The sequence below is a fragment of the Paenibacillus sp. Y859 genome (assembly GCF_056786405.1).
On record NZ_JBXCIZ010000003.1, the window covers coordinates 1 to 230,686 of the forward strand.

Below are 230,686 nucleotides of genomic sequence, written 5' to 3' on the forward strand. Positions count from 1 at the left end.
GTTGAAGACGAACCTTGAACAACCGATGGTCTTATGTATGAGTTCTGCTTGTTTTCTGTTTGGATAGATACGAAATTTGTATGCTTTATGTACTAACATGAGTCATACCTCCATCATATAGAGAACGTTTGTTCTATTATATCATGCGAAGGAAGTATTTGGCTATCGCCAACCGAAATTCATCTCCCACCTACTCATTGAGCTTCGCCCTTCACATTCATTGAGGTGGAAGTCTTCTTTCGGAAAATGATAAAGGGAAGGCTTCTTATGAGTCCCATATGATTTTCCAATTGGGAACGCATGTAGCTTGAACTACAGGGAATTCAGTAAAGTAATTGGCAATTATTTCAGTCATATCTGTCTGAATGTCTTTTATGACGGGACAATCTGCGAAGTACGGGAAGTTTCCAGCACCAGTGGCACGATAATTATTCATGACAACGTCGTAGTTGGCGTTAAGATCTATAGGTTTCCCTTGATAATCGATGCTAATGATACGATGGCCAATAGGCTGTCGTACATCTATTATATATTGAATCCCTTCCCACATATCATAGTTATACGTCTGTGCTTTTGGTTGTAGGAACGTGGGATTAACCGCTAATTGACCATCTTGAATGGTGAAATAGGATGCACATTGTTCTAGGGCAGCGTGAATATGCTGTCCTGTAACTTGCAGTACTTTTAACGTGTTGGGATAAATATAATTCGTGACGATATCACGCATGGTTACTTGGTCATTAAAACCGCCAGGTTGATCATGAAATAAAGATGTACAGGATATTGGTGCGTTCGCCACATGCATTTGAACATGTTGTAAAAATTCTATGTAAGGATGCTTATTTACTCGTACATCAAAAGCATTGTTATATCGCAGGTCCCCGGTAATATAGCCAATCGGTTCATCTAACCATTGTTCGGTAAGAAGATGCATTTCCCTCGCTTCACGTACCACTCGTTCATCAGGCGGAGTCTGATCATCTACATAATATAATTTAGGCTCGTGCTTAATTACTTGTTTTGTACCGTTGAACATCTCCACATCGATGGTAATACCAGCCACACAAACAGCTTTCGTTCCCGGTTGTACAATGGATTTGCCGAATGCTTGGGTACAGATTTCCCGATGTTGATGTCCAGTAATCATAATATCAAAGTCTAGCTCCTTACACATTTGATAGCCTTCATTTTCCCCAGTATCTGGCTCAAGTAAGCTACCTGAAGTTAGATCATGAGAAAATCCCCCGTGATAACAGAGTACAGTAATATCAACTTGCTCCTTTTCTTTCATGATACCCAACCACTTTTTAGCACTTTCAAAAGCATTTTCAAATCTCAGTCCTTCAATATGACTTGGATTCTCCCATGTGCTTACAAAGTGAGTAGTAACGCCAATGATGCCGATTACAATACCTGACACTTCCTGAATAAGATATGGATTCATCCAAGTTGATCCGTCTTGGGTATAGATATTGGCTGACAACCACGGAAAGTGTGAAGCTTTGACCGTTTTCTCTAGTACAGGTAACCCATAATTAAACTCGTGATTACCAAACACGGCTAAATCATAGTGTAGTGCATTCGCAGCATTGATGACGGGGTTAGATTGTTCAGGATGAAATCTTTGATGGTAATAAGTTAATGGACTTCCTTGAATGAGATCTCCATTATCAATCAATACAGTCGGATGTTGTTGTCGTAACTGTTCAATAAGGCTCGCTGCTTTGGCAAGTCCAACGGGTTCTGTTATACCGCGGTAAGTAGTAGGCATAAGATAACCATGGACATCACTCGTTACAAGTATTTGGATTTTTGAATTAGACATAAGCTACACCTCTGATTTAATTAATATGTGTAATTATAAGGTCATAACTGTATATGTTGTCAATTAGAATCAATTTCATAATTATGCAAATTGGTTCTTAACAAGTTGATTATTTTAATTTACAAATCATTTACAGTCTAATGGTATTGTCTTTACATTTAGCAAGTATATTTATTGAGTATGTTATTCATAGGAGGGGAATAGAGATGAGAAAATTAGGATTGTTAAGTGTAGCGTTGATGCTGTTATTCGTATTAGCGGCTTGTGGTAATGAGGGAACGGCCAATTCATCAAATAATACACCTAGTGCAAATAATACTACCAAAGCAGAAAATGCTACAGTTCCAGAAGAAGAAGTAAAGTCTAACAAAGAAATTAAGAAGCTTTCGGTAGGTTTCGTACCATCACGCGACCCTGCGGAAATCGTTACAGCGACGGAGCCTTTAAAGGAATTGCTAACGAAAGAACTTGCAGGACTTGGTTATGATGTAGGCGAAGTTGAAATTACGGTAGGTACAAGCTATGAAGCTGTTGGAGAAGGATTATCTGCGGGTACAGTTGATGTTGGATTGATACCAGGCGGCACTTATGTTCTTTACGATGATGGTGCAGAAGTTATTCTAACGGCAACTCGCGATGGTTTAAGTAATGATTCTGATAACCCTACAGATTGGAATAAGAATGAACCTACAGCACCTACTACCACTCAAGCAACTTCTTATCGTGCAATCCTTGTAGCTGGCCCTTCGGATAAGGGAAAAGCACTAGCGGCAAAAGTAAACAATGGGGAAGCATTGACATTTGAAGATTTGAATAATGTTTCTTGGAACGTTATGTCATCCTCATCTCCAGCGGGGTATATTTACCCGGCACTATGGTTGAAAGAAAATTTCAGCAAAACAATCACTGATCTATCTCAAGTCGTGCAAGCTGATTCTTATGCAAGTGCATTCGCTCGTCTTGCTGCTGGTCAAACTGATGTGCTTGTCACTTATGCAGATGCACGACGAGATTATGAAGAAAAATGGAAAACAGAATTTACGCGTACGGCTTCTATTTGGGAAGAAACAGATCTAATCGGTGTAATGCCAGCTATCTATAACGATACAGTAAGTGTAAGTAAAAACTCTGAAATCATGGATGAGAGTTTAAAGACTGCATTAGAGCAAGCTTTTATCAATATTGGTAATTCTGCTGAAGGTAAAGAAGTAATCGCTATTTATAGCCATGGTGGTTACCAAGTAGCAACAGATGCGGATTATGACAATGAGCGTAAAGCGCAAGAGCTAGTACAACAATTAAAATAGTTACTAATATAACAATTTAATTTTACTGAGAATGAGAACATGATTTATGTTCTCATTTTTCACTGATTGGAGTATGTCTATGATTGAATTTAAGCAGGTACACAAACAATATCCGAATGGATTAGTAGCATTAAAAGATATTAATTTATCAATAGACCAAGGTGAATATGTCGCCATTATTGGGTTATCTGGTGCAGGTAAGTCAACGTTACTGCGTTGTATTAATCGAATGCATGATATTTCGGAAGGCATATTGACGGTTGAGGGGATAGAAATTAGTAAACTTAAAGGAAGAGGTATCCGTCTGCTACGTCGGAAGATCGGAATGATCTTTCAATCCTTTAACTTAGTGACAAGAATTTCAGTTATTAAAAATGTCTTGGTAGCGTTCGTACCTGAGATGCCATTTTGGCGTAAAACACTTGGAATATTTACAGAAGATGAAAAGAGAAGAGCACTGATGTCGCTAGATAAAGTCGGCATTTTGGATAAAGCGTACGTACGTGTAGATCAATTATCTGGAGGGCAACAGCAACGCGTTGCTTTGGCAAGAACACTAGCACAGAACCCGGGGATTATTCTAGCAGATGAACCAGTAGCTTCATTAGATCCGGTTACTGCTAATCAAGTGATGGAAGATTTCAGACGTATTAACCAAGAGATGAATATGACCGTGATTATTAATATTCACCATGTCGAACTAGCACTGGCTTATGCTACACGTGTCATTGGAATACGAGCTGGTGAAGTTGTATATGACGGTCCTTCACAAGAGGTGGATGATCAAGTACTGCAACTTATATACAATGGTCAAGTAGATGAAGGAGGCAGCGGTAGCCATGCTAACGAAGCTGTTTCCATCTAAAACAATAGAATTGCCTAATGGAAAAGTCGTCATCCAAAAACGATCGATGACTCCGATCATATTATTAGTTTTTATAGTGCTGACCTATCTTTCTGTTCAGATTACTGATTTTGACTTGCAAAGATTATTTAAACGAATCAATCAGTTTTTTGTCATTATTCATGAAATGATCCCGCCAACATGGGCTTATATGCCGAAGCTATGGGAACCACTAATTGCTACTATAAAGATGTCTTTATTTGGTTCTGCACTTGGGGCTATTTGTGCATTACCGATCGCAATGTTAGCAGCCAGTAATATTAATCGTAGTCGTTGGATTCCTTCAGTTACAAAATTCCTTTTGAGTATACTGCGAACTTTGCCGACTTTAGTAGTAGCACTGATCGCTACATTTATTTTTGGATTAGGAACAATGGCAGGAACAGTTGCAATATTCTTGTTTACTATTTCTTATATAGGTAAATTGCTGTACGAGCAGATCGAAAATGCAAATATGGGTGCTTATGAGGCGATGAATGCGATGGGTCTGACAACGATTCAATCGTTCCGGTATGCTATACTTCCACAGGTGCTACCTAACTATCTATCGACATCATTGTTCTGTTTCGAGGGGAATGTTCGGTATGCCTCTATATTAGGATACGTTGGTGCAGGTGGAATTGGTTTATTGTTAGCTGAGAGTCTTGGCTGGAGAAACTATGCCAACGTGGGGATGATTTTGTTGATGCTCGTATGTACTGTTTTCGTGATTGAAACGATTAGTGAATATTTTCGAAAGAAATTGATGTAGGTGAAGAAATGATGAATGCTATAGATAAACAGTTACAACAAGCCACAAACCGCCATCTGCCTAATTTTCTAATCACTGTGATTGTCCTCATTATTTTTGTGTGGTCAACATCAGCAGTGCAATTGGATAACGTAACAGCAAATGGATTGTCGATTGCGAAAAACATTTTATTAGGGCTAGTTCAACCAGATACGGAATTCTTGTTTAATTTGACTACAGGTGGGGTCTTATATTTATTGCTTGAAACTATGGCCATCGCCTTTTTAGGAACCATTGTTGGGGCGGTGCTAGCTATTCCACTTGCTTTTCTCTCTGCATCTAATATTGTGCCGAAGCCAGTAGCCTTTGTGATCCGCTTCTTATTAATTGTCATCCGCACAATTCCACCTATCGTGTATGGATTAATGTTCATTCGCGTCACCGGGCAAGGTCCTTTTACAGGTGTGCTTACCATATCTCTTACCAGCGTCGGTATGTTATCAAAGCTATATGTTGATGTTATTGAAGATTTAGATACATCTGTGCTTGAATCTATGGAATCCATTGGTTGCACGACTATCGAGAAGATTCGCTATGGTATTCTCCCTCAGTTGTCAGCAATGTTCATGTCCATCGTTATTTATCGCTTTGATATGAATCTGCGTGATGCTGCTATTCTCGGATTAGTTGGAGGCGGTGGGATAGGTGCCCCACTTATTTTTGCGATGAATGCTTATCGCTGGTCGGAAGTAGGATCTATTCTAATTGGCCTTATCGCACTTATTTTAATAGTGGAAGTTGTATCGAATAAAGTTCGCAGTAAATTAGTAAAAGGTTAATAGGAACCGTTCCATGGGTTTATCGTTATTTGATTGATGGTCTATATCCAGCCTCAGTTTCCTTCTGAATGGCAATTCACACAGAGAGACTTCTCATGAGTTCATTGAACTTGTGAGAAGTCTCTTTGTGTTGCTTGGTAATAACCACGTGCTCTACGAGCAAATATCATAAGTAACAGAAAACTGCCCTAGACATATATTTAGTATTACATGAGTCTCTAATTTCTAACTCATTTTGTGTTGCTGATTCTCAATGTTGAACTATGAATAAAAGGGAGGATTTACAATCGTGGATAATAATTCGGAGGAACTTAAGAAGTTGACACTCTGTATGATCGTACGAAATGAAGAGGAAAGACTTGCGCAATGCTTGAAGAGTGTTAGGGCTGTAGTCGATGAGATTATTATTGTCGATACAGGTTCAGAGGATCGGACGAAAGAAATTGCCCTGAGTTTCAATGCTTCAGTCTATTCTTACGAGTGGAATGATGACTTCGCGGCTGCACGTAATTATGGTCTAGAGAAGAGCACAGGAGATTGGGTGCTCTGGCTTGATGCTGATGAAGAAGTGGAGGGAGAAAGTGTTGAATTATTACGAAATGTGTTAAAAGAAGATAAGTATTGGTTGGGTAGTGTACAAATCATCAACTATTATGGTCCTCTTCCAGCTAGCTATAATCAGTCGCACTTGCTAGCACAGTATCGGCTCTTCCGTAATAATTCTAATCTCCGCTTTCGTAATGCCGTTCATGAGCAATTAGATATATCCAAATTAGGTTTAACTAAACAATCAGTTATTACACTTCCTGTCAATATTCATCATTATGGTTATATGGACCATGAGGTAGAGATTAAAGGGAAGTTTGAGCGGAATTTACGTCTATTGGAGAAAGAGAAGCAACAGAAGGATTATGATCCTTGGATCGATTATCATATCGGTAGCGAACTTTATCGTTCAGGAGAACTTGTTCAGGCCTTCGAGTCTGTGAACACGTCTATTCGACGCTTTTTAGAAAAAAAGTCCATGCCACCTTCCCTATTGTATAAATTAAAATACTCTATCCTGCTTGCACTCGGTAGTTATGAAGGAGCCAAAGATGGAATAAATTTTGCAATTCAACTGTATCCCGACTATGTGGATTTGCACTTCTACAGAGGGATTATCTATATGCAATCTAAGGAGTACGCGAAAGCGTTGGTATCCTTTAATCACTGTTTGGAACTGAAGGAGGTAAATACGGCACATTTAATTATGGTTGGTGTAGGTAGCTTCTATGCTCATTATTATATTGGAGTCTGTCACCAAAATCTGAAGAACTATGAAGAAGCTAAGGATGCCTATTTGAAAGTCCTTGAATTGTTACCAGATCATAGAGATGCACATGAAGCCCTTAAGTTAATAGAAGGATCTTCTGCAACAACTTTCGGAGCCATTGGAGAGTAGAAACAGGTAGGATAGTCCAATCCCTTTCATAGTGAATTCATATACTGGATGTAGATATTGAACTAATATTGTTCGTATATCATACGTGATGAATGAAAAAAGGGAAGGAGTGTATTGTAAAATGTCGCAAGCTAATATCCCTAATATTACACCTGAAATTACAGTAACACGTGATGATGCAATAAATCTAATATTAGCTTCTATTGCAATGCAGGAGCTAGGTCTTAGCCATATTCTTAACGCAGAAGCAGAAAAAATTCAGTATGCATTGGGAACGTTGTCTGGCGGAGGTGTTACGCCTGCACCAACATTTGAGGAAATTATAACATTGAATTGTAATGTGAAGGAAATGCTAGAAGAGGTTACGAAGACAGAATTTATTCTCCAAAACAAGCTGGATTCACTCAAAAAGTTTGTTTCTCCGGGTAGGGGAGCAACAGGACCAGTGGGTCCAACAGGACCAGTCGGTCCTACTGGACCGGGTGCAGGTGCGACAGGTGCGACAGGCGCAACGGGTCTCGCTGGACCACGAGGACCTGAAGGTCCTGAAGGTCCTGAAGGTCCTGAAGGTCCTGAAGGTCCTGAAGGTCCTGAAGGCCCACATGGTGTAGGTCGAGCGGGCCCTCCGGGCCATTCGGGCCATCGGGGCCATCGGGGTCCACCAGGACCCCGAGGGCGTACGGTGTATGTCAGAGCTAAAAGGCGTAGAAAAGGAGTAACTTGCAAAAATGAGGCGCTAGTCCATGCCGTTATTTGCAATCGACAATCTAGATGCAATGTCCCGAAGATCACCAAAATTCTCCGTAAAAAGGGTATTCGCATATCGAAGAAAACAGTAGCACGTATTATTAAAATACTTGCAGCAAAAAAATGTAAGGTACCAAAAAAAAGAAAAGCACCGAATAGATGCAAAAGAAAAGTAATTTGCAAGCTGAAATGCTAAATCGATATAGTGCAGAACATTAAGATTCTTCTAACACTATAAAAAATAATTAACTGTTGGCATTAATAATGATAATCTAGCAGGTTCCGCAGTATGGGAACCTGCTTATTCCTGTTGGGCACAGTATTGTATAAGCGGCTCATATAGGCTGTGTCATTAGCATTTCCATTTATATAAATAGGTGTATCGATCAGTCCCATTACTTCTGTAATACATACATTATGTTATTAAACTAAAGGAGGAGGGTTCATTGTCACAAGCTAATATTCCGAATATCACTCCATCCATATCATTAACCAGAGACGATGCAATCAACTTAATATTGACTTCTATTGCGATGGAGGAATTAGGGCTCGCTCATATTATTAATGCAGAAGGAGAGAAAATTCAATATATACTTGGTTCTCTACCAGGCGTCTCTTCACCAGCCGCAACACTAAGTGATGTATTGAACATGAACAACAGTGTTAGAGAAACACTTCGCGAAATAGGAAAAAAGGAATGGATTCTTACGGATAAATTAGATCTTATATTACGAGCAATTCAAGAGTGAATAACTAAAGTAGTCTAGTATCCAAGAAGACACCTTCCCCATTATGAAAAAAAGCACAAACAACAGAATGATCGATTTCATATGATAGAGCATTCCACAAGTAAAGGAGTTGTAAATATGTCACAAGCTAATATTCCGAATATTACTCCCAGCATTTCAGTAACACGTGAAGAGGCAATAACGTTGCTACTATCATCAATAGCGATGGAGGAATTAGGACTGAGTCACATTATTAATGCAGAGGGGGAGAAGCTACAATACGTTCTGGGGACATTACCTGGTATTACTGGCCCTGGAGCAACGATAGCAGATCTTTTAAGTGTAAATGAAAGTGTACGTGATACACTAAGAGAAACGATTAAAAAGGAATGGATCTTAACGAATAAGTTAGAAGCCGTTCTGTCTGCTCCTACATTGTTGGGACCAACAGGACCTACAGGATCTACAGGTCCATTTGGAGGACCGACAGGACCAACAGGACCTACGGGTTCAACAGGACCAACAGGACCAACAGGTCCAACTGGAGAATTTGATCCACAAGAGCCTTTGTTCTTTGTTGAAGGTCCGCTGGGTGATGTGGCAACGGTATTAGTGGGTGAAACATTATCCTTTGTATCTACGACGTTAGATATTGAGGTTACTCAAGGTTCTGCAATCGTCGCTATTAATATACCAACAGTTCCAACAGGAGCAACTGGAGCAACAGGTGCAAGAGGAGCAACGGGAGCAGATGGAGCAACAGGAGCAGATGGGGCAACAGGTGCAGACGGAGCAACAGGTGCAACCGGAGTAGACGGGGCAACAGGTGCAACCGGAGTAGACGGGGCAACAGGTGCAACCGGAGCAGACGGAGCAACAGGTGCAACCGGAGCAGACGGAGCAACAGGTGCAACCGGAGTAGACGGAGCCACAGGTGCAACCGGAGCAGACGGAGCAACAGGAGCAACCGGAGTAGACGGAGCAACAGGTGCAACCGGAGCAGACGGAGCCACAGGTGCAACCGGAGTAGACGGAGCAACAGGTGCAACCGGAGCAGACGGAGCCACAGGTGCAACCGGAGCAGACGGAGCAACAGGTGCAACCGGAGCAGACGGAGCAACAGGTGCAACCGGAGCAGACGGAGCAACAGGTGCAACCGGAGCAGACGGAGCCACAGGTGCAACCGGAGCAGACGGAGCCACAGGTGCAACCGGAGCAGACGGAGCAACAGGAGCAACCGGAGTAGACGGAGCCACAGGTGCAACCGGAGCAGACGGAGCCACAGGTGCAACCGGAGCAGACGGAGCCACAGGTGCAACCGGAGCAGACGGAGCAACAGGTGCAACCGGAGCAGACGGAGCCACAGGTGCAACCGGAGTAGACGGAGCAACAGGAGCAACCGGAGTAGACGGAGCCACAGGTGCAACCGGAGTAGACGGAGCAACAGGTGCAACCGGAGCAGACGGAGCCACAGGTGCAACCGGAGTAGACGGAGCAACTGGAGCAACCGGAGTAGACGGAGCCACAGGTGCAACCGGAGTAGACGGAGCAACAGGTGCGACCGGAGTAGACGGAGCCACAGGTGCAACCGGAGTAGACGGAGCAACAGGTGCGACCGGAGTAGACGGAGCAACAGGTGCAACCGGAGTAGACGGAGCAACAGGTGCGACCGGAGTAGACGGAGCAACAGGTGCAACCGGAGTAGACGGAGCAACAGGTGCAACCGGAGTAGACGGAGCAACAGGTGCGACCGGAGTAGACGGAGGAACAGGTGCAACCGGAGTAGACGGAGCAACCGGAGCGACCGGAGTAGACGGAGCAACAGGTGCAACCGGAGTAGACGGAGCAACAGGTGCAACCGGAGTAGACGGAGCAACAGGTGCAACTGGTGATACAGGAGCAACTGGAGTAACAGGAGCAACTGGAGCAACTGGAGTAACTGGAGTAACTGGTGAAACAGGAGCAACAGGAGTAACGGGAGTAACGGGTGTAACAGGAGTAACAGGAGCAACTGGAGTAACAGGAGTAACTGGTGATACAGGAGCAACAGGAGTAACTGGAGCGACAGGGGCGACTGGTGATACAGGAGCAACAGGAGTAACAGGAGTAACAGGAGTAACTGGAGTTACTGGTGTCACAGGATCCAGCGCAATTATTCCATTCGCTTCCGGTATCCCTGTAATATTAACATCTATTGTAGGGGGGCTTGCTGGTACACCTAGTCTTATTGGGTTCGGAAGCTCTGCACCAAGTCTTAGTGTATTGGGCGCGACAATTGATCTTACTGGAGCTGCGGGTACGCTTCTGAACTTTGCATTCTCTTTACCACGTGCTGGAACGATTACTTCTATTGCTGCGTATTTCAGTGTAACAGCTGCACTTGCTCTGGTGGGTTCAACCGTATCCATTAATGCACAGTTGTACAGTTCTACGACACCTGATAACACTTTCTCTCCAATTGCAGGTACTCTCGTAACGTTAGCACCTGCTCTTACCGGAGTTATCGCGCTTGGAGCCGTCTCGAACGGTATCGTAACTGGGTTGGCAATACCGGTAACAGCGGAGACACGGTTATTGTTAGTATTCACAACGACAGCTGCCGGACTATCCTTAGTAAATACTGTCGCAGGATATGCAAGTGCGGGTATCGCAATAAGTTAAGTAAGGGAAATGACTAAAGTTCATTATCAAGTATGAAACGTTTTTAATTTGCTGAAGACATGATTTAAATTTAAAAGGCGATATTTCGTTCGAAATTGAACGGAATATCACCTTTTTTTTTACTTTGATTCTTCATGAGTGTAATGATTCGCTTGAGATTAACAGGAAATATTGCTATGACACCTTGTTTATCTCTTTAAAATCATCTCTATCAATTTTCGCCGAGAGGACTCCCACTTCTATAAGTGGCGAGGTGAATCGGCGACCTCCTGAATAATCCCACAAGATATTCTTCCTTTACTAAATCTTAAAAGGTATAATAAGAATAGAACGTATATTCGTATTATATAAGTTGGAAGGGGGTGAAGCTTTGTCAGATTCAAAGCCAATGTACAGAACCTATCAAGTGTGGATTAAGCCAGGTCATCGCTTGTTTTCGTACCTCGATCAAGCATGTCAGGATGCCAAGAACCTGTATAACACGACCAATTTTTACATCCGACAGATCGTTACCGCTTTTGGGAAGAATGAGCAGCTTCAGCCGTTGCAACAGCAAGTTCTGGACACGCTGGCATCACATATTGACGTCATGAACGAACGACGAAGTGAAAAGAATCGTTCCCATCCGTTCAAGCTACCGTCGCAAGAAATTCCCTTTGTTCATTACAACTTCTTGGACGCTTTGTTCAAGGTGATGAATCAAATCGATTATCGGGCGCTCCCGACGCAGTGCAGTCAGGGAATCATGAAGGTGGTGTTCCAAAACTGGAAGGCCTTTTTTGCTAGCATCAAGGATTACCGTCAGCATCCTGAGAAGTACAATGGCAAGCCTAATATTCCGGGGTACGCCCGGAATAGGGTGAAGGAAGTCATGTTCTCCACTCAAGATTGTGTAATCAAAGAACGTAAGTTTCTTAAGTTTCCAAAGACCAAGCTGCAACTGAACATCGGTAAGCTGGGTTGTACCAACGGACAACTGATGCAAGTGCGTGTCGTCCCAAGCCATGGACAATACGTGGTCGAAATGATCTTCGCTTATCTGATCGAAAAGAAGGGAGTGGCACAAGAACACGTGTTGGCCATTGATCTTGGCGTCAACAATCTTACAACCATTGTCACGACGACCGGAGCGAAACCGCTCATCGTGAAGGGTAAGATCGTTAAATCGATCAATCAGTATTACAACAAGATGAAAGCGCACTATACTGGCATTCTTCGTCAGGGCAAGGAACCACGCGAAGGAGCGTATACGTCCAGACGATTAGAACGGCTTCATCTGAAACGCCACCGTAGGATCAAAGACTTGTTCCACAAGGTAAGTCATCAGATTATTAAGTTGGCAGTGGAGCACAACATTGGTACGATTGTCATTGGCCATAACGATGGATGGAAGCAAGCCCCAGGAATAGGACGGCGAAACAATCAGTCCTTCAGTCATATTCCCCATCAGATGCTCATCAAGATGATCGAGTATAAGGCAATAGAACATGAAATAGTCGTTATCCTGACGGAAGAGGCGTATACCTCGAAAGCCAGCTTCTTTGATCAAGACCCGTTGCCGAGTTATGGAGAAGAGGGTAGATGGGTATTCTCAGGCAAGCGGATATATCGCGGTCTGTATAAGAACTCGAAAGGCTTGATTCATGCCGATGTCAACGGCGCAGCCAACATTATGCGAAAAGTATTCCCAAACGTATCCGCCAAAGGAGCGAATGGGATAGAGGGGTTGGATGGTAACCAGACCATCAACGTGTCAACTCCCCTGGTGTTAAACATCCTGAAATAAGTTGGATGATACATCAGAAACCCCCACTTCAACCGAAGCGACAGCGTTGGTAAGTGGTGGGAGTATTCATTCTGAAATACCTCTTGTTATTTATGTTCTAGCGATTTGCTGATTACAGAATAGGTTTACTTTTCGCTCATTCTTTATTAGACTTAGCTCTATTTCTGGAGAAACTAATACTTCTGGCGCAATAATTGCAGTTATCCATGGTGATACTAATGTTCCGCTTCCAGATGATCATATTTCAAACGGAATAACAGTTAATGGAGCGAGTACAATCATTACAATCCCAACTGCCGGAACGTATATGATATCTTATCAAATCAACCTGACGGCAGCTTTAGCTGTAAACTCACAGCTTCTAATTAATGGTACAGCATTGACGCCTTCGATTGTCAATCGACTCCTAAACTTATCAAAATTTAATAATACCGTTATAACGGTTCTTAAAAATATTAAAAAAACGTATGTTCTGTCATAAGAACATACGTCTTTTTTCTGCCACGAGAATAGGATGAATCTTATGGTTTAGTTAAAGACTCGAACCTCAAAGATAGATGCATGTAAACTGTCAGATGGTCCATTGTTCTGAAAAAGGGCTCACTCTTCTCTCTATGGCTGTATAAACTGTAGTATGCATTGCTTCTTTCGCTTAGTTGTTCAGATTTACCTGGTGAGCAATCGTTACGTACGGTTCAATGTGATGAACAATTAGGTTAGCTGGATTAAGAAGAGAAGAGTATGAGGGAATGCTGCAACTTTTATCCGATGATTCCAAGGTGATTAAGGCTTCTATATGGTTCCAAACACAAGTCAGCTTGTTAAGGAAGGACAGCAAGGAGGAGAAGCAGATAGCAATGGTGACTATAAGCTTATGTATGATCGTACGAGATGAAGAAGCTACAATTGAGCGATGTTTAAAATCTGTGGTAGGGATTGTGGATGAGATCAATATTATCGACACGGGATCTGTTGATCGAACTAAAGAAATCGTAGGGAAGTATACGGATCGTATTTTCGATTATGAATGGATTGACAACTTCGGTGATGCTCGTAACTATTCATTCTCGAAAGCAACGAAGGATTTTGTATTATGGTTGGATGCTGATGATGTCATTGAAGAAGTCGACCGCAAGAGGTTCAGTAAGCTTAAGAAAAAGTTAACTAATCAATATGATCGTGTGACGATGCCATACTTACTTTCTTTTGATACGAATGGGAAGCCGTCCTCGAGCTTGCGTCGTAATCGTCTTGTACGTAGAGCATGCGGATTCCAATGGATTGGTCCGGTACATGAATACTTGAGTGTTTTCGGCCCATCTCTAGATAGTGATGTGTGCATTACGCATCGGAAGGAGAAGACCTATACAGATCGAAATTTACGGATCTATCAGCAAAGATTGAATGCTGGGGAAGAGTTCTCGACGCGTGATCTTTATTATTATGCGAACGAGTTAAAAGACCACCAAATGTACGACAAGGCAGTCATATTTTACGATAAAATGCTTCGAACAAAAGAGGGCTGGATCGAAGATAATATTCAAGCATGTCTGAAAATGGCATATTGTTATAATATGTTGGGCAATACAGATGAACAATTTATATCCCTAGCTAGAGTGCTGTGTTATGAGAAACCACGTGCGGAGGTTTCCTGTGAATTCGGCAATTATTTCTTTGCAGAGAAGCAATACGATACAGCAATTTACTGGTATGTGCAGGCAACTGAGGTTGAGAATGTTGCTAGGTTGGGTATAACCAATAGTTCTTCTTCTACTTGGTATCCTCATCTTCAATTATGTTTATGTTACGACCGTTTGAAGCAATATGAGAAAGCATATCAACATAATGAGAAGGCTGCCGCATTTCATCCTACTCATCCTAGTATGATTTATAATCGCAAATACTTTAGAGATACTCATAAGATAGGAGATCCGTCATGACACACAAGACTAGCATCATTATTCTGACTCACAATCAATTACCCATTACTCAAATGTGTTTGTCTAGCATTCGATATTATACAGATGAGCCTTATGAACTGATTGTTGTAGATAACGGATCAACAGATGATACTGTCGACTATTTAAAGAGCCAAGCAGATGTGAAATCTATATTCAATAATATTAATCTTGGATTTGCCAAAGGCTGTAATCAGGGAATAGAAGTAGCGACTGGAGATACCATACTCTTCTTAAATAATGATACAATCGTAACTCCGAACTGGCTGACGGCTATGTTGAGGGTGTTATATGGGGATGACGATATCGGGGCTGTCGGACCTGTTACGAATTATGCGAGTGGACAACAGAAAATTGCCGTTGGATATGATGAGTTAACAGGATTGAATGCTTTTGCCCATGAACATGTAACACGTCATGCGGGATATTCATTTGATGTTCGCAGGATTATCGGTTTTTGCATGTTGTTTAAACGTACAATAATTGAAGAGGTTGGTGGGTTCGACGAACGTTATGGGCTGGGAAACTACGAGGATGATGATATGTGCCTGAGGGTGTTGAATCGGGGGTATCGATTAAGAGTTGTTTACGACTCATATATTCATCATTTTGGACATATGACAACAAAAATATTACAGAATGCGAATCTTGGTGGTTTGCTTGTGATCAATCGGGAAAAGGCAAGGGAAAAGTGGGGTCAGGACATTCACTCGCTGATTTATAAAGATCCGGTAGCGATCACGCTTATCCTTCCCATAGATGAGCATACCGTTGACCATGTAGAAGTCATACTTTCTCAAATTCAGCAGATGGCTGAAGAAATCATTGTGTTGGATAGGGGGGCAGAAGCTAGTGTATTAGCAAAAGTACTGGAGTTAACGAGTAAGGTTGTTAAATCGGGAACGGATACGCCTGAAGTATGGTGGTCTCGCATTGTTGCAGAATCAACGAAGAAGTTTCTATTCTGGATGAAACCTGAGGAGTACATGTCAGCTGATGAACGGAGAAAATTATCAGGAATAAAACTATTTCTTCATGATCAGGTGGATGCTGTCTCGATCCAATTACAATTGGAGGGTGATGAAGCAACAGCAGAAGGTGAGTCATCGATTGTGCGGCGGAATCGGATTGTGCGGCGGGATGCAGCATTTCAATGGGATGATGTGAATGATGAATTTCTACTTGAATCGGAAGGACATGTAGAATCTAGTGACATACTTATTACCTATTAATTAATATAGAGTGCTTGAGGGAAATTAATTTAATTATCAACTGAAAGGCGAACCGGTATCCTATAGGTTCGCCTTTTCGGTTCGCAATGTTCTGCTAGCTTCAGACTAATCTAATAATGTCACCTATTTATTCCTACCTTAATCCCCATTTTCATACTAACGATGAACCCGATCATTATTCGTGGCATATAAATGAAAGTATGAAGAATGAATTGGCCTAGGAGGATTAAATACATGACAGAATCAGCACGAGATATTCGGGAACAAATATTGGAGTTAGCTGTTGAATATTATGCTACCAAGTGGCCAGAGAAAGCTTATCGGCGTGGAGTCGATTATATTCCGGTCAGTGGCAAAGTATTCGATAGTTCGGAAGTAGTGAATCTGCTTGATGCGTCACTTGATTTCACTTTAACGTCAGAACGTTACGGTCGCAAATTCGAGCGAGAATTCGCTAAATTCATGCAGTGTAAATATGCTCTACTAACGAATTCAGGGTCCAGCGCCAATTTACTCGCATTCTCTGCATTAACCTCTCCACAGCTTGGTGAACGTCGGCTGCTGCCAGGAGATGAAGTGATCACTGTAGCGGCAGGATTTCCAACAACTGTTAATCCGATTTTGCAGTGTGGCATGATCCCTGTATTCCTTGATGTAGAACTCCCTACTTATAATATCGATATTACATTATTGGAGGAGGCCATTGGAGAGAAAACAAAGGCGATCCTCATCGCACATACCCTCGGAAATCCATATCGAGTAGATGAAGTGAAACGACTAGCAGATAAGTATAATTTATGGCTAATTGAAGATTGTTGTGATGCTGTTGGAACGAAATATAAGGGGCAACAGGTTGGAACATTCGGTGATTTAGCCACTGTCAGCTTCTATCCTGCTCACCATATTACGATGGGTGAAGGAGGAGCCGTTCTAACAGCTTCGCCTAAACTTAAGAAAATCGTAGAATCGTTCCGGGATTGGGGTAGGGATTGCTGGTGTAATCCCGGGAAGGACAATACATGCGGGAAGCGGTTTGGTTGGCAACTAGGAGATCTCCCTTATGGATACGATCATAAATATACGTACAGTCATATTGGCTATAATCTCAAGATTACTGATATGCAAGCAGCTATTGGTGTGGCGCAGTTACAGAAATTACCTGATTTTATTGCCAAGAGAAGGTCCAATTTTGATTTCCTGAAGGAAGAGCTAAAGTCATTAGCCGATGTACTGATCTTACCGGAAGCCACTGCGGGCAGTGAACCTTCCTGGTTCGGATTTCCCATTACAGTGAGGGCTCAGGCACCTCTTTCACGAAATGAACTTGTTCAAGAACTAGAAAAATTACGGATTGGGACTCGCTTGTTATTTGCAGGTAATATTTTACGTCAGCCGGCATATAAGAACATCCCACATCGCATTGTTGGCACGTTGCATAATACCGACCAAATCATGAATGATACATTTTGGATAGGTTTATACCCAGGGCTAACGTTAGATATGCTTCAATACGTCGTTGATAGTATTTATCACCTGTTGAAGGGAAGGGTTCTATGAAAGTTGTTATTCTGGCAGGAGGTTATGGAACGAGAATCAGTGAAGAGACATATTTGAAGCCGAAGCCGATGATCGAGATTGGCGATAAACCACTGCTCTGGCATGTCATGAAAATCTATTCGTATTATGGATACCAGGATTTCATCATATGTCTCGGTTACAAGGGGAATGTCATTAAAGAATACTTTGCACATTATTATTTGTATGGCTCTGATGTAACGATTGATTTCGGACATTCCAATACGAACGAAGTCACTGTACACAATCGCTATCTGGATCCATGGAAGGTGACGTTAGTGGATACGGGACAAGATACGATGACGGGAGGGCGGATTAAACGCATACAGAAATATGTGGGCGATGAAGCTTTTATGCTGACATATGGAGACGGCTTATCGGATATTGATATTGGAGAACTTGTCAAATTCCATGATGCACATGGTAAACAGGCAACCGTTACAGCTACACAGCCGACAGGACGGTTTGGAGCATTAGAATTGACGGATGAGCAACAGGTGCTCGGATTCCAGGAGAAGCCACAGGGTGATGGAGGTTGGGTGAATGGAGGTTTCTTTATGCTCGAGCCAACGATCTTCGATCTAATCGATAAGGATAGCACGGTGTGGGAACGAGAACCGCTTGAGGCGCTCGCTAAATCTGGTGAGCTAATGGCCTTCAAACATCACGGATTCTGGCATCCGATGGATACTTTACGTGATAAAAATTATTTAGAAGATCTGTGGAAATCCGGTAAAGGATGCTGGAATAAGGGCTAAGGGGGTGAGTGCGTTGAGTCATTCTTTCTGGAATGGAAAAAGAGTGATGATTACGGGGCATACAGGATTTAAAGGAAGCTGGCTATGCTTATGGCTGCATACATTGGGGGCACAAATAACTGGTTATGGATTGAATCCGAGAAATTCCCCTAGTATGTTCGAGTTAGCAAGTATTCAAGATATTTGTCGTTCAGTTATTGCTGATATTCGAGATTATGACTCATTACTCCGCACGATCAATGAAGTGAAGCCAGAGATTATTATTCATATGGCTGCACAGCCGCTTGTTCGCTATTCTTATACCCATCCTGTTGAAACGTATGAGGTAAATACACTTGGAACGGTCTATCTCCTTGAAGCAGTACGCTCTGCTACAACAAGCGGAATAAACATCCAGGCAGTACTTAATGTGACTACAGATAAATGCTATGAGAATCAAGAGTGGGCATGGGGTTACCGCGAGAATGATCCATTAGGAGGATATGATCCTTATTCCAATAGTAAAGCCTGTTCAGAGCTGGTAACTTCTGCTTTTCGTAAAAGTTATTTTCACCCTAGCAACTACGATGTGCATGGTGTGAGCATTGCTACGGCTAGAGCGGGTAATGTCATTGGTGGTGGAGACTGGTCAGAGGACCGAATCGTTCCGGACTGTATCCGTGCTTTATTGTCTGGAAATAGATTACCCGTCCGCTATCCTGAGGCGATCCGACCCTGGCAGCATGTGCTTGAGCCATTGCAGGGCTACATGTTACTTATTCAGAGGATGGTGGAGCAAGGAGAGAAGTATGCTGATGCATGGAATTTTGGACCAAGCGAAGACAGTGTTCGGAATGTGAATTGGTTAGTCAAGACATTAGGAGCGTTATGGGGCGAACCTGATTTTTATGAAATCCAGAGTGGAATAACTCTCCATGAGACTTCTACACTTAGGCTGGATAGTACAAGAGCCAAGCAGGATATAGGATGGCAGCCTAAATGGGACGTGGATCAGGCGCTTACTGGAACAGTAGAATGGTATAAGGCTTATCAGAGACAAGAAGAGATGAGGAATGTAACCTTAGAACAGATCAAGGCTTATATGTTAAAGGATGCCTAGGGATATGAACGGAGGGTTTCAATTGAAATTGTCTGATTACGTCATTGATTTTATTAGTAAGCAAGGAGTGCATCATATCTTCGAGATGACTGGAGGAGCAATCGTTCATCTACTTGACTCGACGATCGAACAACAGGATATGTCATGTGTGTCTGTTCATCATGAGCAGGCAGCTGCATTTGCTGCGGAAGGCTATAGCCGGATTAACGGTAAGCTGGGAGTAGCGATGGGGACGAGTGGGCCAGGAGCGCTTAATTTGATTACAGGTATCGGCAGCTGTTATTTTGATTCGATTCCCTGTTTATTCGTTACAGGACAGGTTAATACGTATGAATATAAGTTTGATAAGCCAGTAAGGCAGATTGGATTCCAAGAAACAGATATTGTAAGTATCGTCACACCCATTACGAAGACGGCAGTGATGATTACGGATGCTGGTCAAATTCGATATCAATTGGAGAGAGCAGTATTCATCGCCCAACATGGTCGCCCTGGACCTGTCCTACTCGATATTCCAATGAACATTCAACGAGCTCAGATTGAACCCGATCTGCTGGAAAGCTTCTTCGATAGTGAGGAATATCGTAGATATACTAATTTTAATACAGCTTGTCAGATCGAGGAGATTGAAGAAGTCATTACTTTGTTAGAGAAGGCTGAACGACCGATTGTTCTTGTTGGTGGGGGAGTAAGGGCGGCTGATGCGGTCAAGGAACTTAGGGAATTCATTGAGTTAACTGATATTCCAGTCGTGAGTTCATTAATGGGCTTAGATGTTCTTCCAGCAAGGCATTCTTCGACTATGGGATTGATCGGGTCGTATGGTAATCGTTATAGCAATCTTGCCTTAGCGAACTGTGATGTATTGCTTGTATTAGGTTCTCGACTAGATACCCGGCAGACGGGGACAAGACCACAGACATTTGCCCGCGGAGCGAAGAAAATTCATGTGGATATAGAAGCCGTGGAGTTGAACGCAAAGGTACAGGTTGATCTGGGCATTCATGCGGATGTGAAGCAATTCCTATTTGATATTACCAAAGCTTTATTTGGAAGAAAGTTACCTAATTACGAACCATGGGCAGCGATAATTCGTGATCATAAGGTGAAATATCCAAGTGGTGATTCAATAGTTAATCACAATGTGATTGATCCCAACCAATTTATAGAATTATTGTCTTCACGGTGCGCTGAGGGGGATGTGATTGTACTGGATGTCGGTCAGCATCAGATGTGGGCCAGCCAATCATTTCAACTGCTCGAAGGTCAGCGTCTGCTGAATGCTGGAGGGATGGGCGCTATGGGATTCGCACTTCCCGCAGCTATCGGTGCCGCAATGGCAGCTCCGAATGCCAGAATCATTGTTATTGCTGGAGATGGGGGGATACAGCTTAATATTCAGGAATTGCATACCATTGAACAGAATCATCTTAATATTAAAGTGTTCGTGATGAATAACAGAAATCTTGGTATGGTTCGGCAATTTCAGGATATGTACTTCGACGGTCGCCAGCAATCTACCGTGGAAGGATACGGATGTCCTGATTTGGTCAAGGTAGCAGAAGCTTACGGTATTCCAGGAACTAGAATAGCCAATATGTCTGAAGCTACGAAGAAGATTGATCTAGCACTGCGCAGTAAAGGAAGTTATTTCGTAGAAGTAATGCTTGATATAAATACGAATGTGAATCCGAAGTTAGTCGTAAATAGACCTATTGAAGATATGTCGCCTTTACTTCCGAGGGAACAATTAAGAAAGGAAATGTTGATCGATATGCTTGATGAGTAAGGAGTAAGGAGTAAGGAGTAAGGAGAGGATGGAGGATAACGATGGGATGGATAGGCATGGAGACGGCAGCGCTCTTTAATCGATTTGGCTTGAATAGTCATGTTGAGGAAGGAGGCCAATCGGTTAATCCGGCTGGAATAGCGATCGGAAGCAATGTTTATATACGCTCACGATATTGGTTCAATGTGATTGATCCACATATCGGCGATATGCCGAAGATCATTATCGGTGATGGTTGTCAATGCAATCTAGGACTTATTCTATCAGCAGTAAATCGGATAGAGTTGGAGCCTAACGTACTTATCGGACCGAATGTCTATATTTCTGATACGGATCATCAATATCGAGAAGTGGGAATCCCGGTACTATCCCAAGGCATCACGACACGATCGGATCAAGTGATCATTGGCGAAGGAGCATGGATCGGCGCGAACGCGGTGATTGTAGGACATGTTAAAATTGGCAAAGGGAGTGTAGTCTCGGCGAATTCTGTAGTCGTCCGCGATGTACCTGATTATTGCGTCGTTGGAGGAGCGCCTGCGAAAGTTCTTAAGGTATATCAACCAGCAACGAATGAATGGGTAAGAACTAATAACCAACAAGAGGTAGAACAACTACTTAAGCAAAGAAAAGAAGAACCCCTGCTCTCCATCTGTATTCCTACGTATAACCGAGCTACGGATCTGGAGAAATGTCTGACGTCCATCTATTCACAGATCGGCCATTGCGATCTATTCGAAGTATGTATATCAGATAATGCATCTGATGATTCGACTCCATTAGTAGTTGAACGATTTCGTAAAAAGTATAACAATTTGAAATATCAACGAAATGAAACGAATATCGGAGCTGATCGTAACATTCAGCATGTACTTGGACAGGGCAGAGGGAAATTCCTAAAGCTTCAGGGTGATGATGATTTTTTTGTGGAGAATACACTAATTCCATTGTTACATGTGCTGTATAAATATCATGACTATGCGGTGTTCCATATTGATCTATTGAAAGGAGGTTACTGGGTCGATACGGGAGAAGGACTTGCGGAATATCTTAAGGCCTCATCTATATCCGGTACCTTTATTTCATCCATGATCTTACAGCGTGATGCTTGGCTCGCACTTGAGGATAAGTCGAAATATATAGATTCTTCGTTTAATCAGCTCTATTGGCAGTATGCAATACTCGCACAGCATCCGAAATTCTGCATTATTCATCGCTCGATGTTTACCTATGCTGGTAACGATCCGATTGGTTATAATTTTGGGCGGGTATTTATTGAGAGTTATCAAAGAATTCTACAGAGTTTCATCGATAACGGATTAACGGAAGCAGATATAAGAGAAAATAAGAAGAATGTATTCTACAGTTTTATTATTCCTTGGTATACACGTTTCGTTACGACTGATCAGAGTGATAGAATTGAGGGATTCGAACAGTATTTCACAGACTATTATAGCGAGGAAGAGTACTACGAGGAAGCGCTACAACAGTTGAGAGCCATTACTTAAATGATGATCCATCTCATTATTATAAGTGCGAGTTCAAAAAGTAAAATTTTCAGCACCAAGAAGATTGGATGAAGCAAGGGAGTGAGGAGCGGAGCGTAGGCAGTACCTACGTGAGCACCGGAAGGACCGGCTGAATTCAATGTTCGATGTCGAATAAGCTTCTTGGCATACTTCGTGATCAAAAGATGGCTTTTTGAATAACCTCTATAAGTTAAAAGAGGTTTCTCTAAAGTTCTATAAGAACTATGAGAAGCCTCTTTCTGCTTGATAAGTTGTAACGCAGGTCAATGATCCAATCTATATCTCATCAGCGATACCTAGCAAAGCAATACCGAGAATAACAACAATAATAACGGCGTACTGTGCTTTACTCAGCTTCTCTTTGAGGAATATTCGGGAGAGTATCACTGAGAATATACTGTATGAGGCAATGAGTGGCGCTGCGATAATAGCGTTACTAGACATAGCAAACACATAGAAGAACTGTCCGGTTGTTTCTAGAATAGCGGCAAATCCCTTGTCTCGCTCTTTGAATACGTTGAATTTTTCTTTTTTTATGAATTTGAGGTAAATAAATGACAATACGGCACATATGAAAAAGGTAAACTCATAAGCAAGAAGTGCTCCATCTTCACTGATCAGTTTCATCTCATCTAAATAGATCGCATCAGCAAAGGTTCCAAGTCCGTCGATTAAGCTATACAGAATTGGGAAGATAATGGCCATAAAGCCAATTTGGTATTTCTTATCAATCAGCGTAGAACTTGCTCGTAGCGCATTGTTCTCAGCTTTCTTTTCTAATATAGCAATCCCAATAACACCTAAAGTAATAACGACTATACCCAATATTTCAAGCATACCCAGCTCGTGAGTGAAAAATATGAATAATAGTATTGCTGTTATAGCTCCAGATGAATTTTGCACGGGAGATGCGATTGAGAGTTCAATATATCTCAAACCGATATACCCAATTGTCATTGATAAAATATAGAGTGCAGAGACGGGGAAGTATTGGATCATGTTCATAGGATCGAACTTTATTCCTTGAATGAGCATATAAGCTGTACCGTGAATCCCCATGACTAAGCCCACGATAATGACGATCTTAATATGGCTGAAACGATCCCTACTATCAGTACCTTTCTTGTAAAATAGGTCAGCTCCGCCCCAAGCGAAAGCTGTTATTAATGCAAATACAAACCACATGACCATTTCTCCTTGCTAGTATTTTAATGAGATTGATAAGTTATACATTTTACAAACAGACGTAAAGTATAACTTAAATTGTTAGTATGACACAATAACAAAGCTCATGTTATTCAGAAGGTTACAAATGAATTTAGATAGTTAGAGATTATTTCGGGTTTCTGTTGTAGAATAATGATGTATTATTGAATACGCTTGCAAAACTAATAAACATGCATACTTTTCCTAGTGATTTAAAGGAGGAACATGATGAAAAGAGTTCTTATTATCGATGATGAACCCTATGTTCTTGAAGGATTACGATGGATGGTGGATTGGTCAAAGTATGGGTTCGAGCTATGTGGTGAAGCGATGGATGGAGAAGAAGGTTATGAGCTCCTGCATAGTTTGAGCCCTGATTTGGTCATAACGGATATTGATATGCCATACATGAATGGTTTATCACTAATTCAAAAGACGATGAAGGAATGCATAAATATCCCTAAATTTGTGATTTTGAGCGGACATATTAAATTTGATTATGTACAGACGGCAATTCGTTATAAGGTATCTCACTATATCCAGAAGCCCATTATGGCAGATGAAGTGGAAGAGGTTCTACATAAGGTTCAACAAGATATGGAAGTGGAACGTAAACAGCTACTTCTTAATCAGGAAATTAAACAGAGGGCATTTACAGCTACGATTTCCCAATGGGTTCGTGGAGAATCTTTGAATGAAATGCCTTCCCATGTTCCTGATTGGCTTGGATTTAAGAAGACTCCCATCTTTAGAATTCTATTGTTAGAATTAGAGAGTGATAAGCATGCCGCACTCAGAAATATTCCTAAATCGGTGATAGAACAGATCGGACAGCAATGCATCATAGAAATAACCTCTTGGTGTAAATGTTCATTGTTCCATGAACCAGATGGTCGGATGGGTGTCTTGTTGGTTGAAGGACCAACGATCCGCAGGATGGTCATAAGTCATCTATCTAAATTAGCTTCGTATGTGAAATCCTCATTTCAACTAGACATTTCGTTCTACATAAGCGGTCAGGGGTATGGACTAACAGAATTACATGAATTATACCAGCAGGCATTGCAAGCTAAGATGATTAGATTAACAGCGAGTAAAGCGGGGATCTTCTTCTTTACTAGCCGAACAAAAGATAGGCTGTGTAATGATACTTTGAATAAGCGCATAGACAAGCTAATAAGTATAGTGAAAGAGGGGCAGTTGGTCGAGCTATCAGAACAGATCGATTTGATTTTTGAAGATTTTAATACTATGGGAGCAGATTATCAGAATATTGTGAATGTTATGGCAATCGTCCGATCCCAGTTAATGAATCTAATGCTGCAATGGAATGCTACAGCCAATATTTGCGATCGAGTATCTTTGATTACCAGGGATACCCCTATATATATTACGCAATTGAAGAGAGAACTTATTGAAGTATGTACCGAAATCGCCTCTGTGCTAGATGTATTGAAGAAAGAGAAGTCAGAGCTTGATCCGATGTATGAAATTATCGAGTATGTGAAATTGAATTATAGTCATAAACTGCAGCTTCAAACACTTGCTCAACAATTCAAAATCAATGTGGTGACCCTTAGTCAATGTTTCAAGAAATATAATGGGATGTCCTTTAACGTCTATATCCATTATTTAAGAATCGAAGAAGCGAAGAGGTTACTACGTCGGACGGATTTAAAGATAGAACATATTGCAAAGAAAGTTGGTTATTCTAATCCGGAATATTTCGTAAAGAAATTTAAAGGTCTAACGGATTGTATCCCGTCAATGTATAAGAAAAATAATGGTTGAGTCTATCAATTTCAGGGAGGATGCGGATGCGGAGACACTCAATTAGAGGATTTACTCATATCATTAATGATATTCCATTGAAATACAAATTCCTAATAATCTACTTATTGTGTGTGTTGATTCCCATTATTGCGATTAACATTCTCTTCTATAAGCAAATTTCACAGAATATTCTACTTCGTGAAGAAGAGAATATAGCAATCTCAATGAATCGAGCAACGAAAGAAGTGACAAGAACGATCGAAGAGTTGGTTGGTCTAAGTTACACGATATCTAGTGATCTAGCATTGTATAAGGCGATAGACCGAATCTATGAGAGTCCAGTGGACTTCTATGAGACCAATGATTTGTTGTTGCGGAATAAACTGAAAGCATATTTACCTGTTCACCCCAATCTACTTGAATTGGGCATATATACGAGCAATGATACGATTGCAAGTGGCGGCGAATATTTCTATTTAGATATACGATTGAAGCAAACGCCATGGTATAAGAAGCTTCAATCCTCTGAGGATCAAGTGTTTGTATATGCTTATACCAATCAAGCACCACTACCTCCGAATAAACCTGCCAGATTGATTAGTATCATCTATAAACTCGATAATTTTAGGGACCTCCGAACATATGAGAAATATTTAAAGATTGATCTTAATATGGATAAATTGAATGATATCTTGATAATCGAGCGGGATTATTTGGATTTTTGGTTGATTGATAATAACAACCGGATTGTCATGTCGAGTCAACAAGGAAATGACATAGCTACCCCTGAAATGCAGATGCTGATGGATGTAACAGATGATGAGACGGTTCGCTTCGAGAGAAGTTTGGGAAGCGCCACTTATATGAAAGGATGGAAATTAATTGGAATGGCAGATCATAATAAAGTGGCAGATACGTTTACACAATCACGCAAATTTATGATTGTACTCATGATTATCAGTACGTTCATACCGACCGTATTAATTATCATTATATTAAGGTCTTATCATGACCGAATGAATAGGCTGACTAGGCAGATGAAAGGGGTAAAGACTGGGCGATTTGATCCGTTACTTCTGCCGGAAGGAAAAGATGAGATAGGTGGACTAATTCACAGCTATAATCTTATGATAGGCAAGATCAATTCACTTATTAACGATGTATATAAATTAGAGATTCAGAAAAAGGACTTAGAACTGGAACGGGTTCGTGCGGAGTTGAATTTCTTACAGAGCCAACTGAATCCACACTTTCTGTTTAATACTTTAAATGCCATGCTGGTAGTTAGCACGAAGAACGGATATACCCAGATCACGGAGATTATTAAGAATCTATCTTTGATTCTACGTCGACTGTTAAGTTGGACGGATGATCTTGTTACATTACAAGAAGAAGTACGTTTTACAGAAATGTATTTACAGATCGAGAAGTTTCGCTTTAGGGAGAGATTCGATTACACGTTGACTATTGATGAGTCGGTATTACTCTACAAGATTCCGAAGATGAGCATTCAACCATTAGTAGAGAATGCATGTAAGCATGGTTTTCAGGCGGCAAAGGAGATTCGTAATATTCTGATCACTGCACAAGTCATAGCAGGGAAACTTGTCGTAGTTGTAGAGGATAATGGAATGGGAATGGATGAGATTCGGATACAGGAAGTTATAAAGTCCATCCGAGCAACTGATTATTCGGGTGTGCATGTCGGGATCCGTAATGTGTATAAGCGGCTTGAACTGTACTATGATGGATGTGTAGATTTTCAGATAGAGAGTTTGTTGAGTCAGGGAACTCAGGTGCGATTCGCCATTCCGCTTCTCCAACTTCAAAGAACCGGTTCAAATATAGATGACAATGTAAGTTCTTCTTAAGAGGGAAGGTGACCTCATGTATAAAGTATTATTAGTTGATGATGAACCCCTGGGTCTCGAAGCCCTGATGATTATGATCGATTGGACTAAACTCGGGTTTGAAATTTGTGGAGTCTGTGAGAATGGGATGGAAGCATTACACACTATAGAGGATTGTGATCCTGATATTATCGTTACTGATATTGAAATGCCGATCATGAATGGTCTTGAACTAATTGAGCAGAGTAAACTCCAAGGCAGGGAAGATATTATATTTATAGTCATAAGTGGATATAGTCAATTTGAATATACGAAGCGTGCGCTCGCAAATGGGGTCCATCATTATTTGCTGAAGCCGATCATAGATAGTGAAGCGACAGAGGTGCTCATTGAAGTATATGGCATATTGGAACGTCGGCAGCAGGTGTCCGACATCACGAAGTTTGTAGAACGTACTCAGTTAGAACGAGTATTGTCAGACCTCGTGAACGGTGATTTGGATGAACTAGAAGATATCATAAGAGATGAGTTAGCACAGATATCTGATCAGGCGAGTCGTTGGTGTTGCATTCACTTTTTAGTGGAGACGACCGCATATACGGATCTTCGAGAGGCTGTGAAGCATTGTATAGAGGGCCAAAAACAGATCATTATGGTTAATTCTACTACGCACTCTTTTGGGCTCATATATGGCCTTCAAGCCTCAGAAGATATTAGGGAAGTAGTGGATGATCTACTTCTATTAATTCAGGAGCGAACGGCAGTCAGATTCAGTCTGTCCGTTGGGCGATTGACTGTTGAATTAGGCAAGGCTAGAGAATCCTACAATGATGCCCTACAAGCCTCCGCCTACCTTTTCTTCATGAAAGGAAATCCTATTGTATATTATCAAGATGTTATGAATCAGGGAATTCGTTACGATCCTGCCATGTTAAGTAAGGCGACTGGGATACTGTATATGATGGAGTGCGCGAATCCTAACCATCTCCAAAAGGAGATTCACGACGTATTTCGTGAGTTTCAGGCTACGTGGACTTCTCAAGCCATTATTATCATGTTCATACATCATATTGTATATCAGAGTTTTCTCATTCTTCAGGAAATCGGGCAAGACTTTGAAGGGGTTGGACAGCTATCGCTACACAATCTACATAAGCCTACCTGCTCCCTGAACGATATGGAGCATTGGCTGAGTGAGTATTGTATAGCATTTCAACAACGATTCACTGATATTCGTGAATCGAAAGCAGTGGGCATAGTAGAACAGACTAAGATATATATATCGGAACACTATTGTGAGCCTATATCGATTAAGGATCTTGCAACTAGATATTACTTGCACCCGGTCTATCTAGGCAAAGCATTTAAAGACAAATATGGAATAGGCATTCAGGAGTACGTGAACAATCTACGTATTGATGAAGCGCTGAGATTGTTCAAAGGGAAAGATCTTAAGGCTAGCCAAATTGCGGAGAGGATTGGATACGGCAGTTACTCGCAATTTCTAAAGCAGTTTGAGAAAAGAGTGGGACAGAAACCAAGAGATGTCTAAAGCATCGTGAGTCATTTATTAGTATTGCTCTAATATTTGAGGGGGGTAGACCTTTAATTTGAGAATTGTAAACGTACAAGTATAATCTATAATAAGTACTGAAAGCGTTTCCAAACCAATTTTTAGGGGGTTAGTTAATGGCCGTTACGAGAAGGAAAACATTCATGACAGCATTGGCTTGTATGCTGATATTCAGCATTGTCATGATGGGATGCAGTAACAATAACGCATCGAATGCGAATACGAAAACGGAAACAGAAACAAAAACAGAAACGCCAAGTACGGACACTCCGGCCACTGCGGAGCTAAGTCCAATTAAGATTTCGGTGTACAATGGCGCCCCTGGGCAAGTATCACCTGAGAGTAACAAAATTTATAAGAAGATTAAAGATGAGCTTGGAGTTACCTTTGAGATGGAATTTCTCGTAGGTGATAATGAGCAGAAGCTCGGAGTTATGATCGCGGGTGGTGAATACCCTGATTTGATTACGGCAGATACGAAGTTAGTCGCAGCTGGTGCAGTTATCCCCTTAGAAGATTTAATTGAACAACATGGGCCGAACTTGAAGAAGCATTACGGACCGTATTTGAATCAGATGAAAGACTCAAGTGATGGGCATATTTACTGGTTGCCTAACTACGGAGTGTACACTGGAGCATTTAATGAAACATGGTATGGAGGTCCTGCCTTCTGGATTCAGAAAGCAGTTCTCAAGGAATACGGTTATCCGAAATTAAAGACGTTGGATGAATACTTTGATCTTATTCAACAATATAAAGAAAAGTATGAGCAAATTGATGGACAACCTACGATTGGATTCACTACCCTCGCTTTTGATTGGCGGACATTTGGGCTTAAGAACGCACCGCAGCATTTGGCGGGATATCCGAATGATGGTGGCGTGACGGTAGATAACAATGTTGCACAGATCTTTGCAGATAAAGCAATCGCGAAAGACTATTACAAGAAGTTAAACGATGCGAATGCGATTGGATTGATGGATAAGGAAGCATTTGCTCAAAACTATGATCAGTATTTGGCCAAAATAGCTAGTGGTCGTGTACTTGCAATGTTCGACCAACACTGGAACTTCTCATCGGCTGAGGACTCTCTTACGACACAGAAGAAAGAGGATCGTACCTATGTAGGTCTTCCTCTTGTCTATGACTCGAATACGATAGATTGGTATCGTGACCGTCCTCCTGTTAACTTGAACAATGGTTACGGAATTAGTGTAAATGCTAAGGACCCGGTCCGAATTATTCAGGCCTTAGATGCAATGCTTGCTGAGGATTGGCAGAAGACGCTGCAATGGGGAATAGAAGGTGAAGATTATCTGGTAGATGCAGAAGGTATGTTCTATCGAACCCAAGAGATGCGTGATCTGCAGGTAGACCCTGCTTGGCAACTTGTCAATCGTGCAAAATATCTTTTGGAATATATCCCTAAAATCCAAGGTTCGTTCAGTGATGGAAATGCGAATGCAGCTGGATCGCAAGTCAAAGAATTTAAGGATGGCCTGAAACCGTTAGATAAAGAAATTCTAGATGCATATGGCCATGACATGTGGACTGAGTTCTTTGCACCACCACCTGAGAATCCTGTTTACTACGCGGCATGGCAGATCGACCTTGTTGAAGGTTCGGATGCAAGTATTGCTGATACGAAGATCAATGATCTATCTTTAAAATTTTTGCCGAAGGCTATCTTATCCAAACCTGCTGAGTTCGATAAGGTCTGGGATGAGTACTTAGGAGAGCTTGGCAAAGCCAATGTAAAAGCTTATGAAGATAGAGTGAACGAACAGATTAAATGGCGCGTTGACAATTGGAGTAAATGATTTTGTAAGAAGTATACTGATGTGGAAGGTATGATGCGAAATGCTTCATACCTTCCCTTTTTCCAAGGAATAGGAATAGGAGGGGCAGTGAACTATGTCTGAAACTAAATTGCCCGTATCAAACTATAATAAAGTACCTAAGATCAGCCCTATTATTAAAAGGTGGAGAATATTACGTGAACAGAGGCAATTACTCTTCATGTCCGTTCCAGTCATGCTTTATATTATCCTATTCTCCTACGTACCCATATGGGGCTGGTCTATGGCTTTTCAAGATTTCAAGCCAGCAAAGACTTTTACTAATCAGACTTGGGTAGGACTTAAGCATTTTCGTTTCCTATTCACAGATGAAACGTTTCTTCGTGTACTTCGTAATACGTTAGCCATGAGTATGATTAATATGGTTCTAGGTTTTGTGACAGCCATTGTATTTGCTATATTGCTCAATGAGATTAGATCGAAGTACTTCAAGAAAACAGTACAGACAATTTCATATTTACCACACTTTCTATCTTGGATTATCGTAACGGGGCTTGTCGCTAATTCACTAGCTATTGATGATGGCATAGTGAATGTATTACTAATGAAGATAGGCATAATTGATAATCCAATCATGTGGTTGAATGAAGGGAAGTATTTCTGGGGAATTGTAGGAGCATCTCACGTATGGAAGGAAGTCGGTTGGAACGCAATTATTTATCTAGCTGCTATTACTTCAATTAGTCCAGAACTTTATGAAGCAGCGGATATAGATGGGGCGAATCGCTATCAGAAGATGATGTATATAACGATACCAGGCATTAAATCGATTATTATCATTCTATTAATTATGAACTTGGGATGGATCTTGGAAGCTGGATTTGAGGTTCAATATTTGCTGGGTAATGGCCTCATTGTGGATTGGTCCGAGACGATTGATATATTCGTACTGAAATATGGGCTTCGAATAGGCAACTATTCACTTGCAACTGCTGCCGGAATATTTAAGACCATCGTCAGTATCACGCTCATCTTTGCTGCGAATACCATCGCCAAACGTCTTGGCGAAGAGAGATTGATCTGAGGAGGTCTAGTGCAATGAGAAGAAAATTAATTCAGACAAGTCGTTGGGAGCCGATTGTATTTCACACACTGAATTCGATAGGGATGGTATTATTAGCGATTATTACGCTCTATCCGTTCCTTAATACGCTTGCCATATCCTTTAACTCTGGTATAGATACGGTTCGTGGTGGCATTTATTTATGGCCAAGACAATGGACGTTGCAGAATTATCGAGCAGTATTCATCACAGGTACTGTGCTGAATGCATTCTGGATCTCAGTGGCAAGGACGGTCATTGCCACGGTCCTTAGCGTTCTATTAACGTCTATGCTCGCATACGTTCTCAGCAGGACAAATTTCTATTTCCGGAAATCTTTCACTTTAATTGTTGTCATGACAATGTATTTCAATGCGGGACTGATTCCCTATTATTTTTTGATTAAAGATTTAAATTTGCTAAATTCCTTCTACGTCTATATTATTCCGGGACTTGTAAGTGGATTTAATCTCATTGTCATTCGAACCTATATAAAAACTTTGGCAGAAAGTCTATTTGAATCTGCCAAAATTGATGGGGCTGGTGAGTTTAGAATATTCATTCAAATTGTTCTACCGTTATGTAAACCAGTACTCGCGACTATTGCTCTATTCGTTGCAGTCGGTCAATGGAATTCTTGGTTTGATACGTTCTTGTTCGCATCCTCCAAGCAACACTTGAGCACTTTGCAATATGAATTGATGAAGCTACTATCATCAACGATGAATTCGAATAGCAATCCTGGAATGACGCAAGGAATGGATCAGGATTCAGCGCGAAATATGATTACTCCAATCTCGATTCGTTCAGCGATCACGATTGTAGCTGCATTACCAATACTAGTCGTATATCCTTTTATGCAGAAATACTTCGTGGCGGGTCTTCAATTAGGTGGTGTAAAGGAATAAGATGAATATCATCATTATTCGATACGAATGTGATTGTTAATGGTGAAGGATTTACCGCTATGGTAGAAAAATGATAGCACAACAACAATCCATCCCAGTTATTGTGAGATGGATTGTTGTTGTGCTTTCTCTATTTTATGCAATGTATGCGCAGTTCCCCAATCATGCATGGCGAATAGAATGGGTTCTAAGCCGAGCGTTTAGTTGAAGATACTGTTGTGTTACATATGATTCTGATACGCTTATGTTGTTTACAGATTGTTGTATAGTAGGTACAATGGATGCTTGTAAGCGTTATATTATATAATTGTAGCTATGATCTACAAATCTAAGGAGGCTCTTAATGAGTAAACAACGGGTAATTGTCACTGGAGGTAGTGGGCTGGCAGGGAAATGGATACTGAAGCATTTTGTAGAACAAAATTATGAGGTTATTAATCTCGATGTAAAAGCCCCTGACGAGAAAATTTGTCGGACAATTATTACGGATTTAACAGATTTGGGCCAAGTTCATAGTGCACTTTCTCAGTATGCGGGTGGGCATCGGCAAGAGGTAGCAGGGATCGTACATTTTGCAGCAATTCCGCAAGCGTATACGCACACCAATGAAGTATGCTATCGGAATAATGTGATGAGTGCATACAACATTATGGAGGCGGCGGCTAATTATAATATAGATAAAGTAGTAGTGGCATCAAGTGAATCCTCTTATGGAATTTGCTTCGCTAGTGAATTCTTTGAACCGAAGTATTTACCGATGGATGAAGAACATCCACAATTACCGGAAGATAGTTATGGATTGTCGAAGATCGTGAATGAGGTGACTGCAGAGACGTTTAACCGTCGTACGGGTATGCAAATTGTTAGCTTCAGATTAGGTAATATTCTAGTTCCAGAGCGTTATGCAGATGTGAAGGCACGCTTTGATCATCCAGAAGATCGGCTGCGTATTCTATGGAGTTACATCGACGCAAGAGACGTTGCTTCTGCGTGCCAATTGGCCATTGAGACAGATGGACTTGGGGCGGTAGCTTTGAACCTAGCAGCAGATGATATATCATCTGATCAACCTACATTGCAATTAGTTAATCGTTACCTACCAGGAGTGACTGATATCCGGACGCCACTTGAGGGTAGAGCAACTTTACTATCTAGTGCTAAGGCCAAGAGATTATTAGGTTGGCAGGCTAAATATAATATTATGGAACAATAAGTTCATTCCCCATGGAATGAAGTAGCTACATGAAATCCCTGGGGGGTTCGCACTCTCGACCTTTCAGCCCTTGTCCGGAAAGGATTGCTGAGGGATATCCATCCCTACGTGGGAGCATGGATTGCAAAATCATCCGTACTGACCCTGAACTTACTTACTGATGTTCGCTTCCCAAGCGCTAACGGCGGATTAAAGATGGTAACAATCATATCTTTACCAAAAAGCCCTCTCCCACAATGATTAATGTACATAGACTAGGGTGTACTCACAAAAAAGGAGGAATTAATCATGGGTGAAGTTGTTGGTGGATATGGTTGTGGTGGTAATGTTGGAAATGCCGGAAATGCCGGTGCATGTGGCGGGGCTGTTGGTGGATTTGGTGGATTAGGTGGATCGACTGGTGCAATTTTAGTATTGTTTATTCTATTGGTCATTATCTCTAAAGCCTTATGGGTATAAGGTAAACCAATCATTTATGAGGGCTCTGCTATGATAGCGGAGCCTCTTTTTTTTGTCTCTTGTGACGAAATGACTTTGGAAACGTATAAACCTCTATAACTGACAAAGAGGTGATTTGCGTTGGATAACGGGTATTTTGTTGGATGGGGAACACTTGCACTAATTAACGCTGGGATTGCACAAGGTAAAAATAGGTCTGGGCTCAACTGGTTCTTGCTGTCTTTAGTATGTGGTCCACTCGCAACATTCTTTCTTGTGATATCGAATAAGCGATAAGAATAAGTGATATTTTTTTTGAAATTGCCAGATAACCCGCTCCATTATTCGTTCACAACATAAACTAGATTGTACCTTAAAATTGAGGAGGAATGACTTATGAGTGGAGCTTTAGGTGGCTTTGGGGGTATTGGAACATCAACGAGTGCAATTTTAGTATTGTTTATTCTATTGGTGATTATTACGAAATCATTCCTTCTGTAATTTAGCGCTCTGATGTGAATAATTGTTAGAAGTAGGATTCGAAATATCATCTTTCTGAATTATGCTCCCATGATTCAGGAAGGTGATTTTTGATGTTTAGCTAGACAGTAATTAGTGGGTTTATGTTATATTAAATTTAAGGGGTTGTCCTAATCTTGTGAATATGGAGGAATATTAATGGAAACTATTCGAATGAGTGAATATGTAAATAAGCGAGTACAAGCATATCAAGCGAATGTAGACGATGTACAGGATATCATGGACATACTCTTAGACATAGCACGATGGTTGCATAGCCAAGGATCTAATCAATGGGCAGGCCTTCTTGAGGGAGAAGATAGCCATGATATGCTCGGTTCTATTTCACGTGGGGAAGTATTTGTATTCAAAGAGAATGGCTATTGTGTGGGAACTGTAATCTTGAAGAGGCGGGCTAGTCAATGGGATGAAGATTTATGGGGCGAGAATGACGAGCAACTTGGCTCGGCTGTATACGTACATAGACTTGCTGTTAGCCGCGGTTATTCGGGCAAAGGTCTAGGGGGAGAGATCCTCCATTGGGTGGACAACGGAATTCATTTCAAAGGTAAGGACCGAATACGACTGGACTGTATAGCCAATAATGAAATATTGAACAGCTATTACCCCAGATATGGATATAGCTTTATGGGTGAAGTTAAAGGATTTAGTAAATACGAGAAATTAATTCCAATGGATCAGAGTCCCCAATCATGACAATAACCGATAAAATATGATATTCTTAAAGTGGAGAGTTTGAACAATCGTCTGCAAACTTATTTGCAGGCTTTATTTGTTGAGTTTTGAACAAGAAGGAGGGGACATAAGGATTGAACAAGATTAGACAATTTCTAAAGGCATCACGAGCTTCGATCATTATGGTTATGCTTATTCCTGTTGCATTAGGTGCATTAGCAGCTTTTGTATGGGATGGTGTATTTCATATTGGACTATTTGTATTAACACTTATAGGTGCAGCACTTGCACATCTATTCTCCAATATGATCAATGATTTATGGGATTATAAGAATGGGGCCGATTCCGTTGTAGAAGATGAGGTCGATGCCATAACTAGCCACTCTGGATATTTGACGAAAGGCATGTGGAGTGTACGAACGTATACAATCGTGACATGGATGTTATTTGGTGTCGCTATTTCTTGCGGAATAATACTGAGCTTCTTTAGCGGTTGGTGGGCATTCGTCCTCGGGCTACTGGGTGGGGCAATCGCCTTTTTCTATGTGGCACCTCCTCTAAAGCTTGGATATCGTGGAAAAGGATTAGGAGAAGTTGCTATTCTACTTTCGTTCGGTGTGCTGCCTGTGATGGGTGCTTATTATGTGCAGACAGCCCATATGGATATTCGCGCGCTTCTATTATCGTTGCCGATCGGACTTCTTACGACGCTTATTCTGTTCAATCATCATTTCTTACATTGGAAATTAGACCTTCAAGCAGGTAAGAAAACGCTAATTGTCGTATGGGGCGAAGCGCGAGCGCTCCAATTCTCTAAAGTGCTACTGTATCTTGCCGCGATAGCACTCTTCATATGTACGATTGTAGGGATATTACCTTACTATGCGCTAATCGCATGGATAGCTTTAATTCCACTATACCGTGTATATGGCAGATTGAAGGAGCATAATAGTTCTCAAGCTTATTTACCGCTCATGGGAGGATCTTTACAAGCAACCATGCGTTTTGGAGCGATACTTATCCTGATCATGATTATTGAAGGGTTAATGTAGAGCACATAGAAATGTTTATTATAGAAGGAAAGAGGGATTTGAGATGGAACAACAAGTAGTGATTGGTGATTTTCATACTATTTTATCAGAAGGACAAGTGTGGAAAATGGGTGGATTCCCCCTTCCTGATGGAACATACTGGGAGTATCGTGAGCCAGATGCGGTTGTCATCGTGCGCAATGGAATTCTTTATGCACGTGCTACGTTAAGTCGGAAGAATGATCATATTCAGATACTGGATAATGCGAAGCATATGTATTACTCTGTAGAACCAGTGGAAGTGCCGGAAGCGGGAGAAGTGAGTTTTGAACTACAGATCCGTGCACGCACACAGAATACAGCCCCTGGGGACTTGTATGATGGGTATGTCTCTTTAAATTTACTGGATTTCACAACGGGTGCAGCGCTTGATTTCTTTGCTGGGAATGATAAGTATGCAAGCGTATATGGCATTCTTCCTTTTCCAGGCGTTCAGGTACCTCCATCTGATAAGACACGGTACTTCTGCATATTTAAAGAAGATACGAACTTCAAACCAAGGGAATTTAACACCTATAAAATAACGTACAATCGTGCTCAGGATGAAGCGGTCTTTTATTTGAACGGGGTAGAGGTTAGACGGGAGAAGAACATTCCGATTAAGCTGAATCAGTTCACCATTGCGCTTGGGATGATGACGGAGAAGGATCTATCACCAGAAGGAAGCGTATCTGTACACGGACAGACTGTTATTGCTGAATGGTCGCCGATTACGGTTACGACAACAGAAGGGCAGAAGGATTCGAAGAAAGTCGATTTGGGTGAATAAATAAACAATCTATTTGGTGAATAAAAGAGAGTTGCCTGCGAGAAGTCTTTAAAAGACTTCTCGCAGGCAACTCTTGTTTTGTTTATACTCCCATACCGTGAGAGAATAATGATATTACACCTGCGCTTAGAAGGCTAACCATCATAAATTGCGTCGCCATACGGACGAAGATTTTCTTCATGTTCCCACACCTCCTTACATATTCCAGAATAAACAAATTGTTGCTCTTGAGTTGCGTGCTGACGGTACACTTCAAATAATGTCATAGAGCTAACCATACCATCTTTACTATTTATAGTGAATGAAAGTCTAAAGCTCTGTAAGACATTTTCTAGACCTTCTCGATGAAGCCCTTTTCTAAAACAATATAAAGCATATGTTTGGAAAAACACGTGATAACGATAAGTATAAAAAGGTTCCTTATAGTAATATGAAGTGGATTCATAACTCCAACCCTCTTTGTGATCAATTCGATATTGTGCAATTTGATCTGTAAATATATCGAGATATTCGTCAACTAAAAAGTTAACTCGATTGGCGGATTCAAGTAAAGTAGTCAAACCATATACAATTTCATTAGGCTGTTGTTTGAGGAAATTCACGTATTCTACAACCCTTGTTAGATTTCCTTGTTTAATTTCAATAGATAATAAGTTAGCTTTAGCAAACATGTTAAATTGTTCTACTTCCTTGATTCCTATCGCATCGAGCCCTTCAAGCCAACTCATATCTTCATATTTCGCAATCCATTTCTTCGATTCTGCGAACATCCCACGATGCTCATAAGAACCCGCTTTAAACAAATAGCCTTGCCCATAGTAATATACTAAAGGACGCGCAGGATTGAATTCAGGATCATTCCACTGTTGTTGCTTTAGGTAGATCGTTTCAGCCAATTGAACCAGTTCATTAGAATAATTCTCGACTTCATCCCATTTGGGTTTAACTGCAAACATTTGTATGAGCATTAATAACCCATCGAGAGCATATGCATCTGGCAATCGATGACGATAGGGAATGAATTGCATAGCAATCATGAAGCTCTTATGCCCATCTGATCTATAAATCTGAAAGAGCCTATAATAACTTATGGCTAAGCGTTCCGAATGAGTTAATTCTTCAGCCTCTATAACGCTCTCATACATGATCGCAGCAGCAACTTGCCAACCTTGTGCAAACATTAATTCTGCAGTATCAAAAATTTCAGTAATCGGACTTGAATCTTCATCTAGACGAGTTATGACTTGGCGGATGCAATCATGATGCTTTAGTTCCGCGCAACGAATTAAAAATGATTGTAGACTCTGCCAGTTCGCAGCGGTAGTTCTGAAGCACTCATCTATATATAATTCGTATAAGTATCCTTCTGAGAGTCCCATACCAGTAGTAATAAGATCTAGCTGTTCTAAGGTTATAGGTTTAGGAGAGTTCCTATTTAATATAGCACGTAACATACGTTGGCTTATGCCGGCAGCTTGGGAGAACGATTGTTGACTCATTCCTGATTGTCTTATATATTCTTCTATTTCTGAACGGATCGTAATGTTATGTGACTTCAACTCAAGCCCCCCATGATTAGTATATAAGAATTATATATAACTAGTATATACTGGTCAACGGAATATATCCAATTATTAGGTATATAATAAACCTGCTATTTAGTTCAGTGTGTGTGTAGATCGGTTAGCTCGTCAAGTGTGATTACATATGGATGATCATATACCAGCTCCAATTCGTCTGATATTCTTGTAGAAGATTAGGATCTGGTATGGGTCCATTCTCCGTTATAGCCGATCCACAGCTGATACATTCCCTCTTTCGGAGCATGAATAGTTATGGACAATGAATCTTCCGGTTGGTCAAAGCCTGTAACGTATCCATTACCAGAGAAGCTTGCGGTCTGTTGACTCTGCTCCACGCCATGAAGAACGCCATCTTCTGCTTCAAAAATATACATAGGTTGTTCTCGTTTACCAATGAGGTAGATAGTAATTACTACGGCAACAATGATCAAACTTGCTGTAATGATAATCCATTTCTTCGTTATATTGAGCCTCTATTCATAGTATATACAGCTCTAATTATAATCCTTCCATATATATAGTAAATGGAAAAAACATTCTATTAGATGGCATAATGCGAGATTGTCAGAATAGTGGTAAATTGAGAGATAGGTCGAAGAAATAAGATGCAATTGTGGATATAACAAGATAGGTGGGTGAAGATAGATTGTCAGGAACAATATTACTCGTAGAAGACGAACCTTCCATAGGTGAGATGGTAGTGAATTATTTGGAGAAGGAAGGATTCACCGTTGTCCATGCGAAAGATGGGGAAGAAGCGGTACGGAGATTTGCCCAAGAATCATTTGATTTGATTCTTCTAGATCTGATGCTTCCGAAGTTAAGTGGCATGGACTTCTTAAGAATCATTAGAGAGAAGAGTCTGATCCCAATTCTGATTGTATCTGCTAAAGATGGTGAAGTGGACAAAGCATTAGGACTTGGTTTCGGAGCGGATGACTACATTGCTAAGCCATTCTCTATGATAGAACTATCTGCTAGGGTGAAGGCGGCACTTCGAAGAGCGAGTTATCATGTGAATGTTCAGACTGATGATAGAACAAATATCGTCGAGATTCATGAGTTAGCGATGGATATGGATAACATAACCATTAGTAAGAATGGGAAAGAAGTAAAGTTAACTTCTAAGGAGTTACAAATACTTAAGCTGCTCATGACTCATCCCAAAAAGGTATTCACCAAAGAACAGATTTACCAGTCGGTGTGGGATGAAGCCTATTATGGAGATGAGAACATCATTAATGTACATATGAGAAGATTGAGAGAGAAGATCGAAGACAACCCCTCGGATCCTCAGTATATTAAGACCCTATGGGGAATCGGTTATAGACTAGGAGAGTTTTAGTATGACTATTCTATACGTTAGTATCATCATATTATTAAGTGTGGTCATTATAATTCAGTACATATCGGCGAAGAGAAGAACGGATGACCTACAATACTGTTACAGTAAGTTAATGTCTATTATGGAGACTAAGTCTTCAGAGAAACTCATGAGAGTGACGGATGACGTTAACGTCCAATCCCTTTTGATAGCGATGAATTTGTTGCTAGATGCTAACCAAGAGTTAACAGCGCATTTTACACGAACTGAAATGGTGATGAGACGGATGCTTGCCAATGTGTCCCACGATCTAAAGACGCCATTAACTGTCGTTCTCGGAACGATTGAAATGATCCTTCATGACCCTAACTTAGATAAGGAAGAACAAGAACGACTATTAAAGTTACTCCATCAAAAGGCACTAGAGATCACTAAGCTGATTCATACTTTTTTTGATTTGGCTAAGCTCGAGTCAGACGATCAAGATTTTGCTGTGACGCGTGTGAACATGAATGGCGTGTGTAAGAATAGCATCCTTTCATTCTATGATGTGATTCAATTGAACGATCTTCAGCCTATGATTGAAATACCAGATACCTCCATATATGCCTACGCTAATGAAGAAGCATTGGAACGCATATTGAATAACTTAATGGATAACGCAATTCGATACGGATTCGATGGAAAAGTTATTGGTATTACCTTGAGAAGTGACGAAGCCTATGTATATGTGGATGTGTGGGATCAAGGGAAAGGCATTAGCGAGCAGCATCATGATCTTGTTTTTGAAAGAATGTATACGCTCGAAGACTCCAGGAATAAATCATTTCAGGGTAGCGGACTGGGGCTCACCATAACCAAAAGATTAGTTGAACAATTAGGTGGAGAAATCCATCTTCACAGTAACCCATTTAAAAAGACGGTCTTTACCGTACAACTTCCACGAGCTACATATTAGGATGCTATGTATTCGTAAGATTTTTGTAAGAATTAAGAAAGAGAAAAGAAAAGGTTATGCTCTAATCTTATAGTGAGAGTTCAAAAAGTCGACTTTTCAGCACCGAGAAGATTGGATGAAGCTAGGGACTGAGGAGCGGAGCGTAGGCAGTACCTACGTGAGCACCGGAAGGACCGGCTGAATTCAATCTTCGATGTCGAATACACCTCCTGTTATACTTCGTGATCAAACGGTGACTTTTTGAACAACCTCTTATGAATAAGAACATTTGAAGGAGCCAACAAAAATGAGTATTATCCTGAGCACGAACCATTTAACCAAATCGTTTCAAGGGAAAGATGTCGTAACGGATGTAAGTATGAAAGTTAGTCAAGGACAGATTTACGGATTCCTCGGTCCTAACGGGGCAGGAAAAACGACAGTGATGAAGATGTTACTGAACCTAGTCAAGCCGACTAGCGGTGACATTGTCATGTTCGGAGAACCCTTAACGCAATCGTCCATTGAGTATCTTAAGCGGATAGGTAGCATTATTGAGTATCCTATCTTTTATGATAAATTGACAGCACTTGAGAATCTAGAACTGCATTGTGCGTATATGGGTTTCTACAATAAGAAGGCAATCAAAGAAGCCTTGGAGTTAGTCCATTTAACTAATGTCGATCATAAATCTGTTCGAGATTTCTCACTAGGTATGAAGCAAAGGTTAGGTATTGCGAGGGCGATTATTACGAAGCCAGAACTATTAATTCTTGATGAACCCATCAATGGGTTAGATCCCAGTGGTATGAAAGATATGAGAAATATATTCAGTATGCTTAGTAAAGAGTATGGCATGACGTTGTTAATCTCAAGTCATCTGCTGGGAGAGATTGAACTGGTTGCGGATACGATTGGCATCATTAAGAGTGGGAGGCTGATCCAAGAGGTATCCATGGATACGTTGCGAGCGCAGAATACGGACTATGTCGAGCTCAAGACTGCTGATTATAAGAAGGCAGCTTTCATTCTGGAAAGTAAGCTTCAACTCAGCAACTTCAAGGTGATGGATGAATCGGTTATTCGTATTTATGATACCGACATAGCCCAGTCGGACATTTCCAAAACATTGATCCTAAACGATGTGGCCATTGAATCAATTAATAAAAAGACGGCATCGTTAGAGGAATACTTCTTAACACAAATCGAGGGGGTGGAGAATGTTGGTTAACTTGATGAAGCTTGAGCTGAAGAAGAATAAATTGGGTTGGTACTTTAAAGGGGTTGTTGTTGCAAACCTGTTGATCCTTCTGTTCATGTGCTTTATGCCTTATGTGCGGGGGCTAGAGGGAGAACCTGTCTTTATAGGCATAACTGAAGCACTATCGGTCGTGGGGACCTTCGTACGAGTGACGTTTGTAATTTTTGCATCCGTACTCTTTGCCAAAATAATCATAGGGGAATATAAGAATAATACGATATCAGTTCTGTTTACTTACCCGGTCCAACGCAACAAAATTATCCTTGCTAAAATACTACTAATCACTGGGGTAACTTTCATCGTAATCGTGCTTTCAAATGTGTTTGTATCAGGTGCTTTTATCATGATCAATCATTATCTTAATCTTGTTCCGAATGATCTATCTAACGATTGGTTATTACCAGATTTAGTCAATGTTGTCGTTCAGTCTATAGCAGCAACGGGGATGAGTCTCATCTGCTTATATTTTGGAATGCGGAAGAAATCAGTCCCTACAACGATTGTGTCATCTTTATTGATTATTGCAGTGATTAACTCTAACAACGGTGGTTTCTCACTTAGTTCTATTATCGCGATACCTCTTACACTAGCAGTGATAGGTGTGGGTGTAGCCTATGTCACTTTTAGAAATATTGATAGAGTGGATATTGTTTAAAGTAGAAAAGAAAGAGGATACCACGTTGGTATCCTCTTGTCATTTTATGATGCGCAACCCGCACATTCGACGTAATTGTCACCAACTGCTTTGGAGATACTCAGAAGTTCCCCCATCTCAATATCTTCCTTGGAAGTAAACTCATAATCATAAGCCGTTTCTAGGGCAAGCTCGGAAGCTTTCTCTTTACTATCGGCAAATACGCTAATTTGTTCTTCATTTCCAGTTGAGATCACCTTATAAGCAAAAGTATAACGTAGTATTTCGTTGTCCACTTAGTTCACCTCCTAATGTAATATCCTCTTGTTGTTCAATTCTGATATAGCCCCAAATCACCCAATAATGCTTGGCCAGGACCTTCACTAAATTTCAGAGTGATTTTATTTGTATTTTCAGGTACAAAGTTAGGGTTGATCTTCTCTACTGCCTCGAAGGGCAGTTCAACCGTTTGATATATCCCAGTATCTGGCGTGCTGTATTTACCCTTATCGAAATGCTTCTCAAGCCATACACTTTTCGTGAATTGAGGAACGATCATAGGTTGAATCGTCATGAATTGTGATAGAGGAAGGGTGACAGAAATACCATCACCGGTTTCCAACGCTATTTCAATTTCTGCAATAGGTACCGTATCGCCCTGAACATCGATTCCATCCACATTTTGGTCGGCTAAGGAGAAAGAGAGCCCATCTGCTTCTGTAAAATAATCTGTTACGCCATCCTCCTCCTCATCCCAACTAAGTGAAAAGGTAGCTTCTTGCGAGTCATCATTGTTCCAGTTTAATAGGATGCCTGTATTCTCCGGTGTTATAGACTCTTCAGTCCAGTTTAGTCCACCGCTTACTTCAGTCTTTATTTCATCTACAATGGTCGAGCTGTTCTTATCGTCATCAAATGTAGCAAGCTCGATAAACTTGCCATCCTCAAATCTATTGAAATAGATGGAGTCTGGTAGCCAGTGTAGCCCTGTTCTGTAGTCACGGAATAAACTTGTATATTCTGTTTGATCATGGAAAATGGTTTCCAAAAAGGCAGATACATACACTTTAGCAACTTGCCTTTGATCGGAACCCTTCATTAAGTCATTTCTGTTTAGGAATAGTCCCTTCGGTAAGTTCGTATCCAGTCCCCCCCACGATGTATTGAATTGGGAGTGGTTAGCATTAGGGATATGGAGATAAGTTTTAAATCCGGCGTCATTAGATGGGAAGCTAACACGATCATATTGACGTTCGCCGAAATATTCATTCAAATCGCCATCACGTGCCCCTTGAAGTACCATATAGCTTACATTTCGAAGCTTTGCTTGCATTCCATCGACCTTTGCATCGGTTGGAGCGAGAGCGATCACAGCTTTGATGGAGAAGTTCTTGAGATCTTTGTTGAGATTTGGGTCCGATAGGAACCAACGATCTGCATCTGCAGCCATAGTCGCCGCCTGACCTCCTCGAGAGTGACCGATCAGAGCAATGTTGCCGAAGTCAACTTGCTCATAGAAGGGTGATTCAGGCTGTTCTGAGAAGGATTGAATCTGCTGAAGATGCTTAAGAAGTAACCAAGTACGTACTTTGATATCATTCTTTGGTATTTTCGACCATACAGAATAGTTTAGAAAGTTCTCATCTACAGATATAGTTATAAACCCTCTACTAGCAAGTAACTCTCCGAGATAACCATATCCATCATCAGAGTGATCCTCCATTAAATGATTGCCATGGACCATGAGTACGAGTGGAAAAGGACCCTCTCCAGTAGGCATCCACACCCTTCCGTTTAAAGGAAGGGACTTTTGGTCGAAACCCCAGGATAAGGTGCGTAGCCAAGGCCATTTATCAATATATGAAGAGGCATCTACGGATGATGATTTAAGATCAACCAAAGTGCCGTACTCTTCACGGTGTATGTCAGTTCCACTTCCATAAGTGAAATGCTGCGTGTCGAAGTTACCTAGTTCAGCTGGATTGGAAAGTGGAATGGTAGAAATCGTCGTATCCGGTATAGGTGATACTCTGATTATATCTGATTTCTCTACTAAGAAGGAGCCTATGATGATGAATGGAACAATAGATAGTAGCAAAGTCATGATCCATTTGGTTCTAGTTCTTACATGTTGACTAGCCACTAGGGCTAGCCAGCAACCTAGAAGAATTCCTAGTAGAGTGACGATAACCGATATCACGATAGATACGATGACGCCACTACCGGGAATCCACAACATGAAATAAAAAGTGACCAAATTAAATAAAACCCCACCAGTGAATAGACGTGGAATACGAAGTCCAGTCAATGCGAGTAGAAGTGCGATCAGATTCGCTGAACATACGAGTCCTAGCGTTCCTACTGTAATCATCATGAATATATCAAGCATAGTGCCGAGTCCAGTGGGTATGCTGAGCGCTGTTAGAGCAAACATATAACAACCTGATGCCCAAACTCCACTTTGAGATAACCTCCAAAAAGGTGTATCGAAATCGTACGTCGCCTTGAGTTTTAATGTTATTCGTGAGCGGAATGTAGGTTTAAACGGTGTAAATAAGTTAGTGTCGAGTTCCATGAGCTCCCCCATAAGATTTAAATAGAATATTGCATACCTACTATTGTAACATGCTCATAAACGATTTGGGTTGTTATTTGTTAAAAGAAAAGGAAAAAATATATCTTTAAAGACTCAAAACCAAAACTAGTACTTGATAAAAACTTGTGTAGGATGCCGCTACGATGACGGATTATTCTTCCGATCGCTGTTGCCCTCTTATTAAGAGCTTAAGACCGCGGAATCAGAAAGAGACCCTCATCCTGCCCAATTGTTCAGATGAGGGTCATATTCCCTCGAAAGTACAGGTTTAACGGGAATCGTTGAAGACAGCTATTACGATAAGGAAATGACAGGTATGTTTGATACAGGTAGGTGCTGGGAAGTTGACAGCGGAGTTGTATAAGAAAAATACAATTGTCGGATGGGATTTCGATACGGTCTGGTCCATTGATGAAGATAACGGCTATCCCACATTACAGTAACTTTATTCATTGAAAATAAACAAACAATAAAAACTCCTTCTTGCAAAAGCTAGCATTTTTGCAAGAAGGAGTTTTTGATTTGTATGCGGGTTGGAGGTAATCTCCTTGAATTTCACTTTCCTAAAAAATAATGCTTGCTCCTGACGTAGCGTCAGGAGATATACTCATGAGTAAGAAGGAGTTGAAGCTATGAACGAAGATCAAAGCTATCTCATTGGAGCATTTGCCAAGCTGACGGGGGTAACGGAGCGTACATTACGATATTATGATCGTGTCAATTTGCTAAAACCTAGTCAGTATACACAACAGAGACATAGGTTATACACAGATAAGGATCTTTTCACACTACAAAAAATAATAACCATGAAGTTTATGGACTTTTCACTAGAAGAGATAGCAAAGGTTATTCATAATCCGGAACAAAGTCTGCTTCAAACATTGGCAACGCAAGAGGCGATGCTTCAGAAGAAGAAGGAACATCTTGAGCGCGTGACTGCTGCAATACATCGTGTAAAATTTTGGCGGAGGAGGAAGAGGAAGAAATTGATAGCGGAATGCTACTTATGCTAATCCATAGGGTTCAGCATGAAGAGGAGCAACAGCAATGGTTGACGAACCACATCTCAGAGTCCTTCAGCGACATGGTATTTATGAAGGAGAAATCAGTTGTGGAACGTAATGAAGCGGAGCATCAGATCACTAGCTTATTGTTATTATTAAAGAAGTATTGTAAAGAGGGCCTTGCTCCTGATGGTGATGCTGTCCAAGAAGCAACGGGGCAAGTTTTGCATATAATTCTGGATATCATGGGCTCTCGTTCACTTGAGGAAATGAGTAAAACGATGATGGAGGCAAAGGGGGATGATGGTGATAATATCGATTGGAAGGTGCCAGACCCCTTTCTGTTTCCGGATTTGCTTAATGTAGAAGAAGATGCTTTCCTAACTGAAGCGATTGAGATTTTGAATAATAGGACTCAGATTCTGGATACGCTAATTGAATCACAACGAACTGAAATGGATATCGTTGATCAGGAGGTGATGGGATGAAGAAGACTATCACTTCTGAGACCCTAACTAAGCCGAACGGGAGGTCATTCTGGATGCTAATGAAACAGCATTTGCCGAAAAGTTCGAAAAGTTGGCAGTTGAAGGTGGCTGTTGCATTAGCACTAGGAGAAACGGTATTCAGTCTTCTAATTCCAATAATGACGAAAGACGTTATTGATCAATTATCAACCTCTAGTTTACAGATGAATACCGTAATAATTTTAGGGGTATTGTTCATTGTGCAGTCTTTGATGGCAGGATTTTCGTTTTATACGATGTCACATATCGGTCAGTATGTTGTCGCTAGTCTTCGAAATGAGGTATGGCGAAAGGTCATTAGGCTACCGGTATCTTTCTATGATCGAAGTTCATCAGGTGAGACGATGAGTCGTGTAACGAACGATACGCATGTTATTAAAGACTTTATTACGGTTCATGTCATCCCATTTATATCTGGCATTGTGGCAATAATAGGTGCACTTACGCTTCTTCTTTTCATGGACTGGAAAATGACGGTTATGATGCTTGTCGCATTACCTATTGCCCTTGCTATTCTTGCGCCTCTTGGTGTGAAGATGTTCGTTGTATCGCGGGATATGCAGAATGAAACGGCTAAATTTCACGGGGAGCTTGGAAGAGTTCTTACGGATATTCGGCTTGTGAAGGCTTCTGTAGCGGAACCCTTAGAAGAGAAGCAGGGGAAGGATAGGATAACACAGCTATCTCTTGAGTTATTTTTAAAAGATTCTTAATAAAGGGGGAGACTCTATGAAAAGACTGAGCAAGGAAGAGTTGGATCAGTACGGGAAGGAAGCAGCAGCTGCTGCCAGAAAGTCGGCTTTTGATGTAGGAACCTTTATATGTTACGGAGAGAATGGGAAAGTTATCCGAGAATATCCGGATGGTCGTAAGACTCAAATCATCTGGGATGAGGACGGAAACGAGAAGGAAATAAGATATTAGGATCCTCAAAAATTTAAAACAGCTCTGATATGGAATACCCTCCATATCAGAGCTGTTTTTTAATTCTTTGGAGAGAGCTAAAAAGCATGGCTCCCACCACCGCAAAAGCTAGGGCACATCCTTATCAGGAAGGGTGACCGACATTGCCCTTTCCCTTCTATAGTTTAACATTTTAAAGAAATCATACAACTTGAATGTTGAGGTTTCCCTTTAATCCAGATTGAAAAATGAAGAACCATGAGAAATGAAGTAAATCAAAGAAAAACCGTGTTTGGCATGTTGGCCAAAACGCGGTTTTTTTCATTGTTCTACAGAACATTAATCGGCTGTCACGGTTTAATTCGGCTGAATTTGGAGATCCGGAAACCAGACATATTCACAGAAGAAGTACAATGAAATTAGCCCCTTACTTTTTTAGAAGACCTAGATAGTGCCCAGTCAATGTCTTGAAAGGTCCCATTTTAGCCAATCCATTCAAGAAACTAGTTAAAAACAGGTCATTTACAACAATGGTGAATTCTTCTCTTTCACCTTCGTATACTATTTTCTCTATCCTTGATATGAACTCTTGTAAAGTAGGATAATTGTCTTCCTCCTGCATTTTCAGGTTGAATTCTTTAGATAGAGAAATAAGACCTCTAATTTCTGTCTGATTTAAACGATGTGACATTGACCAATCCCATAACACAAATCGATCAGGAGCAACTATGTAATCTCTTAGTTGATGAATATAGTATTCTAACCTGTCTACCTTTTCTTCGAGAGTTTCATTGCTCAAATGCTATCATCTCCTCATTGCTTTTAGAATGCTAGGAAAGCAAAAACAGAGGCAATCGTACGTGCAGCTCCATTTGCTGCAAAGGCAAGTTTTTCTTATACGAATCTTTTACCTAATAGTAATACTACTATTACTAGTGATTATTTCAATATTTACGGCAACCAGAATGTATCATTAACATTTGTTCAGTATCCGAGTAGTGGTAGCGGAACCGCAAGCATCCTTTACTCTTTGGTACCGGCAGAAGTAGGTGGTCAGGTAGTTTACGGTAACTATTCAAACACGAATAGCACAATAACATGGGAGAATGTACCTGGTGGAACTTATTATGTTTCAGTCAAGAATGTCGGTCAGATTACTGTAAGTGGAAATGGATACGTCAATTAAGTAAGTAAAAAAGGAGCAGTTGCCAAGATGCAACTGCTCCTTTTTCATGAATTAACTCTATTTGTCGGAGTCTTTTCTTAAAAACATTCCGACATTAAGAGTTAATTGTTTCGTATTAGGTCCAATTTGATTTAATTTTCCTGCGAGCTCAGATTCATTGAAAATAGTTTGTGTTTCTACTCGGACAAAATCGCCGTGTTTTGTATGAATTTCATCCACCCTAGTCGTTTCGGGATCCACATTCAGATCTGGATCTACTTCTGACTCTTCTACGGCACTTAATTCTGGACCTAAGCGAATATCAGTACCATTTGGTCTCACTAATGACTCTTCTAGAGCACTTAATTTTGAACTCGAGGAAATACTACTAGGATCCGCTAATAAATTCGCACTTAGGGCAACTCCTGAAATCAACATTATTGTAGAAGTTGCTAGAATCAGTTTTTTAAACATATTTTCCCTCCTTTCCTTTTTATACCAATAATTATACCCTACTTTCAATCTTCGCATTCTAAAAAGTTCAAATGATCGAAAAAGTCCCCTATAGAAAAACTAAGCTCAAGAAAAGACTTCACTACAAAACTGTATAATACTTCTAATTCCTAATTATAGTATCTTAGATGATATATGAGAACAACATTTCACGATTTAAGAGAGTGGACAGATGAGTTGTATTACAATTTTTGAGATAAGGGCATAAAAAATTGTTTTTATGCCCACCTTTCTATACAGATAATACAATAACCAACCAATACTATTAGAAAAAGTTTTTATCCCAAATGGGCCCGACTACTGCACAAAATTAGATATTTTGTACATAAGTAAAAAGGAACTGAGTTGCTGAAGCTCTTTCGTCGTTTATACAGATAGTCAGATGTCTTTTATTGAGCTATCGTAGCTTGTTAGTTCAATTTTTCATCATGAAAGGGCCTTAAATGAGGTTACCATATAGTATTGTAATACTGGCTGTGGTTCAGTTGCCTTGAAACTCGCATCAAAAGTCATAAGTTCTACTCACTGTTATAAATTGTTTGTATGATTTCTTTATTTTGTGAATTCTCATAGTAGTTACGGATTATATAATGGTACTTCATCCCTATTCCAGTATATGTAATTCTGGTATAATATGGTATCTATGCTTTTAAAAATAGTATTAAAATGAATTGGAGGGAAATTAATGAAGAAAAGAGTATTATCTTTATTGGCAGTATGTTTTTTATTGACTGGTTCTTTAGTTTCTGCTCAAGAAGTTATTCCGAATGCATCTTCAGTCTCAGTTCAAGAAATTCCAGATGTATCTACACTTGATCCAAACATCGACTATCCCGAAACAGTTGAATTTGGTCAAAGTGTATCAAACGAAAGCGACTCTCCAATTACGGCAGCAAGTTTTAGTACTATGGCTACAGCATCAAGTGCAGTCTTTAGAGGTGTAGTACCAGGTACGAATGTTTTGGAAATTGAGGGAGAATCAAAAACAGTTGCAAATAGCAAGCTGTATTCCGCTTCAGCTCAAACTTCTTTATACGTATCTCTTGGTGGATATACCCTATTAGCTAAAGGCGATTTAGATTACGGTTCAGCATTTTGGGATTTAGATAGGACTGCAAGATCCACAGTACTTGCTCAATCCCTCACAAGTGGGAGAATATATAAGGCTGTAGGATCTCATTCTATTGCTTATGGTGGGAGTATTTATTTAATCGGTACGAGTTATGAACGCAATATATAAATTTCTTTTCTCATAATTAAAAATCTAATAAATAAAAACATCCTCCTGTATTAGTTAGGAGGATGTTTTGTTGAATAGCAGACAAAATATTACTATTAGGGAAGTGAATAGCCATGAATAAAAAGTGGAATATCGTAATCGTTGTATTCATGTTATTAATTTTAATAGGTTGCAGTTCCAATAAACATATTGAAACAACGAAAATTATTGAAGCAAACAACGCAACAAAGATTCCAAATACACTTGTTAATCAAGAAGAGGTACAACAGCCACATTTTTTTATTGACTTTAAATTAGATCAAGCTGTTGCTAAGGAACAAGTAGGAAGTACTTACCCGTATTATAAGCTCACACCTAAATTTGAAAATAAATTATCAGGTACACTGTATATTGAAAACACACAACTGGATACCAACATAGTATTACTTGTAATGCAGGGAAGGGAAGCTACATTACTGAGTCAAAAAGGAGAGAACAATTGGAGTAAATCTTTGGTAGTGAAATCAAAAAAAGATAGTAAAGTAGATGTACAAGTGGATATAAAGTGGAACCAAGATGAGAGTGATGAGCTGATCGTCTTCCCATTCGTTGAATCCTTTGGTAATTTTTATTCTGGAGCACATTCATCAGTAATAAGATTATTTGTAGGTGATAACCGAGATTACAACTTCACTGACGAGGAAATTGAAAGTAAAAGAATTCAGAAAAGTGATAAAGTAAAGTTAGTTTCGGAGTTAGCTTGGGTAGATAATGATAATCAGAGGGTAAATACAATAATCAAAAACAATAATTTTTTTGCAGAAAAGAAATATAACAAACTTTTAATGACTTCTCTCACTAGTGATAAAATTGTAGATGTCGTGTACTTGAATACCTTAGGTGATTCGGAAGTCTTATTTTCTGGATACAAAAAAGAAAAAAATAATGATACAGTATTCACAATTGATACTAAGAAAATGGATAAATACTTCAAAAAAAATATCAATCAGTTTTTGCTTGTTCTGAATAATAAGGATGATGATATGCTAGTAGACATAATGGCAGTAAATAAAGGAATAAACCCTGTTTCAACTAGTTTCCATAGAATAATACAAATACTTCCATATGAATAAAAGTCTTATTCATAACTTCGCATGATAAGAAGGTGAAAATCGTGTTGGTTAATATCAACCAATTTATAGAAGGTGCTGTTCAAGGAAACCGACATGTTGTAGTTTTCTTACATATAGGTGAAGTGATTAGAGGAAAAGCTCTAGCTTTCCATAAGAATGTTTTACAAATAGAATCAGAGGAGGTTATACATGAAATAAAAGTGGATGAAATAAATGATATATATAGCATAACTAAAGGTAAATTATTTTGAGTCTGTCAAGGACCCGTTGCCTTAATATCTAGCAACGTTTTTTTTGATTAAAAGCGGAAACCAATTATGAATGCCGTGCTAATAGATTTCCGTACCGAAAATTAAATAACTCAATTTGTTATTTAATTTTCGGTACGTTAGCTCAACACGAGCAGGACATATGTAAGGGACTTTATTTTATAAATCTATGTTACTCATGAGGTTAGAAGGAAACCTTTATTAGTGGGCTGAAGGGAACTCTATCACTCTAGTAACCAGAGATGAGGACACGCCGCCCTGCTATGATCCTATAAATGGCTGGACCCTGAAAAGGGTAACTAGAGTATTTGTTATAAGATCCTTCAGAATCACTTTTGGAGGATCTTTGGCTTAATTAAGGCTCACTCGTTGCGATCATCTTGTATTTGTTTCAAATTGTCATACCGGTTACGCAAATGGCCTCTTTCTTCACCCAATTTCAAAAGGCTATAGGGGCTTCTGAACGAGTGCAGGAACTCCTTTGTGAGCCTCTAGAGGCTCACGAGGAACATGAGGAGATTATAACAAGTCATTCCTCTGCGGATAACAACGTATTAATACATTCTATACGAGGTCAGTCTTTAACCTTTGAATCTATAAGTTTCAGTTATTCGGAAGATCGAGAGATTGTGCATAACGTAAGCTTCACAGCTGAAGCGGGTCAGATGACGGCATTTGTAGGCCCAAGTGGTGCAGGTAAAACAACCTTATTCTCACTAATTGAAAGATTCTACGATTCAACCCAGGGAGAATTAGTATATGGATCTACACCCATTAGGTCCATTCCATTACAGGAATGGCGGCGACGGATCGCTTATGTCTCGCAGGAGAGTCCGATCATGGAAGGAACAATTAAAGCCAATCTGACTTATGGACTAGAGGGATGTAGCAAAGCAGAAATTAATGATGCAATTCGTCAGGCCAATTTGGATTCCTTCATTGCTACTCTGCCGGAAGGATATGATACTGAGGTTGGAGAGAGAGGCATTAAGCTATCTGGAGGACAGCGTCAGCGATTGGCTATTGCTAGAGCTATTCTACGTAACCCAGAGATATTACTTCTGGATGAGGCAACAGCACATCTCGATAGCTCCTCTGAGCAGTCTGTACAAGCTGCCTTACAGGTATTAATGGAAGGGCGAACTACACTGGTGATCGCACACCGTCTATCCACGATACGTGGGGCTGATAAGCTGATTGTTCTGGAGCAAGGAACAGTGACGGGAAAGGGAACCCATCAGCAATTAATGGAGAGTCACGAATTGTATCACGAATTGGTATCACAACAATTCGATAACTAATTCATGCTTGTCATGCTAGTCTGCATATTGTGACCAAGTCCCTCATAAACATGTACTAATCAATTCAATACATGTGGATAAAGGGGATGAAGTCATGCGTCGTATAACGTGGGTACTAGCTATGGTGTTATGTATTAGCGTTGTGTTGGCAGGGTGCGGTGGAAAGAAAGATGCCGCAGCCGTAGTCAAAGATTTGAACAACGTGGTAGATAAGTTGCAAAGTAAGGAAGGTTCTTATCAAGGTTCAGGTACGATGACGTTACACACTAGTGAGAAGCCTCAACAGTATGAAGTAGAAGTATGGTATCAGAATCCATCGTATTATCGGATTAGCCTGAAGAATGCTCAGAAGGATATTACGCAAATCGTTCTACGTAATGATGATGGGGTGTTCGTCCTTACGCCAAGCTTGAACAAGAGCTTTAGGTTCCAAAGTGATTGGCCGGAGAAACAAGGACAGGTGTATTTATATCAGACGTTGGTCCAAGGCATTCTCAGTGATAACACGCGGCAATTCATAGATGATAAAGATAGTTTTGTCTTTGATGTTGCAGCGAATTATCATAGTCAATCTTTAATTCGGCAAAAGATCTGGTTGAACAAAGATAATTATGCACCGAAGCAAGTACAAGTATCGGATTCCGAAGCGAACGTTGTTGTGGAAGTGAAGTTCAATACATTTGCATTCAATACGAAGTTTGAGAACGATGCATTTGATATGAAGCGTAACATGATGACGATGGGTGAATCCTCCATCCAGACGGTTACTCAAATAGATGAGTTCGGTAATGAGATCGTTACAGAATTAACAGATGATACACAGATCGAGCCTACAATGAAGGACTTAGGCAGCTTTGGTATCATTGATCCAGACTATGTACCAGAGGGTGTCACGCTTAAAGATACCAATGAGATAGCAGACAGTAAAGACCATGCAGTCTTGCTACGTTATGAGGGTGTGTATCAATTCACATTGATGGAAGCACGTCCACTCGATCGTGCGGTGTCGCTGACACCAGGTTCTGTCATTGATTTAGGATTTACTGTGGGGTTATTGACCGGGGATGAGCAGCAGACATTAACGTGGATGGATAACGGAATTGAGTTCAGAATTACGAGCGCGAATCTTCCAGTTACTGAAATGATGAAAGTAGCAGCGTCTTTAGCTGAAAAAACGGGTAAATAGATTTTGTAGACGGATTTTCGTTATTGTTGGGGAACTCTCCCTCTACAATGAAGGGAATCCGTCTTTTCATCTTCAATTGACAGGGGGCTTTCAGAACATTACCATTAGATCATACGAACATGAATAATGATTGCTCAAACTTCAGAGAAGGTGACGGTTTTGCAAGTGAACTATCGTGCAACAATAGCGGAGATTAATTTGGACCATTTGTGTACAAATTATCAAGCATTCCGCGCAGTATTACCAACAGAAATGATGATCTTAGCATGTGTAAAGGCGAATGCTTACGGGCATGGTGCGGTGGAAGTAGCTAGGAAGATGGAGGAGGTGGGTGTAGATTACCTAAGCGTTGCTTTCCTGGATGAAGCATTGGAGCTTCGCAGAGCGGGTATTACTTTTCCCATTCTTATTCTTGGGTATATCGCTCCGGAAGCTATTCGTGTAGCTTGGGAGAATGATGTTACTGTAACCCTCTTCTCTCAAGATGTCCTAGATGCTATTATTCAAATACCCGCACTAAGTGCTGCTAAGCCATTGAGAGTACACATTAAGATCGACACCGGGATGGGTCGACTTGGACTGCTTCCGGGAGAAGAAGCGATTACTTTCATAGAACAGGCTTTCTCAATCCAAGGCATTCAAGTTGAAGGGTTATTCACCCATTACGCGAAGGCAGATGAAGAAGATAAGAGTTATACACTGGAGCAGTACCGACGGTTTCAATCTGTTGTGGATGTGCTAGGGGAAAGGGGTATTGAAATCCCTATTATACATACAGGAAATAGTGCAACTGCGATCGATATGCCACAACTATCTTATAATATGGTGCGTATAGGCATCAGCCTATACGGACTTTATCCATCAGATAAAGTGAATGATCAGAAGATTGCATTAACCCCAGTACTGACGCTAAAAACGCAAATAGTACATGTTAAGATGCTCCCTCCTCATTCGGGAATTAGCTATGGCACTACATACGTGACGGAAGATGATGAAGTCATTGCTACACTTCCGATCGGTTATGCTGATGGATATTCTCGAATGCTGAGTGGCAAGGCAGAAGTACTGATGCGTGGACGCCGGATTCCTATCGTTGGAACAATCTGCATGGACCAGTGTATGGTATCGTTACGAACTTTTGCTGAAGAAGCAAAAGAAATCCAAGTGGGCGAAGAGGTTGCACTCATCGGTCAACAATCTGGTGAATGTATTACAGCAGATGAGTTGGCTTCCAAGCTAGGTACTATCCCTTACGAAGTGATCTGCATGCTAGCCGCTAGAGTTCCCCGCCATTATGTTCAAGGTGGAATCCTTCAACACGTAGTCAATCCTTTATTAGATTAGGAAAGATACCATCAGTTATTATTTGTAGGGAAGAAGGAATCTATGATTACATCTCGAATGTAAATTTAGATTAAGGGATGATCTTATATAAATGTGGATTGTAGTTTATAATGAAATGTAGCATACATGATATACGATTCGCATATATATTCTTTTGTATAAATTCCCTTGAATAAAGTTATACTGGTGCACAAGTGATGAAGTGTCGTGGGGGTGGAAGAGAAGGTGGCTAATTTGCAGAGCACGAAGAGGATTATGATCAGTTTACCAGATCATCTCTTGAAGGAAGTGGATGGTATCGTCGCATTGGAGAATTCCAATCGTAGTGAACTCATTAGGCAGGCCATGAGACTGTATTTGGTAGAACGGAAGAAGAGATATATCCGTGAGTCGATGCAACGTGGTTACATGGAAATGGCCAAGATTAACTTGACTATGGCTTGTGAGGCTTTCCACGCAGAGGAAGATGCAGACAGCACTCTAAGCCGCGCAGTAAGCGGGGTGTAAATATTGATTGTAAAACGCGGTGATGTATTTTTCGCGGACCTTTCGCCTGTTGTTGGTTCTGAACAGGGAGGGGTGAGGCCTGTTTTGATCATACAGAATGATATCGGTAACCGGTTCAGTCCTACGGTCATCGTAGCGGCGATTACCGCGCAGATTCAAAAGGCGAAGCTTCCTACTCATGTGGAGATTGATGCACTCTCCCATGGATTTGATCGGGATTCTGTCATTCTGTTGGAACAAGTCCGAACGATTGATAAGCAAAGATTAACGGATAAGATTACTCATCTTGATGAGGAAACGATGAAAAAGGTCAACGAAGGTTTGCTCATCAGTTTAAGTTTAATCGATTTTTGAACGTTGATTGTCGAATATATTGATATGAACAAGACGTGCCCTGGGTGCGTCTTGTTTCATAGAGGTTTACAGTTATTTACATAAGGGGAGGGCATAGGATACAATGGGCGTATTTATTGATCAAGATAAGCAATTATTTCATCTACAAACGGTGAGTACAAGTTATGTGTTCCAAGTATTACCTTCGGGGCATTTGGCGCATCTTTATTATGGGAAGAAATTACGTACAGGAGATTTAAGTTGGTTACTCGTTAGGCAGGAGCGGGCGTCATTTAGTCCGAACCCAATTCCGGAGGATCGAACGATTTCATTTGATACACTGCCTCAAGAATTGCCTGTGTATGGAAGCAGTGACTTCCGACACCCATTATTACAATGCCGTCTTAGCAATGGCTCGACGATAACTGAATTTATATATCGAACACATCGTCTAGAGCAAGGAAAGCCTGGTCTAACTGGCCTACCAGCTACGTACGTTGAGGAAGAACATGAAGCACAGACTTTAATTATTGAACTTGAAGATAAGGGTTCCGGTCTTCTTATTGAACTGCAGTATACAGTCTTTGAACATTATGATGCTATTACTCGCTCCATGGTTATTGTGAATGAGAGTAAGGAATCTGTGGAATTACTACGTGCGCTTAGCGCTAGTGTAGACTTTCCTCATGCAGACTATGAATGGCTACAATTATCGGGTGCATGGAGTAGAGAAAGAGATATTGTACGCCGTCCATTGGCTAGTGGTATGCAAAGCGTGGAAAGTCGTAGAGGTTCTAGTAGTCATCAGCAGAACCCATTTGCAGCGTTATTATCGCCAGGTAGTGATGAAGATCAAGGTGAAGTATTCGGCTTCAGTCTAGTATATAGCGGTAGTTTTATTGCACAGGCTGAAGTGGATCAATTTCGGACAACACGTTTTTCAATAGGGATTAATCCTTTTGAATTTGGTTGGACATTAGAATCGGGACAGTCCTTTCAGACACCTGAAGTAGTTATGGTATATTCTGCTGAAGGATTAGGTGGGATGTCACGTAAGTATCATAACTTGTATCGGGAACGTCTTGCTCGGGGTAAGTATCGTGATGCAGAGCGACCTATACTTGTGAATAATTGGGAAGCAACTTATTTTCAGTTCAATGCTGATAAAATTGAGGATATCGCCAAAGCGGGTCAGGATCTTGGAATTGAACTATTCGTACTCGATGATGGTTGGTTCGGTCACAGGGATAGCGATAACTCATCTCTTGGAGATTGGGTTGTAGACAAGAATAAGCTTCCCAATGGTCTTGAAGATTTAGTGAGCAGAGTAACCAATCAAGGAATGCGCTTTGGACTCTGGTTCGAGCCAGAGATGGTATCTCCTGATAGCGATTTATATCGTAATCATCCGGATTGGTGTCTGCATGTACCGGATCGTCGTCGTACAGAAGCAAGACAGCAGCTTGTACTCGACTTCTCACGTCAAGATGTTCAAGATGAGATGGTACAAATGATAAGTGAAATTCTCAAGAGTGCTCCAATTACTTACGTGAAGTGGGACATGAATCGTAACATGACAGAGATAGGTTCTGCGTTGTTACCTCCGGAAAGACAGCAAGAGACGGCACATCGTTATATGCTGGGCTTATATGATGTAATGGAACGTATTACGTCATCATTCCCAGACATCTTGTTTGAGAGCTGTTCGGGCGGTGGAGGTCGATTTGATCCAGGAATGCTGTATTATATGCCGCAAACATGGACAAGCGATAACACGGATGCTGTGGCTCGCCTAAGAATTCAATACGGAACCAGTCTTGTATATCCTATTAGTTCTATAGGATCCCATATTTCGGATGTCCCTAACCATCAAGTCGGTCGTACGACACCACTAGAGATGCGCGCTCTTGTAGCCATGTCAGGTAATTTCGGCTATGAGCTGGATCTAACGAAGTTTACTGATGAAGAGAAAGAAGCTGTCAAGCAGCAGATATCACTGTATAAAGAAATTCGTGGATTGGTCCAATTTGGTGACTTCTACCGTTTGCTTAGTCCGTTCGAGGGAAATGAGACAGCATGGATGTTCGTATCGCCAGATGGAAGTGAAGTGGCTGTATTCTATTTCCGAGTGTTATCAGAATCGAACGCACCTTTGAATCGATTGAAATTGAAGGGCTTGGACCTCCATGCAGATTATCGACTGCTCGGAGGAGACGAGACTTTTGGCGGAGACGCTCTTATGTATGCAGGAATTCTGGTTGGATCACAGCCAGGAGATTATCATAGTGAATTGTTTAGGTTCGAAAGAGTGTAAGGTTAGTTTCAACAATTTTGACTCACGTAATCTAAGAAACATGCTTAAATAAAGAAAAGGTATCTCCTTTGGATGAGAGAATCATAACGGGCTAACCATAGCCAGTCGGACTCACAATACCAAGGGAGAATACCTTTTTTGTGATGATGCAGTGATAACAGTCATCATATGATAGATGATCTAGACTCTAATTAAGGTGTTCTGACAAAATTGCGAAGTGTTAGAAATTCATTCTCATCGCGCATGATTAACGTGTCTTTATTAAAATAAATAAATTTGTCGTAAAAGAGACCACGACTATTTCGCTCACCGAGGATGAATGATTCGCCATTACGTAGATTGAGTGCACGTGCAACTAACTTATTGTTCACAAAATCCGAGAAGGCTACATAATTTTCGCCTAGGAGCAGCAGATTATTCCGTTCGTTGTTTCCTCCGGTTTGAGTTCGCTTATATAATACCCTTGCCTTAGCATTGGCTTGCCAACGGTCCATGGTCATATATGTATTATAATACACGTACTTACCTGTAGTCGCATCCATTGATTTGCTATCAATCATCCATACGATATCTCTTCCATTGAATTCTAGAAGCCTCAATTCTTCGTTGTCTTTTGTCTTATAAACCTCGACTGTTTTTGCAGAAGCTATATCATGAAAATAAAGCGTACGCCCAATATAATTATAGACATATTTATCGTTTGCGAAACTAAATTTTGAATCGTTCCCAAGGTTGGCGAGTTTTTGAGTCTCTTTCGTTTCTCTGTTCATGATGTAATATGTACTACCACCATCATCCTTGTATGCCAAATATTTATCTCCTACTAGTATGCCCATTGGATGTCGTGTTTCTAGAATCGTATCGGTCATTACTTTGGTTTTCATATTATATTGCTTCAAACTTTTTGGGAATATGTAAACCTTGTTGGACATTTCAATAGTCGACTCATAGAAGAAGAGAATGTCTCCACGAACAATCATATTGGTTTTGAAGGTGTTTGAAGAGGTTATAGCTTCGGTCGTATTTTTCTTCCAGTTATGAAGGTAAACCTGCGTAACTTCGTTCTTATCTTTCTCAATAGAGGCAATATAGTCGCCTGTGAACGTGTAATTGTAATCAATGTACATTTTATACCCGGTTTTTACATCAGTAAATTTGTACTTTGCAGCTGCAAGTACGGGTGTAACAAAAATGGATGCTCCTAGGAGCATGCTGAGCGCAAGAGCTATACCTGGTTTGGCGAGTTGACGAAATTTCCTAAACATGGGTTTTTAAATCTCCTTTAAGTATATTTTCCATCTGAGTGGATTAGAGAAAAGTAGTCTATGAAAATTAAAGATCTATCGTGATAGTACATTTCGACACAGAAGGATAAAAACCTTTATTTTCCTACATAAACAGATATATACCTTTCGGTAATTTTTCTGATTATGCTCTGTGCTGGAAATATGAGCGAAAGTTTGTGATAATATGATACATACCGTATTTAGAAAGAGGGATACCATTGTCAGAACATGATGTTGTTGTAGAGGTAAAAGATGAAGCGATAAAAGCAGAACAGCAAGAGCGGATCGTTAAGCAAGCTGCTAAGGAATTAAATATCTCATTGAAGCAAGTCCGCACAACGGTGGGACTACTGGATGAAGGAAATACAATTCCCTTCATTGCGCGTTACCGTAAAGAGATGACGGGTGAACTAGATGAGACTCAACTACGAGATATCGAAGAGCGTGTGGGTTACTTGCGGAACTTGGAAGAGCGTAAGCGAGAAGTCATACGAATTATACATGAACAAGATAAACTAACCGTTGAATTAAAGGCGGCTATTGAACAAGCTAGTAAATTGCAGGAAGTGGAGGATCTGTACCGTCCATATCGACAAAAGCGCAAAACTCGGGCTAGTATGGCGAAGGAAAAAGGTTTGGAGCCTTTGGCGATATGGATATGGGATCAGCCGAAGCAAGGAAATTTGGATACAGAAGCAACAAAATATGTAGATGTGGATAAAGGCGTAGAGACGCCTGAAGATGCGATCCAAGGTGCTATGGATATTCTAGCTGAGAATATAGCAGATGAAGCCACTATCCGTGCTTGGGTACGTCGATATAGTATGGATCATGGACTGTTGGTGTCAGAAGCGAAGGATTCGGAGCAAGAGTCGGTATATGAGAACTATTACAGTTACAAAGAACTTGCAAAGAAAATGCCACCACACCGTATTCTGGCTATCAATCGTGGTGAAAAAGAGAATGTGCTTAAAGTAGGCCTTGAAGTGCCAGCTGAATCCATTCACACATTCATAGGTTCCCAAGTTATTAAAGGGGATTCTTGCGTCAAGAAGATATTGGAATCTGTTATTGAAGATTCGTATAAGCGGCTAATTTCCCCTTCTATTGAGCGGGAGATACGTGCTGAATTGACGGAGAAGGGGGATAGTCAAGCGATATCTATCTTCTCCGGTAACTTGCGTAGCTTGCTGCTACAAGCGCCAGTGAAAGGACGCTGTGTATTGGGTGTAGATCCAGCCTTCCGGACAGGCTGTAAGCTGGCCGTGGTGGATGACACAGGCAAACTGCTCGAAGTGGCTGTTACCTATCCAACTCCTCCGCATAATAAGGTGAGGGAAGCAGCAGAGAAATTCCGCGAGTTGATTACGAAGTATAAGATTCAATTGATTGTTGTTGGGAACGGAACCGCATCTAGAGAGACAGAACAGTTCGTTGCTGAAGTCATCAGTGATCTGAAAGATCAGGAGTTGGCCTATCTTATTGTTAATGAAGCGGGTGCCAGTGTGTACTCTGCATCGAAGCTTGCGCAAGAAGAATTCCCTGATTTGGACGTATCTGAACGTAGCGCCGTATCCATTGCTCGCCGTATTCAGGATCCCTTAGCAGAGCTAGTTAAGATCGATCCAAAGGCCATTGGTGTAGGGCAGTACCAGCATGACGTTAGTCCGAAGCACTTGGAAGAGAGTCTTAAGGTAGTCGTGGAGTCAGCGGTTAACCATGTAGGGGTAGATGTGAACACAGCCTCGCCATCGCTATTGTCCTACGTAGCTGGCGTAAATGCTACTACGGCTAAAAATATCGTGAAGTATCGTGAAGAGAACGGGAAATTCATTACGCGCAAGCAGTTGAAAAAAGTCCCGCGTCTAGGTGCAAAAACGTATGAGCAATGTATTGGGTTTATGAGAATTTCAGAAGGGGAGCATATTCTTGATCGTACTCCCATTCATCCGGAATCCTATCCCGTTGTAGATAAATTGTTTCGTGAATTGAATATGGAGTTAGAGAAGCTTGGAAGCCAAGAGTTCAGCCAACTGCTGGAACAGCAGGATGTTGAGGGATTAGCGACCATACTTGATGTTGGTGTACCTACGCTGCGAGACATTATAGAAAGCTTACAACGACCGGGGCGTGATCCTCGTGAGGAGCTTCCACTTCCTATCTTTCGTACCGATGTATTGAAGATGGAAGACTTAACACCGGGGATGGAGATGCAGGGAACCGTTCGTAATGTGATCGATTTCGGAGCCTTTGTGGATATCGGAATTAAGAATGATGGCTTAGTACACATTTCACAGCTAAGTAATGGATATGTTAAACATCCTATGGATGTTGTTTCTGTTGGTGATAATGTGACGGTATGGGTACTGAATATAGATGAGAAAAAAGGGCGCGTCGGACTTACGATGAAGAACCCACATAAGGATCAATAATTTGATCCTAGCATACAATAGCCCCAAGCTTCGTCCTCCCTTAGGGGGGCGAAGCTTGGGGCTAAAATGATGATCTAATGAAACTTATGAAGATGTATTACCGCGGTTACCTGGAGAGTTACGGTAGACAAACCAACATTCATTGAGTAGTTTTATCTGCCGTCGGTCTCTTTTGTTGAAAGCGCGCATTAATTGATTGCACAGCCACTGTGGCAAGGGTATCTCCTCCTCTTGCATTCCATATGTACCGTTAGCATATGGAGGAGTAGCCCAGAGTGTGCAGGTATACATTAAAACTACTCCATCTCTTCTTCATACCATTGTTCTAGTTGAGCTTGAAGAGCACGAATCTCGGTAAGCAGTGATATGAGTGGATAACTCTTTTCATCAATGGTTGCAAAGGATTTCTCCAATTCATTGATGTAATCCAGTCCACCTTGAATCGTATACTGTTCTTGCAAAAGATCAAGAGCGTCGCACTCAGCGACAGCTAGCGGTAGTGTAGGAATATTTGCAGCGGTCAGTTTGGCGATCTCTTTATTAAGACGCAGATTAAGTGCACTTAGTTGATAAGCGTAGTCTGCAGGCATTTCCACAAATTGAAGTTCATGTTGTAGTTGTAAAATGACGTATCTCATCTTTGCCATAGTGTGTTAGAATCCCCCTATATATCTTTATGTATTGAATGAACGATGCTTGTATCAGTATACTTGACAGTGTAGCCTATAGCGAAGTTAAAATTCAAGTATCAAGTCATGTCCCTGATAAGGGAATGGGCGAATGCCTAGCATATAGTAGGAAGGAATCGTTGGAGAACTATGACAGAAATGATGACCAATGAGGAATTACAGGTATGGGTGGAGGATATTTCACACCGTTGCTTCGGAGTGCCGTTCTTGCATCAAGCTGTGTTCAATGGGCGGTTAAAGACTACGGGAGGGCGATATTTCCTCAAGGGGCATAACATAGAGATTAATCCCCATCAACTCGATAACTTTGGAAATGAAGAGGTGGAAAAAATCATCAAGCATGAATTATGCCACTATCATCTCCATCTGAGAGGAAGAGGGTACCGACATCGTGATCCGGAGTTTAAACAATTGTTGCAACAAGTTGGGGGGAGTAGGTTCTGTCAGGCACTTCCTGGAGCGAAGGCTAGAAAGCCTCTCCCTTATCGATATAAGCTGACATGTACACGATGTGAAATGGAGTATCTCCGTAAAAGAAAAGTAGACCCTAAGCGTTACCGATGTGGTAAATGTCGAGGCGATCTGAGCCTATCTTCGATGACTCCATCTTGACTGAAATCATTCGGAATGATATATTAATGATTGTAAGTCTAGATTGATGTTCCCTGATAGCTCAGTTGGTAGAGCACTCGACTGTTAATCGAGTTGTCACAGGTTCGAGTCCTGTTCGGGGAGCCATTATTTTTTGGAGAGATACCCAAGTGGCTATAAGGGGACCCTCTGCTAAGGGGTTAGACTGCGTAAGCGGTGCGTGGGTTCGAATCCCACTCTCTCCGCCATATTTTTTTAGCCAATCATATATGAATTGACAAAGGGACCTATCAAGGTTCCTTTTTTTGTTAGAATAGTGTCCGTGGCTTCCATTAGAAGGTAGAAGATGCGATACGCTCACTATGCCACTCGAAATGTGAGATAAGAATCTAAGAAAAAAAGCTTGTCATGTAATTGTAATTTTGTTATAATCATTTTTGTTGTCACAAGAAGTGATGTATTATGGCCCGTTGGTCAAGTGGTTAAGACACCTCCCTTTCACGGAGGTAACAGGGGTTCGAGTCCCCTACGGGTCACCATTTATTATGAAGGAATTCAGTCTTCAAGAATGGCACACAGCATTGTGTAGTCACCGAGAGCCATTAGCTCAGTTGGTAGAGCACCTGACTTTTAATCAGGGTGTCGAAGGTTCGAATCCTTCATGGCTCACCATTTTCACTTTTATGATTTGCGGTCGTGGTGGAACGGCAGACACGCTACCTTGAGGTGGTAGTGCCCATTGGGTGTGAGGGTTCAAATCCCTTCGACCGCATTATGATTAGGCTTCTACGGATGTTAAAACCACTCCCTATTCAGAATATTAGATTCTGAATAGGGAGTGGTTTTTTGACGCCTAATTCATTTCTCCTTTACGTGATTTTACCCAAGTGAGAACCACGCTTGAATCCCTTCACCATATAGATGGCATAAAGCACAATGAATAACACAAGGAACATAGATGAATACCGGTACATAACAGCATAACTTGAGTGGGAAGCAATTTGACCTAGAGACAGTGCTCCGACAGCTACCCCAAGATCAAGCGAATTGAAATACATGCTATTGGCCATACCTTGCTGCTGTGGTGTGACCAATTGAATCATCCAAGTCTGAATTGTAGGTTGTGCTGTACCGAAACCAACGCCATAGAATAATGCTGCTACTGCAAGAGAAACGGTAGAGGTTGAGTAAGAAAGTAGGATGAGCCCGATAATTAGAAACAACGCCGCTGGAATGAGCAGTACAATATGACCTTTGCGGTCATAGAGTTTACCTGATATCGGACGGACGATAATAACTGAAATAACATTAAACAAGAAAAATAATGATGCATTTGCAAGATGAACTTCTTTTCCAAATAAAATTAAAAAGCTCAATAAACCGCCATAGGTGATCGACATGAGCATATTAAGTATACTCGGGAGGATCAGTTTTCTATTGAAGCCCGTCTTGTTGGGTGTTGATGAAAGTTCCTTAGGGGCTACAACAGGAGGTTTCACTTTTTTGGTGATGGGATAGATCAATGGGAAAATCAATAGTGCTGTTGCCAAAGTGACATATACTAACGTAGGAAATCCACTTTGCCCTAATATGGTGCTTCCGATTACGGGTCCCAGAGATAGCGCAATACTAGTGGATAACCCGAAATAACCCAAACCTTCTCCTAATCGTCTGTTTGGAATGACACCGGTGGCCATCGTCGGAAGGGTCGTACTTCCCATTCCGAAGCCAATTCCAAATAGAATACGCATAAGTAGTAGCATGGCTACCGTTCCACTCCATAAATATCCGAAAGTAGCCAATGTTATGAGAATAAGTCCTGTGAAAAGGATGGTGTTTCTTTTTCCTTTTTCTAATGCCTTGGCGGAGAATAGTCGCGAAGCGATAGCAGCTAGAGCAAAGAGAGTCGTGAACAGACTAACGGTTAGATCACTCGCATGGAAATGATCTTTAACATAAGAAGGTAGCGGTGATAAGATCATCTGTAAATTCAGAAATAGTAATAAGTTACATACAGTAAGCATGATGAATTCTCTTGTCCAGAGTTTGACTTGTTTGGTTTTCATTTTTTTTGAAGACTCCTAACCTTGATGTAATTGATCGATATTATGTTGGATTTGTTCCATGATCTGTTGTAAAGATAGTAGCTGTTCATCTGTGATTCCAGATATCAATTTGTCATTCAGCCCTAACTCTAGAGGAAGTGTATCTAAGATGAGTGTCTTAGCTGAATCAGTTGAACAGATCAAGAATGCCCTGCGATCAGTAGGGTTTATTTGTCGTATTATGAGCTTCTTTTTATCTAGAACATCTAAGATACGCGTCACCGTAGGCTGATCTTTATCCGTACGGAGTGCAATTTCCTTTTGGTTAGTTCCTTCCTCAAGGCATACTTGATATAGGACGGCCCACTGTTCAGGGGTGATGTCATAGGCTCTAAGCTTATTAGCGAATAAAGTGCTAATCTTACGAAAAATATGTGCGTATTTGAATCCGATGGACTGTTCGGGGGAGGGGAATCTAAACAGGGTAAACACTTCCTTTTAATATAGTTGTTATAACAACTATATTCCTAACAACTATTGTTGTCAATGCTATTGGAGTGTGTGTGGATATTACTGTAAGCTAATAATATGCTCTTTACTTTTAAGTGTTATCCATGTAATATACATAATGTGTTGCAAAAATATTATGCGCGGTCGTGGTGGAACGGCAGACACGCTACCTTGAGGTGGTAGTGCCCATTGGGTGTGAGGGTTCAAATCCCTTCGACCGCATTATGATTAGAATTTTTCGTAACCCTTACACTGTAAGGGTTTTTACTTGTTAAAGTGAGAGGGTTCAAGTCCCATTAACCCAGATAAGGTTAAAGCGGCAGTAGCAATAACAGCGAAATGAAAATAAGAATGACGGAATAGAACAAGCCTGCTCATTAGAGTAGGCTTTTAAATATGAGCCTAAATATAGGCATCTAAAACTTATCTGTATTATAGAAGACGGAGTTTTGTTTCGGAAATAGAACCTCGAGCACATGATATAGTGATGCTTCCTTGGAAGCGTCACTATATCCTTGGAATAGCAAAGTTATAAACTCCTCTTGGCTTAACTTGATGGCAGTATACTCAAGCCCCGTTCGTGCATCAGACTCGATAGAGACATCTTCACTTAAGTAATGAAAATATGCCTTTTGTCCTGCACACTCTAAATATAAATGTAGACTTTCCTGAGCATACTTTGGACTAATATTCAGCCTTTTTTGAAAAGTAGAGGTCAGTTTAGCAAGTAAGGGCTGAAATCGGATCACTTTCCACATCGCGTAATTCATCGTATCCTTCTCGGCACTCCAATTGGTGAATGCTTCGACCAGAGCGTGATCGTCTGGAAGGTTTGCCTGAACGGAGATTGCATCCGGACGTTGTTGGACCAAAGCGTGAAATAAAGGGATGACTGAACTTTCCTCACCTTCGAGATAGCATAACTCCTCCAGATGAGCAATTCCGTCAGCCTTTGTCTCGGATATAAGTCCGTAGGCAACAACGACTCCATCTCGTATAGCCAATAAGCTTGCAGCAGCTTTCCATCTAGGCCAATGAAGTTGATCCTTCCAAACAGCCTCAGATCTAATCGCTGTATACGTTCTAGAAGCATTAAACTGTTCATAAATATCGGATATAGCATCGCAATAAGACGAATCGAATGGAACGATCTCGATATGTGTATCGTTACTAGCCGTGACGGATGTGGTATTTAATTTGTACAAAGGTTCGGGAACAACATTCCAACCATGTTTTTCATAAAATGGGGTAATGACAGCGTATAGTAAGGAAAGATCGTACTCTTCCTGTTCCATCCATTGTGTAAGATTGTGCAGAATTTGTCGACATTGTCCCTGTCCTTGGTACTCGGGAACAGTCGCTACGCTACCTAATCCTCCAATTTTTACGGCTGCATGATCAACTCGACTAATAACTGGGAACAATTGGACGGTAGAAGTGATCGTATTTTGTTGCGTAGCAATCCAGGTAGTAGCCATGTCATAGGCTGAATCTTGGTCTAACCGGATTTGAAAAAAGTCTCTTCCAACATCGAACGCATTTCCCAGAATATCATAGACGGCTTCTAATTCTGTTCGATTTACAATATTACGTACTACTGTTTGTTGGGTTGTCATTAAATATACAGACCTCCTATAATGAGAGCGTTTTCTTGTTTTCTATTGACATAAAAGCACTGATGCATGATAATAAAAATATAACATATATGGGAGCGCTCCCACAATAGGTGATGAAAATGAAGCATACATTAGAATCGATTGCAGGTTTAGCAGGAGTATCAAGAGGGACTGTATCTCGTGTAATTAATAGCTTACCGGGAGTTAAACCGAAAGTGCGCGAGAGAGTTTTGGAGATTATTGAACAGACCGGCTATGTTCCACATTCGCAAGCAAGAAGTCTGGCCGGTGGTAAGACAGGGAATATCGGGGTTATGGTGTTTGGACCGAAACCGGATTTCTTGAGCCATCATATTTTCTATGAGGCACTTCAAGGTATTCAAGCAGACACCATTGCCAATGCCTATGATCTGCTCTTATTGGCTAACCGTAGTGAATCGGACCAGGATTATTGGAAGAAGGTCGCTACGATGCGGAAAGTGGATGGGCTCATCATTATGGGTGAGCATATCCAGCAGGAGTATTTGATGTATTACCGAGAACAGCAGATACCCTTTGTTCTAATTGGGAAAAGGAACTATGATTCATTACCGATTGCGTGTGTGACCTCGAATTATCGTCAAGGGGCGTACAAGGCAACAAGTCATTTGCTACAATGTGGCAGACGCCGAATCGTATACATCCAAGGTCTTATAGGTACTTATCATGAGAATGAGCGATTTGCTGGGTATACTCAAGCATTGCTAGAAGCGGGAATAGAGCATGACCCAACTCTAGTTATCCATGGTAGCGCGGATCAGGAAGAAGCACGCCAACAGACGAAGCTTCTGTTAGAGAGGAATGTATCATTCGATGCTGTGTTTGCAGCCAATGATCTGATGGCATTTGGTGCGTTGGAATCGCTCTTCGAACAGGGTTATCGAGTTCCTCAGGATATTTCGGTCATAGGTTATGATGACATTCAAGCGGCAGCGTACTCATCTCCGCCGTTAACAACCGTACGACAAGATAAGATCAGGCTTGGAAAAGAAGCGGTGGGATTATTGCTGGACATTTTTCGCGGCGATCTTGATGAGAATGAATCCAAGGATATGATCATTGATAATGAGTTGATCATTCGCGGAACGACTTCACAGCAGGAAAGCTAAAAAGTACGGACAAGAAGATGAAATTGTCCGCTTTTTGGACTATAGTGGGAGCGCTCCCATATTGAGAGGAATGAAACGAACAGATGTCTAATTTACAGAAGGAATATGATGTAGCAGTTCTCGGTGGTGGTCCAGCGGGCATTACGGCTGCCATTAGTGCGGCGAGAAACGGAGCCGAGACGATCATTGTGGAGCGATACGGATTTCTTGGCGGCATGTCAACTACAGCGATGGTATATCCATGGATGACCTTTCATTCGGCAGTGGGTGAGCAAGTTATCAAAGGCATTGCCCAGGAAATTATAGATCGTTTAATGGCTCTTGACGCATCGCCAGGTCACTTAAGAGATACCGTCGGATTCACTCATACTCTGACGCCTTATCATCCCGAGGTGTATAAAGTATTGGCTTGTGACATGCTCGAGGAAGCGGGGGTTGAGATTCTACTTCATACAGCAGCTATAGATGTCCAAACGAAGGATGAGCGTATAAGTGGCGTAACTTTGTACAATAAAGGTGGTGTTTCGGAGCTCAAAGCAAAGGTGTATATCGATGCAACCGGGGATGGAGATATCGCTTATATGGCTGGGGATCCTTGGGAGAAGGGTAATATCGACGGAAAAGTACAACCGATGACGATGAAATTTCGCATGAGGGGCGTCGATCTGAACAAGGTCAAGGACTACATGCAGAATAACCCTTCAGAATTTTATGAGAAATCGTTGATTTCAGATCTTGATATTATCCCTCTTACAGGGGTTATGGGCTTTTATAGTCAATGGAAAGAAGCTGATCTCCCTATTCAACGCGAAGGTCTTCTGTTTTTTAGCGGACCAAATGAGGATGAGGTTCTTGTGAACGTATCCCGAGTGTCAGGTCTAGATCCAACGAAGATTGAGGACCTGACGAAGGCAGAGATTGAAGGGCGTAAGCAAGTTCTCCTTCTAGAAGCATTTTTCCAGAAGTCTATTCCGGGATTTGAGAAAGCTAGCGTATCAGCTGTAGGTGCCCAGATTGGAATCAGGGAAGCAAGACGGATTATTGGGAAATATGTGTTGAATGGCACGGATGTATTGGATGGCAAAAGATTCGATGACGTTATTGCTAGAAGTGGTTATCCGATTGATATTCATAATCCAGAAGGTAAGGGTGTCACCGCTAATTTCATTCGAGAAGGCGGCGCATATGATATCCCTTATCGCAGTATCGTTCCAATGAATACGACGAATTTGTTATTGGCGGGAAGATGCATCTCAACGACGCATGAAGCTCAAGCAACGACACGTCTGACGCCAAGCTGTATGGCGATAGGTCAAGCGGCAGGTGCCGCAGCAGCACTGGCAGTATTGCATAATTGTACTACAGCAGATGTTCCTATTCCTGAGTTACAGGCGCGTTTGATCGAAGGGAAAGCCGAGTTGGGATTAGATTAAAGTGAATGGAAGCGGATGTAATCACATCAAGGAGGTGAGAGAGACTCATCCGCTCTTCGCTCTTTTCATAATATCAAATACTTATAAAATCTATTTTGTAAGCGCTATCTAAAAGATGTTTACTCCGTACTATCAATAATAATACTTAAAGTAGAGGTGACCCAATGAAGAAGAAATTGTCTAAACGTTTGCTATCCATCACAATAAGTCTCGCGATGGCATTTGGTATGGTTCCTTTGTATGCGGTTTCAGCGGCGGGTGATGTGAATGTTGGGATTGTGAATGCGGGGTTTGAAGAGGGTCCGGTGAATGGTGAAATTCCAGGTTGGAGTAAGGACCCAGCAACGGTAGGACTGATAGAACTTAGTTCTATACAAGCAAAAGGTGGTTCCAATAGCCTACATCTACACGATACTGACAGCGATCCTCTGTCTCCGGGATTGCGCGTGTTAAGTGATAATATAGCAGTCACACCGGGAAGTGAATATACAGTTCAAGCGTCTGTATATGTCGTACAGCAAACAGCAAGTATTGTTCATGAGGTTCAATATTTCGATACAAATGATAAAGAAATCACACCACGGCAGCAGATACTTAATTCCAATAAAATCCTGAAGCTGAATGCTTGGAATGAGATTGTGAATGTCTCTACTGCTCCAGTGAATGCATCTTATGCAAGAATCGGTTTCTATTCAGGTAAGCCAAGTTTGACGGATGCTTATTTCGATGATGTATCGATGATTGGACCAGCGACGCCAGTAATACCAGACCCAGAACCAAATCCAGGACAACCGGCATCGGGTCTTGTTAATCCAGGGTTCGAGATGGACTTGGTTGGTATGGAAATCCCAGGTTGGGCTGTAGATCCTAGTACTGAAGCATTCGGAAGTATTGGACTTAGTAGTGCGTACTCAAGAACTGGGAATAACAGTTTACTTTTCGAAGATAAAGTAAACGGTACAGCTCCTAATGGTCACTTTAGAATGCTAAGTGATCCGATCTCAGTGTCAGTAGGAGATATGGTTACATTCGAGACTTATGTTTATAAAGTTGCTGCAGGAGATCAAACTGCGCAAATCCAACCTGTCATTCATTACTACGATGCGGGAGGAAATAGTGCAAAAATAAATGATTTTGAGGGATATGGTGCCAATACTATCCCTGTGGGACAATGGAAGGACATAAAAATCACTCGTGAAATCCCGGCTAATACAGCTTATATTAAAGTAGGATTGTATTCTGGTTTTCCAAGCCTTACAAAGTTATATGTGGATGATGCGAGTATAATTATTGAACCTAAAACACCTGTGGTAACTCCACCTGCAGAAGATGTTGCAGCCGAAATCCCGAATACTGGATTTGAAGAGGCATTGATAGCTGGTGCGATTCCAGGCTGGAGCCTTAAAGATGGTCCTGTGGGATCAATTGAATTAAGTACTTCAGTAGTTAAGAGTGGAAAGAATAGCTTATATTTTCAAGATAAGAGTGATGCGACAGGTTCACGAGTGTTAAGCGACAAGTTCGCAGTTATACCAGGCGAGGCATACATTGCTAAAGCTTTTGCAAACGTAGTCAAGCAATCACATAATATCGTTTACGAAATTTACTTTTATAATGATAAAGATACTCAGATTGGATTCAAGCAGGAATTGTTTGGAGCATTAGCATTAGGTAACAATCAATGGACCGAGATGCGGGTATCTACTAATAAAGTCCCAGCAGGAACAGCCTACGCTAGAGTTGCTTTTTATTCAGGAGGAATTAGTATAACCGAAGCCTATTTCGATGATGTTTCATTCGATATAGTGCCATCTGAAGTACCATTAGATCGTAACTATCAGGCGCCAATTAATCTTGGTCCAATGGTTAGCGTGAGCCTAGGTCAAGCAGGAGCTATTCAAGAAAATGCTTTAGGTGAGAACGAGGTATATTTCCATTCGAATGGGTTGCCTGGTACATTCACAGTGTTAGATGCAGAAACAGGTAAGATGAAGTTTACAGAGAAAATTCCAAATACAGAAGCATTGTGGGCCATGACAATCGGACCAGACAAAAATGTTTATTTTGCAGGGACTGGAGATGCAAGATTGTATCGCTACTTACCTGTAGATAAGAAAATAGAATCGCTAGGAGCCAACCCATCTGATTCATGGGTATGGGATCTTGAAGCAACTGCAGATGGTAAAATATATGGTGGTACGTATGCTGATAAAAAAGAAGGTAAATTATTCGAATATGATATTGCAACCAAACAATTCCGAGATTATGGTAGCGTTATGAAAGGTGAAGATTATGTTAGAGGTATAGCAGTAGACGATAAGTATATCTACGCTGGTTTAGGATCGAATCTACACTTGTTTAAAGTTGATCGTGTGACTGGGGAGAAAACAGAAATTAACATCCCAGGCTATACAGGCACGAAAGGCGGAATTATTGCAGATGTATTCGTAGTCAATAACAAGCTGCTTGTTTCAGTTAGTACTATTAATATGGTAGTTATGAACATGGATACCTATGAGATTGAGCATACATTCCAGTATAGTAATATGATCTCAGAGCCGGACCCTGCAGATCCTAATCTGATCTACTATAAGGATGGGACAAAGTTTTATAAATATGATTTCAGTACAAATAAATCTTCTGAGATCATCCTTCCCGTGCCACTTCCTGATACAACACGTGTAAAAGATATGCAGTGGATAAAGATGAAAAGTGGAGAAAAGATAGGGAAAACAGTGTTGGCTATGATAACTCAAATTGGGGAGTATATTTTATATGATCCTTCTGATAACTGGCTTTCGTTTATTGAACTTGAAGTATCAGCACAGCCTGTTAGAATTCAAGCTATTGAAAGAGGCCCAATGGATGGAAGAATTTATCTCGGTGGTTATCAACGGGGAATGAGTATTTACAATCCCTTTACTAACACAATCGATACGAATATATCTTCATTCGCACAACCAGAAGGCATTGGATTTTTGAATGATTATGTGTACTACGGGACTTACGTTGCTGCCATCATGTATCGCTTTGATCCAACGAAGCCTGTATCACTGAATGCTAATCCTGAATTGGTTTATAGTATTCAACACCATCAAGATAGACCGTTCGCCCTTACTTCTGGGGATAATAAACTGTTCGTCGGCACTGTTGCTGACTATGGTATTCTAGGTGGGGTATTAGCGATCTATGATGAAGTGAAGGATAAATGGACACAGTTCAACGATGTTGTTGAAGATCAAGCTATTATTGGTCTTTCTTATAAGGATGGGCTACTCTACGGAGGTACGACGGTATGGGGTGGTTTAGGTTCTGTTCCAACCAAATCGGAAGCGAAACTCTTTATTTGGGACGTAGAAAATGGTAAGAAGATAGACGAAATAGCACTTGATATTCCTGGTATTGATGAGACACCGAAGATGATCGGTGAGCTTTCATTCGGACCAGATGGTCTATTGTGGGGTGTAGTAGATGGCACGATCTTCGCCATGGACGTCTCAACCAAAAAGATAGTTAAAAGTAAAGTCATTCAACCAAGTGTATACAATACTAGTAAGTGGAAACCATTTGACCTGCAATGGGCCCCTGATGGTATGCTGTACACGACATTATCTCGCAAATTGATCGCTATCGATCCAGAGACATTGTCTTACAAAATAATTGTGGATACATTCATGAATGATATGTCCATTGGTATCGACGGTAGTATCTATTATGCTCTTGATGCCGGAACAACCATGTCTCGTATTGCAGTACCAGAGACAGATGCAACCCTATCTGCGATAACAGTAAATGGTGTGCCCCTTGAAGGATTCTCGCCAGGAGTATTGAAATACAAGTCCAAACTTAGTCCTGAAACGGTTGTGCAAGCTACTGCAACTCAAGCGGGAGCGACAGTGACAACAGAAGTTCAGGAAAAAGAAGAGAAAACAGTGATTACTGTAATAGGAACAGACGGTAAATCAACATTAGTGTACACAATTCATTGGAATGAAGTAGGTACGATTGATCCAGAAAAACCTGAAACGCCAGAAACCCCGGGACCAGGTGGTCCGTCGGGTCCAGTCAATCCACCAACGACAACGGGTAAGACGGATCCGAACACACAAACTGTAAGTGGGAGTAGTTTGAAAGTGAATAAGCAAGGTGTCGTATCTGTTGAAATTGAGAAAGGTAAGACAGCGGTGCTACTTCCAGTGAATGCGGGGGATATCATCAAAGATCAATCCATCGTCTTGACGAGTGATGAGATCACGGTTGAGCTTGCTCCGGAAGTGTTAAATCAATTACAAAAGCTAGCATCTTCAGAGAAACTACAGGATGCACAGATTAAATTATCCTTCGATGCCGTTACAGATTCATCGAAGCAAGCAATGCTTGATAAATCAATAAATAGCAACCACGCTAATATTCAAGCAGCGGGTGAGATCTATGACTTCAACCTATCGATCGTAGGTAAAGATGGGAAAGAAGTAAGTCCAGCTAAATTTGCAGAACCGCTAACTCTAACGTTAAAGGTAAACGGAGATGTGAATCTTGATCTAGTGGGGATCTACAAGATCGAAGATGACGGTACTTTAACTTATATGGGTGGAACAATTGTAAACGGCCATATCAGTGCTGAAGTTCAATCTTCTGGTAAGTATGCAGTATTGGAATTTGATAAATCCTTTGGTGACGTTCCAACAAGTCACTGGGCTGCAGACACGATTAAGAAAATGGCTGCAAAGTTGATCGCCAAAGGCGTAAGTGATACAGACTTTGCACCTAGTGAGAGTGTAACAAGAGCAGAGTTCGCTACCTTTATGGTTCGCGCATTGGGATTAGAGGTGAAGGGAACAAGCGAATTTGCAGATGTAGCAGTTGGGCAATGGTATACTTCATACGTAGCGGCTGCGCATGAAGCAGGACTTGTTAATGGAATGAGTGATACGCAGTTTGCGCCGAATCGTACCATTACAAGAGAAGAGATGGCTGTCATGTTACTTCGTGCATATGAACTGCAGAAAGGTAACACATCAGATGTATCTCAGACTAAGCCAATAGCTGACCAAGCAAGTATAAGCTCGTGGGCAAGTGCTTCGATAAAGACGGCACTTGAACTAGGATTAGTCAATGGTCGTGGGAATGATCAGTTCGTTCCGCAAGGACAACTGACTCGTGCAGAATCGATGCAAGCCATTCTCAATATGCTAAACAAATAATTTAGACAATAGAAGGCCTCACTCGTATCTTTACGGGTGAGGCCTTCTATATTTCAGAGAATAGTTCAATGATTCTTTAATAGATCTTCAATGACAATTTCAATTTTATCTGGTGCAGTGGATGGAGCGAAGCGTTCGAGAACCTTACCATCACTATCGACTAGAAACTTGGTGAAGTTCCATTTGACTGCTTTTAAACCTAGAATGCCAGGGGCTTCATCTGATAAATGTTGAAATAATGGGTGGGCGGTCTTCCCTTTTACATCTATTTTCTCGAATAAAGGAAAGGTGACTCCGAAGTTAATTTGACAAAACTGCTCAATATCGTCGCTATTACCTGGTTCTTGTTCATTAAATTGATTACTAGGGAATCCTAAAACCTCAAAATCTTCGTCTTTGAACTTCTCATAGAGTGCCTGTAGTCCTGTGTATTGAGGAGTAAAACCGCATTTGCTTGCGGTATTAACGATTAAGAGCACTTTACCTTCATATTTGGATAGAGAAATCTCTTCGCCACGGATTGTATTCACTTGGTAGTCGTATATATTCATCCATTTCCCCCCTAACAATAATGATATGATTCCGATACATATTCAACACTCTGAATTATACAGTATGTCAACAAATCATGAACGGAAATATAGTTAATTCTTCTCAGTTGTCTACTATTGTCTACTCATAGGGAGAATTAGTGGTATAATAAATTGACATCAAGTTGAAAATTAATTAGAATGTCTAAGTACTTGTTGGATGTGTCGGAATAAGATTGTGTTAGCAAATTTAATATAATGGGTGATAATGATGTCTTACAGACCGATCATTTCGAATGTAAAAGAAGCAAGCAATAATGAGAAAGATGGATTGTATGAATTCATCTTCTACATGGCTGATGGAACGGAGTGTCGTACGTTTTATGATCGTTATCCCGTATGGAAGATGACGAATATTACAAGACTGCAAAAGACGCCTTGTCCTGTATGTCGCAAAGATTTCATTTGCAAATGTATGGAAAGTTTCAGAGATACGTTACAGCAACAAGTCGACGATAATCAATGGCTTGAGAAAGCTATTGTCAAGTAAGAGTTGGGTTGCTAAAGAAAAGAAGCGTGGGAAATCATCCTACGCTTTTTTCTATATCGGGTGCGGGGGGATGTTTGTGAAAAAGAACCATACGGACACATCTTCAATTGTGCTTATCGATGGTGAATGCCTTTTGTGCCAAGGTGCTACGAAGTTTATTATTCGGCATGATCCTGCTGGGAGATTTCACTTTGCTTCTTTACAGTCGGATACGGGTCAGAAATTACTTTCCAAGAGTGGATTGCCGGCAGACTTTATGAGTGGTTTTGTCCTAATTGAGGACGATCGATATTTCACACAATCAACTGCTGCTTTACGTATAGCTAGACAATTACGAGGTCTATGGCCGCTTACATATGGTTGCATCATAGTGCCTAGAATGATAAGAGATAGCGTATATCAATATATAGCTAGAAATCGGTACCGTTGGTTTGGTAAGGCGGATCAATGTATGTTACCAACACCAGAATTAAAGGGTAGAATGTTAGAATAGGTGTGAATTAGCCGCGGGGAGAGGTTATTTTGTGAAATACATCTTGTTTGTGATCGTTGTATGTATTGTTATATTGATCTTGGCGTTCAAAGCGTTGGGAACTAAGAAATCGAGCGGAAATGTCGTTAAATTTCAGAAGAAGCATAGTAAGCCAGAATTACAGAAATGTACTTATTGCAAAAAAATGAGTAAATTAACTTTCTACGCAAGTGATGAGGGCAGCGTGATAGGTGTTTGTAAAGAGTGCAAACCAAAGGCTGATTCCCGAGAAATGAATCCTATATAAGGAGTGTGTAATGATGATTGAGTTCGTTCGGATACATCATGTGAGTTTGGCGGTAAGAGATCTAGAGAAATCAAAACAATTCTATTCAGAAATCCTTCGATTTCGTGAAATAGAACGTCCTCCTTTTAGCTCTAACGGGGTATGGTATGCAGTTGGTGATCAACAATTACATCTTCTTGAACACCCGAAGGGTCAGACATTACGGGATCAGGGGATTGATACGACGGATGGACATTTTTCCATGTGGGTCCAAAGTTACCAGAAGACGATAGATTGGTTAGACAAGAATGGAGTTCACTATGAAGCTCGACCTGAGAGTGTAGCTGGATTTGCTCAAATATTCATTCTAGACATAGATCATAATATCATTGAATTATCGGCTGATTATGGATCTTAATAATTTATACTTGCTGACTGGAACTAACTGTGATATTCTAACTGTAAATTAATCGATCGTAAACGGAAGCACCGTTTAACAACCGCGTAACTGCGTTTGTTGAACGGTGCTTTTTTTGTTTCATTGGAAGGAGAATGAATGATGATTCCTACTAAAGTAGTGTTGGCTGTACAGGAGAGTGAATATATTGAGCCACTGCTTCGCTACGTTCACAGCAGTGAATATGGCGATAAGATGAGGATTGTTGCTTTTACTGAGGTGGATCAATTTATGAAGTATATGAATGGCAGAGAACGGCCGGAAGTAATCGTAGGAGAGATGGCATTTCTAGCGCCCTGGTTGGAGCAAGGTGAACAGACTGTAACATGGATCGTTTTAGATGATATGGGACAAAGTTCGTTGCAAGGACCTGTTCTTGCGAAATATCAACCGCTCCCTCAACTGCTAGATTCCGTTCTACATCTATCTCGAAGAAATGGTGTTATAGCATCCTCTCGAATCTTGGGTCAGACGACGATGGTTGGCATACTTTCTGCCGTTGGAGGAAGCGGCAAGACAACGACAGCTCTGAATATAGCTAAGCAGTTAGGGGCTAGTGGATTGTCCGTGTTCTATCTTAGCTTAGAGACGATGAATAGTAGTGCTGTGTTTCCAAGGCAGATTAGGAGCGGTGAGAGCGGTAACGGTCTTTCACGTCTACTGTATGAACTGAAGGCCGCACAGGAAACGAAAGATTATTCGTGTATTTCAATTCCAACTTATGTTGTCCATCACGAAGGGATCAAGGCAGATATGTTCGAACCGCTCATTAATATTAAGGAATGGCTCCAGATGAGTAAGAGCGATGTATTTCAACTTATGAAGTTGATTGCGGATAGCGGTCAATATGATGTCATGGTTGTGGATACAGATAATGGTGCAGGAGATCGATGTGAGGCGGTAATGGAAGCTTGTGAAAGTCTCGTATGGCTTCTACTTGATGATGTGATCAGTATGCATAAGAGTGGACAATGGCTATCTTTTATGGAGAGAAGTAACCCAACTTTATATCGTGACATGATGTTGAAAAGTAAATTTATTGTGAATCGTTATGTTGGAAATCTTGCGAATACACTCCCATCTATTGTAGAACAAATTGATGGAGTTCTCCCATACATCCCTTCTTGGAAGCAAGTAAGTCATGAGGAGATTCTATTGAGTTCCCCAATATTTCAAAGAGATATTCTGAATCTATGTAGAGAATTAGTAGGAGATCTTGTTCCTGCTACGGGCGGAGGGCAATCCCATGGATGAAGAGATCTTCAAACTCATGCGCAGTACTATACGCTCAGGTCTAGATGTGACATCAGCGGTAGATGATGCTGAATTAATGAGCTATATCGAACGGACGGTATTGGGACACAAGGAATTGCAGGATCTGACCGCGTTAGAGAAGCGTACACTAGTCCGGCGAATATATGACTCATTCCGAGGATTGGATGTTCTTCAGCCTTTAGTGGACAATCCGTCCATCACGGAGATTATGATCAATAGTCATCAAGATATATTCATTGAACAAGAGGGGGAAGTCAGACGGACTGGACAGCAATTCGAGTCACAGAATCGTTTGGAGGATATTATTCAGAGTATCGTGGCGGGCGTGAATCGTGTAGTGAATGAATCATCTCCGATTGTTGACGCAAGATTGAAAGACGGGTCACGTGTCAACATAGTCCTGCCGCCTATTGCTCTGAAAGGTCCTACGATGACGATCCGGAAGTTCCCAGAGAAGCCGATGACGATGGATGATCTTGTTAGACGTGGTGCATTAAGTGAGGAGACGGCTGTTTATCTCCAAAGGTTGGTCGTAGGGAAATATAACATATTCATCAGTGGGGGGACAGGATCGGGGAAGACGACGTTTCTCAACGCTTTATCCCAGTTCATTCCGGTAGATGAGCGTGTGATTACGATCGAGGACTCAGCAGAGTTACAGATAGTAACTGTTCCTAACTTGGTTTCGCTTGAGACTCGAAATGCCAATACAGAAGGAAGGGGAGAAATCACCATTCGTGATCTGATTCGGTCATCTTTACGGATGCGTCCGAATCGAATTGTGATCGGGGAGGTTCGAGGGAGCGAGGCTTTGGACATGCTGCAGGCGATGAACACTGGGCATGATGGATCGCTCTCAACCGGTCACGCAAACAGCACTAGAGATATGATTAGTCGTCTTGAGACGATGGTGCTCAGTGGGGCTAATCTTCCGATTCTCGTCGTTCGTCAGCAGATTAGCTCGGCCATAGATATTCTAGTTCATCTATCTAGGTTGCGTGATCGTTCAAGAAGAGTGACGGAAATTAGTGAGGTGTTGGGTATGGAGAACGGAGAGGTACAACTGAGTCCGCTCTTTCAATTTAAGGAGAGGGGGGAGAAGGATGGAAGAATTATAGGGCAACTAGAATCCTGTGGGTTCACTTTACATCATGTTGATAAGCTACGTATGGCAGGTCTTGAAGATGCCGTTGTGAAAGAAGGTGAGGAGGTCAAGCTATGAGGTTGGCGACGGCGAAGTCGAGAACCATTAGGGACACTAATGAAATAGATCAACAAGGAAGTGGGATGCTACCGACACTCCCTGACTACAGTAGTTATGAGCTAAGTATGTTGGAACGAGTCTTATGTATTGTGATCGGGGCCATCATATTTTATGGTATTGGGTATTTATTTTATCATCAATGGATTGTCTCGCTGTTGATAGCATGTAGCGGATGGTTTATTCCTGGCTTCTGGAGACAGCATATGCTGGATCGTCGTCGTGTTGCAATGAACTTACATTTCAAACAAGCGTTATTCTCCTTGTCATCATCTCTTTCGGCTGGTCGATCTGTAGAGAATGGGTTTAGGGAGGCAGTTGCGGATCTACGAATGCTGGATCCCGACGCGGAGAATGATCTCATTATGGAACTGAACATTATTTGCGCTCGAATGGAATATGGCGAACCGATTGAGGATGCATTACAGGATTTCAGTCGACGTGCATCTATGGAAGATATCACGAACTTTGCCGATGTATTCACAACATGTAAGAGAACAGGTGGTGATCTGGTCGAAGTCGTACGCCGAACATCTAACATAATTGGTGAGAAGCTAGATATCCAACAGGAGATATCCGTTATGATTGCTCAGAAAAAGTTTGAATCCAAAGCGATTCTGGTTGCTCCGATCTTCATGATATGTTTCATGAATGTATCATCGCCTGACTATATGCTTCCAATGTATAGCGGTGTTGGGTTCATTATAACGACATTCTCATTAGCGGTATTGGGAGCTTGTACGATCTGGATTACGAAGATTATGAATATTAAATTGTAGGGGGAGGTGATGTATTGATTATCTTATGCGTTGTGATCTTGATTTTGCTAGTGGGTAGTTGGGTGGCGCTGAACTACCTCAGCGGGGGGAAGTATCAGAAACTGAGGAAGATTCCTATGGAGGGACTACGACTTAGCAAGATGGTGAACCCGATGTTATATATTCTAGATAGATTGAGAATAACGACAAGGTTCCCGTTCTTCTTCTATAAAGTTCAACGCTCCATTCAGAAAATTCACGGCATGAGATATAGTGGCGAAATGACACTGCTCTATTTAGGGGAGATGATGTGCTACAGCTGGCTGTTGCTAGGTTTGGGTAGTGTTATGTCGATAGGGATGGGAGATAACACAGGGTTAATTCTAGGGGCTGGTCTAGCCATTCTCTTGCCAGCGGCAATGGTGAAAGACCTTCACAGACAGGTTCAAGTTCGCGATCAAGATATATTGCTAGAACTTCCGGAGCTATTGAACAAAATTGTATTACTCGTTGGAGCAGGTGAAACGGTGCAGAAGGCGATTGCTCATTGCGTTGAAGTTAAGAAAGAAGAACGGGATCATCCTCTGTATAAAGAATTGATACGGATGGTTGGAGATTGGGATAGCGGGTACTCATTCCAACAAGCATTTGAAAGCTTCAGTAAACGATGTGCATTACAAGAAGTATCGATTTTCACGACGACTGTTTTGTTGAATTTTAGACGTGGAGGTAATGATTTTGTGTTGGCACTGCGCGATTTATCACGAACATTATGGGAGAAACGCAAGATGATCACTCGTACTCGCGGTGAACAAGCGTCTTCTAAGTTGGTATTTCCAATGGTCGTTATATTTATGGTAGTTGTTGTTCTGGTTGGTTCACCCGCAATGATGATGATGAATATGTAGGAGGGATGATGACATGTTAACGAATGTATGGGGAAAAGTGAAGGGGTTTTGGCAAGAGGAAGAGGGATTAGGAATGTTGGAGATGATCTTGATCATTGCAGCAATCGTTGTGATTGCTGTGGTTTTTAGGGATCAACTTAAATTAATTGTTGAGAATCTTTTGAAGAAAGTCAGTGCAAAAAGTGAAACTTTTATTAATGAAAAATAAACTCAAAGGCAACGAGGGAAGCTTCACGCTTGAGGCTTCCCTTGTTATGCCTATCATATTAATGGTGACGATAATACTCATGTTCTTTTGTATGTACATTTATCAACAGTCAATATTACAACAAGTTGCTTCTGCTGCGACAGAGAGATCAGCGTATAGCTGGGATAACAGCCATAAGGAATACTCTGATGGGGCTTTTCAACAGGGGCAATATGATTCGCTGTATTGGAGACTGACAGATGATAGGATGCTGGGAACGATGTTCGGCTGGGCAGGTGCTAGTAATGAGGAGTCTATTTCTCTACCCGAAGGTGAGATATCAGGATCGCTGCCAACTGCGAAGCTATCCAAAGTAAGCATACTTGTGACAGGTGAAATAAACGGGAAGATTTCTTATGAGAATAAACTGTTATTGCGAAAAGTGAGTAGCGAATTACACCAGCTCATCAACTTGCCTCCATTAGATCAGATATTATCGGGTGGATCCGAATTAGAAGTGAGTGCACAATCTATCATCGTTGAACCTGTAGAATTCATTCGCACGGTAGATCTAATGAGATACTATGGAGCTAAATTCAAAGGATCTAGTGGCAGTGCTACGAATAAGGGCGACGCTGGTCAAGTATTGCAGAAGTACGGATCTAAGAGTAAATAAAGGAAGAAAGGGGGAGTGGCATGTTTGGTAAATGGCATGCAGATCAGAGGGGCTCAGTCTCCATTTTTCTTATTTTGATTCTAGCCGTTGTATTTAGTTTTGTTGCTGTGTTTATTGACTACGCTCGAATTGCTGCAATGAAAGTTCAAAGTGAGCGACTAGTACGGTCTGCAGTTCGCTCTGTGATGTCTGCTTATGAACCAGAATTACAGCAGGAATATGGAATATTCGCCTATGGAGAGAGTAATGGAGATCAGATTATGTCCGGGGTATTGAATGGAAGTATAGATCATGGTGACCGAGGAGATGCATTCTCTTTGCTTAATCTCACATTAGATTCATCCTCACTGCAGATGGACCGTATGCTCGGAGAATACGAAGTATTCAATCGTCAAATTAGCGAAGAAATGAAATATAAGGCACCTATTGATTTCACGCTGGAAATATTGAATAAGTTCAAACCGTTATCTCAATCCATGAAGGAAGCTTCGAACACGATGGATGTACTTAGAAAATTACAGAAGCTGTATGACAAACGAGAAGATGCATTAGATGAAATGATAGCGAAGCAGAAAAAGACTGCTAAAAGCGTAGAAACTATACCCAATCTGATCATAACTCAAGCTACTAATCACATCTCTAATCAATCATTAGGGGGTAGCATCGATTCGGGTGCTGATATTGCGGCTCAATATGATGACTATGTTGCCACAGCAATCGAGCTGGAGCAAAGAATCGCCGATAAACAAAACAGGCAAGATAACACCAACAGTGACAGTGATAGTGATGACGATGAGGATAACGATAATGACGACGAAGATGAAGAGGATAAGATTATAAATATACTTACGGATTTAATTAGTAGATATCATCAAGGGGCTTCGAGCTTGTTGTCTAATGTATCTAATAAGCAAAGTTCATCACATTCAGATCATATGAAGATGGAACCTCAAGCGCTTGAACTTTGGGAGGAAGTATACAGCATGAATGAACAAATGAAACAAGTGATCGCGGAGTCAGAGAACCGCTCAGTCGGTGAAGGATATGACCATGTATCACGTGAAGATAGCCCGGGAAGTACAGACATAGGTAATGGAGATGCGGATGCGATTCGAAAAATTAGAGAACAAACTCAAAGTTTAATCCTCTCCGAAACGTTGTTGCAAGATCTCAAGCAGGGGATTGAAGATCAGACTATGGAATTTCAGATAGTAGATAGTGGGTTAACTTCTTTTAATACAGCATTGGGAATGGCTTTTGGCCAAAGTGGTAGTAGTGATCAAATGAAGTCAACTGTTATTCAGTCAAGGAACAATGTAGACCAGTACATGCAGAAGTATGTAACATCCGGTGCGGGAAATATTCTTGATGCAGCACTAGGTAAGTTAGAAGAGAACCGTTCCTCTGATAAGGAGCGCAAGTTAACGGAGAAGAAATCTAAGGCGAAATTGAAGGATGCAACGAACATATTATCAAGTATTAATCGATTGAATGAGAAAGCACAGGGATATATGGAAGAATATCGTACACTACAACAATATTATGATGAAAGTATTACATTTAATAAACAATCAGTAGATGGATCATATCAAGGGGCTGAACTGGATAGTGATCCTTACGATGCTAGTAAATCAGCTATGGACGATGTGGATGATTTATATGGTTCTATGAGTGGCATGTTGTCAGGATTACAAAATGAATTTTATCAGAATGAATATGCTGCGCTTTATTTTCATCATTTTGATATCACTCGTCTGGGAGATATCGTAAGTAACCCGGATAGTTCAATTGGAGATGAATTAGTAGAGCAACTAAGTGTCCATAATCAGGAGCTAGAGTATATTCTATATGGGTTTCATAATCCCGTAGGCAATATATCTGCCGCTTACGCCGAAATATTCGGAGTGAGACTAGCCATACGAACGATGGAAGGTTTAGTGAAGAGTAGTAAGTTGGGAAATCCATTGTTAATTCTCGCTACGGGATTATTATATGGGATTGAGATGGCTATCGTAGATATGATTCAACTGTGTCACAAGGGATCAATTGAGTTATCGACCTATGTAAAAGTGGAGATGACTTACCGCGATTACTTGAGAATGTTCCTCTTTATTCATAGTAATAATGAGAAGAAGATGTCGAGAATGCTATCATTAATCCGGTTTAATACAGGAATTAATCCCAATGAGAGAGCGACCTATTCCTCTGGTGAAGTTGTGTTCGGTATGAGGCTGTGGTTTCTTCCGGGAGTGATGAGAATGATCGGTTCTACTGCAAACAATGAAGATAAAGTGGAAGGAAACCGTTACTATGCTACTAAGAAAGCGGACTTTTCCTATTGATCGATTGAAGAATGAAAAAGGTAGTATCGTACTTGAAGCTGCTTTGGTATTTCCCTTCTTTATCTTTTTCATTGTTTTTCTAATCTATATTGTTCAAATGACATTGATATCCACTGCGCTCCAAAGCACCGTATCCGATACCGTGAAGATGGTGTCTTCCCATATGTACCCTATTGCTTTAATGGTAGAGAAAGAGGTTCCATCAGAGGAAGATAAGGACTCCCAATTAACTGGGAACTGGATCATACCTAAGCTATCTGTGACAGATTGGGTATCTCAGTATAGCAACTCCCTCCCTCCTCCGTTATCACAATGGATGATGGATGCTGCAACAAAGGGAGATGAGCCTTTACAGGAAGTGAAGAATAATATGGCGGAGGCTGTTCTTGATCCTGTCGTTAAGCCTCTACTTAAGCCGTTCATACAAAGTGATTACTTAAGCTATGATCGGATTCATATTTCTAATATATATCTTCCTGATATGAAGACTAGAGAAAATCCGTATTTCGGTATTGAAGTCAGCTATGCGTTACCTGTGAAGGTGCCTTTTATCAATAAAGAAATTGTATTACAAGCAAAGGCACAAGAACGTCTGTGGATTGGAGATACTTCGGAGGGAATTGGAGGGGCTGTTGGTGAAGAGGATGCATCTTCTATACAAATACTGGAGAAGCCGAATCCTGCCATTGTCGGAAAGAAGGCTAAGGTCAGGATAAAGGTAGGTCCGAATGCTATGGCGCAATTATCTGTTTTTTATAAGAGTGGTGAGAGTACCGCCAAGTATCTAGGATGGAGTCAGGCAGATGCTAACGGATATATCGAATGGGAATGGTTTGTTGGTACCAATACAACACCAGGAACATGGCCCTTCATTATTACATTAGAGGATGGAGAACGCATGGAAGTGACGTTTACCGTTATTGATCGAGATTAGTATTTTATACTTCGTGATCAAAAGGTGACTTTTTGAACAACAACTTATAGGAAATGAGGAAGAGATGTGGAGATTGCTTTGGTTGGATGCGGACTACTCGTAGCAGCTGCCTTTATTACTGATATTAAATCGATGAAGATACCGAACAAGCTGACGATCCCTGCTATTCTTTGTGGAATAACCTATCACGTCGTAGCTTCTGGCTGGAATGGAGCGTTGTTTGCTGGCAAAGGATTAGCGGTTGGATTTAGTATACTCTTTGTGATGTATTGGATCGGGGCCGTAGGAGCGGGAGATGTCAAACTATTCGGAGGAATTGGTGCTTGGACAGGAATGATATTCACGATTCAGGCGTTATTGTATTCCATATTATTCGCGGGATTCATTGGGATTATGATTCTATTGTGGCGAAGAGAGACGCTATCCCGTCTACGAGAAGTAGCGCGTGGAATAGCAGGTTTTTTTCTACTAAAGGATATTGATATATTAAAGAATTGGAGCAAAGAGCAAATTCGTTTTCCATTTATGCTTGCCGTTGTGCCAGGAATGATCTGTGCGTATATCTACGCTATTCCTTATTAGAAAGGGGTGAATAGAATGTTTGGATTAACACAGGATTTCATCCACAATGGTGGTAATTATATGATTCTGGACAGCGGAGAGGGACTTGCTTCATCTGAATTAAACAGAGTACAGACTAGCATGATTACTGCGACAAAGATTCCTCATCTATTACCTCTTCGGTTGAAGGAAATAAACTTCAAGGTGAGTCTCCAGTATGATATTACAGATAAGAAGATGCTAACACATCTACTCAAGAGTGAAAAGTTAACAATGGAAGAATTCTATGTTCTGCTACTTCAACTAGTGGATGCGCTAGAAGAGAGTACTTCGTATATGCTAGATCAGGATAAATATATTATTCAGGAAGATTATATATTTGTGGAGGGTCCTCTTCATATTGGGAAATTATATTTAACGTATTGCCCCATTCAATCATTGAAGAATACAGAATCATTACAGTCATCACTAAGTCAGTTGATCACAAGACTAATGACATCAGTATCTGAATTACAAGGAAACGGGATTCAAACGTTACTTCAATATATGAGTATTGAGGGGTATGCGTTGTCCGGCATGAGAGGCTTGCTTCTGAATTTGTTAGCTAAGGCTGGAGAGAATTCGGCATTCAAGCCTACTCACAATAGTATGTCTCCATCTCATTTATATCGATCGGATCTTGATCCAACTCCTAATACCAATTCGATTCTACATCGAACTTCAATACCAACTCGTTCTACTACGCCACACCAGCCTGATCTATTCTCCCAACCAATTCCTAAAAGGGCTGTGGGTGTATGCGTTGAACGAAAAGTGGGTTTGTCTACATCCTCGTTTGAGATGGATAACCAAAATGATAACGATTTAACTGCTGAAGATGAAGAATATGAGCCAGGGCCCATGGCAACATATGTATCTTTGGGTTGTCTAGTCGCTTGTGCTTTAGCATGGCGATATCTTTATATGGCATACCCAGGGACAGGCATGCTAATTATAAGTATACTCGTCACAGGTCTGCTTGGAGTTATCGCATGGATGGGTTGGAAGGGAAAGATTCGGATGCCCATGAAGGGAACGGATACATCAATAGAATCAGTTGCTCTATTTGATTCAGGAGGATTAGGAGAATCTAGCTTGATCCGAAAAAGGGCATCATTTCAAGTAGAACGTTTAACAGGCTTCTTCGATAGGGCATCATCTAAGGATAAGGAATTGGAGCCATCGCGCGAAAGATGGGTATTTCCAGATTCACGAAAGACGGAGCATACGCAAACAGATGATGTAAATCAACTAGAGGATGTGGGGTTTTCTAGTGATGGGGATGTCGAGGCTGATTATTATGCCAAGCTTGGTCACAGAACAGAAATGTTATCTTCACCTCGAGTGAATGCAACCGTTTTGTTGAAACCCGAGGATAGCTCAATTCAGGGAAACAATGGGGCGATTCATCACTCTAACCCCTACCTAGAAAGAAGAGAGACAGGGCAAGTAGTTAAGGGTGAACTAATACATAGTGATTCTGCTCAAGGGAAGCTGCCCCCCGTTGTAATCGAACTGAATCACCCGCACTTCATTATTGGTAGAGCAGCAGAAGTTGCCCAATTTGTAGAAGAAATGCCTGGTACGTCAAGGGCTCATGTAGAAATCTCTAAAGGGAGTGAGGGATACGTCATTAAAGATCTGGGATCGAAGAATGGCACCATTCTAAATAAAGAGTTAATGATTCCCTATAAAGAATATCCGCTCAATGATGGCGATATATTTACGATTGTTAGGGGGGAGTATACGTATCACTTCAGATCTTGAAGGGCATCTTTGATTGCTGGATAAGTAAATTCAAATCCATGCTCAAGAGCTTTATTTGGGATTACTCGCTGACCTTGTAGTAGAATTAGCGATAATTCGCCAACGACTGCCTTTAGCAGAAAGCTTGGAATGGGAAACCAATATGGGCGATGGTAGACAGCTGCGACGGTTCTGCCGAATTGGTCGTTCGTGACGGGTTCTGGTGCTGCTGCATTCACAGGTCCATCGACATCTGGATGAAGGATGCAGAAATCAATTAATCTCACCATATCGGTGATATGGATCCATGACATCCATTGCAGACCACTACCTATTCTTCCGCCTACTCCAAGTCTAAAAGGAAGCTTCATCATCGGATAGGCACCACCATGGCTTCCAAGCACGACACTTACCCGCAGTTTCACTAATCGAACGTCCTGAATCGTATCTGCTGCATCTTCCCATTGTTGGACAACACCTGATGGGAAGTCCATTACACGCGTTGGTGAAGTTTCTTCGAATATTCCATCATTTGAAGTACCATAGATAGCAATGGCAGAAGCCTGAATCACGACAGCGGGTTTATTCTTCAACTGGGAGACTAAATTACTGACAGCTGAGACTGTCTTTAGACGCGATTCGATAATCCGCTGTTTGGCCTTCGTTGTCCATCTTTGGCTGAGAGATGCTCCGGCTAAGTTAACAAGTGCATCCACGTTCTCTAGTAACTCCGGGTGATGTTCTAATTGGTCCCAAGTGATGTGCTCTATTTGAGATTGTATCGTTGTAGTATGTGTAGGAATCTTTCGAGTTATGATGATCAAGTGATGGCCTTCTTTGAGCCAATGTTCTTGTAACGCTTTTCCGATAAATCCCGTTCCCCCACAAATGGCAATCTTCATGATCACAAACTCCCCCTTCCGTCACCTACAAATCACCAGCAGTTGCAAAAAGATCACCTAAATTCAGCGAATTTCTTTCAGCGCTAATTGTAGGTGACCGAAGTACATCTAATAACAGGAGAGCTCTTAGTTTTCACTATTTCCCCAAATGTAACTGTCATTTCAAGTGTTATTTATTTAACAGATGTTCATAAGGCTTGTAGTCAATCTGATTCTTCGTTAGGAACTTCATCAGGAATTTATAATCGCGTGCAGGCGTGGCAACAATGTACCCTCGGATGCAATGGTCTCTTGTTACTTCGGTTGCGTTGCTTTCAACGGCTATTTTACCAATCTCGGCTGCAATGGAGTGTTTGGCTATATCTCGAAATGCGGAGGGTACGGGACTAACTAATGTGTTTAATAGAGCTTTCGATTCGTCTGTCCACATAGGGCGACTCCGCTCCACCCAATAATTCTGCCAATCCAGTTTAGATTTTCCATCGGCTTTGGGAAGCACCTTCAGGAACTTGCGGAACATGAAGAAACCCCCGATACACATCGCTCCGACCATAACAATGGTCCAGAAGGCAATCGAGTTCATGAACCATCTGCTTGGAGTGCTACTTGACAGTAAATTGACCACAAGTGTGGTATTCATATATGTTCACCTCAATGATATTAATCACTAATTAAGCCATTACATTTTGATTATAGCGCATTTCTAGATTTTTTTCGCTATTCAAGTTAAAATAGAGGCTATTCGTAATAAAGGGGGATACAACATGTTGAAAATTGGTTCTCATGTGTCTTTTTCGGGCAAGGGTCTACTAAGTGCTGCAGATGAAGCAAATAACTATGGTTCTAGTTCATTTATGATATATACAGGTGCACCGCAGAATACGCGCCGTAAGCCGATGGAATCGATGTATCTTGAAGAGGGTAAGGAGCAGATGCACAAGAACGGTGTTGAGGAAATCGTCGTTCATGCACCTTACATTGTTAATTTAGGTTCGTACAAAGATAGTATATTCGAGCTTGGTGTTAGCTTTCTACAGGAAGAAATTCGTCGTACACATGCTATTGGTGTGAAGAATATCGTGTTACATCCTGGTGCATATACAGACAAGGATGCTGACTTTGGTATTCAGCGTATTGCTGACGGATTAAATGAAGTGCTGGAAGGTACGAAGGAGACAGATGTTAACATTGCCTTAGAGACAATGGCTGGCAAAGGAACAGAAATCGGACGTAGCTTCGAGGAGCTAGCTCAAATTATTGATAAGGTAAAACATAATGAACGTCTAACGATATGTGTAGATACTTGCCATATTCATGATGCAGGATATGATATTGTTGGTGATTTAGATGGCGTGCTAGAGGAGTTTGACCGGATTATTGGACTATCCCGAATTGGAGTAATTCATTTAAATGATAGCAAGAATCCACGGGGAGCAAGTAAGGACCGTCATACTCCTGTAGGAAGTGGATTTATCGGATTCGATACTATTAACCGAATAGTACATCATGAACGTTTACAAGGGTTGCCTTTTATATTAGAGACTCCTTGGATCGGCAAAGATGCTAAAACTCAACGCCCGATGTATGAAGTTGAGATCGCCATGTTGAGAGGAAATGTGGCTGAAAGATTTGGAGCTGAGTTTCTGAATCAGGTGGATGAACTTCATTCCTATTTCGCTAAGAAGCAAATTAACTCTCGGGAATTTGTTCTAGATACTTGGAACTTGCTGAAGAATGATGCGAAGGCCAAAAAGGCAGATCCTCGTGAACCATTAGAGCGTCTATATGATATGGTGATGCAAGACAATCTTTTCCCAGAGTTAAGTGAAGAAGGTGTAAACCATCGTATTGTAGCATGGTTGGCTGGACGAGATATCCTCACGAACCTTTAGGAATAACAAAGCGAAATTGGAGAGAGCGAGGTCTGTAAATACAATGGAAGTGCATATCAATAAGAGCTTGTCATTATCAGAGAATCCGTACAAAGAGCGTGCAAGGATGCTCATATCATGTCCAGATGGGCCGGGTATTGTTGCTGCAGTGTCCTATTTTCTTCATCAGCATGGAGCTAATATTGTTCAATCTGATCAGTACACGATGGATCCTGAGGGTGGCATGTTCTTCATGCGTATCGAATTTGATCTGACAAACCTAGATCAGAGAATAGCTGAGTTGAAAAAGAAATTTCAAGAGGTAGCTTCAAAGTTTGCAATGGATTGGAAAATTAATAATGTAAGTCGTAAGAAGAAGCTTGCTATCTTTGTTTCAAAAGAAGACCATTGTTTAGTCGAACTGCTATGGCAATGGCAGGCTGGAGATCTCGATGGTGAAATTGCGATGGTCGTTAGTAATCATCCAGACATGAAGGACTATGTGGAGTCTTTCGGCATACCTTATCATCATATTCCAGTAACGGCAGATACGAAGAAAGAAGCAGAGAAACGGCAACTTGAAGTGGTGGGCGATCATATTGATGTCATTATTCTGGCACGATATATGCAGATTATTTCACCAACGTTTATTCAACAATATCAAAATCGGATTATTAATATTCATCACTCTTTCTTGCCTGCTTTTGTTGGAGGGAAACCTTATGCACAAGCCTATCAACGTGGTGTGAAGATCATTGGAGCAACTGCACATTATGTGACAGAAGAGCTTGATGGCGGACCGATCATTGAGCAGGACGTACAGCGAGTGAGTCATCGTGATGACGTGAGAGAATTGAAGAGAATTGGTCGGACGATAGAGCGTGTAGTTCTTGCTAGAGCTGTGAAATGGCATATTGAAGATCGTATTCTAGTTCATGAGAATAAAACGGTGGTCTTCGGTTAAATAAGTGAATAGCTTTGTCTGGTCATTTCCTCAGGATTAGGGGCCGATCAGTCAGCTTGCATAGGTAAAGAACTCTCCAATGTAAAGGTTACTGTATTTGATATTGTATTTAGTACATTGGTAGATCCAGAGATTCATAATATACAAAAAAGAGGCATTTCGTTCCGTTGGAGCGAGATGCCTCTTTTTGTATATTATGTTAATGTGCCTTATCAGCCGTACTCCCAATATTTGATTGTAAAATGGGTCAACATATTCTTTACATGGATCTAAGCCCTGTTTTACAATCTACAACTATACTAATAGTTGAAAGAGAGAATATTGTATGGAGGAGTTAATTTGATGAAGCCGAAGTTTCTTTATGTTATGTTGATCATCTTTGCCGTTATTGTTGCAGGTTGTGAAAGTAACTCTGCTGAAACCAACATAGTCGAGAACCCAACAGAGACCACGATCGCTAAGGAGACATCTGTCTCTACCACGGGTACGGTTTCTAAAGAAGCTCCGATGCTGGAATCGTTTGTTAGCGCAGGCACACTACCGGCTTTGGCTGAGCGTATGCCTACTTCTTCAGATATCATGGTGCAAGAGGTTGTAGAAGAGATCGGGCAATATGGTGGTGATTGGACAATGCCATGGACGGGACCCAGCGACCGTTGGTCTGTTGGTCAACCGACAGAGGAAGCGCTCTTCCGATTTAACCAAGACGGCAGCAAGGTTGAGCCTAACGTGGCCAAGAGCTATGAGGTCAATGCTGATTCTACGGTATTCACCATCCAATTAAGAGAAGGCATGAAATGGTCTGACGGTATGCCATTTACATCTGATGATGTCCTTTTTTATTGGGAGCATATGCTAACGAAAGAAACTTTCGGGAAAGCCATATATGATGCGTACTATTCGGTTGATCCAGTAACAGGCGAGAAGGCGTTGGCTGAAGTGAAGAAGGTTGACGATTACACCTTTACGGTCACTCATAAATATCCGAGCGTGCAGTTCCTGGAGCGTGTTGCAATTGATAATAAGTGGTTCTTCGCGCCGGCACATTTCCAGAAAACTATTTTGCCGGAGTTTATAGGCGAAGAGAAAGCGCTCGAGATCGCAAAAGAATGGGGCTTCGAGGATACGACATCCTTCTTAAAGGAAACGGGCTATTATTATTGGATATATCCGCAAATACCTACACTTCGCGCATGGGTAGCTAGTAATGACCCTAATAGCGATCAGTTCATCATGGAACGTAACCCTTATTTCTGGAAAACAGATACAGAGGGTAATCAGCTTCCTTATATTGATCGCATCGTTGCAACGAAAATTCAAGATCCAAGTCAATCCGTACTGGGCACCTTAGCAGGAGATTTTAATTTAGTCTCATTTGGTTCCAAAGATTTCACCGTGTTGAAGGAAAATGAGCAAAAAGGGGATTTCCGGGTCATTCCTTGGACAACTGCGGCATGGTCAAGCTTAGGAATTCAATTGAATCAGACTACAACGGAACCTAACCTTCGTAAATTGTTCCAAGATATTCGATTCAGAGAAGCACTTTCCGTAGGGGTAGACCGTGTGGAAATTACTGAGATCGTTACGAACGGCATTGCTGAGCCTATACAGGCCTCCGTTCCAGAAGAATTAATAGGTTATCAAGAAGGTTGGGCGAATCAATGGGCTGAATATGATCCGGAGCACGCGAATCAGCTACTTGACGAAATTGGATTAACGAAAAGAGATAAAGAAAATTTCCGTCTATTTGAGGATGGATCAGAATTAGTAATGACGATTACTGAGCCCAGCACCGAAACTGCGTCTTTCCTAGAACTGTTGAAGAAATACTACGAGGAATTGGGAATCAAAACAAACCTAAAGGTAGTAGATGCAGGTACCCATCAAGAATTAAAGTACTCGAATCAGATACAGGCTACTGCGGAGAGTATTGGAGTTGTTAATGTGGCATTCCGTCCAGATACACTTGTACCGCTTCGCGTTCTTACTCCATGGATGGGACATTACGGCTTGTATACATCTTCGGGAGGCACAGAAGGGATTAAACCTGAAGGTGACGTGGCCAAGATTCTAGAATATTGGGACAAGGTCAAAGCGAGTAAAGATGCCGACGAAATCAATCGAATGGGGAATGAAATTATTAAACTTCACCAGAAAAATCAATGGATCATCGGTTACGCAGGACCTACACCAAATTTGGTTGTAGCATCCAATAAGCTCCGTAACGTACCGACGGATGCTGTGTTCGCCGATGAATTCCGATCGCTAGGTCAGGCTCATCCGTCACAATTCTTCATTAAGTAATAACTACACACAGGATAGAGAAGGCAATAAAAGGGTATGAATTCTACCCTTTTATTGCCTTCATCATATCTACGAATGGTTGCGGAGAGGGAAGGATAAGGAATGTTTCAATATATATTGAAAAGAATTCTAATGGTGATACCCGTTGTGTTTTTTATTTCAATCATCGTATTTTATATCATTCAGCTTCCGCCAGGCGATTATGTTTCTACTTATTCGGCTCAAATGTCGGTAGCAGGGGACGTTATGACACAGGAAGATATGGATGAAATGAGAGTGAATTTAGGTTTAGATCGTCCGATTTATGAACAATATTTTGTATGGATGAAAGGTGTCATTTTGCATGGTGACTTTGGTTTTTCATTTAACTACAACAAACCTGTAACGGCAGTCATTGAACAATACATGGGCTTGACGCTCGTTGTATCACTGGTGACGATGGTATTTCAGTATGCTGTAGCCATTCCAGTCGGTATATATACTGCTGTCAAACAATATTCTATAGGTGATTATTTCTTCTCCGGATTGAGTTTTCTAGGAATGGCAACGCCTAACTTTTTACTCGCCATCATATTAATGTATCTATCCTACACGTGGTTTGGCGATCCTTTACTAGGTTTATTCTCAAGTGAATATGTGAATGCCCCATGGTCAGTAGACAAGGCAATTGACCTCATGAAACATATGATCATTCCTGTTATTGTTATCGGACTTGCGGGCACGGCGGATCTGATTCGCGTGATGAGAGGGCAAATGCTGGATGAGCTGAATAAACCTTATGTGGTAACGGCTAGATCCAAGGGGTTGTCAGAAATGAAGATATTGCTTAAATATCCGACGCGAGCTGCTTTAAACCCGATCGTCAGTACGTTGGGGTGGTCGCTTTCCACTATATTTACAGGGTCAACTATTACCGCGATCGTATTGAATCTGCCGATTCAGGGTCCCGTTATGCATAATGCTTTATTAGGACAAGACATGTATCTGGCTGGTACGTGGTTATTGTTTATGGCTCTATTAACTGTCTTAGGGACCTTGATTTCAGATATTTTACTAGCATGGCTTGATCCAAAAATTCGTACAGAATTTAGAGGAAGCTAATGATGAGAACATTTCCCGCATTCAGAAGACAGACAACGGATACCATCAATCCAGCCAAAATCAAGGATGCCAACTACAGCTCGCAATGGCGGCTCATGTACCTGAGGTTCAAGAAGCATAAATTGGCACGTATCAGCTTGATTGTTCTTGCCGCTCTTTATCTTGGTGCACTATTCGCTCAGTTCATAGCTCCATATGGGCTACAAAGCTATGACAGTAAATACGTAAATGCGCCGCCCATGATGCTAAGATTCGTGGATGCGGATAATAATTTTCATCTGAAACCGTTTGTATATGAGCTGAACTCAGAAAGAGATCCGGAGACGATGCGTAAAATATTTGTGCCGAATATGGAGAAACGATATACGCTACAGTTCTTCACTCAAGGTGAAGAGTATAAATTTCTTGGGTTGATTCCAACGACAACACATTTATTTGGAGTAGAACAGCCTGGACGTTTATTCCTGCTAGGTACAGATGGAATGGGCAGAGATTTATTTTCTCGAATTGTATTGGGCAGTCAAATATCTCTTAGTATTCCGCTTGTCGGAGTTGCCATCAGCCTCGTGTTGGGCTTAGTTATAGGCGGAGTATCTGGATATTTCGGAGGCTGGTTGGATTCATTGATACAACGGATTATTGAAATTATACGCTCGTTTCCGTCATTGCCGTTATGGATGGCATTATCCGCTGCAATGCCTGCGAGAATACCCGTAGTTACGATGTACTTTTATATTGTTATTATATTCGCCCTTATCGGGTGGACGGATCTAGCAAGGGTGGTTAGGGGGAAGTTCATTTCGTTGAAAAACGAAGATTATGTCCTGGCTGCGAAAATTGCAGGCGTGGGCGATATAAAGATTATTGTAAAGCATCTCATACCCGGGTTCATCAGTTATTTAGTTGTGTCTACCACTTTAGCCATTCCCAGCATGATACTTAGCGAGACCGCTATGAGTTTTCTTGGACTAGGGGTTCGTTCGCCGGCTACCAGTTGGGGTGTATTGCTACAAGAAGCCCAACAGATTGAGAATGTTGCGTTGTACCCTTGGAAGCTGATTCCACTAGGTGTCGTGATTTTAACAGTATTAACATTTAACTTTCTTGGTGATGGATTACGTGATGCTGCCGATCCATACAAGAAATAAATCATTAAAACTAAGGCAAATGGGGGGTAATATTATGACATCTCAAAGGGCTCAAATCGAACTGCCCCTTCTGTCTGTTCAAAATCTTAACATTAGAATAAAAATGGATAACGGAGTTATGAATGCGGTAGATGGGGTTGATTTTGAAATAAAAAAGGGAAAAACATTGGGTCTAGTGGGTGAATCAGGCTGCGGGAAAAGTTTGACAAGCAGGTCGATTATCAGCATCAATCCGAAGGAGTGTGAAACAACAGGAAGTATTGTATACCAACCCTCTTCGGAAAGGTCGTTGAACCATGTAGATCTATTGTCTTTGGATCCAAGAGGCAAACAAATTCGTTCGATTCGAGGCAGGAAAATCGCCATGATCTTTCAAGAGCCCATGACGGCTTTCTCGCCGATGTATACCATTGGGAATCAGATCATGGAGGCGATCTTGATTCACCGCACGAAGAACAAAAAAGAAGCAAAGAAGATTGCACTTGAAATGCTGAGAAAGGTTGGCATATCGGATGAGGAGAAGCGATTTGACCAATATCCGCATGAGTTTTCGGGAGGTATGCGTCAACGGGCGATGATAGCAATGGCATTATCCTGTAGCCCGGAAATATTAATCGCCGATGAGCCGACAACGGCGTTAGATGTGACGATTCAAGCCCAAGTACTAGAATTAATGAAGTCGCTCCAGCAGGAGTTGGGAATGGCTATTCTGCTTGTAACACATGATCTTGGCATCATAGCAGAAATGTGTGATGAAGTCGCGGTTATGTATCTTGGTAAGATCGTCGAGCAAGCACCAGTGAAGGAAATTTTCCGTAACCCTAAGCATCCTTATACGAAGGGCCTACTCAAATCGATGCCAAGATTGGGCGGTAATAAAAGCAAACGGTTGGATTCAATAGATGGATCTGTACCAGTTCCTATTAATATGCCGCCTATGTGTGGATTTTACGATCGCTGCAATGATCGGATTGAAGGAGTATGCAATGTGCAGCTAGTACCAAAAACCAGCATATCCGATAATCATATGGTCAGATGCTTCCTATATCCCGATCAGCCTGAAGGAGAATGACAATGAGCAAACCAATACTAGATGTTATCAAACTCAACAAGTATTTCCAAGTGAAATCAAAGACGGCTATATTCCGTAAGCCATCTCCCGTTCAGGTGTTAAACAATATTTCATTTGAGCTGGTTGAAGGCGAAACCTTGAGTATTGTAGGGGAGTCGGGCTGCGGAAAAACGACATTAGGTCGGTGTATCGTAAAGGGGATGAATGCTTCCTCTGGAGAGGCAGTTTATCATACCGAAGGTGGAGAGAAAGTAGATTTTCTAAAATTGAAAGGGAAAGAATCCAAAATATATAGAAAAGATATTCAAATGATCTTTCAAGATCCCTATTCATCGCTGAGTCCACGAATGAGCGTATTTGATATCATTTCCGAACCGCTAATGGCCAACTTTAAATTAAATAAATCAGAATTGGAAGATAAGGTTACAGCGATCGCGGAGAAAACAGGATTAAATGTTAGTTATCTTGGACGCTATCCTCATGCCTTCTCTGGAGGGCAAAGACAACGTATCGCTATTGCGCGAGCGCTTATAACCCAGCCAAGGCTGATCGTGTGTGATGAAGCGGTATCTGCATTGGATGTTTCGATTCAAGCACAAATCATTAATCTCTTGAAGGATTTACAGGAGCAGTATAAAATAACATATATTTTTATCTCTCATGATCTATCGATCGTTCAGAATATATCCGATAGGGTAGCGGTCATGCACCTCGGAAGAATCGTAGAATTGGCATCCACGGAATCGTTGTTTGAGCAGCCCAAGCATCCCTATACGGAGGCTCTTATGTCTGCCGTACTCCAGCCTGATCCTAATCAGAAAAAGAATAGAATTATATTAGAAGGAGAAGTGCCAAACCCGGCCAATCCTCCAAGTGGGTGTCATTTTCATCCTAGATGCTCTTATCGAACCGACAAATGTGTGCAGGAAGTACCGGAACTTCGTGAAGTTGACAATAACCATTTTGCGGCCTGTCATTATTCTGAAGAATTAAAGCTAAGGGGTGTTACGAATGAATCAGAAATCTATTGAAAATATGGATAATACGGAGCAAAAGGACTTAATCATCTTTTTGGATTGCGGAGATACAATTATCGACGAGGGGACCGAAATACGTGATGAAGAGGGTACGGTCATTTATGCAAACGTCATTCCTGGAGCCGACATGATGGTCAAGACACTCGCCGAAATGGGGTACAGGCTGGCTATCGTAGCCGATGGTACTGCACAATCCTTTAAAAACATTTTAACTCAGAACGGTTTGTATGATTATTTTGAAGCGATGATCTATTCGGAGACGATTAAAGCCTCCAAGCCAAGTCCGCGTATGTTCAAGGCAGCGATTGGTGCGATGGATCTCAATGAACGAGACTGCTCCAGAATTATTATGGTAGGCAATAACCTAAGTAGGGACGTAAGAGGGGCCAATCAAATGGGAATCACGAGCGTATTCTTAAGCTGGACGCCACGATATCCGAAATTGCCGGCAGATGATCTTGAAATTCCGCATTATACGATTAATAACCCGCTAGAGCTCATCGATCTGGTAGAGAAGCTTAATCAGCTTCTTCATGAGAATAAAACGGTGGTCTTCGATTAAATAAGTGAATTGCTATATTAACATAGAAATCCCGCCCTAATGGAGCGGGATTTCTGTGTTAATATACATATATGTCCTTTAAAGTTATTTATTAAGGAGATTCTTTTGAATGTAATTGTAAACTTTTTACTCACTCATCACGTCAATAGTTTTTAAGGAGAGAATTTTAAGTAGAGAAAGTTCTTTATAAGAGAGAGGGGAAGTTAAGATCTTGTTTATTCATTCTAGCTATACAAGAAAGTTGATTCTACCGATTCTAGTACTAGCCGTTCTTCTTCAGGTGTGGATGATTCCAAACGCGGTTCATGCAGATGGACCATCGATCACAATCAAGACGGAACTTGGTTACAACGGGAAGATGAAGAATGGCATGTGGAATCCAGTGAAAATTATACTAACAAGTGACACCGACATTTCGGGGGATATTGTAATTCAAGGCGCGGACCGTTATTCAGGGGCTGCATCCTATGTGCAACATGTGGAATTGCCTCGGAATACACCTAAAGAAGTCACGATTGGAATACCAGGAACGGTATATAACAAGGATAATAATCAGATTAGGTTCTTTAAAGACTCCGTTAAAAAGGGGAAGAACATACCCTTTGCATCAGGGAAATCTTATATTGAGAGCATGCCCGTAAATGGTGCAATCATTGGGGTATTGTCGGATGATCCGGATACGATGAATTTCATGAATGTTCTTCGTGCTGATGGATATGACCTCAATGTCATTCCAATGCAATCCACTAGCATTCCAGAGGATTCTATGTTACTTAATGGTCTGGATGTGTTGGTCATGAATCGATTCTCATCGGATACATTGAGCAAGTCACAGATCAACGGAATCTCGGGATGGGTGAAATCGGGAGGTACGTTAGTACTTGCTGGTGGAGCGGGGTATTCAAAGACCGCGGCAGCATTTGCAGATATATCCCCAGTACAATATGAGGGAACATTCTCAGTATCCACACTACCGGAATTAGCTGCACTTGGTGCTAAACCACTCAACTTAGAAGGGGAATTTACGTTATCTAGCGCACAAGAACTAGAGGATAGTGAGGTTTTGTATCGCGCGGGCAATAAACCACTATTTGCTACACGTCAAATGGAGCAAGGTAACGTCCTTTATGCAGCTTATGATCTAGCTATGATGCCCATAGCTTCATGGAATGGACATCCTAAAGTATGGTCTTATCTTTTGAAAACAGAACTCCCCTTAATGAATCAAAATGGCATGATGTCTCGGGAGAACACTTTGAATAATCTTGGATATGTGCTTAATTATTTTCCTAATCTCAACATGCCTAGCTTCAGTGGATTAGTCTGGATGCTATTGATTTATGTGGTGGTGGTTGCACCGGTGCTGTATTGGATATTAAGAAAGGTAGATAAGCGAGAATGGGCTTGGTGGATCATACCACTAATTGCTATTATAGCGAGCGGAACAGTATACACCGTAGGATCGGCGGATAAGACCAAGGAACTGGCTCATACGCTGAATATACTTGAATTGAATGGGCGAGGTAGTTCGACTACGACGAGTGCAACGGCCTTCTTCACACCAAGTAGTGGAGATTATACCCTTGAATTACCTAGTAATTCATACGTAAGACTTCAACGTGACAGTGGTGGATTTGGCGGAGATGGAGCGAATAATAGTTTTATAGAAGTTGGTAGTCAAGAGACTAAGGTGGATCTATTGAATATGCCACAGTGGTCGCTTGCTAAACTTTGGGTACAGCAGAGTGACAATAGACAGGTTGGACAATTGAACGTAACTGTATCTCTTGACGACCAAGGCAATATTGACGGACAGGTAGTTAACGAAACGACGAGTGATCTAACGAAAGTTGTACTGGTCATTGGAGGAAAGGTGTATGAGCTTGGGGATCTAGGTAAGAACGAGAAAAGTAGCATCCTTCCAAGCATGTCAGGAAAGAACATGAACATATTTGGGGGGAATCTTGGGTCTCTACTATTTCCTTATTCGAACAATAATCGCGATAATTTCAATCGTGAGCGTGAATTATTAATGAATTATGCGCAGTATGCATCTTGGGCTCAGCAAGGATCGTACGTTATTGCATGGAGTGAAGATCCGATCTTAACGTATACGCATAAAGGGAAAGCCATTTCCAGTAATCAATTGAATTTATGGACACAGCCTGTAACGATGAATTTAATTCAAAATGATGTGATCAATATTCCATTTGGTTATGTCGTCCCGACGATGACGCAAGTAAGCGCAGGATCTTGGAACCAAGATTCGAACGGGTTGATTAATATGTCACAAGGGACTGCTTCATTTGAATATGAATTACCACGACTAGATCAGGATGGAGTTTATGAAGAACTAACTTTACGTGGAACGAATCCTGGGCAGAATACGGATTTCAAAATTTGGAATGAGAACAACCTAGAATGGGAAGTTGTTGTTTGGCAAAGTGGTGGATTCACGATTCATTCGAATATAGAACAATATTTACTGAATGGTAAAATGTTGAGAATGACGGTAACTGTCCAGAATGAGACGACATTTGCTCTGCCGGATGTAAGACTGAAAGGAAAGGTGAAACCATGATTGAAATCTCACATCTTAGTAAACGATACGGTAATTTCGATGCATTGAAAGATATCAATCTCACCATTCCGAAAGGAACGGTATTCGGTTTCGTAGGTCCGAATGGTGCGGGTAAGTCAACAACGATGTCGATTCTAGCAACATTGGTGTTACCAAGTTCAGGAACGGCTAAAGTAGATGGCTATGAAGTAACGGAATACCCTAAGGAAGTACGGAAGAAAATTGGTTATATGCCTGATTTCTTTGGAGTATATGATCAATTAAAGACGACAGAATATTTACACTTTTATGGTGCTAGTTATCATATTCCTCGTAATGAACGGGAGAAGCTTATTCCACAATTGTTAGATCTAGTGAACCTGAGTGATAAGGCTGATAGTTATGTCGATAGCCTTTCAAGGGGGATGAAGCAACGTCTTTGTCTAGCTCGATGTTTAGTTCATGATCCTGAAGTGTTGATTCTTGATGAACCGGCTTCGGGTCTTGATCCTCGTGCACGTATTGAGATGAGGGAAATATTGAAAGAATTAAAATTAATGGGGAAGACCATCATTATTTCTTCGCATATCCTTCCAGAACTTGCGGAAATGGTGGATGAGATTGGAGTTATTGAACATGGTGTGATGATAGCTCAAGGGAAAGTTGCAGATATTCAAAGCCGCCTGCGCGTCAAGAAAATATTGCATATCCGCACTATGGAAAGAGAAGAGGAGTTAGCAGCACGACTTCGTGATGAGCCTTACGTAAGTGGCGTACTTGGCGACAATACAGGAGTACATGTTCATTTCAATGGAGGGGAACAGGAGCAAGCGCATCTACTTCAACAAATGATATCTTGGGGATTTCCAGTTCTCTCTTACCATGAGGCTCAGACCAACTTAGAAGATGTCTTCTTAGAGATTACCAAAGGGGGGATGGGACAATGAATTGGAGTAAGAAATGGATCAATCCCGTACTTGATAAGGAATTTAGACTCCGTATGCGGACCTCTCGTTCAATGTTATCTGTGATGCTGTACATATTAGCATTGGGATTCATAGCCATGGGCTTCATTTATATGACGATGTACTTGGATAATAGTAACGGTGGAAATCAACAGTTTAATTCGGGTATGAGTCAGATGATGTTCTATGTGCTGAGTTTCGCACAATTGTTGATGATTGCCTTCATGGCACCTGCTCTGACTGCCGGGGTAATCAGTAGCGAACGTGAAAAGCAAACCTTAAGTATGTTACTTACAACACAGCAGAGCTCAACGACGATTATTCTAAGTAAGCTGTTATCCTCACTAAGCTTTATGGCTTTGATCGTGATTGCAACTTTGCCGGTCTATAGTATCGTATTTTTGTTTGGGGGAATTTCACCAAGGCAGTTAATAGCATTATTCCTATTCTATTTATTTATCATGTTGTTGTTAGGATCACTCGGAATCATGTTCTCTACGATATTTAAACGGACGATTATTTCGATCATTGTTACGTACAGTGTGGGCATCTTTATTTTTCTTATTACAGGACTTCTATATATATTCCTTATTAGTATGTGGCAACGTAATTATAGTGGTGCAGTTTCGTCTCCTGCCTATTCATGGGTAGGTTTTATATTAGGGTTGAATCCTGCGGGTGCGATGTTAAGTTTGTTCCAGCCTGAATTTTCTGAGTCTGTGTTCTATGTGAGAGGGTCATCCATTAATACAGAAGCTCCAATACAACTGTGGGTTGAGTTCGTTCTTGTATATACCGTTGTCATTATCGGCTCATTATGGATTAGTATTCGTTCTATCCGACCCGTTCGTAGACGGAAGAAGCATAAGCAAGTAGAAGAGATGTTGGAGCCCAATGCTGATTTGATCAACTGAACTAGCTTGAATATGTAGTACGGAATAGTTGTATTCGAAAAAAGGGGGGTGAGAAGAATGAAAGAACAGAATGATCCGGTAAACGCTGACCGTCATCAGCAGGTCGGAAATGATGTAACCCGTGCTGGGCAGAGGCAAGATCATATGCAAGTGGTTCAACATTCCGTAGCTATGACTCGTAGGAGATTGCAGTTTTTCCGTGTCCTGATTTATGGAGGTTATGGTTGTCTCTGTGGATTAATATTGGGACTTGTCTTGTTATTGGTAGCTAGAATATTCCCTATTGAATATGTGCGATATTGGGCTGTTGGTGTATTTGCTTTATGCGTCATTGTAGGACTAATATGGGGCTGGATCCATCGTATTAACGTAACCAAAGCGGCGAGTACGATGGATGAGTTCACTCTTGGACAAGAACGCAGTGACATGATGGTAACGGCCTTGTCGTTCAAGAATATGGAGAACTCAGCAGTTCATTGGCAGAGGGAACAGGCTGCAAAGTATGGGCAACAGTTTACTTCAACTATGAAGAAACGGCTTCCTCGACCGAGAAGACGCAAGCTTTGGATCATCTGTGCTTCGATGTTTATCGTCGCTCTGATCATTGCCATCCTTCCGAACCCACAAGATAAGGTGCTTGCTGAAGATAAGCGGCAACAAGAATGGGTTAAGACACAAGAGAAACAAGTTGAAGAGTTAGCTAAGAAGTTGCAGACGTCCAAGCTTGCATCACTAGTCAAGCAACCTCTTCAAGAGCAGTTAGATCAGCTGCAAAAGGACTTAAATGGACAGAAGGATCCTACGCAGGCACTTGATCAAATGGAGAAAAGTATGAAGGCGATGGAGAAATTGGCAAAGCAACAGGAGATGAAGGAGAAATCCTTATCTGAGATGGCAGAGAAGATGCGACAGGTATCTCAGTTGTCTTCGGTTGCTAAGAGTCTATTAAATCATAGTAAAGACCAGCTTCAGAAATCGATGAGCACTTTGAAGAGTGAGATGCGTAAGTTGTCTTCAGAAGATAAAGAAAAGCTACGGGAATCTTTAAATAAACTATCTAAAGAAACACCTACAAATGCTGAGAATAAGCAGATAAAAGATGCGTTGAAGCAATTGGAACAGGCGTTAGAGAAGGGCGATGCTGCGGAGCAAGAACAAGCTTTGCAACAGCTAGCAGATGAGTTATCCAAAGCAATTGAAGCGAAGTTGCAAGCTTTAGAGCAAGCAGGTCTAGCTTCTGTACTCAGCGCAGCATTAGCACAACAGGGATTAGGTCTTGCTGATCAAATGGCTGCAGCAGGTCTTGCTTACTCGGATACATGGAGTAGTGGAGGCAGTGCTGAGATGCTTGCTCAAGCGTCAGCGGCGGGGAACCCGAGTCAAAGTGAGTCAAGCGAAGGGCAAGGAGTAGCGCCAGGGGAAGGAAGTACACCTGGATCGGGTACGGGCGAGGGTAGTGGATCTGGTCAAGGAAGTGGTAGTGGTGCGGGCCAGGGAAGTGGCTCAGGGCAAGGTGGTAGCGGAGGTGCTGGAACAGGAACGGGTTCGGGGGCAGGGTTAGGAGCAGGTAATCGTGAGCTAGTGACAACACCGCGTTCTTTGGATGGGAAAGATGGGTTACAAAGTGACGGCGGCCCTACTCAAGGTGGGGGTGGAGATATTCAGAAAGGTGGAACATCTCCCATGATTGATGGTGCTAGTCGTCCCTATGACGAAGTATATGAGGATTATGCAACAGAAGCCAAGAAGACGATTGGTAGAAGTGATCTGCCCCAGCAAATGCAGGGATTGGTAGAAAGCTATTTCACTTCGATTAATCCTAATCCATGAACAAGACTATTGAGGAGGACAGAGAGAATATGCCTGAAGTGAAGATACAGCCTGAGGTGTGGAAAGAAACTATTTCCCGTGTACGTGAGCAGATTGGAGAAATTATTGTTGGCCAGCATGAGGTGGTTGAGCAGATGTTATGGTGCATCTTCGCAGGGGGACATGCCTTGTTGGAGGGAATACCTGGACTTGGCAAAACGATGCTAGTACGTACGATAGCCGATAGTTTGGATTTATCTTTTTCACGGATTCAATTTACACCGGATTTGATGCCGAGTGATATTACGGGGACGCAAGTGCTCTCATTTGGGAATCAAGGTGTGACAGGGATGACTTTTCAAAGCGGACCGATATTCAGTAGCATCGTCCTTGCAGATGAGATTAATCGGGCTACACCGAAAACTCAAAGTGCCTTGCTAGAAGCGATGCAGGAACATACCGTTACGATTGGTAATGACACGCATCAATTACCACAGCCATTCTTTGTATTGGCTACACAGAATCCATTGGAGAATGAAGGGACCTACCCATTACCAGAAGCACAACTAGATCGCTTTCAGTTGAAAATACTAGTTCCTTATCCCAATGCAGAAGAACTAAAGGAAATCGTACGGAGAACGACTTCCTCGCATCAGGCAGTCGTGAGTAAACAGGCAAGCGCTGCGGAGCTTTTGGAAATTCAGCGAGGGGCACGAGAAGTGTTGGTTGCTGAAGAAGTGCTTGATTATGCCGTTAGACTGATGATGATGACGCATCCTGAAGAAGATTCAGCTCCGGAAGGTGTGCGTAAGAATGTAAGGTTTGGTTCTGGACCACGTGGAATCCAATCAATGATCTCTACGGGGAAGATTCGTGCTATATGCCATGGTAGAATGCACCTATCTACGGGGGATATTCATGCTGTAGCTATTCCTGCACTAAGACATCGTATCTTTTTGAATTTCGAAGGACAGGCAAGGGGGATTACGACAGATCAGATCATTCAAGAAATTCTGGATACTCTTGGAGGTAAAGCATGAATGGGCAATATTTACTTCCACCGGAGTGGCTCCCTCGGCTAGAGAGATTGAGTTTGGGTGCGGGTAGGAGAGTAGCGGGTACATTGCAGGGGAAACGTCGTTCTCGCCGTTTGGGATCATCGCTTGAATTTGCTGATTATCGTCCATATAGTGCTGGAGATGATATCCGGCGGTTCGATTGGGGTGTGTACTCACGTACCGGCAAGCCGTTTATTAGACAATTCATGGATGAACAGGAATTGATGGTTAGTGTGTATGTAGACTGCTCCAAATCAATGGATTTCGGTGAAGTAACAGTAAAAGGGATTTCAGGAGGCAACAATGACATTCCGAGTAAGCTACAATATGCCAAACAGTTAGCAGCTAGTATAGGGTATATCGCATTATGTTCTTATGAGCGTGTACAAGCAGCTTGCTACAGTAATTCATTAGATTCTCGTCTTCCAGTATTAAGAGGACGTGGATCACTTCATCGGTTGTTTCAGTTTCTAGAAGACGCAGCCGTAGGTGGAGAAGGTAGCTTAGCTACAAGTCTCGGTGAGCCTGGGGCAATTCCACGATTATCGGGAATGACGTGGATCTTCTCGGATTTCTGGCTCCGTGATGGAGAAGAGGAGATTGCAAATGCGTTATCCCGTCTTGCTGGTGCTGGTCAAGAAGTGGTACTTGTACATATCGTGTCACGAGAGGAAATAGACCCATCGTTGAGCGGAGACTTGAGACTTGTAGATAGCGAGATTGGCGCAGGTAAGGATGTAGCTTTAACCGGGAAAGTATTACAGGCATATCGAACAGAATGGGATAAATACAGGAACAATCTATCAAGTTATGCAGCAGAACGAGGGGTTTCTTATGTTCTTATTCCTAATGATACGCCCTTGCAGCAAGCTGTATTTGGAATATTAGCGGAGTCGGGGCTAGTAAAGACATAGTGATGAGTCATGCTACGCAAAGCTCTTGAGGAGGAACTTAATGTGGGGATCGGGTCATGGCTTGGGATGGTGTTCGGTCTAAGCATACCGGCTATACTGCTGATGTATTTGTTGAAACGGAAATTTATAGATACGTTAGTACCGAGTCATCTTCTATGGGAGCGAGTTCTGCGGAATATCGAGGCTAATCGTCCTTGGCAGAAATTACAGAGCAGGTTATTGCTGTGGTTACAGCTCATAGTAGCGGCTTTACTTGTGTTTGCATTGATGCAGCCATACGGGTGGGTGTCCGATAACGCTAAAGGTCATGTGGTCATTGTTGCTGATACCTCAGGCAGCATGAGTGCAAAGATAGCAGAGCCTAATGCTGAGGGTGAACAATCGAATGTAGAGATGACGCGGATGGATCTTTTGAAGTCGCAGGTAAAAGGTTATTTGAAGGACCATGCCAAGGGGAGTGAAATCACGCTTCTAAGCATGGATTCGGAGCCGCAAGTCATCTTGTCTCGGGAGAAGAGCCATACTCGTGTTGAGGAAGCTCTGGATGGTCTTCAACCTTATCACGGTAAATCGGCTTATCAAGAAACCATTTCGCTTGCTTCGGCATTAACTCGGGATGGTCAAGATGCTGAAGTTATTGTGTTTACAGACGGCCAGTGGAAGGGCGATGGGGAAGAGATATCTTTTCAAGTACCTGTTCGAGTCGTTGGTATTGAAGCGCCACCACTACGGAATGTTGCGATCAAACAATTCGGTGTACAGCATCAATCTACGGGGAGTATAGCGGTAGCTGTCTTAGAAAATACGGTAGTCGAGACTGGACCGATAGAATATAGCATATATGGGGACGATCAGTTATTAGTAACACAGACTGCTGAGTGGCATGAAGATGGCACGGCTACGCTCAGACTAGAAAATCTACAAGATGCGGAAGTATATCGTCTAGAGTTACAGGGTGGGGATGCTTATGAAGCTGATAATAGTTCTTTTGCATTCAGCAGTAAGAGTTCAACTCCACGAGTATTGTTCTTGTCATCAGGGAATCTGTTCTTGGAGAAAGCTCTACAGTTAACCGGGGCGGAGATTACTAAGATGGTTATTCATGGTACAGGAGCGGATGCACCTATGCAGGAAGATGGGGAGATAGATATGTCATCACCTCCTGTTCCGAAGGAAGCATACGATCTGATTATTGTAGATGGAGATATGCCGGATTTCGTAAGTAAAGGTGAATGGGAGAAGATGCTTAGTAAGACACCGTTATGGACGATTGGTGGAATAGGACAAGAAGTGAAGGTTGGTGGAGAGAAGGTTAAGCTACACAATCACGAGATGACCAAATATCTTTCACTATCTGGCATATATTTCGGTGCAACTATAGAGAGGGACGCTCCTGAATGGGGGAACCCGATTGTAGAAATTGGGAGTGAACCGGCTGTTTTTGCAGGTAAGTTGGGTGGACATTCGCGGTTATCTTTTCTTTTTAAACTAGAAAATACGGATCTCCCATTGTCTGCTGAATTTCCAATCATGGTGAATAATGCTGTCTCGTGGTTGACTAGCGGAGAAGGATACGGTCTTGGAAGAGTGATTGCAGGGGGGAGTTTAGACATCCCGATATCTGCTGAAGTTACGAAGGCACGATGGGTTGCTAAAGGTGGATTGGCCTTATCTAAGGGAATAGATCCAATAGAGGCTGATCAAGGATTGAGTGGTTACACAACGCTTCAGAAGACACCTTCCAATCCTGGGTTATATGCCTTTGAACAACAGGATGCAGAAGGGAATAAGTCGAATTATTGGGTAGATGTAGCCGCTGATCCTTTCGAAGGAGCCATTGGAGAGAAGACAGCCTTATCGTTAGCTCAAGAGATAACGGATTCCAATGGAACAATGGGTGAAACAGAGCAGAATGACAGGACGAGCAATAAGGCTGATGAGGGGCAGGTGCCGATGTCACTGATGTGGATTGCAGCTGCCGCTGCGCTCGTGATCATGCTATTGGAATGGGGGGTGTATCAGCGTGGGCGTTCAATTTAGTCATCCGTGGCTGTTATTATTACTTATTCCGCTTGCCGGGCTTATGGTATATGCCTATAAATCCGATTTCAGGTTGTCTGCTGCTCGCAAGAAATGGGCTATCGGTATTCGTTCAACGATATTATTGTTGCTTGTTCTGATGCTATCAGGGCTTCAATCTTATACTGATCTCTATCACAAAGAAGTTGTCTACCTTGCTGATCGTTCTTTCAGTATGTCTGATGGAGAGCAGTTACAGCATTGGATTCAGCAATCGGCTGCATATAAAGAACAGGAAGATCTCATTTCAATTGTGTCATCAGGATTGGGAGCTGCTGTTGAGCGTAAGCCCTCAGCATCAAAGATAGATCAAGTTCAACTGAATGCTTCGCTTAAGCGGGAATTCAGTAATCTAGAATCTGGGATGCAGCTAAGTAGCAGTCTTTTGAGTAACGAAGGGGATTCACGAATTGTGATGATCACGGACGGAGAAGAGAATGTGGGTAGCATGCTCGCAGCAGGAAGGCTGTTGAAGGACCGTGGTATTGCTGTGGATATATTGGAGTCACCACAACCTGCAATGAACGATGTAGCCGTTGAAGAGCTCATCGTGCCAGATAAGCTGTATCAAGCGGAATCCTTTTATTTCGAGGTGATGTTGCGAAGTACGTATGAGGCCACAGGAGAGCTTCGTTTGTATGAAGACAATCGTGAAATTGGTAGACAAAAGGTAGAGGTGACACCGGGGGATAACCGTTATGGTATGAAAGGATTGGCTAAAACGACCGGGCTTCATCGTTATCGTGCTGAAATCTTCATGAACGGGGATGAGCAGTCAGCTAATAATGCAGGATATACGTTTACTCGAGTGGAAGGTCCTCCTAAAGTGCTGATTGTGGAAGGTGAAGCAGAGACATCAGGGAATATTACGTCCGCACTATCTTCTGGACTTATTCAATATGACGTGATTGCACCTGAACTGTTACCTTCTGAGCTAGCGAAATATGGAGCTTACGATAGTATCGTGTTCAATAATGTATCAGGCAATCAAGTGGGTGGACGTCAGATGGACCTCATTGAGCAGGCTGTCAGAAGCTATGGTATTGGGTTCATGATGGCTGGGGGAGAAGAGAGTTTTGGAATGGGTGGTTATTTCAAGACACCAATTGAAAAGCTTTTACCTGTATCAATGGATCTTGTGGGGAAACGAGAAATCCCTTCCTTAGGACTGATTCTGGTAATTGACCGCTCAGGAAGTATGGATGGAGACAAAATAGAGCTTGCTAAAGAAGCGGCGATGAGAACCGTAGAGCTTTTGCGTCCTAAGGATACGGTTGGTGTTGTCGCTTTTGACAGTCAACCATGGTGGGTAGTCCCCCCTCAGAAAATGACGAATAAAGATGAGGTGCTTGGCCTGATTCAGTCTATTCAACCCGAAGGTGGAACGGATATTTATCCAGCGCTAAGTTCCGCTGTACAAGAATTGCTGCTTGTTGAAGCGCAAAGAAAGCATATTATTCTGATGACGGATGGGCAATCAGCGGGCAATGGAGCTTATGATGGGCTTATACAGCAGATGAAAGGCGATCATATGACGCTCTCATCCGTCGCTGTAGGAGAGGATGCTGATACGGTATTATTACAAACCTTAGCTGAAGCTGCCAAGGGAAGATATTACTTCGTGCAAGATCCATCAACAATCCCTGCAATCTTCAGTCGTGAAGCGGTAATGATGGCTCAATCCTATATTGTAGATAAGCCATTTATTCCTGCTGTGCAGGATGCGGGGGATTGGCGGGCGCTATTCGAAGCTGGATTACCAATGGTGAACGGTTATGTGGCGACCACTGCTAAATCGACTGCGCAGACGGTACTTGTGAGTCCAGAGCCAGATCCGCTACTTGCTAGATGGCAGTATGGATCAGGACGGAGCGTGGCATGGAGTAGTGATCTCACGGGTAAATGGTCTAAGGAATGGGTGTCATGGTCAGCTTTCGCAGATGTTCTTACACAGATGATAAAGTGGACCTTTCCGCAATTCACAGCTTCTCCCTATGATATAAAGACAGAGGTAGCTGGTAATCAAGTTCAATTAGAGGTAGTTGCTAATGGAGATGAATCGGCACCGGATCAAATGACAGCAATCGTGACAGGAGAGGATTTGGAGGAGCGGGAAGTGACTTTATATCAAGAATCGCCGGGTCAATATTCCGGTGAGTTGATGGTCGATCAACCTGGAGCATTTATGTTGTCTTTAGTGGATAGTACTGGTGATATCGACAACATTGTTGCGCCGGGCACTGGATTTATCGTACCTTATTCTCCAGAGTATCGCATTGGTAATGGCGATTCGAAGCAGGTCCTTAGTCGTCTTGCTGAACTTACGGGTGGGCGCATGTTATCTTGGGATCAGCCTGAGGAGCTATTCGCGCCAAAGGCTAGACCTAGCCGTATGCTCCACGATCTGAGTTATGCGCTACTTGTAGCAGCGCTGTTGCTCTGGGTCGCAGACATCGCAGTGCGCCGTTTGGCGCTGCCATGGGCTGCGATGAGGGCCCGGCTCGCCGCTATCTTGCGGCGACGGGCCGTCCCTGCCGGCGAGGCTGCGCCAGCCGCCGGCATGACCCGGCTTGCGGCGCGCAAGGAACGCGCCGCAGCCTTTTATGGCGGTGGTGGCGCAGCCACACCGCCAGTAGCACCGCCCACGGAACGTGGCGGTGCGGGCGGGCGAAGCCCGCAGGAAGCCGGACGCAATCCGGCTTCGGCAGTGCCGGCGGCGCGTGTTACGCCGCCGGTAGAACAGGCTCGGCAGCCGCAGGCCCAGCCGCTTCAGGAGCAAGAGCGGTCCACTTCGATGGACCGCCTGCTAGCCGCGAAGAAACGCAATTCGCGTTAATATTAAATAGATTCTCACATATCCTTGTGAAGATCAGGTAACATAGAAGAGTACTAACGAAGGGAGCGATTTATATGCCAACGATTCAAGTAGAAGGAAGAGGTTCATTTCAAGCCGAAGAAGGAAGAAAACTAGTGCTCGTTCTTGAAGATAATGGGATAGATATATTACACCGTTGTGGTGGGAACGCGAGATGTACAACTTGCCGTGTCGAGGTATTAGAGGGCGACGCAGGGGCTATCGGGGAGATCGAAGCAGAACTTCTTGCCAAAAAGGAAATTACAGACCCCATGATTCGTCTATCATGTCAGATTCGTGTACATACAGATTTATGTGTGAAACCGTTGATGACAGCTTCCGAATCCGGTTTGGAACCAGGCGGACGTCCGCAAGAATAAACAAACAGTGTATGTTCATATATGTACTGTATGCTGAAGCGCACCTCATAGAATAGACATTGGAATAACCTTTAGGTTGTTTAACTGATGAAATTCTAGGGGGTGCATTTTTTATACTGTAATCGATTCAGCTCAAAGTTGGTTTTGATGTCTGTCGCTAGAAACGTTCATAGCTGTTATCAGTAGTGATCGGAAGAATAATCTGTCTAATCATAAAGAAAGGAGTTTTTTTATGAATCAAGAAGCAGGGTTCTGGATTAGATTGGGGGCCGGACTACTAGATGGACTTATCGTCGGGCTTCCACTAGCTATCATATTTGGAGGTTGGGACAGTGAAGGACATTTGAAAGATTTCTTGAGCGGGTTGTATTCATTGATCCTACCCGTAATATGGGGCGGATATACAATAGGAAAGCGAATCTGCGGGATACGTATTAGGAAATTTAGTGATCATTCCCCACCTGGCATAGGTACGATGTTATTACGTAATATTGTGGGGGGAATAGTTTATGCACTTACATTAGGAATCGGAGTCATTGTAAGCATATTTATGGTTGCTTTACGAGAAGATAAACGCTCACTCCACGATTTCATAGCAGGAACGGAAGTCGTTCATGATTAGTGATTAACGGTTTGATTACACAGTAATTTCGAAGAAAAGATTATCGGGGACTACCACCTTAAATCCCTAGCAGGTCTTAAGGTGGTGGATGTTATGAAATGACCAAGGAAATGTTATTGAAAGGACTAATACATATGCCATTTACGTTTGCACATCCAATGTATATTGCACCATTAAAGGTTTTGAAACCCCGATATATTAGTTTAACAGGGATCATTTTGGGGAGTATGGCCCCAGATTTTGAATATTTCATAGCACTCGAGCCTTATCAAAGTATAGGTCATTCTTTAAAAGGTCTTGTCATTCAAGGTATTCCATTAAGTATAATGTTAGCATTTATCTTTCATTATTTGATCAAGATCCCTTTAACTGATAACTTACCTTCTTTATTTCGGTTGGATGCAAGAGCTCAAGGAATCATTCAAGAGTGGAAATTGGACAAGTTAAGAAGTTGGATTATTTTTATTATCTCTGTCATTATTGGATTTTACTCGCATGTCCTATTAGATGCATTTACTCATAAGTCGGGACTAATGGTTACTAGATATACAATTCTGCAAGGGTACATGGTGGGTATACCTGTATATAAACTCCTTCAACATATGCTATCTATCGTGGGATTGCTTCTTGAGGGAATCATTCTTTTGCGAATACTCAATAAACGTCAGGTGAATAATAGCTATGTTAGCATAAATACTAGAGTCAAAATAAAATATTGGGCAGTGGTGTTTCTTGTAACACTAATAACTATAACTTTAAAGTTAGTCTTCACCTCAAGTACTAATCTTATTGGGATTATGGTCGTTTCATCTATTTCTGGATTCTTCATCGGGATAGTCCTATCAAGTACTCTATACAAAATAAAACAAGCTGACACCGGTTGAATACCGATGTCAGCTTGTTGTTTAAGAGCTTCTTTTTGCAAGTGTACTATTCTCAAATATTAAGCCGTTATTATACGTTTGAAAGGTAATTTAGTAGGTAGGACGTACGGCCGTAGTTTCCCAGCATAAATTAATTGCAAATGTGTATCGTTGATTAAGTCACCTGGAGTAGCGAATAAGCAGGATTTATTGACTAATTGAACACCGCTAGTCTCAAAGACAGAAGCTACAAATTGAGAACAGAAATAAGCATGATCTCTTTTTATTTGGATGTTTAGTAGGAGCCCAAGCATACCAATCAGATTATATTTATACAGTTCATGATTAAGTTCCATATGAAGAATTTGATTGCGAATATTGTAATATTCCTTCGAGGTAACCTTACAACAGTAAACTGCACATGTAGCATGTCTGAAAAATTCCCCGCTCAAATCTTCCTTTACAAAACCTGCGAAGAAAGGGTTCTGTGGATTCTTGCGACCGAAACTATATACCTCCGTTAATTCTCGATCAAAAGCGATCGATGCATGATTTAGAGGATCTTTGGTAAACCACTTTATAGTTTTTGTAAGAAGTGTTCCTGTATCTGTTAATAGAACATAGACTTCATATTCCTTAGACATTTCCATCAACCTCCGCATAAATCTTCTCATCACAGTAAGTTATTTGTTGGGAGTTATTAATTCCGACTCATTCTCACGATATATATTCATAGTCTATCATAAAATTCTGTGGATTGACTATCATTGATTTTTCTTCTTTTAGTGGTGGAAATTATGAGGTTGTTGATCGCATATCTGCTCATAGTAATCTAAATGGAAAAGGTTTAAGCACACCGTAACTCCAATAGGGTATCTTACAACTATAATGTAATAAATAATTGATGCGCTTAGAGTATTCCCAGGATTCACTCACGATTTCTAAATAACGCCTATGCCGTATCACCACGGCATAAGCGTTATTTTTTCTAAGTCAATTATGTTCTGAACAGGCTTTGTGCTATGGATTATCTTATTTTATTAATGGATAAGTCGTCTCCGGAAGGTGAAAACTGAACAAGGTTATGGAAATGAAGAGAGCCAAGTGTTACAATAAGTCATATTGAGACTTTCAAAGCGGATTTATTTCATAATAGCGCGGGTACACACGCTATAGAAGGCTCCGCCAATGAAGATTCTACAGATGTAAGAGGAGGATTAAGATGACTAACAATCAAGTAATCAACAAAGAAGAGAATAACAAGATTGATAATTTATCTATTACTACAATCCGTACTTTGGCTATTGATGCCATTGAGAAAGCGAATTCCGGACACCCAGGTATGCCAATGGGTTCTGCACCAATGGGATATCAATTATTCGCTAAGACGATGAATCACAATCCAGATGAACCTTCATGGATCAACCGTGACCGATTCGTATTATCTGCAGGACATGGATCAATGTTGTTGTATAGCTTGCTACATTTGAGTGGATATGATCTTCCAATGGAAGAATTGAAACAGTTCCGTCAATGGGGAAGCTTGACTCCAGGTCACCCAGAATACGGTCACACAGCGGGTGTAGATGCTACGACAGGTCCACTTGGTCAAGGTATCGGTATGGCTGTAGGTATGGCGATGGCTGAAGCTCAACTTGGTGCTACTTATAACAAAGATAACTTCAAAGTAGTTGACCATTTCACGTATGCTATTTGTGGAGATGGAGATTTGATGGAAGGGATCTCAAGTGAATCGGCTTCCTTGGCTGCGCATCTTAAATTAGGTAAGTTGATTACTCTATATGATTCCAATGATATTTCTTTGGATGGTGCTCTTAATCTTTCCTTCTCTGAAAGTGTTGAGAAGCGTTTCGAAGCTTATGGTTGGCAGGTGTTGCGCGTAGAAGATGGTAATGATCTATCAGCTATTGAGCAAGCGATCAAAGAAGCGCAAGCTGACACAGAGCGTCCAACGTTGATCGAAGTGAAGACAGTCATTGGTTACGGTAGCCCGAATAAGCAAGGTAAGGGTGGAAGTGGCGGTACTCACGGTTCTCCATTAGGTGCTGAAGAGGCTAAGTTAACGAAAGAATACTATAAATGGGTATATGAAGAAGATTTCTACGTACCAGAAGAAGTTCGTGAACATTTCTCTACTGTAAAAGAAAAAGGGATCGCGACTTACAAAGCATGGGAAGAGCAGTATGCGAAGTACAAACAAGCATTCCCTGAGCTTGCAGCACAATTTGAGTATGCTATTCATGATAGCTTGCCTGCAGATTGGGATGCTGACCTTCCGAAATATACTACTGAAGATAGCGCAGTATCGACTCGTGTTGCTTCCGGTAAAGCATTGAATGGTCTAATTGGACGTGTTCCACAGCTTCTAGGTGGATCTGCTGACTTGGAGAGTTCAACGATGACTCACCTGAATGGCTTACCTACATTCAATTCGGAAGACTATGCAGGCCGCAATGTGTATTATGGTGTGCGTGAATTCGCAATGGCTGCTGCCATGAACGGGATCGCATTGCATAAAGGGCTCAAGATTTTCGGAGGAACATTCTTCGTATTCACCGACTATTTACGTCCGGCTATCCGTCTAGCAGCTATTATGGGGCTTCCGGTTACTTATGTATTAACGCATGATAGTATCGCAGTAGGTGAAGATGGTCCAACACATGAACCGATTGAACAGTTGGCGTCCCTACGTATTATTCCAGGTCTTACTGTTATCCGTCCAGCGGATGCGAATGAGACTTCTGCAGCATGGGCTTACACAGTGGAGAATACTTCTAATCCGGTAGCGTTGGTGTTGACACGCCAGAACTTGCCAATTCTTGATGCAACTGTAGAGGGGGCCCGTGAAGGAATCAAACGTGGTGCTTATGTCGTTGCAGATGCGAAGAATGGCAAACCAGTAGCACAGATTCTTGCAACAGGTTCCGAAGTCCAATTGGCGGTTAAAGCTCAAGTAGAGCTAGCTAAAGAAGGCATTGAAGTACGTGTTGTCAGCATGCCAAGCTGGGATTTATTCGAGAAACAAGATAAGGCATATAAAGATTCTGTCATCTTGCCAGAAGTGAAAGCCCGCCTTGCGGTTGAAATGGCTTATCCACTTGGATGGGAGAAATACGTTGGAGATCAAGGAGATATTCTTGGTATTTCTACATTTGGAGCATCTGCACCTGGGGATCGCGTTATGAAAGAATATGGTTTCACAGTAGAGAATGTTGTTAGTCGTGTCAAAGCGCTACTGTAATCGTATAATATCTATCATGAATTAGGGAGCAGTGAACGGATTACTGTTGCTCTTACGTGTAATGAGATTAAGTGAACTCGACTTTATCTCATTACACGAATGTTGATTAGATAAAGTGAAATTGGCTTAATTTTAATCAACGAATGTTGAATGAATTATAGGTAACACAATTATAATTCAATCAACGAATGTGCATTGAAAAAAAGGGTAGGCCCGGAGGTAACTTCGGGCATACCCTTTTTACTACAATTACTAAACTAGGTCCTACTTTCAATGGAAGTTCAAAAAGTCGGCTTTTCAGCACCGGAAAGACCGGCTGAATTCAATCTTCGATGTCGAATACGCTTCTTGGTAACCTTCGTGATCAAAAGATGACTTTTTGAACAACCTCTTTTAGAGCGGTTTGCCTGCGATGGTATGTCCGATCCATGCTTCATAGCACTTCACAACGGCAGAGAGATCTTCTTCACCGAAGCCTTCGCTTTGCCCCGTTTGGAATAAGCTTTTTGCTAGGTTTAGCATAGGTGTAGGAAGACCAATAGAATCGGTAAGTGAAGAAGCGAGTTTAAGGTCCTTCAGCATGAGCTGCAGCGAGAATTGATTACTGAAGTCATGGTCGATTATCTTGCGACCTTTGAGATCAGCAGCTTTACTTCCTGCAGACCCTAGCTGAAGTAGTTCTAAGAAGGTATCCGCTGGAATGCCTGCTTTCGAAGCTATGGACAATCCTTCAACTAAGGCTAGGTTGTTGATACCGACCATCGTATTATGAGCTAATTTAGCTACTGCTCCGCTTCCATTGGGTCCCATATGGAGTACTTTTTTACCAAGTGTATCGAATATGTCTGATTCCTGGGCGATGATATCAGCACTGCCTCCGATCATGAAGACAAGTGTTCCATCGATGGCTGCCGGTTTGCTACCTGTAACAGGAGCGTCTAGAAAATGGCCACCACGTTCGTTTACTTCGGTAGCTAATTGTTTGACGAGTTCTGGTGAAATCGTACTGGAGTCAATTACGATGTGACCACTCTGAATGGATTGCAGAATACCGTCTTCACCGTAATAAATGCTGCGGATTGAATCGTCATTACTCACCATGGTGATCACGACGTTGTGACCGATAGTAGCTTCACGTGGGGTTGATGCTAAAGCGGCACCCTGTTCTATTAGGGACTGGCATTTGGAAGCGGTGCGATTATAGACCGTAACCTCGAAGCCTTTGTTAATGAGATTGGATGCCATTGGTAAACCCATGGTGCCAAGTCCTATAAAGCCGATCTTTTTCACACAAATCATCCTCTCAATCTGATGTAATAAACTTCATTTATATTAACATGAGACGTTGGTACAATCCATTAATAGCACATATAAGTTGTAATGATGTAGCGTATAATCTTGCCAGTGGTAGCATTTTGAAGTATTCTAATCTAAAGCAGTTCTAGAGAGTATAAGAAAAAAAAATCAGGAGGTTACCATTACCTATGTCTAAGAATATCCATTTTGACTACAGTAAAGCCCTTTCTTTTATCAATCAACATGAAATCGATTATTTGGCGGAACCGATCAAGCTTGCTCATGAGCAATTGCATAACGGGACCGGAGTTGGATCTGATTCCCTAGGGTGGATCGATCTACCAACACAGTATGACAAGGAAGAGTTCGCACGCATTCAGAAAGCTGCTAGCAAAATTCAAAGTGACTCGGATGTACTGATCGTAATCGGTATTGGCGGTTCCTACCTAGGCGCTAGAGCAGCTATTGAAGCACTCTCCCATTCTTTCTACAATATGCTTCCTAAAGACAAACGCAAAACGCCTGAGATTTATTTCGCAGGTAACAATATTAGCTCAACGTATGTTACGCATCTTTTAGATTTGGTGGAGGGGAAAGATTTCTCCGTCAATGTTATTTCTAAATCGGGTACAACAACTGAACCGGCAGTGGCATTCCGTATTTTCCGTGCTGCTCTTGAAGAAAAGTATGGTAAAGAGGAAGCGCGTAGACGTATTTATGCTACAACGGACAAAGAAAAAGGCGCACTCAAGAACCTGGCTAATGAAGAGGGGTATGAATCTTTCATTATTCCAGATGATATAGGTGGACGTTTCTCTGTTCTAACAGCGGTTGGATTGTTACCGATTGCTACAGCAGGTATTCAAATTGAAGACATGATGCAAGGTGCGGCAGACGCATCTAAGGAATTCAGTAATCCGAATGTGGCTGACAATCTGAGTTACCAATATGCAGCTGTTCGTAACGCGTTATACCGTAAAGGTAAAGCGATTGAAATTCTTGTGAACTATGAGCCATCTCTACACTATGTATCAGAGTGGTGGAAGCAACTATTCGGTGAAAGTGAAGGTAAAGACTACAAGGGAATCTATCCTGCTTCAGTCGACTTCTCAACCGATCTACATTCGATGGGGCAATTTATTCAAGAAGGTAGCCGTAATATATTTGAAACCATTATTCAAGTAGAAGAAGTGGCTGAACATATTACGATTGAGAGTGATCCTAACGATTTGGATGGACTGAATTTCTTGGCAGGCAAGACGATGGACTTCGTGAACAAGAAAGCATTCCAAGGTACGATGCTTGCTCATACAGATGGACAAGTGCCTAACCTGATTGTAACTATTCCGAATATGACACCATATTCTTTTGGATACCTAGTATATTTCTTTGAAAAGGCAGTCGCAATCAGTGGATATTTACAAGGTGTTAATCCATTTGATCAACCAGGTGTTGAAGCTTATAAGAAGAACATGTTCGCATTGCTTGGCAAACCAGGTTATGAGAAAGAAAAGGCTGAATTAGAAGCTAGACTTACTGAGTAAGTTATAGCCTTTATCGTTGATGTAGAATAAGCGCATATATCTAAGAAGCAGTTCACCGGTTGCACCATATTCGGGGAACTGCTTTCTTGAAATATACAAATGTTAGGATTCGTCCCGATTCAACTTAGTGATGATATAGGGAAGTGTTATTATGAATGAGAGTTATAAGACTGTAAGAGGGTCAGGATCTAAAGAAATCGTCATCAAGAAGTCAAGATTCATTGGGCATATTATGCCTGTTACGACTGAATCTGAAGCTACTTCATTTATAGAAGATATTAAGAAGAAACACTGGAATGCAACGCATAACTGTTCCGCCTACATGATCGGTGAGAGAAATGAGATTCAGAAGCAATCGGATGATGGCGAACCAAGCGGTACAGCAGGCAAGCCGATTCTAGAAGTGATCCGTAGTCAAGGATTAAGGAATGTTGCGATTGTAGTTACTCGTTACTTCGGTGGGATTATGTTAGGGGCAGGTGGCTTGATCCGGGCATATACAGATGGAGCCGTCATAGCGATTGAATCCGGAGAGCCGATCACTCGCATTTTACATCAGCAAGTGTTTGTAGAAGTAGATTATACATGGCTAGGCAAGATAGAGAATGAACTGCGTAACCGCGAGGTTAGGACAGGGGAAACTTACTTTACAGAAAAGGTCATGCTGACATGTTTTCCAAAGAATAATGAAGTGGAGCAGTTCAAGCTGTGGATGACTGACTTCACACAAGGTCAATCTCTGATATCAGATGGAGAACAGCTTTATTTTATTGAAGGGGAATAATGTCTATGGCAAGAAGAGCAGTGGCGCAGGAGTTATCGAGAGAACGGATATTAGAAGCAGCTCGACATTTATTTATTACTAAAGGATACCGGGCGATTTCAATGCGAAGTATAGGTCAGCATCTTGGTTATAGTCATGGGTCATTATATTATCATTTTAAAGAAAAAGCCGAGTTATTCTATGCGATTGTAGTTGAAGACTTCGGCCATCTTGCTCATCGTATGATTCAAGCCACTGGGGTACAGGGAACAGAAGAATTATCGAAAATGGAATATCTGTTGATGGAATTTATTTCATTTGGTATGGACCATCCACATCAATATGAGATTATGTTTATGATTCGTGATGAGGAATTATTATCCTACTGCCGTACGGAACAGGGGCGTTGCTTCGAATTGTTCACGACGATTGTTCTTAGCTACTTACAAGAAGAGGGTGTTGAGGAGCAATCCAAGGCGTTAGCTCGGGCTTTGTTTCTGTCCCTGCATGGTTTCATTTCTTATTATATTCAGGATCGGATGACCTTTGAAGAAGTGCAACCTATGGCGCTCTCGCATGTAAAGTTTCTTTGTCGGAGTGTATAACGAAAACTTAACTAGGCTTCAGAATAAGCGAATGAGAGCTTATTCTGAAGCCTTTTTTTGATGCTAACAATAAATGTATTGACGGATATAGCCATTTGTTGATAAAGTACTGTTATGTTAAACCAAGTACTTTAATGGGAATTCTTTTATTAGACAAAGAATAAGCCGACCAATACAAATATTGGAGGCAGGGGGCGAATAATAGTGAACACTATATTGAGGCATAAGGGATGGATTTGGGGATTTCGAAGTACGGTTTTACTTTATTTCATAATATTAATTATGTTGCCTCTATTAGGTGTTTATTTCAATTCGTTCTCTCTTGGATGGGCAACATTTATTGAGAGTGTCAGCGATCCTATCGCATGGAAAGCTATTCTATTAACACTGAAGCTAGCTATTATATCAACAATAATTAATGTCGTTATAGGAACGATGATCGCATGGGTCATGCACAGATATGAATTTTTCGGTAAATCGTTCTTGAACAGTCTGGTAGATCTTCCGTTCGCATTACCTACTGCTGTAGGGGGGCTTATGATATTGCTACTCTTAGGTCCTGGTAGTTTGATTGGATCGTTAGCTGAATCATTAGGATTTGAAATTGTATTCCATCAGCCTGCAATTGTAATTGCAATGGTATTTGTTACGTTTCCTTTTGTTATTCGAGCGGTACAGCCGCTGTTAGAGGAGATTGATCCTACAGAGGAAGAAGCCGCGTATACGATGGGCGCCACAGGATTGCGAGTATTTCACAAAGTTCTACTGCCTTCGATGGCACCAGGAATTATCAGTGGAGGTATGCTTGCATTCTCCAGAGCACTGGCTGAGTTCGGAGCTGTTGTATTAGTAGCTGGAAATATTCCAGGTCGAACATTAGTTGCCTCCGTTTATATATTTGGTGAGGTAGAGAGTGATAATGCGATCGGAGCTGCGGCTGTGTCTATTATTTTGTTAACCTTATCCTTCTCTATACTGTGGGTCATTAATTTGGTGCAGATGAGAGGGAGAAGATCATGAGGAAATGGTTGATAGGACTGACCTATGCTGTATTCACGATATTAATTATTATCCCTTTGATCAAAATGACGACAGGTGCTTTTAGCGAAGGGTTCAGTGGTTTGACAAATGCTCTAATTAGACCAGAGGCCTTGCATGCATTGATGATGACTGGCTTGATCGTCGTAATCGTCACATGTATCAACACGTTCTTCGGAGTGATGATGGCCATTTACTTAGTTAGAAGTGATTGGCTTAGTAATAAGGTTAAGGGATTCTTAAATAGCGTAGTTGATCTTCCATATGCCGTTTCTCCTGTTATTGGAGGATTAATGATTGTACTGCTGATGGGACCTGAAAGTATTATGGGTACTTTCTTTGAAAATATTGGATTTCGGGTAGTATATGCCTTCCCTGGCATGATCATTGCTACATTGTTCGTCACGTTTCCTTTGATGGTTCGCGAGGTGATGCCGGTACTACAAGAGATAGGATCTCAACAGGAAGAAGCTGCTTCTACACTTGGTGCATATCGATGGAGAACATTCTGGAAGGTGACATGGCCTTCCATTCAGTGGGCAGTTCTATATGGTGTTGTTCTAACGGTCGCTCGTTCACTTGGTGAATTCGGTGCAGTTCTTGTTGTATCAGGTAATATTATGAATAAAACTCAAACGGCAACTACGTTGGTCTATCAGGATGTGGAGAATTTCAATGTGGTGGCAGCAAATAGTGTAGCTTTGGTACTTGCGGCTACATCGGTGGGATTATTACTCGTGATGGAATGGACGAAGAAAAGAAAGGGCGTGTCCTAATATGCATATTGAAGTTCGTAATTTGAATAAACACTTTGGAGACTTCCATGCGGTAAAGGACGTTAGTTTTGAAATAGAGAAAGGACATCTGATCGGACTGTTGGGACCGAGTGGCGGCGGGAAAACGTCGATATTAAGAATGCTGGCGGGTCTTGAGCATCTCGATTCCGGTGAAATTCGTTTTCATGGAGAGTTAGTGAATGAATTACCTCCGCAGGAGCGTGGGATCGGATTTGTATTTCAGAATTATGCCCTATTCAAGCATATGACGGTATTTGAGAATATCGCCTTTGGTCTGAAAGTGAAGAAGATACCCCATGCCAAAGTGAAGGAACGGGTTATGGAATTGGTCGAATTGACAGGTCTTAAGGGATTCGAGAAGCGTTATCCTCATCAATTATCGGGTGGACAACGACAACGGGTAGCCTTTGCACGTGCATTAGCACCTGAACCGCAGCTGTTGCTGTTGGATGAACCCTTCGCAGCTATTGATGCTAAGATTCGCCAGGAGCTACGCACGTGGCTTAAGGACTTAATTGAACGGGTAGGGATCACCTCGATATTTGTTACACATGATCAAGATGAAGCGATCGAAGTAGCGGATGAGATTATGATCATTAATCATGGTCGTGTTGAACAGAAAGGAACGCCGTGGGATATTTATAAAGAACCGAAGACACCATTCGTGGCGACATTTATCGGGGAGTCTACTGTCATTGAAGATGCCTCTGAATTGAAAGGCTTCGAAGAGGCGGGAAGGTCTCCAGGAACACGCGCGCTCATTCGTCCAGAATATATTGAAGTAGGCCATAAGAATGAGTTCATCCTACTCTCTGCTACAGAACAGGGAATCATTCGACATTTACATTTTCGTGGAAGTCAGTGGCTTGTGGAGGTAGAAGTGGGCGGGCATAAGCTGAGTACTTATCGTTCATTAGAGAAAGAAACGTTAAGTATAGGGGAAGAAGTTCGGGTATTGGTTCACCGAGCCTATTTGTTCAATGACGAGCGTAGCTGGATTATGGAGAACAAGTTAAAAGAAGATCCAATGCCGATGATGATATAGTAGGAAATGGAGGGGTTAAAGGTGACAAGGGGATTAAGTATTCGCAAAATAGGTTTGAGTATGCTAATGATGATTTCAATTATTGCTGTCGGTTGTAGTAAAGACTCTGCATTTGATCCAAATCAACCAACTGTACCAGCAGGTGAGATGACCCTTGTCATCGGTGCTTATAGCGTAGCTAAGGATGCATTAACGGAAATCTTACCTCATTTCCAGCAGGAGTGGGAACAAAAGACAGGTCAGATCGTCAAGTTTCAAGAGTCTTATGAAGCTTCTGGAACACAAGCACGTGCCATTGCAGGTGGGTTCGAAGCAGATGTGACCCTACTAGCGATGGAAGGGGATATAGAAAAGTTAATTAGAGCTAATCTATTGGACGCAAGCTGGAAGAACAAGCCTGAGAGCGGCATGGTGAGCCGATCGATTGTGGTGCTGGGTACTCGAGAGGGAAATCCATTAGGAATTCAAGATTTCACCGATCTAACGAAGCCAGGGGTCAAGGTGGTATATCCCAATCCGAAGACTTCTGGTGGAGCACAATGGGATATTAATGCTCTTTATGGAGCAGGACTAAAGTTGTCTGAGCAGCAGGGAAAGAAAGATCCAGAATCAGCTAAGCAATTTCTTGAACAGGTACATCACAATATTGAGTCGCTAGATAAAAGTGGTAGATCATCCATGGCGGCGTTTGAATATGGTGTTGGAGACGTCATTGTTACCTACGAGAATGAACTGCGGGCTCGTATTGCGAAGGGTGTGAAATATGATATCGTTGTTCCCACAAATACGATACTTATCGAGAATCCAGCGGCAGTGGTCAGTAAGTATGCGGATAAGCATGGTACACGTGAGGTGGCGGAAGCCTTCGTGGAGTACTTATGGAGTGAAGATGCGCAAAGAATCTTTGCAAAGCATGGATTCCGTTCAGTGAATGAAGTAGTATACAATGAGAACAAAAGTGAATTTCCAATACCAGAAGGACTATTCGATATTGAATATCTCGGTGGATGGGAACATGTACGTGAAACGATATACTCTAAGCGTGGTGTATGGTATCAGGTGCTTGCGGGACTGTGAAATAAATCATGTATTCAAGCTCCTATTTAACAGATGCAAGTCATCGGAATATAGCTAGTAGCGATGTTACCGGATTTGTCTCACGAATTTCCCCACCAAGGGCGCCGTAAGGTGTCCTTTTTTGCGTTAGAATATTTATGAATTATAATAGAACTATACATATACGCGTGAATTGTAATAGAAGTATAAATACGAGTTCAAAAAGTCAGCTTTTCAGCACTAAAGCGTATGCTTACGATGCTGCGTTTCTTCGAAACGCCTCAGAAGATTGGATGAAGATAGGGAGTGAGGAGCGGAGCGTAGGCAGTACCTACGTGAGCACCGGAAGGACCGGCTGAATTCAATATTCGATGTCGAATACGCTTCTTGGTATGCTTCGTGATCAAAAGATGACTTTTTGAACTTCCTCTTAGATAAGGAGAAGGTCATCATGGATAGATTAATGTTTCTAGGCACAGGCGACGCCATGGGCGTTCCACGGGTGTATTGCGGTTGTAACGTATGTATGGAAGCAAGGGAGAGTGGTGTGAACCGTAGACTTAGATCATCCGTTATGATTGAGGGGGAGTGGGGTTGTTTTCTCATTGATTGCGGACCTGATTGGCGTACTCAGATGGAAACACTAGGCTACCGAATGACGGAGAAAATTCTGATAACGCATGCTCATTTCGATCATATTGCTGGATTACCGGAGTGGGCTGATGCTTGTCGTTGGACAGGTAGAAAGGGTCAGTTGTATGCGCCAAACGAGGTTATAACAGCGATTTTGACTCAATTCCCTTGGTTGAACAATCAACTGGACATGATAGCTATAGACCATGGAATCCAACTGGGTGGATGGCAGATTATTGGTTGGAAGGTCTGTCATGGAAAGAACGGGTATTCGTATGCCTATCGGTTGGAGAAGGATGGGTATAGCTGGGCATACTGCTCGGATGCTATTAACCTTAGTTCTGAAGAGAAACAATTATTAGTTGGTTTGGACTTGCTGGTGCTAGGGACTAGCTTCTATTATGAAATGGCTGAATTCTCAACGCGTTCTGTGTATGATATGAAGGAGGCAGGACTGTTGTTGCAAGAGATTACGCCCCATAGAGTGATCTATACGCATATGTCTCATGATGTTGATCTGAATCAAGATTATCACCTTCCACCAGAAGTGACACTAGCACGTACGGGTTTGAGTGTTGATCTAATCTGAAAGGATGATCATTAGTGAATGGACATGGTTTATTTCCTGAGTTACTGATGGTTAAGGACTACCAACCAGAAATAAGTGCTTATTATTATAAAGAATGGAAAGGTTTCGAAATGTCATATCATACCCATGAGTCTGCAGAGATCATGTATGTTATGGACGGAGTCTGTTCCGTTGAGTTGTTGACTGAGAGGAAGAGTCATTCTGAAGTGACGCTAAAAAAGGGTGAATTTATCATTCTGAATGGCAATGTTCCTCATCGGTTATTAGTAGCGAATACATGTCGAATGCTTAATATAGAGTTTCGATTGACTACATCTAATGGCTTGTTTCCCTCTATGAAGCAATTAGCTGAGCAGGAGGAGTCCCTCGCTGCATTGTTTCATGACATGGATTCTTTCCTCGTACTACGTGAGTTTCATGATATTCATCATGTTCTTAGGAGTCTTGTGTTCGAGCTGGATGCTAGTTCAACGGGATTGGAGCCTATGGTCCAAATTTTACTTGCCCAGCTTCTTATTCGGATTGCTAGATTACATCAAGAGAACATGACTAAGGGGGCACTTGGTATACAGGGGAAGTATGTTCAACAATGCATACAGTACCTCCAACAGAATTATGATCGCAACGTTCAGATTCATGACATTGCCGAATCTATCAATTTACATCCGGGCTATCTACAACGGGTATTCAAGCTGAAGACGGGTACGTCCATTATGGCATATTTGAATACTTTTCGTATGGAGAAGACTCAGATGTTATTGCGGCAAACAGAAATTCCAATAGCTGACATTGCTGATTATGTTGGGATTAGTAGTCGCCAGTATCTACATATGATGTTTAAGAAATATACGGGCATGACACCTGTTGAATATCGTAAATCTTCTCCACCCGACGGTCAATTTGAAATCGAGAAAAGTGAGGATTGTTGACACCTTTCCAATAAAGAGGTAATGAATTTGATAACGTTTACTATAAGCGGGTTGATATAATCAATCTATCAGATAAACCTGATATTTCACCTTGAAATATACCTTGAAGGGAGCATTATCAATGTCATTTAAAATTGCATTTATTGGTGCAGGTAGTATAGGATTTACGCGTGGACTGTTGCGAGATATGCTGTCAGTTCCAGAATTCAATAATATTGAGGTTGCTTTTACTGATATTAATACACACAATTTGGACATGGTAACTGAGCTATGTCAAAGAGATATACGGGAGAATGGTCTTGATATTAAGATCCAATCATCGACAGATCGTAGAGCAGCGCTGAAAGATGCTAAGTACGTCATTTGTACGATCCGTGTGGGTGGACTTGAAGCATTTGCAACGGACGTAGATATCCCCTTGAAATATGGGGTTGATCAATGTGTAGGTGATACGCTTTGCGCAGGCGGGATCATGTATGGTCAACGTGGTATTCAGGAGATGTTAAATATTTGTAAAGATATCCGCGAGGTGGCAGCGGAAGATGTGCTTCTACTAAATTACGCCAATCCTATGGCAATGCTTACATGGGCTTGTAACAAGTATGGTGGGGTTAAAACCGTTGGTCTATGCCACGGTGTACAGGGTGGACATTCACAAATTGCGGAAGTATTCGGGTTAGACAAGAAAGAAGTCGATATTATTTGTGCAGGGATCAACCACCAAACTTGGTACGTACAAATTGGTCATAAAGGCGAAGATTTGACGGGTAAGTTGTTGGAAGCTTTTGAGAATCATGCTGATTTCAGTAGGACGGAAAAGGTTAGAATTGATATGTTACGTAGATTCGGCTATTACAGCACGGAGTCGAACGGACATTTAAGCGAATATGTACCTTGGTATAGAAAGCGCCCGAATGAGATTGAAGAATGGATTGATCTTGGAAATTGGATCAATGGAGAGACTGGTGGGTATCTACGTGTCTGTACAGAAGGACGTCATTGGTTCGAGACGGATTTCCCCAACTGGATGAAAGATACACCGCATGCTTATAAGCAAGAGAACCGCAGCGAAGAACATGGTTCGTATATAATAGAGGGACTTGAGACTGGCAGAGTATATCGTGGGCATTTCAATATGGTCAACAACGGTATAATTTCTAATCTGCCAGATGATGCTATTATTGAAGCACCAGGTTATGTGGATCGTAATGGTATCTCTATGCCTGTAGTGGGAGATCTTCCACTAGGACCAGCTGCTGTATGTAACGTGAGTATTTCGGTACAACGATTAGCAGTAGAGGCAGCCGTTCACGGTGATGATCAACTTCTTCGTCAGGCGTTCATGATGGATCCTCTAGTCGGGGCCGTTTGTAATCCTAAAGAGATATGGCAAATGGTCGATGAGATGCTCGTTGCTCAAGAAGCGTGGCTTCCGCAGTACGGTAAAGCGATCGAAGAATCGAAGGGACGCCTCGCCGCAGGCAACCTTATTCCAACGAAGGAAGGTTATCAAGGAGCAGCTCGCCTGAAGGTGAAAACAGTAGAAGAAATGCAACAGGATCGTGATGCAGCTAACAAGAATGCAGGCGAATCAGATAAAGGTAAGGATAGAGCTAAAGTACAGCAGTAATATCTCGTTGCAGTTGAATTAATTTAATAAAGAAAGAAAGGGAGTCTCTCCAAATGTCGAGATGAGTAAATGTCTGAACTTACTCTCGAACATAAAGGAGGACTCCCTTTGTTCATATTACAAACCATATTGAAGGAGCATATTCAACTCCAACCTTGTTAATTAATCAATTTATATGGATTCCAGCACGCATGAGTCAAATATCAAACAAATCGCGATCCAAGTTTTTGGATCTTGTCTAGCCATATGTTGCGACGATCTTCTGAGAAGGACTTAACCGAACCGATTTCGGTAATACGGACGGGATTCACACCGCAGAATTGTAGGGTTGCACGCTTCATGGCGCGATGACCAGCTTGTTTATAAACGAAGCGATTGTACCAAGAGGGAGTGTCCATCGTAACAATGAGATGAGCGGACTTTCCCTTTAGTAATTTGTCCCAAAGTAAGGAGTTTGGGCGATACTTGAAGGCGAAACCAGGTAGGAATACACGATCAATGAAACCCTTTAGAAGGGCAGGCATCGTGCCCCACCACGTAGGATAGACGAACACAAGGTGATCGGCCCAATGAATCGTCTCTTGTGCAACAATCAAATCCTCTTCGAGTTCCGTTCTCTGGTGATATCCATACCTAAGAATAGGATCAAACGAAATGCTGCCTAAGTCAATGACGCGAACCGTTGCTCCACTCTCTATTGCACCTTGAATATAAGCCTTTGATAATGCCGTGCAATAACTATCGGCATGAGGGTGCCCGATGATAATGGCAATATTGGAATTCATTGTGATACCTCCTTGAGTGTTGTTTAGTGCGGTATATAAATGATAAGCTGAAGGAAGTTGTAAGGATATGATGATATGCGCCAAAATTGTGTTCATTTGTGCTAAGGAGGCATTTCAAGTTGAGTCATTATGGTGTATCCGTATCCCTTCTTTATCCCCTAATCAAAACGCTTATGCTCAATGGATGCGATAAAGATACTCTTTTTAAACACGCATCTATGGATGCAAATCTTTTGGTAGATGCCGATGCTCGTATATCTGAGGAAGATTTCGAATATTTAAATGAGCTGGCTGCTACATTGATGAAGGATGACTTCTTTGGTTTACATCAAGGACAGAACTTGGATATTGCTGACTTGGGTATTGTGGGATACGTCATGTTGCATTCAGGCACTGTATCCCAAGCTTTGACGGCATACCAGAAGTATAATGTTATCGTATCTAATGATTACAGCCTGAACTGGACAGTGGAGGGGCAAGAGGTTATCATTCGGTTGCTATCTAAACATCAGATAAGACAATTTCCACGACATTGCGTAGAAGATATCATTAGCTCCATTTATCATTTGATGTTTAGATTAAGTTGTAAGAAGATTCCTATACGAGAGATTCACTTCCAACATTCCGCTCCAACTGAAGTAAACGAGTATCACTCCGTCTTAGGTATTACGCCACTGTTTGAACAAGAATATAATCTTATGCGTATAGGTAAAGAGGTGCTGGATTATCCGATACTTTACGCGGATACACGTTTACTGAGTACCTTTGAGACAGTTGCGGAGGAAGCCATAAATAAATTGACTCGTGGACAACAGTTATCTGATCAACTATATAAGTGGATCATTGAATGTATGTCATCTTTCACACCGACATTAGAAGAAACAGCAAAGGCATTTAATTTGAGTCCAAGGACGTTGCAAACCAAGTTGAAACAGGAGAATATGTCTTTTAACCGGTTAGTTAACACAGTTCGTAAAGAACTTGCGATAAGTTATTTAGCTAAACCAGAATATAGAGTGGGGGAGATCGCCTATCTTCTTCATTATTCGGAGCCTAGTGCATTCCAAAGCGCTTTTAAAAAGTGGACGGGGTTAACACCAGGGGAATATCGGGCTCAATCCGTTTAATTTACTGATCTTATGCCAAATGATACTATCGGGATACTACATATATTATATGTGAGCTTATTGTTCTGGAAATTTTCATAGAATGAAGGAGAGTAAACTTTTGCAGAAAACGGAGAAGAAAAAAGATTCACGGCTATGGTATCTGGGAAGTGTAGTGACGTTTATACTACTCAAAGGGAAGTCATTATTAGCGCTTCTGAAATTCGGTAAACTAGGTGGAGCTATATTCTCTATGGCAATTTCAATTGGTGCTTATGCGCTGATCTATCCATGGCAATTTGCTATCGGAATAGTGCTATTGTTATTCGTTCATGAGATGGGTCATGTGATCGCGGCTAAACAGAAGGGACTCCCAGTCTCAGCACCTTTGTTTATTCCCTTTCTTGGAGCGATGATTGCGATGAAGAAACATCCGCAAAATGCCAAGACGGAGGCTTATATCGCATTAGGTGGACCAGTACTAGGAACATTAGGGGCAATCGGTGTTTTTACGGCTGCTTATTATATGGATAGTCCGCTATTGTATTCATTAGCTTATGTTGGATTTTTTCTAAACCTGATAAACTTATTACCGATTCATCCACTAGATGGAGGACGGATTGCCACCGCGGTCTCACGTTGGTTATGGGTTGTAGGATTAATCGGTGGGTTAGGCGTTATTATTTATATGGGTTCCATTCTTTTCTTCATTATATGGGCATTATTTGCTTATGATTTGTATAAGAAGTACGTCAAGGGTAGGAAAAGAGATGTCATTGAGTCTGTATCAGCTACATTTGTAGTTCCTGTGGATCATCTCTACGCCCAAGGACATGTGATTCCTGGACCTGAGCATAAAAGAGACCTGCCCTTCATGACATATAGTCAACTTAAGGATCAACGACAGTATGTAAAGACGGAGTGGGTAAGCATGGATTTCAGAGGGAAAATCTCTATGCCTCAGCAGGGAATCATTAAGAGAGTCCACGTGACGGGGTTAGAGCATCAACACTTGCCAGAGGGATATCATGTCAAAGTAAACTGTAAGTTGGAATATTCTCGTTATGAGAATGACAGGTATTACGAAGTGTCACTCTCATCCCGCATTAAATTCGGGGTTAGTTATGCGTTACTTGCAGGCGTGTTGCTAGGAATGATGTTCATGGTTCATAGTGTAGGGAATATGTGACTATAATGAATAAAGGAGTTCATCATATGATGAACTCCTTTTTTACGGATCTATGATATATCAGTGTTCCAGAAAGCGATGGATGGTGTAGATAGACCACTCACCTACTCAACGTTCAACACAAACTTCTCAATGACATGCTGAATACCATCTTCATTATTGCTTAATGTTATATAGTCCGCTATTTCCTTGAGGGCATCAATTGAGTTCCCCATAGCGACACCTAGACCAGCGGCTTCTAGCATTTCGTGATCATTCCAAGAGTCGCCAATAGCGATTGTTTCCGAGAGATCCACGTTGAAATGATTGGCTAAAAAGGTCAGGGCATGACCTTTTGTACCTTCATGATGCATGATTTCCAGAAAGTGCGGTTTGGATTTGGTGATATGAACTTGATCTCCGAGCAATTCACGAAGGATCGGTGATATTTCATCCAAATAAGCTGGATCATCAATAATTAGCATTTTGGGTGTAGGTTGGTCTACTAATTTTCTGAAATCTGACTCAATAAAATATGGCGTCCCATTTAACGCACAATAATCGATCAGCTTTTGATTCTCTTCTCTTGCATATAGTTTATCATCAATATAGGTCTGGACATGTAAGTCATGCTCGATACAGTAATCAAATAGCTTGCGAGCAGCATCGGCTGGAACAAAGCGTTCGAATAGAACTTCTTCGTCTAGCAGATTCTTAATTAGAGCACCTTGATATGTAATAATAGGAACGTTTAGACCCGTCTGACGTGCGACGTTCTTTGCAGAGGCATAAGCCCGACCGGTAGCAAGGGTAACAACAACATCTTTAGCAATAGCTTGCTCGAGAGCTTTTTGTGTAGAAGGTAGTACCTCTTTATTATCGTTAATCAGCGTGTCATCGATATCGATAGCAATCAATTTGTACATGAGAATCTCTCCCTAAATATTATTATTATAATGCGGGTTCAAAAAGTCAGGTTTTCAGCACCGAGAAGATTGAAAGAAGCAAGGGAGTGAGGAGCGGAGCGTAGGCAGTACCTACGTGAGCACCGGAAGGACCGGCTGAATTCAATATTCGATGTCGAATAGGCCTCTTGCTAACCTTCGTGATCAAAAGATGACTTTTTGAACTACCTCTTATAGTGTGTCTATCTCTATTGTAATCTATTTCGCTTGTCATGTGCTCGTGGACCTAGCTTTTCTTGAAACTACCGATTATCCACAGTATTAAAGGGAACAAGAAACCCATTATCAACGCATGAATTGTCCAAATGGGTGTGAACTGATAGAAATAAGCATTACTAGGAAAAAGGACTTGGGAGAGGACAACCAGTATAATACTTATAGGAAATGTTAAGAAGCGGTATTCCTTGAAGTTGAATATGTGGGCAATACCCACAACGCATATATGAAATAATAGAGCTAATCTTATAAAAATCGTGATAAACCAAATCATTGCCATGATGCCTTCAATTCGGTCCAGAAATAATCCTACACTGATTTTTTTAGCTAAAGCGTAAGTTGGATAAGATAGACTTGCCGTATTTATTCCTAAACATAAAATGGTTAGCGTCGTAATCATGACCAGTAAGATTCCCCCGATAAAAATACCTGTAAATAAAGCCTTCCCGTTATTCTCCGTATGTTTAATAAACGGGAATAACATGATTAAAATAAAAGGCCCGGTAAAGGGATATGCGATAAGGGTGAGGGATGCATTTAGTATGGGTTTCATTCCATTCTCAAGCACTGGCTGAACATTATCAAAGTTGATTTGCGGGGAAACCATGACAAAGAAAAGAACGAAAAGAAAGATAATAAAGGGGAAAAGTATTTCTGCTGCACGTGCTAATGACTCGAGACCAAGTCGTACACCTAAGATAACCACAATGATGAAAATGATATAAACCGCTTGAATTGGAGTATACTCCAAAACTTCCGTAGTTATGAAATCTCCAATGTTTCGAAGTGTTAGTACCGCAACGAGGAATGGAAAAGTAATAATAAATAGAAGGACAACTACTTTTCCCAACCATTTGCTTAGAAGTTTCTCAATATACGACGTAAAGTTAGAGCGGGAGAAGCGTTTACCAAGATGAATGTACATGGGCAGAATCAATAAACTGACTGTGAGCGCCAGAACTGCTGCGATCCATGCATCTTGCTTTGCTTCAATGGCTAACAATCCAGGGATAATCAATATGGCGCTACCGATAATATACAAAGTGATCAATACTGAGAACTGACGTGAACTTATTTTTCCATTGTCTAACATAGTAACACATCCACCATTTCTGACGTTATTAACATCTTTAGTATTTCAGTTTTTAATTCAACCATATATGAACCATATCAGCTACTGGCTTGTAAACTGTTATCATCAAATCCAAAGGATTGGGAATCTTGAAATGAAGTGCTTGACCAATAGATAATACGGTTCCCAATAACAGAAGAATAGAGAATACCCATAGTTCCTTTATCAATTTCTTTCTTACAAGGGGGGGGACATCAATGGCAATGATTATAGCGACTACTACAAGAATCCCTGCTACAGATAACATGCGGATTACTCCTTCTTGTTCAAGTATTGTTCAATTTTTTAAGTTTTTTCGAAATATAATATATCCCTAACAATAATAATGGTAAGAGTAAACCATAAGTCATGTCAAAATACGGCCAGTATTGGGAAATCACTTTATTATAATAGGTTATATTGGGGGCAATGACCGATGAGAATACAATCATGAGCATACCTGTAGGTAAGGTTAACATGCGATATTCCTTTAATTTTAACAATTGTGCTAATCCCAGATTGAATATATAGAAATAAATAGTTACTTTTATAAAAGTGGTTAACAACCAGATAAGAGCTAATATGGATTCAACTCTTTCCAAAAAGTGACCGATGCTTATCCTCTTTGCTAAGGAATAAGTGGGATACAAACTTCTTGAGGTCAGCTCAGGACCGAGTACAAGAATAGAAATTACGATAATAATGAATAATACGATGCCACCTAACAGTGCACCATGTATAAACCCTCTTCTTACTTTTTGCACTTGTTTCACATAAGGGAATATCATCAATAGCACAACTAGCTCTACAAAGGGGAAGGTGATAGCTGAGAGAGAGCCGCGTAATACGGGCTTTATTCCATCTTCCAGAATAGGCAGTAATTTATCTAATTCTGCTTGTGGAGAAATGCAAATGACTAGTATGAGGAAGAACAGAATAACCCAGGGTAAGAACATTTCCCCTGTACGTCCAATGACCTCAAGACCCAATCGTACCGCCATGATCACAATAGAAATTAATAAGATTTGAATAATCTGAATTGGAGTTTCCTGCAACATTCCAATGGCTATAAAGTCACCAATCTCTCTTATAAATGCTACAGAAGTAAGAAAGGGGTAAATCAGAAACATCATAGACATGAATGTCCCAAACCATATACCTAAGATTTCCTGCATGGATTGAACCAGAGTCAAATGGGGGTATAGATTCCCCACTATACTGAAGATATAAACGGCTAATAAACCTACCAATATTCCAATCAAACAGGATATCCATGCATCTTGTTTGGCCTCGAATGTGGAGACAGAAGGTAACACCAGAATCGAATCACCAATGGTGAGTAGTATGACTAGAACGGTGAATTGACGAACGTTGATTTTATCTTTCACAGGCATACTTTTGTTTCACTCCATTTTACTCCTTTATCTTTTCAAGGAAAGAGTTAGACACTTTTCCCAAATGTTTAATCTTTGTATTAACCTTCACATGAATAGGTATCTTCATGAACGTTTGATCCCAATCTTGTTTCAGATTTTTCCAGGCCTTAGGATTAGAACGATGAATAACTTCGCCAAATCCGAAGATATCGACTTTGTAATCTTGTTGTACTCTATCAACGGTTTTCTCAATGGATTGTTCCGTCTTTCGGTTCGCCCATTTCTCCACTTCAGCAATGGTTTCCGTCTTTATCAGATCCAGATGGCATTGCATCTCTCCTACATTCGCTTCTGTAACCACCTCTATATCGATCCGCGGTCGTTCATCGACAATGCTACCTTTCACTTTCGTCTCTGAGCGAATAATTTTTAATGATATATTGCCTCCGTCGGGGCAAGTAACGTAGTTCATTGTATTGTGAATATGATTGTTAATATAGTTGTACGCTATACCTTCCTCTTCGGTTAACCAACCAATGAGCTTATCTTTTTTAAACACAGCTAAATTTGTATACTGTAGTTGAGCAGGAGACTTTACGAGCTCTACATTTTCCTTGCTTTCACCTATTTTCAGAGGCCCTTTGAGTTGAAGTCCTGCTAATACTGGGTGCTTACCTTCGCTCACAAGTTCAGATATAAGTGTATCCATGGTAACTTTTGTTGTGGATGCCCATTCTTTCTGAGATGTATCCAAGGTAGAAAACAAACTTGAGGAGGGTACTTTGTCAAGGTTTGTTAATACTGTTAATGTATCCTCGGCACTAGACCCCTTGGCTACAACAATGAGAAAGTCGTTTCGAGTTCCAGGATCTCGAGCAAAGAGATCAAGAGAGTTTCGTATTCCTTCTCTGGCTAATGATTCGCCAAGGACAAAAATTCGAAGATGTGAAAAGTAAATTCTACGAGGGCTAACCGTTGTTATTTTTCGTATGGCTTCTAGTACAGTAGTTCCGGTCGCTTGAAATAATGTGACCGGCGCTATGCCACTAGCCGATTTTCCGGAAACTTCGCCTGGCTCTGCAACTTGAATGGAAACTTTGTATTCATTCCCGGCTTTATCGATCCCCACTCCTACGGCAATAGCTAGTTCATTTAATTCCGTACGGCTCCAACAACCAGTGACGAATAAGCTTAAGACGATGCAAATACAAAGTAAGACTCTTTTATATTTCATAGGTCAACCTCCTGTATCGTCCTTTGGTTTTTGCGGAGGAGTACTTTGTTCCCGAATGACATCTTTCTTATTGATGAGCCGCGGGCGGGTAAACATTGCCCAACGGGGCATTCGAATAAGGGAATCCTTCATGTCCTCAAGGATAAATGGGGCAAACGGACTCATATAGGGGATCCCGAAAGAACGCAAGCTGCATAAGTGAAGTACTATGGCAATGACCCCAAGGATAACACCAAACATACCAAAAGATGCGGCAAGTGCCATCATAGGAAATCGTAGCATTCTGATTGTCATGGATATGTCGTAGGAAGGCAGGACGAAACTCGAAACTGCCGTTATGGCAATGACGATAACCATGGCCGCGGATACAATTCCGGCTTCAACTGCCGCTGATCCAATAACCAAAGTTCCTACGATGGATATCGATTGGGCTATGGCCTTGGGCATTCTTATGCTGGCTTCCCTCAAAATTTCAAACGATACCTCCATCATGAGTGCTTCAATGAATGCGGGTAGGGGCACACCCTCTCTTTGAGCTGCCAGACTAATCAGGAGTTGCGTTGGCAACATTTCCTGATGAAAAGTAGTGATGGCTAGAAATATAGATGGGCCTAGCAGAGAAATGAAAATACTGATAAAACGTAGAATACGAATAAGGCTACTAATGTCAGCACGCTGATAATAATCCTCAGCAGCCTGTATGAAAGAGTTAAATGTGACAGGAACGTTCAGAACTATCGGCGTTCCATCCACCAATATAGCAATTTTTCCCTCTAGCAGATTGGCAGCAACAACATCGGGGCGTTCTGTATGATAAACTGTCGGAAACGGTGTGTAAGTTTCTTCCTGAATCAATTCTTCAATATAGCCGCTTTCTAAAATCCCGTCGATATCGATTCGATCTAATCGACGATGTAGTTCTTCCACGGTATGGTCGTCCACAATCCCTTTGATGTACATGATCGCCACATCGGTTTTGGTGACTCTACCGATTTCTTTTGTTTCCATCCAAAGACGGGGATCTCTTATTTTTCGACGGATTAATGCGGTATTGGTACGGATGTTTTCAGAGAAACCTTCCTTTGGTCCCCGGATGACGGTTTCCGTAGTCGTCTCCGTCACACCACGATCCTTCCACCCGCGCATACCGAGGGTAAAGCCTTTATCATATCCATCTAATAAGAGAATAGCATCACCTGATAAGATGGATTTCAACACAGGTTCGAATTCCTCAACATCCTTGACCTCTCCAACGGTTAGAAATTTATCTTTTATTAGCTGAAAGGCATCTTCATTAGAAGGTCTACTTTCAATCGAGTTTGTATCATGGAAATCCAACATGAGCGATTCCATAATGAAATTCTGAATCATTTGTGAATCTGCCAAACCGTCTGTATAGAAGATGGCTGCTTTGAGCTGTCGTGTCGGACCGATCTGAATTTCTCTAATAATGATGTCGGTGCTATTTCCAAGCGTACTCTTTATATGTTGAATATTTTCTTGTAGGGTTGTGTTTAACCGCTCTTTATGTAATTCCTCAGTTGAATCCGAATGTTCTTGTAGGGATCCGTTAAATATCTTTGTGATGATCCGTGTGAATAAGTTCATAGGTTGAATTCCTTTCTAAAGCTGCTATATATAGGTATCTCCAAAATGCTCTGCACGTATACCGTAAATATTGGAACGTTTAATTAAAACCATTATTTCTATTTACACCGAAACGATTGTTCATATAAACTAGATAGTGTGTTACAGAATAAACCAATTTGTAAGGAGGAACGAACCATGATATCAGCTTTACCGGTACACGATGCGAGAGTAGATTGCTCACCGCAAAGCCTTGGCTTTGATCCGCAGCGTTTACAATTACTTGATGAGCATTTTAAAGGGCTAATTAAAAGTAAGAGAATCCAAGGGGCAAGTTATCTTATTTCACGTGAAGGGCAGATTGCTGTTCACCGTTCTTTAGGGAAACTTACATATCACGAGGACAGTCCCGATCTCATGCCAGATTCGATACGAAGAGTCTACTCCATTACGAAAGCGTTTACGGCAGTTGCAATAGCTCAACTAGTGGAGGATGGAAAGGTATTCTATCAGCAATCAGTAAGTTCTTTGATACAAGAGTTCGATACCGATATGCATCGGGGTATTACGATATGGCATTTACTAACGCATACATCGGGACTGATGGCTGATCCAGGTTGCCAGACAGAACCGTACGAGATTCCTTATTTTCAATGGCATGCTTCTAAGAAGAAGGAAGAGGAGCAATCAAGCTGGAGTGATAGTGATTGGATTAAGATTCTTCTTGGTGGGCGGATGTTCTGTAAACCAGGTGAGCAATGGAATTACTGTACGGCAGGGTATGTTATTCTAGGTGAGTTGATTGCTCGCGTATCGGGTATGCCATATGAGCAATTCATACAGGAGAAGATACTTGCACCTCTCCGATTAGAGCATTCGTTCATGACGGTACCGGAGGAACTGAAGGCGAAGACATGCGTTGTGAATCAATGGGAGAAGAAGTATCTCCTAAATCCGGAGGATATGAATGGATTTCCAGCTCATGCGGGTAGTGGATTGTATTCTACTCTGCATGATTTATGGACATTAGGTCAGACGTTACTTAATGGTGGTACTACTCGTAATGGGGTTCATCTACTTGGACGGAGGATGGTTCAGAATATGGTATCTAATCAGCTTCATCATATTCCTTCTACATGTTGGGGGGACCATGTGAAAGATTGTAAAATGTCTCTGGGTTGGAATCTGAATCATAATGATATATGTTCACCGGGCACCTTCTCACATGAAGGACATGGGCATAGCGGATTATATGTTGATCCAATAGAAAGACTTGTATATGCATTTTTTGTGCCAAGTAAGACGGGGTGGGTACCTGAAGCTATCATTAATCCTCGGGCAATCATCTGGTCGGCGTTGTCGTAATCTTATCTAGAACATTTTTATTATAGGAAGGAAGGAACCATATGGACATTCACATACATAGCACTCATACAGATATCACGTCGGAAGAAGCAGGATTTCGTCCACAGGTTATTGAGCAATTAGATCAGTTCTTTGTAGAATTAATTCAGGATAAGAAAGTTCAAAGTGCATCTTATTTACTTGCACGAGGTGGAAAGACATTTGCCATGAAGTCGATGGGTGCGCTTCGCCATACCGAGCAAGAGAAGCCATTCACCCCACATTCCATCCGGCGAATAGCTTCCATTACGAAATGGTTCACCATGGTGGCTGTGTTACGGTTAATGGAGGATGGGAAGCTCTCGCTAGGACAGCAAGTGAAAGATTTCATTCCTGAATTCGACCATCGATTCTATGAGAAAATTAATATTACACATCTGTTGACACATACTTCTGGATTGGCCCCGGATGGAGGTTATTTTCTGGAGCCCTATCCAATGGGATGGTACGACTACGCATTTGCCTTTGGTGATGATGACGATGAGGCACCAACGATACGAACTGTAGAGGAAGAAACAGCATTTCGTAAATCTCAATGGATTAAGGCGATGCTAGCTGGCCCACCCGTCTGTCCGCCAGGAGAACAGTGGAATTACTGCACGAATGGATTCGTGATTCTTGGTGAGATTATAAGTCGAGTTACAGGTCTAGATTATGAAGAGTATATTCAGCAGACTATTTTAGAACCACTTGGAATGACACGTACTTTTTTTAACGTACCAGAAGAGCTTCATGATGAGGTGTGTATTATTAACGATTGGGAATTATCGCGCCTATCACGTAGCCATAAGCAGGCTTACGATCCGCCAAGATCTGGGGGAGGGCTTTTTTCCACCTTAGAGGACCTGAATAAGTTCGCACAAATGTTGTTGTATAAAGGTACTTATGATGGAGTTCGAATTCTCGGTCGTAAATCTGTTGAAATGCTGTCAAGAGAACCTTATCCTGAAGGGTTACCCGCATTCTGTTGGGGAGAACAAGTAAAGCATAGTCACTTTGCGCTAAGTAGTTCTCTGGGTAGAGAATATGACTCTTGTGGACCGAATACGATCTTTCATGAAGGGGCTGGTCGAAGTACGCTGATGGTAGATCCAGATGAGGATCTTGTTGTAGCCTTCTTTGTACCTTCGAACGTCGATTGGGTACCTGAATCCGTCATTAATGTGAAGAATATCATTTGGTCTGGACTTAAATGAGGAAATCTTTATCTATGATCCGGGCAGTAGGATGGGCTACCTACAAAGAGTGGGCAGCCTTCCGCTCCCATATGGCAGTGTCTATCCTCATCGGACCTATTTATTTCTTAGTTCAATACTTCATCTGGCAGTCCATCTTCTCGACGAGAGAGACACTGAACGGATTTACCTTGGAGCAAATGTTAGTGTATTACGGAGTTATGTCATGTATTAACTATCTTACTTTTGATTTTGCGGATTGGAATTTACAGATGCTTATTCGGACAGGGAAGTATGTCACCTTTATACTGAGACCGGTATCTCATATTTTCTTTGCCTTTTCTCAAAAGATAGGTCATCGCTCCTTAGGATTTTGGATGGAATTCCTGCCAGTGTCCTTAATCTATTTCTTTATTCTAGATATTGATTTAATTCCCGCTCAGCCGTTGTGGGCTATTATCTCTGTTATTCTTGGATTTATCATGACCTTTCTAGTGAACTATTGTATTGGTTTGACGGCCTTTTGGCTGACGAATGCGGATGGAATAAGGCGCATGTTTCTACTTGTACGAGATGTGACGGCGGGTGTATTGGTACCGCTTACCTTCTTTCCTGAGATTGTGCAAAAAGTGCTCATATTTCTTCCATTTCAATTCATGCAATATGTTCCGGTTCGTGTCTTCGTTGGAAGCTATGAATTAGCTGGAATGACCTTATCTATTCCGCAAATTGTTGGTTTGCAAGCAGTAGCGGTATTGCTGATGTGGGGAATATCTAGTGTTCTCATTCATCTTGGGCTACGGAAGTTCACGGGGGTGGGTGTATGAGTTCGGCATTTGCTTGTTATGTGGCGGTGATGAGGACGAAGCTTGCCGAACGAATGGCATATCGTGGTGATTTCTTTATCAGTGTATTTATGATGCTGATTGGAGATTTAATGGTCCCATTGATTACGTTACTTGTGTACCGTTCAGGTGCTTCTTTTCCTGGATGGACACTGCATGAGGTTATTCTTATCCAAGGAATATTCACTCTGGCGAAAGGTATCGCCTTTCCATTCTTCTTCGGAATGGTGTCGACGACTCTTCATCATGTGAGGGAGGGGTCGTATGATGTATTTCTGCTTAAACCACGACCGGTTCTATTCCTTACGATGACCAGTTCTTTTGATATTGATGATTTCGGTAGGTTGATTAGTGGAGGTGTATTGACGGCATGGGCGTTATCTGGCTTACCGTTTCCTGATGGGTTGGAGTGGATTCAGTTCGGCGTATTGTTTCTATGTGGACAGCTTGTCCTGTTTGCAGTCTCCTTAATTCTATCAGGGCTGTTGTTTAAATGGGTAGGGAGTAGTAGGGTGTACGATATCTTTGATTCGGTCTCGATGTTCGGATTATATCCGGGAACCATCTTCTCCAAAGCCTTTCAGAATATACTGACGTACGTCATACCAATCACGATGATTGGATTCCTGCCAGCTGCAGCACTCCTGGGAAGACCTGCGGAGGGAACTTGGATCGCTGCATGGATGTGTATATTATTTCTTGGGGCTGGTCTAGCATTCTGGCATCATATGTTGAAGAACTATACAAGTGCGGGGGGCTAGAGCTTGATTATACAAGTACGGCAATTAAAGAAGAATTATACAACCTATGAACGCGGGGCTTCATTCAAGGAGACCCTAGCGAGTCTATTCAAACGTAAACCCATAGAGGTACAAGCAGTTAAAGGTCTATCGTTTGAGATGGAAGCTGGAGAAATTGTGGGATTTCTTGGTCCGAATGGAGCTGGGAAATCAACGACGTTAAAGATGCTTACAGGTGTTCTGCATCCGACATCCGGGGACGTTAAGATTCTCGGGTACACCCCTTGGAAGCAGAGGAAGAAATATGTTCGGAATATTGGTGCTGTATTCGGGCAAAAGTCGCAATTACTATGGGACATTCCCCCAATCGATGCATTTTACATGAATAAAGCTATCTATGCGCTGGATGATGAACCCTTTCAGGAAACACTGAATCAGCTAGTGGAGCTGCTGGATGTTAGTGAAGTGATGCGCAAACCTACACGTCAATTGTCACTGGGGGAGAGAATGAAATGCGAGTTCATTATGGCGATGCTTCACCGCCCGAAGGTTGTATTTCTAGATGAACCGACGATAGGCTTAGATGTGATCGCTAAAGAGAAAATTCGTAGTTTTATTCAGGAAATGAACGCAATGGGGGTTACTTTTATTCTGACTACCCATGATCTCGAAGATGTAGAGAAGCTTGCGAAGCGGGTTATTGTGATCAACCATGGGGAAATCGTATTTGATGATTCAATGGGAGTTCTACGGAACTTTCTTGGAGCTAAGAAGACAGTAACCTTAACGACAGAAGTACAGGCAGATTGGAGTGGAATTGAAGGTGTGAAAATTCTGAAGCAAGTATCTGAAGTCGAGGCTGAGCTTGAACTAGATACAGAACAACTAGAGCTTAAGGAGTTCATTCGAATTGTCAATGATCGCTATACGATTCATGATATGTCTATTAATGCCTTACCCATCGAAAGAGTGATTAAGGAACTATATCAAGTGAAAGCATAGAATGAGTAATCAAAAACTGCTATAATGTAGTTGGAAATGGAGATGATTCTATGGCTAAGAAAAAACAATCTACACCAGCTCCCAAGCCAACTTCTGACTATACACCAACTACGTTGAAGGACTTACTAAGTGGTGAAATACTTGAGCAATTAAAGTCTCAAGCGGATGCGATGAAAGCGGAGGAAAAGAAGAAGAAGGAAGAACAAGAGCTGCAGAAGATAGAAGCACGCAAGCAAGAGCAAAAGAAATTGGATAACAATTTTGAACACTTGTTCGAGAATAGTAAACAAGATTGGCGCAAATATAAATAAGATATAGGAAACCACCGAGATTAGTTAGCGAGTCTATCTAGATCCGGTGGTTTCTTTGCATGTTGTTTATTTCTAGCATGTGAGATATCTATATTTAAGATAATGGCAATAGTAGTGAAGGTGGCGACATTGCCTTTTGAAGGACAATCCGCCATCGCACAAAAATATTTACTCAACACTAGTGAAGTCATATGGTTTCTTCTCGTGTACATGTAATACTGTTACTCCTCCAGAAATACAAGCCCAACAAAATCGTTCATTTCAAGATTACCGAAGTAATGCTTTATATCAAGATCAGATAAAGCTTCACGCACTTCCGCTTCATCGTATCTTTTACCCCGTAATATATCCTCAATATCAGTCACATCACCAACGCCGAAGAAATCGCCATAAATCTTAATGTTCCGAATTCTACCTTCGTTAATGTCCATGCGCAGATCAATGATACCGACAGGGAACTTCTTCGAATGTTTCACGTTCGATTCAGGTGATATACCGTAGTTCCAATCCCAGTTCTGATAATGTTCCTTGGAAATTCGATTGATCTGCTCCCAATCTTCTTCTTTTAGGTGGTATTGGGGTACATCCTGCGCATCCATTCCGAATATCGAACGAAGTAGCTCAGCACGGAATTCTTCGATCGTCATAGTGGTTTCCATAAGATCACTGATGTTGGCTACGCGACTACGTACGGATTTGGTACTCTTGGATTTGAATTTCTCTGGATTTACGTTGAGAGAAGCTTGAACGTTATCCAAGTTCAGGTTAAACATCAACGTACCGTGACTGAACATCCGACCACGAGTTGAGAATTGGGCGTTACCAGATATTTTCTGTTCTCCAACCTGTATGTCGTTGCGCCCTGTGAGCTCAGCGTTTATCCCCATTTTTTGAAGAGCATCAATAACAGGTTGGGTGAATTTCAAGAAATTATGGAATGATTGGCCATCATCTTTCGTAATAAAGCTGAAATTAAGGTTACCAAGATCATGATATACTGCACCACCGCCGGAAAGACGACGGACGATTTGAACATTGTTCTCCTTGCAATACTCCTGATTAATCTCTTCAATCGTGTTCTGATGTTTACCAATAATAATAGATGGTTGATTAATATAGAAAAGCAAATAGCTCTCGTCCATTGAAAGATGTCTTAAAGCGTACTCTTCTATGGCTAAGTTAATAGCAGGATCATGAATTCCTTGGTTATCGATGAATAGCATAGTTTACTCTACTCCTTCATTATTTAAAGGTATGTAATGATTGTTGAATCTTGTATAATTGTAAACTAAATATGAGATAGAAACAAAGGACGATGGATTGACGCAATAGAAGAGCCTAGGCAACAATGGAACTATACCTAGGCAATTTAAAGACAGAGGGGTAATTAGGATGCTAGAACGTTACGGTCATGGAGGAGATTTAGAAAGTGCCGCACAGGCTTATGGACAAGCTGAGGGAGTATTCCTCGATTTTAGCGCTAATATTAATCCGTTGGGTCCACCTCAGCAAGTGCTGAAGCAATTGGAGGGAGCATTATCGTCAATTATTCGTTATCCTGACCCAGGTCATAGGAGATTTAAAACTATTCTTGGACGCAAGCTAAGTGTTGGTGAAAATAATATTTGTGTTGGAAATGGTGCAGCTGAATGTATGTCGCTTATTTTACTAGGACTTCATCCACAGAAGGTCGGTATTATCGAACCATGTTTCTCTGAATATAGGAAATTGTCAGAACAATTCAATACGGAAGTAATCTCGGTACTTGGTAGACAAGATAATGATTGGAAGGCAACATGTGAAGACATAGGACAGTTGATACAGCAAGTGGATTTGCTATTCATTGGTCAGCCTAACAACCCGAATGGCGTGCAATATACGCTTGAGGAGCTGAGGATATTAGCCGAAACTGCTGAGCAATTCAACACCTATCTGGTCGTAGATGAAGCCTTCATAGATTTCATTCCGCAACGACAGCAAGCATCTTTGTTATCGGAACTTACAAAGTATCCTCGTATGTTACTGGTACGGTCCATGACGAAGTTCTATGCGATTCCAGGTTTGCGATTGGGATATACATTGGCACATCCGGATGTCATCCAAGCTATGAAGAGTAAGCAGGTGACGTGGAGTGTAAATGGACTAGCTCTGTTAGCGGGTGAAGCAGCGTTGGAAAGTGGTGAGGAATTCGAGCGTAGTACGTTAGAATTAATATCCAATGAGCGAATAGTCCTTACCCAAGGGCTTACCAGGCTGGGGTGTAATGTCAGTCCAAGCGAAGCGAACTTTCTATTGGTGGAGCTTCCGGAACCATGGCATGCGATAGATATGCAACGTGAACTTGGTCTGCGAGGAATATTAATTCGAAGCTGTGCGATGTATCCTGGGCTGGGGGATGAATATATTCGAATCGCCGTCAAAGGCGCGGAAGCTAATCGGTTATTTCTGGTCGAGATACAGAATGTGATGGAGAGTATAGTATAAGAATAGGAGAATAATGATGACAACAACAACACCTTTTATCAATGATGAAAATAACGTGTATTCCTCTATCGTTTGGCCAGGTCTAACACTTACCCGACAAGAACGTCATTTGTTACTCCAATGCCCAAGCCCTGTGGATAGCCTTAGTAGTGCAATATATGGGGGAGGTACAGGGAAAATCGATCGAATAGCTAATATTTATGTAGATCGGTTCTATAACTGTGCTGATCCAGAACGTGATATAGAGCAATTATTCAAGGATTGGGGCTACCCACAGCAAGCTACAGCAGGATTGTTGACAGCTGTTCGATTGGAACATGCTGCAATTCTGGAAGAGGACGGTAAAGACGGATCCTTGTTCTGCTGTACAACAGCGGGAGTATCGAACGGTGCACGTGCTGGATCTGAGCGAACTACGTTCCCAGCCTATCAACCCGGAACGATCAATATTATGCTCATGATTGACGCGAAGCTGACGCAAGCAGCGATGGTAAATGCTATTATGACAGCTGTAGAGGCAAAGACTGCTGCTCTATCGGATCTGGGTATTCGGGATGCAGAGAATGGATTGATTGCTACGGGAACTACGACGGATTCTATTGTTCTTGGTGTCAGTCAATCTCCTATCCATACTATTGAACATCGATACTGTGGAACAGCTACTGAACTAGGAGCTGCAATTGGACGAGTAGTTTATGCTACAGTGCAAGAGGGTTTAAGAGTTGCGGGAGTGAAGCGAGTATGATGGAATTGGCCATATTCATTCTATGGGCTGCCTACCTATTGGATCTGATCATTGGAGATCCGCGCTGGCTACCTCACCCTGTGATCGGCATGGGGAATTGTATCAAACGGATAGAGAGGAATATTCGTAGTCATGTGTCAGATCCGATCAAGTTAAAAAAATATGGAATTCTACTTCCAACTATTGTTGTAGGAGGTGCACTGCTTATAACGTGGGCATTGTTGAGAGGTCTATATATGATTCATCCATGGCTTGCCGTTGGTGTTGAGATCGTATTAATTGCTACGACGATTGCTACGAAAGGGCTTAAGGATGCGGGGATGGAGGTGCATGATCATCTTAATTGTGGTGACTTACCTGCTGCTCGTAGATCACTTGGAATGATTGTTGGACGTGATACAGATCATTTGGATGAGCCTGAAATTGTCCGTGGAACGGTAGAGACCGTTGCGGAGAATATTGTTGATGCTATTGTGTCGCCGTTGTTCTATGCACTTATTGGAGGAGCACCACTGGCGATGGCTTATCGAGCTGTAAATACCTTAGATTCGATGGTTGGTTACAAGAATGATAAATATATTAACATAGGATGGGCCTCTGCCCGATTGGATGATGTCGCTAATTTCATTCCAGCTCGTATAACAGGTGCATTACTGGTCGTTAGTAGTTGGGTTATGCGTCTAGATTATAAAAGGTCTTATCATACCGTAAGACATGATGCTCGTCTCCATCCGAGTCCGAACAGTGGATTCCCTGAATCAGCCGTAGCTGGAGCTCTTGGTGTTCGGCTAGGAGGTGAGAATACGTATAATGGTGTCGTGTCTTTTCGTGCCTATATGGGGGAATTCTCACGTCCAATGGTGAAGAGGGATATTCAGTCAACTATACGTTTGATGCTAGTCGCATCGTTGTTATTCCTCATGTTATGTGCACTTGCTATATGGGGTTTAGGTGGAACATTATGGAATTAGAATTGGTATGTATTCGACATGGCAGAACGCAGTGGAATAAGGATCGACGTTATTTGGGACATACGGATATAGGAATACTCGAAGAGTCACAGACAGAGCTTTTATTAGTGAAAGAAGCCCTTGAAGGAAGGATATTCCGAAAGGTATTCTGCAGTGATCTGAAGAGATGTAGGGAAACGTTAGATTTGATCTATCCTACATCACCTGATCAGGTAGTCTTTGATCATCGTTTGCGAGAGATGGATTTTGGAGATTGGGAGGGGCAGACCTACGATCAGTTGAAGCATTCTAGGTTGTATCGAGAATGGCTGGACAATCCTCAAACAGTGACTCCTCCAAGGGGGGAATCTTGGGGACACTTTCAGCAGAGGCTGGTGAACTTCATGGATAGTCTAGCGTGTGTTTTGGAGGGAGATGATAACTCCGTTGATTCTATGTTGCTGGTTACACATGGAGGGGTCATAAGACAACTCGCGACGATGACGATTCCTGACTTGATGTTCTGGGATATCTCGGTTGATCCGGGAAGCTTGTTAACACTGCAGCTTACGATACGTGAGGGGCAATGGGTAGGACGCTTAAAGTAGCCCTATGATTAGAGGAAGTCCAAAGGGCTTACTTTTTGAACTCGAACTATAAGGAATTATTAACATTTGGTTTGTAAGGTATCTCTTTTTGATCTATAATTTTGAATAGAGAAGCAAGATCTGTATTTAAATGAATATTATAAACTTATGAGGTCTAGGAACTTAGAAGCTGAAGTAATAGCTTTTAACTCTAGTTAAAAGGGAAGTCGGTGTAAATCCGACACGGTCCCGCCACTGTGAATCAGGGATATTCTCCATATACCACTGTACTGCTATAAGCAGAATGGGAAGGTGAGATTATTAGTTAACCTGTGAGTCAGGAGACCTGCCTTGTGAGAATAAGTACGGCGATCCTTCGAGGAAAGGATTACGTTTGGCTTGTGTAAGTGCCTGTGATGTATTATTGCGGGCTTATAACACTTGGCATACATATATCGTATTAGTAATATGTGATGTTTGTACAGACGTAATCCCTGATTCTTTCTAGCAATAGAGGATCAGGATTTTTTGCTATGTTTATGTCCTTTATCGGAGAGAATTCATTGAAATTACAAGGCTAGCATCTCATGTATGTACAATAGATAATAGGGGAGATAATGAACAATGAAGCAGATTTGGAAGAATTGGACTACGGGTGCCTTAGCAATGATGCTAGCACTATCACTTGCGGCTTGTGGTAATAATAACGAACCAGCGCAAGGATCCGAACCTACGCCAGCACCAACGGAGCAAGCCACACCACCAGCAGAACAAGTTAATGAGCTGACAACGGAGTATCCACTGACCGTAACGGATGCGACAGGTGAGACATTTACATTTACAGAAGCTCCGAAGCAGATTATATCCCTCTCACCAGCGGAGACAGAAGCATTGTTCGCGCTAGGATTAGATGATCAAGTTGTTGGTGTATCGGATTATGATGATTATCCAGCGGCCGTAACAACTAAGCCTAAAATGGGTGGTCTGTACAATCCAAATGAAGAAGCGATTATAGCAGCGCAACCAGATCTTGTACTTACGGGTATTTCTATGAGTGCGGAAGCTACTGAGAAGCTACGTGCTCTAGGAATTGCGATTTTCAAGACCAATCCGAAATCAATAGATGATGTTATCACAAATATTGAATTGTATGGTCAGATTACAGATCATCAAGCCGAAGCGAAGGCTGTTACAGATGAAATGAAGCAAGAGCGAGATGAAGTGACGGAAGTTGTTAAATCACTAACCCCTGATCAGAAGAAGAAAGTGTATATCGAGTTCTCTATAGGTTGGACGGTAGGTAGTGGCGAGTTTATGGACGAGTTAATCGCCCTAGCTGGCGGAGTTAACGTCGCTGCTGATACAACGGGTTGGAGTGAAATTAGTGAGGAAAAGATTATTAATGATAACCCAGACGTCATTCTGTATTCGAAGAATGTGATTGAAGAGAACACACAGAAAACGTTAGACGAGATTATTAAAGCTCGCAGTGGCTGGGATCAAATTACGGCAGTTAAAAATGATGATATTCATGCATTAGATGATAACTTGATTAGTCGTCCAGGACCAAGAGTAACTGAAGGTCTCAAGCAAATTTCCAAAATGATATATCCTGAACTAGTGCAGCCATGAGTAAAAAGTTGGCTGGGTACGGAGGACTTGGGATAATATTGCTTATCGTGAGCTTCCTGCTCTGCCTAGGAATAGGGGCTGTGGAGCTTCCGATCAAGGATATCATAGGAATTCTATTACACCGATTTCCTTGGGTAGGTGATGCAATCACTCCAACATGGAGTTCTGCACATGAACAGATACTGCTGAAAGTGAGATTGCCTAGAATTATACTAGGGATGCTTGTCGGTGCAGCTCTTGCAGTTGCCGGTTCTGGATTTCAAGGGGTGCTGCGAAATCCTCTTGCTGACCCATACACACTTGGGGTATCTTCTGGGGCTTCAGTCGGTGCAGCTGTTATTATCTTTTTCGGATTGCAGTATTCGCTTGTAGGTGTATGGACTCTCCCTTTGGTTGCTTTCCTAACCGGAATATTAACCTTATGGGGAGTTCTATCTTTAGCGCGTGATGGAGGTAAAATTCCGACGAATAGTCTGATTTTGTCAGGTGTTGTTATGCAATCATTTCTAGGTGCAATCGTATCCTTCTTAACTGTGATGTCGAAGCAGACGATTAATGAAATCATGTTCTGGACGATGGGAGGACTCAGCTTCCGTGGCTGGTCATATACACTTATGTTGATGCCATACGTATTAGTTGGACTTGCTGTGATATGGGGTAGTGCACGGTCTCTAAATTTAATGGCACTTGGTGAGCGTCAAGCAGCACATATGGGTCTGAATGTAGAGAGGCTTAAGCTAAGAACATTGATCGTATCCACTTTGCTTACGGCTGCGGCTGTATCGGTATCAGGTGTAATTGGATTTGTAGGACTTGTTATACCGCACATTATTAGATTAATTACGGGACCTGATTATCGACTCATCATTCCATTATCTGCGCTTGGAGGTGGGATATTCACGATGTGGTGTGATACCGTTGCCCGTTCTATTCTCGCGCCTACGGAGATTCCGCTTGGAGTCGTTACAGCATTCATTGGTGCTCCGTTCTTTGCGTATCTGTTGTATCGTAATAAGAAGCATAGGAACGGAGGTATGATATGATTGAGGTGACAAAGGTATCCAAGCGTTATGCTGAAATCTCTGCACTTCGAGATGTGGATTGGTCGATACAAGAAGGTGAGTGGTGGGGAATCATTGGTCCTAATGGAAGTGGTAAATCAACACTCCTCCAATTAATATCTGGAGTGGACCAGATTAGCAGTGGGAAGCTTACGATTCAGGGACGTCATGTCTCAAGCTATAGCCGACGTGAGCTATCCCAGATGCTAGCTGTCCTTCAGCAAGATGGTCTGCCCGCCATTCATTATCCGGTTCGAGATATTATAGAGATGGGTAGATATCCATTTCAGGACTGGCTCGGACGAGATGTGAGTAATAATGCTACAGCTATTATTGATGATATCATGACAAGATTACAGCTTAGTGATCTGGGTGATCGGCCACTGGATGAACTCAGTGGTGGACAGAGACAACGCGTTGCGTTGGGTAAAGTGATGGCACAGGAGCCTCATATTCTATTGCTAGATGAACCGACAACGTATTTGGATATTTACTATCAGCTTCAGTTCATGGAGATGGTAGCTACTTGGCGTAAAGAAACAGGGATTACCGTTATTTCAGTACTCCATGATTTAAATTTAGCTGCTCAATTCTGTGATAAACTGTTAGTGTTACAAGAAGGACAAGTCGTTGGGATGGGGACGCCAGCTGAAATACTAACGGAAGATAATATCCGACAAGTCTATGGCGTCGATCCAGCAGTTGTTCAGCATCCAGTTAGCGCTGTCCCGCAGATCCTACTGTCTCGTTATTGAATCAATCATAGTAACAACTGATATCAGAGGAGAGATGAAGAATGAATAAGAGAATGATGGAACTTATGAATCGTATTGGAGAGATCCCTGAGCTTGATCAGGCTGCGATGCAGGCAGCCAAATTACATATAAGTAATTTGACGGTACCACCTGGTAGTCTCGGTAAATTGGAAGCTATGGCGATACAACTCGCTGGTATTACCGGGGAAATAAAGCCGTCTTTTGCTCATAGGGAAGTTATTGTTATGGCTGGGGACCATGGAGTATGTGAAGAGGGCGTAAGTGCCTTCCCGCAGGAAGTGACTCCACAAATGATTCATAATTTCTTAGCAGGGGGTGCAGCTGTTAACGTCCTTGCACGACAAGCAGATGCAGAAGTTGTATGCGTAGATATCGGAGTGAATAGTGAGTTATCCCATCCTAATCTACTATCGCGGAAAATCAGGTACGGTACAGCAAATATGGCGCAAGGCCCAGCAATGACTTACGAGGAAGCGATCCAATCGATCCTTGTTGGTGTTGAAGTTGTCGAAGATGCTATTAAACGTGGCGTACAATTATTTATAACGGGTGAGATGGGCATTGGGAATACGACGGCAAGCTCAGCAGTGACTTGTGCACTATCAACTATTAGCGTTAAAGATGCCGTTGGTAGAGGGACTGGCATTGACGATTCTCGTCTACAACATAAGATTGGCGTTGTGGAGCAGGCGCTGAAAGTGAATGATCCAGATCGGTCTGATCCCCTTGATGTTCTAGCTAAGGTGGGTGGACTTGAAATAGGCGGTTTAGTAGGTGTTATTCTTGGATCAGCTGCGAATGGTTGCCCAGTTATTATTGATGGCTTTATCTCTAGTACAGCAGCGTTACTTGCCAAAGCTATCTGCCCGACTTCGGCTGAATACATGATAGTGTCACATGTATCGCATGAACAAGGACATCGATTATTACTACAAGAATTGGGTCTCCGTCCAGCATTGGAATTAGATCTACGTATCGGCGAAGGTACTGGTGGCGTAATATGTCTACATCTTATAGATGCAGCTTGCCGGATTGTTAGTGAAATGGCAACATTCGAAAGTGCGGGCGTTTCCGGTGAATCGAAGGAACAGACGAAATGATCACACTTGTCACAGGTGGGGCACGAAGTGGAAAAAGTAGCTTCGCTGAGAAGTTATGCATGTCTATGTCACAAGAGGCAGTATATGTGGCTACTGCTCAAGCTTTTGATGACGAGATGAGGGAGCGAATTGCTCTTCACAAGCTGCAGAGAGATGAGGCTAATTATCCATGGCGTACGGTGGAAGAACCGTTGCAGCTCGTTAAGCTTCTAAGTCGTTGGCGTGAGGATAGTCTGATTGAAGAAGGCTCTGCTCCTACCGTGCTGGTGGACTGCCTTACACTATGGTTATCTAATATTGTTCTGTCCATTGAGGAAGAGAAGAATATGTCTGACCAAGTTAAGGCTGAAATTATGCAACTGGTTGATGAGATGCAGTTATATCCAGGTCATTTGATTGTAGTAACGAATGAGGTTGGAAGTGGGATTGTACCTGAATATCCATTAGGAAGAATATTTCGTGATTTAGCAGGCATCATGAATCAGGCAGTATCAAGAAACTGTGCTCAAGTGTTTCTGGTTACGGCAGGGATTTCTATTGAGCTAAAGAGCAGGGAGTATAAACTATGACCAATTTGGGACAAGCGGCTGCGGCCGCTTTTCAATTTCTATCACGCTTTCCTGTGAAAGCTAATCTGGATTATTCACCTACACTATTTCGTCAAAGTGTGAAGTTCTACCCGCTCGTAGGTACTGTTATTGGATTGGTTGTGTGGGCAGGAGCAGCCGGATTCGCCTATTTGCTTCCTCCATTACCTGCTGCCGTGCTAACCCTTATATTATGGGTCGGTCTTACAGGTGGACTTCATTTGGATGGCTGGATGGATACAGCAGATGGTGTATTAAGTTATCGTTCTCGTGAACAAATACTGGAGATTATGAAGGATAGCCGTGTGGGTGCGATGGGTGTGATAGCATGCGTTCTGCTTCTGCTGCTTAAACTCTCATTAATCTATTCACTATTAGTGGACGGACTTGATTACTCAGGTCTTCTTCTACTGCCTTTGATTTGGAGTCGATGGTTCATAGTTCATGCTATATCTTCATGGCCTACGGCTCGTGGCAAGGATGGCATGGCTGGACAATTGAATGGGTTGAATAAAGGACAGACATACGTGACGTTGCTAATGGCGATTATGTTATCCGGAGTTGCTGTATCGATTGCTCCAATATTTCATTTGGACAGCCAATCATGGACTACAGCATGGGTTGGATTCATTATGCTTCCTCTAGCGGCTTGGATCGCTGGAATGTGGTTAGCACGGAAGCTGAATGCTACGCTAGGTGGATTAACTGGGGATACTTATGGCGCTCTTAATGAATTTCTTGAAGTCGTAGCGTTGCTGATGCTAGTGCTGTTGCACAATCTGATGTGAGAGGGGCAAGAATGAATATGGTGAAATCTGAAACTCGCGATTGGAGTAAGGGTGCTTTTGGACAAGTGCTGATGCTGCAGGGGACGGCTTCAGATGTAGGTAAGAGTGTCGTTACCACTGCTTTATGTCGTATTTTTACACAGGATGGATATCGGACAGCCCCTTATAAGTCGCAAAATATGGCTCTGAACTCTTACGTAACGGAGGATGGGAAAGAAATCGGTCGTGCGCAAGGAGTTCAAGCTGAAGCCTGTAGTATTAAAGCTACGACGGATATGAATCCTATCCTTATCAAGCCAATGAAAGATATGTTCTCACAGATTGTGGTTCATGGTGTATTTCATAACGATACATTCCGCAGGTCCTGGCTGGATGGTATTCGTGTCAATAAAGGCTTGGGACCTTTGGGTCAGACGTTTACTTCTAGTACGCTCAAGGAACAGGAATTCGATCGAATCGCTGAGGTGGTCCGCAACCATATCGATATGAATCAGATTTACGACATTATGGGTGTTAGTCAGACAAAAGACGCCTGACGGCGTCTTTTGTGAGAAAGTTAATGTGATGGATGGGCAATTATATTTTGAATTGTTGGATAGCCTCTTGTAGCTGAACGGCATACTCATGGAGAGTAGTAACGGTCGAACGATGCTGCTCCATTTCATTCAATTGTTGCTCACTTGTAGTTGCAATTTCACTCATACTTATTCGAGATCTTGATGTGATTAATGCCGTCTCTTCGACAGATGCGCTGACTTCCTCCGTGCCTGCTGATACTTGTTGTGTTGTTGCGGATACGGCTTGTATGCTCTGATTAACGTTGTGAATGAGAATATCTAACTGATTGAAGGCTTTCCCAGCATTTTGTACTAATTCTTTACCTGAACGGACTTCTTGATGGACATGGTCCATCGTAGCAACCGAAGCTTCAGTATCTTTTTGGATCGTTAATAGATGTTCCCCAATATCTTGAGTTGCAATGCGAGATTGCTCAGATAATTTACGAACCTCGCCTGCTACAACTGCGAATCCCCTTCCATGCTCGCCAGCACGAGCAGCCTCGATAGATGCATTAAGCGAGAGCATTTGTATTTGCTTCGTAATCTCGGAGATCGAGGTGACCACTTCTCCAATCACTTGTGAACGTTCATTCATAGAACGAAAGGATTCTAGAGAATCTACAGAGATCTGTTCTACCCGTTGCATCTGCTCTATAGCACGTTGTGCTAGTAAATTACCACTAACTGCTTCATTAGTTGCTGCAGCTACTTGATCGGATACATCACCGGAGGAATTAGCAATGTGCATGATTCCTTGGGTGATCTCTTCCATTGCGATGGCATTTTCTTTGGAAGTTGAGGCAATGCTTTCACTACCCTTGTCAATCTCTTGAAGGACTGAGTTGGAGCGTTCGACCATCATTTTCATAGTTTCTGTAAGGTTTAATAAATCATTAGATCCAGCTAATACTTCATGAGAGGTTAGTTGGACATGTCCGATCATTTCTTTTAGATTATGGGTCATTTGTTGGAAACTGCTAGCAAGTTGGGCGACCTCGTCATGTCCAGTAACGATAATATCTTGCTGTAGATTACCTTGTGCGAGACGGTTACTATGTGCGGCTAACTGAATGATAGGTCGGATAATACGCCGGCTAGTGAAATAAGCAATACTTAGACCCACTGTCATTCCAAGAAGAGTTATCCCTATACAGATCCAGATAATAAACTGAGTCTCCTCCAAGATAAAGCTCGCATCTAAGCTAACTGCCAGAATCATTGTACTCCCAGGAATAGCTATAAAGTCAGTTTTGAATGTTCCATATTCGTTAGTATATACTTCGGTAGTAGCGGTCTTATTGTCGACTGCGGCTTGCATTTCTTCCAGGAATGGAATTGATTGATTTACTTCTAGGCTTGATATACTGTTTGTAGCTAGGACGACTACTTCATGATCCTTTACATTAGCGAGATAAATATTATGTAAGCTAAAATGGTTCATTTTCTCATCGAAGTAATAGGAAAGTGCGGTTTGAGATCCTTCATTTCCCGTCTGCGTTTGCAATACCTGAGAAGTATTTAAGTGTTTGTATGTATCATTGGAACTAATCTTAAGATTGTTCTCAACCTCAGGTAATACATAATGATTAAATATATTCATTAGAACAAGATAGAAGCTAATACTGAATAGTAAAGAAATAATGAATAATACGATAGTAACAACGGACATGAACTTACGACTGATAGAATTTCTAATCCCAAACATAGTGAAACGTCCCCTTTACATATTGTGTCTATGGTTGCTATTGATTTTACAGAAAGAACAGAGAATTGAATAGCGTTATTTTCAACAATTTTGGAAATTTTCAGTAAATTTCGCGAATTAGTGAATTTATTCATTCATTTATTTCATTTTCAGGCTTGGCAATGGCAGTCTTCTGTGATAAAGTAAACCGTGTTTTGAACGTCTAAGACGTTTGGAGCCGCGGTTCGTAACTATCCCGCGTAACAAAACTAGGGGGATAACTATGTTTAATTTAAGTTGGGGTATTTTTTATGTTGTAGTAAATTTTTCGCTCTTTTTACTGTGCTATCGCCTTTTCGGCAAAAAGGGACTTTATGCTTGGATTGGTGTAGCTACGGTAATTGCCAATATTCAAGTTACTAAAACTATTGATATGTTCGGAATTGTTATGACTCTGGGCAACACGATGTATATAAGTTTATATATGACCAGTGATCTTTTAAATGAAAGGTATGGTCATGAGGAAGCCCGAAAGGCAGTGTGGTTCGGTTTCTTCACTCTGTTGATGACAACAGTTATTATGCAAATGGCGCTCATCTTTACTCCGCAAGAGGGAGATTTCGCTCAAGCTCCACTGGAGGCTATTTTCGGACTCATGCCAAGATTGGCGCTAGGAAGTCTTACAGCATACTTCGTAAGCCAATTCCTCGATGTAAGGCTATACAGTTGGATTCGCAAATTTTATCCCAAACCTGAACAGTTCTGGATTCGTAACAACGGAAGTGCGATGATCAGTTCTTTTGTAGATACATTGATATTCTGCTCCATTGCCTTCTCCATACCGAAATATAGTTGGGAAGTGTGGCTGGAAATTCTCTTCACCACCTATATTATTAAATTTGTACTCATAGCTGCCGGAACGCCATTTCTATATATAGCTCGTTCTTTTAAATTTAAAGATGAAGATTAAATGGACGCTATTTATAGGGTATGACTTATTAGGATAAAGAATAAAATAATAATTAACCCTTTAAGTAGTGTGTAAATAACTGTTATTTTGATATTAAACTAATCCTATCAAAATACTCAGCTATATGTTATGATAAAAAATATTAATACTGTGACTTATTTGTTTAGCGATATATTTTAATTTTTTGGGGGAGTATTTAATGGAAATGCTATGGATTATTATTAACATTGTAGTCATGCTGTTACTGATCGGGTTACTCGTATGGATGCAAAAGAAACATATTTCCTTCACGAAGCGAGTGTTTACAGGTTTAGGGTTGGGAATTATATTTGGAGTTATTCTACAATTGTTCTTTAAACCAGATTCCGATGTTATAGGGAAGTCCACGGAATGGTTTAACTTGGTAGGTTATGGTTATGTGAGTTTGCTTCAAATGATCGTGATCCCGCTAATTATGGTATCAATCATTTCTGCTATCATGAATTTGAACGGTGTTAAGAACCTTGGGAAGATGAGTTTTTCTATTATTGCAGTTCTTCTAATTACGACTGCGATTGCGGCATCTGTAGGTATTATCACCACGCTGAGCTTTGATTTAAAGACGATTGATATTCAGAGCGGTGACAGAGAACAGGCACAGGGTTTGAAATTAGAGGATAGACTTGGTGTTGTTGAAGATAAATCTATTCCGCAGCAAATGCTTGAATTTATTCCGAAGAATCCATTTGCAGATATGACGGGATCCCGTAGTTCTTCTACACTTGCTGTCGTTATATTCTCTGCCTTTATCGGTGTAGCAGTTCTTGGAATAGATCGTAAGAAGCCTAAGCAGGCACAAGTCTTCCGCGATTTGATCGATGCGGTGTATGCTGTTGTTATGCGAATGGTTACCCTTGTGTTGAGATTGACTCCGTACGGTATATTGGCGTTGATCACCAAAACTATCGCTACGACTCATGTTGAAGAAATATTAAAGCTAATTAACTTCGTAATCGCATCATATGTAGCTTTGATCGTTATGTTTATTATTCATTTAATATTGATCACGCTATTCAGATTCAACCCGCTTGTATATCTCAAAAAGGTACTGCCTACGCTGACATTCGCATTTACTTCACGCTCTAGCGCAGCTACCATTCCTCTTAATGTAGAGACTCAAACGAGGAAACTCGGAGTATCTACAGGGATCGCGAATCTGTCAGCTACCTTTGGGGCCACCATTGGTCAGAATGGTTGTGCTGGAATTTATCCAGCCATGCTCGCAGTGATGATTGCTCCAACAGTAGGTATAGATCCAACAAGCTGGGGCTTTATTGTGAAATTGATTCTGGTTATTATGATTAGTTCCTTTGGTGTGGCAGGAGTCGGTGGAGGTGCTACCTTTGCATCACTTATTGTCCTTTCTACGATGGGCTTACCTGTTGCATTAGCGGGTCTGCTAATTTCCGTGGAACCTCTAATTGATATGGGACGTACTGCACTGAATGTGAATGATTCCATGACTTCAGGTCTTATTTCTAGCAAAATATTAAAAGAGAATGACCAGAAAGTATACAATAACCGTAATATAGATTTAGATGCTACACAAGTTTAAGTAAGTAGGGTCTTTATAATCCAATACATGAGAAACCAAAGCAGAGGGTTGCATTGGTTTCTTTTGTAGATACATTGATATTCTGATCCATTTCCATAACAAAGAACCTGACGGTAGTTTTTCCGTCAGGTTCTTGTGGTTATTAACCGATGATAGTTAGCTCTTTAGGGAATGAGGTTAATACATTTACCCCATCGTCAGTTACGACAATATCATCTTCAATTCGTACTCCACCTATACCGGGAACATAGACTCCTGGCTCTACCGTAAATACCATACCGGCTTGAACTAGATCCATATTGTTGCCATGTACGGAAGGATATTCATGAACATCCATACCTAGTCCGTGTCCAAGTCGATGCATGAACTGAGGACCATATCCCGCGCGTTCAATAACGCTACGAGCGCTTTGATCCACAGATGCTAATGTTACTCCTGGGCGAATGGATTGAATACCTTGTAGATTGGCACCAAGTACGGCATTGTAAATATTCGTAAGTTCCTGACTGATGTCTCCAATTGCAAATGTGCGTGTAATGTCAGAAGCATAGCCATTTGCAAATACACCCATATCGAACATTACTAAGTCACCATTCTGAATTTTCCGTTGTCCAGGTATTCCATGGGGAAGAGCCGTGTTAGGTCCAGAAAGCACCATCGTTTCGAAAGAGGGACCGTCTGCGCCAAGCTTCTTCATCAAATATTCAATCTCAGCGACTAACTCTATTTCAGTTACACCAACCTGAACATGAGTCAGGCTTTGACGGAGAACCTCTTCAATCAGGTTGATGGCATGTTGCATTCGGATAATTTCTTCGGGTGTCTTCTTTACTCGCATGCTTTGGAGTATAGGACCAATATCATGGTATGACTGTGCACCAATAGATTCTTGAAGAAGCTCAAAGTGAGAGACTGTTAGCTGATCTTTCTCAATGCCGAGGGCGTGAATATTCTCTCTAAGTTGTTTCTTAAGTAGTGTATATGGATGATCTGTATCAGAGTGTGTAATGATGTTCTGAACAGAGGATGCAGCATGAGCCGCTTCAGCATCAAGAGAGGGTACGATTAATACAGGTTCCTCTCCATTCATAAGCGTTAAGCCCAAGAATCGTTCATGCGGGTCGCTAGCAAAGCCTGTTAAGTAGTATATATGCTTAGGATCAGTAATAATCAAGGCATCCAATCCTTGCTGATGCATAGCAGTATCTAGTTCAATCAATCTTTCATTCATTTTATATTCATCCTTTCGTATTCTCATAGCAAAGTGGAAAAGCGCGTATATCTAATTGTATTATAAACTTCTACTTATAAATGAGGAAGAGACTAGCGCTATACAGGTAGTTCGTAGTGTACAATTAGCATGTAGAGAAACTAAGGTATTGCTTCTACTTTTACCCTTAAATAGGAGGATGATGCTAAATGCGAAATAAAGTCGTCATGGTGACCGGGGCTAATTCAGGAATGGGACTTGCTACATCCATTGAATTAGCCCAAAGAGGGGCTCATGTCATCATGGTCTGCCGGAATGAAGAAAGAGCTAGATTAGCTCATGAAGAGGCTATGAGACAGAGTGGGTCAGAGAGTATCGAATGGATGCTCGGGGATTTAGGCAATCTGGATAGTATCCGTAAGCTAGCGGTTAATTTCAAAGGGAAATTTGATGTTTTGGATGTACTCATTAACAACGCGGGTGTGGTCTCATTGAAGCATGAATACACGCAGCATGGTTTTGAAATACATATGGGTATTAATCATTTAGGGCATTTCCTACTCACAAACTTGTTGCTAGATAGACTGAAGAATGCCGAACAAGGTCGAATTGTGAATGTCTCTTCTGGAGTTTACAAGGTTGGGAAAATCCATTTCGATGATCCAACTTTAAAGAAAAGATATCATGTTGTCAAAGGATATGCACAATCTAAACTGGCGAATATTCTGTTTACCAAGCAATTGGCTGAAAGGTTAAAGGATTCTCAAGTGACAGCCAATTGCTTGCACCCTGGTGCGGTCATGACTAATCTTGGCATTGACCGTAAGACGGGATTCGGTAAACAAGTATACTCCTTGTTACGTCCATTCTTTCTGACTCCAAAGGAAGGATCTCAATCAGCTATATATCTAGCAACGTCGCCTGAAGTTACGGGAGTAAGTGGGGAATATTTCTATCGTCAAGAAATGAGGAAACTTTCAGCGCGTGCTAATAATAAGCAGGATGCCGAGCATTTATGGCGTTGGAGTGAAGAGCAACTTGAACTATATATGAAGTGAGGAAATAAATAAGGGAATTTCTCTTTACAGAATAATTATCCGCAGGCATACTTGGTAAATAGATGTAACTTAAGTTTACTGAGGAGGAAAGAAATGAAACGTATCAAATGGTTAATAGCTTCAGTACTGGCATCCATGCTTGTTGTATTATCAGGATGTCAATCTGTCGGGGGATTGGATATTAAGAAAAGTATGGTAGATAGCTATGCGGTCAAATCTTCAGAATCGAAACAAACCTTTTCAATTGAAATTGTACCTGCACTCGGGCAAATTAGTGAAGAAGATAAGGAAATAATTGATTTATTGAACTCATTCTCATTAAGTATTGACCATGTGAAAATGCAGGATGCATCAACTGCATCTGTAGAAGGAACATTAAGCTTAGATGGAAAAAAGGTGCCGTTCCATGTATCTGTCGATAAGAAAGAAATGATTTTTTGGGTCGAAGGAGCTAAACAACCGATCTCTATAGCTCTCGATACATTGAACTCAGAGTATGGCGTGGAGTTAGCTAATCTGCAACCCTCTACTGAACAATCTCTTAAATTGATAACAGATGTAGGTGATTTCTTCTTCAAGAATGCGCCTAACCCAGAGTCAATCACCTTGTCATCCGTAACAGATACGGTGTATGGAGAGAAACTAACCCTGAAGAAGCTTCATGTGGATGTTCGTGGAGATGAATTGGTGGGTCTCGCTAAATCCTTCCTGACGAGTGTGTCTGAGGATAAAGAAGGGGTCAAAGAATTAATTAGTACGTTATATGATGTGTACTATCCTATTTATGAATCTGGATTAAACATGTATAGCGAGGAATATTTAGAAGAAGAATATTTCGAGGACGAAGTATCACCATTCGCTTCATGGGAAAGTGTTATCCAAGATAAAGAAGCGACCGTGATTTATTTGACGAATCAATTACAAAAGGCACTGAAAGAACTACTTACAGATTATGATAGTGACGTAAACGATATCTTTAAGGAAGAGCCATTATTGAATGAAGTCTTTAGTAAAGATACAGTACTATCAATGGATATTATGTTTGATAACAAGCTACAGATACGTAAGCAAAATGTAGATCTTATCGTTCAGCTTCCAATTATGGAAGGAATTCCAGTGAAGCAAGTTAAGATTCATTCTAGAAGTGAAATCTGGAGTGTGAATGAGCCTGTTACTATAAATAAAGTAGACACGACTCAAGGAGCTTTGGAGTTAGATGTATTAGCTGTGGATCAGATTACTCCTGGAGCACTTCTGCGTAATTTTGAAGGTCAATCTGAGGCGTATCGTTTCTTAAAAGAAGATATGAGTATTACAAACAAGTATGTCATTCTAGAAACGCTAGTGGATGAAGAGTATGGTTGGTACTATGATTATTCTCTTCCTATCGAAGTGAATAGAACGACGATGGTACCACTTCGACATGTTGCTGAACAGTTGGATGCTGAGATGAAATGGGATAATACGTTGAAGCAAGTTACAGTTATTGATGATTTGACAGGTTCAACTATTGTTCTTAAGAACGGTTCTAACCAAGCACTTGTAGATGGTGAAAAGGTGAAGCTTGCTGAGCCTGTTATGAACTATGAAGGAACTTATTATGTACCACTTCGATTCATATCCGATGCGTTAGGTGCTACAATAGAGTGGAATAATTATACGAAGTCTATCATTATTGAACGTGAATAATGAATGGCTAGAGAAATATAATAAAAAGGTTGAGCAGGGTCATTCTGCTCAACCTTTTTATGTGCGTTTGGTAGCGTGTTTTCTCGGATATGGCCAAACAATAGGTCACAAGGAAGAATGTAATGTTAAAGGTAATACAATTTAAACAATATATCTTGATCATGATTTCCAAATTTTTTCCCAAAAATCGTCGCTCCTCCAACATGCTTTGCATCTTCTTTAACTTCGATTCGAAAGGTCCATCTGTCGCAAGTCGTATCTAAATCCTCAATCAAAACTTGAGACATGGGGTCACCGTCAATATATGTTCCATGGTTTGTTATTCTAATCGTTTTTAGCAATCCATATTGATTGATATTGTGTGGCCACCATTCAGGTGTGAATTTCCCCCTTGCATCGGCATAATCACCAGGACTCGTCCAAGTGCCTAATTCCAAACCGTTTAAGGAGAACGTGATATCAGAAGGCCATACATCATTTGAAAATGGAAATTCAGAAGAAAGTTCCAAGCTAATCTCAAATTGTTGTAGTTCTTCTTCCTTTTTCAAAAAGTTAGCAATATTATATTGGACGAATCCTTGGGTGAACCATAATATCTCTGCATCCACTCTTTTGGAGTCCATAAAGTACCTCGGTTCGTCAACTCTTCCGATAAATTCCTTTTCCGTAGCAAGCCCGCAAGTTGGCTTCAAATCATAATCAGTATAATGACCGATAGGAACCGATGTCTCATAAGATGCAAACGAATGGAATATTTTCTTAGGAAAATTAATTTCAATATGATCTACTCTTAAGATGGAAATTCTTTGGTGGCCTGATTGCCCTGGTTTTCCGGGGACTTTCTCCGTTTTAATGATCCCTGCATCTTCTAATTTTTGAATGTGTTTTATCATGATAGGACTACTTAATCCAAGTTCCTGAGCCAACTCTTTTATATTCATTTTGTTTTTTGAGAGTAACTGTATTATTTTTATTCGAACTTCACTTGCTAAAGCTTCGTAAACAATGAGAGAAGACTTGTCTATTTCCAGTTGCATATTATTCACTTCTTTCAAGTTATTTCATTGATTTGAGAAAGATGATTAACTCTTACTAATAATAGCATAAACATTATTAAGTTGTATACTAATTAATGTATATATTAATTAGTATGTTATAGGGACTTATTTTCAATTAGCTAATTAACTAATAAGTTAATTTACATGATACAAATATAAATATGATTCATATAAATGTTATTGACAACGCTTTCAGCGTGATTGTATACTTAGCTCAAGTAATTATTTGCGAAGGCACTTTTCGTGAATGATTGTCCAAACAAATACAACATATTTAGGAGGAGAAATATTTGAGAAGAAAATTGGGGGCTTCATTAGTACTTATTTTATTATTTACAACAATCTTAGCTGGATGTGGTGGTGATGGCGGGGGAAATACAATTACCTTTTGGACTCCGCTAACAGGTGATGATGGCGCTAACATGGATCAAATTGTTAAAGACTACAATGCAACTAACCCTGAGGTCAAAGTTAAACATGTTATTACATCAGATATGTATACTAAAGTTTCCACGGTGTTGGCATCTGGCAAAGGTGTACCTGATCTAGCCATCATACACGCGGACCGTGTTCCTGGATTTGTTAAACAGGGTTCATTAGAAGCAATGACATCTGTAATGGCATCACAACCCGAATTAAAACAAGATAATTACTTACCCCAAGCCTGGTCAACCGGTACGATAGAAGGAACTCAATATTCAGTCCCGCTAGATATTCATAGTAATGTAATGTATTACAATAAAGATTTGCTTAAAAAATATAATGTGGAATCTTTCCTAGATGATAATGTTGTTACGATTGATGAGATGCTTTCATTACAAGGGAAATTGGATGAAGGTGACTATGTCGTTAATGATGCGTTGTTAGGCTGGGTCATCTTGGCACAAATTCAAAACTTAGGCGGAGATGTCCAAGTAGATGGTAAACCAGCTGTTAATACGCCAGTGTTCAAACAAGCCTTTGAAAACGTTAAAAAAATATCCGATGCTGGCTTGATGACGCCATTTGGTGAAGATGGATACTTGATGTTCCAATCTCAGAACGTACTATTCTCAACAGATGGTACATGGAGTTCTAATGCACATGCTGGAGTTGAAGGATTGAACTTCGGGGTGACAAATGTTTATTCTCCTACTCCTGATAAGTTTACTAACAGATCTTCTTCACATTTATTCGCTATGCTAAAGAACGATAAAAGAACAGATGAAAAAGAAGTTGGTATTGCTAGTTTTTTAGAATATGTTCGTGAAAATTCAATGGAATGGGCTAAGGCTGGACAAAACGTAGCAAGTAACGTAGTTAACCATAGTCCAGAGTACCAGAACTATATGCAATCCTTCTTTACATCAAATGAAAAAGAAATTCAATCCCTTTACATTTATACTTATGAATACTATCCATATATTGCAGAGGCAGTAGATACGTATTGTGCGGATATCGTTCGTGGTAACGTTGATATCGACGAAACTTTACAGACCATGCAAAAATTTGTTGAAGATAAGATATCTGAAAGTAGCAGTGGAACAAAGTAAGCTGAAACTGAAAAGATTGTAAAGTAATGTGCCCGATATGGCACATTACTTTTACAAAAGGAGAAATAGAATGCCTATGAAAAAGAAGTTGAATTTAGCACCTGTTTTCTTTGTAGGTCCACATGTTATTTTATTTGCTATCTTCATCTTATTGCCTACAATTTATGGGATTTATGCTTCATTTACGAAATGGAATTTAATGAGTGATCCGGTATGGGTAGGTCTTGATAATTACAAAAGGATCCTTTTTGACAATAAATCAACCTTCCATGTTCAATTTAATAATGGTCTGAAAAATACGTTAATCTTTGTTGCAGCCAGTGTTCCCCTATTAATTATTATTCCGTTAATGGTTGCTGTTGCATTAGAACATAGAAAAGTAAAAATGAAAAATGTCATTCAAGCTATTATTTATATACCGGGATTAATCTCTATATCTGCAGCTGCACTCATCTGGTCCTTGATCTTTAATAAGCAATTGGGGATTACAGGGAATATATTGGGCTCGGATACGGTTTGGGCAGCACATCAACCTTATGCTTGGCTTATTATCATTGTACTAACGGTATGGGGTGGAGTCGGAGGAAACATGATTATTTATCGTGCTTCCATAAGCGGTGTAGCACAGGATTTGTATGAAGCAGCAGAAATGGATGGAGCGGGACCAGTTCGAAGATTCTTTAGTATTACCTTACCTTCTATTCGTTTTCCATTAATTTTCACATTTGTTATGACAACAGCTGGGGCATTTAATGTATTTGGTCAACCGTTAATGATGACGAAGGGTGGGCCACAACAAAGTACACATGTATTGATGATGTATATTCGTCAATTAGCTTTTGGTAACGGCGAATCAATTGCCGGAATGGCCTCAGCGATGGCAGTATTACTGGGATTAGTTATTTTGGTTATTTCAGCGCTGCAATATTATGTGATGAATCGAAATGCTTCGTAGATTTACGGTGAGTAATTTAATGGAAACAGAAAAGGTAGGTGTAACAAATGCCAAACCAAGTGTCACATGCATCGAATAATAACCCGATTATATTGCCAAAGGTCAAGGGGAAGATATCGTCTGATGGTAATATATCTAAATATTGTGCATATTTATTTTTGATTTTACTTTGTGTAATATTTGCATTTCCTGTAATATATGGGGTCGCTACATCGTTTAGATCACAAACGGAAGTGGTATCTACCGGATTTAGATTATTACCTGAAAAGTGGATTTTTGATAACTATGTCACCATCCTAAACAACACATCTACTGCACCAATAATGCGTTGGTTAATGAATTCGGTATTCATTGCAACTTTGCATACTCTTTTAGTGGTCTTTGTTATTTCAATCACGGGTTATGGTTATTCTCGAATGAAGTTTAAAGGTAGAGATATGTTGTTTTTTACGTTACTGGGTATCTCCTTCTTTCCAGGTGTTGTTAATCTAATTCCGTCCTATAAAATCATTGATGCGTTAGGTTGGGTTAATACCTCATGGGCTATGATTATCCCTGGTTTAGCAGGAATGGGAAATATATTTTTGGTCAGACAGTTCATGAACGGTCTTCCTAAAGAATTAGATGAGTCTGCTCGAATGGATGGTGCGGGTGACTTTAGAATTTATTATTCAGTAATAGTACCTTTAATAAAACCGATATTGATCGTGTGTGCCTTATTTTCCTTTACTGGATCTTGGAATGATTTTCTCTGGCCAGTTATCGTATATACAGATGTAGATAAAATGCCAATAACAGCTGGATTACTTTTATTGCAAGATATTTATGGGAATTATCGTATGATTGGACAATTAATGGGGTCGGCGATTATAGCTATTATTCCAACATTTGTGTTGTTCTTGTTTGCACAGAAATATTTTGTTCAATCCATTAATTTGAATTCAGGCATTAAAGGTTAAACTAGACACTTAATAAAGTATATTGATTGAGAGAAATCCATGAAACATATATATAGAAGGAGAGAGAAAGACATGGAGAAGAGTGGACACATAAATAATCCGATAGTGGAGCAACGTGCTGATCCTTGGGTGTATAGACATACTGATGGATATTACTATTTTGCCGCCTCGGTACCAGAGTACGATCGTATTGAGCTTCGTCGCGCGGAGTTTATTCAAGAATTGGAGAGTGCTGAGCAAGTGGTTGCTTGGCGTAAGCGTGATACTGGAATATTAAGCGCTAATATTTGGGCTCCTGAGCTTCATTATATTAATAACAAGTGGTACATTTACTTTGCTGCTGCACACACAAGTGAGACGAAGGAAGGTTTGTTCGATCACCGGATGTATGTATTAGAGAATGAATCTGCTAATCCTCTCGAAGGAACATGGATAGAGAAGGGACAGGTTCGGACGAAATGGGAAAGCTTCGCACTCGATGCAACGATATTTGAACATAAAGGAAAACTATATTATGTATGGGCTCAGAAAGATCTAGCAATCGAGGGTAATTCCAACCTTTATATATCTGAGATGAGTAATCCATGGACTCTCAGTGGTGAACAAGCGATGATTAGTACCCCTGAATATTCGTGGGAAGTGATTGGGTTTAAGGTGAATGAAGGGGCGGCTGTACTAAAAAGGAATGGTCGGATATTCATGAGTTATTCAGCTAGCGCTACAGACCATCATTACAGTATGGGGCTTCTTACGGCAAAGGATGATGCGAATCTGCTTGATCCCGCTTCATGGGTTAAGTCGAAGCAACCGGTATTTCAAACCAATGAGCAGGTAGGGCAATACGGACCAGGGCATAATAGCTTTACTGTCTCGGCAGATGGCAAACAAGATATTTTTGTCTATCACGCTCGTAACTACAAAGAAATTGTAGGAGATCCTTTATACGATCCCAATCGTCATACACGGGCTCAAATATTAAATTGGAATAATGATGGGACACCGAATTTCGGAGAGCCATTAAAGGATGATAAAGTAACAATATCTATTCCTAAACGTTAAGACTATCAATGAATAGAGCCGATGAACGAAATAAAGTTCATGGCTCTATTTTTGTAATATAGTCCTTTTTGAACTACCTTTATCATAGTGGTAAATTGGCTTTCGTACTTCTCCTTGTCGTGTGTCGCTTCCAACGATCAGGTAATACGAAGAATAGTAGATGTAGCAAGGTGAAGAAAAGAAGCGCAACTCCTTGCTCTGCCAATAGATAATAAGGATGCGGACCCAAAATATCAAGAATAGATGCGCTGGCTGGTTTACGCATAAGAAACATGTAATTAGAACCTATGATGTAATTGATAGAACCAACTATAACAGCGAGAATATTTAAGGAGATCAAGGCGGTTCCAATTGACTTCCATGTGGGTTTGTATTCCTCAATCCAGGTCATATATAGTGCTGAGAGAATAATAGCGAAATGAGCTACGAAAAATTGTAGAAAACGAAAATGCGGGTATGTAAAATCTAAGCTTGGTGTAAGTACAGCTTGTAGCGCTCCTGTAATTCCAGCAAAAAAAACAATGGAGTACAATAAACGGCTTCTAGTAAAAAGCATGATTATAGCTAGTAACAAAGTAATACTACATAATTCAAGAGGTAAGCTTGTTCGAGGATTCCATATTCCTTGTGCAACGTACCAAATATTTAGTGCGACTTCTGAAGCGATCAAAATTCCAGCGATCCAATAACGAATTATCTTTTTGATGGAAGGCTCTCTTTTAATAGAAGTTCTGAATATGAATAATAACAGAGATAAAGCGATTAGAATGCTGATCTGAATTAGATGTGCTGTGGCGTACGCATGGAAAGTATGGGTATTATCTGAGCTAAAGAATGAGGACATGATTGAACGTCTCCTTTCAAGCTTACAAGGATTAATCATAATGTAGTCGATGATAATGTTGAGTATAGCAAATAATGAAAATAAAGCCAAAGTACTCATTATTTGATTGATCTGTTTATTAGATGATAACAATATGAAAAGACTATTTTAGCTATTGTGTTTAAAGGGCTATACTAGATGTATTAATGATTTATGAGATTTTCTATTCACCATGTAACTATCATAGTTCATAACGGAGGTATATCCGACAATGCTAATGAATAAGCAACACACAAGCGATCCTTGGCAAACTTATTATGGTCCCAATCTTGGTTATGTTCAGGAACAGTATGATCAATTTTTGAGAAATCCTCAATCTGTTGATGAGACCTTTCAACATTTATTTAGTTTATGGGGAGCACCACCTACAATTGCTGATGAAGTTAGTAGTCCCAAGGAACCTACAGAACGGATATCTTGGGATCGCAACCTGCTGAAAAAGGGTGTAGACGCCGGGAAGTTAGTATGGAATATTCGTGCCTATGGACATCTAGCAGCAGATATTGATCCTTTAGGGCTTCGACCTGCTCTGGACACGAGCTTGCTAGAATCAGAAAGGTATAATTTGTCAAAGGAAGATTTAAAAGCGTTTCCATCTTCCTTAATATGGCACCATGCGCCTGAGAGTGTACCTAATGGTTGGGATGCTATTGTGAAGTTGCGTGAACTTTATACAGGAACAATTGCTTATGAATTCAGTCATATTCATGAGGAAGAAGAACGTGTCTGGTTAAACCGTCAAGCAGAATCTCCGCGAGTGGAATTAAGCATAGATGAGCGGACAGCTCTCTTAAGACGGTTACTTCAAGTAGAACAGTTTGAAGAGTTCCTTCATCGTACATTTGTTGGACAAAAGCGTTTTTCCATTGAAGGAAACGATGTACTCGTTCCTATGCTTGATGCAATGTTGATATCTATGGTAGATAACGGTACGGAGCATGTTTTGATGGGGATGGCACACCGTGGGAGATTGAACGTACTCGCCCATGTACTAGGCAAACCATATCAGAATATTTTCTCGGAATTCCACCATTCTCCAAATAAAAAATTGATTCCATCAGAGGGATCTACAGGTATTAGTTATGGATGGACGGGTGATGTTAAATATCACTTAGGAGCTAATCGCCTATTGAAAGAAGGAAGTCAGCTGGAAGCTAGAATCACATTAGCAAACAATCCGAGTCACTTGGAATTTGTGAATCCTGTAGTTGAGGGTTATTCACGGGCAGCTCAGGAAGATCGCACCCAGCCTGGATATCCTCGACAAGATGTGAATAAAGCGGCAACGATACTCATTCATGGCGATGCTGCTTTTCCTGGAGAAGGAATTGTTGCAGAAACGTTGAACTTTACGAAGTTGCCAGGTTATCAGAACGGTGGAACTATTCATATTATAGTAAATAATAATTTAGGATTTACAACAGAGAGCAAGGACTCTCGCTCCACTCATTATGCTAGTGATTTGGCTAAAGGATATGAAATTCCGATTATTCATGTGAACGCGGATGATCCTGAAGCATGTATTGCGGCAGTTCGCATGGCGAGTGAGTATCGCAATAAGTTCAAGAAGGATTTCCTGATTGATCTTATCGGTTATCGTCGCTATGGACATAATGAAACAGATGACCCAGAAACAACGCAACCTTTAATATATCAAAAAGTGAAAAGTCACGAACGAGTTAGCGTTCTATACCGTTCTGAGCTATCTCAAAAGGGCTTGATTTCGGAAGAACAGGCTGAACAGCTTAAGGAAAGTGTCTTGAATCGTTTGAAGGAAGCTTACGAGCAGATGAAACGCGATGATGTGCAGAATGCTACAGATCGGACTATCGCTGTCATGGTGCCAGATCCGGCGCAGATAACTTATACTGCAGTACCATTAGATGAACTGCAAGAGATTAATGCAGGGCTATTGAAGCGCCCCGAAGGATTTAAGGTCTATCCTAAATTACAGCGAATCCTTGAACGTCGTGAGAATTCCCTGGATGAAGGTGAAAAGGTAGATTGGGGACTTGCTGAGACGCTAGCTTTCGCAACAATTATTGCGGATGGTACACCTATTCGAATTAGTGGTCAAGATGCGGAACGTGCGACATTTGCTCATCGTAATCTCGTATTGCATGATCCTGATTCAGGCGCTACATTCTGTCCAATACATGAATTGCCGCAAGCGAAGGCATCCTTTGCGATTCATAATAGCCCCTTATCTGAAGCATCCGTATTAGGATTTGAGTATGGTTATAACGTATTCTCACCTGAGACGCTTGTCATTTGGGAAGCGCAGTATGGTGATTTCTCTAACTGTGCTCAAGTGATCATGGATCAGTTCATCTCAGCAGGACGTTCTAAATGGTCACAGAAATCAAGCTTAGTGATGTTACTACCTCATGGATATGAAGGGCAAGGACCAGAACACTCTAGTGCGAGGCTTGAACGTTTTCTCCAGCTTGGAGGAGATGATAACTGGATTGTTGCGAACCTGACTACTGCAGCTCAATACTTCCATTTATTACGTCGTCAAGCGGCACTGACGAATACAGAGGAAGCAAGACCGCTTGTCATGATGTCTCCGAAGAGTCTAATTCGGAATCCTAGAGTAACGTCACCTAGTCAGGACTTCACTGAGGGGACCTTTAATCGGATATTGGAGCAAAGTGGGTTAGGAGAAATACCAGAGAATGTTGAACGCTTAATTCTATGCTCGGGGAAAATCGCGGTTGAAATGGAAGAGGCGTTAGATAATGAAACGGATAAGCGTCCTGGTTGGTTACACATTGTACGTGTAGAGCAACTGTATCCATTCCCAGAGCAAGATATCAAGAATGTATTAGACCGCTTAACGAAACTACAAGAGATCGTATGGGTACAGGAAGAACCAAAGAATATGGGAGCGTGGCGTTATATTGAACCACGTATCCGTGCTATTGCACCTAAGGGGATTTCGGTTGCTTATAACGGTCGTCCAGAGCGTTCTAGTACGGCTAGTGGTTATCAGAAAGTTCATTTATTTGAACAACAACAGATTATTTCGTTGGCACTTCGTTTAAACCAATCTCAGAATAATTAACTTTGATATTTATAAGAGGAGGTAGAAGATTTGAATAATATTATTGTACCTGCAATGGGAGAATCTATTACCGAGGGAACGATTTATAAATGGCATGTGAAAGAAGGAGAGGCCGTTAAGTTAGGTGATGTCCTTTTAGAGCTTGAGACGGATAAAGTTAATTTAGAGATGAGTGCAGAAATAGATGGAGTTATAGAGAAGGTACTTCGACAAAATGGAGATACCGTCCAAATTGGGGAAGTGATTGGGCGGATTCAATCAGGTGGAGAAGCTGGTGTTGCTGCAGAGGTAGCTTCTGAAGAATCTACGTCCATCGATGAGAAGAAAAAGGTAGTAGCAGATGAGAAATTTTCTGCTACCGTTGCTAGTAAATCAGCAGAACCTCTTCAGGTGAATGAAAGTGCATCCTTTCTAGCCGCTTCACCCTCAGCTCGAAAGTTAGCACGTGAGCGTGGCATTGAACTTGAACAAGTACAGGATAGAGATTCGAAGGGGCGTATTTATCAAGAAAACGTTCGTAATCATTCAGAAGTTCCGAGTGATCAGGTGAAGCGTTCTGGAGATGGACAAGGTGGTACAGGTGGAGTGAATCTTTCGGCACAGGAATTTGTAGTTGCAAGTTCCAAGCCAATGGTACGTGAACGGATGTCTCGTCGTCGCGTTACGATTGCCAAACGTCTAGTGGAAGCTCAAAGAACTGCAGCTATGCTGACGACTTTCAATGAAGTAGATATGACTGCAATTCTTGATATTCGTAAACGTCGTAAGCAAGCTTTTCAAGAGAAGCATGATGTGAATCTTGGGTTTATGTCATTCTTTACAAAGGCTGTTGTAGGTGCGTTGAAAGCACATCCTCTTCTGAATGCAGAAATTGATGGGGAAGATATTCTTGTTAAGAAATACTATGATATTGGAATTGCCGTTTCAGCCAAAGAAGGTTTGGTAGTTCCTGTCGTACGTGATGCGGACCGTTTAGGGTTCCCGGAGATTGAGCGACAAATCAGTGAATTGGCAGGCAAGGCGCGTAAAAATAAACTAAGTATTTCAGAGCTTCAAGGTGGTACTTTCACAATTACTAATGGAGGGGTATTCGGATCATTATTGTCTACTCCGATACTTAATACACCTCAGGTAGGTATTCTGGGAATGCACAAAATCCAGCTACGGCCGATTGCGATTGACCAAGATACAATGGAAAATCGCCCAATGATGTATATCGCACTTTCTTATGATCACCGGATCGTGGATGGTAGCGAAGCTGTACAATTCTTAGTTGCAGTGAAGGAATTGCTTGAAGATCCTGAATCGTTATTGCTCGAAGGATAATAGCAAACTTTAAGAGGGGCAGACCAATCATGGTCTGCCTCTTTTGGAATGAGAACAAATTGTGTTACGATGATAAAGGTGATATACAGTAATTTAACAAGAGTTAATAGGAGTGAAAAATATGAATAATTTACCCATCCAAGAATGGGATGTTGAAGAGGTTCTGGCAAAGTTAAATGAAGGTGATAAGTTTGAGATTATTGATGTTCGTGAAGATGATGAATGGGAATCAGGACATATTCCACAAGCTAAACACATCGCTCTAGGGACGTTACCAGTACGTCATACAGAGCTAGACTCTGATCAATTAACGCTTATAGTATGCCGAAGCGGTGGCCGTAGCGCTAGAGCTTGCGAATATCTCACGGAGCTAGGATACAAGGTGATAAATATGTCAGGCGGCATGTTGGAGTGGGATGGGCCTGTTACATACGATCAGTAGTTATTGGTCAGTTTATAGTCATTCAACGTAGGGTCGGAGCATATTCATTACAAAAAAAGGAGCATGCCTATACAAACGGCATGCTCCTTTCTATAGATTGGAATTGTGAATCAGCATATTTTAAAAGTATAAAGTCTCAATTAATGGTTAACATGATTGCGCTCGAAATGATGTATGTTAGAAAAAGAGGTAGAATGGTTCATTCTTTCGAGTTTGCGAATGATTTCTTTTTGCCATTTAAGATCTTCGACTCTTTTTGCGAGATTCAATAGGTCTAAATAGTCATCAATTTGCAAAGAGATGTGTTGCGCAGATACAGTATTCATATGTTCTACTCCTTTTCAACCAGGTGGATTCGAACACTATTGTATCATATCTCTATTCTAAATGATAATGTTTCTCATGAATGAAATTAATTAGTGGGTGTAGCTCGGAAAGGATGAAGGAAAGTTTTTGGGATCTCTGTTTTGAAGGTCATAACCTCACCTGTAGTTGGGTGTTCAAAAGCTAGCACTTGTGCGTGAAGGCCCATTCTTCCGATCGTTCTCGTCTTACCTCCATACTTCTTATCTCCTGCGACAGGATGACCGAGATCCTGCATGTGGACACGAATTTGATTCTTACGCCCTGTTTCGAGGTTCACTTTTAGTAGGGAGAAGTAGCTGTTAGTCTGAATGGTTGTATAATGTGTAATGGCTAACTGGCCGTCATTAGCATAAGGACTTGAATACATTTTTAATGTGCTACTTTCTTTGAGCCATGATGTGATTGTTCCTTCAGGCTTCTTAATCTTACCTTCAACCAATGCAATGTAAGTACGCTCCTTGACCATATCCTGCCACGAATCTTGAAGTTTCTGCTTCACTTCCTCATTCTTGGCGAACATCATGACACCTGAGGTGTCGCGATCAAGACGATGGACGACAAAAATACGATTGTTTGGATTATTTTCTCGAACATGAGCGGTAATTTGGCGATAAGCCGTCAGCTCAGTTTCTTTCGATGATGCAACAGACAGTAGGCCTGCTTCCTTGTATACGACAATAATGTCCTCATCCTCATGCATAATGCGAAGTCCAATAAGTGGAATCTCTTCTTCGATCTTATCTTTAGAGACCATTACAGTATGACCCGATTGAAGGGGGAAATTATAAGCCGTCTCCGCACGTCCATTCACGAAGATTTGTCCCCGTGCGAGCATGGATTTAACAGAGTTACGTCCGATATTCGTTAACGTATTTAGCAAGAATGCCAATAGTTCAGAGTTTTCATTCACTGTATAATGCTTGTTAGGAGCTTGTTTGTTGTGATGTGATGCTTTGGGTTTAGTTTTATTATAAGATTGTTGTTGGCCTTGGCCAGAACGTTGTTTATTCTTCATATCGTGAATTCTCCATCCTCATGTGGTTTACTGTCCAATAATACCATGAGTAATGGTGTAATGCCATGCAAGAGAACGTCATAATCCTCAACTAAGGTTGCTCAATCCATCAAACCCCAGTAAACTTGTATAACTAGGAAAATAGCTTGTTCGGTATTGCAAGACCAAGCAAAATAGTAAGGAGTTAATCATGATGATAATGGAAGCAATGACATTGGATCGAGCGCAGGATTATCTGCAGAAATATTATGGCTATCCGGATTTTCGTGAAGGTCAAAGAAATATTGTATCAAGCCTATTAGATAGCCGAGATACACTGGGCGTTATGCCAACGGGTGGAGGGAAGTCCATCTGTTACCAAATCCCAGCATTGATGCTTCCCGGACTGACGATAGTCGTATCACCGCTAATCTCTTTGATGAAGGATCAAGTGGATGCACTGACAACAGCGGGCATCTCTGCGGCATTTATTAATAGTACGCTTAGTGGAAAAGAAGTGAATGAAGTAATTCGAGCTGCTGCGCAGGGAGAGCTTAAGCTATTGTATGTGGCTCCCGAGCGATTAGAGCTGGATTGGTTCCGTGAAGAAATGTCTTATCTCCCCATTTCTTGTGTAGCAGTAGATGAAGCACACTGTGTTTCTCAATGGGGGCATGATTTCCGCACAAGTTACCTGGCTGTTGCCCCATTTGTAGAGGGTTTGTCACAACGGCCAATCGTAGCTGCATTCACTGCAACAGCTACTCCCGGAGTCATGGATGATATTGTGAAATTGCTGCGTCTCGAGGAACCACAAGTATTTGTTACGGGTCTGGGACGGGATAATTTGGCTATGTCCGTACTACGAGGTGAGAACAAACGTGAGTTTGTTATGACTTATACGCTTGAGCATGCCCATGAAACAGGCATAATCTATGCAGCGACACGCAAGGATGTAGATCAACTAACGGAGCGGCTTCAGAGCGCTGGCATTGCTGTAGGCCGCTATCATGCGGGGATGAGTGATGCAGATCGAGCAGCTAGTCAGGAAGGATTTCTATACGATGATCTTCGAGTGATCGTTGCGACCAATGCATTTGGAATGGGTATTGATAAATCTAACGTTCGTTACGTCATCCATTACAACATGCCGAAGAATATGGAAGCCTATGTACAGGAAGCCGGTCGTGCGGGGCGTGATGGTGAACCGAGCCAATGTATCCTTTTGTTCAGTGGGCAGGATATCATGACCCAGAAATTTCTGATTGAGCAGAACCAGATGGATGATGAGCGCAAACATAATGATTATCGCAAATTGCAGCAGATGCTAGATTACTGTTATACTAACCGCTGTTTGCGTAATGCGATGTTAGATTATTTCGGTGAGATACATGAGGACAAGCCCTGCGGTACATGTAGTTCTTGTACGGATGAGAGGGAGCTAGTCGATATGACGGTGGATGCGCAGAAGATATTCTCCTGCATCCACCGTATGCGTGAGCGATTTGGTGTATCCATGGTAGCCTCTGTGCTCAAAGGGTCTCGGAATAAAAAAGTATTGCAGTACGGTTTCGAAAGCTTACCAACCTATGGGATGATGTCCAATCGAACGGAGAAGGATATTTCGGAAGTGATTAATGTGATGGCTTCGGACGGATATCTCTCCCTCTCTGAAGGACAGTATCCCGTATTGAAGCTACAACCTCTAGCTGCAGAAGTACTCAAAGGGCAACGACAGGTCATGCAGCGAGTAGCCCGTCCAACGCGGACGAGCGGAACAGCAGCAGGAGGATATGTCAGGAATAGAGGTCGTGATGACTCGCCATCGGCCGTTAATGAGACGGTGTTTGAACAATTACGTCTCGTTCGTCGTGAACTTGCAGGTAAGGAACGTGTTCCATCCTACATCATATTTAATGATGCAACACTGCGTGAGATGAGTGTGGTATGTCCACAGACAGAGTCAGAGATACTGAAGATTAAAGGTGTTGGAGAAGTGAAATTCCGTAAATATGGTAAGCCGTTCCTAGATTTCTTTCAAAACTTGAATCAGGACGGACTCATAGATGATTACGAATAAATGAGGGGTGTGTGAATAATGAAAGTCGTCTTATCTACGTTAAATGCTAAATATATTCATACGTCACTGGCGATCAGGTTGTTAAAAGCATATAGCCAGAAAGAGTTTGATATCGAACTTGCTGAATATACGATTAAAGATCCCGTAATAAATATCGTATCTGATCTATATCAAAGGAAGCCTGACGTTATCGGGTTCTCTTGCTACATTTGGAATATTGAAGAGACCATTAAGGTTGTTGATATTGTTAAACAAGTCATGCCAGAGGTAACGATTGTGTTAGGTGGACCAGAAGTCTCTTATGATACCCAGCACTGGATGGAGCGTATTCAGAATGTCGATCACATCGTTATGGGCGATGGCGAAGAGACATTGCATCACTTGTTACAGACGATTCAAGGTGATCGGAAGTTTCATTTCGTATATGGTGCAACCTATCGTAAGGGAAATGAGATTATTATTAATCCTGGACGTCCGAAGAGTGATTTGAATACACTCCCAACACCATATCGTTTCGCTGAGGATATTCCGGATTTAGGCAAGCGTATCGTCTATTTTGAGACGAGTAGAGGGTGTCCATTTAGTTGCCAATTCTGTCTATCCAGCATAGAGGTTGGTGTGCGTTATTTCGATATTGAACGGGTGAAGTCAGATATTCTTTACCTAATCGACAATGGTGCGAAGATTATTAAATTTCTGGATCGCACGTTTAACATTAATCGTAACTATGCGATGGAAATGTTCGAATTTATTATGAATAACCACCGGGGTTGTGTATTTCAATTCGAGATTACCGCTGATATTATGCGACCAGAGGTATTAGATTATTTAGCTGAAAATGCACCACCAGGAATATTCCGTTTCGAGATTGGCGTGCAATCAACGAACGATATTACGAATGAACTTGTGAAGCGTCGTCAGAATTTCACGAAGCTATCGCGTACGGTGAACACTATCAAAGCTAGCGGCAATATTGACCAGCATCTCGATCTTATTGCTGGATTACCAGATGAGGATTACGATACATTCCGTACAACGTTCAATGATGTATTTGCTATGGAGCCGGAAGAACTACAACTCGGATTCCTCAAAATGCTAAGAGGGACAGGACTCCGGATTGATGCGGATAAATATGAGTATAAGTATATGGAATACGCACCTTATGAAATATTAAGTAGCAATAAGCTTTCTTTTGCTGATATTATCCATTTGAAACGACTTGAAGATGTGCTAGAGAAATACTGGAATGCGCATCGTATGGATCACACATTGAAGTATCTTATGAAGAATGAATTCGACTCTCCATTTGACTTCTTCCAGGACTTTGGTGATTACTGGGAAGGACAAGGTTGGCAGAAGATAGGACATCAACTGGAAGATCTGTTCCTCCGTCTTCATAAGTTTCTCGAACACCGGGGCGTCCGACGGATGGACATTATATTAGGCCTAATGAAGCTAGATTATTTCCTGAATCACAAATACAAGCCACGTACCATTTGGTGGGATTCTCGATTGACCAAAGATAAATGGTCGGTGTTCATGAAGGAACTCGTAGAGTATCCAGAGCAAGTATCCCCTGAATTTGAAGCACTTCAGTTAGATGAGCGAGGACTACTGAAACATGCTGTGATGGATGTCCTCCCATTCGATCTGGATGAGTTATTGCAGCAAGAGGATGGCGTGGTGTCGGATAGAAGAGATCAGCAGACATTGTTGATTGTTCTTTATCAGCAAGATGAGAGCCAGCGCCCTAGATGGTTTACGAGGAAGCTAGAACCAGCGGCGTTATCGTAAGAATATGCTATGAATGAGACAACGGCTGTATGTTCCCTAAGGGACATGCAGCCGTTGTTTTATTTTTAAAATATAAGAAAGCATATCGATGTGGGGACTTTCGGATGTAGCCCCTAGCTGAAAGCGATACGAAGTATCGCTAGCATCGGAAGCATAAGCTTCCTTCCCACCCACAATAGTAACTTTTCATCAAGTATGTCGTTCCAACCAATCCAGCAGATCAGCAATAACTTCATCACGATTGATTTCATTTAGCATTTCATGTCTTCCGCCAGGGTATAGTCGACATTCGACATCCTTCATCCCTAACTTCAGGTATATTTCATGAAGCTTAGTGACACCCCTTCCATACAAGCCAACGGGGTCACGATCACCTGCAAATAAATAGATAGGTTTATCTCTAGGAATATTCCGATAACTAGCTGGCTTCTGTATGTTCTGTAACAATTGGAAGAAGTCACGGAAGAATCCAGCGGTACATACCTGACCACAATATGGATTATTAATATACTTGTCCACTTCATCCTCATCTCGAGATAACCAATCAAATGCGGTGCGTACAGGTGTTATCCCTTGATCATACCGTCCGAATATGATTGCATTGAGCATCAGACTACGATGGGATGCACCTTGGAGTTTAACCTGAAACTGAGCCAAAATTTTAGCTATGCCAAGGTTCGGGCTCGGGCCATTCGTACCCGATAATATAAAACCTGAATATGCTTCGCCATGATTCTCGATGATTTGCTGTGTTAGAAATGACCCCATACTATGTCCCAATAAATAATGAGGGATATCTGCATACTTATCTTTAAGGAAAGAGCTTACCTCAAGAATATCTTTCTCCATTCCATGGAAGCCATCCACGCCAGTATGTCCTATCTCATCCATACTCTTGGCAGTCTTGCCATGACCTCGTTGGTCATGAGCATAGACGGCATAGCCTGATTCACAAAGGGATGAAGCGACTCTAGCATAGCGGTCTGCCGTTTCTGCCATACCATGGACAATCTGAATAAGACCTTTTAATGGAACGGATACCTCAGGAAGCCACTCGTAGATGTGTAGGGTCATTCCTTGCTGATTAATTAGCGTAAATGAACGTTCGTTCAACAGATACCACCCCCACAATATCAATCAATAACCGATTGTACCTCTAAAGATTTAAGGAAGATAAGAGCGTAGAACTGTTGCATTTCCCTCTAGTTCATAATGAAGTAAGTTCGCAGGTAATAAGAAACATTGTCCCGCTTTATAGTCTAAAGATCCATCGTTCCATTTCAATGTCCCTTGCCCTTCACAAATGACAAGAATTGCAAAGCTAGCAGATGTGGTTGTGAGGGGCCAACTTCCAGATACAATACCTTTTTCAACAATAAAATAGGGGGAATTGGCCAGCTCCATCCATTCGCCAGGTACGGCAGAATCGGTCTTCATGGTTGTGGCACCTGAGCCCTCGTAAGCTATAACATTCAAGGAATCTTCAATATGTAAATCGCGTGGTTTGCCATCGAGACCTGGACGATTATAGTCATATAGACGGTATGTTGTGTCCGAATTCTGCTGAATTTCAGCGACGACTACGCCTGCACAGAGCGCATGAACTGTGCCTGCAGGGATGTAGAATGTATCTCCTGCCGCGACAGATACCTCTCTGAGGCTATCTGTAATGTTTCCATTAGTGATGGCTTGTTGCAAGCTTTCTCGTGTAACGCCATCGTTTAATCCATATATAATTTTGGAACCTGGTTTGGCATCAAGCACATACCACATTTCAGTTTTACCTAATTCACCCTTTGGTAGTCCTTCATATTCATCTGTTGGGTGAACTTGTACAGATAAGTCGTCATTACAGTCGAGTAGTTTAATAAGTAGAGGAAAACGTCCGTTGACCTCGGAGAAGCCTTTGCTTCCGAACCATTCCTTGCCCAATTGTTCGCGTACTTGATCTAATCCTAATCCGGAAAGTTCGCCATTCATGACCTGGCTTGTGCCATTTGGATGATCTGCGATCATCCATCCTTCTCCGATATGACCGTCTGGAAGCTCAAGACCGAATTGTTCGAGTGCTCGACCACCCCATACACGCTCTTTAAATTCAGGTTGGAATTGTAATGGATAAGGTTTAATCATAATAAATCATCCTCTCGATTTGAGTTTGTTATGTGATTTCTTTTCTACAGCTATGATAAAAGGTGCATCTAAACGCTGTAGTTGTTGGTAGATGATAGATTGTGCGATAGATTGAGGGATATTGGAAGCCCATTGTCGTACAGCCTCAGATTCTAAATCGCCTCCGGGATGTCCCGGATATAAAACGACTGTTATAATACCTCCAGGACGCAGCAGCTCAAGACTTGCCTGAAGTGCTGTGATGGTGCTGTCTGTCATCGTTATAATCTCTTTATTAGAAGCACTTGAAGGCAAATAACCAAGGTTAAACATGATGGCAGCAATCTTTCCATGATGGATTTGTGGGATCACATCATTCATGCAAGCATGGCTCTTAAGAAATAAAGTGACGGGTGCTATGACAGAGACTGAACTTTGAGTTAGTCTCTGCTCGGTGAGGGTAACGGCCTCTGCCTGAATATCGAATCCAAAGACATGTCCTTTAAGGCCTGCTGCTTGCGCCAGAAATAGAGTGTCTGAACCAGTTCCTATAGTAGCATCAACAGCAATATCCCCTGGTCGTAGCCGTTCGGAGACTAATCTATGAGCGAAGCTGAGGACGGAGAGAAAGCCCATATCAAACGTTCCTCCAATACTTTCCTTGCCAAGTATCTCGCTCTTTAAGCTCAGCATCGAAGGCATTCAGAACTTCCCACTTCTTCAGGCTCCACAGCGGGCCGACTAGTAGATCTCTTGGTGCATCTCCAGTAAGCCGATGAACGACCATTTCGGGAGGCAATATTTCTAATGTATCAATGATAAGCTTGACGTATTCATCTTTCTCTAAGAAGCGTAACAGACCAGCTTCATATTGCTTGACCATAGGTGTTTTGCGCATAAGATGCAATAAGTGAATTTTAATACCCTGAACGTCCATTTGAGCAACAGCTCGCCCTGTTTCAAGCATCATTTCATGGTTTTCTTGCGGAAGCCCGTAAATGATATGAGTACAAACACGAATATTGTGCTTACGCAGTTTCTCAACTGCGTCTAAGTAGACTTGTGTGTCATGTGCGCGATTAATCAGTTCAGAAGTAGAATCATGGATCGTCTGAAGCCCCATCTCGACCCATAGATAAGTTCGTTCATTTAGCTCAGCTAAGTACTCAACGACGTCATCTGGCAGACAGTCTGGACGAGTAGCGATGGATAATCCTACAACCCCTGGTTGTTTTAAAATAACTTCAAAATACTCCCTTAACTCTTCTACAGGTGCATAAGTGTTCGTATAAGCTTGGAAATAGCCAATATATTGTGCGTTAGGCCATTTGAGATGTTGCTTATCACGTATCGTATTGAATTGAGTGACTAAATCATCTCGTCTACTACCTGCAAAGTCTCCGGACCCCCTAGCGCTACAGAAGGTACAGCCTCCTTTAGCGATGGAGCCATCACGGTTCGGGCATGTAAAACCAGCATCAAGCATGACTTTGAATACTTTATCATTAAACTGTTGGTGCATTTCGTAGTTCCATGTATGAAATCTCTTATCCCCCCATAGTAATGGGTTAGCCACTGTTGAATGATTCATGAGTTGCTCCTTTATGAACTTACATTATTAAGACATGCCGCAACTATTATATCAAAAAAAAGAATAAAAGTAATGTGAGCAATGCTAAGGAAGTTAACATAATAAGTTAATTATGAAGTTGTTGGACCCCAATTCCATATATAAATAATAGATAATTATGTATTTTATTGTAACTCAAGAGAAATAGGGTTCCTTTTTCGACAACCTCTTTACATTTGGCTAGAAGTTCGGCACAATATTGCAATAGCGAAGATATTGAAAGCGGAGGGAAAACATGCGTTTACGTGGTAGAAAAGGTATAAGGGAAAATCTAGAAGAGCAGAAGGAACTTGTTATTCTGGATCCGAAAGAATATAAAGGGAAATGGGCATCTTTATTTGGAAATGATCATCCAATCCATGTTGAATTTGGGATGGGAAAAGGTCAATTTATTAGTCAGATGAGCATAAAAAATCCGGAAATTAATTTTATAGGTATTGATGTGTACGATGAATTGATTCGACGCGCGAGTGAGAAAGCAATCGATGCTTGGTCTGAGCAGCAAATTAAACTTCCTCCTAATCTTCGATTGGCGTTTGCTAATGCAGAGTATGCTGATGAAGTATTTGAAGTAGATGAGTTGGAGCGCGTATATCTCAATTTCAGTGATCCGTGGCCAAAGGCTAAGCACGGAAGACGTCGTCTGACACATCCACGTTTCTTAGAAAAGTATGCCTCGATTCTGAATTCAAATGGGGAAATCCACCTCAAAACGGATTCACTAACATTGTTTGAATTTTCTTTAAACTCATTTGCAGATGTTGGATTGCAAATGAACAACATATCCCTTGATCTACACCGTGAAGGTATTCCGGAATGGAACGTCATGACGGAGTATGAATCGAAATTTGTAGGTCAAGGGATGAATATTTATCGCTGTGAGGTTATGGTTGGGGAGCAATCGCTACAGCGATATCAGGCGGAGCGATTGAAGAAATACCGTCTCCAAGAGAACAAGCCCGATATTGAAGCTTAATATCATACAAAATAAGTGATTGATAACCACTGGTAGCGGTATCCTACACCAACAAACAAACGGGTTGTCCCTAGCCATGATTAATGACTAATGGGACAACCCGTTTGTTCAAGCATTTCGATGATACTTTTAGCACTTTGCATCGGATGATACTTATCGATGGTCTTGAGATTCTCCTGTCTATCGGTACTGACTTTTGGATACTCATATATCAGTTTATGTACCCATTTCTCCATAACACCGACGGAGGTAATGGTTTCTCCTAATCCCAGCGAAGTGAAGTATTGAGAATTCTCTTCCTCCTGACCGGGGATAGGGAGATGGAAGAGCATCGGGATACCCTTTGATAATCCCTCTGAGCATGTCATTCCACCAGGCTTAGTCACAAGCACATCTGAAATCTCCATTAGTTGGTCGATCTCTCGGATGAAACCGAATATATGAATGTTAGGATGCTTATACTGAGGATTAGACATCATTTTATGAAGAGCCTTATCGTTACTTCCAAGACAGAATATGATTTGAATACGATCGCTCCACTGTACGAGATAGTCATTGATAACATCATCACTAATGATTCCCCATCCACCTGCCATAACTAATACCGTAGGCATATCATTTAATTGGAATTTCTGCCGTATGCTTTCCTTACTTGGATGTTCCCAAAAGTTAGGATGTATCGGAATTCCAGTTACTTGTATTTTGGATGACGGGACATTTCTGCTCATTAGTTTATACTTCACCTCAGGAGTGGAAACAAGAAATTGATCCACTTCAGGGCTAATCCAAGTGCCATGTGCATCATAATCTGTAATCACGGTGCATAACGGAACGGTAACGCCTAAACGCTTCAGACGAGAAATGACAGCGCTTGGGATGGGGTGAGTACAGACGATGATATCAGGTCGAAGTTGCTTCACAACAACTCTAGTATGAGTATAAAAAATACGATGAAGTGCTAATGTTGTCAAGCGATTAAGTGATTTCTTATATTGGTATTTATACATCATCCCGATCAACCGAGGTTGGGAAGTAATCGTTTTTTTATATGCTGTTATAATTAAGGGAGCAACTCTGGGATTCAAGAAACTTCCAAGTTCGATTACTTTTGTGTTCACATCAGGAGATAGTTTGCGCAGACTGCTCGAGAGTGCGTAGGCCGCTTGAGTATGCCCAGCACCAAAACCTTCTGATAACAACAATACTCTTTTTTTATTCAATTTAAACTCACCTATTCCTGCAAGGTTTTCCATATCATCACCATAGCGACTTTAAGACCATATTGCAACAGTAATTGCCGCTATGGAAGTACCAATAACTGCTCCTGCAAGGACATCTGAAGGGTAATGAAGCCCAAGATAAATTCTTGAGAAACCGACTACTGCACTGAGACTAAGAAATAATGGCATCATTTCTGGAAAAGCTATGATGAAAGGAACTGCTGTAGAGAATGCTGCAGTCGTATGACCCGATGGGAATGAATGATCACTCAAAGGATTACGGAATGTGCGCGTCTCTGGAATAGCGAGATAAGGTCGGATTCGTGGATATAGTTTCTTGGCAATAGCAACGGGAATATGACTAATGGCAAGTGCAACAGCCGCCTGTGAACCAGCGACACTCCATGGCAGTGGTGCGAATACCCAAGCTAATAAGCTAATACCAATAGTAAATGTAGCTCCACCTAAATTCGTAAGATAAAATAGCCAAAAGTTTAGGATGCGATTATGAAGTCGACCGTTAATCCATTGAAATATCTGTTGATCCAATTTTAGAAGTTTATAGGTGAGTTCTCTCATGTAATTTCTCCCCTATGGCTCGAGGCCATGGCGTTTATTTGAAAGCGGTCATCCTTATGAATTAATGCGGACAACATTCATTGTATCATATTTTTAATTTCTGTTATATTTTGTGATAAGTTTTTTAACTAGCTATGATAAAGTCCAGTGAATTTTGACTTCCGCCCTCATAAAAAAGTACACTTATAATTATATTCACATACTAGGTTCAAATATGTTTCAATTTTGTCGTTACTGGTTACCTCTGTATAGATAGGATAAGCTACTTAATAATTAAACATTTAAAGAATAATAAATTTAGGATGTGAAACAAAATTTAAGAAGCAAATGGACGAAAATAAGAAGTAAATCTTCATGAAGATGAGATAGTGACCTTATTATAACGGTAAATAGCGATTTTTATATTAATAATGGGCAAGAATGAGCTAAACACTTTTTGACAAAAGAAACAAAAACGTACAATATTAATACAGTTTCAAATAGAGATAAAGAAAAGAGTAAATAGCATCATTAGAGAAAAAGGTGCTAAGGGTTAAAAAAGGGGGCTTTAAAGAATGTTGTTAGATACTATTTTTGTTGCGATTCAGATCATTTTGGCTTTTGTAGGTCTGTACCAATTTACTTTTTCTTTATTAGGTCTGCACAGAAAAAAGAAAAAGGAATCTTTCCAAGCAACCAAATCATTTGCTGTCTTAGTTGCAGCACATAACGAAGAACAAGTTGTTGGGGCACTAATGGAGAATCTGAAAAATTTAGATTATCCAAAAGAATTGTATGATGTTTTTGTCATTTGCGACAATTGCACGGACAGAACAGCAGCTATCGTGCGAGAGCATGGTATGCAGGCTTGTGTGCGTACGAACAAGAATCTTCGAGGTAAAGGGTATGCCATTGAATGGATGTTGAAGGAGCTTTGGAAGTTGCCGCGTCAATATGACGCAGTTGTTATGTTTGATGCTGATAATTTGGCAGCTCCTAACTTTTTGAGTGAAATGAATGATGATTTGAACTCAGGTGCACGTGTTGTTCAGGGGTATATTGATACTAAGAATCCTGAAGATTCATGGATTACTGCAGCGTACGGAATTTCATATTGGTACATCAATCGCTTGTGGCAACTATCTCGGCACAATATGAATATGGCTAACTTTCTAGGCGGCACGGGGATGTGCTTTGAAACAAAATTGTTAAAGGAAATGGGCTGGGGAGCGACAAGTTTGGTTGAAGATCTAGAATTTACAATGCGTAGCGTCCAAAACGGTGTTTACCCTAAATTCAATTATGATGCCAAAGTATTTGATGAGAAACCGATCACGTTCAAAGCTTCATCAAGACAACGTCTTCGTTGGATGCAAGGTCACTTTACAGTGGCACGTAAATATTTCTTCCCACTGTTATGGCAAAGTATTAAGGAAAGAAGCCTTGTTAAATTTGACTTAGCATTGTATGGAGTCAATGTGTACATCGTACTTCTTACGTTTCTGATGACAGCGACGATGTGGGTGGATATGGCCTTTCTTAATGGTCCTAACATTGCCAATATCTATGGCTATTTACCAATATGGTTAAGTGTTGTAGCTATTTCTGCTAATATTCTAACATTCTTTGCTGCATTGGTATTAGAGAAAGTAACTTTTAAAAAGGTTTATCAATATCTAATCTTCTTTCCGATTTACTTGATCTCTTGGTACCCTATTACGGTCTATGCTTTCTTTACACAGAACAACAAGCACTGGAGCCATACGGAACATACTCGAGTTATGAGAATGGAAGAGGTAGTACAAAGTAAGCAAGTATAACAATAATACTTGACATCACTGTGAGTGAGATGATATATTATTCAAGCGTGTTAAACGAATATTTGGATTTAAGCAGAGGCACCAGCTTCTCACCTGACCAACGTATGTTGGCTGGTATTTGATCCGATGATTTATGAATGGGATATTTCATGAATAATTGATCATAGGGATGCTGGGAGGAAAAACCAGCATCCCTTTATTTGTTTTTTTGAATGGAATTTTGGAGATAGGAATTGAATTAAATTTGGAGGTGGACGGTTATCAGTAAGGAACATATGATCAATGACGAAATTCGGGCCAAAGAGGTCCGCTTGGTGGGAGCAGAGGGAGAACAAATCGGAATTACGCCGATTCGTGAAGCACTGCAGATGGCAACGGATCTTAATCTCGATTTGGTAAATGTAGCGCCTCAGGCGAAACCGCCGGTGTGCCGCATCATGGATTACGGTAAGTTCCGCTATGAACAGCAGAAGAAAGATAAAGAAGCTCGTAAGAACCAAAAGATCGTGGATACGAAAGAAGTTTGGTTCCGCGCTAACATTGACGAGCATGATTACCAAACGAAGCTTCGTAATGTCGTTAAATTCTTAAAAGAAGGCGACAAGGTTAAATGTTCTGTGCGTTTCCGTGGACGTGAAATTGCACATGCAAGCATTGGCCAGAAGATTCTTGAACGTGTAAAAGAAGAGGTAGTTGAGCTTTCAACTATTGAGCGTCACCCTAGACTTGAGGGACGCAGTATGATTATGATATTGGCTCCTAAAACTCAATAATCCTAAGGAGGAACTATAATGCCTAAAATGAAAACTCATAGCAGTCTAAAAGGCCGCTTCAAGATTACCGGAACAGGTAAAGTAATGCGCTATAAAGCGTTCAAAAACCATCTTTTATCACATAAATCCAAACGTCAAAAACGTGTGCTTGGCACAAACCCAGTAATGGCAGCAGGGGACGTTAGACGTTTGAAGCAAGGTCTATCCAATTTGAAGTAATTAACAACATTTATTCGGGAGGTTTACTAATATGGCAAGAGTAAAAGGCGGATTTGTCGTTCGTCGTAGACATAAAAAGGTATTGAAACTCGCTAAAGGTTATTTCGGATCGAAACACCGTATCTTTAAAACAGCAAATGAGCAAGTAATGAAATCATTGGTTTATGCATACCGTGATCGTCGTCAAACAAAGCGTAATTTCCGTAGACTATGGATTGTACGTATCAATGCGGCTGCACGTTTGAACGGATTGTCTTACAGCAAGTTAATGCATGGTTTGAGAATAGCTGGTGTTGATATTAACCGTAAGATGCTTGCTGATCTAGCGGTTCATGATATCACTGCATTTAACTCTATTGCAGCGGTTGCTAAAGAAAAGATTAACGCGTAGTTTATTGCAACAATAAACATAGAACCCAATGCCTACATGGCATTGGGTTCTATGTTTAAGCACCTGCAACGCAGAAGAGATGAAGAACCTATAAGGGACAACTAGAGCTATTTGGATTGAACTAGAGAAATACTTGTTCATTCTGTGTAGTTAGCGTGATCCTTTTTTTGCGTTCACACAAAAAGGAAATACATAATTAGGGCTAATGAACAAGCGTTAGAGTATTTATAAGAATACACTGAATTGGAAGCGATAGGAGGAGGGAATACATGAAACATTCTGTAACGAAGGCTCAGGCGCAAAGATGGGTAGGGAAAAATATTGTAGCTACCAAAAAGGACGGAACTCTCGTTACTGGTAAATTGCTGAGGATTTCGGGGAATCGTCTCATATTGCAGCGTAATGCTAGAAAAAAAGTGCAGACTAAAGCTATCATTCCCTTGGTGCTATTTGATTTATTGGCCATTGGAATATCACCATACGTGACCGGGTTTGGAAATGGTGTGAGCGGTGTGAACGGTGTAAACGGTGTAGGAAATGGCCCTTATGGCAACTATAGTCCTTATGGAAATTACGTTAACTATGGTAATTATGGAAATAACTATTAAGGTGGCGGAGTTTATCCACCTGGGTATTTCTTTTGATCCTGCCTAATGGAGTAGTAACTTTTCCATTTCATAATATTTCGTTGATGAGTGTACTTTGGTAATGGAGTATCCTAATTTTTTATAAAAAGCAAGTCCGTTTTTATTAACAATGTCTACCATGACTTTAGACCGTCTGCATCCACGTGATTGCGCAAAGCGTTCTGCGTGAGCCATTAGTAGGTTCCCCCAGCGCTTACGCTGCGCAGCGGGTGCAACGGCCAACATATCGATATAAAGAAGGTCGCCGTGTAACATGAAATGAACAAATCCTACGGGGTCATCTTCGTAGTAAACAGAAGCTACAAGAGTTACTCCTTGGGTTAATCGTTGTGGAATATGATTCTTGATCTCAATAATTTGTGTAGTACTCATACTAGATAATGGGACAAGTTCAGATTCAATTAAATGTATAATAATAGCATCATCTTGCTTGGGTCTTCTGTATCGGATCATCCAACATGTTCTCCCTTCGCTATGCAGTTTATGATGAGTTAATCCAATTCATCATATGTGCTATATCAGGGATTGTGTGCTACAATTGGAGGGTAGAAATGGGATAAGATGACGGAATTAAATGAATTAATAAATTAAGGGTATTGACTATACGGGTAGATGAATCATATAATACTTGTAACATTTTAACGAGTATATTTAATCAGCAATGAAGAGGACGAAGTTTTAAGGGCTCTTTTGTTCAGAGAGTGAGAGGAATTGCTGCAACCTCCACCAAAACCCCTTTTATACGAGCTCACCTCGGAGCTGTTCTCCTGAAAGGCAGGAATGCTTATTAGGGAGAATCGACTGGTCCACGTTATAGGGCTACAGGTATATTTAAGTATACTTGACAAGGCTTTGTGTTGCGAAATACAGGGCAAACATGGGTGGTACCACGGAAAATCTAACTTTTCGTCCCTCACACAGAGATAAGTCTGTAGTGGAGGATGGAAGGTTTTTTTGTTTCAAAATAATAACAATCTTGATTAGGAGGATGACTGATGAGCGAGAAAAACCCTGAACTGACGTCGATCGAGCAATTACGAGAGAAATGGATGAAACCGGAAGTCATTAGCGGCTCGGAAATATTGCTACGTAGCCTTCTTCTGGAGGATGTTGAATGTGTATTTGGTTATCCAGGAGGGGCAGTGCTTTACATTTACGATGCCATGTATAATTACAAAGAGTTCAAGCACTTATTGACTCGTCATGAACAAGGAGCGATTCATGCAGCAGATGGGTATGCACGTGCTAGCGGTAAGGTAGGTGTGTGTATTGCAACATCTGGACCAGGAGCAACTAACCTGGTGACAGGAATTGCTACAGCTTATATGGATTCTGTGCCTATGGTAGTTATTACGGGGAACGTTGCTACAACTTTAATCGGAACGGATGCTTTTCAAGAAGCTGACATTACAGGTATCACGCTACCGATTACCAAACATAGTTATCTAGTAAGAGATGTAGAAGACTTGCCTAGAGTGATTCATGAAGCATTTCATATAGCGAATACAGGACGTAAAGGTCCAGTGTTGATTGATATTCCTAAGGATGTATCAGCGGCTATGACGATGTTCAAGCCAAGTGAAACTACCAATGTACGTGGATATAGCCCACGCACTGTACCTAATAAGTTACAATTAGAGAAGCTAGCGGAAGCGATTAGTGAAGCAGAACGTCCTTATATATTAGCAGGTGGAGGCGTAATCTACTCAGGGGCTCACGATGAACTGTATGAATTTGCAACCCGCACTGGTATTCCAATTACGACGACACTTCTTGGACTTGGTGGATTTCCAAGCGGCCATGAATTATGGACGGGGATGCCAGGAATGCACGGTACCTACGCATCGAATAATGCGATTCAACAATGTGATCTTCTGATTAATATTGGAGCTCGGTTTGATGACCGGGTAACAGGCAAGTTGAATGGTTTTGCACCACATGCCAAAATTGTTCACATTGACATTGATCCTGCGGAGATTGGTAAGAATGTGGCGGTAGATATTCCTATTGTCGGCGATGTGAAGACTGTTCTTGAGCTGATCAATCCAATGGTGAGTCGTGCTAATAAAGCGGACGCTTGGAGAACTCTAATTCAACAATGGAAATTAGAATATCCTTTTAGATATACGGATTCAGAAGATGTATTGAAGCCACAATGGGTTATCGAAATGTTGAACGAAACAACCAAAGGTGAAGCAATAGTTACAACAGATGTAGGACAGCACCAAATGTGGGCAGCGCAGTACTACAAATTTAATAAGCCAAGATCATGGATTACTTCAGGTGGACTTGGTACGATGGGTTACGGTCTTCCTTCAGCGATCGGCGCACAGATGGCCCAACCAGAACGTCTCGTTATCTCCATAAACGGAGATGGAGGTATTCAAATGTGTTCGCAGGAACTAGCGATTTGTGCTATAAATAATATTCCTGTTAAAATTGTAATCATTAACAATCAGGTACTCGGTATGGTACGACAATGGCAAGAGCTAATATACGATAACCGGTATAGTCACATTGACCTTGCTGGAAGCCCTGATTTTGTGAAATTAGCCGAAGCTTATGGTGTGAAGGGTCTTCGGGCAACGACTAAAGAGGAAGCACGGATTGCATGGCAAGAAGCACTTGATACTCCAGGTCCAGTTCTATTGGATTTCGTAGTTAACAAGCATGAGAATGTATATCCGATGGTTACTCAAGGATCGACCATTGATCAAATGTTGATGGGGGATGAGTGAATATGAGTATGAGACATACGATTTCAATACTTGTAAATGATCAACCAGGCGTATTGCAAAGAGTCTCTGGACTTTTTGGAAGACGGGGGTTCAATATTGAAAGTATCACCGTTGGACAATCGGAAGAAGTTGGATTATCACGTATGGTTGTTGTAACACTTGGCGATGACAAGACACTTGAACAGATTGAGAAGCAGTTATATAAGTTAATCGATGTCATCAAAGTTATTAATTTGGGTTCCAAACCAATGGTGGGTCGTGAACTAGCTCTAATTAAAGTGAAAGCTGAAACATCTGAACGCCCGGAAATTCTAGGGGTAGTGGAGACGTTCCGTGCATCCGTAGTAGATATTGGTTCGAATAGTTTGATGGTCCAAGTGGTTGGAGATTCGGGTAAAATAGATGCTATGATTGAATTGTTAACACCCTATGGTATCCGTGAACTATCTCGAACTGGCGTTACAGCAATGACTCGTGGAAACGTGTAGTATGAGTATGAAAAAATAGAGACCCGCTTTTAAAGAGCGGGCGTTTGAGAGGTTCACAGGGGTCACTGGAAGTGAATCTTTGAAACACCCGTTCTTTAAAGTTGAATTCAAAATTGATATATGACAATTTTGAATTCATCATAGAGGGTTCTTTAAAAATTAAAGGAGGACTAATAAACATGGCAGTTACAACTTATTATGAGCAAGATGCAGATCTTAACGTATTGAAAGGAAAGACGGTAGCGGTGATTGGTTATGGTAGCCAAGGACACGCACAAGCACAAAACCTACGCGATAGTGGCGTGAATGTGGTTATCGGACTTCGTGAAGGTAAATCATCCGTGAAAGCTAAAAATGATGGCTTCGAGGTTCTTTCAGTAGCTGAAGCAACTCGTCGTGCAGATGTCGTACAAATTCTTATGCCTGATGAAACACAAGCTTCTGTATACAATAATGAGATTAAACCAAATCTTAAATCAGACGCTACACTAATGTTCTCTCATGGTTTCAATATTCATTTCGGACAAATTGTTGCTCCAGAAGGAAATGACGTGCTTCTAGTAGCACCTAAATCACCTGGTCATATGGTTCGTCGTACTTATGAAGAAGGATTTGGTGTTCCTGGATTGATCGCTATTGAGCAAGATGCAACAGGTAGAGCACAACAAATCGGCTTAGCTTATGCTAAAGGAATTGGTTGTACACGTGCTGGTGTTATCGAGACTTCATTCCGTGAAGAAACAGAAACAGATCTATTCGGTGAACAAGCTGTTCTATGTGGTGGAGTGACAGCATTAATTAAAGCAGGATTTGAAACTTTAACTGAAGCTGGGTATGCACCTGAAATGGCTTATTTCGAATGTCTACACGAAATGAAATTGATCGTAGACATGATTTATGAAGGTGGTATGGCTAGTATGCGTGATTCGATTTCGAACACTGCAGAATATGGTGATTATGTAACTGGATCGCGTGTAATCACAGAAGATACGAAGAAGGCAATGAAGGAAGTATTGAATGATATCCAACAAGGTAAATTCGCACGTGACTTTATTCTTGAGAACCAATCTAATAATGCGTTCATGAATGCAACACGTCGCAATGAAGCTAATCATCCAATTGAAGTAGTTGGATCGCAGTTGCGTGAAATGATGCACTGGAGTAAGAAATAGTACAGCAACTGCATGCCTTGTGCTAGATATATGCTTTAAGGCATTGGAGTAATAAAGTGATAAAGGTATTCCAATGCGGTCGTGCACATATGCGTGATCCGCATTGGAATTTCTTTCATAGTTACGATTTATACTTGTGAAGGAGGTGTCGGTTATGCGGAAAATTTATATTTTTGACACCACGCTAAGAGATGGTGAGCAGTCTCCAGGTGTGAATTTGAATGCGCGTGAGAAGGTGGAAATTGCCCTCCAACTTGAAAGGTTAGGAATCGATCGAATGGAAGCAGGTTTTCCAGCCGCATCCCCTGGTGATCTTGCAGCGGTAAATGCCGTCGCTAAAGCCGTTAAGGATGTGTCGGTCATCGGACTTAGCCGCTCACGGGAAACAGATATTGATGCTGTTCGTGAAGCGTTGATCGGAGCTCAGGATCCTTGTATACACATTTTCCTAGCAACTTCACCGATTCATAGAAAGTACAAACTACGGATGGAAAAGTCACAAGTACTAGAAACTGCACAATCTGCGCTAAGATATGCTAGTAAGTATTTCTCCAAGATTGAATTTTCACTAGAGGATGCGGGTCGCACGGAATATGACTTCATGGCTGAGATGGTTAGTATGGCCATTAAAGAAGGCGCATCTGTCGTTAACATTCCAGATACGGTCGGCTATTTGAATCCATCTGAATATGGAGCGATCTTCAAGTTTCTCAAAGAAAATGTTCCGGATATTGAGAAGATTCAATTGAGTGCGCATTGTCATAACGATCTTGGTATGGCTACGGCCAATACATTGGCGGCCATTCAGAACGGTGCAGACCAGATTGAAGGGACGATTAATGGGATTGGTGAACGTGCAGGGAATACGGCCATTGAGGAAGTGGCTATGGCGTTAGCTACACGTGAATCATTCTTTAATGCTACAACGGGTCTTCAATTGACTGAGATTGCTCGTACAAGTCGTTTAATTAGTAAATTAACAGGCATGGTTGTTCCTGGAAACAAGGCGATTGTAGGAGCGAATGCGTTCGCTCATGAATCAGGAATCCATCAAGACGGTATGCTCAAAGAGAAAACTACTTATGAAATAATGACGCCAGAATCCATTGGTCTGAAGGAGAGTAAGCTCGTTCTTGGTAAGCACTCAGGGCGGCATGCATTCCGGGAGAAGCTAATCGACTTAGGTTATGAGTTGGATGATCAACGCTTGAATGATACTTTTGCTAAATTCAAAGACCTTGCAGATAAGAAGAAGGAAGTATCTGATGATGATCTACTTGCTCTGTTAGAAGAAAGACTTGTGGATACACCAGAAGTATTTAAGCTTGAAACACTTTATGTAACATACGGAAATGAGTCGACTCCAACCGCTAAAGTACGTATCGTGAAGGAACAGGATCAAGTAATTATCGAAGAGGCAGAAGGTAATGGATCTGTAGATGCGATCTATAATGCCATCGATAAAGCAACACAGGAAGATGTAACACTCTCAGATTATTCGATAAAGTCAGTTTCTCATGGGAAGGATGCACTTGGAGAAGTGCATGTGCTACTAACCCAAAATGATGTTGCTGCACAGGGACGAGGATTGAGCACAGATATTCTAGAGGCCAGTGCGCGTGCTTATGTGGATGCATTGAATCAACTGTTAGATAAACGTAAGACCTTTAGTAATCGTGAAAATGTGAACCTGTAGTCATTGCATTGAACTAAGACACGATAAATGCGGCTCTGTCATGGCTTATCATCGACAGGAGCTGCATCTCCGTGTATCTTATAGGCATAAACTATCAATCTCATAGATTCTATATCTTTGTCAAATCAATATGAAGTATGATACAACAATATATAGGTGAAATACAACAGTGCAGATGATAAAAGAGGAGCGATAATAATGTCTGAAGTAAAGAAAATAGCGGTTATTTCTGGAGACGGAATTGGACCTGAAGTTGTTGCAGAAGCAGAAAAGGTATTGAAACGTACAGAAGAACTGTTTGGATATTCTTTCGAAACGGAGCATGCATTATTCGGTGGAATCGCGATTGATCAATTGGGAACACCGCTTCCACAACATACATTGGATGTTTGTAAGAATGCAGATGCTGTTCTACTGGGAGCAGTTGGCGGACCTCAATGGGATAACAACCCTAAGGAACTTCGACCTGAGACTGGATTGCTCGGTATTCGTAAAGAACTTGGACTTTTCTCTAATCTTCGCCCAGCTGTCGTATTTGATTGTTTGAAAGATGCTTCCACATTGAAACCTGAAGTTCTTGAAGGAACGGACCTAATGGTCGTACGCGAATTAACAGGTGGTATCTATTTTGGTGAGAAATTGAGACGCCAAGGTGAACATGGTGAGGAAGCAGTAGATACATGTGTTTATAATGTAGTAGAAATCGAGCGAATCGTTCGTCAGGCTTTTGAAATTGCTCAGAAGAGACGTAAGAAGCTTGCATCTGTTGATAAAGCGAACGTTCTTGAAACATCCCGCCTATGGCGTGAAGTTGTGAACCGTGTAGCTCCGGAATACCCAGATGTAGAGTTGGAACACATTCTTGTAGATAACTGTGCAATGCAACTACTGCGTCGCCCATCAAGTTTTGACGTTATCGTTACAGAGAATATGTTCGGTGATATTCTGAGTGATGAAGCAGCGATGCTGACGGGATCTATCGGTATGTTATCTTCAGCTTCAATGGGAGAAGGAAGCTACGGTTTGTATGAACCAGTCCATGGTTCTGCACCAGACATTGCTGGACAACAATTGGCTAACCCCATTGCAACGATTCTATCCCTTGCATTGATGTTCCGTCTAACATTCGGATACGAAGATGCTGCCAACTCCATCGAGGCTGCGGTAGCAGAAGTATTGGATGCAGGTCATCGTACTAGTGATATCGCGGTGGATAAGAGTAAGGCGATCAGCACGAGTCAAATGGGTGATTTAATACTAGCTGCAATGAAGAAATAGTCTATTTATAATAAATATAAAATAATAACTCCTATAATATTGACTTTGTTTTCGGTGAATGATAACATTTATAAAGCAGAAATCAACGAAGAAGCTTGCTAGTGATTACGGTATCCTTATCGAAGAAGAAGGTATTGCACTTCGTGGATTGTTCTTTTTTGAATAGCCTTTTTGATAAATTACTTACTGTGAAACTCCCTCTTATCTGGCTATGTAGTGCCAGGTAAGGGGGTTTTTCATAAAAAAGAGGAATTGTTAACCTGTTGAACGAATATTTTAAAGCAAGAAAGAAGAAATCGAGGAGGGTGAGCGATCATGAGTTTTTGCTGTGGAGCGAGTATGGTTGGTACGAAGGGGACCCTAAAGCATTACCGCACTCAAGTCCATAATGTTCCCCTACTTCTGTGTCCAGTTTGCCAGCGGGTGGAGGTTCATTATAAGGTAGAGAATGAATATGAAATCCTTGCAGAATATGCACATGGGGACGGCGCATTCGAGGTTGACTTTCAAGATTATGTAACAGAAGATGAGGATGAAATTTTCGAGAATGTTGTTAACTGTGAAACTGAGGATCCAAATCATATCGTTCAGAATCAGATTGACATGGCTTTGGATTTACTCGTTGTTGCGAAGAAGATGGAAGATGAGAAGTGGGAAAGAGAACTTAAAACAAGACTTGCAGTGATGAGTCAGCGTAGAATTCGTCTTCGACATAAGACTTAACAATAGTATTAAATATATGGAATTATATTAGGGGACTCGCTTATGCGGAGGTCCCTTTTTTTTGTTTTGGTATTATATTTGAAAGGAACCCTTTATCTTATCTTTTTCGACAGAATTTCTGATTGACGTTCTTCTAATAGTCTGTCTATGATTGGTATGTGATGAAATATGGAAATAAATGAAAATATTCTTATTACTTAGTTGATGTTCACTTTCAATGAAGAGGGAGGAATAAAGTTGAGAGAAGTCCAAAGTACATTATTAAGATCTCCTCAGGATTTTCAATCATCACAACTATTAAAGAATAAGTATGAGAATGTATTAGAACATCTTGATAGTGGAATTATTCTTTTTAATAGCTATGGAATACTTACGTTTATTAATGTGCAGATGGCCAAGCTTTTTGAAATATCTCGTTCATCTTTAATAGGTTGTTCTTTAATAGAAATATTAAGACATCCGCAGTTAAGTCGACTAAATAAGAGAAAATTATTGCGGATCTACAGGGAAACGATCTTTCTACGTAAAGGACATCATGAACTTCGTGATGAACGGGGGCGTGATTGGTTGCTCACAGTAACGTACGGAGATCAAATGGATGGTGACTTTTTACTGAGCGCTAAGGATGTCTCGGATTACAAACAAATTGAAGAGTCAGCATATCAGAATGATAAACTAGCTATGTTGGGTAAAATATCGGCTTCCATTGCACATGAAATTAGAAATCCATTGACAGCGATACGTGGATTTATCCAATTATTACGCCCTAACTTACTTCAGCTGGGAAAAGATGAATATGCAAAAATCATTTTAATGGAAATTGATCGGGCGAATGACATCATATGTGAATTTCTAAACTCATCTAAGCCAACAGCTCCTCAAATGTCTGTTATTAATGTCTCATCGTTGTTGAAGCAAGTGGTCTTGCTTACGGAGAGCGAAGCGTTAATGAAAGGTTGCCAAATTATCCTTCATGAAGTAATAGAATCTGCTTATATATCGGTTGATGTGAAGCAAATAAAGCAAGTCATATTAAATATTATTAAAAATGCCATGGATGCGATTGATGGTTTGAGTCATGATCACGTTGGAATGATCCAAATACATGTTGAAGTTCTTAACGAACATGTGCGGATTAACATAGCTGATAATGGGAAGGGAATGGATCAGAACTCATTGGTACGCTTGTTTGAACCATTCTTTACTACAAAGGAAAGTGGAACAGGTCTTGGACTCTCCGTGAGTTATAGAATTATTAAAAATCATAGTGGTATCATTGCTGTGGAAAGCACCTTAGGAGAAGGAACGCAATTTATGATATCGTTACCCTGTGCTAGGTAAAGAAGAATATGAATGCGTTAAGTTATATCTTCCATTAGAATTCCTCTACATACATCATAAGATGAAACCATGGCGGTTGAATGATATAATTATTATGAACAGTGTTTAATTATGATTATATCATTGGCAACAACGTTGTAAGCGATTACTAGAGGAGATGGAGATAATGGAAGTTCAACAGATTCAGGAGTTAGCTAATAAGTTGAAGGAAAATGTTAGTCGAGTTATTGTGGGGAAAGAAGAGGCAGTGGAATTACTGTTAACAGCCATCATAGCTTCGGGACATGTGCTACTTGAAGACGTGCCGGGAACAGGCAAGACGTTATTAGCGAAGACAATGTCGAATTCAATGGCATGTTCTTTTCAAAGGATTCAATTTACGCCAGATCTACTTCCTTCTGATTTAACAGGAATCCACTTCTACAATCAAAAAGAAGGGGATTTCAACTTCCGTCCAGGTCCGCTGTTCGCCAATATGGTGCTCGCTGATGAGATTAATCGTGCTACTCCCCGCACACAAGCAAGTTTACTCGAGTGTATGGAGGAACGGCAAATCAGTGTTGATGGTGAGACGCATATTCTTGGACGACCCTTTATAGTAATAGCCACTCAGAATCCGATAGATAATCAGGGGACATTCCCACTGCCGGAAGCACAGATGGATCGATTCATGCTTAGAATGAAGTTAGGGTATCCTTCTGAGAATGAAGGGGTTGAAATATTGAAGCGAACGACATCTTCAGTGGTTAGCCAAAAATTGAACTCTGTAGTCACTCAGCAAGAAATTGTAGATGCGCAGTCTTCCTATATGGCAGTAAAGGTACATGAGGATCTCCTCCGTTATATTACTCAGATCGCTGAGGCTACTAGAAAACATGCAGATATATCGCTTGGGGTAAGTCCACGTGGGACACAGGCTTTGCTTCGGGCTACCCAGGCATTCGCCGCTGTAAGAGGTAGGGATTATGTTCTTCCAGATGATATCAAATATATGGTGCCTAGTGTGTTGTCCCATAGATTAGTATTTAGAAATCGTCTTGCGCAACAGGAAGGACGAGCAGAAGTGCTCCTGCAGGAAGTACTACAACATATTGCAGTGCCGAGCGAAGACCAATTAGAAAGCAGTGTGAAGTGATCTATGGCTTTTGTATGGTTGTGCTTTGCCGGCATCCTGGTCATTCTAATCCAAGTTGCTATATTGGGTGTTCCGGTGTTACGACATATCTCTTACTCTCGTCATTTGAACAAAGATTATTGCTATGCGGGTGATTCACTAGAGATGGTAGAGATCATTCTCAATGAAAAAAGATTGCCTGTCATTTGGCTTCGTTTGGAGGCTATGCTGCCTGCTTCCTTTTTATTTCAATCCCAAGAGGTCATGCAGATCAGTAAAGGTAGTATATATCAGAATCATCGAAGTGTATTTACGCTCAAGCCCTATAATAAAATTACGAGGCATCATCCATTCATAGCACAGAACCGAGGAGTGTACATATTAGAGACGGTATCCATGTCAGGTGGAGATTTATTCGGTTTATTCTCTAATACGAAGTTAGTGCCTGTGAATGCTTCATTATCGGTCTACCCTACTTTGCTATCGATCGACGATATGCCGTCATCCTATCGAACCTGGCAAGGAGAACTGGAAGTGTCACGTTGGGTAGTGGAGGACCCATTTCTTATATTAGGTACGAGAGAGTATTCGGGAAATGATCCGATGAATCGAATTCATTGGAAAGCAAGTGCTCGGACAGGCCAGCTACAGGTGTATAAACAAGGATATACGGCTGATCCAGAGGTGATCGTATATGTTAACGTCCAGGTTAATGCTGAAATGTGGAATGTGGTCTCTGATCCGGAAATGGTGGAACGAGCATTATCTTATGCAGCAACGGCAGCCTCATATCTTATCCAGCAAGGGATGAAGGTAGGGTTTGGGCATAATGCGATTCATCATACGAAGTCTGTACAAGCTATACGAATTCAACCTGGGTACGGTAAAGCTCATTTGGACGACATATTGAAGGCAATGGCAGAAGTACAGATGAAGTGTCTCCAACCTTTTGAACAATTTCTGAAAGACGAGTTAGAATTAAGAAATGAAGGGGAGACTTGGGATTATTTACTGATCACAGGTCATGTATCTGAACAAATAGAAGAGCAAGTATGGAGACTTCGTTCTCGGGGTAATTCTGTTATGGTTCTTCCCATTCATGCTGAGATGCCATCAGGCAAGGAGGCCATTGCATGAACTTGAGAACAGGGATAAATAGATTTAGCGTATTATCTAGGGCTGTCTTTTTTGAATTGGTAGCTTTCTACTCTTTTATTCTAATTATAAGTCAATATATCGCGCTGCAGCCATCCATATATACTGCTGGCTTGATGTGGATCGGTGGGATGGTTGGGATTGCGTCTACCCTTTTTATAGGAGCTAGACATCGCTGGCTAAGTTACTTCTGCATACTGCTTGTAGGAGGGGTGGCTTTTGCGATTTCTGGTCAAGGTAGCATGACTATAAGCGCCTGGATCATAGGGTTGGTAGTCACTATCATATCTTTTAGAGGAAGTAAACTCGGTAATGATAATCGGGAATGGGTATTTCCCCTCAAATATCAATTAGCAGGCATTGGCTGCACGTTAGTCCTGTCGATGTTTGCTACGAAACTATCCTTGTCTCCTTGGGAAGCAGGTTTGCTATATATAGCGGGTGTCATCTCACTCTCTTCATGGTTACTTCGTCTGAATTCTGAGCAGGTTAGTCGAGAGGTATCGAGTGAGTCTCTTCAACAGGGGCCACTAAAAGGGTTGGTAAAAGTGAATCGCAACTGGAGTGTCGTTACTCTAGTGGTGATGTTAGTCTTTGGAGCATTTACACAATTAAGTCAAGGTTTCTATTGGTTATGGATTCAATTTGCTAATTGGTTAAACAACATATTATCCAGTACGAATGAGCCTGTTACGGATAATATGAGTCCTCCGCCAGAGATGATGGAAAATCCGTTTATGCTGGATGGTGAACTTCCGACAGAAGCTGGACCGTCGATATGGATGGATATTCTATACTGGATAGTAGGAATTCTTCTAGTATTACTTGTTCTGTTTGCACTCTATAAGTTAGTCCGTTTTGTCTTTTTGAAAATAGGAGAGTTACTGGCGAAGTTTGGAGCTAGGGTTGAATCACCCCGTAAACAATGTGATGATCAACATATTTACTTGGATACGGTTGAGAAGATTGAGGTTAAACGGCGTTCACGTTCATTTAGACGCAAGAATAATCCGCCTCCAGAAGATCATCATGGGAAGGTTCGTTACTACTACCAGGACATGGTTAGAACAGCAATTAAACAGGGATTAGTGTACTCTACATCTCAAACTCCCAATGAAGTTGGGTTAGAAATACAAGAGTTACAAGAGACACAGGGAATGCAAGGGGAACAAGAGACAATAAAGACACTAAAGGCACAAGTTCAGAAGAATAAGGGTGCTACGCTGTCTCCCTCGGTGGTGCAAGACGTAACCTCACTTTACAATGAAGTCCGCTATGGAGGCAAAGTAATTCAGGAGCACCAATTGCAGAGCGTGATCGATCGCTTGAAGAAATAAGAAAGTTTCCAATAGTAGATATAGTGGATACCGATGGAATGAATCGAAGAGGAACAGCTATTTTTGGATTGTGGAAAAGTAAGTGGGTAGGAAGGGAATGAGGTTGAAGCGTAAACTCGCTGCAATCTCATTCCTTTTGATATACTAGAATAGATGTATAAAGTACATTTAAATAGCAGGAAAAGTAGCGTAAGAGAGAATTAGTTGCAAATCTACACTTAGAAATGGCGATAACGCTGAAAAGTGGAATTTCCAGTAATTTAGATGTAGATTTTGCAATTAAAATTAGCTGAAGAGGATAAAGGCTGAATTTAGTTGTACAAAATGCAACTGCGTGCCTAGTGAAGCTAGGTACATGTAACCGAGGAAGGATCGGTCGAGGTAAGGGCACCGAAAGGCAGTTTTTTTATTCTGACGTTTCTGCAATTGTTCTACTCATTTTTTGTTTCCGCACGATGTATTCACACCCCGTTGAAGCTCATAGTGTACGATATTCGTGCCTTCCGCTTTCGGTTACAGCAACAAAGTAATCCTCCATTCTTTACACCACTTGGCTTCGGAGATTGGAGATCATCGGTTGCCCTTTTAACCGGTTCTGTGGCGAAGGAAGTAGTCGTATCTACGATGGGTAATCTAAACAAGGGTGAAGTAGGGGAAGGTTCGACACAACTGATTGCGTCACTTCAGACTTATTAAGAAACTCCGAATTGTTCATGTGTACATAATGATACTGAATAATACGCTGCAATGAACCGCTTACCCTTTACATTGAGATCGGCATTCTAGTATGATGGGATAATATTGTATAGGTGAGGGGAGTTAGAAATATGAAGTTGAATCAAAGTAAAATTGTAGATTGCACCATTCGTGATGGAGGTCTAGTTAATAATTGGGACTTCAGTGTTGAATTTGTCCAGAAACTATATGCAGGCTTGAATGAAGCTGGTGTTGATTATATGGAGATTGGCTATAAGAACTCTCCTAAATTGCTTAAGGGCGCAGAGCAAGCAGGTCCTTGGAGATTCCTAGACGATGAATTCCTTCGTAAAGTCATTCCTCAGAAGGGAACTACGAAATTATCTGCATTAGTCGATATCGGACGTGTGGATGAGAACGATATTCCAGATCGCTCAGAGAGCATGATTGATCTTATTCGTGTAGCTTGTTACGTCAAGGACGTTGATAAAGCACTTCAGCTTGTTCAAACATTCCATGATCGTGGTTATGAGACGACAATTAATATTATGGCTCTATCCAATGTAATGGAGCATGAATTACTTGAAGCATTCGCGATGATTAAAGAGAGCGTCGTTGATGTAGTTTATATTGTAGATTCTTACGGAAGTTTGGATCATAAAGATATTAAATTTTTGGTAGAGAAGTTCCAGACTCATTTGCCAAATAAACGTCTTGGTATTCATGCCCACAATAACCTTCAACTAGCGTTCGCGAACACAGCGCTTGCTTCGGAGTGCGGTGTTGAAATGTTAGATGCTTCCGTGTACGGTATGGGTCGTGCAGCAGGGAATTGTCCTACCGAGCTACTCGTTTCACAACTAAAGAACACACAATACAAGCTACGTCCTGTATTAGATGTGATCGAACAACTCATGATTCCTTTACGTGAAAAGGAAGAGTGGGGATATATCATCCCTTACATGATTACGGGATCTCTAGATGAGCATCCACGTTCTGCTATGGCTCTAAGAGCGACGAAAGACAAAGACAAATCAGCTGACTTCTATGATAAATTAATGTCTCCTGAAGTGACATTCGAACAGAAATAAATGAATGAATGAATTTATAAAGGCGTATCCAATGAGAATATGATTGGATACGCCTTTTTTATAACTATTCGTAATTTTATGGTTGCAATGTATAGGAATTCGTGGTATATTATTTCTCGTACTCTTAAAGATTTTTATTGAAGTAAGATAGATAACGGGACGTAGCTCAGCTTGGTAGAGCACCTGGTTTGGGTCCAGGGGGTCGCATGTTCGAATCGTGTCGTCCCGATCTTTAATTATTTATGCGGGTGTAGTTCAATGGTAGAACTTCAGCCTTCCAAGCTGATAGCGTGGGTTCGATTCCCATCACCCGCTCCAAATATACAACTTCGAAGCCCTTGATAATCAAGGGCTTTTTTTGTTTGCTTATTTTCACATAATACCGCCAGCAAGGAACGTATGTTCTATTTTTGGGCGTGCGAAACAAGCTAATAATAGAATGGATACACTTCTTCAGGTATATGATTTCGTTGTAAGAAATGTTGGACGGATTCATTAGGCAACAGGGTATCGGTTGCCGTTAAAAGATGAACCGCAAACCGATTAGCCTGTCGTTCGTATCTCCCCGCATGAAAGAAAGAATGCTCATCTATGAAGAAACGATTAATCCCTTTATGAAGGCGATCATGGCCTAATTCATGTGCGCAAATAAAACGTTGCCATTCAGGTGAAAGCTGATTATGTAATATAATGAATCTCCGACGAAGTGTTCTATGATATATCCCCCGCGTGTGATTACCCAGATCAGCATAACGAATGGAAATGTTCATGTTGAGGGCGATGGCAAAGGGATCATTCGTTTTATATTTGCGAATAAGTTTATTAACAAGTTCATCCATAGCATTCACCCTAACCGTTAGTCTTTGTTATTTTGTCTTTGTTCTTGACCTGTTCTACGAGCTTCTTTGTTCATATGCTTGGCCTCCCAGAACAATCCCGTGAGTACATCTTTAATTTTTCGCTTATCTTCTCCGTTAAGTGGTATTCCATCAAACATCAATTCCCCATCATCTTCAAGCATCTTCTTAAAGTCTCTTTTATCCTTGTATGTGGCCCATTCGGGCAATGTGTTCGCGTCATAGGTTTGTTCCTCAATCAGTAGTGAGAGATTGATATGAAGTGCGTTCGCTATAGATTTCAACGTATCTACACTAGGGTTGTAACGATTTCGTTCGATATCCGCTAAATAGGAGCGGGACAAGTTAGCTTGTTCAGCTAGCTCAGCTTGTGTAAGTTTTTTTGATTTGCGTTGTTCTTTGATTCGATCCCCGATACTCACCTTGTCCACTCCCTCATCTATTGTCGGGATTACCGACATGTATAACCTATTATAACGATGTGAAGACGGATATACAATACTATTGTATGTCGTATATACCAGTAAACACAAGATAATAGTCGTGAATTAACGACAAAACCTACAAAATCAACCTAAAACGATCCAATTCAGTCTAATATGGGCTTTTACAAAATGTCGTGATTACCTTACATTAATTACACAAGGTAAGTATTGGAACTTCACTTAATAGCATTTGATCCTTTATATCAATACGAGTTGTAGGAGGTTATATGATGAACTCTGTTTTATTGGCAGTTACTAAAAATGACAAGCAAGCTACGAAAGCACTTTTGAGAGATTACCCTAAGATGTGTCAGATGATTACGGGATTGTCCCATAAACAGGAGCTAACGCTGCAAGAGGAGCAAGTGAGTAAGGCGTACAAGCATTTAGTTGAGCATATTCAACTAGCACACGCCCTTATATTAGATGATGAAGTGAAACGGATTATAGACCATAGGTATTTCAAGTCAAGGAGCTATGTTCTTACATCTATACAATTTCGGAGCATCATGAGTGAGCGGACTGTAGATCGTAGGCTGGAGAAGGGGATAACCATGATCACAGAAAGCTTGAAACTTTGGGGAGTGATTTAGAACAATGACGGTAAACTGGCGGCAACGTGACAGTCTTCTGGCGGGGGTTCGAAGATATAGTAGATTCATAGAGAGGAACACTCTCGGGTGTATCTGCTACCCCTTATCGTTGCAGAACTCGGCTGTGCTGTGGGTCAGATCATTGACCTTAGACGTGAATCGTCAAGGGTGCGGTGCGGGGGAAAGGAGGTAAGACCACTCTATGGTTTGTTGAAGTTAAAGTTACGAAGAAAGGAGGATCCTATGCTTGCATTGGAGACTATTCGTACGATTATTATCGAGGGGTTATCTGCTCACCTCGATAACGAAGTCAATGTAACGGTTGGAACGATTGGCAACTTAACAGGTGGACTGGTTACCTGCGAATTCTCAGATGTGTTCCATAGTAGTCGTGGGTTTCCCGTTGTCATGCAAGTGGGAGATAAGCTCATTAAGACAGAGACGGTACATTTCACGATGACGTTCTTATCTTTCGATGACGACAAGGCAATCCGCACACACAATGCATGTACCGCTCGGGAATGGTTTAAGTCAGAGGGACATGTAGAACTGAAAGAAAAGGTTAATGTGGTTGTAGCGAAAGTAGGATCAGTAAGCAATCGAGATATTCAGAACGGTACGGTATGGGAGCGTCGTGAAGGATTTGACGTGGAGTTCCGAACGTTGGATATCTTGGAATCAGATTTAGAATGGATACAACAAACAAAAATTCAGAGGAGTTGAGGACTTTGTCAGTAAGAAATGATGTAACTGTAACGATTGATATTCAGCGTCCAACACCGAAACTCGGTTTTGGCAAACCGATGATTATTGGTGAGAGCGTAAGTGGGATGGAGTATACAAGGTATGCTGATTTAGATGCCGTTAAGAAGGATTTTGCAGAGAATACGGAAGTGTATAAGGCAGCTTATGCGCTCTTGAATCAGGGTGACCATTCACCAGCTGAAATTGCCATTATGCTTCATAAAACGGTAGGAGAAACGCTAGAGGATTTGGTAGGGAAGATATTTACTAAGGATTGGTATTTCCTTATATCTACTTCTACCGAACTTGCTGATATGACAGCTATTGCTGAGGCAGTGGAACAGAATGGTACGCGGATGTTTATAGCCCGTAGTAGTGATAAAGAAACCCTCACTGCAATGAAGGCTAAAAAATTCACACGTACAGCCGTTTTTTATCATGCAGATGTATCCAATTTTCCCGAAGCAGCGTGGGCGGGTCGAGCAGCATCAACATCGCCTGGGGCTCTGACATGGAAGAATCTAACCTTGCGTGGAATTGTACCTGTAGATATGGATACAACGGAATTACTTAATATTCATGATCTTGGTGCGAATACGTATGTCACCAAAGCAGGCGATGACGTTACAAGTGAAGGTAAGACCGTTAGTGGTGAGTATATCGATATTATTCATTCCCAGGATTATATTACGCAAAGTATCGAACTGGCTGTACAGAAACTTTTCAATCGACAAGACAAGGTTCGGTACGATAATACTGGAATTTCTCAGATTGAGGGGGAAGTTAAGACTGTACTGAAGCGTGCGGATATGAATGGCATGATTGCTCAAGATGATGAAGGTCTACCGTTATATAGCACAACCTTTAAGCCGCGTTCCCAAGTGGATCCAGCGGATCGTGAGAAGCGGGAATACAATGATGGTTCATTCTCATTTGAATTGGCAGGAGCTATTCACAAAACTAAAATAAGCGGCGTTATTAAGCTATAAAAGGGAGAGATAAATATGGCAACAACTTATGATCCGATGGATCTAACTGTGACGATTGATGGAGTATATATCACTGGATTCTCAGAGGATATGGTGGAGTTTGAGAAGGATGAGGATGCACAAACAGCAAAGGTAGGTTCTCAGGGTGACGTTGTAATGACAAAGGTGAATAACCCATTGGGGACGCTCACGTTGACGTTATTTCCAACCAGTCCACAGGTTGCATTCCTGGATAAGATAGCACGTACAGGCAAGCTTGTGCCGATCTCAATTATTTTCAATGGCGAACCTAAGGAAACAATTACAGTGACACAAGCTTTTGTTAAAAAGCCAGCTACACGCACTTACGGTAATGAAGCGGAAGACCGCCAGTATGAAATTCAATGTCTTGACCATGTGGTCGAGTAAACTAGAGGAGACGATCATTCATGTTTAAACAGAAAAATTATACATCTAAAGCATTGAAGAAGGAGTATATGTTCCAACATCCAGGTGTACGTACCGTATCCAAAATTAAGGATGCAGCTATGAACAAGCATGGTGTTGTTCTTGAGGAACGTCTGGCCGAAGAAGTGCTGAAGCACGTTGTCGTTAATCCCAAAATGAAAATTGATGATTTCTCGAATTATAAGGAATATACCGAAGTCATCAATGCAGCGTACTCATTCATCTCGGGTCAAGACGAGGATGGTGAAGAGGATGACAATAAGCAAGGCGGAAGCTCGCAGGAAAGCTAAAGAGAATTGGCATATGTGGCGCTTGATGTTATCGGATATGAAAATTTCATATAGTGATCTGGATAAGATGGATCATGACGATCTAGCAGAAGCGAATGCAGCTTTGGATCTTTATATGGAGCATCAAAAAAAGGAAATGAATAAGAAATGAGTACCCATTCGGGTACTCTTTCTTTCATATGAGGTGATTTATTTGGCTGATGTAAAGATCGGTGATCTCACTTATGAGGTTGACATCAAAGTTGTCAGCTTTGCACTGAAAGAAGCCGAGAAGAAGACGATTAAGTTAACGGATTTGGTTAAAAAATTAAACGTTGTAGGTAACGGCATATCAATAGGAAAGAAAGCAATGGATGCAGCGAGTGATTATTCTAATGCGATGACATCGATTCAACAAGCGACAGGTGCCACTAATGCACAGATGAAGGCTACAGAGGACGTTGCCAATAACTTATACAATCAGAATTTCAGTAAGTCGTGGGAGGATTTGGGGAGCGCGATATCAACAACGATGCAGATCACGAAGCAGACCGGAGATGACTTACAGAATACGACTAAGAATGCTTTATTATTAGAGGAGGCATTTGGTTATAGCGTCACAGAATCTGTAAAGACTGCAGATACGATGATGCAAGCTTTTGGCGTAACTTCCGAACAATCTATGGGACTATTAGCGCAAGGAGCGCAAAGTGGATTAGATCAATCAGGTAAGCTTGTAGAAACGGCTAACCAATACTCTAAACCATTTCAGGAGCTAGGGTTTACTGCTAATGAAATGTTCGATACTTTAGCTGCTGGATCAAGCAATGGTGCGCTTAGTTTAGATACAGTGGGTGCTGCGATTGAACAATTTAGTATGCTTTCGACCAGTGGATCAGATGAGACGAGACAAGCGTTTGAATCTCTTGGTCTAAATGCAGATCAAATGTTCAGTACTTTTACCGATGGGGGACCTCAAGCGAAGCAGTCGTTCTCAGGAATAATGCAGAAGCTTTCCGAGATAGAAGATCCCTTGAAGCGAAATTCTATAGGTGTGGCTCTAATGGGAGATCAATTCAAGACATTGGATGCGCCTATTATCGCTGCTATGGGAACAGCTAGAAGCCAGTTTGATATGACGAAGGATACGATGGAGCAGATAAATCAGACGAATTTTGAATCTCCTGGAGAGGCGCTTGAAACCATGGGAAGGCAAATTGAAACAGGTATTCTAATTCCAATGGGATTATTATTGCTACCTGTACTGGAACTTATTTCAGACGCTGTAGGGTTCTTTGTTGATCATATTGATGTACTGGCTCCAGCTCTTGGGGGCGTTGCGCTAGTGCTTCTAGTAGCCATGATTCCAGCTATGTGGTCTGCCGCTATTGCTGGTTGGGCAATGATAGCACCACTTCTTCCTATTATAGGACTTGCAGTACTTGTTGGAGCAGCTATAGCGGGTGTTATCCTGATTTTTAAAAATTGGGGAGCAATTGTAGCTTGGTTAAAAGTATTATGGACGACATTTATAGCGTTCACCAAGTCAATATTCAATTCGGTTATTAATTTTTTTGTAACATGGGGATTGGCAATATGGGATGCGATCATAGGATACATTAGTAATTTAGTCATTCAACTCGCTACTTATTGGAACCAAATTAGATTGTACGCAATGGAAGTGTTTACTGGGATATGGACGATGTTGACGTCAATTTGGAACAGTATTATTTTATCCATAACGACGTCAGTGAATAGTATTCTAACTATTATTACTGATGTATGGGGCACAATTAAATCGGTATCCTCCGAATTGTGGGATGGAATGTCTCAAAGCGTTACAGGGATGTGGGAAGGAATTAAGGGAAGCTTTATAACAGGGATTAATTGGGTTATAGGGAAACTGAATAACATGATCACGAAAGTGAATAGCATCTTAAGTATGGAAATACCCGGATTTGGTAAGTTGGGTATTAGCATTCCGACTATTGCAACGATCCCTAACGGTGTACAAGCTGATGGGAGTCATGCTCTTGGTTTAGATAACGTTCCTTTCGATGGTTATATTGCCGAACTTCATAAGGGTGAAAGAGTCATGACGGCTGCGGAGAACAAAGTTTATTCATCCGCAAATCCAGCAAGAAGCTATCCAGCCAGTACGACACCAAGGAGTGGTGGTGTCTCCATTAATGTTACCGTACCTGTCACTGTAGAGGGTGGCGGAGATGTTAAGAATGCACGGGACGTAGGAGCGATCGTTGCCCAAGAAGTTCAAAAAATATTGGAAAGCGTGCTGAGACGTAATGGATTGGGGGCGAGTGGATAATGGCGATACTTAACGGTCATTACATCTTAGTTGAGGATGAGAGTCCGAGCTTTGAAGTGGATATCACTGATCAGCCTGTGGAGAGGGATATTGACCTCAGTGACCATGTTCAACGTAAAGCCCGGACACTTTCCATTAGCGGCATTATTGTTGGTGACAATGCGGATAGTACACGGGCGATGATCGTGAAGGCCCAGGATCGGGGAGAGGTCGTTCGTTTTTCGGGTCGAACTATGTTTACTGGATTACTCTCAGGGTTCTCATCTAAGCATGACCATACGATTAAGGATGGATTAGCGTTTACATTGACGATGAAGGAAGTTCGAATTGCAGTTTCATCTTATGTGGGGAAACTTCCAACACCGGTTAAAGTACAAGTTTCCAAGGCTGCAAACGCCGGAGTTAAACAACCTCAAAGTAAAAAGAGTAGTCCAACTAAGGGAAGTAGCAGTATCTCGAATGAGGCTAAGAGTCTTGCCAAGGTGACCACTAAACCAAAGGTGACGAAATCTACACATAAGAGGGGAACTCCGTGGGAAATGCCGATGTAGGGAAGGAGGAGGGAATATGAATTATATTGATATTGAAAAGAATCTCATTCCGTATCGGTTCGATCTTTCGCTTGCAGACGAGTTCTTTACCTTTGAAGTGAACTATAACGAGGATTACGATTTCTTTACGGTCGATCTAGAACGAGATGGGGAAGTATTAATTACAGGTGAGAAATTAATTTATGCGATGCCTCTTTTTTATGACGTCATGGATCACAGGTTCCCTAAAGTCTCGATCATTCCATACGATGAATCTGAGAACAGTATAGATGTAACATGGGAAACACTCTCTGAGAGTGTTTTTTTATATGTCATTGAAAGTGGGGAGGAAGAGGATGACTAACTTTGGACGAGTTGCAGAGATGATTGTCGCCAATCGTAAATTTAGTATGGAGGACTTTGCAATGGAAGCAACCATTCCTTTTGATAATGATATTTTGCCGAATGAGAGTGAAATTAAGATTTGGAACTTATCGGATAAAACGTTGAACAACATGAAGTATGGCGCTCTCTTACAAATGAATGGTGGTTACCGTGGAGATGTGGGCCTTATGTTGCAGGGTTATATATCGAAGGTTCAGACACGATGGGAGGGCGTAGATAAGGTAACATCAATCTTTGTGTTAGATAGTGAGGATAAGAATTACGATAAGCAAGAAGTGAACGAAACCGCATTTGCAAGGAATACATCGGCTAGTTACATCATCAAGCAAATGGCAAAAACGATAAATCTACCAATAGCTCAAATGGCGCTGAATGTGGACTATCAGTATAAAGAGGGTTACACAGCCAAAGGGAATGTCATTGAGATTATTACTAAGGTAGCGAAAGACTGTGGTACATCCGCTTTTATTAATAAAGGAAAGCTGTATGTGCGAAGTTTGCGTCGTGGGGGAGACCATGTGTTCCGCTTAGCTAAAGCGACGGGTTTAATTGGGACACCAGAACGCTTTGACGAAGGTGGATTCAAAGGCTTTAACCTCAAATCACAATTACAGCATCTTATAACAACCGCTTCTGTTGTTGATTTAGCATGTTCACAATTTGAAGGGCGCTTATATGTTCGGGGTGGTACACATCATATTAGTCGCACTGGGGATTTCACTACGGAAATGGAGGCGATCATGTGAGAAATGATCCGGCTTCAACATTGTCTGAAGTCATTGCTCAGATGATGGTTCACCAGTTGAATGCAGTTCATGTGGGCTTCCCATGTCGTGTTATTTCATTTGATGAAGTGACATGTAAGGCTGATGTGCAGCCGTTGGTTCGAACTAACGATGGTGAACCTGCCATGATTCAGAGCATACCTGCGCTAGGACATCGATTCAAAGTTAATGAGATAGAACAGATCTATAGACCCTCTCTTAAATCTGGAGATACCGTATATGTTGTATGTGCGGATCGAGAAATCAAGAATGCTCTGAATGGGCAGGTGGCTTCCGTAGATACAGAACGAAGACATGACGTGAACGATGCTGTCATTGTGGGGGTGTTTGGATGCAGTCTTTAAAGTTAAGCGAGACCGGAGATCTTCTAATGAATGTTGCAGGCGATTTAGTGTTGATAGAGGGGACCGAGGAAGTCGCTCAATGCTGTCATATTGGAATTGGAACGAATAAAGGTGAATGGTTTCTGAATCCGGATATGGGAATTACATTCTCTAAGTTTCTGGGGAAACAGTTGAACGAAGAAGACATGCGTGATGAATTGATACAGGGACTGATGCAGGAAGAACGAATTCAGTCTGTGGATCTAATCAAATTCGAAATAGACGCGAAATCTCGGACGTTGCTGGTAACATTTGATGCTACAAGTACAGAGGGAGAACGGATTAAGGCGGAAGGAGTGAGTATTGGTGCTGGATAGAACAGGGTTTAAACGCAGACGATTTGATGACTTATTTGCAGAGATGAATGACAAGGCGAAAGAGACATTTGGGGAAAAGGTGAACACTTCTGAAAGATCGCCGTTAGGAATTATTTTACGTATCTTTGCATGGTTTCTCTCTAAGTTGTGGGTGACAGCAGAGGACGTATACAACAGCAGTTATATAAATACTGCAGAAGGAAGTAGCTTAGATCGACTGGGTCCCCATGTAGGGATTACTCGCGTATTGGATCAATATGCTCGGGGGACTGTTCAATTGACAGGAACATCGGGCCATACGTTGGCACAAGGCTTCCGTGTTGCAACAGAAACGAAGGTTTATTTCGACACGACGGAAGATATAACTTTTGATAGCACTGGCATAGTGACGGTTCTTGTTGAAGCTGTAGAAGCAGGTCAGGCCGGGAATGTTGCTGCAGATTCGATTGTCGTCATTGTGAATCCAACTCCAGATGTTACAGGCGTGACGAATATCGTACCAACCACGGCTGGGCGAGAGAAAATGACGGACTTAGAATTCCGTGATTTATTTACTCAGTCGGTTGCTGGTGGGGGTGCGGCTACGATTGATGCTCTAATTGGTGCATTGCTTAGAATTAATTCGGTCAGAGCAGCGACAGTCATCCAGAATTATTCTAACGAACCGGACGCTTCCGGGCGACCTCCTCATACCTATCAATGTTATGTGTTAGGTGGGGATGATGATGAGATAGCACAGGCTATATTTTCAACCGGAGCGGGTGGCATTGAGTCTTACGGAGATATTGTAAAAACGGTCTTGGATATTGGTGGTTATGGCCATGAGGTGAAGTTCAGTCGAGCGGAAGAAGTGATCTTGCAGATCTTTGTCAATCTGACGGCTAATGAACAGTATCCGGCAGACGGGGATGAGCAGATTCGATCAGCCATAGTTCGTTACATTGGTGGGGAAGACGGTGGCAGTTACTATAGCGGATTATCGATGGGTGCAACAGCTGTATACAAAAAGTTGGTCAGTGCAATAGATCAAATTGAGGGCATAGAGGATTTCACGTTAAAGATGGGTAAGGGCGATGTGCTGGAAGAGGACAACGTCGCTTTAGAACGCTATCAAGTCGCCCAGATTAGTGCTAAGGACATTGTGGTGAATCGTCATGTTTAGTATGAAGGATATGCTATCACGCTTCACGGATGTGTTTAACAAAAATCCGAATAGCAATATCGGTAAATTAATCGGTATTCTTTACGGTCAGATGGATGAGCTAAACACATCTCTCGAGAAGGTGCGTGAGTGGCGAGACATTGATGAGGCTCAAGGTACGACGTTGGATCGTATCGGACAGAATGTCATTCAACCACGTGGTGCCGCGACAGATGAGGTGTATAGGGTGCTGTTAAAGTCGAAGATAGCAAGAAATCTATCGAAAACAGATATTAACACGATTATACGCGTGCTTGCTCTGGCCTTAGATTGTGATTATAAAGATATTCAAATTAAAGAAAAGTTTAGGGATCCGAACGAGCCGGAAGCAGCATCACTCTCATTAATTCGCATGCCCATGAAAAGATTGAATGAGGTAGGAATGTCACCTATGCAATTCGCAAAGATCATTCAGAAGACCGTAGCTGCTGGCGTTAGTATTGCACAGATTGAATTAGCGGGTACATTTCGGCTGTCTTCCATTTATGAAGGGTTGCAATGGGACGAATTTGGATTATCCGATCCAGACATGATCATGGGTGGCACGCTCGGAGAAGTATATGTACCAGGCAATGATTACGAATTACCGATATAGGAGGGATTATTATGGCATTTAATAAACAAGCACCGGAGTGGGGAGCAATAGGGATTGAGCCCCCCGAGTCTAAGAGGATTGCAGGTTGGGAAGTAGAAGATCGCCCACCCGCAGCATGGTTGAACTGGTTCATGAATTTGACTGCTGAATCACTTCAGGAATTACAGGAAAAGGCAGTGGAGAAGACATATGTGGATGAACGAATAGTGGAAGCTATTCCACAACTAAACAGCGCTGTAGATAGCACGTCAGAGATGGAGGCAGCTACGCCAAAAGCGGTTAAGATTGTAAATGACACTCTTGCTAGGCATATGGCGGAAGATGCGACATTATCAACAAAAGGACATGTCCAACTATCTAATGCTACGGATGGTATACGTGAGGACGTAGCAGCTACAGAAAAAGCTGTAGGACTATTGCACAACGAATTAAGCAACGATTCACAAATTTCAGCTGTACTCAAAGACGGTACGCAAGTCATTCAAGGTGGAAAGGCTCCAGCTATCGCTTTTCCGAAGGTGGAAGGGCGGACGCTGATTAATTTATTGGGGGATGCCGGAGGATGCGAAAGCTTAAATATTTGGGCCATAGCTGCTGGAACTCTGTCTTTGGATATAGATAATAAAACAACAGGGGCATCAGGGTTTAAAATGACAGGGACTACGACACACGGATACGGAGCAATCAATCACATCGCAACTAGATTCAAGAATGATAAAAACTATATCTTCTTGGCCGATCTAAAAGTTGGTACCGCTGCTGCTATCTACTTTAGATTGGGCTCCGCAGTGTCTACTCCTAGCATACAAAATAAAGATAGATTTGTGACTGCCTATGGAAAGTATCTCGCAAATTCATCTACAACAGAATTATACCCCGAAGTGGTAGCTGTTGGAAAAGATGGAGAAACTGCCTTCGTCGACTCTATTAGAGTATTTGAGGTAACTGATGCGGAATATAACGAAATGGACAATATGACAGCAGGTCAAGTGGCTGCTAAATATCCATACGTGGGAACAGGGATATATGGCAATAAAGATATTACAATTACAAGTGTACAAGACAATTTATTGCCCCCGTTTAATGAGTGGATTAGAACCTCTACCACAACTCATAGAGTCATAGCCCCACATGAGATAGCAATAGAGGATGTGGCACTTAATCTTACATGGGTTATGGTCCCATGTATTCCAGGTTATTCATATTTTTTTTCAATGGATCTAACCACCATTAACGGAGGGCAAGTGTTCTTTAGGAGATATGATGATCCCGTAGACATAGAGGTTTATCCGATGGGGGGTTCATATACGGCTCCGAGTTCTGCAACTCATATAGGAGTTAGGCTATATGATACAACAGGACTTCCCACAACTGTTAAAAATCCAATACTTGTCCGAGGAGTAGCGTCACAACCGTTCAAGCCACAAGGCAAAACTTCCTTGACTGCTTATACCGAACTATACAGCAACGCAGACGGCACGACAAAAGACTTGTTGGAGTATATAAGCGGAAAACCTAAGAAGATCAAGCAATGGGGAAAAGTCGTATTGGACGGATCTCTAACCTGGGCTGAAGATACTCAGAGTGGTTTGTTGGTAGGATATAAGCATCTGTTCACGCAAGTAGGTGGCAAAGAAAACATAGGTATGGTTACGAAATACGATGGATCAAGCCTCAAGATTATTCAAGTGGGAGATGAGTTTCCGGTCAATACGTTTGCTAAGTCTACTGTAGGCGTACATCTTACGATATCCAATACAGAGAGTGGGTGGGGACAAGACTATCTTCCAACGGACGAAGAAAGAAAGGCCTTTTTTAATGGGTGGGTAATGACAAGACAAGAAACTTGGAACATAAAAGCAGAGCCTTACAATGGAGTGGGGACTAAGGGGTGGGTCAGAAGATATCTCGGTGTAGGAGAAAAACAACCCATGAAAACTTTTATCGGTGATTTTGTAAATGGATCTGGGGTCGCTTTAGTTCCAACAACCGTTTCGGGAGGGTGGATTCCACACCAACTTCTCTATCAATTAGCAACTCCCGTAATTGAGGATGTTCAAACAAGCGGTGCAGTCGTATTGGAAAGCGGAGATAACTACGTAAACGTAGAATCTGCCAACGTACCAATCAATCCAAGTGCGATCACATATGCAGATAGTTTTTATAGTGCATTGAGTGACGTTGAAATTGGGATGTCGGCGCTATCCAACGTCGTTGATTCTATTCGTAGTGGAAAGATGGATATTCCAGAGGGTAACCTAGCACCGAATAATGATTTAAACAGCACAACAAAGTCAGGGTTCTGCATTACTACGAGTGCTACACTCAATGCCCCTGCAGGGGCATCCTCCGGGTCCAGCGTAATGACGTTGCACTACGATGGGCTTAGTGCGCAACAGGTATATTTTGGGCGATCTCAAGACATTATGTTTTATAGACGAAAATCGGGAGGGGCATGGTTTGCGTGGACGGAGATATGGACGTCGAGAAACAACCCAGCAATTCTTGTGTTTAATGGATATCAAAAGCTTGCTAGTGGATTGATCATTCAGTGGGGGACGACACCTAATACATTACCAAATACCGCTATCAATGTTGTGTTCCCATTGTCATTCCCGGGAAACGTATACAATGTTTCAATAGGGGTAGAAAGTTCTACTCCTGCATCGGCGGTGTTTGGTAGTTTATCAAAAGAGGGGTTTGTCGCACGTCATGATGATGCAATAGGGCGTGTGATTAGGTGGTTTGCAATAGGACACTAAAAGGAGAGGTTCAAATGGATGAAGTAGCTAACAATGAAGAAGTAGAATTAACATCTTTAGAACTACCAATATATACCCAATCACCCACACAATACTATGCATCCGTTAACGAGAAGGGAAATATAATCGGATTTTATGTCAACGACATTCATGGTGACAATATCCCGGAAACAGCGATTACGATCACAACAGAGGACTGGCAGTTATATTCCGCAAACGCGAACGCATATAAGTTTGATGGTGAGAAAATTCGGGAAAAGAACCAGGAAGAAATTGATGCAGAATATGTAAAGCCTGAGCCTATCCCGAAAACTCCAGAGCAGGTAAATATCGATCAAATTGGATCTCAACTTGTGCAACGTGAACTCGAATCGTTGGAATTAAAAGAACAGAACGAAGCACTGGGCGGTCATATTGTTGGATTGGAATTGCGAGTTTTAACACTAGAAATTAAACCGGAAGGGGATGGAGAGAATGTTTGAGAACGATTTTGATAGATTGAAGTATTACTTTGAAAAGAAGTGGGCCAAGGAACCACAGCTTAGGCAATATGTAGCATTTGGTGTTATAACTTCAGAAGAGTTTACATTAATTACAGATATTCAATATGCATAACACTGATAGTGCCCAATAAGGCGCCTTTATTTTGCCCTCATAACTTTATGGGGGCTATTTATATTGATATGGGGGATAGGATATGGACGATGTGCAATCCGAGACATTGCAACGCATTACCAGAGTAGAGACTAAGGTGGACAACATGGACGACAAATTAGACAGGGCAATAAATGCAAGCGAGACAGCAGTTAAGGCTTTGTCGTCTGCGGATTCCGCGCACAAACGAATTAATCGAATTGAGAGTAACCAAACATGGCTCTGGCGTACATTTGCCGGGGCTTTTGTTTTAGCGATTGTTACATTTATTATCTCTGGTGGGCTTAAATAAGAGTGGGCTTAAATAAGAATAGAAAGGATGATATATATGGAATGGTCAGCAATATTTAATTTAATTGACCCCAAATTATTTGTTGTTGTGGCTGTATGCTGGGTGCTCGGAATTACGTTAAAGAAAACGCCGAGAGTAGCAGATTGGTCTATTGTATACGTAGTTACTTTATTTGCTGTGGTGCTTACGATCTGGATTTTAGGATTTAGTTCTGAGTCCGTTATACAAGGTATATTGTGCGGGGCGTTTGCCGTCTACGGGAATCAACTAGTCAAGCAAGCCAGAAAGCGAGTTGATCAGCAGTGATCTACCGCAAAGATCATTTACCTAAAGGGATGGCATATAATCGTCGTCCTGGACTCTTTATGTCCGCCAGAACTATCACTATCCACAATACAGGTAATCTATCTAGCACAGCAGCGAATGAGCGTAACTGGCTCACGAATCCATCAAACGACCGACAAGCCAGTTATCACATAGTTATAGATGAGAGAGAGGCTATTGAGTGTCTACCTTTAACGGAGAGCGCATGGCACAGTGGAGACGGTAGCGGATCTAAAAGTGGCAATCGGACTAGCATTGCTATAGAGATATGTGAGAGCGGTAATTACGCAAAGACACTAGATAATGCTGTTTCACTTATTGCTAATATGTTAAAAGAGCGTGGCTGGGACGTGGATAGGTTGCGTAGGCATTGGGATTGGTCGGGTAAGATATGTCCAAGGCTGATGTACGATGATGGAAAGTGGACAGGTTGGATAGATTTTAAAAATAGAGTGTCCAAAGAATTGGCGGGAAAGGAAGTAGGTCTGGTGGTCAAAGCAAATCTAATTGTATATGGAAAGAAGATCGAAGATGCATTGTTAGTGGACGGTAAAACATATGTCCCATTGCGGGCAGTGGGAGATGCCCTTGGAGTTAAGACAGCTTGGGACAATAAGAGTAAGACTGCTATGATTACAGAGTGATTGTATCCCGATATAGAATGTTTCAAATGAATTGTAATACAATCGCACATAAGAAGCATCGGCAAGAATCCACAAGCAACGGCTAAATACCCCATCAACCTTAAGTGGCTGGTGGGGTATTTTTTTGTTTAGATATGTACCTTAAATCGTGATGTCTGCTTGTGTCCAAGTACATAGTAGTTTGGTTGTTTTATTCGAATCTAATGGGTAACAGAATTTTCTCTCTGCGTAAAATAGGTTATAAGACTGTCTTGCTTTGCATGACAGTGCAGATTAGTTCCTTTTTATTATGAATGATAATCCCTTCCTAATCATAATCTCATTATAAGGTTGTACATTGTATTCTCTCAATCCCGATTGAATCTTGAAAAGGAGAAGTGATCCATGATGATAAATCAGAGTCTAAATGATGTTCTCTCGTTTGCTTCGGTATTAGTTGTATTCGTGATGGCGGTCGTTCAACTGGTCAAGACTACCATTAATCTACCCAAAAAAATTATACCGCTAGTGGGGGTGCTTATCGGGCTATTGCTTGGGCTAGCGTTTTACCCTTTTTCAGATTTACAGACGATAGAAAGGTTATGGGGTGGGGGATTAGCAGGATTGTCAGCTACAGGATTTTTTGAGTTAGCTTTCAATAAACGAGTTGGTAATACGAGAGATAATGATGATCGAGATAGAAATAAAGATAAAGATAATAAGGATAACGATAAAAAGTAATGCTAGGATCGGCTGAATTCAATATTCGATGTCGAATACACAACTTGCCAGTGGATACAATTATGATATAATTGTATCCATATGAGTGTTATGAATGAAATGCATTGATGGAGTAAAGTAAGCAGTGCCTCTTTACAGGGAGGAAGCGCCAGTTGATTGAGAGCGTTTCTACAGAAATAGGCTGCTGAAGTTCCCTCCGGAGCAGTTCCTTGAACTTGAGTAGGGGATACCGGTTCACGATCCGTTACATCGTTTAAAGTGAGAGAGTTGTATTTAGCTACGCAGTGATAAGAGATGCTGCTAAGTTTTAGATGCATGTTTTCTAACAAGGGTGGTACCACGGTCTTTTCGTCCCTTTTCCGGGAGGAAGGGCCTTTTTTGTTTGAAATATACTGTACATTATGAATTGAGGGGGCTTGAAAGGCTATGAAAGAGAGATTAGGAGCGTTGAAGATTGAGGCACTGGCCCAGTTGCAAGAGGTGAGTGGCCCAGAACAGCTGAATGATCTACGTGTGAAATATTTAGGTAAGAAGGGCGCATTGACTGAAATTTTACGAGGAATGGGTTCATTAAGTGCGGAGGAAAGACCAGTGATAGGACAAGTTGGTAATGAAGTTCGCGCCGCCATTGAGAACGTGATTGAAGCCAAACAGGATGCTTTTCAAAAAGAAGAGACTGAGAAACGTCTACAAGCAGAACAAGTTGACGTTACATTGCCAGGACGCACAATGCCTCAAGGAGGCGTTCATCCGCTCAACAAAGTCATACAAGACATTGAAGAAGTATTTATTGGTATGGGATATAACATCGCAGAAGGACCTGAAGTTGAAACGGATTATTATAACTTTGAAGCACTTAATCTTCCGAAGGATCACCCAGCTCGTGATATGCAGGACACCTTTTATATTACAGAGGAATTATTGATGCGGACACAGACTTCTCCCGTGCAAATGCGTACGATGCAGAGCATGGATGGTGAGTCGCCAGTCAAGGTGATCTGTCCAGGAAAAGTATACCGCCGTGATGATGATGATGCGACTCACTCGTTCCAGTTCAATCAGATCGAAGGTCTTGTGATCGGTGAGAACATTCGTATGAGCGATCTCAAGGGAACGTTACAGCAGTTCGTTCAGGAGATGTTCGGTCATAATACAGAAATTCGTCTTCGTCCAAGTTTCTTCCCGTTCACAGAGCCTAGTGCGGAAGTGGATGTCACATGTGTCAAATGTGAGGGAAGCGGATGTCGTATATGTAAACAAACAGGCTGGTTAGAAATTCTTGGTTGTGGCATGGTACACCCGAAAGTATTGAAAGCGGGCGGCTATGATCCTGACAAATACAGTGGATTTGCATTTGGAATGGGTGTAGAGCGGATTGCGATGTTGAAATATGGTATTGACGATATTCGTCATTTCTACAATAGTGATATGGCTTTCTTGAAGCAGTTTGCAAGGATTTAATTTAAAGGAAGAAAGGGGATCATCATGAAAGTATCAATGGAATGGCTGAAGGATTACGTTGCTATAGATAATGTGGACGCAAAGGATCTAGCGGAGCAAATTACACGTGCAGGTATTGAAATAGATGTCGTTGAGAACCGCAATAAAGGTGTTAACAAGATTGTTGTTGGTTATGTGGTAAGTAAAGAGAAGCACCCAGATGCTGACAAGTTGAACGTCTGCATTGTAGATGCAGGGCAGGAAGAACAATTGCAGATCGTCTGTGGAGCGAAGAATGTGGATGCGGGTCAGAAGGTACCCGTTGCACTAATTGGTGCTACAATGCCAGATGGCATGCAGATCAAGAAGGCGAAGCTGCGTGGCGTTCCATCTCAAGGTATGATCTGTTCCGCTAAGGAATTGGGCTTGAATGATAAATTATTGCCTAAGGATCAACAGGAAGGGATTCTCGTTCTACCTCATTCTGTAGAGATCGGTACCCCAATTAGTGATGTACTCGGATTGGATGACTATGTGCTTGAATTCGACCTTACACCTAACCGTTCAGATTGTTTAAGTATGCATGGTGCTGCATATGAAGTTGGGGCTATTCTAGGTCGTGAAGTTCACATTGCAGATCCATTGGATATGAATCAGGAAATAGACGATGCAGCTGCTAATCATATATCTGTAAATATCAGTTCACCAGATTATTGCAGCCACTATGCAGCCCGTTATATTACAGGAGTGGTTCTCAAGGCATCGCCGCAATGGATGCAGAATCGCTTAATGGCTGCGGGTGTACGTCCGATTAATAATATCGTAGATATTACGAACTATGTTATGCTCGAATATGGCCAGCCACTTCATGCCTTCGACGCAGATAAGCTGAATAATGGTGCCATTGATGTTCGACTTGCTAAAGCGGGAGAGACGTTGATTACTTTGGATGGACAAGAGCGTAAGTTGGAACCACATATGCTTCTAATTACCGATGGAGTGAAACCAGTAGCGCTTGCAGGTGTGATGGGTGGAGCTAACTCTGAAGTGACAGAGCAAACGGTGAATATATTGTTAGAGTCAGCCCATTTCGCTGGGAGCGTTGTACGTAAAACTTCTCGACAGTTAGGTCTTCGTTCAGAAGCCAGTCTTCGGTTTGAGAAAGAAGTTGATCGTGGTGCGATTATTCCAGCATTGAACAGGGCTGCAGCGCTTATGGCTAGTTATGCTGGAGGTAAAGTTCACCAAGGTATTGTAGAATCTGTGGATACACCTGTTGAAGAAGTAACGATTGCTTTAGGGCTTGATAAGTTGAATCGTATTTTGGGTACGAAACTATCTATGCTTGAAGTGAAAACGATATTTGCTCGCTTGGACTTTGATTGTGCGGATACGACCCAGGGGGTTATTGATGTCAGAGTTCCAACTCGACGCGGTGACATTACAAGCGATGTAGATCTTATGGAAGAGATTGCTCGACTTTATGGGTATGATAACATTCCCACGACAGCCATTGAAGGACCGACGACACCTGGGGCTTACACGAAACCTCAAGCTTTACGTCGCGAATTACGGAGATTGCTTACTCATGGTGGATGGCAGGAATTGATTAGCTACTCATTTACTCATCCAGATCAAACAGCAGTATTTCCAGCATTAACGATAGATAACAAGCCTGTGAAGTTGTCCATGCCGATGAGTGAGGAGCGTAGTGTTCTGCGTACGAGCATTATTCCTCAATTGTTGGATGCTGCCACTTACAATGTGAATCGGAAACATCCGGATTTGGCATTGTTTGAGATGGGGAGTGTATTCTTTTCAAAAGAAGAGACACTGACTACACAGCCGAAAGAACTATCGGTCTTGTCCTTACTTCTTAGCGGGAAATTAGGCCAGAAACAATGGAATGTTAATCCAGTGGAAGTTGACTTTTTCGATCTCAAGGGAACCCTAGAGACGTTGTTTAATCATCTTGGTGTGCGGGATTCCATTACCTATGTAGCCAACAAGCCGGAAGGATATCATCCTGGTCGTTCTGCTTCAATCTACTTGAAGAACAGCACTGGTGGAGAAGTGTTGCTAGGTACGTTAGGTCAGGTTCATCCACAATTGCAACTTGATCGAGATCTAGAAGACGTGTATGTGGCTGAAATCTTGTTACAGCCACTATTGGATAACACGGATTATGAGATCAAATATCGTGATTTGCCACGCTATCCTGCTGTTGAACGTGATATAGCGCTTGTCGTAGATCATAGCACGGAAGCAGGGGCATTACTGTCCACGATTCGTGAGACTGCAGGAGAACTACTCCAGACTGTACAAGTATTCGATGTGTACACAGGCAGTAGACTAGGTGATAATAAGAAGAGCGTTGCCATTTCACTTCTATATCGCCATCAGGAGCGGACATTGACGGATGAAGAAATAACAACGTTACATGGTACAGTTGTGGCAGCGTTAGAACAAACTTTTGACGCTGAATTAAGAAAATAGCAGGAATAGAACATAGTCACATCGAATCCATAGACATAAAGGTTCGGTGTGGCTTTTTTTCTATAGGGAAATTTGGTAGAATCTATGGTAAGTAGACATCTAAGAGTTACTCACATCAGAAGGAGGGAACAACAGTGAATTTACCCGAACGTACTCGTGTTACCGTGGAAATCTACGGGAGCTCTTATAAAATTGTCGGAAGTAGTTCTGACTATATGAAAAAAATTGCACAGTATGTTGATGAACGTATGAATAGCATATCAAAGAATCATTCTAGGCTGGATACGCCCAAAATCGCGGTACTCGCTGCTGTCCACATGGCTGAAGAAGCTATTCAAACACAGGAAGTTCGTAATGAATTAAAGATGCTCACCGGAGAGCGTAGTGAACTTAAAGCTGAAATCATACAACTTCAGAAGAGTCGTGCTGAACATAACGAGCAGACTCAGAAGCTGCAGGAAGAATCCGCTAGTGTTATTAAGGAAAAGGAAGAACTTCAAGAAGAGTTAACGCGAGTAAAGGCCGAATTAGAGAAGAAGCTTGAGGATACGATGTCTTTGCTACAGCAGGAGACACAGAAGAACCAACAATTAACGCAAACACAATCCAATCAGGAGCAGAAGCATAAACAATCTCTTCAAGCTTTGGATAAGAATTTAATAGATCTTCGAAATAGTAATACTCAATTACAGACTAAACTAGTCCAAGTTGAGAAGGATTTGAAGGAAGAGCAACGTGTTCATGGATTGTTGGATGAGAAGCATAATCAATTGATTCAAAGAGAGCAGACTGCGAAGGTTGAGCAGAATGCTTTACAAAGTAAGATTGCTAAATTAAATAATGAAGTAAATACGCTGAAGATAAGTTTAACCAAATCCGAAACAGAGTGCCATACGGTACAGAAGTCACTTGAGGCACAAATCTCCTCATCGCGTAAGTTTGAAGATGAAGTGAATAGATTGCTTGCAGAAGTGAAATCGTGGAAGATGCTGGAGGACACAAGGAATAAAGAAATTGCTGATTTGCAGCAACGGATTGTAAAGGCGAATGAACAGAATGAGATTCTTGAATCTGGCATGAAGCTACTTCATGATGAACTAAGTGTATTGAAGGAGCAATCTGAGCTGGAACTGAACAGACGACGAATGTCTGAGGATGAATTATTGCATCTTCAGCAGGAGTACGAAGAGGCGCAAGAGATATACCGCGATACGCTGAAACGATATGAGGATGTAAGAACAGAGAATGTGACGTTATTAGAAGTGAAGAAAGAGAATGAGCAGCTGGTGAGTGATCTGCAAGGTAAAGTTACCGAAGCGGGAAGTCGTGAGGTAGAGCGACTAAAGGAACTTGAAATAGCACAACATTCGCTGGCGAACTGGAAAGAACGATATAGCCAGCTTGAGAGTAAGCAATCTTTGTGGATTCAAGATGAACAGAAGTTGAAGGAAGAACTGGATATTTGGCAACAGGAGATTGCAGCAACAGAGCAGAAGTGGGATGAGCTTCGGGGAGAGAAGGACACTGTGGAGTCAGAGTTACTCGATGTTGGAGAGTCCTTTGAGCTTATGGCTCATCAATACCGACTTCTACAAGTAGAGCATGATATGAAGATCGAGCAGGAGAAGCAGCTTAGAGAAGAACATCTCAAGCTAGCTGAGGAATATAGGAAGTTGCAAACGGAATATAATGAGTGGATTGAGCTGATTGAGCAGGATCAAGAATAATACGGTGTGATCCCAAGACGGCTCTTCCAAATACATGAGAATCCCCCCGTTTCAAGAAAGAAATAGTCACTTCCTTGAAATGCGGAGGGATTAAAGTGTGTTATTCAACGATTAATTTGGATATCATACCGCCGTGCCCAGTACCACAAAATACGGAACAGATAATTTCATATTCCCCTGTTTCGTCAGGGGTAACAACTTTAGAAGTCTTCTTAGTGGATAATTGGAGGTCTAATCCGGGAATCATAATACCGTGGTTACCTTCCACATTTTCGAAAATTATCTTAACAGGAACACCTTTACTGATACGATATTCTTGTTGGTCAAAGCTATAATTTGTAGCTTTAATAATAATCTCTTCGGCTGGAGCTACCCCGGTATCTGAAACTTCGTTACTCGATGACTTTGCTGAGGAGTTATTTCCTCCACATGCAGTTAGAGCGATCAATAGCACACAACCCATCATGTAAACAAGTACTTTTTTCATAATTTCATCTCCTCCATATCTAAATACTGTGACAAATATAGTAATATCATAACGTATAGTTACTCTATTTGCACATGATCATATGAAGGAATGGTGAACAAATCAGATAGAAAAGCCCCTGTTAAAAACAGAGGCTTAACTGATACTGCTAATTAAAGTTACTGTCGATTTGGGATCTATCGATTGTCACGCGCTGCCTCATAAGGTGTAGCTACGGGAATGAAGAGGTCGATAATTCCAATGACCAATGCTGCGAGTAGGGCACCCAGCATAGTGACGCTGACCCCGCTGACGATGAATTGGGCAATATAGATTACCAAAGCACTTACCAGAAAACCGACAATACCTCGACCAAAGGGATTTATTCGTTTGCCGAATATTCCCTCGATGACCCAACTTAACAAGGCGATCACTAGAGCGAGTACAAGGGCGCTCCAGAAACCTCCGACAGAAAATTGTGGGACAATCCAACCCACTACCATTAACACAAGTGCAGCTACAATGAACCTAACGATATGACCTAGGAAATGCATGCATTTGGCCTCCTTTACACATGATCTCATTGTTATGCAAGAGTTATTGTACGCAATTGTCGGGAACATTATGTATGGCAAGATTCACGAATAGCGAATTCGGAGTGATTTCGCTATAATAAAGGCAAGATTGAAAGGAGTAGTGAGCACTCTTGGACGACAAAATTTTGCATACGTTGGAATATCGCAAGATTTTAAATACATGTTCGGGTTACACCCAAACAAGCATGGGGAAACAGATCGTTGACCGACTTAAACCTGATACCAATATAGATATTGTTCTGCGGCTGTTAAAAACTACAGATGAAGCATATACCGTAGATCGATTGAAAGGTACTCCTCCATTCGGTGGAATTACTGATATTACAGCTCCTACGAAGCGAGCAGAGTTGGGAGGAACATTGAATCCTCATGAACTACTTGCTGTTAGTAATACTATTTATGGATCAAGACGTATTAAGCGATTCATTGCTAATATCCATGAGGAC

At 41.5% G+C, this 230,686-nt stretch carries 217 protein-coding genes, 8 tRNA genes, 1 pseudogene, 2 riboswitches and 1 other annotated feature (1 of these 229 cut by a window edge); of the genes and pseudogenes, 180 read left to right on the forward strand and 46 right to left on the reverse strand.

From position 1 onward, the window contains the following. Positions 1 to 99, reverse strand: a 99-nt coding sequence (locus AC1TO8_RS08955; protein WP_482055651.1) for a helix-turn-helix domain-containing protein, incomplete at its 3' end; no start/stop codon positions are given. A 166-nt stretch (positions 100 to 265) separates the two neighbouring features. Next, positions 266 to 1,825, reverse strand: coding sequence for a bifunctional metallophosphatase/5'-nucleotidase (locus AC1TO8_RS08960; RefSeq protein ID WP_482055280.1), 1,560 nt, complete (start codon positions 1,823 to 1,825; stop codon positions 266 to 268). Positions 1,826 to 2,031: 206 nt separating this feature from the next. Here AC1TO8_RS08960 and AC1TO8_RS08965 point away from each other — a divergent pair, with 206 nt between their 5' ends. The 17 genes and pseudogenes from AC1TO8_RS08965 to AC1TO8_RS09045 all read left to right on the forward strand — a co-directional run bounded on the left by AC1TO8_RS08965 (position 2,032) and on the right by AC1TO8_RS09045 (position 22,890). Further along, complete coding sequence (locus AC1TO8_RS08965) at positions 2,032 to 3,132, forward strand: phosphate/phosphite/phosphonate ABC transporter substrate-binding protein (RefSeq protein WP_482055281.1); 1,101 nt, start codon at positions 2,032 to 2,034, stop codon at positions 3,130 to 3,132. Positions 3,133 to 3,211: 79 nt separating this feature from the next. Then, positions 3,212 to 3,997: a phosphonate ABC transporter ATP-binding protein gene (phnC, locus tag AC1TO8_RS08970; RefSeq protein WP_482055282.1), complete on the forward strand. Its 786-nt coding sequence runs from the start codon at positions 3,212 to 3,214 to the stop codon at positions 3,995 to 3,997. Continuing rightward, on the forward strand, positions 3,972 to 4,787 hold the full coding sequence (gene phnE / locus AC1TO8_RS08975) for a phosphonate ABC transporter, permease protein PhnE (protein ID WP_482055283.1): 816 nt from the start codon (positions 3,972 to 3,974) through the stop codon (positions 4,785 to 4,787). The genes phnC and phnE (AC1TO8_RS08975) overlap by 26 nt, the downstream gene beginning before the upstream one ends. Before the next feature lie 11 nt (positions 4,788 to 4,798). Then, positions 4,799 to 5,605 carry a phosphonate ABC transporter, permease protein PhnE gene (phnE, locus tag AC1TO8_RS08980; protein WP_482055652.1) on the forward strand — a complete coding sequence of 269 codons (807 nt, stop codon included), beginning with the start codon at positions 4,799 to 4,801 and terminating at the stop codon, positions 5,603 to 5,605. 289 nt (positions 5,606 to 5,894) lie between these two features. Next, the gene (locus AC1TO8_RS08985) at positions 5,895 to 7,049 is read left to right on the forward strand and encodes a glycosyltransferase (RefSeq protein WP_482055284.1); all 1,155 of its coding nucleotides are present in this window, start codon (positions 5,895 to 5,897) and stop codon (positions 7,047 to 7,049) included. Between the two features lie 121 nt (positions 7,050 to 7,170). After that, complete coding sequence (locus AC1TO8_RS08990; RefSeq protein ID WP_482055285.1) at positions 7,171 to 7,992, forward strand: collagen-like triple helix repeat-containing protein; 822 nt, start codon at positions 7,171 to 7,173, stop codon at positions 7,990 to 7,992. A 250-nt stretch (positions 7,993 to 8,242) separates the two neighbouring features. Then, positions 8,243 to 8,524: pseudogene (locus tag AC1TO8_RS08995) on the forward strand (alpha-helical endospore appendage domain-containing protein); the annotation flags it as partial. Positions 8,525 to 8,662: 138 nt separating this feature from the next. Next, positions 8,663 to 11,185 (forward strand): exosporium glycoprotein BclB-related protein, encoded by a 2,523-nt coding sequence (locus AC1TO8_RS09000; RefSeq protein ID WP_482055286.1) that lies wholly within the window; start codon positions 8,663 to 8,665, stop codon positions 11,183 to 11,185. A gap of 388 nt (positions 11,186 to 11,573) precedes the next feature. Then, positions 11,574 to 12,971 carry an RNA-guided endonuclease InsQ/TnpB family protein gene (locus tag AC1TO8_RS09005; protein WP_482055653.1) on the forward strand — a complete coding sequence of 466 codons (1,398 nt, stop codon included), beginning with the start codon at positions 11,574 to 11,576 and terminating at the stop codon, positions 12,969 to 12,971. A gap of 160 nt (positions 12,972 to 13,131) precedes the next feature. Continuing rightward, positions 13,132 to 13,452 carry a BclA C-terminal domain-containing protein gene (locus AC1TO8_RS09010; protein ID WP_482055654.1) on the forward strand — a complete coding sequence of 107 codons (321 nt, stop codon included), beginning with the start codon at positions 13,132 to 13,134 and terminating at the stop codon, positions 13,450 to 13,452. A 397-nt stretch (positions 13,453 to 13,849) separates the two neighbouring features. Next, positions 13,850 to 14,911 (forward strand): tetratricopeptide repeat-containing glycosyltransferase family 2 protein, encoded by a 1,062-nt coding sequence (locus AC1TO8_RS09015; protein ID WP_482055287.1) that lies wholly within the window; start codon positions 13,850 to 13,852, stop codon positions 14,909 to 14,911. Beyond that, on the forward strand, positions 14,908 to 16,161 hold the full coding sequence (locus tag AC1TO8_RS09020) for a glycosyltransferase family 2 protein (protein WP_482055288.1): 1,254 nt from the start codon (positions 14,908 to 14,910) through the stop codon (positions 16,159 to 16,161). The genes AC1TO8_RS09015 and AC1TO8_RS09020 overlap by 4 nt, the downstream gene beginning before the upstream one ends. Positions 16,162 to 16,395: 234 nt before the next feature. Further along, positions 16,396 to 17,718 carry a lipopolysaccharide biosynthesis protein RfbH gene (rfbH, locus tag AC1TO8_RS09025; RefSeq protein ID WP_482055289.1) on the forward strand — a complete coding sequence of 441 codons (1,323 nt, stop codon included), beginning with the start codon at positions 16,396 to 16,398 and terminating at the stop codon, positions 17,716 to 17,718. Beyond that, positions 17,715 to 18,494, forward strand: a complete 780-nt coding sequence (gene rfbF / locus AC1TO8_RS09030) for a glucose-1-phosphate cytidylyltransferase (protein WP_482055290.1) — start codon at positions 17,715 to 17,717, stop codon at positions 18,492 to 18,494. The genes rfbH and rfbF overlap by 4 nt, the downstream gene beginning before the upstream one ends. Before the next feature lie 13 nt (positions 18,495 to 18,507). Then, entirely contained in the window at positions 18,508 to 19,593 is a 1,086-nt protein-coding gene (gene rfbG, locus AC1TO8_RS09035; RefSeq protein WP_482055291.1) for a CDP-glucose 4,6-dehydratase, read from the forward strand. A 4-nt stretch (positions 19,594 to 19,597) separates the two neighbouring features. Next, positions 19,598 to 21,382 (forward strand): thiamine pyrophosphate-binding protein, encoded by a 1,785-nt coding sequence (locus tag AC1TO8_RS09040; RefSeq protein ID WP_482055292.1) that lies wholly within the window; start codon positions 19,598 to 19,600, stop codon positions 21,380 to 21,382. Between the two features lie 41 nt (positions 21,383 to 21,423). Next, positions 21,424 to 22,890 (forward strand): glycosyltransferase, encoded by a 1,467-nt coding sequence (locus tag AC1TO8_RS09045; RefSeq protein WP_482055293.1) that lies wholly within the window; start codon positions 21,424 to 21,426, stop codon positions 22,888 to 22,890. 297 nt (positions 22,891 to 23,187) lie between these two features. Here AC1TO8_RS09045 and AC1TO8_RS09050 read toward each other — a convergent pair whose 3' ends face one another. Further along, positions 23,188 to 24,096, reverse strand: coding sequence for an EamA family transporter (locus AC1TO8_RS09050; protein WP_482055294.1), 909 nt, complete (start codon positions 24,094 to 24,096; stop codon positions 23,188 to 23,190). 246 nt (positions 24,097 to 24,342) lie between these two features. On the opposite strand from AC1TO8_RS09050, the gene AC1TO8_RS09055 reads away from it, so the two are divergent. The 13 genes from AC1TO8_RS09055 to AC1TO8_RS09115 all read left to right on the forward strand — a co-directional run bounded on the left by AC1TO8_RS09055 (position 24,343) and on the right by AC1TO8_RS09115 (position 37,848). Beyond that, on the forward strand, positions 24,343 to 25,908 hold the full coding sequence (locus tag AC1TO8_RS09055; RefSeq protein WP_482055295.1) for a response regulator: 1,566 nt from the start codon (positions 24,343 to 24,345) through the stop codon (positions 25,906 to 25,908). A gap of 26 nt (positions 25,909 to 25,934) precedes the next feature. Continuing rightward, positions 25,935 to 27,761: a cache domain-containing sensor histidine kinase gene (locus tag AC1TO8_RS09060; protein ID WP_482055296.1), complete on the forward strand. Its 1,827-nt coding sequence runs from the start codon at positions 25,935 to 25,937 to the stop codon at positions 27,759 to 27,761. 16 nt (positions 27,762 to 27,777) lie between these two features. After that, complete coding sequence (locus AC1TO8_RS09065) at positions 27,778 to 29,292, forward strand: response regulator (RefSeq protein ID WP_482055297.1); 1,515 nt, start codon at positions 27,778 to 27,780, stop codon at positions 29,290 to 29,292. A gap of 137 nt (positions 29,293 to 29,429) precedes the next feature. Continuing rightward, positions 29,430 to 31,133: an ABC transporter substrate-binding protein gene (locus tag AC1TO8_RS09070; RefSeq protein WP_482055298.1), complete on the forward strand. Its 1,704-nt coding sequence runs from the start codon at positions 29,430 to 29,432 to the stop codon at positions 31,131 to 31,133. Between the two features lie 94 nt (positions 31,134 to 31,227). Continuing rightward, a complete protein-coding gene (locus tag AC1TO8_RS09075) occupies positions 31,228 to 32,196 on the forward strand; it encodes an ABC transporter permease (protein ID WP_482055299.1) in 969 nt (322 codons plus the stop codon). A 14-nt stretch (positions 32,197 to 32,210) separates the two neighbouring features. Continuing rightward, entirely contained in the window at positions 32,211 to 33,122 is a 912-nt protein-coding gene (locus tag AC1TO8_RS09080; RefSeq protein WP_482055300.1) for a carbohydrate ABC transporter permease, read from the forward strand. A 343-nt stretch (positions 33,123 to 33,465) separates the two neighbouring features. After that, positions 33,466 to 34,335 (forward strand): NAD-dependent epimerase/dehydratase family protein, encoded by an 870-nt coding sequence (locus tag AC1TO8_RS09085; protein WP_482055301.1) that lies wholly within the window; start codon positions 33,466 to 33,468, stop codon positions 34,333 to 34,335. A gap of 288 nt (positions 34,336 to 34,623) precedes the next feature. After that, complete coding sequence (locus AC1TO8_RS09090; protein WP_482055302.1) at positions 34,624 to 34,794, forward strand: hypothetical protein; 171 nt, start codon at positions 34,624 to 34,626, stop codon at positions 34,792 to 34,794. A gap of 120 nt (positions 34,795 to 34,914) precedes the next feature. Then, positions 34,915 to 35,070, forward strand: coding sequence for a hypothetical protein (locus tag AC1TO8_RS09095; protein WP_482055303.1), 156 nt, complete (start codon positions 34,915 to 34,917; stop codon positions 35,068 to 35,070). 99 nt (positions 35,071 to 35,169) lie between these two features. Beyond that, positions 35,170 to 35,274 carry a YjcZ family sporulation protein gene (locus AC1TO8_RS09100; RefSeq protein WP_482055304.1) on the forward strand — a complete coding sequence of 35 codons (105 nt, stop codon included), beginning with the start codon at positions 35,170 to 35,172 and terminating at the stop codon, positions 35,272 to 35,274. Positions 35,275 to 35,451: 177 nt separating this feature from the next. Further along, positions 35,452 to 36,009 carry a GNAT family N-acetyltransferase gene (locus AC1TO8_RS09105; protein WP_482055305.1) on the forward strand — a complete coding sequence of 186 codons (558 nt, stop codon included), beginning with the start codon at positions 35,452 to 35,454 and terminating at the stop codon, positions 36,007 to 36,009. Between the two features lie 113 nt (positions 36,010 to 36,122). Next, entirely contained in the window at positions 36,123 to 37,040 is a 918-nt protein-coding gene (locus tag AC1TO8_RS09110) for a prenyltransferase (RefSeq protein ID WP_482055306.1), read from the forward strand. A gap of 43 nt (positions 37,041 to 37,083) precedes the next feature. Further along, entirely contained in the window at positions 37,084 to 37,848 is a 765-nt protein-coding gene (locus AC1TO8_RS09115; RefSeq protein ID WP_482055307.1) for a DUF6081 family protein, read from the forward strand. A 134-nt stretch (positions 37,849 to 37,982) separates the two neighbouring features. On the opposite strand, the gene AC1TO8_RS09120 is transcribed toward AC1TO8_RS09115, so the two are convergent. Further along, positions 37,983 to 39,407, reverse strand: a complete 1,425-nt coding sequence (locus AC1TO8_RS09120; protein WP_482055308.1) for a helix-turn-helix domain-containing protein — start codon at positions 39,405 to 39,407, stop codon at positions 37,983 to 37,985. A gap of 197 nt (positions 39,408 to 39,604) precedes the next feature. After that, positions 39,605 to 39,862, reverse strand: coding sequence for a CBM35 domain-containing protein (locus AC1TO8_RS09125; RefSeq protein WP_482055309.1), 258 nt, complete (start codon positions 39,860 to 39,862; stop codon positions 39,605 to 39,607). A 263-nt stretch (positions 39,863 to 40,125) separates the two neighbouring features. Here AC1TO8_RS09125 and AC1TO8_RS09130 point away from each other — a divergent pair, with 263 nt between their 5' ends. The 4 genes from AC1TO8_RS09130 (at position 40,126) to AC1TO8_RS09145 (ending at position 43,608) form a co-directional block, all read left to right on the forward strand. After that, positions 40,126 to 40,776 (forward strand): response regulator transcription factor, encoded by a 651-nt coding sequence (locus AC1TO8_RS09130; RefSeq protein ID WP_482055655.1) that lies wholly within the window; start codon positions 40,126 to 40,128, stop codon positions 40,774 to 40,776. A 1-nt stretch (position 40,777) separates the two neighbouring features. Next, complete coding sequence (locus AC1TO8_RS09135) at positions 40,778 to 41,713, forward strand: sensor histidine kinase (RefSeq protein ID WP_482055310.1); 936 nt, start codon at positions 40,778 to 40,780, stop codon at positions 41,711 to 41,713. A gap of 286 nt (positions 41,714 to 41,999) precedes the next feature. Further along, positions 42,000 to 42,923: an ABC transporter ATP-binding protein gene (locus AC1TO8_RS09140; protein ID WP_482055311.1), complete on the forward strand. Its 924-nt coding sequence runs from the start codon at positions 42,000 to 42,002 to the stop codon at positions 42,921 to 42,923. Further along, complete coding sequence (locus AC1TO8_RS09145; protein WP_482055312.1) at positions 42,913 to 43,608, forward strand: ABC transporter permease; 696 nt, start codon at positions 42,913 to 42,915, stop codon at positions 43,606 to 43,608. Before AC1TO8_RS09140 ends, AC1TO8_RS09145 begins: the two co-directional genes overlap by 11 nt. Positions 43,609 to 43,652: 44 nt before the next feature. Here AC1TO8_RS09145 and AC1TO8_RS09150 read toward each other — a convergent pair whose 3' ends face one another. Together AC1TO8_RS09150 and AC1TO8_RS09155 are read right to left on the reverse strand one after the other, a co-directional pair. Further along, positions 43,653 to 43,883, reverse strand: a complete 231-nt coding sequence (locus AC1TO8_RS09150) for a hypothetical protein (protein ID WP_438347455.1) — start codon at positions 43,881 to 43,883, stop codon at positions 43,653 to 43,655. A 35-nt stretch (positions 43,884 to 43,918) separates the two neighbouring features. Then, on the reverse strand, positions 43,919 to 46,162 hold the full coding sequence (locus AC1TO8_RS09155; RefSeq protein WP_482055313.1) for an alpha/beta hydrolase family protein: 2,244 nt from the start codon (positions 46,160 to 46,162) through the stop codon (positions 43,919 to 43,921). 341 nt (positions 46,163 to 46,503) lie between these two features. Here AC1TO8_RS09155 and AC1TO8_RS09160 point away from each other — a divergent pair, with 341 nt between their 5' ends. The 5 genes from AC1TO8_RS09160 (at position 46,504) to AC1TO8_RS09180 (ending at position 48,638) form a co-directional block, all read left to right on the forward strand. After that, positions 46,504 to 46,626, forward strand: coding sequence for a hypothetical protein (locus tag AC1TO8_RS09160; protein ID WP_482055314.1), 123 nt, complete (start codon positions 46,504 to 46,506; stop codon positions 46,624 to 46,626). A 189-nt stretch (positions 46,627 to 46,815) separates the two neighbouring features. Next, entirely contained in the window at positions 46,816 to 47,196 is a 381-nt protein-coding gene (locus tag AC1TO8_RS09165) for a MerR family transcriptional regulator (RefSeq protein WP_482055315.1), read from the forward strand. Continuing rightward, entirely contained in the window at positions 47,190 to 47,675 is a 486-nt protein-coding gene (locus tag AC1TO8_RS09170; protein ID WP_482055316.1) for a hypothetical protein, read from the forward strand. Before AC1TO8_RS09165 ends, AC1TO8_RS09170 begins: the two co-directional genes overlap by 7 nt. Continuing rightward, positions 47,672 to 48,427 (forward strand): ABC transporter transmembrane domain-containing protein, encoded by a 756-nt coding sequence (locus tag AC1TO8_RS09175; protein ID WP_482055317.1) that lies wholly within the window; start codon positions 47,672 to 47,674, stop codon positions 48,425 to 48,427. Before AC1TO8_RS09170 ends, AC1TO8_RS09175 begins: the two co-directional genes overlap by 4 nt. Positions 48,428 to 48,443: 16 nt before the next feature. Then, on the forward strand, positions 48,444 to 48,638 hold the full coding sequence (locus AC1TO8_RS09180) for a hypothetical protein (RefSeq protein WP_482055318.1): 195 nt from the start codon (positions 48,444 to 48,446) through the stop codon (positions 48,636 to 48,638). A gap of 406 nt (positions 48,639 to 49,044) precedes the next feature. Here the strand turns inward: AC1TO8_RS09180 and AC1TO8_RS09185 are convergent, their stop codons facing one another. Beyond that, complete coding sequence (locus AC1TO8_RS09185) at positions 49,045 to 49,416, reverse strand: DUF1878 family protein (protein ID WP_482055319.1); 372 nt, start codon at positions 49,414 to 49,416, stop codon at positions 49,045 to 49,047. A gap of 231 nt (positions 49,417 to 49,647) precedes the next feature. Here AC1TO8_RS09185 and AC1TO8_RS09190 point away from each other — a divergent pair, with 231 nt between their 5' ends. Beyond that, on the forward strand, positions 49,648 to 49,803 hold the full coding sequence (locus AC1TO8_RS09190) for a hypothetical protein (RefSeq protein WP_482055320.1): 156 nt from the start codon (positions 49,648 to 49,650) through the stop codon (positions 49,801 to 49,803). 57 nt (positions 49,804 to 49,860) lie between these two features. Here the strand turns inward: AC1TO8_RS09190 and AC1TO8_RS09195 are convergent, their stop codons facing one another. Then, positions 49,861 to 50,256, reverse strand: coding sequence for a hypothetical protein (locus tag AC1TO8_RS09195; protein WP_482055321.1), 396 nt, complete (start codon positions 50,254 to 50,256; stop codon positions 49,861 to 49,863). 724 nt (positions 50,257 to 50,980) lie between these two features. Between AC1TO8_RS09195 and AC1TO8_RS09200 the strand changes: the two genes are divergently transcribed. From AC1TO8_RS09200 to AC1TO8_RS09240, 9 genes are all read left to right on the forward strand, one after another. Next, positions 50,981 to 51,535 carry a hypothetical protein gene (locus AC1TO8_RS09200; protein WP_482055322.1) on the forward strand — a complete coding sequence of 185 codons (555 nt, stop codon included), beginning with the start codon at positions 50,981 to 50,983 and terminating at the stop codon, positions 51,533 to 51,535. Between the two features lie 113 nt (positions 51,536 to 51,648). Further along, on the forward strand, positions 51,649 to 52,647 hold the full coding sequence (locus AC1TO8_RS09205; RefSeq protein ID WP_482055323.1) for a hypothetical protein: 999 nt from the start codon (positions 51,649 to 51,651) through the stop codon (positions 52,645 to 52,647). A 41-nt stretch (positions 52,648 to 52,688) separates the two neighbouring features. After that, positions 52,689 to 52,898, forward strand: coding sequence for a hypothetical protein (locus tag AC1TO8_RS09210; RefSeq protein ID WP_482055324.1), 210 nt, complete (start codon positions 52,689 to 52,691; stop codon positions 52,896 to 52,898). Between the two features lie 485 nt (positions 52,899 to 53,383). Then, a complete protein-coding gene (locus AC1TO8_RS09215) occupies positions 53,384 to 54,217 on the forward strand; it encodes an ABC transporter ATP-binding protein (protein ID WP_482055325.1) in 834 nt (277 codons plus the stop codon). Between the two features lie 94 nt (positions 54,218 to 54,311). Next, complete coding sequence (locus AC1TO8_RS09220) at positions 54,312 to 55,403, forward strand: LolA family protein (RefSeq protein ID WP_482055326.1); 1,092 nt, start codon at positions 54,312 to 54,314, stop codon at positions 55,401 to 55,403. A gap of 159 nt (positions 55,404 to 55,562) precedes the next feature. Next, positions 55,563 to 56,747 carry an alanine racemase gene (gene alr, locus AC1TO8_RS09225; RefSeq protein WP_482055656.1) on the forward strand — a complete coding sequence of 395 codons (1,185 nt, stop codon included), beginning with the start codon at positions 55,563 to 55,565 and terminating at the stop codon, positions 56,745 to 56,747. A 225-nt stretch (positions 56,748 to 56,972) separates the two neighbouring features. Then, positions 56,973 to 57,254, forward strand: coding sequence for a CopG family ribbon-helix-helix protein (locus tag AC1TO8_RS09230; RefSeq protein WP_482055327.1), 282 nt, complete (start codon positions 56,973 to 56,975; stop codon positions 57,252 to 57,254). 3 nt (positions 57,255 to 57,257) lie between these two features. After that, positions 57,258 to 57,608, forward strand: coding sequence for a type II toxin-antitoxin system PemK/MazF family toxin (locus AC1TO8_RS09235; RefSeq protein ID WP_482055328.1), 351 nt, complete (start codon positions 57,258 to 57,260; stop codon positions 57,606 to 57,608). A gap of 103 nt (positions 57,609 to 57,711) precedes the next feature. After that, a complete protein-coding gene (locus AC1TO8_RS09240) occupies positions 57,712 to 59,901 on the forward strand; it encodes an alpha-galactosidase (RefSeq protein WP_482055329.1) in 2,190 nt (729 codons plus the stop codon). Positions 59,902 to 60,092: 191 nt separating this feature from the next. On the opposite strand, the gene AC1TO8_RS09245 is transcribed toward AC1TO8_RS09240, so the two are convergent. Then, positions 60,093 to 61,166 carry a hypothetical protein gene (locus AC1TO8_RS09245; RefSeq protein ID WP_482055330.1) on the reverse strand — a complete coding sequence of 358 codons (1,074 nt, stop codon included), beginning with the start codon at positions 61,164 to 61,166 and terminating at the stop codon, positions 60,093 to 60,095. A 239-nt stretch (positions 61,167 to 61,405) separates the two neighbouring features. Between AC1TO8_RS09245 and AC1TO8_RS09250 the strand changes: the two genes are divergently transcribed. Next, positions 61,406 to 63,619, forward strand: coding sequence for a Tex family protein (locus AC1TO8_RS09250; RefSeq protein WP_482055331.1), 2,214 nt, complete (start codon positions 61,406 to 61,408; stop codon positions 63,617 to 63,619). Positions 63,620 to 63,703: 84 nt separating this feature from the next. Here AC1TO8_RS09250 and cmpA read toward each other — a convergent pair whose 3' ends face one another. Together cmpA and AC1TO8_RS09260 are read right to left on the reverse strand one after the other, a co-directional pair. Beyond that, complete coding sequence (cmpA, locus tag AC1TO8_RS09255) at positions 63,704 to 63,835, reverse strand: cortex morphogenetic protein CmpA (protein ID WP_482055657.1); 132 nt, start codon at positions 63,833 to 63,835, stop codon at positions 63,704 to 63,706. Positions 63,836 to 63,915: 80 nt separating this feature from the next. Beyond that, entirely contained in the window at positions 63,916 to 64,266 is a 351-nt protein-coding gene (locus AC1TO8_RS09260) for a hydrolase/acyltransferase (protein ID WP_482055332.1), read from the reverse strand. Positions 64,267 to 64,449: 183 nt separating this feature from the next. On the opposite strand from AC1TO8_RS09260, the gene AC1TO8_RS09265 reads away from it, so the two are divergent. The 6 genes from AC1TO8_RS09265 to AC1TO8_RS09290 all read left to right on the forward strand — a co-directional run bounded on the left by AC1TO8_RS09265 (position 64,450) and on the right by AC1TO8_RS09290 (position 65,671). After that, positions 64,450 to 64,920, forward strand: a complete 471-nt coding sequence (locus AC1TO8_RS09265; RefSeq protein ID WP_482055658.1) for a SprT family protein — start codon at positions 64,450 to 64,452, stop codon at positions 64,918 to 64,920. 50 nt (positions 64,921 to 64,970) lie between these two features. After that, a tRNA-Asn gene (locus AC1TO8_RS09270) sits at positions 64,971 to 65,046 on the forward strand. Between the two features lie 9 nt (positions 65,047 to 65,055). After that, a tRNA-Ser gene (locus tag AC1TO8_RS09275) sits at positions 65,056 to 65,147 on the forward strand. Between the two features lie 216 nt (positions 65,148 to 65,363). Further along, a tRNA-Glu gene (locus tag AC1TO8_RS09280) sits at positions 65,364 to 65,438 on the forward strand. A 57-nt stretch (positions 65,439 to 65,495) separates the two neighbouring features. After that, positions 65,496 to 65,571 (forward strand) — tRNA-Lys (locus AC1TO8_RS09285). Between the two features lie 18 nt (positions 65,572 to 65,589). Beyond that, positions 65,590 to 65,671 (forward strand) — tRNA-Leu (locus tag AC1TO8_RS09290). Between the two features lie 97 nt (positions 65,672 to 65,768). Here AC1TO8_RS09290 and AC1TO8_RS09295 read toward each other — a convergent pair. Together AC1TO8_RS09295 and AC1TO8_RS09300 are read right to left on the reverse strand one after the other, a co-directional pair. Next, the gene (locus tag AC1TO8_RS09295) at positions 65,769 to 66,965 is read right to left on the reverse strand and encodes an MFS transporter (protein ID WP_482055333.1); all 1,197 of its coding nucleotides are present in this window, start codon (positions 66,963 to 66,965) and stop codon (positions 65,769 to 65,771) included. A 15-nt stretch (positions 66,966 to 66,980) separates the two neighbouring features. Then, positions 66,981 to 67,436: a MarR family winged helix-turn-helix transcriptional regulator gene (locus AC1TO8_RS09300; RefSeq protein ID WP_482055334.1), complete on the reverse strand. Its 456-nt coding sequence runs from the start codon at positions 67,434 to 67,436 to the stop codon at positions 66,981 to 66,983. A gap of 158 nt (positions 67,437 to 67,594) precedes the next feature. On the opposite strand from AC1TO8_RS09300, the gene AC1TO8_RS09305 reads away from it, so the two are divergent. Next, positions 67,595 to 67,676: transfer RNA gene (locus AC1TO8_RS09305), tRNA-Leu, on the forward strand. A 194-nt stretch (positions 67,677 to 67,870) separates the two neighbouring features. Here AC1TO8_RS09305 and AC1TO8_RS09310 read toward each other — a convergent pair. Then, the gene (locus AC1TO8_RS09310) at positions 67,871 to 69,070 is read right to left on the reverse strand and encodes a GNAT family N-acetyltransferase (protein WP_482055335.1); all 1,200 of its coding nucleotides are present in this window, start codon (positions 69,068 to 69,070) and stop codon (positions 67,871 to 67,873) included. A 119-nt stretch (positions 69,071 to 69,189) separates the two neighbouring features. Between AC1TO8_RS09310 and AC1TO8_RS09315 the strand changes: the two genes are divergently transcribed. The 3 genes from AC1TO8_RS09315 to AC1TO8_RS09325 all read left to right on the forward strand — a co-directional run bounded on the left by AC1TO8_RS09315 (position 69,190) and on the right by AC1TO8_RS09325 (position 76,855). Then, positions 69,190 to 70,218, forward strand: coding sequence for a LacI family DNA-binding transcriptional regulator (locus tag AC1TO8_RS09315; protein WP_482055336.1), 1,029 nt, complete (start codon positions 69,190 to 69,192; stop codon positions 70,216 to 70,218). Positions 70,219 to 70,301: 83 nt separating this feature from the next. Continuing rightward, positions 70,302 to 71,651 carry an FAD-dependent oxidoreductase gene (locus AC1TO8_RS09320; protein WP_482055337.1) on the forward strand — a complete coding sequence of 450 codons (1,350 nt, stop codon included), beginning with the start codon at positions 70,302 to 70,304 and terminating at the stop codon, positions 71,649 to 71,651. Positions 71,652 to 71,815: 164 nt separating this feature from the next. After that, on the forward strand, positions 71,816 to 76,855 hold the full coding sequence (locus AC1TO8_RS09325; protein ID WP_482055338.1) for an S-layer homology domain-containing protein: 5,040 nt from the start codon (positions 71,816 to 71,818) through the stop codon (positions 76,853 to 76,855). A 65-nt stretch (positions 76,856 to 76,920) separates the two neighbouring features. Here the strand turns inward: AC1TO8_RS09325 and AC1TO8_RS09330 are convergent, their stop codons facing one another. Then, positions 76,921 to 77,406 carry a glutathione peroxidase gene (locus tag AC1TO8_RS09330; RefSeq protein WP_482055339.1) on the reverse strand — a complete coding sequence of 162 codons (486 nt, stop codon included), beginning with the start codon at positions 77,404 to 77,406 and terminating at the stop codon, positions 76,921 to 76,923. A 250-nt stretch (positions 77,407 to 77,656) separates the two neighbouring features. On the opposite strand from AC1TO8_RS09330, the gene AC1TO8_RS09335 reads away from it, so the two are divergent. The 14 genes from AC1TO8_RS09335 (at position 77,657) to AC1TO8_RS09400 (ending at position 89,858) form a co-directional block, all read left to right on the forward strand. After that, on the forward strand, positions 77,657 to 77,935 hold the full coding sequence (locus tag AC1TO8_RS09335; protein ID WP_482055659.1) for a hypothetical protein: 279 nt from the start codon (positions 77,657 to 77,659) through the stop codon (positions 77,933 to 77,935). A 70-nt stretch (positions 77,936 to 78,005) separates the two neighbouring features. Further along, positions 78,006 to 78,428 (forward strand): thiol-disulfide oxidoreductase DCC family protein, encoded by a 423-nt coding sequence (locus AC1TO8_RS09340; protein ID WP_482055660.1) that lies wholly within the window; start codon positions 78,006 to 78,008, stop codon positions 78,426 to 78,428. A gap of 31 nt (positions 78,429 to 78,459) precedes the next feature. Next, the gene (locus tag AC1TO8_RS09345; RefSeq protein WP_482055340.1) at positions 78,460 to 78,714 is read left to right on the forward strand and encodes a hypothetical protein; all 255 of its coding nucleotides are present in this window, start codon (positions 78,460 to 78,462) and stop codon (positions 78,712 to 78,714) included. A gap of 13 nt (positions 78,715 to 78,727) precedes the next feature. Further along, complete coding sequence (locus AC1TO8_RS09350) at positions 78,728 to 79,111, forward strand: VOC family protein (RefSeq protein ID WP_482055661.1); 384 nt, start codon at positions 78,728 to 78,730, stop codon at positions 79,109 to 79,111. Positions 79,112 to 79,249: 138 nt separating this feature from the next. Further along, complete coding sequence (locus AC1TO8_RS09355; RefSeq protein WP_482055341.1) at positions 79,250 to 80,404, forward strand: P-loop NTPase family protein; 1,155 nt, start codon at positions 79,250 to 79,252, stop codon at positions 80,402 to 80,404. Then, a complete protein-coding gene (locus tag AC1TO8_RS09360) occupies positions 80,397 to 81,647 on the forward strand; it encodes a TadA family conjugal transfer-associated ATPase (RefSeq protein WP_482055342.1) in 1,251 nt (416 codons plus the stop codon). Before AC1TO8_RS09355 ends, AC1TO8_RS09360 begins: the two co-directional genes overlap by 8 nt. After that, complete coding sequence (locus tag AC1TO8_RS09365) at positions 81,644 to 82,465, forward strand: type II secretion system F family protein (protein ID WP_482055343.1); 822 nt, start codon at positions 81,644 to 81,646, stop codon at positions 82,463 to 82,465. The genes AC1TO8_RS09360 and AC1TO8_RS09365 overlap by 4 nt, the downstream gene beginning before the upstream one ends. Positions 82,466 to 82,479: 14 nt before the next feature. Then, a complete protein-coding gene (locus tag AC1TO8_RS09370) occupies positions 82,480 to 83,352 on the forward strand; it encodes a type II secretion system F family protein (protein WP_482055344.1) in 873 nt (290 codons plus the stop codon). 13 nt (positions 83,353 to 83,365) lie between these two features. After that, positions 83,366 to 83,560: a Flp1 family type IVb pilin gene (locus AC1TO8_RS09375; RefSeq protein WP_482055345.1), complete on the forward strand. Its 195-nt coding sequence runs from the start codon at positions 83,366 to 83,368 to the stop codon at positions 83,558 to 83,560. Further along, positions 83,550 to 84,215 carry a TadE/TadG family type IV pilus assembly protein gene (locus AC1TO8_RS09380; RefSeq protein WP_482055346.1) on the forward strand — a complete coding sequence of 222 codons (666 nt, stop codon included), beginning with the start codon at positions 83,550 to 83,552 and terminating at the stop codon, positions 84,213 to 84,215. Before AC1TO8_RS09375 ends, AC1TO8_RS09380 begins: the two co-directional genes overlap by 11 nt. A gap of 20 nt (positions 84,216 to 84,235) precedes the next feature. Further along, a complete protein-coding gene (locus AC1TO8_RS09385) occupies positions 84,236 to 86,557 on the forward strand; it encodes a hypothetical protein (RefSeq protein ID WP_482055347.1) in 2,322 nt (773 codons plus the stop codon). Continuing rightward, the gene (locus AC1TO8_RS09390; protein WP_482055348.1) at positions 86,526 to 87,491 is read left to right on the forward strand and encodes a pilus assembly protein; all 966 of its coding nucleotides are present in this window, start codon (positions 86,526 to 86,528) and stop codon (positions 87,489 to 87,491) included. The genes AC1TO8_RS09385 and AC1TO8_RS09390 overlap by 32 nt, the downstream gene beginning before the upstream one ends. A gap of 66 nt (positions 87,492 to 87,557) precedes the next feature. Continuing rightward, positions 87,558 to 88,073 carry an A24 family peptidase gene (locus AC1TO8_RS09395; protein WP_482055349.1) on the forward strand — a complete coding sequence of 172 codons (516 nt, stop codon included), beginning with the start codon at positions 87,558 to 87,560 and terminating at the stop codon, positions 88,071 to 88,073. Between the two features lie 15 nt (positions 88,074 to 88,088). Then, complete coding sequence (locus tag AC1TO8_RS09400; protein ID WP_482055350.1) at positions 88,089 to 89,858, forward strand: DUF6382 domain-containing protein; 1,770 nt, start codon at positions 88,089 to 88,091, stop codon at positions 89,856 to 89,858. Here the strand turns inward: AC1TO8_RS09400 and AC1TO8_RS09405 are convergent. After that, complete coding sequence (locus tag AC1TO8_RS09405) at positions 89,843 to 90,739, reverse strand: TIGR01777 family oxidoreductase (protein ID WP_482055351.1); 897 nt, start codon at positions 90,737 to 90,739, stop codon at positions 89,843 to 89,845. The two genes, AC1TO8_RS09400 and AC1TO8_RS09405, sit on opposite strands and share 16 nt — an antisense overlap. 169 nt (positions 90,740 to 90,908) lie before the next feature. Then, entirely contained in the window at positions 90,909 to 91,379 is a 471-nt protein-coding gene (locus AC1TO8_RS09410) for a DUF2621 domain-containing protein (protein ID WP_482055352.1), read from the reverse strand. Positions 91,380 to 91,503: 124 nt separating this feature from the next. Here AC1TO8_RS09410 and AC1TO8_RS09415 point away from each other — a divergent pair, with 124 nt between their 5' ends. The 19 genes from AC1TO8_RS09415 (at position 91,504) to AC1TO8_RS09505 (ending at position 115,837) form a co-directional block, all read left to right on the forward strand. Then, positions 91,504 to 92,631, forward strand: a complete 1,128-nt coding sequence (locus tag AC1TO8_RS09415; protein ID WP_482055353.1) for a deoxyribonuclease IV — start codon at positions 91,504 to 91,506, stop codon at positions 92,629 to 92,631. 43 nt (positions 92,632 to 92,674) lie between these two features. Next, positions 92,675 to 93,574, forward strand: coding sequence for a formyltetrahydrofolate deformylase (gene purU / locus AC1TO8_RS09420; RefSeq protein WP_482055354.1), 900 nt, complete (start codon positions 92,675 to 92,677; stop codon positions 93,572 to 93,574). Between the two features lie 342 nt (positions 93,575 to 93,916). Then, positions 93,917 to 95,878, forward strand: coding sequence for an ABC transporter substrate-binding protein (locus tag AC1TO8_RS09425; protein ID WP_482055355.1), 1,962 nt, complete (start codon positions 93,917 to 93,919; stop codon positions 95,876 to 95,878). Between the two features lie 102 nt (positions 95,879 to 95,980). Further along, on the forward strand, positions 95,981 to 96,979 hold the full coding sequence (locus AC1TO8_RS09430) for an ABC transporter permease (protein ID WP_482055356.1): 999 nt from the start codon (positions 95,981 to 95,983) through the stop codon (positions 96,977 to 96,979). Then, the gene (locus tag AC1TO8_RS09435; protein ID WP_482055357.1) at positions 96,979 to 98,127 is read left to right on the forward strand and encodes an ABC transporter permease; all 1,149 of its coding nucleotides are present in this window, start codon (positions 96,979 to 96,981) and stop codon (positions 98,125 to 98,127) included. Before AC1TO8_RS09430 ends, AC1TO8_RS09435 begins: the two co-directional genes overlap by 1 nt. A gap of 34 nt (positions 98,128 to 98,161) precedes the next feature. Beyond that, complete coding sequence (locus AC1TO8_RS09440; protein WP_482055358.1) at positions 98,162 to 99,199, forward strand: ABC transporter ATP-binding protein; 1,038 nt, start codon at positions 98,162 to 98,164, stop codon at positions 99,197 to 99,199. Positions 99,200 to 99,201: 2 nt separating this feature from the next. Next, positions 99,202 to 100,230 carry an ABC transporter ATP-binding protein gene (locus AC1TO8_RS09445; protein WP_482055359.1) on the forward strand — a complete coding sequence of 343 codons (1,029 nt, stop codon included), beginning with the start codon at positions 99,202 to 99,204 and terminating at the stop codon, positions 100,228 to 100,230. Continuing rightward, a complete protein-coding gene (locus tag AC1TO8_RS09450) occupies positions 100,211 to 100,798 on the forward strand; it encodes an HAD family hydrolase (protein WP_482055360.1) in 588 nt (195 codons plus the stop codon). Before AC1TO8_RS09445 ends, AC1TO8_RS09450 begins: the two co-directional genes overlap by 20 nt. A 211-nt stretch (positions 100,799 to 101,009) precedes the next feature. Further along, the gene (locus tag AC1TO8_RS09455) at positions 101,010 to 103,379 is read left to right on the forward strand and encodes a hypothetical protein (protein WP_482055361.1); all 2,370 of its coding nucleotides are present in this window, start codon (positions 101,010 to 101,012) and stop codon (positions 103,377 to 103,379) included. Next, complete coding sequence (locus AC1TO8_RS09460) at positions 103,376 to 104,305, forward strand: ABC transporter ATP-binding protein (RefSeq protein WP_482055362.1); 930 nt, start codon at positions 103,376 to 103,378, stop codon at positions 104,303 to 104,305. The genes AC1TO8_RS09455 and AC1TO8_RS09460 overlap by 4 nt, the downstream gene beginning before the upstream one ends. Then, positions 104,302 to 105,237 (forward strand): ABC transporter permease, encoded by a 936-nt coding sequence (locus tag AC1TO8_RS09465; protein WP_482055363.1) that lies wholly within the window; start codon positions 104,302 to 104,304, stop codon positions 105,235 to 105,237. The genes AC1TO8_RS09460 and AC1TO8_RS09465 overlap by 4 nt, the downstream gene beginning before the upstream one ends. Before the next feature lie 57 nt (positions 105,238 to 105,294). Then, entirely contained in the window at positions 105,295 to 107,067 is a 1,773-nt protein-coding gene (locus AC1TO8_RS09470) for a phage tail tape measure protein (RefSeq protein WP_482055364.1), read from the forward strand. 29 nt (positions 107,068 to 107,096) lie between these two features. Beyond that, positions 107,097 to 108,086 carry an AAA family ATPase gene (locus tag AC1TO8_RS09475; RefSeq protein ID WP_482055662.1) on the forward strand — a complete coding sequence of 330 codons (990 nt, stop codon included), beginning with the start codon at positions 107,097 to 107,099 and terminating at the stop codon, positions 108,084 to 108,086. Beyond that, on the forward strand, positions 108,083 to 109,018 hold the full coding sequence (locus AC1TO8_RS09480; protein WP_482055365.1) for a DUF58 domain-containing protein: 936 nt from the start codon (positions 108,083 to 108,085) through the stop codon (positions 109,016 to 109,018). Before AC1TO8_RS09475 ends, AC1TO8_RS09480 begins: the two co-directional genes overlap by 4 nt. Positions 109,019 to 109,060: 42 nt before the next feature. Continuing rightward, the gene (locus AC1TO8_RS09485) at positions 109,061 to 111,058 is read left to right on the forward strand and encodes a vWA domain-containing protein (protein WP_482055366.1); all 1,998 of its coding nucleotides are present in this window, start codon (positions 109,061 to 109,063) and stop codon (positions 111,056 to 111,058) included. Next, on the forward strand, positions 111,042 to 113,933 hold the full coding sequence (locus tag AC1TO8_RS09490; RefSeq protein ID WP_482055367.1) for a VWA domain-containing protein: 2,892 nt from the start codon (positions 111,042 to 111,044) through the stop codon (positions 113,931 to 113,933). Before AC1TO8_RS09485 ends, AC1TO8_RS09490 begins: the two co-directional genes overlap by 17 nt. Before the next feature lie 74 nt (positions 113,934 to 114,007). After that, complete coding sequence (locus AC1TO8_RS09495; RefSeq protein ID WP_482055368.1) at positions 114,008 to 114,331, forward strand: 2Fe-2S iron-sulfur cluster-binding protein; 324 nt, start codon at positions 114,008 to 114,010, stop codon at positions 114,329 to 114,331. A 232-nt stretch (positions 114,332 to 114,563) separates the two neighbouring features. Then, the gene (locus tag AC1TO8_RS09500) at positions 114,564 to 114,953 is read left to right on the forward strand and encodes an RDD family protein (RefSeq protein WP_482055369.1); all 390 of its coding nucleotides are present in this window, start codon (positions 114,564 to 114,566) and stop codon (positions 114,951 to 114,953) included. A gap of 98 nt (positions 114,954 to 115,051) precedes the next feature. Further along, complete coding sequence (locus AC1TO8_RS09505; protein ID WP_482055370.1) at positions 115,052 to 115,837, forward strand: DUF4184 family protein; 786 nt, start codon at positions 115,052 to 115,054, stop codon at positions 115,835 to 115,837. A gap of 59 nt (positions 115,838 to 115,896) precedes the next feature. On the opposite strand, the gene AC1TO8_RS09510 is transcribed toward AC1TO8_RS09505, so the two are convergent. Next, positions 115,897 to 116,460, reverse strand: coding sequence for a hypothetical protein (locus AC1TO8_RS09510; RefSeq protein ID WP_482055371.1), 564 nt, complete (start codon positions 116,458 to 116,460; stop codon positions 115,897 to 115,899). Positions 116,461 to 117,038: 578 nt separating this feature from the next. Here AC1TO8_RS09510 and tkt point away from each other — a divergent pair. After that, on the forward strand, positions 117,039 to 119,078 hold the full coding sequence (tkt, locus tag AC1TO8_RS09515; protein WP_482055372.1) for a transketolase: 2,040 nt from the start codon (positions 117,039 to 117,041) through the stop codon (positions 119,076 to 119,078). A 393-nt stretch (positions 119,079 to 119,471) separates the two neighbouring features. On the opposite strand, the gene AC1TO8_RS09520 is transcribed toward tkt, so the two are convergent. Then, a complete protein-coding gene (locus AC1TO8_RS09520) occupies positions 119,472 to 120,368 on the reverse strand; it encodes an NAD(P)-dependent oxidoreductase (protein WP_482055373.1) in 897 nt (298 codons plus the stop codon). Between the two features lie 194 nt (positions 120,369 to 120,562). Between AC1TO8_RS09520 and AC1TO8_RS09525 the strand changes: the two genes are divergently transcribed. From AC1TO8_RS09525 to melA, 10 genes are all read left to right on the forward strand, one after another. Beyond that, on the forward strand, positions 120,563 to 121,918 hold the full coding sequence (locus tag AC1TO8_RS09525; protein ID WP_482055374.1) for a glucose-6-phosphate isomerase: 1,356 nt from the start codon (positions 120,563 to 120,565) through the stop codon (positions 121,916 to 121,918). Between the two features lie 151 nt (positions 121,919 to 122,069). Beyond that, complete coding sequence (locus tag AC1TO8_RS09530) at positions 122,070 to 122,702, forward strand: YigZ family protein (RefSeq protein ID WP_482055375.1); 633 nt, start codon at positions 122,070 to 122,072, stop codon at positions 122,700 to 122,702. 5 nt (positions 122,703 to 122,707) lie between these two features. Next, positions 122,708 to 123,286, forward strand: a complete 579-nt coding sequence (locus tag AC1TO8_RS09535; RefSeq protein ID WP_482055376.1) for a TetR/AcrR family transcriptional regulator — start codon at positions 122,708 to 122,710, stop codon at positions 123,284 to 123,286. 204 nt (positions 123,287 to 123,490) lie between these two features. Further along, positions 123,491 to 124,306 (forward strand): sulfate ABC transporter permease subunit CysT, encoded by an 816-nt coding sequence (gene cysT / locus AC1TO8_RS09540; protein ID WP_482055377.1) that lies wholly within the window; start codon positions 123,491 to 123,493, stop codon positions 124,304 to 124,306. Beyond that, positions 124,303 to 125,100, forward strand: a complete 798-nt coding sequence (locus tag AC1TO8_RS09545; RefSeq protein ID WP_482055378.1) for a sulfate ABC transporter permease subunit — start codon at positions 124,303 to 124,305, stop codon at positions 125,098 to 125,100. The genes cysT and AC1TO8_RS09545 overlap by 4 nt, the downstream gene beginning before the upstream one ends. A gap of 1 nt (position 125,101) precedes the next feature. Beyond that, positions 125,102 to 126,166: a sulfate/molybdate ABC transporter ATP-binding protein gene (locus AC1TO8_RS09550; RefSeq protein ID WP_482055379.1), complete on the forward strand. Its 1,065-nt coding sequence runs from the start codon at positions 125,102 to 125,104 to the stop codon at positions 126,164 to 126,166. A gap of 66 nt (positions 126,167 to 126,232) precedes the next feature. Further along, entirely contained in the window at positions 126,233 to 127,243 is a 1,011-nt protein-coding gene (locus AC1TO8_RS09555; RefSeq protein ID WP_482055663.1) for a sulfate ABC transporter substrate-binding protein, read from the forward strand. Between the two features lie 430 nt (positions 127,244 to 127,673). Next, the gene (locus AC1TO8_RS09560) at positions 127,674 to 128,444 is read left to right on the forward strand and encodes an MBL fold metallo-hydrolase (RefSeq protein WP_482055380.1); all 771 of its coding nucleotides are present in this window, start codon (positions 127,674 to 127,676) and stop codon (positions 128,442 to 128,444) included. Positions 128,445 to 128,458: 14 nt separating this feature from the next. Then, a complete protein-coding gene (locus AC1TO8_RS09565; RefSeq protein ID WP_482055381.1) occupies positions 128,459 to 129,373 on the forward strand; it encodes an AraC family transcriptional regulator in 915 nt (304 codons plus the stop codon). 121 nt (positions 129,374 to 129,494) lie between these two features. After that, on the forward strand, positions 129,495 to 131,003 hold the full coding sequence (melA, locus tag AC1TO8_RS09570) for an alpha-galactosidase (protein ID WP_482055382.1): 1,509 nt from the start codon (positions 129,495 to 129,497) through the stop codon (positions 131,001 to 131,003). 203 nt (positions 131,004 to 131,206) lie between these two features. Here the strand turns inward: melA and AC1TO8_RS09575 are convergent, their stop codons facing one another. Next, complete coding sequence (locus tag AC1TO8_RS09575; protein WP_482055383.1) at positions 131,207 to 131,788, reverse strand: NAD(P)H-dependent oxidoreductase; 582 nt, start codon at positions 131,786 to 131,788, stop codon at positions 131,207 to 131,209. A gap of 119 nt (positions 131,789 to 131,907) precedes the next feature. On the opposite strand from AC1TO8_RS09575, the gene AC1TO8_RS09580 reads away from it, so the two are divergent. Together AC1TO8_RS09580 and AC1TO8_RS09585 are read left to right on the forward strand one after the other, a co-directional pair. Next, positions 131,908 to 132,915, forward strand: coding sequence for an AraC family transcriptional regulator (locus tag AC1TO8_RS09580; protein ID WP_482055384.1), 1,008 nt, complete (start codon positions 131,908 to 131,910; stop codon positions 132,913 to 132,915). Between the two features lie 82 nt (positions 132,916 to 132,997). Beyond that, positions 132,998 to 134,083, forward strand: coding sequence for a site-2 protease family protein (locus AC1TO8_RS09585; RefSeq protein WP_482055385.1), 1,086 nt, complete (start codon positions 132,998 to 133,000; stop codon positions 134,081 to 134,083). A gap of 104 nt (positions 134,084 to 134,187) precedes the next feature. Here the strand turns inward: AC1TO8_RS09585 and AC1TO8_RS09590 are convergent, their stop codons facing one another. The 6 genes from AC1TO8_RS09590 to AC1TO8_RS09615 form a co-directional block, all read right to left on the reverse strand. After that, positions 134,188 to 134,988 (reverse strand): Cof-type HAD-IIB family hydrolase, encoded by an 801-nt coding sequence (locus AC1TO8_RS09590; RefSeq protein ID WP_482055386.1) that lies wholly within the window; start codon positions 134,986 to 134,988, stop codon positions 134,188 to 134,190. 265 nt (positions 134,989 to 135,253) lie between these two features. Further along, complete coding sequence (locus tag AC1TO8_RS09595) at positions 135,254 to 136,336, reverse strand: GerAB/ArcD/ProY family transporter (protein WP_482055387.1); 1,083 nt, start codon at positions 136,334 to 136,336, stop codon at positions 135,254 to 135,256. 52 nt (positions 136,337 to 136,388) lie between these two features. Further along, positions 136,389 to 136,622 carry a hypothetical protein gene (locus AC1TO8_RS09600; protein ID WP_482055388.1) on the reverse strand — a complete coding sequence of 78 codons (234 nt, stop codon included), beginning with the start codon at positions 136,620 to 136,622 and terminating at the stop codon, positions 136,389 to 136,391. 19 nt (positions 136,623 to 136,641) lie between these two features. Further along, complete coding sequence (locus AC1TO8_RS09605; protein WP_482055389.1) at positions 136,642 to 137,742, reverse strand: GerAB/ArcD/ProY family transporter; 1,101 nt, start codon at positions 137,740 to 137,742, stop codon at positions 136,642 to 136,644. A 25-nt stretch (positions 137,743 to 137,767) separates the two neighbouring features. Further along, a complete protein-coding gene (locus AC1TO8_RS09610) occupies positions 137,768 to 138,964 on the reverse strand; it encodes a Ger(x)C family spore germination protein (protein WP_482055390.1) in 1,197 nt (398 codons plus the stop codon). 3 nt (positions 138,965 to 138,967) lie between these two features. Continuing rightward, positions 138,968 to 140,572 (reverse strand): spore germination protein, encoded by a 1,605-nt coding sequence (locus tag AC1TO8_RS09615; RefSeq protein WP_482055391.1) that lies wholly within the window; start codon positions 140,570 to 140,572, stop codon positions 138,968 to 138,970. Between the two features lie 177 nt (positions 140,573 to 140,749). Here AC1TO8_RS09615 and AC1TO8_RS09620 point away from each other — a divergent pair, with 177 nt between their 5' ends. The 6 genes from AC1TO8_RS09620 to AC1TO8_RS09645 are packed head-to-tail and all read left to right on the forward strand — an operon-like array spanning position 140,750 to position 146,028. Next, on the forward strand, positions 140,750 to 141,916 hold the full coding sequence (locus AC1TO8_RS09620) for a serine hydrolase domain-containing protein (protein WP_482055392.1): 1,167 nt from the start codon (positions 140,750 to 140,752) through the stop codon (positions 141,914 to 141,916). A gap of 41 nt (positions 141,917 to 141,957) precedes the next feature. Next, positions 141,958 to 143,151, forward strand: coding sequence for a serine hydrolase domain-containing protein (locus AC1TO8_RS09625; protein ID WP_482055393.1), 1,194 nt, complete (start codon positions 141,958 to 141,960; stop codon positions 143,149 to 143,151). A gap of 14 nt (positions 143,152 to 143,165) precedes the next feature. Beyond that, positions 143,166 to 143,957, forward strand: a complete 792-nt coding sequence (locus tag AC1TO8_RS09630; protein ID WP_482055394.1) for an ABC transporter permease — start codon at positions 143,166 to 143,168, stop codon at positions 143,955 to 143,957. Next, positions 143,954 to 144,736: an ABC transporter permease gene (locus AC1TO8_RS09635; protein ID WP_482055395.1), complete on the forward strand. Its 783-nt coding sequence runs from the start codon at positions 143,954 to 143,956 to the stop codon at positions 144,734 to 144,736. The genes AC1TO8_RS09630 and AC1TO8_RS09635 overlap by 4 nt, the downstream gene beginning before the upstream one ends. Positions 144,737 to 144,739: 3 nt before the next feature. After that, the gene (locus AC1TO8_RS09640) at positions 144,740 to 145,717 is read left to right on the forward strand and encodes an ABC transporter ATP-binding protein (RefSeq protein ID WP_482055396.1); all 978 of its coding nucleotides are present in this window, start codon (positions 144,740 to 144,742) and stop codon (positions 145,715 to 145,717) included. Positions 145,718 to 145,767: 50 nt separating this feature from the next. After that, positions 145,768 to 146,028, forward strand: coding sequence for a YqkE family protein (locus tag AC1TO8_RS09645; RefSeq protein WP_482055397.1), 261 nt, complete (start codon positions 145,768 to 145,770; stop codon positions 146,026 to 146,028). A gap of 20 nt (positions 146,029 to 146,048) precedes the next feature. Here the strand turns inward: AC1TO8_RS09645 and AC1TO8_RS09650 are convergent, their stop codons facing one another. Both AC1TO8_RS09650 and lplA read right to left on the reverse strand, forming a co-directional pair. Then, positions 146,049 to 146,240: a hypothetical protein gene (locus AC1TO8_RS09650; protein ID WP_482055398.1), complete on the reverse strand. Its 192-nt coding sequence runs from the start codon at positions 146,238 to 146,240 to the stop codon at positions 146,049 to 146,051. Between the two features lie 9 nt (positions 146,241 to 146,249). Continuing rightward, on the reverse strand, positions 146,250 to 147,251 hold the full coding sequence (lplA, locus tag AC1TO8_RS09655) for a lipoate--protein ligase (RefSeq protein ID WP_482055399.1): 1,002 nt from the start codon (positions 147,249 to 147,251) through the stop codon (positions 146,250 to 146,252). Positions 147,252 to 147,420: 169 nt separating this feature from the next. On the opposite strand from lplA, the gene cobD reads away from it, so the two are divergent. The 11 genes from cobD to AC1TO8_RS09710 all read left to right on the forward strand — a co-directional run bounded on the left by cobD (position 147,421) and on the right by AC1TO8_RS09710 (position 157,274). After that, entirely contained in the window at positions 147,421 to 148,512 is a 1,092-nt protein-coding gene (gene cobD / locus AC1TO8_RS09660) for a threonine-phosphate decarboxylase CobD (RefSeq protein WP_482055400.1), read from the forward strand. A gap of 13 nt (positions 148,513 to 148,525) precedes the next feature. After that, entirely contained in the window at positions 148,526 to 149,257 is a 732-nt protein-coding gene (locus AC1TO8_RS09665; protein WP_482055401.1) for an adenosylcobinamide amidohydrolase, read from the forward strand. Then, complete coding sequence (cbiB, locus tag AC1TO8_RS09670) at positions 149,257 to 150,228, forward strand: adenosylcobinamide-phosphate synthase CbiB (protein ID WP_482055664.1); 972 nt, start codon at positions 149,257 to 149,259, stop codon at positions 150,226 to 150,228. The genes AC1TO8_RS09665 and cbiB overlap by 1 nt, the downstream gene beginning before the upstream one ends. Then, positions 150,219 to 150,815 (forward strand): histidine phosphatase family protein, encoded by a 597-nt coding sequence (locus tag AC1TO8_RS09675; protein WP_482055402.1) that lies wholly within the window; start codon positions 150,219 to 150,221, stop codon positions 150,813 to 150,815. Before cbiB ends, AC1TO8_RS09675 begins: the two co-directional genes overlap by 10 nt. A 133-nt stretch (positions 150,816 to 150,948) precedes the next feature. Continuing rightward, positions 150,949 to 151,162, forward strand: a riboswitch (cobalamin riboswitch). A gap of 256 nt (positions 151,163 to 151,418) precedes the next feature. Further along, the gene (locus AC1TO8_RS09680; protein WP_482055403.1) at positions 151,419 to 152,426 is read left to right on the forward strand and encodes an ABC transporter substrate-binding protein; all 1,008 of its coding nucleotides are present in this window, start codon (positions 151,419 to 151,421) and stop codon (positions 152,424 to 152,426) included. Next, on the forward strand, positions 152,423 to 153,469 hold the full coding sequence (locus AC1TO8_RS09685; protein ID WP_482055404.1) for a FecCD family ABC transporter permease: 1,047 nt from the start codon (positions 152,423 to 152,425) through the stop codon (positions 153,467 to 153,469). Before AC1TO8_RS09680 ends, AC1TO8_RS09685 begins: the two co-directional genes overlap by 4 nt. Next, positions 153,466 to 154,242, forward strand: a complete 777-nt coding sequence (locus AC1TO8_RS09690) for an ABC transporter ATP-binding protein (RefSeq protein ID WP_482055405.1) — start codon at positions 153,466 to 153,468, stop codon at positions 154,240 to 154,242. Before AC1TO8_RS09685 ends, AC1TO8_RS09690 begins: the two co-directional genes overlap by 4 nt. A 41-nt stretch (positions 154,243 to 154,283) precedes the next feature. After that, positions 154,284 to 155,363 (forward strand): nicotinate-nucleotide--dimethylbenzimidazole phosphoribosyltransferase, encoded by a 1,080-nt coding sequence (gene cobT, locus AC1TO8_RS09695; protein WP_482055406.1) that lies wholly within the window; start codon positions 154,284 to 154,286, stop codon positions 155,361 to 155,363. Next, positions 155,360 to 155,932, forward strand: a complete 573-nt coding sequence (gene cobU / locus AC1TO8_RS09700) for a bifunctional adenosylcobinamide kinase/adenosylcobinamide-phosphate guanylyltransferase (RefSeq protein ID WP_482055407.1) — start codon at positions 155,360 to 155,362, stop codon at positions 155,930 to 155,932. Before cobT ends, cobU begins: the two co-directional genes overlap by 4 nt. Then, entirely contained in the window at positions 155,929 to 156,738 is an 810-nt protein-coding gene (cobS, locus tag AC1TO8_RS09705; protein ID WP_482055408.1) for an adenosylcobinamide-GDP ribazoletransferase, read from the forward strand. Before cobU ends, cobS begins: the two co-directional genes overlap by 4 nt. A 71-nt stretch (positions 156,739 to 156,809) precedes the next feature. Next, entirely contained in the window at positions 156,810 to 157,274 is a 465-nt protein-coding gene (locus tag AC1TO8_RS09710; protein WP_482055665.1) for a nucleotide-binding protein, read from the forward strand. 40 nt (positions 157,275 to 157,314) lie between these two features. Here AC1TO8_RS09710 and AC1TO8_RS09715 read toward each other — a convergent pair whose 3' ends face one another. After that, positions 157,315 to 159,003 (reverse strand): methyl-accepting chemotaxis protein, encoded by a 1,689-nt coding sequence (locus AC1TO8_RS09715; RefSeq protein ID WP_482055409.1) that lies wholly within the window; start codon positions 159,001 to 159,003, stop codon positions 157,315 to 157,317. 213 nt (positions 159,004 to 159,216) lie between these two features. After that, positions 159,217 to 159,261: riboswitch (PreQ1 riboswitch) on the forward strand. 4 nt (positions 159,262 to 159,265) lie between these two features. Between AC1TO8_RS09715 and AC1TO8_RS09720 the strand changes: the two genes are divergently transcribed. Both AC1TO8_RS09720 and AC1TO8_RS09725 read left to right on the forward strand, forming a co-directional pair. Next, a complete protein-coding gene (locus AC1TO8_RS09720; protein ID WP_482055410.1) occupies positions 159,266 to 159,952 on the forward strand; it encodes a queuosine precursor transporter in 687 nt (228 codons plus the stop codon). A gap of 199 nt (positions 159,953 to 160,151) precedes the next feature. Further along, positions 160,152 to 161,546 carry an L-cystine transporter gene (locus tag AC1TO8_RS09725; RefSeq protein ID WP_482055411.1) on the forward strand — a complete coding sequence of 465 codons (1,395 nt, stop codon included), beginning with the start codon at positions 160,152 to 160,154 and terminating at the stop codon, positions 161,544 to 161,546. A 142-nt stretch (positions 161,547 to 161,688) separates the two neighbouring features. Here AC1TO8_RS09725 and AC1TO8_RS09730 read toward each other — a convergent pair whose 3' ends face one another. Next, entirely contained in the window at positions 161,689 to 162,777 is a 1,089-nt protein-coding gene (locus tag AC1TO8_RS09730; protein WP_482055412.1) for a M24 family metallopeptidase, read from the reverse strand. A 188-nt stretch (positions 162,778 to 162,965) separates the two neighbouring features. On the opposite strand from AC1TO8_RS09730, the gene AC1TO8_RS09735 reads away from it, so the two are divergent. Together AC1TO8_RS09735 and AC1TO8_RS09740 are read left to right on the forward strand one after the other, a co-directional pair. Continuing rightward, positions 162,966 to 163,814, forward strand: a complete 849-nt coding sequence (locus AC1TO8_RS09735) for an SDR family oxidoreductase (protein ID WP_482055413.1) — start codon at positions 162,966 to 162,968, stop codon at positions 163,812 to 163,814. Between the two features lie 93 nt (positions 163,815 to 163,907). Further along, on the forward strand, positions 163,908 to 165,503 hold the full coding sequence (locus AC1TO8_RS09740) for a copper amine oxidase N-terminal domain-containing protein (RefSeq protein ID WP_482055414.1): 1,596 nt from the start codon (positions 163,908 to 163,910) through the stop codon (positions 165,501 to 165,503). 125 nt (positions 165,504 to 165,628) lie between these two features. Here AC1TO8_RS09740 and AC1TO8_RS09745 read toward each other — a convergent pair whose 3' ends face one another. Beyond that, a complete protein-coding gene (locus AC1TO8_RS09745; RefSeq protein ID WP_482055666.1) occupies positions 165,629 to 166,540 on the reverse strand; it encodes an ArsR/SmtB family transcription factor in 912 nt (303 codons plus the stop codon). 311 nt (positions 166,541 to 166,851) lie between these two features. On the opposite strand from AC1TO8_RS09745, the gene AC1TO8_RS09750 reads away from it, so the two are divergent. The 4 genes from AC1TO8_RS09750 (at position 166,852) to AC1TO8_RS09765 (ending at position 171,066) form a co-directional block, all read left to right on the forward strand. Next, on the forward strand, positions 166,852 to 168,093 hold the full coding sequence (locus AC1TO8_RS09750; RefSeq protein ID WP_482055415.1) for an extracellular solute-binding protein: 1,242 nt from the start codon (positions 166,852 to 166,854) through the stop codon (positions 168,091 to 168,093). A gap of 76 nt (positions 168,094 to 168,169) precedes the next feature. After that, a complete protein-coding gene (locus AC1TO8_RS09755; protein ID WP_482055416.1) occupies positions 168,170 to 169,048 on the forward strand; it encodes a carbohydrate ABC transporter permease in 879 nt (292 codons plus the stop codon). A gap of 47 nt (positions 169,049 to 169,095) precedes the next feature. Next, complete coding sequence (locus tag AC1TO8_RS09760) at positions 169,096 to 170,007, forward strand: carbohydrate ABC transporter permease (RefSeq protein WP_482055417.1); 912 nt, start codon at positions 169,096 to 169,098, stop codon at positions 170,005 to 170,007. Between the two features lie 72 nt (positions 170,008 to 170,079). Then, on the forward strand, positions 170,080 to 171,066 hold the full coding sequence (locus AC1TO8_RS09765; protein ID WP_482055418.1) for a glycoside hydrolase family 43 protein: 987 nt from the start codon (positions 170,080 to 170,082) through the stop codon (positions 171,064 to 171,066). 82 nt (positions 171,067 to 171,148) lie between these two features. Here AC1TO8_RS09765 and AC1TO8_RS09770 read toward each other — a convergent pair whose 3' ends face one another. Then, complete coding sequence (locus AC1TO8_RS09770; RefSeq protein WP_482055419.1) at positions 171,149 to 171,910, reverse strand: YwaF family protein; 762 nt, start codon at positions 171,908 to 171,910, stop codon at positions 171,149 to 171,151. Positions 171,911 to 172,160: 250 nt separating this feature from the next. On the opposite strand from AC1TO8_RS09770, the gene AC1TO8_RS09775 reads away from it, so the two are divergent. The 3 genes from AC1TO8_RS09775 (at position 172,161) to AC1TO8_RS09785 (ending at position 176,784) form a co-directional block, all read left to right on the forward strand. Beyond that, complete coding sequence (locus AC1TO8_RS09775) at positions 172,161 to 175,016, forward strand: 2-oxoglutarate dehydrogenase E1 component (RefSeq protein ID WP_482055420.1); 2,856 nt, start codon at positions 172,161 to 172,163, stop codon at positions 175,014 to 175,016. 30 nt (positions 175,017 to 175,046) lie between these two features. Next, positions 175,047 to 176,342, forward strand: coding sequence for a 2-oxoglutarate dehydrogenase complex dihydrolipoyllysine-residue succinyltransferase (odhB, locus tag AC1TO8_RS09780; RefSeq protein ID WP_482055421.1), 1,296 nt, complete (start codon positions 175,047 to 175,049; stop codon positions 176,340 to 176,342). A 121-nt stretch (positions 176,343 to 176,463) separates the two neighbouring features. Further along, positions 176,464 to 176,784, forward strand: coding sequence for a rhodanese-like domain-containing protein (locus AC1TO8_RS09785; protein WP_482055422.1), 321 nt, complete (start codon positions 176,464 to 176,466; stop codon positions 176,782 to 176,784). Between the two features lie 140 nt (positions 176,785 to 176,924). On the opposite strand, the gene AC1TO8_RS09790 is transcribed toward AC1TO8_RS09785, so the two are convergent. Both AC1TO8_RS09790 and AC1TO8_RS09795 read right to left on the reverse strand, forming a co-directional pair. Beyond that, the gene (locus tag AC1TO8_RS09790; protein ID WP_482055423.1) at positions 176,925 to 177,110 is read right to left on the reverse strand and encodes a hypothetical protein; all 186 of its coding nucleotides are present in this window, start codon (positions 177,108 to 177,110) and stop codon (positions 176,925 to 176,927) included. A gap of 86 nt (positions 177,111 to 177,196) precedes the next feature. Then, positions 177,197 to 178,165, reverse strand: a complete 969-nt coding sequence (locus AC1TO8_RS09795; RefSeq protein ID WP_482055424.1) for an RluA family pseudouridine synthase — start codon at positions 178,163 to 178,165, stop codon at positions 177,197 to 177,199. Positions 178,166 to 178,358: 193 nt separating this feature from the next. Between AC1TO8_RS09795 and recQ the strand changes: the two genes are divergently transcribed. Beyond that, positions 178,359 to 180,224: a DNA helicase RecQ gene (gene recQ, locus AC1TO8_RS09800; protein WP_482055667.1), complete on the forward strand. Its 1,866-nt coding sequence runs from the start codon at positions 178,359 to 178,361 to the stop codon at positions 180,222 to 180,224. Positions 180,225 to 180,242: 18 nt separating this feature from the next. Continuing rightward, positions 180,243 to 182,018 (forward strand): B12-binding domain-containing radical SAM protein, encoded by a 1,776-nt coding sequence (locus tag AC1TO8_RS09805; protein ID WP_482055425.1) that lies wholly within the window; start codon positions 180,243 to 180,245, stop codon positions 182,016 to 182,018. A gap of 189 nt (positions 182,019 to 182,207) precedes the next feature. Here AC1TO8_RS09805 and AC1TO8_RS09810 read toward each other — a convergent pair whose 3' ends face one another. From AC1TO8_RS09810 to mnmL, 4 genes are read right to left on the reverse strand one after another with little or no spacing between them, the layout of a single operon-like run. Next, positions 182,208 to 183,131 (reverse strand): alpha/beta fold hydrolase, encoded by a 924-nt coding sequence (locus AC1TO8_RS09810; protein ID WP_482055426.1) that lies wholly within the window; start codon positions 183,129 to 183,131, stop codon positions 182,208 to 182,210. A gap of 51 nt (positions 183,132 to 183,182) precedes the next feature. Then, entirely contained in the window at positions 183,183 to 184,151 is a 969-nt protein-coding gene (locus tag AC1TO8_RS09815) for a type I phosphomannose isomerase catalytic subunit (RefSeq protein WP_482055427.1), read from the reverse strand. A gap of 6 nt (positions 184,152 to 184,157) precedes the next feature. After that, complete coding sequence (gene mnmM, locus AC1TO8_RS09820; protein WP_482055668.1) at positions 184,158 to 184,766, reverse strand: tRNA 5-(aminomethyl)-2-thiouridylate-methyltransferase MnmM; 609 nt, start codon at positions 184,764 to 184,766, stop codon at positions 184,158 to 184,160. 1 nt (position 184,767) lies between these two features. Further along, a complete protein-coding gene (mnmL, locus tag AC1TO8_RS09825; RefSeq protein WP_482055428.1) occupies positions 184,768 to 185,721 on the reverse strand; it encodes a tRNA modification radical SAM protein MnmL/YtqA in 954 nt (317 codons plus the stop codon). A gap of 274 nt (positions 185,722 to 185,995) precedes the next feature. Between mnmL and trmB the strand changes: the two genes are divergently transcribed. Further along, positions 185,996 to 186,736, forward strand: a complete 741-nt coding sequence (gene trmB / locus AC1TO8_RS09830) for a tRNA (guanosine(46)-N7)-methyltransferase TrmB (RefSeq protein WP_482055429.1) — start codon at positions 185,996 to 185,998, stop codon at positions 186,734 to 186,736. 80 nt (positions 186,737 to 186,816) lie between these two features. Here the strand turns inward: trmB and AC1TO8_RS09835 are convergent, their stop codons facing one another. Then, positions 186,817 to 187,956 carry an MGDG synthase family glycosyltransferase gene (locus AC1TO8_RS09835; RefSeq protein ID WP_482055430.1) on the reverse strand — a complete coding sequence of 380 codons (1,140 nt, stop codon included), beginning with the start codon at positions 187,954 to 187,956 and terminating at the stop codon, positions 186,817 to 186,819. A 51-nt stretch (positions 187,957 to 188,007) separates the two neighbouring features. Continuing rightward, entirely contained in the window at positions 188,008 to 188,535 is a 528-nt protein-coding gene (locus AC1TO8_RS09840; protein WP_482055431.1) for a phosphatase PAP2 family protein, read from the reverse strand. Between the two features lie 557 nt (positions 188,536 to 189,092). On the opposite strand from AC1TO8_RS09840, the gene AC1TO8_RS09845 reads away from it, so the two are divergent. The 5 genes from AC1TO8_RS09845 to AC1TO8_RS09865 all read left to right on the forward strand — a co-directional run bounded on the left by AC1TO8_RS09845 (position 189,093) and on the right by AC1TO8_RS09865 (position 192,325). After that, on the forward strand, positions 189,093 to 190,334 hold the full coding sequence (locus tag AC1TO8_RS09845; RefSeq protein WP_482055669.1) for a glycosyltransferase family 2 protein: 1,242 nt from the start codon (positions 189,093 to 189,095) through the stop codon (positions 190,332 to 190,334). Positions 190,335 to 190,609: 275 nt separating this feature from the next. Continuing rightward, positions 190,610 to 191,107, forward strand: a complete 498-nt coding sequence (gene infC / locus AC1TO8_RS09850; protein ID WP_482055432.1) for a translation initiation factor IF-3 — start codon at positions 190,610 to 190,612, stop codon at positions 191,105 to 191,107. A gap of 18 nt (positions 191,108 to 191,125) precedes the next feature. After that, on the forward strand, positions 191,126 to 191,326 hold the full coding sequence (gene rpmI, locus AC1TO8_RS09855; RefSeq protein ID WP_482055433.1) for a 50S ribosomal protein L35: 201 nt from the start codon (positions 191,126 to 191,128) through the stop codon (positions 191,324 to 191,326). 31 nt (positions 191,327 to 191,357) lie between these two features. Next, the gene (gene rplT, locus AC1TO8_RS09860) at positions 191,358 to 191,717 is read left to right on the forward strand and encodes a 50S ribosomal protein L20 (RefSeq protein WP_482055434.1); all 360 of its coding nucleotides are present in this window, start codon (positions 191,358 to 191,360) and stop codon (positions 191,715 to 191,717) included. A 269-nt stretch (positions 191,718 to 191,986) separates the two neighbouring features. Continuing rightward, complete coding sequence (locus AC1TO8_RS09865; RefSeq protein WP_482055435.1) at positions 191,987 to 192,325, forward strand: hypothetical protein; 339 nt, start codon at positions 191,987 to 191,989, stop codon at positions 192,323 to 192,325. A gap of 42 nt (positions 192,326 to 192,367) precedes the next feature. Here the strand turns inward: AC1TO8_RS09865 and AC1TO8_RS09870 are convergent, their stop codons facing one another. Continuing rightward, positions 192,368 to 192,817 carry a GNAT family N-acetyltransferase gene (locus tag AC1TO8_RS09870; RefSeq protein ID WP_482055436.1) on the reverse strand — a complete coding sequence of 150 codons (450 nt, stop codon included), beginning with the start codon at positions 192,815 to 192,817 and terminating at the stop codon, positions 192,368 to 192,370. Positions 192,818 to 193,359: 542 nt separating this feature from the next. On the opposite strand from AC1TO8_RS09870, the gene ilvB reads away from it, so the two are divergent. From ilvB to AC1TO8_RS09940, 14 genes are all read left to right on the forward strand, one after another. Next, positions 193,360 to 195,102 carry a biosynthetic-type acetolactate synthase large subunit gene (ilvB, locus tag AC1TO8_RS09875; RefSeq protein ID WP_482055437.1) on the forward strand — a complete coding sequence of 581 codons (1,743 nt, stop codon included), beginning with the start codon at positions 193,360 to 193,362 and terminating at the stop codon, positions 195,100 to 195,102. Between the two features lie 2 nt (positions 195,103 to 195,104). Further along, the gene (ilvN, locus tag AC1TO8_RS09880) at positions 195,105 to 195,590 is read left to right on the forward strand and encodes an acetolactate synthase small subunit (RefSeq protein WP_482055438.1); all 486 of its coding nucleotides are present in this window, start codon (positions 195,105 to 195,107) and stop codon (positions 195,588 to 195,590) included. Between the two features lie 179 nt (positions 195,591 to 195,769). Beyond that, positions 195,770 to 196,762: a ketol-acid reductoisomerase gene (gene ilvC, locus AC1TO8_RS09885; RefSeq protein WP_482055439.1), complete on the forward strand. Its 993-nt coding sequence runs from the start codon at positions 195,770 to 195,772 to the stop codon at positions 196,760 to 196,762. Between the two features lie 154 nt (positions 196,763 to 196,916). Continuing rightward, a complete protein-coding gene (locus tag AC1TO8_RS09890) occupies positions 196,917 to 198,458 on the forward strand; it encodes a 2-isopropylmalate synthase (protein WP_482055440.1) in 1,542 nt (513 codons plus the stop codon). A gap of 198 nt (positions 198,459 to 198,656) precedes the next feature. After that, entirely contained in the window at positions 198,657 to 199,736 is a 1,080-nt protein-coding gene (leuB, locus tag AC1TO8_RS09895; RefSeq protein WP_482055441.1) for a 3-isopropylmalate dehydrogenase, read from the forward strand. A gap of 315 nt (positions 199,737 to 200,051) precedes the next feature. After that, the gene (locus AC1TO8_RS09900; RefSeq protein WP_482055442.1) at positions 200,052 to 200,459 is read left to right on the forward strand and encodes a hypothetical protein; all 408 of its coding nucleotides are present in this window, start codon (positions 200,052 to 200,054) and stop codon (positions 200,457 to 200,459) included. 237 nt (positions 200,460 to 200,696) lie between these two features. Further along, the gene (locus AC1TO8_RS09905) at positions 200,697 to 201,800 is read left to right on the forward strand and encodes an ATP-binding protein (RefSeq protein WP_482055443.1); all 1,104 of its coding nucleotides are present in this window, start codon (positions 200,697 to 200,699) and stop codon (positions 201,798 to 201,800) included. A 166-nt stretch (positions 201,801 to 201,966) separates the two neighbouring features. Then, positions 201,967 to 202,935: an AAA family ATPase gene (locus AC1TO8_RS09910; RefSeq protein ID WP_482055444.1), complete on the forward strand. Its 969-nt coding sequence runs from the start codon at positions 201,967 to 201,969 to the stop codon at positions 202,933 to 202,935. A gap of 3 nt (positions 202,936 to 202,938) precedes the next feature. After that, positions 202,939 to 204,051 carry a DUF58 domain-containing protein gene (locus tag AC1TO8_RS09915; protein WP_482055445.1) on the forward strand — a complete coding sequence of 371 codons (1,113 nt, stop codon included), beginning with the start codon at positions 202,939 to 202,941 and terminating at the stop codon, positions 204,049 to 204,051. Beyond that, the gene (locus tag AC1TO8_RS09920; RefSeq protein WP_482055446.1) at positions 204,048 to 205,406 is read left to right on the forward strand and encodes a DUF4129 domain-containing protein; all 1,359 of its coding nucleotides are present in this window, start codon (positions 204,048 to 204,050) and stop codon (positions 205,404 to 205,406) included. Before AC1TO8_RS09915 ends, AC1TO8_RS09920 begins: the two co-directional genes overlap by 4 nt. Positions 205,407 to 205,889: 483 nt before the next feature. Then, positions 205,890 to 206,102 carry a hypothetical protein gene (locus AC1TO8_RS09925; RefSeq protein ID WP_482055447.1) on the forward strand — a complete coding sequence of 71 codons (213 nt, stop codon included), beginning with the start codon at positions 205,890 to 205,892 and terminating at the stop codon, positions 206,100 to 206,102. 131 nt (positions 206,103 to 206,233) lie between these two features. After that, entirely contained in the window at positions 206,234 to 207,193 is a 960-nt protein-coding gene (locus tag AC1TO8_RS09930) for an aldolase catalytic domain-containing protein (protein ID WP_482055448.1), read from the forward strand. Positions 207,194 to 207,348: 155 nt separating this feature from the next. After that, positions 207,349 to 207,422, forward strand: a tRNA-Pro gene (locus AC1TO8_RS09935). Positions 207,423 to 207,437: 15 nt separating this feature from the next. Further along, positions 207,438 to 207,511: transfer RNA gene (locus AC1TO8_RS09940), tRNA-Gly, on the forward strand. 110 nt (positions 207,512 to 207,621) lie between these two features. Here AC1TO8_RS09940 and AC1TO8_RS09945 read toward each other — a convergent pair. Both AC1TO8_RS09945 and AC1TO8_RS09950 read right to left on the reverse strand, forming a co-directional pair. Beyond that, entirely contained in the window at positions 207,622 to 208,032 is a 411-nt protein-coding gene (locus tag AC1TO8_RS09945; RefSeq protein WP_482055449.1) for an ImmA/IrrE family metallo-endopeptidase, read from the reverse strand. Positions 208,033 to 208,049: 17 nt separating this feature from the next. Next, positions 208,050 to 208,472, reverse strand: a complete 423-nt coding sequence (locus tag AC1TO8_RS09950; RefSeq protein WP_482055450.1) for a helix-turn-helix domain-containing protein — start codon at positions 208,470 to 208,472, stop codon at positions 208,050 to 208,052. A 290-nt stretch (positions 208,473 to 208,762) separates the two neighbouring features. Here AC1TO8_RS09950 and AC1TO8_RS09955 point away from each other — a divergent pair, with 290 nt between their 5' ends. The 23 genes from AC1TO8_RS09955 (at position 208,763) to zapA (ending at position 229,178) form a co-directional block, all read left to right on the forward strand. Then, complete coding sequence (locus tag AC1TO8_RS09955) at positions 208,763 to 209,128, forward strand: hypothetical protein (protein ID WP_482055451.1); 366 nt, start codon at positions 208,763 to 208,765, stop codon at positions 209,126 to 209,128. 210 nt (positions 209,129 to 209,338) lie between these two features. Continuing rightward, positions 209,339 to 209,851 (forward strand): phage neck terminator protein, encoded by a 513-nt coding sequence (locus AC1TO8_RS09960; protein ID WP_482055452.1) that lies wholly within the window; start codon positions 209,339 to 209,341, stop codon positions 209,849 to 209,851. A gap of 5 nt (positions 209,852 to 209,856) precedes the next feature. Beyond that, complete coding sequence (locus AC1TO8_RS09965) at positions 209,857 to 210,861, forward strand: DUF3383 family protein (RefSeq protein ID WP_482055453.1); 1,005 nt, start codon at positions 209,857 to 209,859, stop codon at positions 210,859 to 210,861. A gap of 15 nt (positions 210,862 to 210,876) precedes the next feature. Continuing rightward, the gene (locus tag AC1TO8_RS09970; RefSeq protein ID WP_438347300.1) at positions 210,877 to 211,269 is read left to right on the forward strand and encodes a phage structural protein; all 393 of its coding nucleotides are present in this window, start codon (positions 210,877 to 210,879) and stop codon (positions 211,267 to 211,269) included. Between the two features lie 20 nt (positions 211,270 to 211,289). Then, the gene (locus tag AC1TO8_RS09975; protein WP_482055454.1) at positions 211,290 to 211,598 is read left to right on the forward strand and encodes a hypothetical protein; all 309 of its coding nucleotides are present in this window, start codon (positions 211,290 to 211,292) and stop codon (positions 211,596 to 211,598) included. Positions 211,599 to 211,791: 193 nt separating this feature from the next. After that, on the forward strand, positions 211,792 to 213,903 hold the full coding sequence (locus tag AC1TO8_RS09980) for a phage tail tape measure protein (RefSeq protein ID WP_482055455.1): 2,112 nt from the start codon (positions 211,792 to 211,794) through the stop codon (positions 213,901 to 213,903). Then, positions 213,903 to 214,454, forward strand: a complete 552-nt coding sequence (locus AC1TO8_RS09985; RefSeq protein ID WP_482055456.1) for a phage baseplate protein — start codon at positions 213,903 to 213,905, stop codon at positions 214,452 to 214,454. Before AC1TO8_RS09980 ends, AC1TO8_RS09985 begins: the two co-directional genes overlap by 1 nt. A gap of 16 nt (positions 214,455 to 214,470) precedes the next feature. Next, positions 214,471 to 214,797, forward strand: coding sequence for a phage baseplate plug family protein (locus AC1TO8_RS09990; RefSeq protein WP_482055457.1), 327 nt, complete (start codon positions 214,471 to 214,473; stop codon positions 214,795 to 214,797). Continuing rightward, positions 214,790 to 215,584, forward strand: coding sequence for a phage protein (locus AC1TO8_RS09995; protein WP_482055458.1), 795 nt, complete (start codon positions 214,790 to 214,792; stop codon positions 215,582 to 215,584). The genes AC1TO8_RS09990 and AC1TO8_RS09995 overlap by 8 nt, the downstream gene beginning before the upstream one ends. Continuing rightward, entirely contained in the window at positions 215,581 to 215,967 is a 387-nt protein-coding gene (locus tag AC1TO8_RS10000; protein WP_482055459.1) for a Gp138 family membrane-puncturing spike protein, read from the forward strand. Before AC1TO8_RS09995 ends, AC1TO8_RS10000 begins: the two co-directional genes overlap by 4 nt. Beyond that, positions 215,955 to 216,323, forward strand: a complete 369-nt coding sequence (locus AC1TO8_RS10005) for a DUF2634 domain-containing protein (protein ID WP_482055460.1) — start codon at positions 215,955 to 215,957, stop codon at positions 216,321 to 216,323. The genes AC1TO8_RS10000 and AC1TO8_RS10005 overlap by 13 nt, the downstream gene beginning before the upstream one ends. After that, a complete protein-coding gene (locus AC1TO8_RS10010; RefSeq protein ID WP_482055461.1) occupies positions 216,313 to 217,485 on the forward strand; it encodes a baseplate J/gp47 family protein in 1,173 nt (390 codons plus the stop codon). Before AC1TO8_RS10005 ends, AC1TO8_RS10010 begins: the two co-directional genes overlap by 11 nt. Then, a complete protein-coding gene (locus tag AC1TO8_RS10015; protein WP_482055462.1) occupies positions 217,478 to 218,119 on the forward strand; it encodes a hypothetical protein in 642 nt (213 codons plus the stop codon). The genes AC1TO8_RS10010 and AC1TO8_RS10015 overlap by 8 nt, the downstream gene beginning before the upstream one ends. Before the next feature lie 11 nt (positions 218,120 to 218,130). Further along, positions 218,131 to 220,881 (forward strand): pyocin knob domain-containing protein, encoded by a 2,751-nt coding sequence (locus AC1TO8_RS10020; RefSeq protein WP_482055463.1) that lies wholly within the window; start codon positions 218,131 to 218,133, stop codon positions 220,879 to 220,881. 14 nt (positions 220,882 to 220,895) lie between these two features. Further along, the gene (locus tag AC1TO8_RS10025; protein WP_482055464.1) at positions 220,896 to 221,363 is read left to right on the forward strand and encodes a hypothetical protein; all 468 of its coding nucleotides are present in this window, start codon (positions 220,896 to 220,898) and stop codon (positions 221,361 to 221,363) included. Then, entirely contained in the window at positions 221,356 to 221,496 is a 141-nt protein-coding gene (locus tag AC1TO8_RS10030; protein ID WP_482055465.1) for an XkdX family protein, read from the forward strand. The genes AC1TO8_RS10025 and AC1TO8_RS10030 overlap by 8 nt, the downstream gene beginning before the upstream one ends. A gap of 82 nt (positions 221,497 to 221,578) precedes the next feature. Beyond that, positions 221,579 to 221,827 carry a hemolysin XhlA family protein gene (locus AC1TO8_RS10035; RefSeq protein WP_482055466.1) on the forward strand — a complete coding sequence of 83 codons (249 nt, stop codon included), beginning with the start codon at positions 221,579 to 221,581 and terminating at the stop codon, positions 221,825 to 221,827. A 36-nt stretch (positions 221,828 to 221,863) separates the two neighbouring features. After that, the gene (locus AC1TO8_RS10040; RefSeq protein ID WP_482055467.1) at positions 221,864 to 222,133 is read left to right on the forward strand and encodes a phage holin family protein; all 270 of its coding nucleotides are present in this window, start codon (positions 221,864 to 221,866) and stop codon (positions 222,131 to 222,133) included. After that, positions 222,130 to 222,795, forward strand: a complete 666-nt coding sequence (locus AC1TO8_RS10045) for an N-acetylmuramoyl-L-alanine amidase (protein WP_482055468.1) — start codon at positions 222,130 to 222,132, stop codon at positions 222,793 to 222,795. Before AC1TO8_RS10040 ends, AC1TO8_RS10045 begins: the two co-directional genes overlap by 4 nt. A 384-nt stretch (positions 222,796 to 223,179) precedes the next feature. Further along, positions 223,180 to 223,515, forward strand: a complete 336-nt coding sequence (locus tag AC1TO8_RS10050) for a holin (protein WP_482055469.1) — start codon at positions 223,180 to 223,182, stop codon at positions 223,513 to 223,515. Positions 223,516 to 223,610: 95 nt separating this feature from the next. After that, positions 223,611 to 223,874: a binding site (T-box leader), on the forward strand. A 67-nt stretch (positions 223,875 to 223,941) separates the two neighbouring features. After that, positions 223,942 to 224,976, forward strand: coding sequence for a phenylalanine--tRNA ligase subunit alpha (gene pheS, locus AC1TO8_RS10055; protein WP_482055470.1), 1,035 nt, complete (start codon positions 223,942 to 223,944; stop codon positions 224,974 to 224,976). Between the two features lie 24 nt (positions 224,977 to 225,000). Beyond that, complete coding sequence (pheT, locus tag AC1TO8_RS10060) at positions 225,001 to 227,451, forward strand: phenylalanine--tRNA ligase subunit beta (RefSeq protein ID WP_482055471.1); 2,451 nt, start codon at positions 225,001 to 225,003, stop codon at positions 227,449 to 227,451. 134 nt (positions 227,452 to 227,585) lie between these two features. Then, the gene (gene zapA / locus AC1TO8_RS10065) at positions 227,586 to 229,178 is read left to right on the forward strand and encodes a cell division protein ZapA (RefSeq protein WP_482055472.1); all 1,593 of its coding nucleotides are present in this window, start codon (positions 227,586 to 227,588) and stop codon (positions 229,176 to 229,178) included. 100 nt (positions 229,179 to 229,278) lie between these two features. On the opposite strand, the gene AC1TO8_RS10070 is transcribed toward zapA, so the two are convergent. Continuing rightward, positions 229,279 to 229,665 (reverse strand): cupredoxin domain-containing protein, encoded by a 387-nt coding sequence (locus AC1TO8_RS10070; RefSeq protein ID WP_482055473.1) that lies wholly within the window; start codon positions 229,663 to 229,665, stop codon positions 229,279 to 229,281. Between the two features lie 176 nt (positions 229,666 to 229,841). Further along, positions 229,842 to 230,198, reverse strand: coding sequence for a phage holin family protein (locus AC1TO8_RS10075; RefSeq protein ID WP_482055474.1), 357 nt, complete (start codon positions 230,196 to 230,198; stop codon positions 229,842 to 229,844). Between the two features lie 152 nt (positions 230,199 to 230,350). Between AC1TO8_RS10075 and AC1TO8_RS10080 the strand changes: the two genes are divergently transcribed. Next, on the forward strand, positions 230,351 to 230,686 hold the beginning of the coding sequence (locus tag AC1TO8_RS10080) for an endonuclease MutS2 (RefSeq protein ID WP_482055475.1). It continues 2,028 nt past the right edge of the window; 336 of the gene's 2,364 nt are visible here — the first part of the coding sequence; it begins with the start codon at positions 230,351 to 230,353; its stop codon lies beyond the right edge, outside the window.

What these genes read in the sequence shown, in the direction of transcription:
- AC1TO8_RS08960 (WP_482055280.1), bottom strand. Translation starts at nt 1,825, where the DNA reads ATGTCTAATTCAAAAATCCAAATACTTGTAACGAGTGATGTCCATGGT.
- AC1TO8_RS08965 (WP_482055281.1), top strand. Translation starts at nt 2,032, where the DNA reads ATGAGAAAATTAGGATTGTTAAGTGTAGCGTTGATGCTGTTATTCGTA.
- phnC (WP_482055282.1), top strand. Translation starts at nt 3,212, where the DNA reads ATGATTGAATTTAAGCAGGTACACAAACAATATCCGAATGGATTAGTA.
- phnE (WP_482055283.1), top strand. Translation starts at nt 3,972, where the DNA reads ATGCTAACGAAGCTGTTTCCATCTAAAACAATAGAATTGCCTAATGGA.
- phnE (WP_482055652.1), top strand. Translation starts at nt 4,799, where the DNA reads ATGAATGCTATAGATAAACAGTTACAACAAGCCACAAACCGCCATCTG.
- AC1TO8_RS08990 (WP_482055285.1), top strand. Translation starts at nt 7,171, where the DNA reads ATGTCGCAAGCTAATATCCCTAATATTACACCTGAAATTACAGTAACA.
- AC1TO8_RS09000 (WP_482055286.1), top strand. Translation starts at nt 8,663, where the DNA reads ATGTCACAAGCTAATATTCCGAATATTACTCCCAGCATTTCAGTAACA.
- AC1TO8_RS09005 (WP_482055653.1), top strand. Translation starts at nt 11,574, where the DNA reads ATGTACAGAACCTATCAAGTGTGGATTAAGCCAGGTCATCGCTTGTTT.
- AC1TO8_RS09015 (WP_482055287.1), top strand. Translation starts at nt 13,850, where the DNA reads ATGATCGTACGAGATGAAGAAGCTACAATTGAGCGATGTTTAAAATCT.
- AC1TO8_RS09020 (WP_482055288.1), top strand. Translation starts at nt 14,908, where the DNA reads ATGACACACAAGACTAGCATCATTATTCTGACTCACAATCAATTACCC.
- rfbH (WP_482055289.1), top strand. Translation starts at nt 16,396, where the DNA reads ATGACAGAATCAGCACGAGATATTCGGGAACAAATATTGGAGTTAGCT.
- rfbF (WP_482055290.1), top strand. Translation starts at nt 17,715, where the DNA reads ATGAAAGTTGTTATTCTGGCAGGAGGTTATGGAACGAGAATCAGTGAA.
- AC1TO8_RS09040 (WP_482055292.1), top strand. Translation starts at nt 19,598, where the DNA reads ATGAACGGAGGGTTTCAATTGAAATTGTCTGATTACGTCATTGATTTT.
- AC1TO8_RS09045 (WP_482055293.1), top strand. Translation starts at nt 21,424, where the DNA reads ATGGGATGGATAGGCATGGAGACGGCAGCGCTCTTTAATCGATTTGGC.
- AC1TO8_RS09050 (WP_482055294.1), bottom strand. Translation starts at nt 24,096, where the DNA reads ATGTGGTTTGTATTTGCATTAATAACAGCTTTCGCTTGGGGCGGAGCT.
- AC1TO8_RS09055 (WP_482055295.1), top strand. Translation starts at nt 24,343, where the DNA reads ATGATGAAAAGAGTTCTTATTATCGATGATGAACCCTATGTTCTTGAA.
- AC1TO8_RS09060 (WP_482055296.1), top strand. Translation starts at nt 25,935, where the DNA reads ATGCGGAGACACTCAATTAGAGGATTTACTCATATCATTAATGATATT.
- AC1TO8_RS09065 (WP_482055297.1), top strand. Translation starts at nt 27,778, where the DNA reads ATGTATAAAGTATTATTAGTTGATGATGAACCCCTGGGTCTCGAAGCC.
- AC1TO8_RS09070 (WP_482055298.1), top strand. Translation starts at nt 29,430, where the DNA reads ATGGCCGTTACGAGAAGGAAAACATTCATGACAGCATTGGCTTGTATG.
- AC1TO8_RS09075 (WP_482055299.1), top strand. Translation starts at nt 31,228, where the DNA reads ATGTCTGAAACTAAATTGCCCGTATCAAACTATAATAAAGTACCTAAG.
- AC1TO8_RS09080 (WP_482055300.1), top strand. Translation starts at nt 32,211, where the DNA reads ATGAGAAGAAAATTAATTCAGACAAGTCGTTGGGAGCCGATTGTATTT.
- AC1TO8_RS09085 (WP_482055301.1), top strand. Translation starts at nt 33,466, where the DNA reads ATGAGTAAACAACGGGTAATTGTCACTGGAGGTAGTGGGCTGGCAGGG.
- AC1TO8_RS09090 (WP_482055302.1), top strand. Translation starts at nt 34,624, where the DNA reads ATGGGTGAAGTTGTTGGTGGATATGGTTGTGGTGGTAATGTTGGAAAT.
- AC1TO8_RS09100 (WP_482055304.1), top strand. Translation starts at nt 35,170, where the DNA reads ATGAGTGGAGCTTTAGGTGGCTTTGGGGGTATTGGAACATCAACGAGT.
- AC1TO8_RS09105 (WP_482055305.1), top strand. Translation starts at nt 35,452, where the DNA reads ATGGAAACTATTCGAATGAGTGAATATGTAAATAAGCGAGTACAAGCA.
- AC1TO8_RS09115 (WP_482055307.1), top strand. Translation starts at nt 37,084, where the DNA reads ATGGAACAACAAGTAGTGATTGGTGATTTTCATACTATTTTATCAGAA.
- AC1TO8_RS09130 (WP_482055655.1), top strand. Translation starts at nt 40,126, where the DNA reads ATGGTAGTGAATTATTTGGAGAAGGAAGGATTCACCGTTGTCCATGCG.
- AC1TO8_RS09135 (WP_482055310.1), top strand. Translation starts at nt 40,778, where the DNA reads ATGACTATTCTATACGTTAGTATCATCATATTATTAAGTGTGGTCATT.
- AC1TO8_RS09140 (WP_482055311.1), top strand. Translation starts at nt 42,000, where the DNA reads ATGAGTATTATCCTGAGCACGAACCATTTAACCAAATCGTTTCAAGGG.
- AC1TO8_RS09145 (WP_482055312.1), top strand. Translation starts at nt 42,913, where the DNA reads ATGTTGGTTAACTTGATGAAGCTTGAGCTGAAGAAGAATAAATTGGGT.
- AC1TO8_RS09155 (WP_482055313.1), bottom strand. Translation starts at nt 46,162, where the DNA reads ATGGAACTCGACACTAACTTATTTACACCGTTTAAACCTACATTCCGC.
- AC1TO8_RS09165 (WP_482055315.1), top strand. Translation starts at nt 46,816, where the DNA reads ATGAACGAAGATCAAAGCTATCTCATTGGAGCATTTGCCAAGCTGACG.
- AC1TO8_RS09170 (WP_482055316.1), top strand. Translation starts at nt 47,190, where the DNA reads ATGCTAATCCATAGGGTTCAGCATGAAGAGGAGCAACAGCAATGGTTG.
- AC1TO8_RS09175 (WP_482055317.1), top strand. Translation starts at nt 47,672, where the DNA reads ATGAAGAAGACTATCACTTCTGAGACCCTAACTAAGCCGAACGGGAGG.
- AC1TO8_RS09180 (WP_482055318.1), top strand. Translation starts at nt 48,444, where the DNA reads ATGAAAAGACTGAGCAAGGAAGAGTTGGATCAGTACGGGAAGGAAGCA.
- AC1TO8_RS09195 (WP_482055321.1), bottom strand. Translation starts at nt 50,256, where the DNA reads ATGTTTAAAAAACTGATTCTAGCAACTTCTACAATAATGTTGATTTCA.
- AC1TO8_RS09200 (WP_482055322.1), top strand. Translation starts at nt 50,981, where the DNA reads ATGAAGAAAAGAGTATTATCTTTATTGGCAGTATGTTTTTTATTGACT.
- AC1TO8_RS09205 (WP_482055323.1), top strand. Translation starts at nt 51,649, where the DNA reads ATGAATAAAAAGTGGAATATCGTAATCGTTGTATTCATGTTATTAATT.
- AC1TO8_RS09220 (WP_482055326.1), top strand. Translation starts at nt 54,312, where the DNA reads ATGCGTCGTATAACGTGGGTACTAGCTATGGTGTTATGTATTAGCGTT.
- AC1TO8_RS09240 (WP_482055329.1), top strand. Translation starts at nt 57,712, where the DNA reads ATGGGCGTATTTATTGATCAAGATAAGCAATTATTTCATCTACAAACG.
- AC1TO8_RS09245 (WP_482055330.1), bottom strand. Translation starts at nt 61,166, where the DNA reads ATGTTTAGGAAATTTCGTCAACTCGCCAAACCAGGTATAGCTCTTGCG.
- AC1TO8_RS09260 (WP_482055332.1), bottom strand. Translation starts at nt 64,266, where the DNA reads ATGGCAAAGATGAGATACGTCATTTTACAACTACAACATGAACTTCAA.
- AC1TO8_RS09265 (WP_482055658.1), top strand. Translation starts at nt 64,450, where the DNA reads ATGACCAATGAGGAATTACAGGTATGGGTGGAGGATATTTCACACCGT.
- AC1TO8_RS09295 (WP_482055333.1), bottom strand. Translation starts at nt 66,965, where the DNA reads ATGAAAACCAAACAAGTCAAACTCTGGACAAGAGAATTCATCATGCTT.
- AC1TO8_RS09310 (WP_482055335.1), bottom strand. Translation starts at nt 69,070, where the DNA reads ATGACAACCCAACAAACAGTAGTACGTAATATTGTAAATCGAACAGAA.
- AC1TO8_RS09315 (WP_482055336.1), top strand. Translation starts at nt 69,190, where the DNA reads ATGAAGCATACATTAGAATCGATTGCAGGTTTAGCAGGAGTATCAAGA.
- AC1TO8_RS09320 (WP_482055337.1), top strand. Translation starts at nt 70,302, where the DNA reads ATGTCTAATTTACAGAAGGAATATGATGTAGCAGTTCTCGGTGGTGGT.
- AC1TO8_RS09325 (WP_482055338.1), top strand. Translation starts at nt 71,816, where the DNA reads ATGAAGAAGAAATTGTCTAAACGTTTGCTATCCATCACAATAAGTCTC.
- AC1TO8_RS09330 (WP_482055339.1), bottom strand. Translation starts at nt 77,406, where the DNA reads ATGAATATATACGACTACCAAGTGAATACAATCCGTGGCGAAGAGATT.
- AC1TO8_RS09335 (WP_482055659.1), top strand. Translation starts at nt 77,657, where the DNA reads ATGTCTTACAGACCGATCATTTCGAATGTAAAAGAAGCAAGCAATAAT.
- AC1TO8_RS09340 (WP_482055660.1), top strand. Translation starts at nt 78,006, where the DNA reads ATGTTTGTGAAAAAGAACCATACGGACACATCTTCAATTGTGCTTATC.
- AC1TO8_RS09350 (WP_482055661.1), top strand. Translation starts at nt 78,728, where the DNA reads ATGATTGAGTTCGTTCGGATACATCATGTGAGTTTGGCGGTAAGAGAT.
- AC1TO8_RS09355 (WP_482055341.1), top strand. Translation starts at nt 79,250, where the DNA reads ATGATGATTCCTACTAAAGTAGTGTTGGCTGTACAGGAGAGTGAATAT.
- AC1TO8_RS09360 (WP_482055342.1), top strand. Translation starts at nt 80,397, where the DNA reads ATGGATGAAGAGATCTTCAAACTCATGCGCAGTACTATACGCTCAGGT.
- AC1TO8_RS09365 (WP_482055343.1), top strand. Translation starts at nt 81,644, where the DNA reads ATGAGGTTGGCGACGGCGAAGTCGAGAACCATTAGGGACACTAATGAA.
- AC1TO8_RS09375 (WP_482055345.1), top strand. Translation starts at nt 83,366, where the DNA reads ATGTTAACGAATGTATGGGGAAAAGTGAAGGGGTTTTGGCAAGAGGAA.
- AC1TO8_RS09380 (WP_482055346.1), top strand. Translation starts at nt 83,550, where the DNA reads ATGAAAAATAAACTCAAAGGCAACGAGGGAAGCTTCACGCTTGAGGCT.
- AC1TO8_RS09385 (WP_482055347.1), top strand. Translation starts at nt 84,236, where the DNA reads ATGTTTGGTAAATGGCATGCAGATCAGAGGGGCTCAGTCTCCATTTTT.
- AC1TO8_RS09390 (WP_482055348.1), top strand. Translation starts at nt 86,526, where the DNA reads ATGCTACTAAGAAAGCGGACTTTTCCTATTGATCGATTGAAGAATGAA.
- AC1TO8_RS09400 (WP_482055350.1), top strand. Translation starts at nt 88,089, where the DNA reads ATGTTTGGATTAACACAGGATTTCATCCACAATGGTGGTAATTATATG.
- AC1TO8_RS09405 (WP_482055351.1), bottom strand. Translation starts at nt 90,739, where the DNA reads ATGAAGATTGCCATTTGTGGGGGAACGGGATTTATCGGAAAAGCGTTA.
- AC1TO8_RS09410 (WP_482055352.1), bottom strand. Translation starts at nt 91,379, where the DNA reads ATGAATACCACACTTGTGGTCAATTTACTGTCAAGTAGCACTCCAAGC.
- AC1TO8_RS09415 (WP_482055353.1), top strand. Translation starts at nt 91,504, where the DNA reads ATGTTGAAAATTGGTTCTCATGTGTCTTTTTCGGGCAAGGGTCTACTA.
- purU (WP_482055354.1), top strand. Translation starts at nt 92,675, where the DNA reads ATGGAAGTGCATATCAATAAGAGCTTGTCATTATCAGAGAATCCGTAC.
- AC1TO8_RS09425 (WP_482055355.1), top strand. Translation starts at nt 93,917, where the DNA reads ATGAAGCCGAAGTTTCTTTATGTTATGTTGATCATCTTTGCCGTTATT.
- AC1TO8_RS09430 (WP_482055356.1), top strand. Translation starts at nt 95,981, where the DNA reads ATGTTTCAATATATATTGAAAAGAATTCTAATGGTGATACCCGTTGTG.
- AC1TO8_RS09435 (WP_482055357.1), top strand. Translation starts at nt 96,979, where the DNA reads ATGATGAGAACATTTCCCGCATTCAGAAGACAGACAACGGATACCATC.
- AC1TO8_RS09440 (WP_482055358.1), top strand. Translation starts at nt 98,162, where the DNA reads ATGACATCTCAAAGGGCTCAAATCGAACTGCCCCTTCTGTCTGTTCAA.
- AC1TO8_RS09445 (WP_482055359.1), top strand. Translation starts at nt 99,202, where the DNA reads ATGAGCAAACCAATACTAGATGTTATCAAACTCAACAAGTATTTCCAA.
- AC1TO8_RS09450 (WP_482055360.1), top strand. Translation starts at nt 100,211, where the DNA reads ATGAATCAGAAATCTATTGAAAATATGGATAATACGGAGCAAAAGGAC.
- AC1TO8_RS09460 (WP_482055362.1), top strand. Translation starts at nt 103,376, where the DNA reads ATGATTGAAATCTCACATCTTAGTAAACGATACGGTAATTTCGATGCA.
- AC1TO8_RS09465 (WP_482055363.1), top strand. Translation starts at nt 104,302, where the DNA reads ATGAATTGGAGTAAGAAATGGATCAATCCCGTACTTGATAAGGAATTT.
- AC1TO8_RS09470 (WP_482055364.1), top strand. Translation starts at nt 105,295, where the DNA reads ATGAAAGAACAGAATGATCCGGTAAACGCTGACCGTCATCAGCAGGTC.
- AC1TO8_RS09475 (WP_482055662.1), top strand. Translation starts at nt 107,097, where the DNA reads ATGCCTGAAGTGAAGATACAGCCTGAGGTGTGGAAAGAAACTATTTCC.
- AC1TO8_RS09480 (WP_482055365.1), top strand. Translation starts at nt 108,083, where the DNA reads ATGAATGGGCAATATTTACTTCCACCGGAGTGGCTCCCTCGGCTAGAG.
- AC1TO8_RS09495 (WP_482055368.1), top strand. Translation starts at nt 114,008, where the DNA reads ATGCCAACGATTCAAGTAGAAGGAAGAGGTTCATTTCAAGCCGAAGAA.
- AC1TO8_RS09500 (WP_482055369.1), top strand. Translation starts at nt 114,564, where the DNA reads ATGAATCAAGAAGCAGGGTTCTGGATTAGATTGGGGGCCGGACTACTA.
- AC1TO8_RS09505 (WP_482055370.1), top strand. Translation starts at nt 115,052, where the DNA reads ATGACCAAGGAAATGTTATTGAAAGGACTAATACATATGCCATTTACG.
- AC1TO8_RS09510 (WP_482055371.1), bottom strand. Translation starts at nt 116,460, where the DNA reads ATGTCTAAGGAATATGAAGTCTATGTTCTATTAACAGATACAGGAACA.
- tkt (WP_482055372.1), top strand. Translation starts at nt 117,039, where the DNA reads ATGACTAACAATCAAGTAATCAACAAAGAAGAGAATAACAAGATTGAT.
- AC1TO8_RS09525 (WP_482055374.1), top strand. Translation starts at nt 120,563, where the DNA reads ATGTCTAAGAATATCCATTTTGACTACAGTAAAGCCCTTTCTTTTATC.
- AC1TO8_RS09530 (WP_482055375.1), top strand. Translation starts at nt 122,070, where the DNA reads ATGAATGAGAGTTATAAGACTGTAAGAGGGTCAGGATCTAAAGAAATC.
- AC1TO8_RS09535 (WP_482055376.1), top strand. Translation starts at nt 122,708, where the DNA reads ATGGCAAGAAGAGCAGTGGCGCAGGAGTTATCGAGAGAACGGATATTA.
- AC1TO8_RS09545 (WP_482055378.1), top strand. Translation starts at nt 124,303, where the DNA reads ATGAGGAAATGGTTGATAGGACTGACCTATGCTGTATTCACGATATTA.
- AC1TO8_RS09550 (WP_482055379.1), top strand. Translation starts at nt 125,102, where the DNA reads ATGCATATTGAAGTTCGTAATTTGAATAAACACTTTGGAGACTTCCAT.
- AC1TO8_RS09555 (WP_482055663.1), top strand. Translation starts at nt 126,233, where the DNA reads ATGATGATTTCAATTATTGCTGTCGGTTGTAGTAAAGACTCTGCATTT.
- AC1TO8_RS09560 (WP_482055380.1), top strand. Translation starts at nt 127,674, where the DNA reads ATGGATAGATTAATGTTTCTAGGCACAGGCGACGCCATGGGCGTTCCA.
- melA (WP_482055382.1), top strand. Translation starts at nt 129,495, where the DNA reads ATGTCATTTAAAATTGCATTTATTGGTGCAGGTAGTATAGGATTTACG.
- AC1TO8_RS09575 (WP_482055383.1), bottom strand. Translation starts at nt 131,788, where the DNA reads ATGAATTCCAATATTGCCATTATCATCGGGCACCCTCATGCCGATAGT.
- AC1TO8_RS09585 (WP_482055385.1), top strand. Translation starts at nt 132,998, where the DNA reads ATGAAGGAGAGTAAACTTTTGCAGAAAACGGAGAAGAAAAAAGATTCA.
- AC1TO8_RS09590 (WP_482055386.1), bottom strand. Translation starts at nt 134,988, where the DNA reads ATGTACAAATTGATTGCTATCGATATCGATGACACGCTGATTAACGAT.
- AC1TO8_RS09595 (WP_482055387.1), bottom strand. Translation starts at nt 136,336, where the DNA reads ATGTTAGACAATGGAAAAATAAGTTCACGTCAGTTCTCAGTATTGATC.
- AC1TO8_RS09600 (WP_482055388.1), bottom strand. Translation starts at nt 136,622, where the DNA reads ATGTTATCTGTAGCAGGGATTCTTGTAGTAGTCGCTATAATCATTGCC.
- AC1TO8_RS09610 (WP_482055390.1), bottom strand. Translation starts at nt 138,964, where the DNA reads ATGAAATATAAAAGAGTCTTACTTTGTATTTGCATCGTCTTAAGCTTA.
- AC1TO8_RS09615 (WP_482055391.1), bottom strand. Translation starts at nt 140,572, where the DNA reads ATGAACTTATTCACACGGATCATCACAAAGATATTTAACGGATCCCTA.
- AC1TO8_RS09620 (WP_482055392.1), top strand. Translation starts at nt 140,750, where the DNA reads ATGATATCAGCTTTACCGGTACACGATGCGAGAGTAGATTGCTCACCG.
- AC1TO8_RS09625 (WP_482055393.1), top strand. Translation starts at nt 141,958, where the DNA reads ATGGACATTCACATACATAGCACTCATACAGATATCACGTCGGAAGAA.
- AC1TO8_RS09630 (WP_482055394.1), top strand. Translation starts at nt 143,166, where the DNA reads ATGATCCGGGCAGTAGGATGGGCTACCTACAAAGAGTGGGCAGCCTTC.
- AC1TO8_RS09635 (WP_482055395.1), top strand. Translation starts at nt 143,954, where the DNA reads ATGAGTTCGGCATTTGCTTGTTATGTGGCGGTGATGAGGACGAAGCTT.
- AC1TO8_RS09645 (WP_482055397.1), top strand. Translation starts at nt 145,768, where the DNA reads ATGGCTAAGAAAAAACAATCTACACCAGCTCCCAAGCCAACTTCTGAC.
- AC1TO8_RS09650 (WP_482055398.1), bottom strand. Translation starts at nt 146,240, where the DNA reads ATGTACACGAGAAGAAACCATATGACTTCACTAGTGTTGAGTAAATAT.
- lplA (WP_482055399.1), bottom strand. Translation starts at nt 147,251, where the DNA reads ATGCTATTCATCGATAACCAAGGAATTCATGATCCTGCTATTAACTTA.
- cobD (WP_482055400.1), top strand. Translation starts at nt 147,421, where the DNA reads ATGCTAGAACGTTACGGTCATGGAGGAGATTTAGAAAGTGCCGCACAG.
- AC1TO8_RS09665 (WP_482055401.1), top strand. Translation starts at nt 148,526, where the DNA reads ATGATGACAACAACAACACCTTTTATCAATGATGAAAATAACGTGTAT.
- cbiB (WP_482055664.1), top strand. Translation starts at nt 149,257, where the DNA reads ATGGAATTGGCCATATTCATTCTATGGGCTGCCTACCTATTGGATCTG.
- AC1TO8_RS09675 (WP_482055402.1), top strand. Translation starts at nt 150,219, where the DNA reads ATGGAATTAGAATTGGTATGTATTCGACATGGCAGAACGCAGTGGAAT.
- AC1TO8_RS09680 (WP_482055403.1), top strand. Translation starts at nt 151,419, where the DNA reads ATGAAGCAGATTTGGAAGAATTGGACTACGGGTGCCTTAGCAATGATG.
- AC1TO8_RS09685 (WP_482055404.1), top strand. Translation starts at nt 152,423, where the DNA reads ATGAGTAAAAAGTTGGCTGGGTACGGAGGACTTGGGATAATATTGCTT.
- AC1TO8_RS09690 (WP_482055405.1), top strand. Translation starts at nt 153,466, where the DNA reads ATGATTGAGGTGACAAAGGTATCCAAGCGTTATGCTGAAATCTCTGCA.
- cobT (WP_482055406.1), top strand. Translation starts at nt 154,284, where the DNA reads ATGAATAAGAGAATGATGGAACTTATGAATCGTATTGGAGAGATCCCT.
- cobU (WP_482055407.1), top strand. Translation starts at nt 155,360, where the DNA reads ATGATCACACTTGTCACAGGTGGGGCACGAAGTGGAAAAAGTAGCTTC.
- cobS (WP_482055408.1), top strand. Translation starts at nt 155,929, where the DNA reads ATGACCAATTTGGGACAAGCGGCTGCGGCCGCTTTTCAATTTCTATCA.
- AC1TO8_RS09710 (WP_482055665.1), top strand. Translation starts at nt 156,810, where the DNA reads ATGCTGCAGGGGACGGCTTCAGATGTAGGTAAGAGTGTCGTTACCACT.
- AC1TO8_RS09715 (WP_482055409.1), bottom strand. Translation starts at nt 159,003, where the DNA reads ATGTTTGGGATTAGAAATTCTATCAGTCGTAAGTTCATGTCCGTTGTT.
- AC1TO8_RS09720 (WP_482055410.1), top strand. Translation starts at nt 159,266, where the DNA reads ATGTTTAATTTAAGTTGGGGTATTTTTTATGTTGTAGTAAATTTTTCG.
- AC1TO8_RS09725 (WP_482055411.1), top strand. Translation starts at nt 160,152, where the DNA reads ATGGAAATGCTATGGATTATTATTAACATTGTAGTCATGCTGTTACTG.
- AC1TO8_RS09730 (WP_482055412.1), bottom strand. Translation starts at nt 162,777, where the DNA reads ATGAATGAAAGATTGATTGAACTAGATACTGCTATGCATCAGCAAGGA.
- AC1TO8_RS09735 (WP_482055413.1), top strand. Translation starts at nt 162,966, where the DNA reads ATGCGAAATAAAGTCGTCATGGTGACCGGGGCTAATTCAGGAATGGGA.
- AC1TO8_RS09740 (WP_482055414.1), top strand. Translation starts at nt 163,908, where the DNA reads ATGAAACGTATCAAATGGTTAATAGCTTCAGTACTGGCATCCATGCTT.
- AC1TO8_RS09745 (WP_482055666.1), bottom strand. Translation starts at nt 166,540, where the DNA reads ATGCAACTGGAAATAGACAAGTCTTCTCTCATTGTTTACGAAGCTTTA.
- AC1TO8_RS09755 (WP_482055416.1), top strand. Translation starts at nt 168,170, where the DNA reads ATGAAAAAGAAGTTGAATTTAGCACCTGTTTTCTTTGTAGGTCCACAT.
- AC1TO8_RS09760 (WP_482055417.1), top strand. Translation starts at nt 169,096, where the DNA reads ATGCCAAACCAAGTGTCACATGCATCGAATAATAACCCGATTATATTG.
- AC1TO8_RS09765 (WP_482055418.1), top strand. Translation starts at nt 170,080, where the DNA reads ATGGAGAAGAGTGGACACATAAATAATCCGATAGTGGAGCAACGTGCT.
- AC1TO8_RS09770 (WP_482055419.1), bottom strand. Translation starts at nt 171,910, where the DNA reads ATGTCCTCATTCTTTAGCTCAGATAATACCCATACTTTCCATGCGTAC.
- AC1TO8_RS09775 (WP_482055420.1), top strand. Translation starts at nt 172,161, where the DNA reads ATGCTAATGAATAAGCAACACACAAGCGATCCTTGGCAAACTTATTAT.
- AC1TO8_RS09785 (WP_482055422.1), top strand. Translation starts at nt 176,464, where the DNA reads ATGAATAATTTACCCATCCAAGAATGGGATGTTGAAGAGGTTCTGGCA.
- AC1TO8_RS09790 (WP_482055423.1), bottom strand. Translation starts at nt 177,110, where the DNA reads ATGAATACTGTATCTGCGCAACACATCTCTTTGCAAATTGATGACTAT.
- AC1TO8_RS09795 (WP_482055424.1), bottom strand. Translation starts at nt 178,165, where the DNA reads ATGAAGAATAAACAACGTTCTGGCCAAGGCCAACAACAATCTTATAAT.
- recQ (WP_482055667.1), top strand. Translation starts at nt 178,359, where the DNA reads ATGATAATGGAAGCAATGACATTGGATCGAGCGCAGGATTATCTGCAG.
- AC1TO8_RS09805 (WP_482055425.1), top strand. Translation starts at nt 180,243, where the DNA reads ATGAAAGTCGTCTTATCTACGTTAAATGCTAAATATATTCATACGTCA.
- AC1TO8_RS09815 (WP_482055427.1), bottom strand. Translation starts at nt 184,151, where the DNA reads ATGATTAAACCTTATCCATTACAATTCCAACCTGAATTTAAAGAGCGT.
- mnmM (WP_482055668.1), bottom strand. Translation starts at nt 184,766, where the DNA reads ATGGGCTTTCTCTCCGTCCTCAGCTTCGCTCATAGATTAGTCTCCGAA.
- mnmL (WP_482055428.1), bottom strand. Translation starts at nt 185,721, where the DNA reads ATGAATCATTCAACAGTGGCTAACCCATTACTATGGGGGGATAAGAGA.
- trmB (WP_482055429.1), top strand. Translation starts at nt 185,996, where the DNA reads ATGCGTTTACGTGGTAGAAAAGGTATAAGGGAAAATCTAGAAGAGCAG.
- AC1TO8_RS09840 (WP_482055431.1), bottom strand. Translation starts at nt 188,535, where the DNA reads ATGAGAGAACTCACCTATAAACTTCTAAAATTGGATCAACAGATATTT.
- infC (WP_482055432.1), top strand. Translation starts at nt 190,610, where the DNA reads ATGATCAATGACGAAATTCGGGCCAAAGAGGTCCGCTTGGTGGGAGCA.
- rpmI (WP_482055433.1), top strand. Translation starts at nt 191,126, where the DNA reads ATGCCTAAAATGAAAACTCATAGCAGTCTAAAAGGCCGCTTCAAGATT.
- rplT (WP_482055434.1), top strand. Translation starts at nt 191,358, where the DNA reads ATGGCAAGAGTAAAAGGCGGATTTGTCGTTCGTCGTAGACATAAAAAG.
- AC1TO8_RS09865 (WP_482055435.1), top strand. Translation starts at nt 191,987, where the DNA reads ATGAAACATTCTGTAACGAAGGCTCAGGCGCAAAGATGGGTAGGGAAA.
- AC1TO8_RS09870 (WP_482055436.1), bottom strand. Translation starts at nt 192,817, where the DNA reads ATGATCCGATACAGAAGACCCAAGCAAGATGATGCTATTATTATACAT.
- ilvB (WP_482055437.1), top strand. Translation starts at nt 193,360, where the DNA reads ATGAGCGAGAAAAACCCTGAACTGACGTCGATCGAGCAATTACGAGAG.
- ilvN (WP_482055438.1), top strand. Translation starts at nt 195,105, where the DNA reads ATGAGTATGAGACATACGATTTCAATACTTGTAAATGATCAACCAGGC.
- ilvC (WP_482055439.1), top strand. Translation starts at nt 195,770, where the DNA reads ATGGCAGTTACAACTTATTATGAGCAAGATGCAGATCTTAACGTATTG.
- AC1TO8_RS09890 (WP_482055440.1), top strand. Translation starts at nt 196,917, where the DNA reads ATGCGGAAAATTTATATTTTTGACACCACGCTAAGAGATGGTGAGCAG.
- leuB (WP_482055441.1), top strand. Translation starts at nt 198,657, where the DNA reads ATGTCTGAAGTAAAGAAAATAGCGGTTATTTCTGGAGACGGAATTGGA.
- AC1TO8_RS09900 (WP_482055442.1), top strand. Translation starts at nt 200,052, where the DNA reads ATGAGTTTTTGCTGTGGAGCGAGTATGGTTGGTACGAAGGGGACCCTA.
- AC1TO8_RS09910 (WP_482055444.1), top strand. Translation starts at nt 201,967, where the DNA reads ATGGAAGTTCAACAGATTCAGGAGTTAGCTAATAAGTTGAAGGAAAAT.
- AC1TO8_RS09915 (WP_482055445.1), top strand. Translation starts at nt 202,939, where the DNA reads ATGGCTTTTGTATGGTTGTGCTTTGCCGGCATCCTGGTCATTCTAATC.
- AC1TO8_RS09920 (WP_482055446.1), top strand. Translation starts at nt 204,048, where the DNA reads ATGAACTTGAGAACAGGGATAAATAGATTTAGCGTATTATCTAGGGCT.
- AC1TO8_RS09930 (WP_482055448.1), top strand. Translation starts at nt 206,234, where the DNA reads ATGAAGTTGAATCAAAGTAAAATTGTAGATTGCACCATTCGTGATGGA.
- AC1TO8_RS09945 (WP_482055449.1), bottom strand. Translation starts at nt 208,032, where the DNA reads ATGGATGAACTTGTTAATAAACTTATTCGCAAATATAAAACGAATGAT.
- AC1TO8_RS09955 (WP_482055451.1), top strand. Translation starts at nt 208,763, where the DNA reads ATGATGAACTCTGTTTTATTGGCAGTTACTAAAAATGACAAGCAAGCT.
- AC1TO8_RS09970 (WP_438347300.1), top strand. Translation starts at nt 210,877, where the DNA reads ATGGCAACAACTTATGATCCGATGGATCTAACTGTGACGATTGATGGA.
- AC1TO8_RS09975 (WP_482055454.1), top strand. Translation starts at nt 211,290, where the DNA reads ATGTTTAAACAGAAAAATTATACATCTAAAGCATTGAAGAAGGAGTAT.
- AC1TO8_RS09985 (WP_482055456.1), top strand. Translation starts at nt 213,903, where the DNA reads ATGGCGATACTTAACGGTCATTACATCTTAGTTGAGGATGAGAGTCCG.
- AC1TO8_RS09990 (WP_482055457.1), top strand. Translation starts at nt 214,471, where the DNA reads ATGAATTATATTGATATTGAAAAGAATCTCATTCCGTATCGGTTCGAT.
- AC1TO8_RS09995 (WP_482055458.1), top strand. Translation starts at nt 214,790, where the DNA reads ATGACTAACTTTGGACGAGTTGCAGAGATGATTGTCGCCAATCGTAAA.
- AC1TO8_RS10005 (WP_482055460.1), top strand. Translation starts at nt 215,955, where the DNA reads ATGCAGTCTTTAAAGTTAAGCGAGACCGGAGATCTTCTAATGAATGTT.
- AC1TO8_RS10015 (WP_482055462.1), top strand. Translation starts at nt 217,478, where the DNA reads ATGTTTAGTATGAAGGATATGCTATCACGCTTCACGGATGTGTTTAAC.
- AC1TO8_RS10020 (WP_482055463.1), top strand. Translation starts at nt 218,131, where the DNA reads ATGGCATTTAATAAACAAGCACCGGAGTGGGGAGCAATAGGGATTGAG.
- AC1TO8_RS10025 (WP_482055464.1), top strand. Translation starts at nt 220,896, where the DNA reads ATGGATGAAGTAGCTAACAATGAAGAAGTAGAATTAACATCTTTAGAA.
- AC1TO8_RS10030 (WP_482055465.1), top strand. Translation starts at nt 221,356, where the DNA reads ATGTTTGAGAACGATTTTGATAGATTGAAGTATTACTTTGAAAAGAAG.
- AC1TO8_RS10035 (WP_482055466.1), top strand. Translation starts at nt 221,579, where the DNA reads ATGGACGATGTGCAATCCGAGACATTGCAACGCATTACCAGAGTAGAG.
- AC1TO8_RS10040 (WP_482055467.1), top strand. Translation starts at nt 221,864, where the DNA reads ATGGAATGGTCAGCAATATTTAATTTAATTGACCCCAAATTATTTGTT.
- AC1TO8_RS10050 (WP_482055469.1), top strand. Translation starts at nt 223,180, where the DNA reads ATGATGATAAATCAGAGTCTAAATGATGTTCTCTCGTTTGCTTCGGTA.
- pheS (WP_482055470.1), top strand. Translation starts at nt 223,942, where the DNA reads ATGAAAGAGAGATTAGGAGCGTTGAAGATTGAGGCACTGGCCCAGTTG.
- pheT (WP_482055471.1), top strand. Translation starts at nt 225,001, where the DNA reads ATGAAAGTATCAATGGAATGGCTGAAGGATTACGTTGCTATAGATAAT.
- AC1TO8_RS10070 (WP_482055473.1), bottom strand. Translation starts at nt 229,665, where the DNA reads ATGAAAAAAGTACTTGTTTACATGATGGGTTGTGTGCTATTGATCGCT.
- AC1TO8_RS10075 (WP_482055474.1), bottom strand. Translation starts at nt 230,198, where the DNA reads ATGCATTTCCTAGGTCATATCGTTAGGTTCATTGTAGCTGCACTTGTG.